General features: G+C 56.4%; 189 protein-coding genes, 5 tRNA genes and 2 other RNA genes (1 of these 196 cut by a window edge). 55 read left to right on the forward strand and 141 right to left on the reverse strand.

The features are described from left to right. Positions 1 to 122: 122 nt before the first annotated feature. Genes hemG through pepQ form a run of 4 tightly spaced genes read right to left on the reverse strand, consistent with a single transcriptional unit; the run spans position 123 to position 4106 of the window. Complete coding sequence (gene hemG, locus FOV68_RS17205; RefSeq protein ID WP_143991262.1) at positions 123 to 656, reverse strand: menaquinone-dependent protoporphyrinogen IX dehydrogenase; 534 nt, start codon at positions 654 to 656, stop codon at positions 123 to 125. 17 nt (positions 657 to 673) lie between these two features. Continuing rightward, positions 674 to 2125, reverse strand: coding sequence for a Trk system potassium transporter TrkH (trkH, locus tag FOV68_RS17210; protein ID WP_010257200.1), 1452 nt, complete (start codon positions 2123 to 2125; stop codon positions 674 to 676). A 32-nt stretch (positions 2126 to 2157) separates the two neighbouring features. Then, on the reverse strand, positions 2158 to 2775 hold the full coding sequence (locus tag FOV68_RS17215; RefSeq protein WP_143991263.1) for an IMPACT family protein: 618 nt from the start codon (positions 2773 to 2775) through the stop codon (positions 2158 to 2160). Beyond that, positions 2775 to 4106: a Xaa-Pro dipeptidase gene (pepQ, locus tag FOV68_RS17220; protein WP_143991264.1), complete on the reverse strand. Its 1332-nt coding sequence runs from the start codon at positions 4104 to 4106 to the stop codon at positions 2775 to 2777. Before pepQ ends, FOV68_RS17215 begins: the two co-directional genes overlap by 1 nt. A 186-nt stretch (positions 4107 to 4292) precedes the next feature. On the opposite strand from pepQ, the gene fadB reads away from it, so the two are divergent. Next, positions 4293 to 6476 carry a fatty acid oxidation complex subunit alpha FadB gene (gene fadB, locus FOV68_RS17225; RefSeq protein ID WP_143991265.1) on the forward strand — a complete coding sequence of 728 codons (2184 nt, stop codon included), beginning with the start codon at positions 4293 to 4295 and terminating at the stop codon, positions 6474 to 6476. 10 nt (positions 6477 to 6486) lie between these two features. Beyond that, a complete protein-coding gene (gene fadA / locus FOV68_RS17230; RefSeq protein ID WP_031590260.1) occupies positions 6487 to 7650 on the forward strand; it encodes an acetyl-CoA C-acyltransferase FadA in 1164 nt (387 codons plus the stop codon). 81 nt (positions 7651 to 7731) lie between these two features. On the opposite strand, the gene fre is transcribed toward fadA, so the two are convergent. From fre to pepE, 3 genes are all read right to left on the reverse strand, one after another. Further along, positions 7732 to 8433 carry an NAD(P)H-flavin reductase gene (fre, locus tag FOV68_RS17235; RefSeq protein WP_010257219.1) on the reverse strand — a complete coding sequence of 234 codons (702 nt, stop codon included), beginning with the start codon at positions 8431 to 8433 and terminating at the stop codon, positions 7732 to 7734. Positions 8434 to 8474: 41 nt separating this feature from the next. After that, positions 8475 to 9959, reverse strand: coding sequence for a 4-hydroxy-3-polyprenylbenzoate decarboxylase (ubiD, locus tag FOV68_RS17240; RefSeq protein WP_010257222.1), 1485 nt, complete (start codon positions 9957 to 9959; stop codon positions 8475 to 8477). An 80-nt stretch (positions 9960 to 10039) separates the two neighbouring features. Further along, positions 10040 to 10765 (reverse strand): dipeptidase PepE, encoded by a 726-nt coding sequence (pepE, locus tag FOV68_RS17245; RefSeq protein WP_109652909.1) that lies wholly within the window; start codon positions 10763 to 10765, stop codon positions 10040 to 10042. Between the two features lie 206 nt (positions 10766 to 10971). Between pepE and rfaH the strand changes: the two genes are divergently transcribed. Continuing rightward, positions 10972 to 11460, forward strand: a complete 489-nt coding sequence (gene rfaH / locus FOV68_RS17250; protein WP_010257230.1) for a transcription/translation regulatory transformer protein RfaH — start codon at positions 10972 to 10974, stop codon at positions 11458 to 11460. Here rfaH and tatD read toward each other — a convergent pair. The 10 genes from tatD to udp form a co-directional block, all read right to left on the reverse strand. Then, a complete protein-coding gene (gene tatD, locus FOV68_RS17255) occupies positions 11457 to 12239 on the reverse strand; it encodes a 3'-5' ssDNA/RNA exonuclease TatD (protein ID WP_039390518.1) in 783 nt (260 codons plus the stop codon). The genes rfaH and tatD overlap by 4 nt on opposite strands. A gap of 88 nt (positions 12240 to 12327) precedes the next feature. Continuing rightward, positions 12328 to 13086 carry a Sec-independent protein translocase subunit TatC gene (gene tatC, locus FOV68_RS17260; RefSeq protein ID WP_031590265.1) on the reverse strand — a complete coding sequence of 253 codons (759 nt, stop codon included), beginning with the start codon at positions 13084 to 13086 and terminating at the stop codon, positions 12328 to 12330. Next, positions 13086 to 13769: a Sec-independent protein translocase protein TatB gene (gene tatB / locus FOV68_RS17265; protein ID WP_143991266.1), complete on the reverse strand. Its 684-nt coding sequence runs from the start codon at positions 13767 to 13769 to the stop codon at positions 13086 to 13088. The genes tatC and tatB overlap by 1 nt, the downstream gene beginning before the upstream one ends. Positions 13770 to 13772: 3 nt before the next feature. Beyond that, positions 13773 to 14027: a Sec-independent protein translocase subunit TatA gene (tatA, locus tag FOV68_RS17270; protein WP_039390514.1), complete on the reverse strand. Its 255-nt coding sequence runs from the start codon at positions 14025 to 14027 to the stop codon at positions 13773 to 13775. 109 nt (positions 14028 to 14136) lie between these two features. Continuing rightward, on the reverse strand, positions 14137 to 15774 hold the full coding sequence (gene ubiB / locus FOV68_RS17275; RefSeq protein ID WP_031590268.1) for a ubiquinone biosynthesis regulatory protein kinase UbiB: 1638 nt from the start codon (positions 15772 to 15774) through the stop codon (positions 14137 to 14139). Beyond that, the gene (locus FOV68_RS17280) at positions 15771 to 16376 is read right to left on the reverse strand and encodes an SCP2 domain-containing protein (RefSeq protein WP_010257253.1); all 606 of its coding nucleotides are present in this window, start codon (positions 16374 to 16376) and stop codon (positions 15771 to 15773) included. Before FOV68_RS17280 ends, ubiB begins: the two co-directional genes overlap by 4 nt. Positions 16377 to 16387: 11 nt before the next feature. Further along, positions 16388 to 17146 (reverse strand): bifunctional demethylmenaquinone methyltransferase/2-methoxy-6-polyprenyl-1,4-benzoquinol methylase UbiE, encoded by a 759-nt coding sequence (ubiE, locus tag FOV68_RS17285; RefSeq protein ID WP_008926452.1) that lies wholly within the window; start codon positions 17144 to 17146, stop codon positions 16388 to 16390. 75 nt (positions 17147 to 17221) lie between these two features. Beyond that, on the reverse strand, positions 17222 to 18721 hold the full coding sequence (gene rmuC / locus FOV68_RS17290) for a DNA recombination protein RmuC (RefSeq protein ID WP_143991267.1): 1500 nt from the start codon (positions 18719 to 18721) through the stop codon (positions 17222 to 17224). A 67-nt stretch (positions 18722 to 18788) separates the two neighbouring features. Next, the gene (locus tag FOV68_RS17295) at positions 18789 to 20075 is read right to left on the reverse strand and encodes a tetratricopeptide repeat protein (protein WP_143991268.1); all 1287 of its coding nucleotides are present in this window, start codon (positions 20073 to 20075) and stop codon (positions 18789 to 18791) included. 92 nt (positions 20076 to 20167) lie between these two features. After that, positions 20168 to 20929 carry a uridine phosphorylase gene (udp, locus tag FOV68_RS17300; protein WP_010257266.1) on the reverse strand — a complete coding sequence of 254 codons (762 nt, stop codon included), beginning with the start codon at positions 20927 to 20929 and terminating at the stop codon, positions 20168 to 20170. Positions 20930 to 21232: 303 nt separating this feature from the next. On the opposite strand from udp, the gene FOV68_RS17305 reads away from it, so the two are divergent. Next, positions 21233 to 22066, forward strand: coding sequence for a dienelactone hydrolase family protein (locus FOV68_RS17305; protein WP_010671680.1), 834 nt, complete (start codon positions 21233 to 21235; stop codon positions 22064 to 22066). Between the two features lie 55 nt (positions 22067 to 22121). Here the strand turns inward: FOV68_RS17305 and metE are convergent, their stop codons facing one another. Further along, on the reverse strand, positions 22122 to 24392 hold the full coding sequence (gene metE / locus FOV68_RS17310) for a 5-methyltetrahydropteroyltriglutamate--homocysteine S-methyltransferase (protein WP_143991269.1): 2271 nt from the start codon (positions 24390 to 24392) through the stop codon (positions 22122 to 22124). Positions 24393 to 24536: 144 nt separating this feature from the next. Here metE and metR point away from each other — a divergent pair, with 144 nt between their 5' ends. Beyond that, positions 24537 to 25463, forward strand: a complete 927-nt coding sequence (gene metR / locus FOV68_RS17315) for an HTH-type transcriptional regulator MetR (protein ID WP_143991270.1) — start codon at positions 24537 to 24539, stop codon at positions 25461 to 25463. Between the two features lie 83 nt (positions 25464 to 25546). After that, positions 25547 to 26026, forward strand: a complete 480-nt coding sequence (locus FOV68_RS17320; protein ID WP_010257278.1) for a DUF1456 family protein — start codon at positions 25547 to 25549, stop codon at positions 26024 to 26026. A 278-nt stretch (positions 26027 to 26304) separates the two neighbouring features. Here FOV68_RS17320 and FOV68_RS17325 read toward each other — a convergent pair whose 3' ends face one another. Further along, complete coding sequence (locus FOV68_RS17325) at positions 26305 to 27168, reverse strand: carboxylate/amino acid/amine transporter (RefSeq protein ID WP_143991271.1); 864 nt, start codon at positions 27166 to 27168, stop codon at positions 26305 to 26307. A gap of 374 nt (positions 27169 to 27542) precedes the next feature. Here FOV68_RS17325 and glpT point away from each other — a divergent pair, with 374 nt between their 5' ends. Further along, on the forward strand, positions 27543 to 28883 hold the full coding sequence (gene glpT / locus FOV68_RS17330; protein WP_010257284.1) for a glycerol-3-phosphate transporter: 1341 nt from the start codon (positions 27543 to 27545) through the stop codon (positions 28881 to 28883). 49 nt (positions 28884 to 28932) lie between these two features. On the opposite strand, the gene yigL is transcribed toward glpT, so the two are convergent. Further along, a complete protein-coding gene (gene yigL, locus FOV68_RS17335; RefSeq protein ID WP_010257286.1) occupies positions 28933 to 29733 on the reverse strand; it encodes a sugar/pyridoxal phosphate phosphatase YigL in 801 nt (266 codons plus the stop codon). Positions 29734 to 29785: 52 nt separating this feature from the next. Next, the gene (gene pldB / locus FOV68_RS17340; RefSeq protein ID WP_039390494.1) at positions 29786 to 30778 is read right to left on the reverse strand and encodes a lysophospholipase L2; all 993 of its coding nucleotides are present in this window, start codon (positions 30776 to 30778) and stop codon (positions 29786 to 29788) included. A gap of 112 nt (positions 30779 to 30890) precedes the next feature. On the opposite strand from pldB, the gene rhtB reads away from it, so the two are divergent. Next, entirely contained in the window at positions 30891 to 31514 is a 624-nt protein-coding gene (rhtB, locus tag FOV68_RS17345; RefSeq protein WP_010257290.1) for a homoserine/homoserine lactone efflux protein, read from the forward strand. Between the two features lie 53 nt (positions 31515 to 31567). Here rhtB and FOV68_RS17350 read toward each other — a convergent pair whose 3' ends face one another. The 4 genes from FOV68_RS17350 to pldA all read right to left on the reverse strand — a co-directional run bounded on the left by FOV68_RS17350 (position 31568) and on the right by pldA (position 35969). After that, complete coding sequence (locus FOV68_RS17350; protein WP_186289762.1) at positions 31568 to 32377, reverse strand: DUF1460 domain-containing protein; 810 nt, start codon at positions 32375 to 32377, stop codon at positions 31568 to 31570. A gap of 223 nt (positions 32378 to 32600) precedes the next feature. Beyond that, a complete protein-coding gene (gene rhtC, locus FOV68_RS17355) occupies positions 32601 to 33224 on the reverse strand; it encodes a threonine export protein RhtC (RefSeq protein ID WP_083070405.1) in 624 nt (207 codons plus the stop codon). Positions 33225 to 33236: 12 nt separating this feature from the next. Beyond that, complete coding sequence (recQ, locus tag FOV68_RS17360; protein WP_010257299.1) at positions 33237 to 35066, reverse strand: ATP-dependent DNA helicase RecQ; 1830 nt, start codon at positions 35064 to 35066, stop codon at positions 33237 to 33239. A gap of 24 nt (positions 35067 to 35090) precedes the next feature. Further along, a complete protein-coding gene (gene pldA / locus FOV68_RS17365) occupies positions 35091 to 35969 on the reverse strand; it encodes a phospholipase A (RefSeq protein ID WP_010257301.1) in 879 nt (292 codons plus the stop codon). 194 nt (positions 35970 to 36163) lie between these two features. Here pldA and FOV68_RS17370 point away from each other — a divergent pair, with 194 nt between their 5' ends. Together FOV68_RS17370 and rarD are read left to right on the forward strand one after the other, a co-directional pair. Further along, the gene (locus FOV68_RS17370; RefSeq protein WP_010257304.1) at positions 36164 to 36634 is read left to right on the forward strand and encodes a thioesterase family protein; all 471 of its coding nucleotides are present in this window, start codon (positions 36164 to 36166) and stop codon (positions 36632 to 36634) included. Positions 36635 to 36657: 23 nt separating this feature from the next. Continuing rightward, the gene (gene rarD / locus FOV68_RS17375) at positions 36658 to 37563 is read left to right on the forward strand and encodes an EamA family transporter RarD (RefSeq protein ID WP_031590287.1); all 906 of its coding nucleotides are present in this window, start codon (positions 36658 to 36660) and stop codon (positions 37561 to 37563) included. Here the strand turns inward: rarD and FOV68_RS17380 are convergent. The 10 genes from FOV68_RS17380 to FOV68_RS17420 form a co-directional block, all read right to left on the reverse strand. Continuing rightward, positions 37528 to 38586 (reverse strand): AbrB family transcriptional regulator, encoded by a 1059-nt coding sequence (locus tag FOV68_RS17380; RefSeq protein WP_143991273.1) that lies wholly within the window; start codon positions 38584 to 38586, stop codon positions 37528 to 37530. The genes rarD and FOV68_RS17380 overlap by 36 nt on opposite strands. Positions 38587 to 38683: 97 nt before the next feature. Further along, the gene (gene corA, locus FOV68_RS17385; RefSeq protein WP_003854370.1) at positions 38684 to 39637 is read right to left on the reverse strand and encodes a magnesium/cobalt transporter CorA; all 954 of its coding nucleotides are present in this window, start codon (positions 39635 to 39637) and stop codon (positions 38684 to 38686) included. Positions 39638 to 39813: 176 nt separating this feature from the next. After that, positions 39814 to 39870 carry a YsgD/CorL family protein gene (gene ysgD / locus FOV68_RS24600; RefSeq protein ID WP_353748370.1) on the reverse strand — a complete coding sequence of 19 codons (57 nt, stop codon included), beginning with the start codon at positions 39868 to 39870 and terminating at the stop codon, positions 39814 to 39816. A 67-nt stretch (positions 39871 to 39937) separates the two neighbouring features. Continuing rightward, positions 39938 to 42100 carry a DNA helicase II gene (uvrD, locus tag FOV68_RS17390; RefSeq protein ID WP_010257313.1) on the reverse strand — a complete coding sequence of 721 codons (2163 nt, stop codon included), beginning with the start codon at positions 42098 to 42100 and terminating at the stop codon, positions 39938 to 39940. A 154-nt stretch (positions 42101 to 42254) separates the two neighbouring features. Further along, positions 42255 to 42971, reverse strand: coding sequence for a 5-amino-6-(5-phospho-D-ribitylamino)uracil phosphatase YigB (yigB, locus tag FOV68_RS17395; protein WP_022624864.1), 717 nt, complete (start codon positions 42969 to 42971; stop codon positions 42255 to 42257). Next, the gene (xerC, locus tag FOV68_RS17400; RefSeq protein ID WP_031590293.1) at positions 42968 to 43873 is read right to left on the reverse strand and encodes a tyrosine recombinase XerC; all 906 of its coding nucleotides are present in this window, start codon (positions 43871 to 43873) and stop codon (positions 42968 to 42970) included. The genes yigB and xerC overlap by 4 nt, the downstream gene beginning before the upstream one ends. After that, the gene (locus FOV68_RS17405; RefSeq protein ID WP_010257324.1) at positions 43870 to 44574 is read right to left on the reverse strand and encodes a DUF484 domain-containing protein; all 705 of its coding nucleotides are present in this window, start codon (positions 44572 to 44574) and stop codon (positions 43870 to 43872) included. The genes xerC and FOV68_RS17405 overlap by 4 nt, the downstream gene beginning before the upstream one ends. Then, positions 44571 to 45395 (reverse strand): diaminopimelate epimerase, encoded by an 825-nt coding sequence (gene dapF / locus FOV68_RS17410; protein WP_010257326.1) that lies wholly within the window; start codon positions 45393 to 45395, stop codon positions 44571 to 44573. Before dapF ends, FOV68_RS17405 begins: the two co-directional genes overlap by 4 nt. A gap of 28 nt (positions 45396 to 45423) precedes the next feature. After that, the gene (locus FOV68_RS17415; protein WP_010257328.1) at positions 45424 to 45624 is read right to left on the reverse strand and encodes a lipoprotein; all 201 of its coding nucleotides are present in this window, start codon (positions 45622 to 45624) and stop codon (positions 45424 to 45426) included. Between the two features lie 147 nt (positions 45625 to 45771). Beyond that, positions 45772 to 48330, reverse strand: coding sequence for a class I adenylate cyclase (locus tag FOV68_RS17420; RefSeq protein ID WP_010257330.1), 2559 nt, complete (start codon positions 48328 to 48330; stop codon positions 45772 to 45774). A gap of 315 nt (positions 48331 to 48645) precedes the next feature. Here FOV68_RS17420 and hemC point away from each other — a divergent pair, with 315 nt between their 5' ends. Genes hemC through hemY form a run of 4 tightly spaced genes read left to right on the forward strand, consistent with a single transcriptional unit; the run spans position 48646 to position 52670 of the window. Beyond that, positions 48646 to 49587, forward strand: coding sequence for a hydroxymethylbilane synthase (gene hemC / locus FOV68_RS17425; RefSeq protein ID WP_031292611.1), 942 nt, complete (start codon positions 48646 to 48648; stop codon positions 49585 to 49587). Then, on the forward strand, positions 49584 to 50312 hold the full coding sequence (hemD, locus tag FOV68_RS17430) for a uroporphyrinogen-III synthase (protein WP_115757964.1): 729 nt from the start codon (positions 49584 to 49586) through the stop codon (positions 50310 to 50312). The genes hemC and hemD overlap by 4 nt, the downstream gene beginning before the upstream one ends. Before the next feature lie 25 nt (positions 50313 to 50337). Then, entirely contained in the window at positions 50338 to 51471 is a 1134-nt protein-coding gene (gene hemX, locus FOV68_RS17435; protein WP_010257336.1) for a uroporphyrinogen-III C-methyltransferase, read from the forward strand. Positions 51472 to 51473: 2 nt separating this feature from the next. After that, complete coding sequence (hemY, locus tag FOV68_RS17440) at positions 51474 to 52670, forward strand: protoheme IX biogenesis protein HemY (RefSeq protein WP_143991274.1); 1197 nt, start codon at positions 51474 to 51476, stop codon at positions 52668 to 52670. Between the two features lie 1117 nt (positions 52671 to 53787). On the opposite strand, the gene FOV68_RS17445 is transcribed toward hemY, so the two are convergent. From FOV68_RS17445 to trxA, 19 genes are all read right to left on the reverse strand, one after another. After that, a non-coding RNA gene (locus tag FOV68_RS17445) (RtT sRNA) lies at positions 53788 to 53917 on the reverse strand. Positions 53918 to 53948: 31 nt separating this feature from the next. Continuing rightward, positions 53949 to 54025: transfer RNA gene (locus FOV68_RS17450), tRNA-Pro, on the reverse strand. Between the two features lie 20 nt (positions 54026 to 54045). Beyond that, positions 54046 to 54132: transfer RNA gene (locus FOV68_RS17455), tRNA-Leu, on the reverse strand. A gap of 16 nt (positions 54133 to 54148) precedes the next feature. Continuing rightward, positions 54149 to 54224, reverse strand: a tRNA-His gene (locus tag FOV68_RS17460). Between the two features lie 98 nt (positions 54225 to 54322). Beyond that, positions 54323 to 54399 (reverse strand) — tRNA-Arg (locus FOV68_RS17465). Positions 54400 to 54557: 158 nt separating this feature from the next. Next, positions 54558 to 55298, reverse strand: coding sequence for a lipopolysaccharide N-acetylmannosaminouronosyltransferase (gene wecG, locus FOV68_RS17470; protein WP_031292610.1), 741 nt, complete (start codon positions 55296 to 55298; stop codon positions 54558 to 54560). A gap of 25 nt (positions 55299 to 55323) precedes the next feature. After that, positions 55324 to 56667 carry an ECA oligosaccharide polymerase gene (gene wzyE / locus FOV68_RS17475; RefSeq protein WP_143991275.1) on the reverse strand — a complete coding sequence of 448 codons (1344 nt, stop codon included), beginning with the start codon at positions 56665 to 56667 and terminating at the stop codon, positions 55324 to 55326. Then, complete coding sequence (locus FOV68_RS17480) at positions 56664 to 57731, reverse strand: TDP-N-acetylfucosamine:lipid II N-acetylfucosaminyltransferase (RefSeq protein WP_083070409.1); 1068 nt, start codon at positions 57729 to 57731, stop codon at positions 56664 to 56666. Before FOV68_RS17480 ends, wzyE begins: the two co-directional genes overlap by 4 nt. Continuing rightward, on the reverse strand, positions 57728 to 58978 hold the full coding sequence (wzxE, locus tag FOV68_RS17485; RefSeq protein ID WP_010257347.1) for a lipid III flippase WzxE: 1251 nt from the start codon (positions 58976 to 58978) through the stop codon (positions 57728 to 57730). The genes FOV68_RS17480 and wzxE overlap by 4 nt, the downstream gene beginning before the upstream one ends. Next, positions 58978 to 60108 (reverse strand): dTDP-4-amino-4,6-dideoxygalactose transaminase, encoded by a 1131-nt coding sequence (gene rffA, locus FOV68_RS17490; RefSeq protein WP_143790260.1) that lies wholly within the window; start codon positions 60106 to 60108, stop codon positions 58978 to 58980. The genes wzxE and rffA overlap by 1 nt, the downstream gene beginning before the upstream one ends. Next, complete coding sequence (gene rffC, locus FOV68_RS17495; protein ID WP_143991276.1) at positions 60095 to 60802, reverse strand: dTDP-4-amino-4,6-dideoxy-D-galactose acyltransferase; 708 nt, start codon at positions 60800 to 60802, stop codon at positions 60095 to 60097. The genes rffA and rffC overlap by 14 nt, the downstream gene beginning before the upstream one ends. Beyond that, positions 60780 to 61661 carry a glucose-1-phosphate thymidylyltransferase RfbA gene (gene rfbA / locus FOV68_RS17500; protein ID WP_010257356.1) on the reverse strand — a complete coding sequence of 294 codons (882 nt, stop codon included), beginning with the start codon at positions 61659 to 61661 and terminating at the stop codon, positions 60780 to 60782. Before rfbA ends, rffC begins: the two co-directional genes overlap by 23 nt. Before the next feature lie 19 nt (positions 61662 to 61680). Continuing rightward, on the reverse strand, positions 61681 to 62751 hold the full coding sequence (rfbB, locus tag FOV68_RS17505) for a dTDP-glucose 4,6-dehydratase (RefSeq protein ID WP_143991277.1): 1071 nt from the start codon (positions 62749 to 62751) through the stop codon (positions 61681 to 61683). Continuing rightward, positions 62748 to 64007 (reverse strand): UDP-N-acetyl-D-mannosamine dehydrogenase, encoded by a 1260-nt coding sequence (wecC, locus tag FOV68_RS17510; RefSeq protein WP_083070412.1) that lies wholly within the window; start codon positions 64005 to 64007, stop codon positions 62748 to 62750. The genes rfbB and wecC overlap by 4 nt, the downstream gene beginning before the upstream one ends. Further along, complete coding sequence (gene wecB, locus FOV68_RS17515) at positions 64004 to 65134, reverse strand: non-hydrolyzing UDP-N-acetylglucosamine 2-epimerase (RefSeq protein ID WP_033759719.1); 1131 nt, start codon at positions 65132 to 65134, stop codon at positions 64004 to 64006. The genes wecC and wecB overlap by 4 nt, the downstream gene beginning before the upstream one ends. Positions 65135 to 65144: 10 nt before the next feature. After that, a complete protein-coding gene (gene wzzE / locus FOV68_RS17520; RefSeq protein WP_031590308.1) occupies positions 65145 to 66194 on the reverse strand; it encodes an ECA polysaccharide chain length modulation protein in 1050 nt (349 codons plus the stop codon). A 27-nt stretch (positions 66195 to 66221) separates the two neighbouring features. Continuing rightward, positions 66222 to 67307, reverse strand: coding sequence for a UDP-N-acetylglucosamine--undecaprenyl-phosphate N-acetylglucosaminephosphotransferase (wecA, locus tag FOV68_RS17525; RefSeq protein WP_022624853.1), 1086 nt, complete (start codon positions 67305 to 67307; stop codon positions 66222 to 66224). Positions 67308 to 67587: 280 nt separating this feature from the next. Beyond that, positions 67588 to 68847: a transcription termination factor Rho gene (gene rho, locus FOV68_RS17530; protein WP_010257369.1), complete on the reverse strand. Its 1260-nt coding sequence runs from the start codon at positions 68845 to 68847 to the stop codon at positions 67588 to 67590. Positions 68848 to 69199: 352 nt separating this feature from the next. Next, positions 69200 to 69532, reverse strand: coding sequence for a thioredoxin TrxA (trxA, locus tag FOV68_RS17535; protein WP_003851963.1), 333 nt, complete (start codon positions 69530 to 69532; stop codon positions 69200 to 69202). 117 nt (positions 69533 to 69649) lie between these two features. Between trxA and rhlB the strand changes: the two genes are divergently transcribed. Beyond that, positions 69650 to 70942 carry an ATP-dependent RNA helicase RhlB gene (gene rhlB, locus FOV68_RS17540; RefSeq protein ID WP_022624852.1) on the forward strand — a complete coding sequence of 431 codons (1293 nt, stop codon included), beginning with the start codon at positions 69650 to 69652 and terminating at the stop codon, positions 70940 to 70942. Positions 70943 to 70949: 7 nt separating this feature from the next. After that, on the forward strand, positions 70950 to 72434 hold the full coding sequence (gene gppA / locus FOV68_RS17545) for a guanosine-5'-triphosphate,3'-diphosphate diphosphatase (RefSeq protein WP_010671664.1): 1485 nt from the start codon (positions 70950 to 70952) through the stop codon (positions 72432 to 72434). 43 nt (positions 72435 to 72477) lie between these two features. Here the strand turns inward: gppA and rep are convergent, their stop codons facing one another. Beyond that, the gene (rep, locus tag FOV68_RS17550; RefSeq protein ID WP_010257384.1) at positions 72478 to 74499 is read right to left on the reverse strand and encodes a DNA helicase Rep; all 2022 of its coding nucleotides are present in this window, start codon (positions 74497 to 74499) and stop codon (positions 72478 to 72480) included. Between the two features lie 75 nt (positions 74500 to 74574). Between rep and ppiC the strand changes: the two genes are divergently transcribed. Beyond that, positions 74575 to 74856, forward strand: a complete 282-nt coding sequence (gene ppiC, locus FOV68_RS17555) for a peptidylprolyl isomerase PpiC (RefSeq protein WP_143991278.1) — start codon at positions 74575 to 74577, stop codon at positions 74854 to 74856. Here ppiC and FOV68_RS17560 read toward each other — a convergent pair whose 3' ends face one another. Continuing rightward, positions 74857 to 76917, reverse strand: a complete 2061-nt coding sequence (locus tag FOV68_RS17560; protein WP_143991279.1) for an AsmA family protein — start codon at positions 76915 to 76917, stop codon at positions 74857 to 74859. It lies immediately after the preceding gene. Positions 76918 to 77201: 284 nt separating this feature from the next. On the opposite strand from FOV68_RS17560, the gene FOV68_RS17565 reads away from it, so the two are divergent. Continuing rightward, positions 77202 to 78134: a sugar kinase gene (locus FOV68_RS17565; protein WP_033767627.1), complete on the forward strand. Its 933-nt coding sequence runs from the start codon at positions 77202 to 77204 to the stop codon at positions 78132 to 78134. 201 nt (positions 78135 to 78335) lie between these two features. Here the strand turns inward: FOV68_RS17565 and msbA are convergent, their stop codons facing one another. Beyond that, positions 78336 to 80093 carry a lipid A ABC transporter ATP-binding protein/permease MsbA gene (gene msbA / locus FOV68_RS17570; protein ID WP_370513291.1) on the reverse strand — a complete coding sequence of 586 codons (1758 nt, stop codon included), beginning with the start codon at positions 80091 to 80093 and terminating at the stop codon, positions 78336 to 78338. Between the two features lie 492 nt (positions 80094 to 80585). On the opposite strand from msbA, the gene FOV68_RS17575 reads away from it, so the two are divergent. Next, positions 80586 to 81458: an alpha/beta hydrolase gene (locus FOV68_RS17575; RefSeq protein WP_010671660.1), complete on the forward strand. Its 873-nt coding sequence runs from the start codon at positions 80586 to 80588 to the stop codon at positions 81456 to 81458. A 2-nt stretch (positions 81459 to 81460) separates the two neighbouring features. Here FOV68_RS17575 and FOV68_RS17580 read toward each other — a convergent pair whose 3' ends face one another. From FOV68_RS17580 to bcsR, 8 genes are all read right to left on the reverse strand, one after another. Continuing rightward, positions 81461 to 82951 (reverse strand): pitrilysin family protein, encoded by a 1491-nt coding sequence (locus FOV68_RS17580; protein WP_031590318.1) that lies wholly within the window; start codon positions 82949 to 82951, stop codon positions 81461 to 81463. 246 nt (positions 82952 to 83197) lie between these two features. Beyond that, positions 83198 to 84487, reverse strand: coding sequence for a dicarboxylate/amino acid:cation symporter (locus FOV68_RS17590; protein WP_031590319.1), 1290 nt, complete (start codon positions 84485 to 84487; stop codon positions 83198 to 83200). 225 nt (positions 84488 to 84712) lie between these two features. Next, a complete protein-coding gene (hmsP, locus tag FOV68_RS17595; protein ID WP_074399951.1) occupies positions 84713 to 86719 on the reverse strand; it encodes a biofilm formation regulator HmsP in 2007 nt (668 codons plus the stop codon). Positions 86720 to 86835: 116 nt separating this feature from the next. Beyond that, entirely contained in the window at positions 86836 to 90303 is a 3468-nt protein-coding gene (gene bcsC, locus FOV68_RS17600; protein ID WP_143991280.1) for a cellulose synthase complex outer membrane protein BcsC, read from the reverse strand. Beyond that, complete coding sequence (bcsB, locus tag FOV68_RS17605; RefSeq protein ID WP_143991281.1) at positions 90296 to 92584, reverse strand: cellulose biosynthesis cyclic di-GMP-binding regulatory protein BcsB; 2289 nt, start codon at positions 92582 to 92584, stop codon at positions 90296 to 90298. The genes bcsC and bcsB (FOV68_RS17605) overlap by 8 nt, the downstream gene beginning before the upstream one ends. Before the next feature lie 4 nt (positions 92585 to 92588). After that, complete coding sequence (bcsA, locus tag FOV68_RS17610) at positions 92589 to 95192, reverse strand: UDP-forming cellulose synthase catalytic subunit (protein WP_134161683.1); 2604 nt, start codon at positions 95190 to 95192, stop codon at positions 92589 to 92591. Then, positions 95189 to 95920 (reverse strand): cellulose biosynthesis protein BcsQ, encoded by a 732-nt coding sequence (gene bcsQ / locus FOV68_RS17615; RefSeq protein ID WP_010257415.1) that lies wholly within the window; start codon positions 95918 to 95920, stop codon positions 95189 to 95191. The genes bcsA (FOV68_RS17610) and bcsQ (FOV68_RS17615) overlap by 4 nt, the downstream gene beginning before the upstream one ends. Beyond that, the gene (bcsR, locus tag FOV68_RS17620) at positions 95920 to 96117 is read right to left on the reverse strand and encodes a cellulose biosynthesis protein BcsR (protein ID WP_010257416.1); all 198 of its coding nucleotides are present in this window, start codon (positions 96115 to 96117) and stop codon (positions 95920 to 95922) included. The genes bcsQ (FOV68_RS17615) and bcsR overlap by 1 nt, the downstream gene beginning before the upstream one ends. 200 nt (positions 96118 to 96317) lie before the next feature. Here bcsR and bcsE point away from each other — a divergent pair, with 200 nt between their 5' ends. Genes bcsE through bcsG form a run of 3 tightly spaced genes read left to right on the forward strand, consistent with a single transcriptional unit; the run spans position 96318 to position 99702 of the window. Further along, positions 96318 to 97853, forward strand: coding sequence for a cellulose biosynthesis protein BcsE (gene bcsE / locus FOV68_RS17625; protein ID WP_143991282.1), 1536 nt, complete (start codon positions 96318 to 96320; stop codon positions 97851 to 97853). Beyond that, positions 97853 to 98041, forward strand: coding sequence for a cellulose biosynthesis protein BcsF (gene bcsF / locus FOV68_RS17630; protein WP_039390442.1), 189 nt, complete (start codon positions 97853 to 97855; stop codon positions 98039 to 98041). The genes bcsE and bcsF overlap by 1 nt, the downstream gene beginning before the upstream one ends. Continuing rightward, complete coding sequence (gene bcsG / locus FOV68_RS17635) at positions 98041 to 99702, forward strand: cellulose biosynthesis protein BcsG (RefSeq protein ID WP_069025584.1); 1662 nt, start codon at positions 98041 to 98043, stop codon at positions 99700 to 99702. The genes bcsF and bcsG overlap by 1 nt, the downstream gene beginning before the upstream one ends. Positions 99703 to 99835: 133 nt before the next feature. Here the strand turns inward: bcsG and FOV68_RS17640 are convergent, their stop codons facing one another. The 17 genes from FOV68_RS17640 to FOV68_RS17725 all read right to left on the reverse strand — a co-directional run bounded on the left by FOV68_RS17640 (position 99836) and on the right by FOV68_RS17725 (position 122665). After that, a complete protein-coding gene (locus FOV68_RS17640) occupies positions 99836 to 100843 on the reverse strand; it encodes a glycosyl hydrolase family 8 (RefSeq protein WP_134161681.1) in 1008 nt (335 codons plus the stop codon). A gap of 8 nt (positions 100844 to 100851) precedes the next feature. Next, positions 100852 to 101295 (reverse strand): cellulose biosynthesis protein BcsD, encoded by a 444-nt coding sequence (gene bcsD, locus FOV68_RS17645; RefSeq protein WP_039390436.1) that lies wholly within the window; start codon positions 101293 to 101295, stop codon positions 100852 to 100854. Then, positions 101295 to 105110: a cellulose biosynthesis protein BcsC gene (locus FOV68_RS17650; protein ID WP_143991283.1), complete on the reverse strand. Its 3816-nt coding sequence runs from the start codon at positions 105108 to 105110 to the stop codon at positions 101295 to 101297. The genes bcsD and FOV68_RS17650 overlap by 1 nt, the downstream gene beginning before the upstream one ends. Before the next feature lie 11 nt (positions 105111 to 105121). Continuing rightward, positions 105122 to 108073, reverse strand: coding sequence for a cellulose biosynthesis cyclic di-GMP-binding regulatory protein BcsB (gene bcsB / locus FOV68_RS17655; protein WP_143991284.1), 2952 nt, complete (start codon positions 108071 to 108073; stop codon positions 105122 to 105124). Continuing rightward, the gene (bcsA, locus tag FOV68_RS17660) at positions 108070 to 110181 is read right to left on the reverse strand and encodes a UDP-forming cellulose synthase catalytic subunit (RefSeq protein WP_010671648.1); all 2112 of its coding nucleotides are present in this window, start codon (positions 110179 to 110181) and stop codon (positions 108070 to 108072) included. The genes bcsB (FOV68_RS17655) and bcsA (FOV68_RS17660) overlap by 4 nt, the downstream gene beginning before the upstream one ends. 49 nt (positions 110182 to 110230) lie before the next feature. After that, positions 110231 to 111034, reverse strand: coding sequence for a cellulose biosynthesis protein BcsQ (gene bcsQ, locus FOV68_RS17665; RefSeq protein WP_010671647.1), 804 nt, complete (start codon positions 111032 to 111034; stop codon positions 110231 to 110233). Then, positions 111025 to 111615: a cellulose biosynthesis protein BcsO gene (gene bcsO, locus FOV68_RS17670; protein ID WP_143790247.1), complete on the reverse strand. Its 591-nt coding sequence runs from the start codon at positions 111613 to 111615 to the stop codon at positions 111025 to 111027. The genes bcsQ (FOV68_RS17665) and bcsO overlap by 10 nt, the downstream gene beginning before the upstream one ends. A 751-nt stretch (positions 111616 to 112366) precedes the next feature. Next, the gene (gene dppF, locus FOV68_RS17680; RefSeq protein ID WP_010671644.1) at positions 112367 to 113389 is read right to left on the reverse strand and encodes a dipeptide ABC transporter ATP-binding subunit DppF; all 1023 of its coding nucleotides are present in this window, start codon (positions 113387 to 113389) and stop codon (positions 112367 to 112369) included. Then, positions 113379 to 114365, reverse strand: coding sequence for a dipeptide ABC transporter ATP-binding protein (dppD, locus tag FOV68_RS17685; RefSeq protein ID WP_010257423.1), 987 nt, complete (start codon positions 114363 to 114365; stop codon positions 113379 to 113381). The genes dppF and dppD overlap by 11 nt, the downstream gene beginning before the upstream one ends. Positions 114366 to 114377: 12 nt before the next feature. Further along, positions 114378 to 115280 carry a dipeptide ABC transporter permease DppC gene (dppC, locus tag FOV68_RS17690; RefSeq protein ID WP_010671643.1) on the reverse strand — a complete coding sequence of 301 codons (903 nt, stop codon included), beginning with the start codon at positions 115278 to 115280 and terminating at the stop codon, positions 114378 to 114380. A gap of 9 nt (positions 115281 to 115289) precedes the next feature. Then, positions 115290 to 116309: a dipeptide ABC transporter permease DppB gene (gene dppB / locus FOV68_RS17695; protein WP_010257427.1), complete on the reverse strand. Its 1020-nt coding sequence runs from the start codon at positions 116307 to 116309 to the stop codon at positions 115290 to 115292. A 171-nt stretch (positions 116310 to 116480) separates the two neighbouring features. After that, the gene (dppA, locus tag FOV68_RS17700; protein ID WP_039390428.1) at positions 116481 to 118091 is read right to left on the reverse strand and encodes a dipeptide ABC transporter periplasmic-binding protein DppA; all 1611 of its coding nucleotides are present in this window, start codon (positions 118089 to 118091) and stop codon (positions 116481 to 116483) included. Positions 118092 to 119298: 1207 nt separating this feature from the next. Next, a non-coding RNA gene (locus FOV68_RS17705) (RtT sRNA) lies at positions 119299 to 119428 on the reverse strand. A gap of 33 nt (positions 119429 to 119461) precedes the next feature. Then, positions 119462 to 119538: transfer RNA gene (locus FOV68_RS17710), tRNA-Pro, on the reverse strand. 125 nt (positions 119539 to 119663) lie between these two features. Continuing rightward, positions 119664 to 121355, reverse strand: a complete 1692-nt coding sequence (gene eptB / locus FOV68_RS17715) for a kdo(2)-lipid A phosphoethanolamine 7''-transferase (protein ID WP_064703249.1) — start codon at positions 121353 to 121355, stop codon at positions 119664 to 119666. Between the two features lie 321 nt (positions 121356 to 121676). Next, positions 121677 to 122105, reverse strand: coding sequence for an organic hydroperoxide resistance protein (locus FOV68_RS17720; RefSeq protein ID WP_010257431.1), 429 nt, complete (start codon positions 122103 to 122105; stop codon positions 121677 to 121679). 95 nt (positions 122106 to 122200) lie between these two features. Further along, positions 122201 to 122665, reverse strand: a complete 465-nt coding sequence (locus tag FOV68_RS17725) for a MarR family winged helix-turn-helix transcriptional regulator (RefSeq protein WP_064703248.1) — start codon at positions 122663 to 122665, stop codon at positions 122201 to 122203. 62 nt (positions 122666 to 122727) lie between these two features. Between FOV68_RS17725 and FOV68_RS17730 the strand changes: the two genes are divergently transcribed. Next, positions 122728 to 123321, forward strand: coding sequence for an HD domain-containing protein (locus FOV68_RS17730; RefSeq protein ID WP_083070426.1), 594 nt, complete (start codon positions 122728 to 122730; stop codon positions 123319 to 123321). Between the two features lie 41 nt (positions 123322 to 123362). Here the strand turns inward: FOV68_RS17730 and FOV68_RS17735 are convergent, their stop codons facing one another. Beyond that, positions 123363 to 123659, reverse strand: coding sequence for an HTH-type transcriptional regulator (locus FOV68_RS17735; protein ID WP_010257438.1), 297 nt, complete (start codon positions 123657 to 123659; stop codon positions 123363 to 123365). Positions 123660 to 124393: 734 nt separating this feature from the next. Here FOV68_RS17735 and FOV68_RS17740 point away from each other — a divergent pair. The 6 genes from FOV68_RS17740 to FOV68_RS17765 all read left to right on the forward strand — a co-directional run bounded on the left by FOV68_RS17740 (position 124394) and on the right by FOV68_RS17765 (position 131634). Then, positions 124394 to 125992, forward strand: coding sequence for a gamma-glutamyltransferase family protein (locus tag FOV68_RS17740; protein WP_143991286.1), 1599 nt, complete (start codon positions 124394 to 124396; stop codon positions 125990 to 125992). Between the two features lie 237 nt (positions 125993 to 126229). Continuing rightward, positions 126230 to 126946, forward strand: a complete 717-nt coding sequence (locus FOV68_RS17745) for a DUF3053 domain-containing protein (RefSeq protein ID WP_010671639.1) — start codon at positions 126230 to 126232, stop codon at positions 126944 to 126946. 432 nt (positions 126947 to 127378) lie between these two features. After that, positions 127379 to 129313, forward strand: coding sequence for a PTS mannitol transporter subunit IICBA (locus FOV68_RS17750; protein WP_143991287.1), 1935 nt, complete (start codon positions 127379 to 127381; stop codon positions 129311 to 129313). Positions 129314 to 129409: 96 nt separating this feature from the next. Continuing rightward, entirely contained in the window at positions 129410 to 130558 is a 1149-nt protein-coding gene (mtlD, locus tag FOV68_RS17755) for a mannitol-1-phosphate 5-dehydrogenase (RefSeq protein ID WP_143991288.1), read from the forward strand. A 64-nt stretch (positions 130559 to 130622) separates the two neighbouring features. Beyond that, positions 130623 to 131168 carry a mannitol operon repressor MtlR gene (mtlR, locus tag FOV68_RS17760; protein ID WP_133248908.1) on the forward strand — a complete coding sequence of 182 codons (546 nt, stop codon included), beginning with the start codon at positions 130623 to 130625 and terminating at the stop codon, positions 131166 to 131168. 103 nt (positions 131169 to 131271) lie between these two features. Beyond that, entirely contained in the window at positions 131272 to 131634 is a 363-nt protein-coding gene (locus tag FOV68_RS17765) for a YibL family ribosome-associated protein (RefSeq protein ID WP_003848030.1), read from the forward strand. Positions 131635 to 131642: 8 nt separating this feature from the next. Here the strand turns inward: FOV68_RS17765 and FOV68_RS17770 are convergent, their stop codons facing one another. From FOV68_RS17770 to FOV68_RS17780, 3 genes are all read right to left on the reverse strand, one after another. Beyond that, positions 131643 to 132611 carry a VirK/YbjX family protein gene (locus FOV68_RS17770; protein WP_031593514.1) on the reverse strand — a complete coding sequence of 323 codons (969 nt, stop codon included), beginning with the start codon at positions 132609 to 132611 and terminating at the stop codon, positions 131643 to 131645. Positions 132612 to 132823: 212 nt separating this feature from the next. After that, positions 132824 to 133441, reverse strand: a complete 618-nt coding sequence (sodA, locus tag FOV68_RS17775) for a superoxide dismutase [Mn] (RefSeq protein WP_008926407.1) — start codon at positions 133439 to 133441, stop codon at positions 132824 to 132826. A gap of 282 nt (positions 133442 to 133723) precedes the next feature. Further along, entirely contained in the window at positions 133724 to 135064 is a 1341-nt protein-coding gene (locus FOV68_RS17780) for an aspartate aminotransferase family protein (protein ID WP_052270948.1), read from the reverse strand. 207 nt (positions 135065 to 135271) lie between these two features. Between FOV68_RS17780 and FOV68_RS17785 the strand changes: the two genes are divergently transcribed. Further along, positions 135272 to 136048 (forward strand): DeoR/GlpR family DNA-binding transcription regulator, encoded by a 777-nt coding sequence (locus FOV68_RS17785; protein ID WP_143991289.1) that lies wholly within the window; start codon positions 135272 to 135274, stop codon positions 136046 to 136048. Here the strand turns inward: FOV68_RS17785 and fdhD are convergent. Continuing rightward, complete coding sequence (gene fdhD, locus FOV68_RS17790) at positions 136045 to 136869, reverse strand: formate dehydrogenase accessory sulfurtransferase FdhD (protein WP_010257467.1); 825 nt, start codon at positions 136867 to 136869, stop codon at positions 136045 to 136047. The two genes, FOV68_RS17785 and fdhD, sit on opposite strands and share 4 nt — an antisense overlap. Positions 136870 to 137273: 404 nt before the next feature. Between fdhD and fdnG the strand changes: the two genes are divergently transcribed. The 5 genes from fdnG to FOV68_RS17820 are packed head-to-tail and all read left to right on the forward strand — an operon-like array spanning position 137274 to position 143433. Further along, positions 137274 to 140324, forward strand: coding sequence for a formate dehydrogenase-N subunit alpha (gene fdnG, locus FOV68_RS17800; RefSeq protein WP_143991290.1), 3051 nt, complete (start codon positions 137274 to 137276; stop codon positions 140322 to 140324). A 12-nt stretch (positions 140325 to 140336) separates the two neighbouring features. Next, on the forward strand, positions 140337 to 141236 hold the full coding sequence (gene fdxH / locus FOV68_RS17805; protein WP_143991291.1) for a formate dehydrogenase subunit beta: 900 nt from the start codon (positions 140337 to 140339) through the stop codon (positions 141234 to 141236). Next, complete coding sequence (gene fdoI / locus FOV68_RS17810) at positions 141236 to 141877, forward strand: formate dehydrogenase cytochrome b556 subunit (protein WP_143991292.1); 642 nt, start codon at positions 141236 to 141238, stop codon at positions 141875 to 141877. Before fdxH ends, fdoI begins: the two co-directional genes overlap by 1 nt. Then, complete coding sequence (fdhE, locus tag FOV68_RS17815; protein WP_010257482.1) at positions 141877 to 142800, forward strand: formate dehydrogenase accessory protein FdhE; 924 nt, start codon at positions 141877 to 141879, stop codon at positions 142798 to 142800. The genes fdoI and fdhE overlap by 1 nt, the downstream gene beginning before the upstream one ends. A 21-nt stretch (positions 142801 to 142821) precedes the next feature. Further along, entirely contained in the window at positions 142822 to 143433 is a 612-nt protein-coding gene (locus tag FOV68_RS17820; protein WP_031593505.1) for a glutathione S-transferase, read from the forward strand. Between the two features lie 421 nt (positions 143434 to 143854). On the opposite strand, the gene FOV68_RS17830 is transcribed toward FOV68_RS17820, so the two are convergent. The 9 genes from FOV68_RS17830 to glyQ all read right to left on the reverse strand — a co-directional run bounded on the left by FOV68_RS17830 (position 143855) and on the right by glyQ (position 163161). Further along, positions 143855 to 144133, reverse strand: coding sequence for a type II toxin-antitoxin system ParD family antitoxin (locus FOV68_RS17830; protein ID WP_109652846.1), 279 nt, complete (start codon positions 144131 to 144133; stop codon positions 143855 to 143857). A gap of 596 nt (positions 144134 to 144729) precedes the next feature. Then, positions 144730 to 145992, reverse strand: coding sequence for a glycosyltransferase family 9 protein (locus FOV68_RS17835; protein ID WP_143991293.1), 1263 nt, complete (start codon positions 145990 to 145992; stop codon positions 144730 to 144732). Positions 145993 to 146770: 778 nt separating this feature from the next. Continuing rightward, a complete protein-coding gene (locus FOV68_RS17845; protein ID WP_033759390.1) occupies positions 146771 to 146968 on the reverse strand; it encodes a hypothetical protein in 198 nt (65 codons plus the stop codon). 9 nt (positions 146969 to 146977) lie between these two features. Next, on the reverse strand, positions 146978 to 147694 hold the full coding sequence (locus tag FOV68_RS17850; RefSeq protein ID WP_255473712.1) for a hypothetical protein: 717 nt from the start codon (positions 147692 to 147694) through the stop codon (positions 146978 to 146980). Between the two features lie 107 nt (positions 147695 to 147801). Further along, entirely contained in the window at positions 147802 to 148059 is a 258-nt protein-coding gene (locus FOV68_RS17855) for a hypothetical protein (RefSeq protein WP_083070437.1), read from the reverse strand. Next, on the reverse strand, positions 148056 to 158006 hold the full coding sequence (locus FOV68_RS17860) for a hemagglutinin repeat-containing protein (RefSeq protein ID WP_143991294.1): 9951 nt from the start codon (positions 158004 to 158006) through the stop codon (positions 148056 to 148058). The genes FOV68_RS17855 and FOV68_RS17860 overlap by 4 nt, the downstream gene beginning before the upstream one ends. Positions 158007 to 158064: 58 nt before the next feature. After that, on the reverse strand, positions 158065 to 159795 hold the full coding sequence (locus FOV68_RS17865; protein ID WP_064703237.1) for a ShlB/FhaC/HecB family hemolysin secretion/activation protein: 1731 nt from the start codon (positions 159793 to 159795) through the stop codon (positions 158065 to 158067). 375 nt (positions 159796 to 160170) lie between these two features. Further along, a complete protein-coding gene (gene glyS / locus FOV68_RS17870) occupies positions 160171 to 162240 on the reverse strand; it encodes a glycine--tRNA ligase subunit beta (protein ID WP_031593495.1) in 2070 nt (689 codons plus the stop codon). 9 nt (positions 162241 to 162249) lie between these two features. After that, the gene (gene glyQ / locus FOV68_RS17875) at positions 162250 to 163161 is read right to left on the reverse strand and encodes a glycine--tRNA ligase subunit alpha (RefSeq protein WP_010258942.1); all 912 of its coding nucleotides are present in this window, start codon (positions 163159 to 163161) and stop codon (positions 162250 to 162252) included. Between the two features lie 221 nt (positions 163162 to 163382). Here glyQ and FOV68_RS17880 point away from each other — a divergent pair, with 221 nt between their 5' ends. Next, complete coding sequence (locus FOV68_RS17880; RefSeq protein ID WP_010671618.1) at positions 163383 to 164378, forward strand: acyltransferase; 996 nt, start codon at positions 163383 to 163385, stop codon at positions 164376 to 164378. On the opposite strand, the gene FOV68_RS17885 is transcribed toward FOV68_RS17880, so the two are convergent. After that, on the reverse strand, positions 164363 to 165295 hold the full coding sequence (locus FOV68_RS17885) for a GlxA family transcriptional regulator (protein WP_143991295.1): 933 nt from the start codon (positions 165293 to 165295) through the stop codon (positions 164363 to 164365). The genes FOV68_RS17880 and FOV68_RS17885 overlap by 16 nt on opposite strands. An 11-nt stretch (positions 165296 to 165306) precedes the next feature. Then, positions 165307 to 165966, reverse strand: coding sequence for a 6-phosphogluconate phosphatase (gene yieH, locus FOV68_RS17890; protein ID WP_010258939.1), 660 nt, complete (start codon positions 165964 to 165966; stop codon positions 165307 to 165309). Between the two features lie 152 nt (positions 165967 to 166118). Between yieH and FOV68_RS17900 the strand changes: the two genes are divergently transcribed. Further along, positions 166119 to 167432, forward strand: a complete 1314-nt coding sequence (locus FOV68_RS17900; RefSeq protein WP_010258938.1) for an NCS2 family permease — start codon at positions 166119 to 166121, stop codon at positions 167430 to 167432. Positions 167433 to 167468: 36 nt separating this feature from the next. Here FOV68_RS17900 and FOV68_RS17905 read toward each other — a convergent pair whose 3' ends face one another. Beyond that, positions 167469 to 168218 carry a 4'-phosphopantetheinyl transferase superfamily protein gene (locus tag FOV68_RS17905; RefSeq protein ID WP_143991296.1) on the reverse strand — a complete coding sequence of 250 codons (750 nt, stop codon included), beginning with the start codon at positions 168216 to 168218 and terminating at the stop codon, positions 167469 to 167471. 220 nt (positions 168219 to 168438) lie between these two features. On the opposite strand from FOV68_RS17905, the gene FOV68_RS17910 reads away from it, so the two are divergent. Next, positions 168439 to 168798: a DUF4440 domain-containing protein gene (locus FOV68_RS17910; RefSeq protein ID WP_033773221.1), complete on the forward strand. Its 360-nt coding sequence runs from the start codon at positions 168439 to 168441 to the stop codon at positions 168796 to 168798. A gap of 54 nt (positions 168799 to 168852) precedes the next feature. Here FOV68_RS17910 and FOV68_RS17915 read toward each other — a convergent pair whose 3' ends face one another. The 6 genes from FOV68_RS17915 to rpmH form a co-directional block, all read right to left on the reverse strand. Next, positions 168853 to 169443 (reverse strand): malonic semialdehyde reductase, encoded by a 591-nt coding sequence (locus FOV68_RS17915; RefSeq protein WP_031591047.1) that lies wholly within the window; start codon positions 169441 to 169443, stop codon positions 168853 to 168855. A 266-nt stretch (positions 169444 to 169709) separates the two neighbouring features. Beyond that, positions 169710 to 171074 carry a tRNA uridine-5-carboxymethylaminomethyl(34) synthesis GTPase MnmE gene (gene mnmE, locus FOV68_RS17920; protein WP_010258935.1) on the reverse strand — a complete coding sequence of 455 codons (1365 nt, stop codon included), beginning with the start codon at positions 171072 to 171074 and terminating at the stop codon, positions 169710 to 169712. A gap of 92 nt (positions 171075 to 171166) precedes the next feature. After that, complete coding sequence (gene yidC, locus FOV68_RS17925) at positions 171167 to 172813, reverse strand: membrane protein insertase YidC (protein ID WP_143991297.1); 1647 nt, start codon at positions 172811 to 172813, stop codon at positions 171167 to 171169. A 2-nt stretch (positions 172814 to 172815) separates the two neighbouring features. Next, positions 172816 to 173073 (reverse strand): membrane protein insertion efficiency factor YidD, encoded by a 258-nt coding sequence (gene yidD / locus FOV68_RS17930; RefSeq protein ID WP_008926397.1) that lies wholly within the window; start codon positions 173071 to 173073, stop codon positions 172816 to 172818. After that, a complete protein-coding gene (gene rnpA / locus FOV68_RS17935; RefSeq protein WP_008926396.1) occupies positions 173037 to 173396 on the reverse strand; it encodes a ribonuclease P protein component in 360 nt (119 codons plus the stop codon). Before rnpA ends, yidD begins: the two co-directional genes overlap by 37 nt. Positions 173397 to 173410: 14 nt before the next feature. Next, a complete protein-coding gene (gene rpmH / locus FOV68_RS17940) occupies positions 173411 to 173551 on the reverse strand; it encodes a 50S ribosomal protein L34 (RefSeq protein WP_003849659.1) in 141 nt (46 codons plus the stop codon). 597 nt (positions 173552 to 174148) lie between these two features. Between rpmH and dnaA the strand changes: the two genes are divergently transcribed. The 7 genes from dnaA (at position 174149) to FOV68_RS17980 (ending at position 183387) form a co-directional block, all read left to right on the forward strand. Continuing rightward, complete coding sequence (dnaA, locus tag FOV68_RS17950) at positions 174149 to 175564, forward strand: chromosomal replication initiator protein DnaA (RefSeq protein ID WP_031591042.1); 1416 nt, start codon at positions 174149 to 174151, stop codon at positions 175562 to 175564. A gap of 4 nt (positions 175565 to 175568) precedes the next feature. After that, positions 175569 to 176669: a DNA polymerase III subunit beta gene (gene dnaN, locus FOV68_RS17955; protein WP_010258930.1), complete on the forward strand. Its 1101-nt coding sequence runs from the start codon at positions 175569 to 175571 to the stop codon at positions 176667 to 176669. Between the two features lie 251 nt (positions 176670 to 176920). Then, a complete protein-coding gene (gene recF, locus FOV68_RS17960) occupies positions 176921 to 178006 on the forward strand; it encodes a DNA replication/repair protein RecF (RefSeq protein WP_010258927.1) in 1086 nt (361 codons plus the stop codon). An 18-nt stretch (positions 178007 to 178024) separates the two neighbouring features. Next, positions 178025 to 180433: a DNA topoisomerase (ATP-hydrolyzing) subunit B gene (gene gyrB, locus FOV68_RS17965; protein ID WP_031591038.1), complete on the forward strand. Its 2409-nt coding sequence runs from the start codon at positions 178025 to 178027 to the stop codon at positions 180431 to 180433. A gap of 190 nt (positions 180434 to 180623) precedes the next feature. Continuing rightward, entirely contained in the window at positions 180624 to 181103 is a 480-nt protein-coding gene (locus tag FOV68_RS17970) for a YhcH/YjgK/YiaL family protein (RefSeq protein ID WP_143991298.1), read from the forward strand. Between the two features lie 99 nt (positions 181104 to 181202). Further along, a complete protein-coding gene (gene yidA / locus FOV68_RS17975) occupies positions 181203 to 182012 on the forward strand; it encodes a sugar-phosphatase (RefSeq protein WP_010258924.1) in 810 nt (269 codons plus the stop codon). Between the two features lie 115 nt (positions 182013 to 182127). After that, positions 182128 to 183387, forward strand: coding sequence for a DUF3748 domain-containing protein (locus FOV68_RS17980; protein WP_143991299.1), 1260 nt, complete (start codon positions 182128 to 182130; stop codon positions 183385 to 183387). Here the strand turns inward: FOV68_RS17980 and FOV68_RS17985 are convergent. Next, complete coding sequence (locus FOV68_RS17985) at positions 183362 to 183730, reverse strand: YceK/YidQ family lipoprotein (protein ID WP_223564587.1); 369 nt, start codon at positions 183728 to 183730, stop codon at positions 183362 to 183364. The genes FOV68_RS17980 and FOV68_RS17985 overlap by 26 nt on opposite strands. Before the next feature lie 290 nt (positions 183731 to 184020). Between FOV68_RS17985 and ibpA the strand changes: the two genes are divergently transcribed. After that, positions 184021 to 184437 carry a small heat shock chaperone IbpA gene (gene ibpA, locus FOV68_RS17990; RefSeq protein WP_010258920.1) on the forward strand — a complete coding sequence of 139 codons (417 nt, stop codon included), beginning with the start codon at positions 184021 to 184023 and terminating at the stop codon, positions 184435 to 184437. Positions 184438 to 184499: 62 nt separating this feature from the next. On the opposite strand, the gene FOV68_RS17995 is transcribed toward ibpA, so the two are convergent. The 6 genes from FOV68_RS17995 to FOV68_RS18020 are packed head-to-tail and all read right to left on the reverse strand — an operon-like array spanning position 184500 to position 190222. Beyond that, positions 184500 to 185411 carry an EamA family transporter gene (locus FOV68_RS17995; RefSeq protein ID WP_031591030.1) on the reverse strand — a complete coding sequence of 304 codons (912 nt, stop codon included), beginning with the start codon at positions 185409 to 185411 and terminating at the stop codon, positions 184500 to 184502. A gap of 21 nt (positions 185412 to 185432) precedes the next feature. Then, positions 185433 to 185933 (reverse strand): YbaK/EbsC family protein, encoded by a 501-nt coding sequence (locus FOV68_RS18000; protein ID WP_143991300.1) that lies wholly within the window; start codon positions 185931 to 185933, stop codon positions 185433 to 185435. 29 nt (positions 185934 to 185962) lie between these two features. Beyond that, a complete protein-coding gene (locus tag FOV68_RS18005; RefSeq protein ID WP_143991301.1) occupies positions 185963 to 186763 on the reverse strand; it encodes a hypothetical protein in 801 nt (266 codons plus the stop codon). A gap of 5 nt (positions 186764 to 186768) precedes the next feature. Next, positions 186769 to 187476 (reverse strand): class II glutamine amidotransferase, encoded by a 708-nt coding sequence (locus FOV68_RS18010; protein ID WP_031591025.1) that lies wholly within the window; start codon positions 187474 to 187476, stop codon positions 186769 to 186771. Then, a complete protein-coding gene (locus FOV68_RS18015) occupies positions 187464 to 188738 on the reverse strand; it encodes an acetyl-CoA carboxylase biotin carboxylase subunit family protein (RefSeq protein WP_031591024.1) in 1275 nt (424 codons plus the stop codon). The genes FOV68_RS18010 and FOV68_RS18015 overlap by 13 nt, the downstream gene beginning before the upstream one ends. A gap of 17 nt (positions 188739 to 188755) precedes the next feature. After that, positions 188756 to 190222, reverse strand: coding sequence for a hypothetical protein (locus FOV68_RS18020; protein WP_134161654.1), 1467 nt, complete (start codon positions 190220 to 190222; stop codon positions 188756 to 188758). 168 nt (positions 190223 to 190390) lie between these two features. On the opposite strand from FOV68_RS18020, the gene FOV68_RS18025 reads away from it, so the two are divergent. After that, on the forward strand, positions 190391 to 191842 hold the full coding sequence (locus tag FOV68_RS18025) for a PLP-dependent aminotransferase family protein (protein ID WP_143991302.1): 1452 nt from the start codon (positions 190391 to 190393) through the stop codon (positions 191840 to 191842). Here FOV68_RS18025 and FOV68_RS18030 read toward each other — a convergent pair. From FOV68_RS18030 to FOV68_RS18070, 9 genes are all read right to left on the reverse strand, one after another. Then, a complete protein-coding gene (locus FOV68_RS18030) occupies positions 191839 to 193089 on the reverse strand; it encodes a valine--pyruvate transaminase (protein ID WP_010258911.1) in 1251 nt (416 codons plus the stop codon). The two genes, FOV68_RS18025 and FOV68_RS18030, sit on opposite strands and share 4 nt — an antisense overlap. Before the next feature lie 81 nt (positions 193090 to 193170). Then, positions 193171 to 194145, reverse strand: a complete 975-nt coding sequence (gene ghrB / locus FOV68_RS18035; RefSeq protein WP_115758635.1) for a glyoxylate/hydroxypyruvate reductase GhrB — start codon at positions 194143 to 194145, stop codon at positions 193171 to 193173. 74 nt (positions 194146 to 194219) lie between these two features. After that, complete coding sequence (locus FOV68_RS18040) at positions 194220 to 195500, reverse strand: MFS transporter (protein WP_010258909.1); 1281 nt, start codon at positions 195498 to 195500, stop codon at positions 194220 to 194222. Positions 195501 to 195532: 32 nt separating this feature from the next. Then, positions 195533 to 196498 (reverse strand): sugar kinase, encoded by a 966-nt coding sequence (locus FOV68_RS18045; RefSeq protein ID WP_143991303.1) that lies wholly within the window; start codon positions 196496 to 196498, stop codon positions 195533 to 195535. A 9-nt stretch (positions 196499 to 196507) separates the two neighbouring features. Next, positions 196508 to 197257, reverse strand: coding sequence for a sugar phosphate isomerase/epimerase (locus tag FOV68_RS18050; protein ID WP_143991304.1), 750 nt, complete (start codon positions 197255 to 197257; stop codon positions 196508 to 196510). Between the two features lie 139 nt (positions 197258 to 197396). After that, on the reverse strand, positions 197397 to 198422 hold the full coding sequence (locus FOV68_RS18055) for a LacI family DNA-binding transcriptional regulator (RefSeq protein ID WP_031591015.1): 1026 nt from the start codon (positions 198420 to 198422) through the stop codon (positions 197397 to 197399). A 65-nt stretch (positions 198423 to 198487) separates the two neighbouring features. Beyond that, positions 198488 to 199468 (reverse strand): LacI family DNA-binding transcriptional regulator, encoded by a 981-nt coding sequence (locus FOV68_RS18060; RefSeq protein ID WP_143991305.1) that lies wholly within the window; start codon positions 199466 to 199468, stop codon positions 198488 to 198490. A 135-nt stretch (positions 199469 to 199603) separates the two neighbouring features. Beyond that, a complete protein-coding gene (locus FOV68_RS18065; protein ID WP_143991306.1) occupies positions 199604 to 200266 on the reverse strand; it encodes an OmpA family lipoprotein in 663 nt (220 codons plus the stop codon). A 110-nt stretch (positions 200267 to 200376) separates the two neighbouring features. Beyond that, a complete protein-coding gene (locus tag FOV68_RS18070; protein ID WP_143991307.1) occupies positions 200377 to 200943 on the reverse strand; it encodes a DNA-3-methyladenine glycosylase I in 567 nt (188 codons plus the stop codon). A gap of 153 nt (positions 200944 to 201096) precedes the next feature. Here FOV68_RS18070 and FOV68_RS18075 point away from each other — a divergent pair, with 153 nt between their 5' ends. From FOV68_RS18075 to FOV68_RS18095, 5 genes are all read left to right on the forward strand, one after another. Further along, the gene (locus FOV68_RS18075; protein WP_039390357.1) at positions 201097 to 201783 is read left to right on the forward strand and encodes an autotransporter; all 687 of its coding nucleotides are present in this window, start codon (positions 201097 to 201099) and stop codon (positions 201781 to 201783) included. 75 nt (positions 201784 to 201858) lie between these two features. Next, a complete protein-coding gene (locus tag FOV68_RS18080; protein ID WP_031591008.1) occupies positions 201859 to 202539 on the forward strand; it encodes a hypothetical protein in 681 nt (226 codons plus the stop codon). A 111-nt stretch (positions 202540 to 202650) separates the two neighbouring features. Further along, complete coding sequence (gene dnaT / locus FOV68_RS18085) at positions 202651 to 203187, forward strand: primosomal protein DnaT (RefSeq protein ID WP_143991308.1); 537 nt, start codon at positions 202651 to 202653, stop codon at positions 203185 to 203187. Continuing rightward, positions 203187 to 203927 carry a DNA replication protein DnaC gene (dnaC, locus tag FOV68_RS18090; RefSeq protein WP_010258898.1) on the forward strand — a complete coding sequence of 247 codons (741 nt, stop codon included), beginning with the start codon at positions 203187 to 203189 and terminating at the stop codon, positions 203925 to 203927. The genes dnaT and dnaC overlap by 1 nt, the downstream gene beginning before the upstream one ends. Positions 203928 to 204231: 304 nt before the next feature. After that, positions 204232 to 205365 (forward strand): ROK family protein, encoded by a 1134-nt coding sequence (locus FOV68_RS18095; RefSeq protein ID WP_069025552.1) that lies wholly within the window; start codon positions 204232 to 204234, stop codon positions 205363 to 205365. A 58-nt stretch (positions 205366 to 205423) separates the two neighbouring features. On the opposite strand, the gene xylR is transcribed toward FOV68_RS18095, so the two are convergent. The 4 genes from xylR to xylF form a co-directional block, all read right to left on the reverse strand. After that, entirely contained in the window at positions 205424 to 206602 is a 1179-nt protein-coding gene (gene xylR, locus FOV68_RS18100; RefSeq protein WP_010258893.1) for a D-xylose utilization transcriptional activator XylR, read from the reverse strand. A gap of 93 nt (positions 206603 to 206695) precedes the next feature. Then, entirely contained in the window at positions 206696 to 207880 is a 1185-nt protein-coding gene (gene xylH, locus FOV68_RS18105) for a xylose ABC transporter permease XylH (protein WP_039390349.1), read from the reverse strand. Beyond that, positions 207873 to 209393, reverse strand: a complete 1521-nt coding sequence (locus FOV68_RS18110; RefSeq protein ID WP_143991309.1) for a xylose ABC transporter ATP-binding protein — start codon at positions 209391 to 209393, stop codon at positions 207873 to 207875. Before FOV68_RS18110 ends, xylH begins: the two co-directional genes overlap by 8 nt. 28 nt (positions 209394 to 209421) lie before the next feature. Further along, positions 209422 to 210414, reverse strand: a complete 993-nt coding sequence (gene xylF / locus FOV68_RS18115; RefSeq protein ID WP_143991310.1) for a D-xylose ABC transporter substrate-binding protein — start codon at positions 210412 to 210414, stop codon at positions 209422 to 209424. 344 nt (positions 210415 to 210758) lie between these two features. Here xylF and xylA point away from each other — a divergent pair, with 344 nt between their 5' ends. The 3 genes from xylA to FOV68_RS18135 all read left to right on the forward strand — a co-directional run bounded on the left by xylA (position 210759) and on the right by FOV68_RS18135 (position 214174). Then, on the forward strand, positions 210759 to 212081 hold the full coding sequence (gene xylA / locus FOV68_RS18125) for a xylose isomerase (RefSeq protein WP_143991311.1): 1323 nt from the start codon (positions 210759 to 210761) through the stop codon (positions 212079 to 212081). Positions 212082 to 212098: 17 nt separating this feature from the next. Then, a complete protein-coding gene (xylB, locus tag FOV68_RS18130) occupies positions 212099 to 213541 on the forward strand; it encodes a xylulokinase (RefSeq protein ID WP_143991312.1) in 1443 nt (480 codons plus the stop codon). A gap of 384 nt (positions 213542 to 213925) precedes the next feature. Continuing rightward, the gene (locus FOV68_RS18135) at positions 213926 to 214174 is read left to right on the forward strand and encodes a hypothetical protein (RefSeq protein ID WP_039390344.1); all 249 of its coding nucleotides are present in this window, start codon (positions 213926 to 213928) and stop codon (positions 214172 to 214174) included. A gap of 358 nt (positions 214175 to 214532) precedes the next feature. Here the strand turns inward: FOV68_RS18135 and FOV68_RS18140 are convergent, their stop codons facing one another. The 16 genes from FOV68_RS18140 to atpB all read right to left on the reverse strand — a co-directional run. After that, positions 214533 to 215771 carry an MFS transporter gene (locus tag FOV68_RS18140; protein ID WP_010258883.1) on the reverse strand — a complete coding sequence of 413 codons (1239 nt, stop codon included), beginning with the start codon at positions 215769 to 215771 and terminating at the stop codon, positions 214533 to 214535. Positions 215772 to 215878: 107 nt separating this feature from the next. Then, entirely contained in the window at positions 215879 to 216613 is a 735-nt protein-coding gene (gene phoU / locus FOV68_RS18145) for a phosphate signaling complex protein PhoU (RefSeq protein ID WP_009088225.1), read from the reverse strand. Positions 216614 to 216630: 17 nt separating this feature from the next. Further along, the gene (gene pstB, locus FOV68_RS18150) at positions 216631 to 217404 is read right to left on the reverse strand and encodes a phosphate ABC transporter ATP-binding protein PstB (RefSeq protein WP_010258879.1); all 774 of its coding nucleotides are present in this window, start codon (positions 217402 to 217404) and stop codon (positions 216631 to 216633) included. A 44-nt stretch (positions 217405 to 217448) separates the two neighbouring features. Next, complete coding sequence (gene pstA, locus FOV68_RS18155; RefSeq protein WP_010258878.1) at positions 217449 to 218339, reverse strand: phosphate ABC transporter permease PstA; 891 nt, start codon at positions 218337 to 218339, stop codon at positions 217449 to 217451. Continuing rightward, positions 218336 to 219298, reverse strand: a complete 963-nt coding sequence (pstC, locus tag FOV68_RS18160) for a phosphate ABC transporter permease PstC (protein ID WP_022624789.1) — start codon at positions 219296 to 219298, stop codon at positions 218336 to 218338. Before pstC ends, pstA begins: the two co-directional genes overlap by 4 nt. Positions 219299 to 219385: 87 nt before the next feature. Beyond that, the gene (gene pstS, locus FOV68_RS18165) at positions 219386 to 220429 is read right to left on the reverse strand and encodes a phosphate ABC transporter substrate-binding protein PstS (protein WP_010258875.1); all 1044 of its coding nucleotides are present in this window, start codon (positions 220427 to 220429) and stop codon (positions 219386 to 219388) included. Positions 220430 to 220594: 165 nt separating this feature from the next. After that, entirely contained in the window at positions 220595 to 222424 is a 1830-nt protein-coding gene (glmS, locus tag FOV68_RS18170; RefSeq protein ID WP_010672188.1) for a glutamine--fructose-6-phosphate transaminase (isomerizing), read from the reverse strand. 154 nt (positions 222425 to 222578) lie between these two features. Next, positions 222579 to 223949, reverse strand: coding sequence for a bifunctional UDP-N-acetylglucosamine diphosphorylase/glucosamine-1-phosphate N-acetyltransferase GlmU (glmU, locus tag FOV68_RS18175; RefSeq protein ID WP_031590995.1), 1371 nt, complete (start codon positions 223947 to 223949; stop codon positions 222579 to 222581). Between the two features lie 160 nt (positions 223950 to 224109). After that, a complete protein-coding gene (locus FOV68_RS18180; protein WP_031590994.1) occupies positions 224110 to 224529 on the reverse strand; it encodes a F0F1 ATP synthase subunit epsilon in 420 nt (139 codons plus the stop codon). Between the two features lie 24 nt (positions 224530 to 224553). Continuing rightward, the gene (gene atpD / locus FOV68_RS18185; protein WP_010258870.1) at positions 224554 to 225951 is read right to left on the reverse strand and encodes a F0F1 ATP synthase subunit beta; all 1398 of its coding nucleotides are present in this window, start codon (positions 225949 to 225951) and stop codon (positions 224554 to 224556) included. Between the two features lie 30 nt (positions 225952 to 225981). Beyond that, positions 225982 to 226848 (reverse strand): F0F1 ATP synthase subunit gamma, encoded by an 867-nt coding sequence (gene atpG / locus FOV68_RS18190; RefSeq protein WP_031590993.1) that lies wholly within the window; start codon positions 226846 to 226848, stop codon positions 225982 to 225984. 52 nt (positions 226849 to 226900) lie between these two features. After that, on the reverse strand, positions 226901 to 228442 hold the full coding sequence (atpA, locus tag FOV68_RS18195) for a F0F1 ATP synthase subunit alpha (RefSeq protein WP_010258868.1): 1542 nt from the start codon (positions 228440 to 228442) through the stop codon (positions 226901 to 226903). A gap of 14 nt (positions 228443 to 228456) precedes the next feature. Beyond that, positions 228457 to 228990 carry a F0F1 ATP synthase subunit delta gene (gene atpH, locus FOV68_RS18200; protein WP_143991313.1) on the reverse strand — a complete coding sequence of 178 codons (534 nt, stop codon included), beginning with the start codon at positions 228988 to 228990 and terminating at the stop codon, positions 228457 to 228459. 14 nt (positions 228991 to 229004) lie between these two features. Next, a complete protein-coding gene (atpF, locus tag FOV68_RS18205; protein ID WP_003849528.1) occupies positions 229005 to 229475 on the reverse strand; it encodes a F0F1 ATP synthase subunit B in 471 nt (156 codons plus the stop codon). Positions 229476 to 229580: 105 nt separating this feature from the next. Next, positions 229581 to 229820, reverse strand: coding sequence for a F0F1 ATP synthase subunit C (atpE, locus tag FOV68_RS18210; protein ID WP_003849523.1), 240 nt, complete (start codon positions 229818 to 229820; stop codon positions 229581 to 229583). A 105-nt stretch (positions 229821 to 229925) separates the two neighbouring features. After that, a protein-coding gene (atpB, locus tag FOV68_RS18215; protein WP_010258863.1) for a F0F1 ATP synthase subunit A crosses the window boundary here: on the reverse strand, positions 229926 to 230686 show its 3' portion. 58 nt of this gene lie beyond the right edge of the window; 761 of the gene's 819 nt are visible here — the last part of the coding sequence; its start codon lies beyond the right edge, outside the window; its stop codon occupies positions 229926 to 229928.

A 230686-nucleotide genomic window follows, 5' to 3' on the forward strand; every position in this document is an offset into this window, starting at 1 on the left:
CTTCCCGTTGCCGGTGTTCCGTGTCGATGGAGGCGCATTATAGGGAGTTTCCGCGGGCTGACAAGCGTTTATTACGAAAAGATTATCGTTCGCAGTAATTTTCATCAAATCGCGCTATTTCGCTACGATTTGCCTGGTAACTGTGCAAAATCATTGGCAAAAGTGCGTACCTGCTGCCAGTCCGTGTACTCCACTTCTTTCGTCGAATCTGTCTCACCACCGGTCATGCGCATAATCAACTGAATCATGACGCGATCGAACCAGCGATAGCGCGGATAATAGAGCGCGCCTGCAAACACGGCACAGCAATCAGGCTGCCACGGCGAGTGTGCCAGGAACTTCTGCGTATAGGCATTGGTTTCAGGAGAACGCTTCTCAGGTTTGCGCGCCGTCAGGTTCACCGAAAAGAAACCGCTGGTACGCTGCTGCAACTCATGAAGGTATTGTTTAACGAACTTATCGACGACCGGCTGAAAATGGCCATAGCGGATAGATGCGCCAATTAACACGCGATCATACTGTGCCCAGTCAGGCAGAGTGGCATCCTGAATGTTCAGCACATCACACTGCTGCTGCTGACGGATCACATCAGCAATAGAAGAGGCAATCTTCTTTGTTTGTCCGTCGCGAGTGGAATAGAGAATCAGCGCTTTCATGTCAGCATCCTTATTAATTATTCACGCCAGAAAGTAGGCGTGAACAGCACCAGCAAGGTGAATACCTCGAGACGCCCAAACAACATGGTGGAAATAAGAATCCATTTCGCCACGTCATTCATTGAAGTGAAGTTATCAGCTACGACTCCTAAGCCAGGGCCGAGGTTATTGAGCGTCGCGGCAACGGCAGCAAAAGCCGAGAAGTCATCAACACCGGTAGCGATGATCGCCAGCATGCTGATCAGGAACACCAGCGCATAAGCCGAGAAGAATCCCCATACGGCTTCAAGGATACGTTCCGGCAGCGCCCGGTTGCCCAGCTTAATGGTGTAGACCGCATTGGGGTGAACCAGACGCTTAAGCTCACGGTTACCCTGCTTGCATAACAGCAGTATGCGAATCACCTTCAGACCACCGCCGGTTGAACCGGCACAACCGCCGATAAAGGCGGAGCACAACAGCAGTACCGGCAGGAACAATGGCCAGCGTGCGATGCTGTCGGTCGTGAATCCCGCCGTCGTCGCCATTGAGACCACCTGGAAAAAGGCCTGGTTCAGCGTCTGCCAGCCACTTTCATAGACATTATGGAACCAGAGCACCAGAGTACAGATCAACACCAGTGTCAGCTGAACGCCAATAAACATGCGGAACTCAGGGTCGCGCCAGTACACGCGCAGATTGCGTCCGCTTAACATGGCAAAGTGCAGGCCGTAGTTACAGCCGGAGATCAGCAGAAACACCGCCACGATGGTATTGATAGTACCACTGTTAAAATAGCCGATACTGGCATCATGGGTTGAGAAGCCGCCAATGGCGATAGTCGAGAAACTGTGGCCAATAGCATCAAACGCTGGCATTCCCGCCAGCCACAATGCCAGCGCACAGGCTATCGTCAGCAGAACGTAGATCAGCCAGAGTGTTTTGGCCGTCTCGGCGATACGTGGTCGCATTTTATTATCTTTCAGCGGCCCCGGCATTTCAGCGCGATAGAGCTGCATGCCCCCGACGCCCAGAATCGGCAGTATCGCCACGGCTAATACGATGATCCCCATACCGCCCAGCCACTGCAGCATCTGCCGATAGAAGAGAATCGCCTTAGGCAACGAGTCCAGCCCCACCAGCGTGGTAGCACCCGTGGTCGTCAGGCCAGAGAAAGATTCAAAGAACGCATCCGTCACCGAAAGATGCGGCTGTTCGGCAAAGATAAAGGGCATCGCCCCTACGCTGCCCAGCACCGTCCAGAACAGGACCACAATCAGAAACCCTTCCCGCGGTTTGAGTTCGGTTTTCTTTTTGCGATTCGGCCACCACAGCAGCGAGCCGATCACCAGCGCCATCATAAAGGTCTGGCTAAACGCCCGCCCTGCGCCATCGCGATAAATTAAGGCGACCAGGCCGGGCAAAATCATCGTCACTGAAAAGAGGATCACCAGCAGACCGACTATGCGGGTAATGGCGCGAAAGTGCATTCAGCCGTTCCTTTAAATAAAAGAGATGAACATCATGGTGTGAGCGGGATCAGCGATAACGCGCCCCGACTAAAGTCTGACAGATTTTTTTTGAACCCGTCGATCTGTCCGTAAGGTACAGCCAGCGTCAACGCAATACGATCCTGAAACTGGCTGTCGGTCACCTTACCTTCAAAACGCTGTACCAGCCGTTCAATATCACTGAGCTGTGCATAGTCACATTGCAAAGTGAACAGCTTCATCGGCACTTTGCGCTGCCGTGGCAATTGCTTAAGCCCCTGCTGGACGCCACCACCATACGCTTTCACTAAGCCGCCGGTTCCCAGCATGATGCCACCGTAATAACGCACCACCACAGCGGTAATCTCGCCAATATCCGCGCCCATCAGTTGCGCCAGCATCGGTTTCCCTGCCGTACCCGAAGGTTCACCATCATCAGAGAAACCGAGTTGCTGAGAATCATTCGGTGCGCCCGCTACCCAGGCCCAGCAGTGATGCCGGGCAGTGGGATGCTCGCTTTTAACCTGCTGGACAAACGCGCGCGCCGCCTCTGTACCCTCGGTGTGCGCCAGTAGCGTAATGAAGCGACTCTTTTTGATTGTCTCCTCACTGCTGCTCACTGGCACAGCGGGAATATCAAAGGCCTCCATCAGGCCAGATGCAGATCGCGGGTCATGTTCTCAACGCGATGCGCATGGATCACCACGTTATCCTCAATACGAATCCCGCCATAAGGCCGAAGCGCATCAATGGCCTGCCAGTTAAAGTGCTGACTGAAACGGCCTTCACGCAGCGGCTTCAGTAACGAGTCAATAATATAGAAGCCCGGCTCAATGGTTAATACCATGCCCGGTTGCAGCACGCGGGTGCAGCGAAGATAAGGATATTGCGCTGGCGCGGCGAGATGGGTGCCCTGCTCATCCTGCATAAAACCGGCAACGTCATGGACCTGCAGACCCAGCGGATGCCCCAGGCCATGTGGCATAAACGGACCGGTCAGATCTTCAGCCACCAGCGCTTCTTCGCTGATTCCCTGAACCAGCTCAAACTTCAGCAACATCTTCGCAATACGCTGATGCATCTGAAGATGGTAATCGGTGTAGCGTACGCCCGGTTTCAGCGTGGCTATCAGAGCCAGCTCTTCAGTGTTCATCGCCTCAACCATTCTGGCATAGAGCGAACTGCTCTGCGCCGCATAGCTGCGGGTCAAATCAGCGGCATAGCCAAGATACTCGGCACCCGCATCAATCAAAAAGCTATGGCGTTTCGCCGGTGGCTGATGATCCAGCCGGGTGTAGTGCAGCACCGCAGCGTGCTCATTCAGCGCAATGATATTGCCGTAAGGTACATCGGTGTCGCGATGACCGGTAGCGGTCAGATACGCCTGATTGATATCGAACTCACTTAAGCCCGCCGAGAACGCCTCTTTCGCCGCGCGATGACCGGCAACCGCCAGCTTCTGCGCCTGGCGCAGACAGGCGAGTTCATAATCAGTTTTGATACTGCGATGGAAGTGCAGGAAGTCGATTACCGCTTTGGGATTAATATTGCCAGAGGCGATGCCGAGCTGAGATGCACGCGCGTTAACCGGGCCGATATAGGCAACGTTATCACGCTGTGCAGGCAGCAACTGCGCAATCTCATCCGCATTTTTCAGGCCGATAACGTCGACATCCCTGGTCCAGAAGCTATCCGGCAACGGTTCAACGTTATGCCAGTAATCCACCGGAGAGTAGAACCACAGTTTCGGTTTGTTTACCCCATCAATCCAGAGCCAGCAGTTGGGCACCTGCGTCACCGGCACCCAGGCCTTGAACTGCGGATTCACCTTAAACGGATAAGTGTGATCATCCAGAAACACCGTCAACAACTCACCGGAATGGATCAACATCGCATCCAGTTTATTGCGTGCCAGCACCTGCTGCGCCCGTTGTTGCAACGTGGCGATGTGCGCGTGATACAAGGTCTTCAGTGAATCCATTGACGTCTCTCCAGTGTCGCGAAATGGCCGCAGTTTAGCATACCCCTTGCGCAGATGCCGAAGTCGGCGCAGCTGTGACCTTGTTAGCAAATAAGCAAAGACCAGTTTGCAAAAAATTAACATCGCTCCCACACTCACGATCATCTGGTATGACCAGATCACCTTTCGCGGTTTCAGGAGACGCACATGCTCTACCAAGGCGCTAACCTTACTCTTCACTGGCTGGACGATGGCATCGCCGAGCTGGTTTTTGACGCTACGGGCTCGGTCAACAAGCTCGATACGCAAACTGTCGCCAGCCTGGGCGAGGCAATAGCTGTGCTGGAGCAGCAGCCAGAACTGCGCGGCCTGCTGCTGAGCTCCGCTAAGCCTGCATTTATTGTAGGGGCAGATATCACCGAGTTCCTTTCACTGTTTGATGCACCCACCGAAAAGCTGAGCCAGTGGCTGAGTTACGCCAACAGCATCTTCAATCGTCTGGAAGATTTGCCGGTACCGACTCTGGCCGCCATTGACGGCTATGCACTGGGCGGCGGATGTGAATGCGTACTGGCAACCGATCTGCGTATCGCTACTGCGGACGCCCGTATTGGCCTGCCGGAAACCAAACTTGGCATCATGCCGGGATTTGGCGGCAGCGTGCGATTGCCGCGCCTGCTGGGCGCCGACAGTGCGCTGGAAATTATTGCGGCGGGAAAAGATATCGATGGCAATGCCGCTCTTAAACTCGGTCTGGTCGATGCGGTGGTGTCTCGCGAGAAACTGCGTGAGGCGGGGATCATCATGCTTAAGGCCGCTGCCACTGATGGCAGCTGGCGCGCCCGCCGGGCCCCTAAGCTGGCTCCGCTAAAACTCAGCCCGATTGAAGCGGCCATGAGCTTCACTATCGCGAAAGCAATGGTGCTGCAAACCGCAGGCAAGCATTATCCCGCTCCGCTGATGGCGGTAAAAACCATTGAAGCTGCAGCCAGCCTTGGCCGCGATGACGCGCTGAAACTTGAAACCGCAGCGTTTGTGCCGCTGGCCCAGTCTGATGAAGCACGCGCGCTGGTCGGCATCTTCCTCAACGACCAGTATGTGAAAGGTCTGGCGAAAAAGCGCGGCAGCGAAAGCGGCGCACCCGCTCAGGCAGCGGTACTGGGCGCAGGCATCATGGGTGGCGGCATCAGCTACCAGTCTGCGTGGAAAGGCGTGCCGGTCAGAATGAAAGATATTAATCCACAGGCGTTAACGCTGGGGATGAACGAAGCCAGCAAGCTGCTCAATAAGCTGCTGGAACGCGGCAAAATCGACGGCAACAAACTCGCCAGTGTAATCGCCACTATCCAGCCCACGCTGGATTACGCCGGTTTTGAACAGGCCGATGTGGTGGTTGAAGCGGTGGTAGAGAATCCGCTGATCAAGGCCAAAGTGCTGGCGGAAACCGAACAGCATCTGCGTGAGGATGCGATTCTGGCCTCCAATACCTCGACCATTCCCATCAGCCAGCTGGCGCAGGCGCTGCAGCGTCCGGAAAACTTCTGCGGCATGCACTTCTTCAATCCGGTACCGCGTATGCCGCTGGTAGAGGTGGTTCGTGGCGAGAAAACCAGTGAAGCGACCCTGAGCAAAGTGGTGGCCTGGGCCAGCAAAATGGGCAAAACCCCGATCGTAGTGAATGACTGTCCGGGCTTCTTTGTTAACCGGGTGCTGTTCCCTTACTTCGCCGCTTTCAGCCTGCTGCTGCGCGACGGCGCCGATTTCCGTCAGATTGATAAAGTGATGGAAAAACAGTTTGGCTGGCCGATGGGCCCCTCATGGCTGCTGGATGTGGTCGGCATCGATACCGCGCACCACGCGCAAAGCGTCATGGCTGACGGTTTCCCGGATCGTATGAAGCATGACTATCGTGATGCGATCGATCTGCTGTTTGATGCCGGTCGTTTTGGCCAGAAAAATGGCAAAGGCTTCTGGCGCTGGGAAGAAGATAAAAAGGGCAAACTGACAAAAGTGGCTGATACCGAAGTGGATACGCTGCTGGAGCAGGTCTGCCAGCCTAAGCGGCTCTTTAGCGACGAAGAGATCCTGAATCGCATGATGCTGCCAATGCTGAATGAAGTAGTGCGCTGCCTGGAAGAGAAGATTATTGCCTCGCCAGCGGAAGCGGATATGGCGCTGGTCTATGGTCTCGGCTTCCCGCCTTTCCGTGGCGGCGCTTTCCGCTATCTCGATACCCTGGGCAACAGCAACGTGGTGGATCAGGCCCGGCGTTATAGCGCACTCGGAGGCTTATATGCCCTGCCTGCGCTGCTGGTGCAGAAAGCCCATCAGCATGAAAGCTGGTATCCCGCCGCCAAACCGATTGATGAAGCCGCGCTGAAAAGCGCCTGAGGGCAAAAAGATGGAAAATGTGGTGATTATTGATGCGGTGCGCACGCCAATGGGACGTTCAAAAGGCGGCGCCTTTCGTCACGTGCGCGCTGAAGATCTCTCTGCGCACCTGATGCGCGAACTCCTGAGCCGCAACCCGGCGGTGAACCCGACATCACTGGATGATATCGTCTGGGGCTGCGTACAGCAGACGCTGGAGCAGGGATTTAATATCGCGCGTAACGCCGCGCTGCTGGCCGAAATCCCGCACTCAGTGCCGGCCACCACCGTCAACCGACTGTGTGGCTCTTCAATGCAGGCGCTGCATGATGCGGCCCGCGCCATTATGGTCGGTGATGCGCAATGTTGTCTGATCGGTGGCGTGGAGCATATGGGGCACGTGCCGATGAATCACGGCGTCGACTTTCATCCCGGTCTGGGCCGTACCGTGGCAAAAGCAGCAGGCATGATGGGCTTAACAGCTGAAATGCTGGCGCGGATGCATCATATCAGCCGTGAGCAGCAGGATGCATTTGCCCTGCGTTCGCACCAGCGGGCCTGGCAGGCCACCCAGCGCGGGGACTTTGCAACAGAGATTGTCGCCACCTATGGTCACGACAGCGATGGCATTCTTAAACGCTATGACTTCGATGAGGTGATTCGCGAGGAGACCAGCGCCGAAGGACTGGCGGCACTCAAACCCGCCTTCGATCCGGTTAACGGCACCGTCACAGCGGGCACATCGTCGGCGTTGTCAGATGGCGCGGCCGCCATGCTGGTCATGAGTGAATCACGCGCCCGTGAACTGGGGCTGACAGCGCGCGCGCGCATCCGCAGCATGGCGGTGGTGGGCTGTGATCCTTCGATCATGGGCTATGGACCGGTACCGGCCAGCAAACTGGCATTAAAACGGGCGGGACTGAGCGTCAGTGATATCGATGTGTTTGAGCTGAACGAAGCCTTTGCCGCGCAGACGCTGCCCTGTATCAAGGACTTAGGTTTGCTGGAACGGATGGATGATAAGGTCAATCTGAATGGCGGCGCGATTGCGTTAGGCCATCCGCTGGGCTGCTCCGGCGCACGCATCAGCACGACGTTGCTGAATATTATGGAACGACGCGATGCCCGTTTTGGCCTCGCCACCATGTGTATCGGACTGGGTCAGGGCATTGCGACCGTATTCGAGCGTCTGTAATACGTTGAGTCTTACTTTGTCAGATTTACCCGCCAGTAAACCGGCGGGTTTTTTCTGTCTGCTACAGGCTGCTACAGGGGATCAGATAAAGGCAAACGCATCGCCGTACATCTGTGACTCCACTGCGCCACGCTCGGCACAGAAACGATCGCGCGCAATCTTCGCCATCTCAAAACGTCCGGCGATGTAGATCTCATGCTCGCTCAGCGTACTGAAGTCCTGCATCACTGCCGTCAGCACCGTGCCTGAGCGGCCCTGCCAGCCCGCTTCAGGTTGCTCGACAACCGGGATCACCTTCAGGTTCGGATGCTTCACCGCCAGCGCATCCAGCTCTTCCAGATCGTACAGATGCTTGAGTTCACGTCCGCCCCAGTAAATGGCGATATCGCGCTCTGGCTGTTCCGCCAGTGCAGTGAGCAGAATCGAACGGGCATAGGAGAAACCGGTGCCGCCTGCAATCAGAATCAGCGGCTTGCTGCTCTCTTCACGCAGCCAGGCATCGCCGTGCGGCATATCAACCGTAATCTGGCGATCGTTACGGATGCGATCCATGACGGCCATGGCATAGAGGTTCAGATCGGACGCGCCGATATGCAGCTCAATGATATCTTTTTCCATCGGCGTTGAGGCCAGTGAGAACGGACGCTTGTCACGCTCGTCCATCACCACCATCAGATACTGTCCCGCGCGAAAACTGAATTCCGCTTCAGGGATCAGGCGAACGCGATAGACCGTGTCGGTAATCGCCTCAACCGAAGTTACTTTACAGCTTAACGTTGTCATGCGTTCCCTCTGTCGGGTCGTCTTTATGGTTGTGCTCGCCATCAACGCTGTGGCGGCTGATCAAAAATACCTAGCTCATCCCAGATAGCATCAATGCGCGCGGTGACCGCAGGATCTTTGACGATAGGTGTACCCCATTCGCGCTGCGTTTCACCTGGCCACTTATTGGTCGCATCCATCCCCATCTTCGATCCCAGCCCGGAAACGGGCGAAGCGAAATCGAGATAATCGATTGGGGTATTTTCCACTAATACCGTATCGCGGGCCGGATCCATACGCGTGGTGATCGCCCAGATCACGTCGTTCCAGTCACGCGCATTAACGTCATCGTCACACACAATAACAAATTTGGTGTACATGAACTGCCGCAGAAACGACCAGACGCCAAACATGACACGTTTGGCATGCCCCGCGTACTGCTTTTTAATCGTCACGACCGCCAGCCGGTATGAACACCCTTCTGGCGGCAGATAGAAGTCCACGATCTCCGGGAACTGCTTCACCAGAATCGGCACCAGTACTTCATTCAGCGCCACGCCCAGCACCGCAGGTTCATCCGGCGGACGGCCGGTGTAGGTGGAGTGATAGATAGGCTTATGGCGCTGCGTAATATGCGTAACGGTAAACACCGGGAAGCTATCTACTTCATTGTAGTAGCCGGTGTGGTCGCCGTAAGGTCCTTCCGGCGCCATATCGCCCGCTTCGATATACCCTTCCAGCACGATTTCCGCGCTGGCGGGAACTTCGAGATCGTTCGAGAGGCATTTCACTACTTCAGTTTTATTGCCGCGCAGCAACCCGGCGAACGCATATTCTGACAGCGTATCAGGCACCGGCGTTACAGCTCCAAGGATAGTGGCGGGATCGGCACCCAGCGCCACCGAGACCGGAAAACGCTCACCCGGATGCGCTTTCGTCCACTCCAGATAGTCGAGCGCGCCGCCACGGTGCGACAGCCAGCGCATAATCAGACGATTTTTGCCGATCACCTGCTGCCGGTAGATCCCGAGATTCTGCCGCTCTTTGTGCGGGCCGCGCGTCACGGTCAGCCCCCAGGTAATCAGCGGTGCCGCATCGCCCGGCCAGCACTTCATCACCGGAATGCGCGTCAGATCGACTTCATCGCCGCTGAACACCTCTTCCTGACAGGGTGCATTGCGCAGGCGTTTGGTCGGCATGTTCAGGACCTGCTTAAACTGCGGCATCTTATCGAACAGATCGCGGAAGCCTTTTGGCGGCTCCGGCTCTTTCAGGAAGGCCAGCAGCTTCCCCACTTCACGTAGTGCGCTGACCTCTTCCTGGCCCATGCCCATTGCCACACGCTTTGGTGTGCCGAACAGATTGCACAGCACCGGCATGTCGTACCCTTTCGGGTTTTCAAACAGCAGAGCCGGGCCACCGGCACGCAGGGTGCGGTCGGCGATTTCGGTCATTTCCAGTTCAGGATCGATCGACTGGGTAATGCGCTTTAGCTCACCGCGCTGTTCGAGCAGCGCGAGAAAGTCTCTTAAATCGTGATATTTCATGCGGCTTTAGCTTTCCGGCCAGAGTGAATCGGCCATTATAGGTCTGATTAAGCGGTTATGCTGAGGTTTATATGGCAGCGTCATACGCACTGAAAGGGAACCAGCGGTTGTAACGCGCGGGCATCGTGATACCCCTGAATCGGCTCGCCGTGGCGAAACAGTTTAAAATCTTCGTTTCGCACGCTGTGATAGCGCAGCTGATTGTCGTGAACGTGCAGAAAACTGCCTTCACGCAGTGCAATCACCGACTCGGTCGGATTAACTGCACAGAACTCTGCCAGCCGTTCGTCACGGGTTTCGCCCATATGACCGCTGACGCTGGCATCCAGATAGTGGGGATTAATCTGCACCGGAAAGAGTCCCAGCGCAGGCAGCACCACGCTGCTGCGCACCGGCATATCATTCGTGGTACGGATTGAGGGCGTCGCCACGTTGCAGCCTGCGCTCCAGCCGACATAAGGTACCTGCCGCTCCCGCACCGCGCGCTGAATCGCCCCGATCAGACCCTGCTCATGCAGCATCTGATTCAGGAACCAGGTGTTACCGCCGCTGACTAAAACCAGCTCTGCCTGCGCAATCGCTTCAGCCGGTGAGGCGAATGCCTGAACCCGCTCAACCTGAATACCCAGAGAGGCACTAAGTTCGGCGGCGCGTTGCTGCTGATCGCCACGAATAATCGCGTAGGGGATTAATACCGCCGAGCGAATAGCGCGTCGGGCGATCATGGCGTGCAGCTGCGGCTGCGCATAGCCCAGCAGCGGCGCATCATCGGCCAGCTTGCCGTTGCTCAACAGAAAGAGTTCCATCAGAGGATCCTTTTGCAGATGTGATGGTCATTGAGTCTGATACAGAGCAATAGCAGACGTCAATTTTCAGTCACCTTTTCTGCTGCCATCGGGCATCTTAAGAAAAGTCTCAGTTTATTTTCTTTGCGGGACGCTTTACCCTGCCCCTGCGCTATAACTCTGGCAGCAGGTTTGCTATTCTTAGCGTCCATTCAATGGGAGCAGTTATGGAATCCTGGTACTTACTCTATTGCAAACGTGGACAGCTACTGCGCGCGAAGGAGCATCTGGAGCGGCAGGAAGTGCATTGCCTCAGCCCGATGATCGCTCTGGAAAAGATCGTGCGCGGTAAACGCACCACCGTGAGTGAGCCACTGTTCCCGAATTATCTGTTTATCGAGTTTGATCCGGAAGCCATTCACACCACGACGATCAGCAGTACCCGTGGTGTCAGTCACTTTGTGCGCTTTGGCACGACGCCCGCGACCGTGCCTTCAGCCGTGATCGAAGCGCTGGAAACGGACGTTCCGCAAATCCTGCTTGACCCTGAAACGCCGCAAAGCGGCGATGAAGTGGTCATCACCGACGGGACGTTTGAAGGGCTGCGCGCCATCTTTGCCGAGCCGGATGGCGAAACACGCTCGATTCTGTTGCTTAATTTGCTGAACAAGCAGGTGATGCGCAGCGTCGACAACAAGCAGTTCCGCAAGATTTAAGCCAGTCTGAATAACGTCCGTGCATTATGGTCGATGCGGGTCGCCAGTTCCTCAGCACTCTCACCACGCCATGTCGCCACCTGATGCACAATATGCGGTAAAAAGCAGGGTTCATTACGGCGCGAAGTCGGGCGCGGACGCATGTCTCGCGGCAGCAGATATGGGGCATCCGTTTCCAGCAGCAGGCGATCGGCCGGAATCAGTGGCAGCAGCTCGCGCAACTCCAGACCACGGCGCTCATCGCATACCCAGCCCGTAATTCCTACCGATAATCCCATGCCCAGACAGGCTTCCAGTTCGTCACGCGTGCCGGTAAAGCAGTGGATCACCGCGCCAGGCAATTTTGGCAGCCAGGGCGCCAGCACTGCGGCGAAACGCGCATGGGCTTCGCGGCAGTGCAGAAAGACCGGCATATTGAGTTCCGCCGCCAGAGCCAGCTGCGCATCAAACGCATACTCCTGCTGCTCATGAGCCGACAGGTTGCGATTGAAATCGAGTCCGCACTCACCGATGGCAACCACTTCCGGTTTTTCAGCCAGGCGACGCAGGGTGCTGGCAATTTCCGTTGACCATTCGCTGGCATGATGAGGATGGACGCCCGCGGTAGACCAACAGAAGCCCGGTTGATCCTCAGCCAGTCGCTGAGCCTGCTGGCTCTCCAGCGCGTTAGTGCCGGTAATAAGCATGCCGGTGACGCCCGCATCACGCGCGCGTTTAACCACCTTTTGCCGATCGGAGGCGAATTGCGTGCTGGTCAGGTTTACACCGATATCAAACATAATTTTTCCCACAGTTTATAAACAAAAACCGCCCATCGGGGCGGTTTGGATTGATCGCTTCCCGCCAGTGCGGGTAAAGCTGTCCGCATCAGGAGTCGGTATTCTCGTCTTCATCCTGTAACCGGCGGCCTTTACCCACATAGTAACGGGAAAAGAATACGCCGACTTCAAACAGGCAGTACATCGGAATAGCGAGCAAAGTTTGGGAAAAAACATCCGGCGGTGTGAGCAACATCCCGACCACGAAGGCGCCCACCAGAATATAGGGACGTTTCTTCTTCAACTCTTCCGGGCTGGTGATCCCGGTCCAGCACAGCAACACAATCGCCACCGGCACTTCAAACGCCACGCCAAATGCCATAAACAGCGTCATGACAAAATCGAGATACTTAGAGATATCCGTTGCTACGGTCACGCCGATCGGCGCTGTCTTGGTGAAAAAACCAAATGCCAGCGGGAAGACCACAAAATAGGCAAAGGCCACGCCAAAGTAGAACAGGAAGGTGCTGGAAAACAGCAGCGGCATAACCAGCCTGCGCTCATGCCGGTAAAGCGCCGGGGCAACAAATGCCCAGACCTGATAGAGGATCACCGGCACCGCAAGAAACACCGACACAATAATGGTCAGCTTAATCGGGGTGAAAAACGGTGAGGCCACATCGGTCGCGATCATGCTGGAGCCCACCGGCATCTGGCTGATTAGCGGTGCCGCGACCAGCTGGTAGATGTCGTTGGCGAAATAAACCAGCACCAGGAAAATCGCTAATACGGCGATGATGCAGTTCAGTAGTCGCTTACGCAGCTCAATCAGATGACTGATGAGCGGTTGGGTATCTTCAACGGCCATTATCGTTCATCACTTGCAGAAGAGGGGGTAGCGGAATGACGCGCAGGATCTGCCGGCCTGGCAACGTCGCCAGCGGGTACCTGTGCCGGTGCGCTGGCCACAGCGGTTGGTGCGGCAGAGGATTGCACCGCCGGACCTGATGAAACCGCTGGAGAAGCCGGTGCCGGAGCAGTGGCGACGGCAGAAGGTGCAGCAGAGGATTGCGCCGCCGGACCTGAGTCTGAAACCGCAGACGGCGTCTGTGCCGGGGCACTGGCCTGGTGTTCTGCAGTAGCCGGTGTCGCCGAAGGCTCAGACGCAGCAGGCTCAGAGACCGGATGAGGCGCGGGCCTGTGCTGAGCCGAATGGATGGTGTTTGCCTCGTCTTCCTCTTTTTCAATGTCGATGCTCTGGCTGACCGAGCGTTTCATTGAATCCGCAGTTTTACGCAGCTCTTCCATTGACTCTTTCAGCTCAGGTGAGAGCGTGCCACGGCCCGCTTCTTCCACCTTTTTCAGGCTATCCTGCAACTCCTGCAGCTTGAGCTCCTGCGCCAGTTCATGTTGTACATTGGCTGCCAGCGAACGAATCGCCCTGATCCAGCCGACCACGGTTTTCACCGCAACCGGTAAACGTTGCGGGCCGAGTACAATCAGCCCGATCACGAACACCAATACCAGTTCACTAAAACCAATATCAAACACGGTTTACACCTGCTTGTCGTTCTTGGCTTCTTCTTTGTTAGCCGAAGTTTGCTGTTTGTCCGCCAGCGTTTTGGCAGCGAAGTCAGCGTCCTGCTCTTTCGGTTGATCCTTTTTGTCGTCCTCGTCACTCATGGCTTTTTTGAAGCCACGAATCGAAGAACCCAAATCTGAACCCAGATTACGTAATTTGTTAGTACCGAACAGAAGTACAACAATCACGGCAATGATTACCAATTGCCAGATACTAATACCGCCCATGAGATAGCCTCTAATATTCTGTGAAAACGATGAGGTAATGCACCACAGAGTGCCCTTTTCAACCGGGCCTGAGCCAGCGACATTACCTTTTTTTAGACGGACGTGACAATCAGTTTGTCTTACGCCAGCCGATTAACCAGGAGACAATTCCTGCTGCCATTAACACCGCCGGGAAAAAGTCCCAATCCGGTCGGGTGAGCAGCACAGCCGTTCCGCTTAACAGCAACGTTGCACCGACGCCGAACAGGTAACGCGCCTGATGGTGCCGGACGCGCTGCGCATTCATATCGCCCACTAATTTATCGACGCTGTGCCGTAAAAGTTTGTGCTGGCGCATGCTGTCGTAAAACAGCTCCGGCAGCTCAGGGAGCTTCTCAGCCCAGAATGGTGCTTTCTCTTTTACCGCACGGATAATAGCCGGTAATCCCACCTGATCTTTAATCCACTCTTCCAGGAAGGGCTTGGCTGTCTTCCACAGGTCGAGCTGCGGATAGAGCTGACGGCCGATGCCTTCAACATAGAGCAGCGTTTTTTGCAGCAGGACCAGCTGCGGTTGCACTTCCATATTAAAGCGGCGTGCAGTGTTGAACAGGTTCAGCAGCACATGCCCGAAGGAGATTTCAGCCAGCGGTTTTTCAAAAATCGGCTCGCAGACTGTGCGAATCGCAAACTCGAAATCTTCTACGTTGGTATCGGGTGGCACCCAGCCTGAGTCAACGTGCAACTCCGCGACCTTACGGTAGTCACGGTTGAAGAAGGCGATAAAGTTTTCAGCCAGATAGCGCTTATCTTCTTTGTTCAGTGAACCCACGATACCGCAGTCGATGCCGATATATTGTGGATCTTCCGGATGTTCATAGCTGACAAAAATATTGCCCGGATGCATATCCGCATGGAAGAAGCTGTCGCGGAAGACCTGGGTGAAGAAGACCTGCACGCCACGTTCTGCCAGCAGCTTCATATTAACGCCATGACGCTCCAGCGTGGCAACGTCTGAAATCGGAATGCCGTAGATGCGCTCCATCACCATCATGGTTTCGCTGCAGTAGTCGGAATAGACTTCCGGCACATAGAGCATGCGGCTATCTTCAAAATTCCGGCGCAGCTGAATGGCGTTAGCCGCTTCACGTAACAGATTCAGCTCATCAAGCAGGGTTTTCTCATAATCACGCACCACCTCGACCGGACGCAGACGACGGCCATCCGGCAACAGGCGCGGGACCCAGCGGGCCAGGCGATAGATCAGCTTCATGTCCGCCCGAATCACCGGCAAAATATCGGGGCGAATCACTTTGATCACCACTTTCTTGCCGTTTGATTTCAGCGTGGCGGTGTGCACCTGCGCAATGGATGCCGAAGCCAGTGGCTTGATATCAAAATCATCAAACCAGGTTTCAATCGGCGCGCCCATTGAAGCTTCAATCTGCGCTTTGGCTTTGACGCCATCGAACGGCGCAACGCGGTCCTGCAGGATCGCCAGTTGATCGGCAATCAGCGGCGGGAAGAGATCACGACGGGTCGACAGCATCTGGCCAAACTTGATCCAGACTGGACCCAGCTGCTCCATCGCCATGCGCATACGTGCGCCGATCGGTTCATGCTGATGCAGATTAGGGATCCAGAAAACAGAGCGACGCCACAGGCGAAACAGGAAAGTGAGGCGTGTCTGAGGAATCAGTTCATCAAGGCCATAGGTCAGAAACACCTTCATGATCAGATATAAGCGGCGGATCTCTCCAAAACTCATTTTGCCTCCAGCTGCGCCAGACGCGCATCAAGCGCCTCAAGCGAACGTTCCATCGCGTCGACCTCCTCAGAAAACCAGGCTAATTCCAGCGAGCCAGGCGCAACACGCCACTCTTCGGTTATGGCCTGTCCGAGATAATCCTGGCGACGCTGCACTTCACCTTTGAAAAAGCGTAATGCCTGTTGTGAGCGCTGGCTGATCCCCTGTGCGGCGATATCGCCGACCCAGGGAGCCAGATATTCTGCCGGATCCAGCTCAGCCAGATCCATCAGCGCAGAGAACTGCTGCACCACCTGCAGGTCACCTTCAACCTGCAGTTCACCGCTACGGATCAGCGGCGTCAGCTGCTGGCGATCGCGCAGCTTCGGCAGGGTTTTCAGCGAGGTGATCACCGTGCAGTCACTGCGATCCTGCCAGTCAGCTAACACATCGACCTGCTGTTCACTGAAGACCAGCACCAGCGGATGAGAGAACTCATTCAGGCGCAGCGTCAGCACTTTGCCATTCAGGCGTTGCCGCGCCGGTTTCAGGCCACGATCGCGATAGAGAATACGGTTCAGCGCCGTTTCCAGGCCCGCGGTAATCAAGGGCGTCAGGTTCATTACCATCTCACTCAGAACTTAAATCCACGATGCAGCGCCACAATGCCGCCGGTCATATTGGAGTAAGTGGTATTTTCAAAACCAACATCGTTCATCATCGCTTTCAGGGTCTCCTGATCGGGATGCATGCGGATCGATTCGGCCAGATAGCGATAGCTCTCTGCATCCTGCGCCACCAGTTGTCCGATGCGCGGCAGAATGTGGAACGAGTAGGCGTCATACGCTTTGCTCAGCGGATCCAGGACGGGTTTAGAGAACTCCAGCACCAGCAGGCGTCCGCCCGGCTTGAGTACCCGGAACATAGAGGCCAGCGCCTTCTCTTTTTCCGTAACGTTACGCAGGCCAAAAGAGATGGTAATGCAGTCGAAATAGTTATCGGGGAAAGGCAGGGCTTCGGCGTTGGCCTGTACGTAACTCACGTTGCCGACCACGCCCTGATTGCGCAGCTTTTCGCGGCCCATCTTCAGCATGGAACTGTTGATATCGGCCAGTACAACCTGACCCGTTTCGCCCACCAGACGAGAAAATTTAGCCGTCAGATCGCCGGTACCACCCGCCAGATCCAACACGCGCTGACCGCGACGTACGCCGCTGCTGTCAATGGTAAAACGCTTCCAGATACGATGGACGCCAAACGACATCAAATCGTTCATCAGGTCATATTTTGCCGCTACGGAGTGAAACACGTCCGCGACTTTGTCAGCTTTTTCGCTTTTGGCGACCGTCTGAAAGCCAAAATGGGTAGTTTCCTGCTGTGATTCATCTGCCATCGGTTTTACCTGCTCCACAAACAATACTTCCCGAAGTGTATCAGAGTCACGGAAGCCAGGCACGCTGCGCCCATACTATTCGTGGAGGCGCCTCACACGCATCGAACTCTCATCCGCATCACTGTCATCATCTGCGTCATCAGCCGCCCGGTTTTCCGGCATGGCTCGTTCGGCCAGTTGAGGATTGATTGGTCGTTTGATCTCCACACCCAGCGCACGAAATCCTTCAGTCTGCGCAATCAGATTGCCGCGCCCTTCTGACAGCTTTTTCATCGCCTCGCGATAGCTGTTCTGTGCTTTATCCAGGCTGTGACCAATGCCGCTCATGTCATCGACAAACAGCCGCATCTTGTCATAGAGCCGCGTTGCCCGATCGGCAATACGCTGTGCATTGCGGCTCTGATGCTCATAGCGCCACAGGTTATTAATGGTACGTAACGCCACCAGCAGCGTGGTGGGGCTGACCAGCATGATGTTCTGCTGCAGCGCCTCGCCAATCAGCTCAGGCTGGCGGTCAATGGCCAGCAAAAAGGCGGGCTCCACCGGGATAAACATCAGCACATAATCCAGCGATCGTAAGCCGGGCAATTGTTGATAATCTTTTCTTCCCAGCAGGCGGATGTGCGCCCGCATAGCAGCGACATGTTCCTGAATAGCCTGCTCTCGTTCGATCTCATCATCCGCATTGAAGTAGCGTTCATAGGCCACCAGCGTCATTTTGGCGTCCACCACCACATCTTTGCCCTGCGGCAGGCGTACAATCACATCCGGCTGCATCCTGCCCTGCTGTTCTGACTGAATGCTAACCTGGGTTTCATATTCGTAGCCTTCACGCAGTCCGGAGGCTTCCAGTACCCGGCTCAGCACCACTTCACCCCAGTTGCCCTGGATTTTATTATCGCCCTTCAGCGCTTTGGTCAGGTTAAGCGCCTCCTGCGCCATCTGCGCATTCAGCTGCTGTAACTGCCGGATTTCATGGGTCAGGGTATGCCGTTCACGCGCCTCTGCGCCAAAGCTTTCATGAACCTGACGACGAAAGCCATCAAGCTGTTCACGCAACGGGCCAATCAGCCCGTCCAGACTTTGCCGGTTCTGCTCATCGACGCGACGGCCGCTGTTTTCGAAAATACGGTTGGCGAGGTTTTCAAACTGGGCGCTGAGGCGTTGTTCGCTATTGGTCAGCAGGCGCTGTTTCTCTTCTGCGGCGAAACGGGTCTCTTCAAGGCGAATGGTCACTTCCCGCAACTCCGCTTCCTGCGCGCTGTTGACCTCCAGCTGATTGCGCAGTTCACGATTAAGCTGCTCACTTTCATTGCGCCAGTAATCGAGCTGTTGCAGCCGCTCATTGGCGCCGCTCAGCGCGCCGTGCAGCTGACGAAGCTCCTGCTCACGCTGCTGCGTCTGCTGCTGAAGCTGTTCGATTTGTTGCTGCTGACGCTGTTGCGCCTCTTCCTGCAGACGGCGCTCGGTCTGGAAACTGGCGACCTGATGGCCGGCACGTAACTGTGCCAGCATCCAGCCAATCCCTAACCCGGCAAGCGCCAGACAGGCGCTGATAATGATGTGCTGATCCATGATTTCCCCCGCGACTCAGGCTGCTGAGGGAAAGGTAGAGTCGCACTGTATGAATGTCCAGATAATTTTAGCAGGATTCAGCGCCTTGCAGTGCCGCCACCGTGAGCTTGCCAGCCTGCCAATCATCAATCAGGAAAAACGGCATGGGCAATAGCCATTCACCCTTTTTAACCTGCGCCAGATAGTGCCAGGTTGTCCCGCCCGAGGTGATCGCGACGCGCTGTCTGCTTCCCTCAGCGGCGCTGGATTTGCCGGTCATACTGGCAAAACCGGCATTGCTGCCCACGTGGAAATGCGGCGTCTGCCAGCGCACGGGCGCATGGTCAGGCCACGGCTGGGCCTGATGAAAATGAAACAGCGCATCGTGGCTCAGGAGGCTTTCGCGCACCGTCGGCCACAACGCCACCTTGAGGAAATATTGATCGGTGAAGCGCTGGCTGCCCTGATACTCCGCAATAAAATCGCGCATCGCCTGTTCCACATCCCGGAAGACGCCGTGACAGCCGCCCCACATCCCTGCCAGCAACAGCTCAGTATGGGAGAAGTAGTCACGCATATGGTGGAACCAGTAAGGTGACGCCAGCCAGGCGTTTACCGCCGCCGCTTCGCGCTCCGAGAGCAACGAGTCGGCATCACGCACGATAAAGCGTTTCACATCAGGATCGTCCATCACCAGGAAACGCCACAGGGTCGGAAACAGGGTTTTCTCGTGGGACATATCAATCAGCTGGACGTGCGGCTGGTCAAGGCGCTGCCAGACATGCTGCGGCACGCTGTCATCCAGGTAGATGCGGCAGACCCAGCCGGGATAGAGCTCAGGCGCCACTTCAACGTTTTTGATTAAGGTTTCACAGTAGCGCGGCTGATCGCCATAGAGGCAGAAAGCGATGACATTCTGGTGCGGATGAGTGAGATCGACAGGCTCCGGTTGCGGAGCGGGAAACGCGGCGCGCTGCCCCTGACTGAAACGTGCATCAGAGCGCATCAGCGAGGCCAGGCCATGACGCGCCACCTCGTCCTTTTTATCCAGCCAGCCACACACTTCGGTCAGGCCATCCAGCCAGGTTTCAGAGGCGGTAGCCTGCACCGCGGGCGGTGACTGATAAATCTTCTGGTAGATTTTGTACGACTTATTGTACTGACCCAGACGCAGCAGGCAGAGCGCGTAGTCGCTCAGCACCTGCATCTGATTTGGCATCGTGCGCAATACCTCTTCACAGCATTGAGCGGCCAGCGCATAGTCGCCCTGTTGCATGGCGGTACGGAAACGTTCGGCACTGCGTTCCAGCATGGCTTTGAGTGCGGCCGGATTAGCACCAGGGGCAGGACGTCGGACGGGAATAGTATTGCGCATAAAAACTCTCAGGTTTCACTGATATTACGCGCCGTTAACTACCGGCAGCAGGTTTTGAGTCTGGACAAAAAACCTGCTGCCAGACGCAATCGTTATAGTAAACGACGCGCCGCTTCGACCACAATCTTCACTGCGTCGCTTTCTGTCTGTTTCATGGTGACCGCATCCGGGATCTCTTTCTGAGTGCGGTTAACAATCACGCCCGCCACCATGCCGGCTCGCAGACCCTGGCTGGCGCACATGGTTAACAGTGTAGCGGATTCCATCTCATAGTTGAGAACGCCCATCTCCTGCCACTCTTTCATCGATCCCCTGAAGCGACTGACTACGCGGCCCGAAACGGTGTCGTAGCGCTCCTGACCCGGATAGAAGGTGTCAGAAGAGGCGGTGATGCCGATATGCGTTTTCGCGCCACAGGCTTCTGCGGCGGCAACCAGCGCGGTGGTGCAGGCGAAATCAGCCACTGCCGGGAACTCCATCGGCGCAAAATGCAGGCTGGCCCCGTCCAGGCGAACAGATGCGGTAGTCACCAGCACATCGCCGACATTGATATGCGGCTGGATAGCGCCCGTAGTACCGACACGCAGGAAGGTGCGCACGCCAAGCTGCGCCAGCTCTTCGACCGCAATCGAGGTAGACGGACCGCCAATGCCGGTTGAGCAGACCACGACCGGCTTACCATCAATTTTTGCCAGCCAGGAGGTAAATTCACGGTGTGAGGCGAGATGCGTGGCATCTTCCATCAGTCCGGCAATTTTCTTCACGCGCTCCGGATCGCCCGGCACAATCGCCAGGGTGGCGCCCTGCAGATCGGCTTTAGTCAGGCCAAGATGGAAAACGTCAGACTGTGTCATTTTCAGACTCCTGTTAAGGGAAGGTAGCGCGCCACTCTACGCCAGCACGCCCGATAAATATGTGACAACATTCACTTAAGAAAATGAAAGTTACATTTTCCGGAAGATAAATTGTGACAACGATCACACAATTGCATCTTCCTGGTGCGGATAGCTCTCGGTGGGGCTGTGTCAGGGTCTGCGCAATGTTAAAGAGAAGGATGATTTTATTCGCTGCTGATTCTGTGACCCGACACCTGGCGCATACGCTTTCCGGCCAGGCTATAGTTACGTGATTGCGCAAATGCTTGCACGGAGAGAATAATGAAACCCAGTGATAATATGGCACAAAAACCGGCGACGGGCGGCTTTGCCCCTGCCGTGCAGCCCACCGCCTCCACCACCATCATTACCGACAGCCCGGCGATTCACGCGGGTGAAACCTCAGTACCCAGCCAGGGCGAAAACATGCCGGCATTCTTTGCAAAACCCCAGTCAGCGGAAGGCCCGTGGCCAGTCGTGCTGGTGGTGCAGGAGATCTTTGGTGTGCATGAACACATCCGGGATATCTGCCGCCGTCTGGCGCTGGAAGGTTATCTGGCTATTGCGCCTGAGCTCTATTTCCGCGAGGGCGATCCCGCTGAGTATAACGATATCCCGACGCTGTTCAGCGAGCTGGTCAGCAAAGTGCCTGACAGCCAGGTGCTGGCCGATCTCGATCATGCCGCCAACTGGGCCGCACGCAACGGCGGCGATATTCGTCGCATGGGCATTACCGGTTTTTGCTGGGGTGGCCGCATCAGCTGGCTCTACGCCGCGCATAACCCGCAACTGCGCGCCGCCGTGGCGTGGTATGGACGACTGACCGGTGAGCGCACACTGAAGCAGCAGAAGCATCCTATTGATATTGCGGTCGATCTGAATGCGCCAGTATTAGGTTTGTATGGTGGCCAGGATGAGGGTATCCCGCTGGAGAGCGTCGAGCAGATGCGTCAGGCACTGCATGCCGCCAATGCGACCGCTGAGATCATCGTCTATCCCGAAGCGGGTCATGCCTTTAATGCTGACTATCGTGCAAGCTATCATGCTGAATCTGCCAATGATGGCTGGCAGCGGATGCTGGCCTGGTTCAGGCAGTATGGTGTTGCATCGCAGTAAATGAAAAAGGGGCGCGTCTGCGCCCCTGATTTTTTCGTCCACCAGACCCGATTCCCTACGCCGTTTCGCCACGCAATTTCTTCGCCGCCGTCACCATGTTCGCCAGCGCCTGACGCGTTTCCGTCCAGCCCCGTGTTTTCAAACCGCAGTCCGGGTTCACCCACAGACGCGCTTCCGGAATACGTTTCGCCGCCTTCAGTAACAGTGCTTCTATCCACTCCACGCTGGGGACGTTAGGCGAATGGATGTCGTAGACGCCGGGGCCGATTTCATTCGGGTAGTCGAAGTTTTCAAACGCCTCCAGCAGATCCATGTCAGATCGCGAGGTTTCGATGGTGATCACATCGGCATCCAGCGCCGCGATAGCGTCCATAATGTCGTTGAACTCGCAGTAACACATATGGGTGTGAATCTGGGTTTCATCCCGCGCCACCGCCGCGTTCAGTCGGAAGGCCTCCACCGCCCAGTTCAGGTAGGCGGCCCACTCTGACTGATGCAGTGGCAGACCTTCACGCAGCGCAGGCTCATCAATCTGGATAATCCCGATGCCCGCATTTTCCAGATCTTCGACTTCATCACGCAGCGCCAGCGCGATCTGTTTCGCGATGGTTTCGCGTGACACATCTTCACGCGGAAATGACCAGCAGAGGATGGTTACCGGGCCGGTCAGCATCCCTTTTACCGGTTTATCGGTCAGCGACTGAGCATATCTGGCCCACTCAACGGTGATCGCCTCCGGGCGACTGACATCGCCGATAATGACAGGCGGTTTCACACAGCGTGAACCGTAGCTCTGAACCCAGCCATTCTGTGTGAAGACAAACCCCTCCAGATGTTCGCCGAAGTACTCAACCATGTCGTTACGTTCCGCTTCACCGTGCACCAGCACATCCAGCCCCAGCCGCTCCTGTTCGAGAATCGCCTGCTTAATGTGCTCCGCGATGCCGGTGCGGTAATGGTTGCTGTCGAGCCGGCCCTGTTTAAAGTCGAGGCGCAGGCCGCGAATTTCAGTGGTCTGCGGAAAAGAGCCGATGGTGGTGGTAGGCCAGGCTGGCAAATTGAAACGCTGACGCTGCAGGACCGCCCGCACCGGATAAGCGCTCTGGCGTTCACTGTGCTGTGAGGTAATGGCCTGCAGACGCTGGCCCACCGCCGCATTATGCACGCGGCGGGAGTGAGCGCGGGCGTGTACCGGTGCGCTCCAGGCTTCCAGCGCCGTCGCATCGTTGTTGTTGAGTGACTGACTCAGCAGCGAGAGCTCGGCACATTTCTGCAGCGCAAAGGCGAACCAGCTTTTGACTTCATCATCCAGACGGGTCTCGACGCTCAGGTCGATAGGGCTGTGCAGCAGCGAGCAGGAGGAGCCAATCCACACCTGTTCACGCGCTCTGGTCAGCGGCTGCAAACGGCTGAACCAGCGGCTCAGATCGGCGCGCCAGACGTTGCGTCCGTTGATCACGCCGAGCGACAGCAGCCAGCTGGCGGGCAGTTGCTGATTCAGTTGCTGAATATCATCACCACCATGGACCAGATCGACATGCAGCCCCTGCACCGGCAGCGCACGAATCACATCAATGTTCTGGCCGATGCTGTCAAAATAGGTGGTCAGCAGCAGTTTACTGTGACCCTGCAGTGCGTCATACGCCGGCTGGAAGGCTTCGCGCCACGTCTGCGGCAGCTCCAGTGCCAGAGCAGGTTCATCAATCTGTACCCATTCGATGCCGCGCTTTGCCAGTTCCGCCAGCACCTGCTGATAGACCGGCAGAATCCCCTCCAGCAGCGACAGACGTTCAAACGGCTCACCCTTCACTTTACCCAGCCACAGATACGTCACCGGCCCCAGTAGCACTGGCTTGATGTTGTGTCCCAGCGCCAGTGCCTCATCCACCTCGTCCAGCAGTTGGGTCCAGGTCAGTTTAAACGTCTGACCCTGGGTAAATTCCGGCACCATGTAGTGATAGTTGGTGTTAAACCATTTGGTCATTTCTGCCGCCGCCGCAGGCTCACCGGTCGGCGCACGACCGCGTCCCAGGCGGAACAGGGTGTCGAGATCCACTGTGCCGGCTTTGTTCTGATGACGCGCAGGCACGTTACCCAGCATCAGGCTGGTGGTCAGCACATGGTCATACCAGGCGAAATCGCCGACCGGCAGCAGATCGACGCCCGCCTCTTTCTGTTGTTGCCAGTGTCGTGCACGCAACTCACGGCCCGTCGCCAGTAATGCCTGCTGCGTGCTGTCGCCAGCCCAGTAGCTCTCCAGCGCTTTTTTCAGTTCACGGCGCAGGCCAATACGGGGAAAGCCGAGGGTATGGTTCAGGATAGTCATGTGCTGTTCTCCAGATAATCTTTCACTTTGGCTTAAATGGGCAGCCAAAGATGTTTAGCCGTCCAGATGTTTACACTGCTATACTCTGCGGGTACTGTATATTGCTCAAGCGCAATATGTTCATTTTCGATGTGAAGGACTCTCATGATCGAACTCAAGCACCTGCGGACGCTTCAGGCTCTGCGCAATACGGGCTCGCTGGCGGCGGCCGCGGCCCAGCTTCATCAGACGCAATCGGCGTTGTCTCATCAGTTCAGCGATCTGGAGCAGCGGCTGGGATTCCGCCTGTTCGTGCGTAAAAGTCAGCCGCTGCGCTTTACGCCGCAGGGCGATATTCTGCTGCAGCTGGCCGAGCAGGTGCTGCCGCAGATTCAGCAGGCATTGCAGGCCTGCCATGAGCCGCATCAGACCACGTTAAGGGTGGCGATAGAGTGCCATAGCTGCATTCAGTGGCTGACCCCCGCGCTGGATAAATTCCGCCAGAGCTGGCCGCAGGTGGTGATGGATTTCAAATCGGGCGTGACCTTTGATCCTCAACCCGCCCTGCAACAGGGTGAGCTGGATGTGGTGCTGACCTCCGATATCCTGGCGCGCTCGGGTCTGTTCTACTCCCCGATGTTTGATTATGAAGTGCGTCTGGTGCTGGCAACGGATCACCCGCTGGCGCAGGTTGAGCAGATTTCGCCGGAAGATCTAGCCGATGAGGTGTTGATGATCTATCCGGTGCAGCGTCAGCGTCTGGATATCTGGCGTCACTTTCTGCAGCCCGCAGGCGTCAGTCCGGCACTGAAAAGTGTGGATAACACCCTGCTGATGATTCAGATGGTCTCGGCGCGTATGGGGATTGCCGCGCTGCCGCATTGGGTGGTGGAGAGTTTTGAGAAGCAGGGTCTGGTGGTCACCCGCACGCTGGGTGATGGCCTGTGGAGCCGTCTTTATGCGGCCGCGCGCGAAGGGGAGCAACGTCAGCCGGTGCTGGAAGCGTTTATCCGCTTTGCCCGTCAGCACGCCTGTGAGCATCTGCCTTTTGTGCGCGACGCCGCGCTGCCCGGTGCGGTGTTGCAGCGCTAATCTGGCGGGCACAAACCTGCGCGAAGGCGGGCAAAATCCCCTATAATGCGCAGCCTGTCGACTGACCACGAGAAGATTTCACCATGACTAACAATGATATTCTGCGCAGCGTGCGCTACATGCTCAACCTGAGCGATGCCAAAATGGTGGAGATTTTTGCGCTGGCGCAATGTGACGTGCCGCTGGCGGATATTCAGGCGTGGCTGAAAAAAGATGACGATGCTGCGTTCCGTCCCTGCCCCGATGTGCTGATGGGTTATTTCCTGAATGGCCTGATCTTCTACCGTCGCGGTAAAAGTGAAGATGCGCCCGCACCGTCGATTGAGCGCAAGATGACCAACAACATCTTCATGAGAAAGCTGCGTATCGCTTTTGATCTGAAAACCACCGATATTCCTGATGTACTGAAGCGCGTGAATTTTACCGTTTCACAGGCTGAGATTGGTGCGATTTTCCGCAAACCTGATCATAAGAACTACCGCGAATGCGGCGATCAGATTCTGCGTAACTTCCTGAAAGGGCTGGCGATGATTCAGCGCCCTAAGAGTGAGAAGCCTGCTTAACGTCTGTGGCTGATCGCTTCGGGTACCTGCGTGGTCAGAAGTGGCACATCTGATCGCAAAGAAAGCCTGCATCCATGCAGCACGGCCTCGCCATCCCCTCCTTCATATTCGCTCTGAACCATTAATAATCGCGATGATGCTGCTAAGTCTCCAGGGCTGGCGCGTCTGAAGAGCGAAGCGTCGGGGCCAGGGATGGCCCGGCCGATCCACAGGGATGTGAGATTCCTTCGCGATCGGACGCGTCAGCCCGGGAGGCCGCACCCATGCAACAGCCCTGTTTATGATCGGTCACCGCGCCCCACCACCCAGCGCTTGTGCACCCACAGCGAGGCGAGGATCACCAGTGCGCCCGCAATAAAGCCTGGCCAGTGCGGTTTCTCCTGCCAGATAGCCAGATTCACCAGCAGCCCGGCAGGAACGTGCATGTTATTCATAATGCCCAGCGTACCGGCATCGACCTGGGTCGCACCATAATTCCACATAAAATAGCCGAGACCAGAAGCCGCAATGCCCAGCCAGACCAGAATGCCCCACTGCAATGAGGTGGTTGGCAACTTCTGCGGATTGCCCCAGGCACACCAGGCGATCACCGCAATCAACACCGCACCCAGATAGAACCAGGAGAAGGCCGCGTGCTGCGGCATCGGGCGGGTCTCCTGCAGACGCTTATAGCCCACCATTCCCGCCGCAAAGCAGATGTTTGCCAGTTGCACTAACAGCAGACCAAACCAGAAATGATCGCTGACTTTGTCATAGCGAATAATCGCCGCACCTGCCACAGCCAGCAGTGCACTGAATATATAGCCGATGCGCAGTGGACGACGGCTGATCAGATCGTAAATCAGCGTCACATAAAGCGGCGTCATCACCGTAAACAGCAGGAATTCCGACACGCTAAGGTAGAGATAGGCTTCAAAACTCAGCAGATACATCACGCCCAGCTGCAGCATCCCGACCAGCATGTAAAGCAACAGCGTTGAAGGGCGATGACCACGCCAGCGCAGGAAAGGTAAAAATACCAGCGCAGCCAGCGCCAGTCGCATCAGTACAGAGAACCAGGTGTCCACCTGCCCGGCAAGATATTCGCCGATCAGACTGAACGAAAAGGCCCACAGAATGGTGGTAATAATCAATAAAAACACGGTGACGACCCCGAAATTAACAGGCCGTCAGTGTAAACAATGTGCTGCCATCAGGCTGTGAAATCTGGTTGACATCTGATTACAAAACAGGCGATCAGAATGCCCATCGGAAAAGGGCTTTCGCCTCCTGACATAACTGTCTGCAGAAAGATCTTTCAGCCAGATAAAATGCGCGAAATGATCCATCACATGATCACTTCCGCTCCAGAATGTAATAAAATTGTAACAAATGTGTCATTCATCACAGTAACGTTGCGCAACTAACACTATTCTTTGCGCGAAATGGAACATTCTGCGTCCATTTTCTTCTGCTCTTTTCCTGCCGCAACCTGCTGGGAATTAAAAACCATAATGTGCCCTGGAGGGCCTCACTGATGCTGAGCATTTTTAAACCTGCACCACGTCAGCCGCAGGTGGCGGAGGATCACGTTGATCCGCTCTACCGTCGTCTGCGCTGGCAAATTTTCATCGGGATCTTCTTTGGTTACGCCGCCTACTATCTGGTCAGAAAAAACTTCGCACTCGCCATGCCCTACCTGGTAGAGCAGGGTTTTTCACGTGGCGATCTCGGTTTTGCCTTATCCGGAATATCCATCGCTTACGGCTTTTCAAAATTCATCATGGGATCGGTCTCTGACCGCTCAAACCCGCGCGTCTTCTTACCGGCAGGCCTGATTCTGGCCGCGACAGTGATGCTGATCATGGGATTCGTTCCCTGGGCCACCTCCAGCATCATGGTGATGTTCGTGCTGCTGTTTATCTGCGGCTGGTTCCAGGGCATGGGCTGGCCACCTTGTGGACGTACCATGGTTCACTGGTGGTCGCAGAAAGAGCGCGGCAGGATCGTTTCGGTCTGGAACTGCGCCCATAATGTCGGCGGCGGTATTCCGCCTCTGCTGTTCCTGCTCGGTATGGCGTGGTTCAACGACTGGAAAGCGGCACTCTATATGCCGGCGTTTGGCGCCATCGCCATTGCGATTCTGGCCTTTGCGCTGATGCGTGATACGCCGCAATCCTGTGGCCTGCCACCGATTGAAGAGTACAAAAACGACTATCCGCCCGACTACGATGCCAGCCACGAAGAGGAGCTGACGGCTAAACAGATCTTCATGAAATATGTACTGCCGAACAAGCTGCTGTGGTACATCGCGCTGGCCAACGTATTTGTTTATCTGCTGCGCTACGGCATTCTCGACTGGTCGCCGACCTATCTCAGAGAAGTAAAACACTTCACGCTGGATAAATCGTCGTGGGCTTACTTCCTGTATGAGTATGCGGGGATCCCCGGGACGCTGCTGTGCGGCTGGATGTCGGACAAAGTGTTCCGCGGTAATCGCGGTGCGACCGGGGTGTTCTTTATGACGCTGGTAACCATCGCGACCGTGATCTACTGGCTCAACCCGGCGGGCAATCCTGGCGTCGATATGGCCTGTATGATTGTGATTGGCTTCCTGATCTACGGTCCGGTGATGCTGATTGGTCTGCACGCGCTGGAGCTGGCGCCGAAAAAAGCGGCGGGGACGGCGGCGGGCTTCACCGGCCTGTTCGGCTATCTGGGTGGATCGGTGGCAGCCAGCGCCATTGTCGGTTACACCGTCGATTACTTCGGCTGGGACGGCGGCTTCATGGTGATGATTGCTGGCTGTGTGCTGGCGGTTATCCTGCTGTTACTGACCATGGTCAGCGAACACAAACACAAAAAGACCCCTGCCTGACGGCAATAAAAAAGGGCCGGATGTGCGGCCCTTTTTTTGCGCTGACGGCTTAAGCAAGATAGAGCGTGCGCAGCGTCTGCGGCACGGCATCATCGGCATTTGAACCGATCACATCCAGCTCCGGCAGCGTATCTTTCAACCGCTGATGGGCGTTCTGCATGATAAAGCCTTTACCCGCCATGCTCAGCATCTCCACATCGTTCATGCCGTCGCCAAAGGCGATACAGCTTTCCAGTGAGTGGCCCAGCGTTTTCGCCACCGCTTCCAGCGCATGCCCTTTCGACACGCCGCCCGCCATCACTTCCAGGCAGGTAGGCAGCGAGAAACTGACGTTAACCCGGTCGCCCCAGCGCGCTTCAATCGCCTGTTCCATCGGGATCAGATGCTCGGGATTTTCGCAGGTGAAAAAGACCTTGCTGATATTATCGGTTGGCAGCAGACCCGGCTCATAGACCTGATAGTTGAACACCGACTCGCGGAAATAGTCCTGCTCAGCCGGACTTGAACGGCTGACAAACCACTCATCGTCGCGGTAAACGTGGGTCAGAATATCGCTGTGATGATATTGCAGGCCAAACAGATCGCTGGCGATATCCTCATCCAGATTATGACTGAACACCAGTTCGCCCTCTGCGTTGTGCACGCGCGCGCCGTTTGAGGTGATCATATAGGCCGGAATCGCCAGGCTGTCACGCATCTGTCCGACATCGATATGATGACGGCCGGTGGCGAATATAAAGTGAATATCTTTTGCAACCAGCTGCTGCAGCGTTTCACGCGCAAAAGGGGTCAGGCGATGTTCGGGAGAAAGCAGCGTGCCATCCAGATCGGATGCAACGATGTGATACATGAATACCTCGGGTATCTGGTTCTGCCGGCCTTAACCGGTCGGATAAATAACGTCAGTGGTGCGAGGAAAAAAAGTCGACCACTGCATTGAGTGCTTCGGCGCGCATCTCATCCTTTTCAAACAGGATCTCATGACGCGCACCGTCGATCACCCGTGGCTTATTGCCCTCACACGGATGACCCGCCGCCGCCATCGCGGCACAAAAAAGGTCCTGCGAACGGTTGTCGACCACCCGATCATCGCTGGCCTGTAACAGCAGCAGTGGCGTAGTGATTTTATCGACCTGACTGATGATGTTGCGACCCGCATGGATGCCTTCACGTACCCAATGGTAGGTTGGCCCGCCAACGCGAATCGCCGGATCGTCCGCATAAAAGCGCAGGTTTCGCCGATAACGCTCGGTGCTGTGCGTCAGCCGGTTAATGCCAAACGGATGCGCACGCCAGCGGCCGGTGCCGAGCGCATAGCCATCGCGCATGGCCGGACGCTTCTCCGCCCAGTCCAGAATCCGATGAGCCAGAAAAGAGGGCAACGGTAAAGCAATGCCAAACATCGGCGCCACCAGCGCGGCCGCATGAAACGCCTGCGGCTGACGCGCCAGAAACAGCGTTAAGATTGCGCCGCCCATGGAGTGAGCCAGAGCATAGCGCTGCTGGTAGTGACCGCTGATAATCTCTTTCAGATAGAGCGTTTCAAGGTCGTCGACATAATGGGTAAATTCCGCCACGTGGCCACGGTGTGAATCTTCCAGCAGGCGATCGGAACGCCCCTGACCGCGATGGTCAAGGATCACCACATCAAATCCGCAGTGAAACAGATCGTACGCCAGCTCAGGATATTTTATGTAACTCTCGATGCGTCCCGGCACAATCAGGATCACACGCTTGTGTTGCGGTGATGTGAAGCGGACGTAGCGCAGCGTCAGATTACCCACGCCGGTAAACTCAAGCTCTTCGCGGCTGTGCCAGAAATCGAGCAGTGGCCCGGTAGCGAAGGCAGCAAAGGCTTTTTCTCGTCGCAGCCAGCTGGCTTTGTGTTGATTCATTCGCCCTCCTGATGACCGGATACAGAGTCCTGAATGCCATGCGCAGGCCGTAGCGCCGCGCTTATTTCTGGCGTATTGTGTCACAATTCCGCTACTAAAGAGAGCCTGACCCATGACCATCGAATGGTGGCTGACCTATCTGCTTACCACTACAATTCTCAGCCTGTCGCCCGGTTCCGGCGCAATCAACACCATGAGTACCGGTATCAGCCACGGCTATCGTGGCACGGTGGCCTCTATCTCCGGTTTGCAGGTCGGCCTGGCGCTGCATATCGTGCTGGTCGGCATCGGTCTGGGCGCGCTGTTTTCTCAGTCGCTGCTGGCGTTTGAGATTCTGAAATGGGCCGGTGCGGCCTATCTGGTCTGGCTGGGTATTCAGCAGTGGCGCTCAGCGGGTGGCATTGATCTGGATGCGGTTGCCAGAGCGATGCCGCGTCGTCGCCTGTTCAAACGCGCCGTGCTGGTTAACCTGACCAACCCAAAAAGTATCGTCTTTCTCGCCGCCCTGTTCCCACAATTTATTCAGCCGCATCAGCCACTATTTATGCAGTATCTGGTGCTCGGCGTCACCACCGTTGTGGTGGATATCATCGTGATGATTGGCTACGCCACGCTGGCAACGCGGATTGCGGGCTGGATTAAGGGACCAAAACAGATGAAGTTAATGAACCGCATTTTTGGCGGGCTGTTTATGGCGGTAGGCGCACTGCTGGCCAGCGCCAGAAAAATCGCTTAACGTCTTTCGCGCCGAATTCGGCGCGAAAGATTATCCCTTCTTCCCTGGCCCCGCTACGGCGCTGACAATGGAACCGCACGCAACACAATGATGCCCGGCTTCGAGCGCATATATTCCCTGAACGGCGCATCGACAACTTTTCGATTAACGGCCAGCGAAGAGGCGTTCCTGAACCATAAGCGGCCATCATGCCGAACAGCAATCCCCACATGCGTAACATCCAGCCCCTGACTGGTGGCGTAAACCCCCACGTAATCGCCGGTCTGGATCTGCTTCAGCACCTGCGGTGTGATCGCCCGGGCCGGAATGTAAGTGACAGGACGTGCAATCACACCCAGACCGGGCACCTGTTCTGCTCCGCTTGCCTGACGATTCAGGTGCTTCACCACCGTCACCGTATCCGGGCTAAGGGTGCGGGTCACGTCATCGGCATTGCGCGGGCTATCGGCGAACCAGTCGGAAAAAAAGTGGCGACGATTCCGGTAGCTGACCTCACCGCCAGCGTAGCGGGTCCGAATCAGGTTAGCCTCAAAGCTGGCGCGATCGTGGCTGCGGCTCAGTGCCTGCACATAATCAAGCAGCGTGTAACAATCCACACTGTTGAAATTGATCACCAGCGCTTCCGGACGCGTGGGAGAACCGATCAGCGTATCCGCTTCATAGGGTGTCCCGAGAAACGTCGCAGAGATCCGGCTAATCCTTTCGCCCTGCGTCTGATCGACATCGGGCAGCGTCTGCATCAGGATCGAGGTGACCTCATCGGTCTGGCCCGGATCTGGCGCAGGGTTACGGGCGGCATCAGGCGAGGCGCAGGCGCTGATACAGGCCGTCATCAACACCAGTAATATGAACTTCACTCTCATCATCCTCTCCATAAACGTTGCGCCTGCTTCCCGACTGTAATGGAGATATGGATATGAATGATTAATAAAGAGTGACGATTTATCTGCGGTTGCAACAGCAAAACTCTCTGAGCCCTGGAATGTGACATCCGTCACACAAGCGAACTCTCTGGAGGAAGCGACAGCGAGGGAGGTTTCTGCCGGAGGCGCAACGCGCACTCCGGCATAAGGGCTGAAACGGAGTTTAACGCGAAAGAATCAGGTGGATACCAAAACCGGCAAACAGTACGCCTGCCATGCCATCGACCCACTTCGCCAGTTGCTGATACTTAGCGCGGATCCACGGCAGCGCGAAAATCGCCGCCACCAGGGTAAACCAGGCAAAGGTTTCACCGACAATCAGCAGGAACAGACCCCAGCGCTCCGCCGAACCGACATCGTCGCCAACAAACAGCGAGAAGACGCTGCCGAAGTAGATAATGGCTTTAGGATTCGACAGGTTCGTCAGCAGGCCTTTGACAAAGCTCATGCCGCGTTTCGGCAATGCAACCACCGGCTCATCCTGCTGCGGCTGTTTATGACGCTGACGTGCCGAGCACATCAGCTGCCAGCCCATCCACAACAGATAAAGTCCACCGCCGACCATGATGATCTGATGCAGCCAGGCCATTTTTTCCAGAATCAGATGCAGCCCCATCAGCGCCACACCCGCCCAGACCACAATGCCCAGCGTAATGCCCAGTACACCCATCATCGCCTCTTTGCGCGAGCGGCTGGCGGCAGTCTGTGACACGAAAAAGAAATCGGGGCCGGGGCTCATCAGTGCCACCAGATGCACCAGCGCCACAGTGGCGAATAACATCAGCATAATCAGTGTCCTTTACTCTTCATCATCAAGATGCTCTTTGATCATCACCAGGAAAGGTTTGCCAAAGCGCTCCAGTTTGCGGTGACCCACGCCGTTGACGCTGAGCATCTCTGACGCGCTGACCGGCATCTGTTCTGCCATCTCTATCAGTGTGGCGTCATTGAACACCACGTAAGGCGGAATATTCTCTTCATCGGCGATCGCTTTTCGCAGCTTACGCAGCTTGGCGAACAGTTTGCGATCGTAGTTGCCACCGTGAAACTTCGCCGGACTGCTGCTTTTTGTTTTTGCGGTGATCAAACGCGGCACCGCCAGCATCAGTGGCACTTCACCGCGCAGCACGGGACGCGCCGCTTCGGTGAGCTGCAGAGCCGAATGCATAGCGATATTCTGCGTCACCAGCCCCAGATGGATTAGCTGACGTAACACGCTCACCCAGTGTTCGTGGCTCTGATCTTTTCCCAGTCCATAGACCGGCAGTTTGTCATGGCCCTGCTCTCGGATACGCTGATTGTTGGACCCGCGCAGCACCTCAACGATATAGCCCATACCAAAACGCTGACCCACGCGGTAGATGCCGGAGAGCGCTTTTTGCGCTTCAACCAGGCCGTCATACCGTTTAGGCGGGTCGAGACAGATATCGCAGTTATCGCACGGCTGCTGGCGGCCCTCGCCAAAATAGTTCAGCAGCACCAGACGGCGGCAGGTCTGCGCTTCAGCAAACGCGCCCATGGCGTTGAGTTTGTGACGCTCAATATCCTGCAGCGGCCCGGGCACTTTCTCTTCCAGACATTTACGCAGCCAGGCCATATCGGCCGGGTCGTAAAGCATCATCGCTTCGGCAGGCAGACCATCACGTCCGGCCCGCCCGGTTTCCTGATAATAGGACTCAATGTTGCGCGGGATATCGAAGTGGACCACAAAACGGACGTTGGGCTTGTTGATGCCCATGCCAAAGGCCACCGTCGCTACCACGATTTGCAGATCGTCACGCTGAAACGCTTCCTGCACCCGGCCACGCTGTTCGCTGTCGATCCCGGCATGGTATGCCCCGACGCTGAACCCTCGGCTTTGCAGCCGCGCGGCGGTGTCTTCCACCTTCGCCCGGCTGTTGCAGTAGATAATGCCGCACTTGCCGCGCTGATCCTGAACGTAACGCAGCAGCTGATCGGTGGGTTTAAATTTCTCCACCAGCGTGTAGCGAATATTGGGGCGGTCAAAACTGCTGATCTGGATCAGCGGATCCTGCATATGCAGCAGGTTAACGATGTCGTTGCGGGTGGTTTCATCCGCGGTAGCGGTCAGCGCCATTACCGGTAATTCCGGGAAGCGCTGACGCATCTTGCCGAGTGCGCCATATTCCGGACGGAAATCGTGGCCCCACTGGGAAATACAGTGCGCTTCATCCACCGCCAGCATCGCCGGTTGCCAGTGCGCCAGACTGTCCAGGAAGTTATCCATCATCAGGCGTTCCGGGGCGATGTAGAGCAGCTTAACCCGACCGGTTCGGCAGTCGGCCATCACCGTCTGCTGCTGATCGCGCGTCATGGTGGAGTTGAGATACGCCGCCGCCACGCCGTTTGCCAGCAGTTGATCGACCTGATCTTTCATCAGCGAGATCAGCGGCGACACCACCAGCGTCAGCCCCTCGCGCACCAGCGCAGGGATCTGATAACAGAGCGATTTACCACCGCCGGTGGGCATCACCACCAGACAATCGCGCCCGCTCAGCGCCTCATTGATGATCGTCTGCTGACCGGGACGAAAATGCTGGTAGCCGAAGGTATCCTGCAATACCTGCTGCGCCAGCGCTTCCTGATTAAGAACTGCCGAGGTTGCCACGCGATTCCTGTCTTTCGTTATGGATTAGAACAAGTCGTTAAGTGTTACACCCACACCCAGACGCGTCTGGCGATGGTTGTAATCGATCAGTGATTCACCGTAACCGCTAAACACCTGAGTATAGAAGCGAACGTGCTCAGTGATAGGGTAGCTCCAGCCCAGGGTAGCGCCGCCATAACCGCTGTTCCAGTTATAGTTGCCCTCTACGCTGAAGATATTGTCGCCGAGCTTATAGCCCAGACGGGTGCGGTAGTAACCCATATATTTGGTGATATCAGGATTATCATCGCTGTTCGCCCCTTCAGGGATACGATACCAGGGTTTGATTTCCGCCAGGAAGTTACCATTCTCTGCCATCAGACGCGCATAGACGCGGTTCCAGCTGCGCGAGGTGGGATCGCTTCGTCCGTTGGATTGGTGATTCAGACCCACTTCGACATCACGCAGTGTCCAGCCCGCCAGCGAATAGTCGGTCGCCCAGCCCAGGAAAATCTGCGGCTCATAGTTGGTCTCACGGAATGGCGATGACTCAGCGCTATTCGACAGCTGCCACCAGGAACGCTGGGTGTAAGAGGCTGCCAGCACCGAGTTGTCGCCCAGAATACCGCGCCACAGCGGAAACGCCAGGCTGAGCTGGAATTTCACTTCATCTTTGCGGGCATTCTCTCCCCAGTTATAGGAGGAGATCGCCTCTTTATTGAGGTCGCTGGTATAGGTATAAAGCAGATAGTTGTTCTCGTAAGGATAGAGAACAAACGGGTTGTCATGCTTCTCCAGCAGGTTAGCGATAATGCTGCCCTGAACCTGTGGCGCGTCATGAACCTCTTTAATATGGGCTTCATCCGCCTGCGCCAGCGCAGGAAATATCAACATTGCCGCCAGCAAGGCGCGATGCTTACGCATAAAATTCTCCGGTGAGCAGCTGCGTATCAAAGTAACTGAAAGGGTGTCGTAAAAAGCAGGCCATTCTACACGCAAATGGCAGTGAGCATGAGTGCTGATTTCTTAAACTGGAAACACCCTCGCAGGCGGCATAGAATACACAACTCATTCATATTCCGCGCCCCTCTGGCCCGATTTTTTCAGGACACATCATCATGTCATCACCCGTGCTGACACAGCAGGACGCTCGCCAGCTGGTCGGCGAAATTTTCGTTTATCACATGCCGTTTAATCAGGCGCTGGGCCTGGAACTGATGCGCCTTGACGCAGACTACGCAGAGATCAGCTTCAATAACAAAACCATGCTGGTGGGCAACCAGGCGCAGCAGATTCTGCACGGCGGCGTTATCGCGTCGGTACTGGATGTGGCGGCGGGCATGGTCTGCGTCAGTAATGCGTTAACCCGTCAGGAAAGCATCAGCGAAGCGGATCTGCGCCAGCGTCTGTCACGCATGGGTACCATTGATATGCGCGTCGACTATCTGCGTCCCGGACGCGGCGAACGCTTCACCGCCACCAGCAGCCTGCTGCGCGCCGGTAACAAAGTCGCCGTGGCGCGTGTGGAACTGCACAATCAACAGGGCGATTATATCGCCACGGCTACCGCCACCTATCTTATCGGCTAACCACGCCATTGAATGGATCGCATATGGATACGCAACAAACCCGCCAGGGCGTTGGCTTTGCACTGGGCGCTTACTTTATCTGGGGCATTGCGCCCGCTTATTTCAAGCTGGTAAAGCAGGTTCCCGCCACGGAAATCATGACGCACCGGGTGATCTGGTCTGCACTGTTTATGCTGTTACTGATTACCCTGAGCCGCAGCTGGCCCGGCGTTCGCAGCGTGTTGCGCCAGCCTAAAAAAGTGCTGCTGCTGGCGCTGACGGCCGTGACTATCGGCGGCAACTGGCTGCTGTTTATCTGGGCAGTCAACAATCAGCATATGCTGGAAGCCAGCCTGGGCTACTTTATTAACCCGCTGATCAACGTGGTGTTCGGCATGCTGTTTTTGCGCGAACGGTTTCGCCGCTTGCAGTGGCTCGCCGTGCTGCTGGCCACCGTCGGCGTACTGGTGCAGCTGTGGCAGTTTGGCTCGTTACCGATCATCGCGCTGGGCCTGGCGCTGAGTTTTGCCCTGTATGGCCTGGTGCGTAAAAAGATTCAGGTCGATGCGCAGAGCGGCATGCTGATTGAAACTCTGTGGCTGTTTCCGCTGGCGGCGATTTACCTGTTTGGCTTTGCCGACAGCGCCACCAGCCACTTATCCGCCAACCCACTGAGTCTCAACCTGAAGCTGATAGCGGCGGGCATTGTGACCACCATTCCGCTGATGCTGTTTGCGGCAGCCTGCAGTCGTCTGCGACTTTCCACCGTAGGCTTCTTTCAGTATCTCGGTCCGACGCTGATGTTTGTGCTGGCGGTCGCGTTTTACGGTGAGACCATCACGCCAGACAAGATGGTGACTTTTGGTTTCATCTGGCTGGCGCTGCTGGTATTTGTCTGCGATGCGGTGGCGTTTTCATTCCGTTCCCGTTCCCGTTCGCGCATAGCGTGAAATAAAGCGCGCTAAAGCCGGGCCGGTCAGCAGGATAGTAAAGAGACGCAACGTCTGCAACGCCATCACAAACGCCATGTTGACCTGGGTTCCCGCCGCAATGATCGCCACCGTGTCCAGCCCGCCTGGACTGGTGGCGAGATAGGCCGTCATCAGATCGATATCCAGCATTCGCGTCAGCATCCACGCCAGCCCGCCACACAACAGCATCAGCCCGAAGATCGAGGCCAGCATCTGCGGCAGCGTGCGCAGTGCCAGCAGAAAAATCGGGCGGGTGAAACGTAATCCCACGCTCCAGCCAATCAGTGCATAGGCCACGGCCAGCAGCCATTCCGGCACCTGTAACACCGCGATGTCGCTACTGTGCAGTGCCGCACCCGCCAGCGCAGGCAGCAGCAGCGCGCCAGAAGGAATGCGCAGTCGTGTGCCCAGCCACGCGCCTGTCAGCATCAACACCAGGGTGACAACAAAGCCATGATTCAGCGGTGGAAACCAGAGCAGCGAGACGCTGTGCGCCTCATCACCCAGCCCGATGCGCGCCACCAGTGCGGCCGCCGAGGCGACAAACAGCACCCGCAGATATTGCATAAATGCGACCAGCCGCACGTCAGCGCCAAAGTCACCCGCCATCGCCACCATGGCCGATGCACCGCCCGGCGACGATCCCCATGCGCCGGTCGGGCCAGGCAGATGACTGAAGCGCACCAGCAGAAAACCTGACAGGCCGCTGGCCGCCAGCGTCAGCAGCAGCACCGTCAGCACGATCGGCCAGTCCTGAATCAGCGGGGCCAGAATCGAAGGCGACAGACTCTGCGCAATCATGCAGCCCAGTACGGCCTGAGCGAGCAGGAACAGCCGTTTATCAATTCGCAGCGTGGCACCCGACAGCCCCATCACTACACCGACAATCATCGGCCCCAGTAACAGCGCAGCGGGCACATGAAAATAATGCAGCACCGCGCCCAGTAATACCGAGATCAGCAGCAGCAGTGTCCACTGCGCGCGCAACGAAAAAGCGTCCATAAGAAGTTAATAATTTGTAAAAACAGGAGGGTAAGATTACGCAGAAATGGGGACAGGAGCCAGCAGAACGGGCCATCTCAGATGGCCCGTTCTTATTTTAAAGCCAGTTTTTACGTTTGAAATAGAGATAGGGCGCCAGTCCGGCCAGAATCATCAGGCCGATCGCCGCCGGATAACCGAAGCTCCACTTCAGTTCCGGCATAAACTCAAAGTTCATCCCGTAACTGGAGGCGACCAGCGTCGGCGGCAGAAACACCACGGAGACCACCGAGAAGATCTTGATAATGCGGTTCTGCTCGATGTTGATGAAACCCATAGCCGCCTGCATCAGGAAGTTGACCTTCTGAAACAGTGATTCGTTATGCGGCAGCAGCGATTCGATATCGCGCAGAATTTCACGCGCCTGCTCCAGCTGATTGCCCGGCAAACGTGCTTTGCGTACCAGGAAGTTCAGGGCGCGCTGGGTATCCATCAGACAGAGGCGCACTTTCCAGCCGATATCTTCCAGTTCCGCTAATCGCGACAGCGCCTGATCGTACTCTTCGCCCTGCTGACCTTCCATGATCACCCGGCTGAGTTTCTCCAGTGCGCTGTAGATGTTCTCGATTTCGTCCGCCAGCTGCTCGATTTTGGTTTCAAACAGGTCAAGCAGCAGCTCAAAGGCATTGCCGTCGATCAGGGTCTGATTACGGGCGCGCATGCGATAGAGACGGAAAGCAGGCAGCTCACGTTCGCGCAGCGTGTAGAGGCGGCCTTCACGGATGGTGAACGCCACGGTGGAGTTACCGGCGTGATCGTCAGCATCTTCATAGAAGAAGAAGGAGTGGATATGCAGGCCATCTTCATCTTCGAAGAAGCGTGCCGAGGCCTCGATATCTTCCAGCTCAGGCCGTGTTGCCAGACTCTGGCCCAGCTCAGATTGCACGCGATCACGTTCGCCCTCTTCCGGCTCGATCAGATCGACCCAGACAGAGGTCGTCAGTTTGTCGTTTTCGTCTTCCAGCTCCAGTCGCGTCAGGCGGCTGTGATCCAGTTTAAATGCGCTCAGCATAGCAATACTCCCCATTGCAGACTAAATGGGACAAGGCAGTCCGCCGTTCCTCAACATGGAACGGGCAGCCTGAACACGGAAACAGAGTTTCAGAGATAAATCAGTGCTGACTCGCGACGGAATCAAAAAGGGAGGTCGCTGATAACCGCTAAGGCTACCCGCGTAAAGAGGTAGCCTTAGATGTTATTCCTGGAATCCAGGTCATTGAGCCAGCATCGACTGGGCGTGTCCAAGGCATTGTCCTCTCATGATAATAGTGGGCGCATGTTACGCTGAGACGAAAAAGCCGTCAACCGCACGCTAAAGCGTTTCCAGCTTCGCGTAAGCCGCCACCAGCCACTTGATTCCCTGCCCCTGAAACGCCACCTGAAGACGGCTATGCTCGCCGCTGCCTTCCAGATTAATGATGGTGCCTTCGCCAAATTTTGCGTGATGAACACGTTGACCCAGCGCGAATCCACTGTCATTTTTGGTCACCGGGGCACCCATACGCTGATGGTTTACCGGACGGCTGACGCTGGCGCGCAGACGCACTTCTTCTATGCACGCTTCGGGCAGTTCGCCGATAAAACGGGACGGCCGGTGATACACTTCCTTACCATAGAGTCGGCGGGTTTCGGCGTAGGTCAGCGTCAGCTTGAGCATCGCACGGGTCACGCCGACATAAGCCAGACGACGCTCCTCCTCCAGCCGGCCACCTTCATCCAGTGACATCTGGCTCGGGAACATGCCCTCTTCCATGCCGACGATAAACACCTGGCTGAACTCCAGCCCTTTTGCCGAGTGCAGCGTCATCAGCTGAACTGCATCCTGCCATTTGTCTGCCTGGCCTTCGCCCGCTTCCAGCGCGGCGTGGGATAAAAAGGCCTGCAACGGCATCAGATCTTCATCTTCATCCTGATAGCTGAACTGCCGCGTAGCGGTCACCAGCTCCTCAAGGTTTTCGATACGCGCCTGACCCTTCTCACCTTTTTCCTGCTCATACATCAGCCACAGGCCAGAGTCTTTGATGACCCGGTCGGTCTGAACATGCAGCGGTAACTCGGCGGTTTCGGTTGCCAGTGAATCAACCAGTTCACAGAAGCGTTGCAGCGCAGACGCGGCCCGGCCGGCCAGCGCACGGCTTTGCAGCAGTTCACGCGTTGCCTGCCACAGCGTCATCTGACGTTCACGGGCCGTCTGACGCACCACGTCGAGCGTGCGATCGCCCACGCCGCGGGTCGGGGTATTTACCACGCGTTCAAATGCCGCGTCGTCATTGCGGTTCGCCATCAGACGCAGATAGGAGAGTGCATCTTTGATCTCCTGACGTTCGAAGAAGCGCATGCCGCCATAAATACGGTACGGCATGCTGCTCTGCAGTAATGCCTCTTCCAGCACACGCGACTGGGCGTTGCTGCGATAGAGAATGGCGCAGTCGTTGAGCGCACCGCCGTTCTCCATCCAGACCTTAATGCGGTTGACCACGAAGCGCGCTTCATCCAGCTCATTAAAGGCGCAGTAAATCGAGATCGGTTCGCCATCGCTGCCTTCGGTCCAGAGCTCTTTCCCCAGACGACCATTGTTGTTAGCGATCAGGGCGTTGGCGGCTTTCAGGATGTTATTGGTTGAGCGGTAGTTCTGCTCCAGACGGATCGTTTCCGCGCCGGGGAAATCCTGCAGAAAGCGCTGAATATTCTCGACCTGCGCGCCGCGCCAGCCGTAGATCGACTGGTCATCATCGCCCACGATGATCACCCGACCACTGTCGCCCGCCAGCATCCGAATCCAGGCATACTGAATGTTGTTGGTATCCTGGAACTCATCCACCAGCACATTGGTAAAGCGTTCGCGGTAGTGATTAAGAATGTGTGGCTTGTTGAGCCATAACTCATGGGCGCGCAGCAACAGCTCGGCAAAGTCGACTAAACCCGCGCGATCACAGGCTTCCTGATAGGCCTGATAGATGCGCAGCCAGGTCTGCTCAATCGGATTGCCGTAGCTTTCGATATGCTTTGGCCGCAGGCCTTCATCTTTTTTGCCATTGATGTACCACATGCCCTGACGCGCAGGCCACTGTTTGTCATCAAGGTTCATTGATTTGATCAGGCGCTTGAGCAGACGTAGCTGATCTTCGCTGTCGAGGATCTGAAAATCCTGTGGCAGACCGGCGTCAAGATGGTGGGCGCGCAGTAAGCGGTGCGCCAGACCGTGGAAGGTTCCGATCCACATCCCGCCCTGACTGGTGCCGATCAGATGCTCGATACGGTGACGCATCTCCGCTGCCGCTTTGTTGGTAAAGGTCACCGCCATAATCGAATAGGGCGAGCAGTTCTCCACCGACATCAGCCAGGCAATGCGATGCACCAGCACCCGCGTTTTACCACTGCCCGCGCCTGCCAGCACCAGCAGGTTACTGCGCGGTGCCGCAACGGCAGCGCGCTGATTGTCATTCAAACCATCGAGCAGTTCAGAAACGTCCATAAGCACCGATTACCAAAGAAAAAAACGCCGTCGTCACACTGATTATTCCGCCTGCCGCAAGGCATTATCGCTGCCAGTCAGGCGGCGACACAGGTGCCGGATAAGGGACGGCGGCAAAACAGAAAGAGGAGACGACTGGATAAATTTACAGCCATTATAGCAGTGAGGTGAGTGATGCCAATCGCGAAATTTCGACATGCGGCAACAGGCGCGCATCCGGGATATGCATCAGGTTGCCCTGCCGCAGGTTAATCCAGCAGGCCTGCAGCCCGCAGCGCAGTGAACCCGCCACGTCGGTGGTCAGGTCATCACCCACATGCAGAATATGGTGTGGCGCGATATCAAGGCGTTGCGCGGCAAGCTGATACATATCCTGCCATGGCTTGGCGCGCCCGTCCGGGCCGGCCCGCAGTGTGAAGCGGAAGTATTCGGCAATGCCCATTTTTTCCGGGCAGGCGTTGCCGTTGGTGACCGCCACCAGCGGGATTTTCTCCGCCAGGGCTTTCAGCGTCTGGTGCGTCTCATCCGGCATCTCGACCTGACTCCGCCACTGATGGAAGACCGCCATCACTTCTGCCGCGCCCGCGGTGGCTTCAGCAGCAGAGAGGCCGATATTCAGCATCGCCAGCTCAACCGAACGGCGTCGCCACTCCGAAACATCATGATAGATATCAGGTTCGCGCTGCAGCAGTTCATCGCGCAACTGCTGATAATCCTGCGGCGTGAAGTCACGCAGCGCCGGATGAAAAGCCTGCAACGCGGCATGGGATTCCAGGGTGGTGCGACGGATGACCGGGTAGTTATCGTAGAGTGTGTCATCAAGGTCGAAGGTCATGGCTTTTATGGCCGACAGCGGACGATAAAACTTCATTCGTTCTTTCCTCGTTTGGCGCGGGGATGCGCAGCGTCATACACCGAAGCCAGATGCTGGAAGTCGAGATGGGTATAGATCTGGGTCGTCGACAGGTTTGCATGGCCCAGCAACTCCTGCACGGCGCGCAGGTCACCACTGGATTCCAGCAGATGCGTGGCAAATGAGTGTCGTAGCTTATGCGGATGGATATGGCTGGCCACGCCCTGTCGGATGCCCCATTCGGCAAAGCGTTTCTGCACGTTACGTGGCGAGATGCGGTTGCCGCGCGTCGAAAGAAACAGCGCATCATCCTGGGCGCCAAAGGTTTCACGCAGCGGCAGCCAGTGCTGGATCCAGGTGACCGCCGTGCGACCAATCGGTATCCGGCGCTCTTTGCTGCCCTTACCGACGACCCACACTTCGCCTGAATCGAGATCAACGTGGCGACAATCCATATTCACCAGTTCAGAGAGACGCAAACCGCCGCCATACATCACTTCCAGCATCGCCCGGTCGCGCACCGCCAGCGGATCGCTAAGGTCGATCTCCAGCAGTTGATTCACTTCATCAACATCAATGTTTTTAGGCAGATGGCGCGCTTTACGCGGCGTCATCACCCCTTTGGCCGGGTTGGCGGAAAGCAAACCCTGGCTCACCTGCCAGTCGAGAAAACTGCGCAGGGCGGAGAGCCGCAGCGCGAGGCTGCTGGCGGCCAGTCCGGCGCGACGGCTGCGCGCCGCCATGCTGCGCACCTGTGCTGGTTCCAGCTGCGCCCAGCTGCTGAGCTTCATCTCATCAGCAATCGCCACCAGCGCGGCAAGCTGGCGCGCATAGCTGCTCTGGGTTAACGGACTGAGCTGGCGCTCCACTTTCAGGTAGCGCAGAAATCCGTCGACGGCCTCCTGCAGCGCGCTGCTCATGCGCGTTCAACCCAGCGGGAGAGCAGATCAGGCATCATCTGCGACAGATGCTGCAACAGCAGTGTCCCCATGCCCGATTGATAATGCTGGCTGTCACGACTGCTGAACACCAGCACGCCGAGATCGCCCTCCTCACCCATTAGCGACATGGCAACCGACCCGATCGCTTTGGCCTGCGGCAACAGCAGCAGCAGTTCCGGCCCGTTAATGTTGCCAAGATAGTGATGCTGGTTACCGAAGCGCTGAATACGCAGCGGTTCAAACGCCTGACGCGAAAGGCTCAGCTGAAAGAAATCGGAGGGCGCGCCCAGCAGCCATTTATCACTGAACAGCCGCACATTGGCACCCGCCAGGCCCAGCTCACGCGCCCAGCGATGCAGACGGTTGAGCATATCCTGCAGCGAGTCAGCCGCGGCCAGATGGCTTTCCAGCGACAGCAGACGGTCAAACAGTTCGTGGTTAGCGCTGGCCTGTTCCATCAGCAGCGTGATCTCTTCTTCCAGCCGCTGAATATGGTTGCGTTGCCGCGCCATATGCCATTCGACCAGCGAGACGCTGCCACGCACCGGATGCGGCACGGCCATCTGTTCAACTGCGCGGGCATTGCGGATAAAGAAATCGGGATTCTGCCGCAGATAATCACTGACGGCCTGATCGTCCAGCAGAACCGAACTGTCAGCCTGCTCTTCGATATTTTTCATAGATGAATAAACCCATCGTAGACGTGTGTCGCAGGCCCGGTCATATAGAGCGGCTGACCGGCGCCTTTCCAGGTGATGTGCAGCGTTCCGCCAGGCAGGTCGACACGCACTTTGGGTGCCAGAATGCCCTGCTGAATGCCACATGCAACGGCAGCACAGGCGCCGCTGCCGCACGCCTGCGTTTCACCCGCTCCGCGTTCGTAAACGCGCAGGCGGATATGTTCGGGATTGATGATCTCCATAAAACCGACATTGACGCGATCCGGGAAGCGTTCATGACTCTCCAGAATCGGGCCAAGCAGTTCAACCTGCGCGGTTTTGACACTTTCAACCTGGATAACGCAGTGCGGGTTGCCCATCGACACCGCACCCAACATCACCGTCTGTTCGGCCACACGTAGCAGATAGAGATTTTCGGCTTTGTTGGCGCGGAACGGCACCTGCTGAGGCTCAAAGTTTGGCTCGCCCATGTTCACGCGCACCTGGTCGTCAGGCGTGACGGTCAACACCATGCGGCCATTCTGCGTACTGACCCGGATGTCACTTTTGTTGGTCAGCCCTTTCAGCTGAACAAAGCGGGCAAAGCAGCGCGCACCGTTGCCGCACTGTGCGACTTCACTGCCGTCGGCGTTGAAAATGCGATAGTGGAAATCGAGATCGGGATCATAAGGCGGTTCAACAATCAGCAGTTGATCAAAACCGATCCCCAGATGACGATCGGCCAGCCGGCGGATCAATTCCGGCGAAAAGAAGACGTTTTGTGTCACCGCATCCACAACCATAAAATCGTTGCCGAGACCGTGCATTTTGGAGAACTGCATTTTTTGCTCCGCCGGATAAGCCATCAGATTAGTTCGCTTTTACGCCTGAATTGCCGGTAACCAGCCCGCCGACATCGGCTTTAGAGGCATCCGCTTTCTGGCGGTCGGTTGGGGCTTGTTGTTTCTTCGGCTGATCCTTCGGCGGGAAGTAGAGCGGTCCTTTCAGACCACAACCTGCAAGGCTGATTACTGCCAGTGTCATGGCCAACAGGCTTATTACTTTCTTCATTCTTTATGCTCTTCATGTCCTTTACCTGGATGCTTATCATCGCAGTTGAAGGTGGAAAAGCAACAGGAAATGCCCGCAAATAGCGTGAAGCGGGTGTCAAGCCGGGAAGATAGCGGCCACCTGCAGAGCGCAGGCAGCCCGTCAGCATCAGTGCACCTGATAGCGTGGCTGATAGTCGCTGTTGTCGTTATCAGGCTGCGAGGTACACAGCTGCGTCAGCGTCTGGCTACGGAACGGAATCACCTGGAATCGCTCACCGGTGTTCACAATCTGGTAGAACTGCGGCAGGTTGAAGTTGATAAAGCTCGAACCATAGGTAAAGCGATCGTGCGATGAGGAGTAGAACCGGCTGACGTCGCGCACCAGCTCCTCTTTGCTGCCTTCACAGTGATGATAGACCTCAACCCGATTAGTCTCATCAAGGATGTAGATATTGAAGCCGCGCTCATCGGTGGTGTTTTCAAAGAAGAACTGAATAATGCCTTCGCTGGCATAACCGTTGACCACGGGTGGCAGCGGCGTCTGATTCGTTTCGACTTTGATCGACAGTCCGTGCAGCTTGTTGTTGGAGATCGCGCCATAAAACTCAACCGCGTTTTCCAGCTTCTGCACCGAAACGCTCATGCGTTCAAAGAACAGGCCCCAGGTCTCACCCGCCATACGCAGCGCTTTAAAGCGACCCGGCTCCTGACGTGTGCTGGAGAGGCGCAGCTCAATGCATTCGGAGACCAGCTGCTGTACCCGCGTCCGAATCAGACCACGCAGATGCTGGCTGTAGCAGAACACCTCCACTGTATCGGGCGGTGCAGCATCCTGATGCATCTTGCCGAGAATGGTTTTCAGCCCTTCGATCATCGCCTGTTCGCCACTGAAGTGCAGCGTACGTACCTCATTCCAGGAGTTGCGATAGAGCAGATCGATGCTGCCAATCAGGCACTGCTGCTGCTGACCAAAACTAAAGACATCCAGCTTACGGAAGTCGAAGTGCACCACCTGATTGCGGAAGGCCGCCGTCGGATCGTGTTCAAGGTTAACAATAATCGCAAGGTGCCGGATTTCGCACGGACTGTAGAGCGCTTTTGGCGTCGGCGAGGGCAGACGCAGCGGGAAATGGCTGGAAACATCGTTAACCAGCTCCTGCAGACGCGCCAGATCGCAAACCTCATTGCCTTTAATATGCAGCCGGGTTTTACGGGTCAGCAGCCCATTGAACCACGCCCACGCCACCAGCTTATTCAGGTAACGGTTATATTCCAGCGGCTGATGGCTGATAATCGAATCCATGTCCGGTGCCTGGTTGTAGAGATACCAGCCGGAACGGTTGGCGCGGCCAGGCGGCACATGAATAAAGGTCAGATTGGGCTCGGAGAGATCGGGCGAAATCTGCGGATTCACCAGCGTCACTTTGCCCGGCAGCGCTTCAAACGCGGCATACAGTTTACGGGTCAACACACCGATATCCTGCGGGCTGGCGCTGACGCTTAAGTTATTGCGGCGGGCAAAACGGATCAGGTTGCGATAACTCTGCATCATCGCATCCAGCAATTCATTATGGGCTTCGCGCACCCGCTCGATTTTCCACTCAGCGCGGTTGTCCAGAATGGCGATCTTCTCTTCGTTCCAGCCCCACTCTTTGACCAGCTGCGATAAAATTTCGCGACGCCAGCCGGTGCGGTGCTGATGATCTTCGGTGCTGAGCTTTTCACACACTTTGAGGTAGAAGCAGCGACGCACCAGGTCAAGACGCGGCTGATCGTCAACGCTGGTCAGATAGTGCGTGACGCGCTCCAGCATCATGCAGTAAGGATCAAGCCCGAAGCAGATAATTTCACCGTCATGCAGGCGCTGTTTGATATCCATCGCCAGCAGTTGCGTATTCGGGTATTCCCAGCTGTACGCTTCCAGCAGCAACGTTTTCAGTACGGCTTTATACGGGGAGTCGATGCTTTTATAGAGCTGCCACAGGCTGGCGCCGAAATACTCTTCCGCCGACAGCGTGCCGAGGCCGCCAAGATCGAGCCACTCATTAGGGGTCAGCACGCCTTTGGCGTAAAGCGACATCACGTAGTCGTCGTAATTGTGCTCTTCTTCGCCCGGCACCATATTCCACAGGATGCGTTTACCCGCCATACGAACCGCGGTACGGTAAAACTCATCCAGCAGTAAAATGTGTTGTGTTGAACCGCAATCTTCACCGCCCAGACTGCCGCTTTCGTTGTGGCGGAAGCGGTTCTCATCAATCAGAAAGAAACTCACCTCCACGCCCATCGAAACGCACCACTTCTGCAGCAGCGTACATTTGCGCTGCAGATTCAGACGCTCTTCATTATCGAGCCAGGATTGATGGCAGACCCAGATATCGAGATCCGAGACGCTGTTCTGGCCGACAGATGAGGTGCTGCCCATAGAATAGATAGCCGTGATCGGCATTTCGCCTTTTGGCGCATCGGCATGACGCAGATCGCTGTCGCCGGTGAGATCGGCCAGCAGCTGACGCTGATTTTCATCAGGCGTGAAGAAGCTGATGCCATGTGGAACGCTACCTTCAAGGTAACCCGGCATCTGCGGATGTTGATAATGTAATAAGGTTGGCAGCAGACTGTAGACGCGCTGAAAAGCGGGTCCCATAGCAGCCAGCGCACGATCAACGCGCAGCTGGTTGATTGCATCCAGTCTCTGTTTCAGTGTCTCAATGTAGAGGTACAAGACGTTTCGCCTGATTGTCCCAGTGTTTAAGCACCCTGTTTCCACACTCTGCCGCTTATAAAGTAAAAAAGTGGGCAGATAATTGCTGGAAACGTGATCAATCTAACACCCTGCAGATTGACCGTAAAGAAAGTTGCGCTACCTGACAGTTTAGCACGTTCTTACCAGCTTCCCGCCTTTTCAGCTCTGGTTCCCACGTTATGGCTTAATAAACCGGCCTGAAACCGCACGCAGGCCGTTTTCAATCCGTTGAAACTGACAGTCTTCACCCAGAGATGATAGGATATTCAGTGAACGATAAAAATGGTTAACAGCATGTTAGACAAAATTTTCAGAATTGCTACAAGACAAAGCCCGCTCGCATTATGGCAGGCACATTATGTACAGCAACGACTCATGAGTGCCCATCCGGGACTGCGCGTTGAGCTGGTGCCTATGGTCACGAAAGGTGACATTATCCTTGATACGCCGCTGGCAAAAGTGGGTGGCAAAGGGCTGTTTGTCAAAGAGCTCGAGCTGGCGATGCAGGATGGCCGTGCCGATATGGCGGTGCACTCGATGAAGGATGTGCCGGTCAATTTCCCGGAAGGTCTGGGCCTGGTAACCATCTGCGAGCGCGACGATCCGCGCGATGCGTTCGTTTCTCATCATTATGACTCTATCGACGCGCTGCCACAGGGTGCCATTGTCGGCACGTCCAGCCTGCGCCGTCAGTGCCAGATTAGTGCGCGCCGTCCGGACCTGGTTATCCGCTCGCTGCGTGGCAATGTCGGCACCCGCCTCGGCAAGCTCGATGCCGGAGAGTATGACGCGATTATTCTTGCTGTCGCCGGGCTGAAACGCCTGGGACTGGAAGATCGCATTCGTCAGGCGATGCCTGCCGAAGTTTCCCTGCCCGCCGTGGGTCAGGGTGCGGTCGGCATTGAATGCCGTCTGGACGACACCACCTTAATTGGCCTGTTGCAGGCGCTGAATCACGATGACACCGAAGTCTGTGTCAGAGCGGAGCGCGCCATGAATACCCGTTTAGAGGGTGGCTGCCAGGTGCCAATCGGCAGTTTCGCGGTGCTGGAAGGCGATGACCTCTGGCTGCGCGGCATGGTCGGCGCACCGGATGGCCGGGTCATGGTCAGCGGCGAACGCCGTGGTCCCCGCGCTCAGGCTGAACAGATGGGCATTTCACTGGCCGATGAACTGCTCAATGGCGGCGCGCGTGAAATCCTGCAGGAAGTTTATCAGGGGCAGCCGCCGGCATGACCATTCTGGTGACGCGACCGGAACCCGCAGCGGCAGAGCTGGTGTCACGCCTGCATGCCCTTGGCAAACAGGCGTGGAGCCTGCCGCTGATCGAATTTGCGCCGGGCGCTGATCTCACCTCTCTGCCACAAAAGCTCGCCGCACTTCGCCCTGGCGACCTGGTTTTTATCCTTTCTCAGCAGGTTATACATTACGCACAACACACCGTCACAGCATGGCCCGCTGAGCTGGACTATTATGCAATTGGTCGCAGCACCGCACTGGCGTTTCATACCGCCAGCGGACAGCAGGTGACCTGGCCTCATGCACATGAAACCAGTGAAGAACTGATCCAGCTGAATACCCTTCAGCAGGTTGCCGGTAAACGTGCACTGATCCTGCGTGGCGATCCCGGACGCGAGTTGCTGGCACAGACGTTAACCCGGCGAGGGGCTGAGGTGTCGTTTGCAGCCTGTTATCAGCGCTGCCAGAAGTATTATGATGGACCCGTTGAAGGACGCCGCTGGCGCGATCGCGGTGTCTCCGTGCTGGTGGTGACCAGCGGTGAAATGTTACAACAGCTTTTTTCGCTGTTCCCCGCAATTGATCGCGAGGAATGGCTGCTCAACTGCCGACTGGTTGTCGTCAGTGAACGTTTGGCTACCCTGGCCGCAGGATTGGGTTGGCAGGATATTCAGGTAGCCGATGGTGCCGATAACGATGCGCTGCTGCGCGCGTTACGCTGAACTTTAACAATGGGATGTGCCACATATGACGGAACAAAAAGACTCCTCCGCCATGGTTGAAGAAACCACCCCAGCGGTCGACCGCTCTCCTTCCAGCAACAGCACACCACCGCGTAATGCGAAAAATGGTGGCATGGTGCTGGGTGCAGTTGCGATTGTCATTGCGCTGGCGATTGGTGCGGGTTTATACCTTAACGGGAAACATCAGGCTGATTTACAGGCACAAACCAATCAGAAGCTGAGCGAACAATTAAGCGCGTTGCAACAGCAGGCCAGCAGCGACAAACAGCAGCTGACTCAGCAACTGAGCGGCGCTGAAACCGCGTTGCAGACAGCCCAGACACAGCAGAACGCGTCAGCAAAAGAGCTGGAAACCCTGCGTGAAAAAGTGGCCGTGATTTCTGGTAACGACGTGCGCAGCTGGTTGCTGGCACAGGCGGACTATCTGGTGAAACTGGCTGGTCGCAAACTCTGGAGCGACCAGGATGTCACCACCGCCGCTGCACTGCTGAAAAGCGCCGATGCCAGCCTGGCAGACATGAACGATCCCAGCGTCATGAATGTGCGTCGTGCGCTGACCCAGGATATCAGTAACCTCTCTTCTGTTACGCAGGTCGATTATGACGGCGTGATCCTCAAACTGAACCAGCTGTCGAACAACGTTGATAATCTGCGTCTGGCCGATAACGACAGCGATGATGCGCCGATGGACAGCGATGGCGGTGAACTGTCAGGTTCCGTGCGCGAATGGCGTCAGAATCTGGTGAAAAGCTGGCATAACTTTATGGATGATTTTATTACCATCCGCCGCCGCGATAACACCGCCCAGCCGCTGCTGGCCCCTAATCAGGATGTTTATCTGCGTGAGAATATCCGCTCGCGTTTGCTGATTGCTGCTCAGGCGGTACCGCGTCATCAGGATGAGATTTATAAACAATCTATCGACACCGTGTCCGCATGGGTTCGCGCCTGGTACGACACCAATGATGCCGCTACCAAAGCCTTCCTTGCCCAGCTGGATGAGCTGAGCCAGCAGAACATCAATATGGATCTGCCGGATAACCTGGAAAGTCAGCCGTTGCTGGAACAGCTGATGCAGACCCGCGTTCGGAACCTGTTAGCGCAACCGTCTGCCGCTGCTAATCAGCAGGGAGGCTAAGCATGCTTAAGGTATTTATCCTCTTTATCCTGCTGATTGCTGGCGTAGTGCTGGGACCGATGATTGCCGGTCATCAGGGCTACGTGCTGATTCAGACCGATAACTGGAATATCGAAACCAGCGTCACCGGCCTGGTCATTATCCTCATCCTCAGCCTGCTGGTGATTCTGGCCGTGGAATGGCTGCTGCGCCGCGTGCTGCACACCGGCGCGCGTACCCGTGGCTGGTTTACCGGACGTAAACGCCGTCGCGCCCAGCGTCATACTCAGTCGGCGCTGATGAAGCTGGCAGAAGGCGATCACCGTCAGGTGGAAAAACTGCTTTCTAAAGATGCCGATCACGCTGATGTGCCGGTGGCGAACTACCTGCTGGCAGCAGAAGCTGCGCAACAGCGTGGTGATGAAATCCGTGCTAATCAGCATCTTGAACGTGCTGCAGACCTGTCGGAGAGCAACACTATTCCGGTAGAAATTGCCCGCGCACGTATTCAGCTGGCACGTAACGAAGATCATGCTGCGCGTCATAGCATTGACCGTCTGCTGGAAGTGGCACCGCGTCATCCTGAAGTGCTGCGCCTCGCCGAACAGGCGTATGTCCGTACTGGTGCCTGGAGTGCATTGCTGGATATTCTGCCCGCCATGCAGAAGGCGCAGGTCGGCGATGAACTGCATCGTGATGCGTTACAGCAGCAGGCCTGGCTGGGTCTGATGAATCAGGCGATGGCCGACCAGGGCAGCGATGGGCTGAAGCGCTGGTGGAACGATCTGAGCCGCAAAACCCGTCAGGAAACGACGCTGCAGGTGGCCATGGCGGATCATCTGATTGAATGCAACGATCACGACACCGCGCAATCGATCGTGCTGGAGGGCCTCAAGCGTCATTATGACGATCGTCTGGTACTGCTGATGCCTCGCATCAAAAGCGGTAATCCGGAAGCGCTGGAGAAAGTTCTACGCCAGCAAATCAAACAACACGGCGCAACACCGCTGCTGCACAGTACGCTGGGGCAGTTGCTGATGCGGCATGGTGAATGGCAGCAGGCTGCTGAGGCACTGCAGCAGGCGCTGGCACAGCGTCCTGACGCGTTTGATTATGCATGGCTGGCGGATGTTTACGATCGTCTGCGTCGCCCGGAAGAAGCGGCGAAGATGCGTCGTGAAGGGTTGTTACTCACACTGAAGAACAATCCCAACGCCTGATCCTCTTTTCATACCTGAGAAAGCCGGGCTTGCCCGGCTTTTTTGTGCCCGCAATCTGCCAGCACGCTTTCGCAGGCAAAAAAAACACCTGCCACTGGCAGGTGTAAGATCAGGTCGGTAAGACAACCGGGAGGTACCTGACTCAACGTAGTGTCTGTTAACCCTGTAAGGCTTTCGCGATACAGGCAGGCAGACAACAGGTACCTAAAATTGGCTCTGCGTCATTCCCAGGTTTATGTAGCATCAGCAGACATAAGAGGTGGAATGAGCATCTACAGCAGAAGTATTGCACAAGCCATGCCAGGTTTATGATTATTTTTAAAATCACGATAAATCAGCAGGTTAAAAAATTAGCTCAAAGCTTCATTCAACAGGCCTGTCGGGAAATGTCGGTATCCAGCGACAGCTGGCATTTTCTCTGTCTCTGAATGGAGACAGCAAGGTCAATCTCTCTGTGAACTCAACAATAACAATGACTTATTTGTCGGCAATTCACGACGCTGTTGCTACTGTTTAAGCAACTTTATCTGACAACTGGCGAAATCGAGGGTGAGCTGGCATCAAAGGATTAGCTAACAAGCAGCCCGCTCTCACTGCTGTGCGGGCTTCAGGGAGCATACGCCTTTCGCAAAGACGCAAAAGACGCCATCCATGGCAGGCTCAGCGCGGGCCGTCCCTGGCCCGCGATGCTTTGCTACAGGCGTATGCTCCCTTCGCTTCACGTATGGCAGACGCATCTGATACTTACAAGGACGCTTCAGACAAATGACAGATCTAAACCCGGATGCATCTGACGACAGCGCATAAGCTCAACGCGCAGGGAGCATGGTCAGAAGAGGAAAGCGTCCCACGCCAGGGACAAAAACGCCGGGAGCGTTTTTGAACAACGCAAAGCGTTGGCCCGTTTACGGGCGCACCTCAGGGATGAGGTGCGTAATCGTGTGGGCCGAGCGGCCATGGATGGCTAAAGCGACTTTCCGATCTGACCATGTTCCCTTGGCAGGCTCGGATTTACAGCAAACTTATTTAGCTGTACTCACCTAAACCTCTTTCGGAGGTCCTCATCCTCTTATCTGCAGACGAAAAAAAACCTGTCTTTTCAGACAGGTTTCTAAAATGGTCGGCGAGAGAGGATTACACTGCTCTGCGAGCCGCGCCCTGCGGGCCGTTGCTGAAGCAACGTTGTCTCGCTACGCTCGGCTCAAACCTCCTTCGGAGGTTCTCATCCTCTTTTCTGCAGACGAAAAAAAACCTGTCTTTTCAGACAGGTTTCTAAAATGGTCGGCGAGAGAGGATTCGAACCTCCGACCCACTGGTCCCAAACCAGTTGCGCTACCAAGCTGCGCTACTCGCCGATTTTTTTAACTGTTTTGCCTGGTGCGAAGAGAGGGACTTGAACCCTCACGTCCGTTAAGACACTAACACCTGAAGCTAGCGCGTCTACCAATTCCGCCACCTTCGCGTTTCCCAGCAAAATCTGGGGTGGCTAATGGGACTCGAACCCACGACAACTGGAATCACAATCCAGGGCTCTACCAACTGAGCTATAGCCACCACAATACTTAATGTCACAAGTTAAAAACCTGCAGCATTTAAATCTCTACTGCCAACCGCGGTAAATCAACCACCGAAGCTCATGCGCACAAACGATATGGCGCGCCCGACAGGATTCGAACCTGAGACCTCTGCCTCCGGAGGGCAGCGCTCTATCCAGCTGAGCTACGGGCGCGTAGCGCCGTTGCGGATGTGCATACTAGAGATAAGCGCCCATCGTGTCTAGTGCTTTTTAAATAAAAAGACGCGTTTGATTACGCTTTGTGCATTTTGTCGACAAATAGTGCATTTCCTCTCTCACAACGCGTAAAAATGCGGCATTTATCAGCAATATCAGAGATCGCCACGCCAGTGATAGCGCAAATATTTAAGCAGTTTTAATTGCCGGCGCAGGCGGCCAGGCTGCCGAATCAGACGATAGAGCCACTCCAGCCCCAACCGCTGCCAGATCTCCGGCGCTCGCTTCACATGGCCGGTGAAAACATCGTACGTTCCACCCACGCCCATATAGAGCGCATCAGGCCAGTGCGCACGGCACGCCAGCATCAATAGCTCCTGACGTGGCGACCCCAGCGCTACAGTCACCAGCTTCGCGCCACTGGCTGCAATCCGGGCAAACAGCGCATCCTGATCGGCTGGCGCAAAATAGCCATCCTGCGCCCCGACAATATTCACATTCCACTGACGACGTAGCTTATCGCAGGTTTCATCCAGCACCTGCTGACGACCGCCGATAAGAAACACAGGCGTTCCTTCCCGCCCGGCGCGTTCCATCAGCGCTTCCCATAAATCTGCACCCGCAATGCGCTGCACCGACGCGTGTGGATACTTTTTACGAATCGAGCGCACAATGCTGATGCCATCGGCGTACGCATATTCCGCCTGCGCTAACAGCGTGCGTAATCCCTCATCCCGCTCAGCGGTCAGGATCTTCTCCGCATTAATCGCCACTAAAATACCGCTGCGTACGCTCTGCGGGGGCATCAAAAAATTCACCGCCGACGGCATGTTTTCGAAGCCATACAACTCAACGCCGCGAATCCGGTACTGCGGCGTCTCAGTTAACTTTGTCATATCTTCCGTCAATCCCAGAGGTTACTCAGAGCGGGCTGTGCAACACCCGCCCGCTGCGGTCGCGAATCAAACCTGCGCGATCCAGTAACCAGAAAAGTAATTTAGCCATGCCCAGACAGGCAGCAAAAATGATGCAGAAAAACACCACGCGTGAACCGAACGCATCAAGGCCTTCGCGTGCCAGCACGATCATGTTTAAGACCGCACCAAAACAGAAGCTTTGCAGGATAGCGCCGGTGTAACGGTTGGTCTCAAGGCAGCCACGCTGATAGATCGCATCAAAGGCTTTTATAATCATCCCTACCGCGACCGCACCGATCGGAATCGCCCAGACGCCGCCCATCACCACCAGCGACCCTATCAGCGTGGGTGAGATCGCCAGGCCAGAATGGTTGTTCAGCACTTCCCAGGTGAAGTAGTTAGCACTGTTTAACACTGCCAGCGGCCGATCCGGCCAGAGCCAGGTCGGAATGAAAACGTAGAAATCACGCCACAGCGGTGCCAGCCCCTGAAACTCAATTCTGGCGTAGTTATCCAGCAGCAAGGCGAGATTCTCCCACGGCGAGAAGGTATCACGCGTCAGATACAGAAAGGTATAGAACGCTTCATCGCCCATAACGTCGAGGTTATAGCGGCGCAGTGCCAGCCAGAACATTCCTGCAATCGCCAGCACGCCCGCCGTTGCCAGCATCCACAAAGTGATCCAGCCACGGGTAATCCCGATAAACAGGAACAGGGCAAACGCTATAATAATATTGGCTCGGGTACCGCCCACCAGCGCGTAGGTCAGTAAACCAAAGGCAACGGTCACCACCAGGAACAGCAGCCAGTTGCGGCGCGTCGGGCTCAAAAAGTAGGGGATCAGCATCGCCGGAATAAAGAAATAGAAGAAGCGCTTAAGCGCTACACCCGACACTTCACTGGAGAAAATCTGGTTATAGGCGGTCAGGCGGAACAGCAGAAAACCGTTATGAATGAAGAACACCGTCACCGTACCCAGCGCCACCAGCGCCAGGATCACGCAGGTCAGATGGGTTTCGACGCGATTCATCTGCAGCCAGGGCTTCGCCGGAGACGCGCTGGCGGGTTTCAGTCGCACTTTATAGCTGACGTAATAAATGGCGTAAAACGCCGTGGCCGACAGCAGCGCCTCCAGCAGGTTCTCAACCGGCACCACTTCGACATTAAAGCGAAACACCAGCACGGAGGTCAGCGGGAAGCCGAAGTAAAAGGTCAGTAAGAACAGCAATGTGAAGAACAGATGAAAGTTAAAACGGACGCGCTTAAACTCCCGCCAGGTCAGGGTCAGAATAAAAACCAGCGACAGCAGATAGACCACCAGCAGGCCGCCAAACTGCATAAGACTCATGACAACTCCCCTTCGCTAAGCTGTAACGCGGCTCGCCAGCCCGCCAGATAACCCGGCGCAAAAAAGGCGATAGCCTGTTTATCACAGCTCATCAGCTGACGACGTGCCTCGGCGATCACCGCAGGCGACAGCGTATCTTCACTGAACAATACCGGAAGCTGCTGCTCTGCCACATCACGCCAGAATGGATTTTTGCGGGTCAGGACAAACGGCACGTTGGCCTGGATCAGCAGGCAGAGTGTTCCCACCCCTTGCTGACGTTCAAACATAAAATAGCCGACATGGCAGCGCGCCAGCAGGGCTAAGTAATCATCGAAGGCCAGGTTTTCACGCATCAGATTCACCTGCCCGTTCGGGAACAGCGCATCGGCAGCGGCCTGAATCTGGCTGATATAAGCCTCATTACCTGGCGGATAGCCCAAAGGGACCTCGATACGCACCTGCTCGCCAAACTGCGCGTGAATCGCTTTTAAGCCTTCGATATGTCGGTTACTCGGATCGCCCGAGTTACCCAGCAACAGCGTAAAAGGTTGCGACGGGACAGATTCAACGGCTGCGGCGGGCATTCTGGTGGGAAAATAGAGCAGTGAACCGGGTACGCGCCGATGGCGCTGCTGGTAGTGATGCAGGTCGCCCCGGGTCGCAAAAATCTGTGCAACCCGCCCCTGCGCTATCCGGCGAACCAGATAGAACAGGCGGAACTTCAGGCTGCGCGAATCTTCATAAAGATCGGCGCCCCAGACGTGCCAGAACAGCTGTGAACGACGCAGCTTACCGCTGAGTAACGCCAGCCAGATCCACGGGTTAAATTGTCCGTGGCAGAAAAAACGCTGCTGACGATTTCTGGCCCGCTGCACTACCGCCTGCGCCAGCGCTTTCTTACTGGTAAAGCACTCGATCTGCAACGCACTGAACGGCGCCAGGCTCTCAGGCTGCTGCGTCACCACCATAAAATGGCGTGGCGCAGCCGCTGGCTGCTCAACGCTGAGTACGTCGTTGAAAAAGCGCAGCACCGTAAGATTGTGGTGGGGAATGTCCGATCCCAAAACGTGAATTAAAGTCATTTTTTCCGGCAGTAAACAATAAAAGCGCCACAACAGAGGGCAAAGTAAGCCATATAGGTAAACATATAGGCCTGCGCCGCCCCCGTCGCGCCATGTAACGGGATCAACCAGCGTGAGAACAGCGTCAGCAACAGGAACTGGCTGATCTCAGTCAGAACATAAAAGCGCAGCGAGGCTTTGGCGATAACCAGATATCCGAAAACATAGGCGCCGACCTTAAAAACATCACCGCACAGCTGCCAGACAAAGAGATCGCGCATCCCGCGAAAAGCTTCAGAGAACAGCAGGCTGATGGCGAAATCGCGCAGTACCCAGACACCCAGGCTGGCAACCGCCACGGCGGGCAGGACAAAGCGCAGTGCACGGCCAATCTCGCGCGCGATGTCGCGTTTGTTATCCAGCCGCGCCAGCGTCGGCAGCAGCCAGACGCTAAACGTCGCGGTAATAAACTGCAGATAGGCATCGGAAATGCTGGTAACGCCCTGCCACAATCCGACCTGTGCCCAGCCCTGCTGCTCCGCCAGCAGATTACGCATCAACACCCAGGCGACCGGCAGGGTCACGGCAGTGATCAGCGCCATCAGGGTATATTTTGCCAGATTACGGGCCAGCTCAGGATGCCATTGCGGTCGCAGCCAGCTAAGCGGCAGCGGCGCACGGCGTTTCAGCATCAGGAGTGCAGGCAGCAGCAGCAAAGCCGGCACCAGCGCCAGCCCGGTCAGCGCGCCCTGATAGCCGCCCAGCCACCAGCAGAGCAGATAGCCCGCCACGCCAATCAGGCTGCCGAGAATCAGCGCCAGCGCATTACCGCGCGCATCGCGATAGCCCTTCAGCAGCGCCAGGGTAAAGTTGGCCCAGGCGATGCCGAGCTGAAGAAACGCCACCACGCGGATAACGCCCTGATAGCGGTCGTGACCAAACAGCGCGATGCTGATGGGTGCCGCCGCCAGCAGAAACAGCAGCGCCAGCACACCGGAAAAGCCCAGCACCATGGTTGATGCCGTGCCCACCATCGCCCGCAACTGTTCGGGCTGCTGCTGATACTGCGCCACATAGGTGGTAACGCCATTAAAGATGCCTGCGCCCGCCAGCACGCCCAGCACGGTGATCAACTGACGGAAGTTCCCCGCCTGGCCGACACCCTCGGGTCCGAAGCTGACCGCCAGCAGTTTGACGACCAGCAGGCCGGCCACAATTTTTACCAGCGTGGACGATGCGGTCCACACTGAGGCTCTGGCTAATGACATCAGGAAAAGAAGCTCAGCAGTGAGCTGATAACCGTGCTCTGATTATTATCCGACAGGTTATAAAACAGCGGCAGGCGCAGCAGGCGTTCACTTTCCCGCGTGGTAAAGCGATCGTCGCCGACAAACTGCGAGAACCGCTCACCGGCGGGCGAACTGTGCAGCGGAATATAGTGAAACACCGTGAGTATCTCGGCTTCTTTCATCCAGTTTATCAGCGCCTGACGATCGTCCTGATCGCGCAGTTTGATGTAGAACATGTGCGCATTGTGTTCACAGCTGGCGGGGATCACCGGCAGACTGATGCGTCCCTGAGCCGCCAGCGGCTGCAGCGCATCGTAATAACGCTGCCAGATGCGTAACCGCTGCTGGTTGATACCTTCAGCGGCTTCCAGCTGCGCCCAGAGATAGGCTGCCTGCAGATCGGCCATCAGATAGCTCGATCCCATATCGCGCCAGGTGTATTTATCGACCTGACCCCGGAAGAACTGGCTGCGATTGGTTCCTTTTTCCCGCACGATCTCGGCGCGCTCGACCAGGCTGGTGTCGTTAATGAGCGTCGCGCCACCTTCGCCGCCGGCGGTGTAGTTCTTGGTTTCGTGGAAACTGAAACAGCCAATATGACCGATGGTGCCGAGCGCACGACCTTTGTAGCGTGACATCACGCCCTGCGCCGCATCTTCAATCACAAACAGCTTATGCTTTGCCGCCAGCGCCATAATGGTGTCCATTTCACAGGCCACGCCTGCGTAATGCACCGGCACAATGGCGCGGGTTTTTTCAGTGATGGCCGCTTCGATCAGCGTTTCATCAATGTTCATGGTGTCCGGGCGCACATCGACAAACACAATGCGGGCGCCGCGCAGCACAAAGGCGTTGGCGGTAGAGACAAAGGTGTAGCTCGGCATAATCACTTCATCGCCGGGCTGCAGATCGATTAACAGCGCCGCCATCTCCAGCGAAGCGGTACAGGAGGGGGTCAGCAGTACTTTTTTGCTGCCAAACCGCTGCTCCATCCACTGCTGACAGCGACGGGTAAATCCACCGTCGCCGCACAGCTTGCCGCTGTTCATCGCCGACTGCATATACTCAATTTCTGTGCCCACAATAGGGGGCGCATTAAATGGAATCATGACCTTTCCTGTAAAACCAGTACGCGGTGCTGTCGAGCCGGGCACCGCTGCGTAAATAGAGGCGCATCGCCGTGAGATTGCTGAGCTGGGTAGCAACCCGAAGCTGAGCCAGCTGTCGTACCCGCGCCCAGTCTGCCGCCACCAGCATCAGTCGCTGACCCAGCCCCTGGCCCTGCGCGTCGGGCAGTACGCCCAGCAGGCCAATGCGGGCATCGCCATCCACCGCGCGCAGCGAAACAAATCCCTGCAGCTGACCCGCGGTATCGCTTGCCACCAGACACTGATCGTCAAACGCCCCGCGCACCGCATTTTCAATCCACTGCGCATAGAAGCGTCCACTGGCGTCCGGTGCATACCAGGGCGTGCGAAAACGACTCTGGCTGAAGAGCTGTGAGGCCGCATCGCGCAGTAGCGGGATCTGGGCTTCACGCGCGATGCGAATTCCCGTCTGCCGTTCAGTCTGTTTCACCGCCAGCGTCAGATCTGCTTCGCCTTCTGCCAGCCGGAACTGATGCTGCTGCAGCGTATCAATCAGTGCCGTCTCGCTGGCAGCGACTTTTATCTGCATCAGCGCACAGGGATGAAGCAGCGCCTGTTCCAGCGGAATGTCACCTTGCGGCTCCAGCCGCACAGTATTAACACCGAAGAATGCGCTCTCCCAGCTAAGGGGATTAATATTGACGTGGACGGGCATGTAATAAATCCAGCAGGTATTGGCCGTAGCCGGTTTTTGTCAGCGCTTCACCCGCGGCCCGCAGCTGGTCATCACTCAGCCAGCTGTTACGCCAGGCAATCTCTTCCAGGCAGGCAATTTTGAAGCCCTGACGTTTTTCCACCGTCTGCACAAACATGCTGGCTTCCACCAGGCTGTCGTGTGTGCCGGTATCCAGCCAGGCAAAACCTCGTCCCAGGAGTTCGACCGTCAGCTCACCACGCTCCAGATACATCTGGTTAATGGCCGTGATTTCCAGCTCGCCCCGCGCTGAGGGCTTCACCTGTTTCGCGAATTCAATAACCTGATTGTCATAAAAATAGAGCCCGGTTACTGCCCAGCGCGATTTCGGCTGCTGTGGCTTCTCTTCAATCGAGATCGCCTTGAAGTTATCGTCAAACTCCACCACGCCGAAACGTTCCGGGTCCATGACCTGATAGCCGAACACCGTTGCGCCACGATTCTGTTCGACGACTTTCCGGAGCTTGGGGCTGAAGCCCTGGCCAAAATAGAGGTTATCACCCAGAACCAGGCAGCAATTATCCTCCCCGATAAAGGATTCGCCGATGATAAAGGCCTGCGCCAGCCCATCGGGACTTGGCTGCACCGCATAGCTAAGGCGTATCCCAAATTCACTGCCATCGCCCAGCAGACGTTCAAACTGCGCCCGGTCTTCCGGCGTGGTAATTAACAGGATGTCGCGAATACCCGCCAGCATCAGCACGGAGAGCGGATAGTAGATCATCGGTTTGTCGTAAACCGGCAGAAGTTGCTTTGATACTGCACGGGTTATCGGGTGTAGCCGCGTGCCCGACCCTCCCGCTAAAATGATGCCTTTCATCGCTGCTCCTTACACGGGTTTATTGCGATAAGCCAAGGCGTTCGCCCTGATAGCGGCCATCCAGAATAGCCTGCCACCAGGTGGGATTGGTCAGATACCATGCCACGGTTTTACGCATGCCGCTTTCAAAGGTTTCCTGCGGCACCCAGCCAAGTTCATGCGCGATTTTACTGGCATCAATGGCATAGCGCTGATCGTGACCGGGGCGGTCAGTGACATAGGTAATGAGGTCGCGGTAATGCGCCAGCCCGGCAGGTTTCTGCTCTGCGGCCAGCTCTTCAAGCAGGCTGCAGATAGTTTCGACCACCTCAATATTGCGTCGCTCGTTATGGCCGCCAATATTATAAGTTTCGCCTGGCTTGCCATGGCTGACCACCTGATAGAGTGCGCGGGCGTGATCTTCGACGTAGAGCCAGTCACGAATCTGCTGTCCGTTGCCGTAAACCGGCAAGGCTTTCCCGGCCAGCGCATTGATGATGGTCAGCGGGATCAGCTTCTCCGGGAAATGGCAGGGGCCGTAGTTATTTGAACAGTTGGTGACCAGCGTGGGCAGACCGTAAGTTCGCAGCCAGGCCCGCACTAAATGGTCGCTGCTGGCCTTGCTGGCGGCGTAAGGACTGCTTGGCGCATAAGGTGTGGTTTCGGTGAAGTAAGCCTGGCTGTCATGCAGATCGCCAAAGACTTCATCGGTCGAGATATGGTGGAACAGAAAGGCGGTTTTGCGCGCGTCATCCAGGTTTTGCCAGTAAAAACGCGCGGCTTCCAGCAACTGATAAGTCCCGACAATATTGGTCTCGATAAAGGCCAACGGCCCGTCAATTGAACGATCCACATGGCTTTCAGCCGCAAGATGCATCACACAGTCTGGCTGATGACGGGCAAACACCTGATCAAGTACCGGGCGATCGCAGATATCGACCTGCTCAAAATGAAAGCGAGACGAGTCGGCAACGCTGGCGAGTGACGCCAGATTTCCGGCGTAGCTGAGTTTATCGACCACCACCACCTGATGTTCGGTTTCTGCGATCAGAAAGCGCACCAGTGCGGAACCGATAAAACCGGCACCGCCCGTGATCATAAAACGCCTCATCGCCACACACCTTTGGTGTCGACAATCCAGTTCTGCTGAACGCTGGCACCATCAATGCCGCGGAAGGCGCGGTGATCGACCAGCATCACCAGAATATCGGCCTGTTCCAGCGCCTGCCCGGCAGAGACCAGCACGGCTTTGTCGGCCAGTGCGTCAGCAAGCTGCTCAATATGGGGTTCAACCACCCAGGTGGTGCCGCTGTGCCACTCTGCAATTTTCTGTGCCACACCCACCGCCGGACTTTCGCGCAGGTCGTCGATATTGGGTTTAAAGGCCAGGCCAAAGCAGGCGATGGTGATATCGCTGGCGCGCTTGCCGGTCTGCGTCAGGCAGTCCGCCAGCGCGGTTTTCACCTGGTCCAGCACCCACTGCGGCTTGGCGTCATTGACCTCGCGCGCGGTGCGGATCAGGCGGGCTAATTCAGGATTCTGCGCCACGATGAACCAGGGATCGACGGCGATACAGTGACCGCCGACGCCTGGACCTGGCTGCAGAATGTTGACACGCGGATGGCGATTCGCCAGCGCAATCAGCTCCCAGACGTTAATCCCCTGATCGGCACAAATCAGCGACAGCTCATTGGCAAAGGCGATATTCACGTCACGGAAGCTGTTTTCTGTCAGCTTACACATCTCGGCGGTTCGGGCGTTGGTTTCAACGCATTCGCCTTTTAAAAACAGCCGATAAAGCTCGCTGGCGCGGGCGGAACAGGCTGGCGTCATGCCGCCAATCACCCGGTCGTTGTTAATCAGCTCAACCATCACCTGACCAGGCAGCACGCGCTCCGGGCAGTAGGCGACAAAAATATCGGGCGTATCACCGTGCTGAGGAAAGCGCAGGTCGGGACGCGCCGCCGCCAGCCAGTCGGCCATCTGTTCGGTGCTGCCCACAGGTGAGGTCGACTCCAGAATCACCAGGTCGCCCTTTTTCAGTACCGGCGCAATCGACTCCGCCGCGGCTTTCACAAAGCGCAGATCGGGCTGATGCTCATCTTTAAAAGGGGTCGGTACGGCGATAAGAAAAGCGTCGGCGGCTTCCGGCTGCGTGGTGGCGCGCAGATCGCCACGCGTAACGGCCGCATGCACCACCTGATCTAAATCGGGTTCCACGATATGGATCGCGCCACGATTGATGGTTTCAACGGCGCGCGCGTTGATATCCACGCCGACCACTTTTTTTCCCTTTGAGGCAAAAACGGCTGCCGTCGGCAGCCCAATGTATCCCAGTCCAATCACGGAGATGGTTTCAAAACTCATAATTCGGCTCGGTTATCTTTTAAGGCTTGTAAAATACGACCACAGGCTTTGCCATCGCCATACGGATTATGGGCGTGGCTCATCGCCTGCCAGGCAGCGTCGTCAGTCAGCAAGGTGCTGACCTCCGCCACGATTCGGGCGATATCGGTCCCCACCAGTTTGACGGTGCCGGCGTCGACCGCTTCAGGCCGCTCGGTGGTATCACGCATCACCAGCACCGGTTTACCCAGCGAAGGCGCTTCCTCCTGAATGCCACCGGAGTCAGTGAGGATGAGCCAGGCGCGGTTCATCAGCCAGACAAAAGGCAGATACTCCTGCGGTTCAATCAGAATGATATTCTCAATGCCGCTGAGAATCCGGTTTACCGGCTCGCTGACATTGGGGTTAAGGTGCACCGGATAGACAATCTGCGCCTCGGGATGCTGGCGGGCAATCTGCGCCAGCGCGCTGCAGATACGTTCAAAGCCGCCACCAAAGCTTTCGCGACGATGTCCGGTGACCAGCACCAGTTTCTTATCCGGGTCGAGAAACGGATAGCGCGCCGCCAGTTGTGCATTCAGATTGCTGTCATCCAGCACCCTGTCGCGAACCCACAGTAGCGCATCAATGACCGTATTGCCGGTCACGATAATGCGCGCATCGGGCAGATTTTCCTGCAACAGATTCTGACGCGATCGAGAGGTGGGGGTGAAATGCAGATGGGCAAGATGACCGGTAAGTTTACGGTTACCCTCTTCCGGCCATGGCGAGGCGAGATCGCCGGTACGCAGACCGGCCTCCACATGCCCGACCGGAATCTGATGATAAAATGCCGCCAGGCTCGCCGCTAGTGTGGTGGTGGTGTCACCATGCACCAGCACGATGTCCGGTTTGAAGTCGAGCAGGACGGTTTTCATGCCCTCTAAAATGCGGCAGGTGATCTCGGTCAGCCCCTGCTCGGGACGCATAATATTGAGATCATAGTCCGGCTGCAGCTTGAACAGGCGCAGCACCTGATCGAGCATTTCGCGATGCTGTGCGGTGACGCACAGTCGCGATTCGAAAGCGGGATCCTGCGCCAGCGCCTGAACCAGCGGTGCCATTTTGATCGCTTCGGGGCGAGTACCAAATACCGTCAGAACTTTCACACTGTTTCTCTCACTCATGCGTGTCTGACATCAGACGCGGACGACGTGCCAGCGCCACTCCCGCGCCTGTTAATGCCCCAATGGCACCCCACATAATCATCATGAACAGACGTCGCGGACTGTCACGTGATACCGGCTCTTCCGGCGTACGCAGATAACGGTAGGTCTGGAACTGGCTGTTCAGTTTTGGCCCGGTCTGCAGCGTGGTCAGCATAGCTCTGTTCTGATCATAGCTGATATCAAACTCCGGACCGGTAGCGCGCAGCGTATCCAGCTGTCCCTGTAAAACGGGCTGGCCCAGCAGGAACAGGTCGCTGTCTGCCAGATTTTCACCCGCTTCACGCGTCTGTTTCTCATTGATGCCCTGCTGGCTGGCGATCTTCAGCGCCTGCTCCAGCCGATGCTGCTGGCGCTGAAATACCGCGTTAGCCACATCTTCCTGACGTTTCACCTGCGCCTGCAACTGGTCGGTACGCGCCCGCCAGGCACCTTTTAGCTCATCATTCAGATGACGTGCGGCGCGCTCACTGGCATAGGCGATGTACTGACGCAGCAGATTGTTGGCGTCGCCAGCGGTTTCCGCTTTGAGTTTCACGTTATCGGGCAGGTTATGTGCCGCGTCAGCGGGCGTAAACAGGATATTGCCGATCATATCGTCGAGCAGCGCGGCGTCATTATGTGCATTGCCGGTTTTACGACTCTTGTAATAATCCGTTTGCTGCCAGAACTCACGACGCGTATCCCAGGAGGCGAGTTGCATGGTGAACTCCTGATAAACCTGATCCATCACCGTGGGTGAAGGTGCGGCCAGGGTTAAGGCGTTGTTGCGCACATCCAGATTGGTCAGGAATTGCTGCTGCGCATAGTAAGAACCCAGCATGTTTACCGTCGGACGATCGGTGATCGCCGTGGTGCTCCAGACCTGTTTCAGCAGCAGCGTGGCCAGCCAGGCGATCAGAGCAAACAGCAGCGCCAGCCCGATAATCCAGCGCTTGCCACGCCATAAACGGCAGCAAAAGCTGCGAATATCCAGTTCGTTGTCCACAACGTCAGAAGGCATGGCAGAGGTATCCTTTATCAGCTCTTTTCAGGGTAATTTGTTTTTTGCTTCGCGATGATGGCTCAGACGGCGCTTAATGCGGCGGACACGTCGCGCCACGCGCCACGCATGTTTGAGGCAGTAGCCGTAAACCATAAACGCGCCCAGGAACAGCAGCAGCATCACCCACTCCGGGATAAATGCCAGATATTCACCCAGCACACCGATACCGGCGAGAATGGCCGCCGCAACGGTAATCAGCACAAAGGCCTGACGGGAGGTAAAACCGGCACGCATAATCAGATGGTGGATGTGCTGACGATCAGCCGAGAACGGACTCATGCCTTTACGCAGGCGACGATACATAATCGCCACCATATCCATCAGGGGAATGGCGATAAGCCACAGTGCGGTAACGGGCGTAATGGGATGGCTCAGACCCTGCGTCGTTTCCAGCAGAATCCAGATAATGGTGAACCCGATCATGGTGCTGCCGGCATCGCCCATAAAAACTTTGAAGCGACGGCCAAGGAAGCCGAGGTTAAGCAGGATATAGGGCAGCGTGGCGGCAATCATCGCAAAACACCACATCGCGAGGCTGGTCTGGCCGTCGAAGTAGAGGATGATCCCCATGGCGGCAAAAGTGACCGAGGAGAGTCCGCCCAGCAGACCGTCGATCCCATCCACCATATTAAAGGCGTTGATCGCGGCCCAGACGGCAAACAGCGTCAGCACATAACCGAAGGGCCCCACGATAAGCTCGAACGGGCCGACGATAAAGCCCAGGCTAAGCAGATAGAGTTTTGCGCCAAACATCATCACCAGCGCGACAATGGCCTGCACCACCGCACGAATTTTGACGCTGATATCGAAACGGTCATCCAGTGCGCCAACCAGCACCAGAACACCGGCGCAGCCCAGATAGAGCAGCGCGTGGGGCAGATAGTAGTTGGTAATGGCAAACGTAAAGCAGATACCTGCGAACACAGAAATGCCGCCCACCAACGGAATCGCGCCATGATGGCGTTTACGTGAGTTAGGCTTATCAACTAAACCAATTTTTTTAGCCGCTTTTCGAGCAAAAAAGAGGAAAGCCAGGGAAAAGAGAAAAATTAAACCAAGCTCAGTACTCATAGTGAGTAAATTCACGTTAAACGCTCTCAGCTAACATCCCGCACAACAATACGCGAAAAAACGCGCCTATCGCTGTGTCGGATTCCGAATTCTGCATAAAGAGACAGACGAACGGTCAAAAGTTCGCCATCGCTACCACAGTCATTATAAATGCTCCTGCCAGTGTTCAATCCTATAGCTCACAAATGAAAAACGCCACGTTGAGACGTGGCGTGAGGTCGATTTTCTGCGCATCTGGACTAAAAAAGCCGAATCTGAGGTTCGGCCAGGCAGTATCGGATTAAGAACGCTTCATCATATCGAAGAATTCATCATTAGTTTTGGTCATCGCCAGCTTGTTGATGAGGAATTCCATTGCGTCGATTTCGCCCATCGGGTGAATAATCTTACGCAGGATCCACATCTTCTGCAGCTCTTCCTGAGAGGTGAGCAGCTCTTCTTTACGCGTACCAGAGCGATTGTAATCAATAGCAGGGAAGACGCGTTTTTCAGCGATTTTACGGGCGAGATGCAGTTCCATGTTACCGGTACCTTTAAACTCTTCGTAAATCACTTCATCCATCTTCGAACCGGTATCAACCAGCGCAGTCGCGATGATGGTCAGGCTGCCGCCCTCTTCCACGTTACGTGCAGCACCAAAGAAACGCTTTGGACGATGCAGGGCGTTGGCATCCACACCACCGGTCAGGACTTTACCTGAAGCCGGAACCACGGTGTTGTAGGCACGCGCCAGACGTGTAATGGAGTCGAGCAGGATGATGACATCTTTCTTGTGTTCAACCAGACGCTTGGCCTTCTCGATCACCATTTCAGCAACCTGAACGTGGCGTGAAGCTGGCTCATCGAAGGTTGAGGCGATAACTTCGCCTTTCACCAGACGCTGCATCTCGGTTACTTCTTCCGGGCGCTCATCGATCAGCAGTACCATCAGGGTACAGTCCGGATAGTTGTGCGCCAGGCTCTGCGCGATGTTCTGCAGCAGCATGGTTTTACCGGCTTTCGGTGGTGCAACAATCAGACCACGCTGGCCACGACCAATTGGCGATGCCAGATCCAGTACGCGAGCGGTTAAATCTTCCGTTGAGCCATTACCCCGCTCCATACGCAGACGTTTATTTGCGTGCAGCGGCGTGAGGTTTTCGAACAGAATCTTATTACGCGCATTTTCCGGCTTGTCGTAGTTAACTTCGTTAACTTTCAGCAGCGCAAAATAACGTTCACCCTCTTTCGGTGGACGGATTTTGCCAGAGATGGTGTCACCAGTGCGGAGGTTGAAGCGGCGGATTTGACTAGGGGAAACGTAGATATCATCAGGGCCGGCGAGGTAGGAGCTGTCTCCGGAACGGAGGAATCCAAATCCATCCTGAAGGATCTCCAGCACGCCATCACCGAAGATGTCTTCGCCGCTTTTCGCGTGCTGCTTCAGGATTGAAAAGATAATGTCCTGCTTGCGCATACGAGCCTGGTTTTCCAGTCCCATATTTTCGCCGAGAGTAACCAGCTCAGCAACCGGCGTATTCTTTAATTCGGTAAGATTCATAGTGATGGGTTCTTAAACTCGGGGTAATACTCGGAATGTTTGTCGTGAATGGTATGGCAACTAATCCATGCCGTTAATGGCTCTTTTCGGCTCTTCCTGACGATCATCGTATGGAATGGCGATCGGTATGCAGGGAGATGTCCGAATGTGATGCCAGAGTTGGAGCTAACCGTAAGATTGCTGAACCGTTCTATCTTTATAAGGTACAGGGCGACAGGGTTCAACAAGGGAAAACTTTTAGATGCTAACTACAAGGTAAGTTCGTAATGCAGTTTTGGTAAATTAGCACGCCTGAAAGCGAACGTCCAGCAGCAGGAGATAAATTCACCACTGCCGGACATTCAGCCCTGAATTACGCCAGATTGGCGTTCAGGAACTCTTTCAGCTGGCCTTTAGACAGCGCGCCCACTTTGGTCGCGGCGACTTCGCCATTTTTAAACAGCAGCAGCGTCGGGATACCACGAATGCCATACTTCGGTGCCGTGCCTGGGTTATCATCAATATTCAGCTTAGCGATGGTCAGCTTGCCATCATACTCTTCTGCAACTTCATCAAGGATTGGCGCGATCATTTTGCAAGGACCGCACCATTCAGCCCAGAAATCTACCAGTGTAACGCCGTCGGCTTTCAGCACGTCGGTGTCGAAACTGTCATCAGTCAGATGAACGATTTTATCGCTGCTCATGTTTTACTCCACAAGATTATGCCTGGCGAATTGGCGTAAAATATACCAATGTTGGTTGACTTTATTTCATCGGATACGCTTTCGTAAAGCGATAGTAAGCTGATATTCTACCACACTATGAGCAAAACACACTTAACTGAACAGAAGTTTTCCGACTTCGCCCTGCACCCAAAAGTGGTGGAAGCCCTTGATACTAAAGGCTTTCAATACTGCACGCCGATTCAGGCGTTAGCTCTGCCTTTTACGCTTTCAGGGCGTGATGTTGCAGGCCAGGCGCAAACCGGTACCGGCAAAACGATGGCGTTTCTGACGTCAACGTTTCATCATCTTCTCTCTCATCCTGCGGCGGAAGGTCGTCAGGTTAACCAGCCACGGGCATTAATTCTTGCGCCGACGCGTGAACTTGCTGTGCAGATTCATGCAGATGCAGAACCCCTTACCGCCTCAACCGGCCTGAAACTGGGTCTCGCCTATGGCGGAGACGGTTATGACAAACAGCTTAAAGTGCTGGAGCAGGGCGTTGATATTCTGGTGGCTACCACCGGTCGCCTGATCGACTACGCGAAACAGAATCACGTCAACCTCGGTGCTATTCAGGTCATGGTGCTGGACGAAGCCGATCGCATGTTCGATCTCGGCTTTATTAAAGATATTCGCTGGCTGTTCCGTCGCATGCCGCCGGCGACTCAGCGTCTGAGCATGCTGTTCTCGGCGACCCTCTCCTACCGCGTTCGTGAACTGGCGTTTGAGCACATGAACAGTGCTGAATATGTGGAAGTGGAACCAGAACAGAAAACCGGCCATCGCATTCAGGAAGAGCTTTTCTATCCGTCTAACGAAGAGAAAATGCGCCTGTTGCAGACCCTGCTGGAAGAAGAGTGGCCCGATCGCGCCATTATTTTCGCCAACACCAAGCACCGCTGTGAAGATATCTGGGGCCACCTGGCTGCCGATGGACATCGTGTCGGCCTGCTGACCGGCGACGTTGCTCAGAAGAAGCGCCTGCGCATTCTGGATGACTTCACCAAAGGTGATGTGGATATTCTGGTCGCCACTGACGTGGCTGCTCGCGGTCTGCATATCCCGGCTGTTACCCACGTCTTTAACTACGATCTGCCAGACGACTGTGAAGATTACGTTCACCGCATTGGCCGTACCGGTCGCGCGGGCGCCAGCGGTCATTCAATCAGCCTGGCCTGTGAAGAGTACGCGCTGAACCTGCCTTCCATTGAAGAGTACATCGGCCACAGCATCCCGGTCAGCAAGTACAGCAGCGAAGCGTTGTTAACGGATTTACCGCCGCCTAAGCGTCTGCAACGTAGCCGTTCCGGCAATGGCCCGCGTCGCGGAGGGAATAACGCCAATCGTCGCGGTGCTCCACGCAACAACAACCGTAAACGTTCAGGTTAAGGCCACCATGCTAAGCGCATCGTCACTTTATGCAGCGATTGATTTAGGGTCTAACAGCTTTCATATGTTGGTGGTGCGTGAGGTCTCTGGCAGTATCCAGACCGTTGCAAAAATTAAGCGCAAGGTTCGCCTTGCTGCCGGTCTGGATAAAAATAACCTGTTGTCAGCCGACGCGATGTCGCGGGGCTGGCAATGCCTCAGACTGTTCTCTGAACAACTGCAGGATATTCCCCCCGATCAGATTCGCGTGGTGGCGACCGCCACGCTGCGTCTGGCTGCCAATGCGCAGACCTTCCTCGACACCGCCCAACAGATCCTTGGCTGTACCATCAACGTCATCAGCGGTGAAGAAGAGGCGCGCCTGATTTATCAGGGCGTGGCCCACACCACCGGCGGTTCCGACCAGCGTTTAGTGGTCGATATCGGCGGCGGCAGCACCGAGCTGGCTACCGGCGATGGTTCGCACGCGTCGGTGTTGTTCAGTCTGTCGATGGGCTGTGTGACGTGGCTGGAGCGCTTCTTCAGCGATCGTCATCTGGCAAAAGAGAACTTTGACCAGGCCGAGCTGGCGGCACGTGAGATGATCCAGCCCATTGCAGCGCAGCTGCGTGAGCAGGGCTGGCAGGCCTGTGTTGGTGCTTCAGGCACGGTTCAGGCACTGCAGGAGATCATGGTGGCGCAGGGCATGGATGAGCGCATCACGCTGAATAAGCTGCAGCAGCTGAAGCAGCGCGCCATTCAGTGCGGCAAACTGGAAGAGCTGGAAATCGAAGGATTGACGCTGGAGCGGGCGCTGGTGTTCCCCAGCGGCCTGTCGATTCTGATCGCCATCTTCCAGGAGCTCAGTATCGATAGCATGACGCTGGCGGGCGGCGCACTGCGTGAAGGACTGGTCTACGGCATGCTGCATCTGCCCATCGACCGGGATATCCGTACCCGTACGCTACACAACGTCCAGCGCCGTTTCAGCATTGATGTTGAGCAGGCGGATCGCGTGCGTCAGCTGGCGGAGAGCTTTTTCCGTCAGGTTTCCACGTTGTGGAAGCTGGATCAGCGCTGTCGTGAGTTGCTGCTCAGCGCCTGCGCGATTCACGAAATCGGCCTGAGCGTTGACTTCCGTCATGCGCCGCAGCATGCGGCGTATCTGGTACGTCACCTCGATCTTCCTGGTTTCACACCGGCGCAGAAGAAGCTGCTGGCCTGTTTACTGCAAAACCAGAGCGGCAGCATCGATCTGGCTTTGCTGACTCAGCAGAATGCCCTGCCGCCGCGGCTGGCGGAACGGATGTGCCGTCTGCTCCGGCTGGCGATTATTTTCTCCACCCGTCGTCGCGATGACACCCTGCCTGCGGTGCGGCTACAGGCAGACGATGATGCCCTGCATCTGACCCTGCCCGCGGGCTGGCTGGAGGCGCATCCGTTGCGCAGTGAGCTGCTGGAGCAGGAAAGCCATTATCAGTCTTACGTCCACTGGTTATTAACCCTGTCGTAATTGCCGTCGCGTGAGGCGAATCTCTTTCGCCTCCTGCACCGGTTTAACTCTTTTTCGCCTTATCCAGCATCGCTCTCAGACCGGCCACCCGGCTCTGACCGGTTTTCATCCGCTCCTCCGCACTGACCACTTTGCGCTCAGTTTCCCATTGCAGATCGTCCTGCGGCAGTTCCAGCAGAAAACGGCTCGGCTCCGGCCGGATCAATTCGCCATATTGCCGGCGTTCGCGACACAGGGTAAAGGTCAGCTCTTTCTGCGCCCGTGTGATCCCCACGTAGGCCAGGCGACGCTCCTCTTCGATATTATTTTCATCGATACTGCTCTGATGCGGTAACAGCCCCTCCTCCATGCCCACCAGGAACACATAGGGGAACTCCAGCCCTTTGGAGGCGTGCAGCGTCATCAGCTGCACCTGATCCAGCTCTTCATCGCTTTCACCGCGCTCCATCATGTCGCGCAGGGTAAAGCGCGTCACCACCTGCGCCAGCGTCATCGGCTCATCGATATCGCTGCCCTCCAGCATCTCGGTCATCCACTGAAACAGCGTGTTGACGTTCTTCATCCGCATCTCTGCGGCTTTCGGGCTGCCGGAGGTTTCGAACAGCCAGCTTTCGTAGTCGATGCCGCGAATCAAATCACGCACTGCGTTTACCGGCTCACGTTCGGTCAGCTGGATAATCTCATTCAGCCAGTGGGTAAACCGCTGCAGATGCTCCAGACCGCGGCCACTCAGCGTCTGCCCCAGACCGACATCAAAACTGGCGTTAAACAGGCTCTTGCTGCGCAGGTTGGCCCACTCACCGAGCTTCTGCAGCGTGGCCGGGCCAATCTCACGGCGCGGCGTATTGACGATGCGCAGAAACGCGCTGTCATCCTCAGGATTGGTCAGCACGCGCAGATAGGCGAGCAGATCTTTGATCTCGGGCCGTGAGAAGAACGAGGTACCGCCAGAGATGCGATAAGGGATGCGGTTCTGCATCAGAAACTTTTCAAAGGTCCGGGACTGATGGTTGCCACGATAAAGAATGGCGTAATCTTTGTACTGCGTCCGGTTGATAAAGTGATGCGCGATGAGCTCGCCGGTGACCCGCTCCGCTTCATGCTCTTCACTGTTGGCAGTAAGCACCTTCAGCTCGCTGCCCTGCCCCAGCTCCGAAAAGAGCCGCTTCTCAAAGACGTGCGGGTTATTGGCAATCAGGATATTTGCCGCTTTCAGTATACGCTGCGAAGAGCGGTAGTTCTGCTCCAGCTTCACCACCTCCAGCGCCGGGAAATCCTGATTCAGCAGCACCAGATTCTGCGGGCGTGCGCCGCGCCAGGAGTAGATAGACTGATCATCATCGCCCACCACCGTGAAGCGCGCCCGCGCGCCCACCAGCAGCTTAACCAGTTCATACTGGCTGGTGTTGGTATCCTGATACTCATCCACCAGCAGATAGCGGATACGCTGCTGCCAGCGTTCACGCACCTCCTGATTACGCTGCAGCAGCAGCGTCGGCAGCAGAATCAAATCGTCGAAATCGAGCACGTTGCACGACTTAAGATGCTGGCTGTAGAGGGCGTAGCAGTGAGCAAAAATATTATCCTGCTGCGATCGTGCCAGCGCGGCGGCGCCCTGCGGATCGATCAGATCATTTTTCCAGTTCGAGATGGTGGAGATGAGCTGCTGTAGCAGCGTCTTATCCTCTTCCAGCCACTCTTTTGTCAGCTCTTTCAGCAGGGCGAGCTGATCCTGATCGTCGAACAGCGAGAAGTTTGACTTCATGCCCAGCGCCGCCGTTTCGCGTTTGATGATCTCCAGCCCCAGCGTATGGAAGGTGGAGATCAGCAGGCCGCGCGCCTCTTTGCGGCCCAGCGTCTGCGCCACACGCTCTTTCATTTCGCGCGAGGCTTTATTGGTAAAGGTCACTGCAGCGATGTGGCGCGCCTGATAGCCGCATTCACGGATCAGATGGGCGATTTTATTGGTAATCACGCGGGTTTTGCCCGATCCCGCGCCCGCCAGCACCAGACAGGGACCGGTAACAAATTCGACGGCACGTTGTTGGCTGGGGTTTAAACGCATAGGAGAAATCGCCTGATTGAATCAAAAGAAAGGGGTTTATACTGGGCGGCAATTATACACAACCGAGATACCAACATGGCGAAAACCGCGGCGGCTTTACACATCCTGGTCAAAGAGGAAGCGCTGGCAAAAGAGATTCTGGCGAAACTGGCGAAGGGTGGCAATTTCCAGCAGCTGGCAAAGAAGCACTCAACCTGTCCTTCTGGCCGGAATGGCGGCGATCTGAGTGAGTTCCGGCAGGGACAGATGGTGCCAGCCTTTGATAAAGCGGTCTTTACCTGCCCGCTGCTGACGCCTTACGGGCCGGTAAAGACCGGCTTTGGTTATCACATTATCAAAGTGCTCTATCGCAACTAGTTACTTCTTCTGCTTCATCTGCTGCAGGACGGTGCTGCACTGGTTGTCTTCGTTATCACTAGGAGAGATCAGTGCCAGCAGCGCCGCCGCCGGGCCGACTACTGCGCCCAGTGCCACTGCAGCGGCACCACGTGCCAGCAGTGGCCCCGTTTTCACGCCCGCATCAGGATTTTTAAAGGTGCCGCGCACGTAGAGCGGGGAGCGCAGCGTTACGATGCGGACACCCTTACTCTCCGGATTCACCGACAGATCCAGCCGCTCACTGGCGAAGTTCGCGTTGCCTGACACATTGATAATCGCGTTCTCGGTATCAAACACAAACAGGTTAGGCGTCGCCACACCGTTCTGCAGTTTGAGATCGGTGGCGGCGCAGTTGATGCGCACCTGGTCATCGCCAAACAGTTTGCCCACCACGTAGTTACCGACGTTGAGTCCGGCAATTTCCATCAGGCTGCGGCTAATCAGGCCATCATTCATCAGCAGCTTAAGTTGCCCGTTGCTGGTCGCCAGCAGATCGGCTACGGAGTTACCGGTGCCGGTAAAGCTGGCATCGCCATTGAGCTGGCCACGGCTGTTCTTCATCGCCTCCACATTCGGGAAGAGCTGACGCAGCTGCAGCTTACGGACATGAAGATCAACCCGACCACGCATCGGCGAGTGATCGCCCTCCAGCCGGATGGTGCTGTTGAGATTGCCGCCCGCCACACCAAAGCGCAGCGGGTCCAGCAGCAGATCACCGTTTTTCAGCTGCAAATGGGTATAGAGATCGCTTAACGGCAGTGAATTGCTGTGTTCGATCCGTTTGCCGCTGAACTTCACGTCGGCATCCATTACGTCCCAGTTTTTGGTGTCGAATTTATCATGTGGCAGCACGCGGTCTGCGGGCTGATTCGATTTCTCACCGCGCCGGGCTTTGGCCTGCGCCGTTTTTTCACTGCCTTTGCCAGAGTCGACGCCAATCAGCGGCCCCAGATCGGCCATGCGCAGTTGCTCAGAGGTCAGTTCGCCGCTGAGTGTCGGGCGAGGTTTGACCTGACTGTAGATCAGCGAACCATGAATATCGCTGTCGCCAATATGTCCGTTGAATTTCTCATAGCGGTAGACCGCGCCCTTTTCGCCGCTGAATTTAGCAATCAGATGGCCGTCGGTTTCATAAGGTGGCGTGTCAGGCAGCAGGACGCCGGTCAGGCCATAGAGATTCGCCAGCGTATCGCCCGAGAAGCGCAGTCGCACGTTAAGCCCGCCGAGGTTCATCGGATCCTGCAGACCGCCGGTCACCTGAACCCGCGTGCTGCCGTTGCGCAGATCGGCCTCAATCGGGAACGGGGTGTTCTGACTGCGCAGTGACAGCATGCCGCCAATCTTACCGTCGCCGCTGAGTGACTCATTGTTATAAGTGCCCTTCGCCTGCCAGCCAAAGACGAAGTCGCCTGCGCCCTTCTGCTGATCATTGCCTCCGGCAATCTGCGTATACGGCACCGGTTTACCCAGCGGATTAACCTGCACCGTGACATCTGCGCGGTTAATGGCGTCGCGATAACGAATCTGGCCCTGATCGAACAGAATATTATCCAGACGGAATGACCAGGCCGATGGCGCAGCACTCTTCTCATCCTTGCCGCTATCGGCAAGAGTAAAGGTCCAGTTGTTCTTTTTATCCGCGGTCTGGATCAGACGCGCATCCGGCCGCTGCAATTTAATCCATGGGATGAACAGTTCTTTGTGCAGCAGCGACAGCGGTGACAATGTGGCATCGACCCGCTGCAGATGTACCATGGTGACGTCAGCAATATCAGGCGGATTCCCCAGCATGATATCTTCCGCATGGATCTGCGGCCACGGCATCCAGCGCCGCCAGCCTGCCTCGTCGCGATTTCGTGCCCAGTCGATACCCAGATCCCCGCGTATCGCAAAGGGACGGTTTAACTCGGTTGAAACTTTTTGATTAATGGTGGGCTTCAGGCGATTCCAGTCAAAGGTCGCGATGACGACGATAATCACCACGATCAACAACACCAGAATTCCTGCTACCCAGCTGACTATTTTCCCGGTACGCGACATTACGCTTTCTCCTTGCACATTCACGGTCTGCGTTAAAGATAGTCGAGACCACGGGCAACGGCATCAGGGAAGCGGGATAGTAAGATGATTCAATTCAGAAAAGGGGGTTTATCAGCCATTTCGTTAGCATAAGCGGTAAAAAAAGCCGACATTCCCGGCGTTTATCCCCGAGACCGGGGCTAATGGTCACCTTTAAAGGTAAATTAAAACACCGTTTTAAAACCATTGACGTCTGCCATACCAGACGCGAGACTAAGGCGATATTTCACTACAGGTCTGAAACCATGACGCAGAAAAAAATCGCCATCATCGGCGAATGCATGATTGAGCTGTCCGAAAAGGGTGAGAACATTAAACGTGGCTTTGGCGGCGATACGCTCAATACGGCCGTTTATCTCGCCCGCCAGGTTGATGAGCAGCAGTTACGGGTCGATTATGTCACTGCGCTGGGTACGGATTCGTTCAGCGATCAAATGATCGCAGCCTGGCAGCAGGAGAAGGTCAATACCGACCTGATTCAGCGGCTCGATAATAAAATGCCGGGCCTGTATTTCATTGAAACCGATGCCGACGGTGAGCGTACCTTCTGGTACTGGCGCAGTGATGCCGCCGCGCGTTACTGGCTCGACAGTCCGCAATCCGCAGAGATAGCTGAACAGCTGTCGCAATACGATTATCTCTACCTCAGCGGCATCAGCCTGGCGATTCTGTCGCCTGCCAGTCGTGAAAAGCTGATGCTGCTGCTGGCTCGCTGCCGGGCTAATGGCGGCAAAGTAATTTTCGATAACAACTACCGCCCACGTTTATGGGCCGATCGGGCCAGCACACAGGCCGCTTATCGCGCCATGCTCAACTGTACCGATATCGCCTTCCTGACACTGGATGATGAACATCTGCTCTGGGGCGAAGAGCCGCTGGATGACGTTATCGCGCGTACCCGTCAGGCGGGTGCCAGCGAAATCGTGATTAAGCGCGGTGCAGACTCCTGCCTGGTGGTCACCGGCGATGCGCCGCTGATTGATGTGCCTGCGGTTCGTCTGGCGAAAGAGAAAGTGATCGATACCACCGCAGCCGGTGATTCGTTCAGTGCCGGTTATCTGGCTCGCCGTCTGACCGGCGCTTCTGCAGAGGTCGCCGCGCAGCGCGGACATCTGACTGCCAGCACCGTGATTCAGCATCGTGGCGCGATTATTCCGGCAGAGGCGATGCCTGACTGACAGAGCGGCAGCCAGCGTCGTTGATACAGGCACTGAACGTGCCGATGCCAGAAAATGCGCCTGAGGGCGCATTTTTTAGGCTGTTGGTAACGTCTGGTTGGGTGGCTGTAACACTTTTCTCCTCTGACCCGGCTTTCTGTGAGTTGAGCATATTAATTGTTGTTGGGTTCACTCTGCTTTGGCATTCGGCACAAACATCTCTTACGCACAAAGTGGCTGACTGAACTGCATCTGATAAAGCCGGGCATAAGCGCCGTTCTTTTGCAGCAGCTGCTGATGCGAGCCGCGCTCAACAATCCTGCCCTCTTCCACCAGCAGAATTTCATCTGCCTTTTCAATGGTCGAGAGCCGGTGAGCGATAATCAGCGTGGTCCGGTTTTGCTGTAGCGTCTCCAGTGCAGACTGAATCGCGCGTTCAGACTCGCTGTCCAGAGCCGAGGTCGCTTCGTCGAGGATCAGAATCGGACTGTCGCGCAGCAGGGCACGGGCAATTGCGATGCGCTGACGCTGTCCACCCGACAGCAGCACCCCATTCTCTCCAATCACCGTATCCAGCCCGTTATCCATTTTATTAATAAACTCCATGGCATGGGCCATCTGCGCCGCCTTTTCGATCGCCTCCCGACTGAAGACGTCGGTACGGGCATAGGCAATGTTATTGGCGACCGTGTCATTGAACAGGTGAACATGCTGAGAGACCAGCGCCACCTGCTCGCGCAGTGAGGCCAGGGTGTAATCGCGCAGGTCATGACCATCCAGCAAAATTTCGCCGCTGTCGATATCGTAAAAACGCGTTAACAGGCTGGCGAGAGTCGATTTACCCGAACCGGAACGGCCCACCAGGGCCACGGTTTTACCGGCGGGAAGGGTCAGATTGATATGCTGCAACGCAGGCGTTTCCGATCCCGGATAAGTAAAGGTGACATCGCGAAATTCAATATTCCCGGTGGCGCGATCAGCCACCCGGGTACCTTCATCCTTTTCCTGTTCAGTATCCAGGATCGCGAACAGCGTCTGACAGGCTGCCATTCCGCGCTGGAACTGGGCATTGACGTTGGTCAGGGACTTTAACGGACGCATCAGCATCAGCATGGCGGAAAACACCGCGCTGATGGATCCCGCCGTCAGCGTTGCCATGACCGACGGAAAACTGGCTGCATAGAGCACAAAGGCGAGCGCAGAGGAGGCGAGCAACTGAATAATCGGATCGGATAGCGAGGTCGCCGAGACCATTTTCATTCCCTGGCGACGCATTTTGTTGCTGACCTGTTCAAAGCGGGAGGTCTCGACCTGCTGACCGCCGAACATCAGTACCTCTTTATGCCCTTTCAGCATCTGCTCTGCATGAGACGTCACCTGCCCCATGGTGTTCTGCATATTCTTGCTGATTGTGCGGAAGCGTCTGGAGACGATGCGGATCGCCAGTGACACAATGGGTGCCAGCACCAGCAGGATCAGTGAAAGCTGCCAGCTGTAGTAGAACATCATCACAAACAGGCCAACAATGGAGGCCCCTTCGCGCACCACCGTCACCAGCGAGCCGGAAGAGGAGGAGGCGACCTGCTCGCAGTCGTAGCTGATACGGGAGAGCAGCGTGCCGGTTGACTGCTGATCAAAAAATGCCACCGGCATGCCCATCATATGACTGAACAGGCGACGACGCAGGGTCATCACCACTTTGCCTGACACCCAGGAGATGCAGTAACTGGAGATGTAGCCGCTGACACCGCGGATCAGAATCAGCCCGATAATCACCAGCGGCATCCAGCGCAGAATGCCGTGATTGTTTTTGCCAATGACATCGTCCAGCAGCGTCTTCAGTAACGTCAGCATAAATGGATCTATTGCGGCGTTGACGATCAGGGCAACACCCGCAACCAGCAGTCCCAGCCTGAAGGGAGAAATCGTCGGCCACAGGCGACCAAAGGTTTGTCGGGTGGAGAGATCGGTATCAAACATGGGATGCATCTTACCGTTGTGAATGAACGACTGATATTATGTTAAACCCCATCAACCAACAGGAAACTGCCTGTTTCTATCCGACGCTGATCATTCCCAAATGAGACTGGCACTTAAGCCTCTGCAGCGTGGCGGGAGTGACTCTGGCGCTAAAATCATTATGTCGCCTTAACAGCAGACAGCGTGATATCCGGTAAATTGCGGCTATCGAAGCGGGCCGTGCCAGCCATTTACCTTAAGCTGCAAATTAGTGGTTAATAACGGACTTCCTGCGGCAATCCCCTTCAACCATCCTTATAATTTATTGATTAAAATTAATCAGTTATATAAACAGATCCACCACCAGGCATAGTCCGAATCTGGTCAGATCCCCCCTTTTCGGATGGACGACCGCCTGAAAAAAGACCATCTTTTAATCAAAAGACAGCAGGACGCTGTTCTCTCCGGCCGCGAACAAAACAATTAAAATATTCCCCGCATCAGGATCTATTTATGCACACAGAAATTATTAATATCTGGCCACACGGTGATGCGCCAGGCGCCAGCGATTCGCGCGCCCAGCCGCAGATTGTCGACATGGCAAAAGAGTATGAGCCTTACGATCGGGCAGCTACCGGCGTGCGTTGCCCGGAGATGGCGATCTGGCATCCGGTCGAATCAAACGGGATTACCCTGCTGGTCGCACCGGGCGGTGGCTATCAGCGCGTGATGATCGATCGTGAAGGCAGCGCCCTGGCGACATTCTTTACCTCAATGGGTTACACCCTGGCGGTGATGACTTATCGCCTGCCCTATGATGGACATCACGAAGGCCCCGACGCGCCGCTGGCCGATGCTCAGCGCGCGGTACGCGTCCTGCGTGAACGGGCGCAGCGCGGCCTGAATGGTAAATATATCGTCATGATGGGCTTTTCGGCGGGTGGCCACGTGGCTGCCAGTCTGGGTACGCGTTTCGCAGAGAAACTCTATCCGGTGCAGGATGGCGCAGAAAACTTCTCGCCGCGTCCGGATGCGATGGTCCTGGTCTATCCGGTAATCAGCATGCGGGACGGCATCGCCCATGAAGGAGCCAGAACCCGCCTGCTGGGTGCCTGGCCCGATCAGAAAACCATTGACGCTTATTCAATGGAAACCCGGGTTCATCCGCTGGTGCCGCCGACGCTGTTGATCCACGCAGCCGACGATGATGATGTATCCGTGAATCACAGCATGGCGTTTTTTGGCGCGCTGCGTGAGCATAAGGTCCCGGCAGAGGTGCATTTCTATCAGAAAGGCGGGCACGGATTTGGTATCCGCGGCGTGGCAGATTTGCCCCTCGCCAGCTGGCCGATGTTAGTGACCGAGTGGCTCAGGGCAAAGACCTGATTTTATGCGGCTGGCGGAACGTCTTTGACGTTACTATCCGGCGGACTGGCTTCATTGCTGGTCGCCGGTGCCGCTGGCGGTGCCATCACTTTGTCCCAGTTGTTTTGCAGGCTCTTCACGTTGGTTTCCGCTTCGCCTTCCGGCTGAATCAGTACCATCATCAGCTCCTGCGTCAGCTGCTGACGCAGCTCCTGGTTTAACTGTTCGCGGGTCAGGCCGGCCAGGAAAGTCTGACGCAGCTTCTGATACTGCTCAGGTGCGATATCGACTACGGCGTTCTGCTGGGAGCGCAGGCGCTGGCTCATCAGCACATCCGTATCGGTGCGGGCATAGGTGGTAAACAGCTTGTTCAGCTCCAGCAGCTTCTGCGCCATCAGCGCATCGAACTCCTCCTGCGGCAAGCCTTTGTCACGCACGTTTGCCAGCTCACGCGCCACCAGGTTCATATTCTGCGCCAGATTTTCGTTGCGTCCATCCAGGTTGATGGAGCACTGCGCACGCTGATAGAGCACACGGCAATCAAATCCCACCTGTATGCCCTGAGCCTTGCTGTCACTGAGCGCACGCTGGACATGCCAGAACAGCGCTTCACGCGCCAGATCGCCCTGCCAGTAACGCTGCAGATTCTGGGAGTCACGAATCGGTTGCCACGGCGTATCCCACACCAGCGAAAGGCGATCCTGCGTCATGTTGCTGCTGACCAGATTTACCGGCTCGTGCGGCAGCGGCGACAGGGTGGGCAGTGGCGCAGGCGTTTCTCGTTTACCGGTTAACGCCGAGAAGGTTTTATTGATCTGCTCAGAGAGGTTGCGGCTGTCGACATTCCCTACCACGTAGAGCGTCATCGCATCCGGGGTATACCACTGATGATAAAAATCATTGAGCTGGGTTAAATCAACCGGCACGCGTGGTTGCGCTGCGGGATCATGCGCCAGCAGCGCGGAGCCTTTCAGGCGGTAGCGCCACCAGACATCCTGGGTATCTTTCGGCCAGGTCGCCACCGGATCCGATGCCGCCAGCGCGGTGTTGACCACCTGTTCGGTGATGGCCATATTGCCCGCCGTGGCCGCCAGCCAGTTCAGCGCTTCTTTCAGCAACTCGGGGCGGTTATTCGGCAGACTCAGATTATATTGGGTGGAATCATAGGAGGTGATCACAGGTGGCAGCGGATGCTGTGGATCCATCGCCTGTTGCCATAGCGCGCGCTGCTGATTGTTATCAAGCGCGGTGTTGTGCACCATCGCCAGACGCGGCAGCAGATGGCTGAAGCCGGCCTGTTGCGCACTCTCCACCAGCGAGCCGGTATTCACCACCAGCCGCAGTTCAATACGGTCACTGGGGCGTTGCGGTGTGGCCAGTAACTGCCAGTTAAATCCATTATCCAGCTTGCCTTCCTGCCAGGCCGGATCCGGTTGCAGCGTTTCTGCCTGGAGACCAAAGCTGCTTGCCAGCACTAATCCACCAACCAAAAGCCGAATTCTGGTGCCCTGCATGTGAACCCCTACTCAAATAATTCAAATATCGTTATCACTGGCGCATATTGCCGCTGTTATTAACGAATCGGCTGGCGCCGAATCGCGCTGTTATCCAACAACAAAGTGTTTGACCACAGGAAGCTCAGGATGTCGCGTAACGAAGTGAAAAACGTCAAAAAAAACAAGTGGGGTTTATTATGCAAATGCCCGCTGTCAGGGCAAGCGACAGCGGGCATTTGTGGGGATTTAAGTGAAATTCAATGATTAAATTGAAGATTCAGACGCTTTATTCTCCTTATTCCGGCCTGCCAGCGTGTCGGTCAGCTGTTTATGATCCAGCTGATCGACCCACTTCGCCACCACCACGGTCGCCACACCGTTACCGATCAGGTTGGTCAGCGCACGGGCTTCGGACATAAAGCGGTCGATACCAAGAATCAGCGCCAGACCCGCCACCGGCAAATGTCCCACCGCAGAGAGCGTCGCGGCCAGCACAATAAATCCGCTCCCGGTTACCCCCGCCGCGCCTTTGGAGGAGAGCAGCAGCACCACCAGCAGCGTAATCTGATGGAAAATGTCCATGTGCGCATTGGTCGCCTGAGCGATAAATACTGCCGCCATGGTCAGATAAATCGAGGTGCCGTCCAGGTTAAAGGAGTAACCGGTGGGGATCACCAGCCCTACTACCGATTTCTTGCAGCCCAGCTTCTCCATCTTATCCAGCATGCGCGGCAGCGCAGACTCGGAAGAGGAAGTGCCCAGCACAATCAGCAGCTCTTCTTTGATATAGGCGATGAACTTAAAGATGCTGAATCCGGCGAACAGTCGTGCAATCAGTCCCAGCACGATCACCACAAACAGAATACAGGTGATATAGAAGCAGATAATCAGCTGGCCGAGCTGCACCAGTGAGCCCACGCCATACTTGCCGATAGTGAACGCCATCGCGCCAAATGCCCCTATCGGTGCCAGACGCATGATCATGTTAATGATGCCGAAAATCACTTTTGAGAAGCTTTCAATCACGTTGAAAATCAGCGTGCCGGTATTACCCAGACGATGCAGGGCAAAACCAAACAGAATGGCAAACAGCAGCACCTGCAGAATGTTGCCACTGGCAAAGGCGCCAATTACGCTGTTGGGGATAATATCCAGCAGGAAAGCGACCACACCCTGCTGTTCTGCCTGCTGGGCGTACATCGCCACGGCTTTGGCATCCAGCGTGGCAGGATCAACGTTCATCCCGGCACCCGGCTGCACTACGTTCACCACGATCAGGCCGATAATCAGCGCGATGGTGCTGACAATTTCAAAATAGAGCAGCGCAACCGCGCCGGTCCGTCCTACCGCTTTCATGCTTTCCATGCCAGCGATGCCGGTCACCACGGTACAGAAAATCACCGGGGCGATAATCATCTTGATTAACTTAACAAAGGCATCTCCCAGCGGCTTCATCTGGGTCCCTAACTCCGGGTAAAAATGGCCTAACAAAACGCCGATGCCAATCGCCATCAGCACCTGGAAATAAAGGCTTTTAAAAAGTGAGGTTTTCATAAACAGGTGTCCACTAACGCCGTGAGGTGATGTTGTCGGATTCGTTATTGTGACTGGCGGGCAACAGAGGTGGCGCCTGACAGTAACCCGAAAATAACACTCTGTTTACGTGATTAATACAGGGTGACAAACGCCCAGGAAACCCGGGGATCGTAATTCTGAACTGAAACGCTTCAGCAGGGGGTTTTGTAACTAAAATTCTCGCAAAATCAATGAATCAGGCAATTATTGCGGTAGTGAGGAGTTTTCAATCCATGCCTGATTGAATCGGGTCAGAGGCAGCGCTTCAGCATAAAGATAGCCCTGTCCGATATGGATACCGCGCGCCAGCAGCCAGTCACGTTGTTCCGCTGTCTCCACACCTTCGGCAATCACCTCCAGATGGATAATCTCGGCGATGGCCGCCACGATGCAGACCATGGTGTCGTCATGCGGCAGCGCCGCCACGAAGCTGCGATCCATTTTCAGCTTGTTAACCGGCAGCGCTTTCAGCTGATGGAGATAGTTAAGGTTGGAGTAGCCCATACCGAAATCGTCCAGAGCCACGGCCACGCCGGTCTGCTGCAACATCCGCAGCATCGATATCGCCTGTTCAGCATCATCAAGCTGAGCCGTTTCTGTCACTTCCAGCACGAAGGTGCCAGGTGCGATGCGATGGCGCGTCAGCAGGGATTGCAGATGCGAGACCACGCCCGTGTCACGCAGTTGCACAGCGGAAATATTCACACTCAGCGGCAGCATAATGCCCTGTCGCTGCCAGCCTGCCAGAATGCGGCACGCCTCTTCAAACACCCAGCGGCCAATCGCGCTAATCACGCCAATCTCTTCGGCACTGGCAATAAACTCTTCGGTCAGACCGTAGCTGCCGTCGGGCTGGCGCATACGCAGCAGCGCTTCCGCGCCGACTAACGTGCCGGTGCGCATATCGACCTGCGGTTGCAGATAGAGGGCGAACTGCTCATTGTGCAGGCCCTGCAGAATGTCATGCTCCTGGGTCAGACGTTTTTGCGCGCGCTCGGTTAACGCGGCGTCAAAGAACAGGATCTGATTTTTGCCCTGATGGCGGGCCGACATCATCGCTGAGGTCGCGCGGCCAAGCAGATCACTGGCGCTCAGCGGCTGATCGTCGCGCAGCGCCAGACCAATGCTGACGTTAGGACGCAGCTGCAGCTGATACAGGTTGACCGGCTGATTAAGGCGAATCATCAGGTTACGGGCCAGACGCAGGGCGCGGAACGGATTACTGGCGCGCTTCATTAACAGGACAAAGTCGCTGGTCCCGGTCTGCGCCAGCAGAGTATGGTCATCCAGTGTATTACGGATCTTCTCCACCAGCGTCAGCATCAGCGTATCGCGCTGCTCATCGCTCAATACGCCATTGGCTTCCTGCAGGGTTTCAATGCGGATCACCATCAGCCCCAGCGGCTGTTCCGGGCTGCTCATGAACTGCTCGACCAGCGCCAGAAACAGGGTACGGTTGGGCAGATCGGTCACGGGAAAATGGGTGGTCAGCCGGCTCATCTCATCATGTATCGACTCCAGCACCTGCTGATTGCGGTTGTAGCTGCGGATGAGCATGCCGATTTCATCATCGCGGTGGCTCTGCGGCAGTGACAGCTTATGCGTCAGAATAGACTGCGGCGGCAGCTCCTGCAGCTCCCGAGAGAGATTACGCAGCGGATGCACCACCAGCCGGTTGATACACCAGCTGATCGCCACTGACAGGATCAGTGCCAGCAGCAGATAGGTGATAATCATGGTCGAGAGCGTGCTGAGAATAAACTGGTAGACGCGCGTCGAGTTAGCCTGCAGCACCAGATAGGCCAGCGGTTTCGGCATCCCGGTATTTTCCACTGAATAGAGCGGCAGGGTAATCTGCACCGGCAGCTCAAACAGTCGCGCCACCAGACGCGGCACCGGTTTCTCCGTTTCGAAGTCGGCATGCAGAGCCTGAAACGCATTCGGCAGCACCACATCGGCGCGCGATAAAATACCGGCAGGTTTCAGTGAATGGAGAATGCGTTCGGCCTGAGAAATATCGGCGCGTAGCACCGCTTCCGACAGCGGCTGGCGGACGGTGTGTGCAATATTCTCCATCTGCTGGGCGTAGTCAATCCTGCGCTGCTGCACAAAATGAAACAGTTGGATGACGATAAAGATGCTGATGGTGATAACCGCAACCAGCGAAACCGTCGCCATCTGCTTTATCGTAAGTGACCGGCTTACGCGCAAAAATATTCTCCTGACGATGAAAAAAGCCCAGATAGCAGACAGTACAATGCCCGCCAGTATATCCCATAAACTGACTTTTTTACCGTCTGAAAAGTCCGGCTTTTTCCCGGTCGGGATTATTTAAAATCCGCGTAAGGGGTCAGCGGCTGTGGCGGCATATCCAGATCCCCTTCCCAGCCAGCGGCAGAGTAACGCACGTAGATAAGCCCGTGACTTGGGGTATAGTCTTTCGCCTGTTGAATATCGACGCCCACCCCGATAAACCAGTCGGGCGTGATACGACGTTCAACTACGCCCTGCAGCGTATACCCGGTGCCGCTGCCGGTGCTGCTGGCGGAAACGGGATTGCTGGCAAGGGTAAAACCGGGATTGACCGGATAGCGCTGCTGCGCATCGGTTTTCGAATGTGACCAGGAAACCGAGCCGCCCAGGTCGAACGACCAGTTTTCCGTACGCTGTCGCCAGGTGACCGGCACGGAAAAGGAGAGATACTGCTGCGGACTGTAGTAGCCGCCCTGACCGAAGGTGTAATCGCTGAGATCCTTCTGATAGTGCCAGAGCATGCTGTTCAGCCCGACGGTGGCACGGCGATTATCGCTATTAATGAGCTTATAGTAGTAGCCGGCCATTAAGCGCTCGCGACTGTTATCCGCAACGTTTTTACCGGTGATCTGATGTGCACTGATGTCGCCCCAGACACCGTGTGCGCCGCCCTGATCGTAACTCAGTCCGATGCTGCCACCCGTTGCCACTACGCCGCCCCAGCTTTTTCCACCGTTGGCCGATGGATCGCGCGCGCCCGCGTAGGAAAGCAGCGAACTGGCGATCGGCCGTCGCGAGGCGGTCAGCGTCACGCCAAGATCCCTGACGTCAGTTTTCCAGCTCAGTCCACCGGTCCAGTTGGTCACCTCAAAGCCCAGCGGCGTGGTACCCAGATCCGCTGACCAGCGGTCATTATGCCAGCCGACGCCCAGCGCAGTGCCCTCGGCGCGCTGACTGGCATCGCGGCTGCATCCGCCGGAACTGGCGTCGTCGCAGCTACCAAACTGCTCGTCGAAGCTGCCGTTGCGGGTGGTAAAACTCCCTGCCGAGACGTCCACCCGGTCGAGACGGAAAAAGCCACGTCCGTCGGCAAACGGACTTTCCGCCTGCAGCATGGTGGTATGGGCAGTAAAGTCGGAGACCCCAGCCGTACCCTTATTGCGCGAATAATCCTGCTGCACCGTCAGCGTGGTCTCACGCTGACGATAGAGATCTGCGGTGTCGCTGCGAATACTGCGCTTCAGCCAGTCATCCTGTTCCTGAGAACGTGTCGCGCGGCTGATACTTTCGCCGCTGCCGATACCGCTGGCCGTCATCGCCTGACGATAATCCGCCAGCGCGATCTCTGGCTGCTGCTGTGTGCGCTCCAGCCGTGCCGCATCACGAAACACCAGTGCCTTATCCTGGGATGGCGGCAGTGACGCAGCGCGCTGCTTCAGGCTGGCAAAGCGCACGGCAGCCTGCGTGGTTTCGCCCACCGCCTGCCATGCCAGCGCGGCGCGGCGATCGGCATTAAGACTATTGGGCTGGGCTGGCTGCTGCTCAAGTGCCTGCCGTGCTTCACCGGTGCGCTGGAGCGCGACCAGCGCTTCGATTCGTCCCAGCGCCGCGTCGCCGCTATCCGGCTCGCGCGACAGCACCTGCTGATAGGTCTCCAGTGCCTGCTGCGCATCCCCGCGAGCCAGCGCCCAGTCGGCCAGCGTCAGGTCACGTCGGCTGGAAACCGGCTGCTGGTAAAGCAGCGTCACCGCTGCTCGCTCCTGCCCTGCCGCACGAAGCGCTTCAGCGCTGGCAAAAATTTTATCCTGCCCGAGCCGGTCAGCCAGCTCATGCATATTGCTGTTCCACTGCGTTTCAGGCAGACGATGCAGCGTTGCCAGTGCGGCGTCATCATTATCCCGGCTGGAAAGGAAAAGTGCGGCAGCGTAGATCGCGGTCGCATCGCCGGGATGCTGCTGTTGCAGCGTCGCGATCTGCGCATCCGCCTGTTGGGTGGCCCCACCGTCGCGTAGCGCGCTCGCCAGCCGATAACTGAGCCAGACGTCATCCGGCTGCAGCGCCAGCGCCGCCCGATACTTCTCTGCCGCCTGCGGCCATTTATTCTGCCGGGCGAGCGCATCGGCCTCGGCGCGCAGACTGTCACTGCGCAGCGCGCGCAACGTTCCCGCCATCTCGCGCTGCTGCCCGGCGGGTAGCGTACTGATAAACTGCATTACGCGGGCAGGCGACTCAGCCTGATAAAGCCCGGCCAGGCGACGCACGGTGGTGGTGTTGGTCGCGTCAAGCCGCAGCGCATGCTGCCAGAACAGTTCGGCACCTGCCGCATCTTTGCGCGCCATCGCTACATCGCCCAGGCCAATCAGGGCATAGCTGTCGGTGCTATCAATTTTCTGTGCGGCGCGGTAAGCGCGTTCGGCCCCCTCAACGTCATGCTGCGCCAGCGCCTTGTCGCCCTGTTCGACCGCCAGCCAGTAACGGTTAGTCTGCAGCAGCGACTGCCATTTGCCGATCAACGTGCTCTGCTTGCCCGCTTCAACGGCGCGTTCCAGCCAGAGCACCGCCACGTCACGATGGCCGGCGCGTGCCTGAGTCTGCCCCATTGCACCCATCAATTCGGCGTCGTTGGGGTTATCCTTCAGTGCCCGGCTAAGCGCTGCCATCGCATTATTCACATCGCCCGCCTCGACCAGCGCCAGGCCACGCATCCGTTCGCGATAGGCGGGATCGGCGAGCTGCGCCTGCTGCTTCGCCAGCACATCCGCGCCCTGCTGGTGCGCGTCGCCGTCGGTAAAAACAGCCAGATAAGCCTTCAACTGCGCCACGCTGCTGTCGCTGACCGGCTGATCGTTGATTTGCTGCAGCCAGAGATCGGCGGCGGCGGCGCGTCCGCCGTTGCTGTTTGCCAGCTTTTTCAACTGCGCTATCGCCTGCGCCGGCTGCTGTTGATCAAATGCCATGCGTGCAATTTGCAGCTCAACCCCGATATTGCCCGGGTAGCGCTGCTCCAGCGCCTGCAGCTGCTGATAAGCGACGCTCTCCTGACCGGGAATGCGTGCCAGCAGCCGCCAGTATTCCAGCGCCGTGTTCGCATCCGGAAAAACCCCTCCGAACAACGCATCGTAAGCTCTTTTCGCCTCCGCCAGGCGCCCCGAAGTGGCGAGCAGGCGCGCCTGCTGCAGCTGCTGACGCCCATCCGACGACATCAGCTTCAGGCCGACGGCTGATTCACGCGTCGCGGCGGAGTCGGGCGCAACCTTTTTCAGCTGCTCCAGCAGCATCTGCGCTTTAGGGATATCGCCCTGACGCAGCGCCAGCCGCAGGCGAGCCGCCAGCACCTGCGGATTATCAGGATCGATCTTCTCAAGCCGGTAGAGCGATTGCTGCACCAGATCGTATTTGTTGGTCGACTCGCCGGTGCGTACCTGTGACAGCAACCATTCGACCGGCGACACCTCCGGTCCGTCGACCGGTGCAGCCAGCCCCGGCAGCGCACTCAGTGCGCCGAGCAGCATGCCTGCCCGCAGCACCCGGGCGTTATTCATCTTCATCCAGTAAACGACGACGGGTAATAATTCGCATCAGACGCCAGGTCATCAGCGCGAACAGTACCACCACAAAGAGTGCGCAGAGTGCCAGCCAGAAGGGATGGACGGAGAGTAGCGACCAGAGACGCTCCCACCACGGCAGATGACCAACGTAGTAGCTCTCTCCCACGCGCAGGCTGTTAACCCCTGACTCACGGATCACCACGGTGGAGCCAGACATCGTGCCACGCTTGCCGCTGTCACCCATCGCCTCGTTGAGCAACTGCCAGCTGCGCGGCGTGCCATCGGCGAGCAACGCGACAACGCTGCGCTGATCGTAAAAAGGTGACTGGAAGCCAATCACCGTTGCCAGCGGGCCGCGGGAGCTGATAGTCGTCGTGCTTTCTGCCGCCTGCTCGCGCTGACTTTGCGGGTTCACCTCCGGAGTGATCCGTCGCACAGGCTCTTTCAGCCAGCTGGCGGTGGCGTCGACCAGCGCCGGGATCCGCTGGTCATCCTGAAGATCTTTGGGGATGACGCCGATCATCAGCAGATCCACATCCTGCTTCTTCGCCGTGGCCCAGTCATCGGTCAACTGAACGCGCAGCGCCGGATAGCCGGTTTGCGCACCCATATTGCCCAACGTATTCAGCAGCGTGCTGACCTGCTCTGCATCGGGTTTTGGCGGCATCAGTACCAGGGTTTGCGCCAGATCGGCGTAGCGGCTGAACGGAAAGCCCGCATTCGCCCACGCGCGCAGCGACGGCATTTCGATGTAGTGCCGATAGCCGGAAAAATCGATGCTGGAATTGTCGTCCACCACCACATGATGCGTAATCGGCGTTGCGGTTTCGCAGCGCCCATCCGCGTTGCCGCTGATGGTGATGTTGGCGTAATCAAAATCGAAGCGCAGCTGATTCACCACCCCGAGGCGCAGCGCCGGAATCAGCAGCTCATGACTCTTGTCCAGCATTCCCTGTATCAGCGGAATATGCAGCAGCTGTTGACCCGTCGTATTTTTCGGCGGCAGCGGATAATCCTGAATGAACTGATTATTCAGGTTGACCGCCAGCCGTGAGCCATCCGACTGGAAAGGCGCGGTGTAGCGATAGCTCAGATCCATATCGATACCGCGCGCGCGAACCAGGAAGAGATCGGGCGGCAGATTGAGGGTCAGGCTGACGGGATTAGGCTGCACCCCATCAGACTGCAACTGATTCTCATATTGCGTCAGTTCGGCGAAAGTGGTGCGGCGATCGGTCCGCACCCAGTTAGGGGCGTCATAGGCCTGGCGCGGGGAGAGCAGCTTAACGCTGTCGATGGTTGAGATATCGCCGCGCAGCAGCAGTTCCCCCTGGGCGATACCCTGAACCGCCGTCAGCAGGTCCTCATCGTTGCGTCCCAGAATCAGCAGCATTTTTTCATACGGATTATCGGGCTGGCTGACAATCTCTACTGTGGGTTTCGCCACCGGCGGCAGATCTTTCAGGAAATCCGGGCGCGCATCGTTGGTGGCGAACACCACCGCATGATGCTGTTGCGGTAGCTGGTTATACAGCACCGGAAAGCGCTGTCCGCGCCAGCCCGTTTTGCTGCCAAACCAGGAAGCAAGAATGGCGGCAGCCCGCTGCTGCGTCACATCCGGCTGGGCGCTGAACACCATCGGCAGGGTCAGCGGCCGCGTATCCCGCGAATCAAAAAAGGGTTCCGGGAAGTGAGAGAGGTCATTTTTCAGCGGCAGTTTTTGCAGCGTCAGATCGATGCCGCTCTGTTTGCCGATATCGAGCCAGATTGCGCTATTGGCAGGATTTTCACAGACGTTGGCGTAGTGGCCCACCAGCTCGAAACGCACGCGGTTGAAGTCGGCAATGTAACGCGGATCGATCGACAGCTGCGTCTGGGTCTCTTTACCCAGCTGTTCCGGCGTCAGGGTGATCAGACCGACCAGCTCATCATTGAGATACACCTTCAGCTGCGACAGCGTCGGCAGCAGTGCGGGCGAAGGCCGAAAGCTGAGGTTCAGTAACGCGCGCGTCACCACCTCATCGCTGCGCACACCGAACTCAATCTGTCCGGTAGTGCGGGTGCCACGCAGCGTCATGCTGCCAGGCGGCGGTGCCAGCTGGGCAAAGCTCAGCTGGCTGTTCCGCAGCGGTGCGCCGTTATCCTGCGGTAAAGATTGCACAGGCGTTACACCAGCGATGTTTGCGGGCGCGTCCTCCTGCGCGGCGGCACAGCTTAACGTTGCACTGCCCAGCAGCAGAGCGGCAAACCACCTGTTTACTCTCGGTATCGTCATATCATCAACTCAATGCGTTTTTTGAAGCCGGCACACGTCCGATGCCTTGCGGCAACAGCGAAGCCAGCCAGCTCACCCCAACGGTAAGCAGGTTAAACAGCCGACGTAACTGCGGTGGGCCATATTCCGCCAGGCGCAGGTAACCTTTGAAACCGAGGATCATGATATCGGCGAGGCTTTGCACCGGTTTATCTTCCGGAAAACCGTCCTGCCACAGCGCCCAGGTATCGGCGCGGGCGAAGGTACACTGGATAAATTCAATATGCTGCTGGGTGGTCAGCTGATGGAGACGCACGCCAGCACGGTGGCCAAAGACACGCTGCACCTGGCACGGGAAGCTGAACTCCTGCTGTCCACGACGCAGCAGCAGCCACACTTTTTCATTCTCCCGCAGCGCATCCGGCTCGCGCATCTCCAGCCCGACGCCGCCGTCAGAGTAATCACGCAGCGTACAGGGCAGCATATGACCATCTTCGCGTGCAATGGCGGCCGGCATGGCGATCTCCACCCGGTGCGCCTCACGGATCTGCCGTGCTTCAACCGAAACCGCTACCGCACCGCCAAGAATAATCATGTTATAGAGCACCCAAATCAGGCTCACCCATACCGTCAGTACCTCATTGGCCGGACCGTGCTGCATGCGCCAGAACGCCATCAATACCCCTGCGAGGTTGAGCAGCACCAGCAGCATATAGGGCTTGGTTATCACCCAGTCCAGATGCTGCTCCTCCACCAGCCCGCCTTTTGCGGTGACGTTAAACTTCCCTTTATGAGGATTGAACAGCGCCACGGTGGTAGGCCGGGCGATATACCAGGCCAGCACCGTCTCGTAGACCTCGCTCCAGAAAGAGTGTCGCCAGCGTCCCTGAATACGCGAGTTGGTCAGGCTGGTATGCAGCATATGGGGCAAAACATAAATGGCGATCGCCAGCGCAGGCGCGTAGATGATGTAGGCATGACAGAGCAGAAAGGCCAGCGGCGCCAGCAGGAAGACCAGCCGCGGAATGCCAGAGAGAAAGTGCAGCATGGCGTTGGCATAACAGAGCCGCTGTACCCACTTCAGCCCCTTACCAAACAGCGGGTTATCAAGGCGGAAAATCTGCACCATACCGCGTGCCCAGCGGATACGTTGTCCGATATGCGCTGACAGACTTTCGGTCGCCAGTCCGGCCGCCTGAGGAATGCGGATGTAGGCCGAAGTGTAGCCGCGCCGGTGCAGACGCAGCGAGGTATGGGCATCTTCGGTAACGGTTTCCACCGCAATACCGCCAATTTCATCCAGTGCGCTGCGGCGCAGCACGGCGCAGGAGCCGCAGAAAAAGGTGGCATCCCAGGTATCATTACCGTCCTGCACCAGCCCATAAAAGAGCGAACCCTCATTGGGCGTACGACGAAACCGCCCGAGATTGCGCTCAAACGGATCAGGCGAGAAGAAGTGATGCGGCGTCTGCATCATCGCCAGCCGGGGATCTTTAATAAACCAGCCCATGGTCATCTGCAAAAAGGCGCGCGTCGGCACATGGTCACAGTCGAAAATCACCACAAATTCGCTGCGGCAGTACTTTTTCAGCGCGTGATTGATGTTGCCGGCCTTGGCGTGCTCATGGGTGGGACGGACGACATAGTTAATACCCACGCTGGCGGCAAAGTCGCGGAATTCCGGGCGGTCACCGTCGTCGAGCAGATAGATATTCAGGCGATCTTTCGGCCAGTCGATGCCCATGGCAGCGTAGATGGTGGGTCTGACCACGCTGAGCGGTTCGTTGTAGGTTGGCACCAGCAGATCGATGCCTGGCCACTGATCCCGATCGACAGGCATCGACACCGGCTGACGGTTAAGTGGCCAGAGCGTCTGAAAATAGCCCAGCACCAGCACCACCCAGGCGTAGGTCTCTGCCGCAATAAGCAGCAGACCAAACACCAGACTCAGCGGATCGTCCCAGTTCAGCGTCGAGGTATAGCGCCACCAGAGGTAGCGGCACGATACGGTCAGCGACAGCACAATCAGCATCATGGTCGGGAAACGCCCCGGGACGCGTCGTACCAGCATCGCCAGACTCCAGAGCAGTATCACAAAGATAAACTGCGTCATCAGGCCAAACGGCTGGCTGATACAGAGCAGCGCCAGCAACGTCGCAAACAGGGCGGTGACGGCGAAGAGGCTGCGTCGCACCAGCGGCGACAGCCGCTTCAGCCACTGTTCGATGCGCACATCGATTCCCTGGGTCTGTGAGTGGGCAACGGCCCTGTCCAGCCAGCGGTAGCCATGGTGGCGCCACCCAGACAGCGCACCGAGGCCACGGAAACCGCCACGAGCGCCATCGCTCTGCGGCAGGATCACCAAAAGCCACAGCGTCTGGATCAGATAACGCAGGATATCCAGCGGTCGCGGCCGCTCCGGCGAAATGTGCGGATAGAGCCGGCGGCGCTGCTGAATAATCCGCTGCCAGCCCGGCGTTTCGAAGCGAAGCAGCATCAGACCCAGCACCGACCAGAACAGATGGAGCGCACTGGCGAAGCGGGACGCGCCATTGCCTCGTGCGGTGGTGTAGCCCCTGTGCAGCGATTGCCAGGCGGGCGCTGTTAACAGCCAGCACAACGGATTCAAGAGCTCACTCCATTCAGATTGAGCAGCAGCCAGCTTGCCAGCGTGATGATCTCTTCACTGACCAACGCATGTGGCCGGTATTCACCGACCGGCTGCTTCATCATCAGCGCTTCTGCCAGCGCCTCATCCCGGTGGATCAGCAGCGGGATCAGCGGATTCAGCGAGGCCATCCAGAGCTGATGCAGATCCTGCTGCAGACGGCTGTTGGCATTAAACTGATTGATAATAAAACGGGTGCGCGCCGGAAACTGGCGCTGGCTAAGCCGCAAATGGCAATTCGCGTCTGGCTGAGTGACGCACAACAGGCTGTCCAGCGTCGGATAGAGCGTTTCATGCCAGGGCAGGGTATCGGCAGGCAGATCGAAAATAATCCACTGATAGCGCGCCCGCAGGTCCGGCAATGCCTGGAGCAGCGGCGCGGCGATCGCCTCATTCTGTCTGGCAATAGTCAAAGCATGCTGATGGGAAAGCACCCCGTGAGGCAGCAAATCAGGACCATCGGGATAGCGAAGCCCGCTGTGCTGCCAGTCACCGCCCTCACACAGTGCTTTCATCCAGCCATTATCCTGCTGAGCGGGCAGATTAAAATGCACGCCGAGCTGGCTGACCGGAGAGCCATCGATCAACAATACTCGCTCGCCGAGTGCCGCCAGCGCCCAGCCTAATCCGGCACAAAGAGAAGTCGTGCCGACGCCGCCCCGTACGCCCTGAAGCGCGATCTGCGGCATCAGCGATCGGTCTCAGACTGGCTGGCAAGGGTTTCCGCTAACAGCGGCCAGCGCGACACAATCGCTTTCAGGCGCTCTTCCCGCGCAATGTCGACATAGCGGAAAGAGTGCAAAGAAAACGCATCACGCAACGCACTAATATCATCCTGACGATCGCCATCAGCGGCAACAGGGTTATAGAGATTGTGGTTTTTCATTACTGTTCGCCAAAAATAAAACAACGTCACACTCAGGATGACGGACTGCGCGTAAAGGAAAGTTGAAAAACATTTCCAGAAACGCGGCAATTGCAGAACAATGTGAGCCGGCCTGTGATTAGCAATGTTTAAATTTCTCAGGTTACATCCCGGCCTGTCTATAATAAGCTAGCCTGGACTGGAAAAATAACGAATTCAATATGAAAAATTCTTTTTCGCTGGGGCTGTTGCATGTTCAGCCTGAATTAACGGCATTGCAAACGCCTGGCTGTTATTGGGTGACCTGTGCGCGGCAGGATGACGCCCGCACTTTTATTCGACAGGTAATTTCACATCAGCAGGCCGTAACGCTGATCAGCGCTGACCAGCCGCCGCGTGATTTGCTGACGCCCGACCCCATTGGCGGACCCGATCGTATTCCGCTGTTTTCTCTTTCTAAAAGCAAAGGCAGTTTGTTGCAGATGGAAAGTGATTTTCTGCGCACGCTCGGCAGTAAAAATGGGTTAGTGATATTTAATAGCAACGCAGCGCAATGGGATAAGCTTGATGACGCAGAATTATCCCGCTGGATAAAGGGCATGCGTCAGACGCTGCATAAAAGAAAGCTCACCCTTTTAATCGTGACCTCGGGCACCACAATAATAAATCTGAGTAATCATCTTCAGCGTTATTTTCGTCAGCTGGATGGCGTTGCGCATTTGAGCTTTCAGCAGGATAGCTGGCAGTATCGAATTAACTGGTGGTATGCCGCGGAACGCCTGCTTGCCGATCGGGCAATACGTCTGGGCTGTGAAAATGAACGCTTTTTTACCTTAAATGAAAAGCAGGAACCGCTGAGCCTCAACGATGAGCAGCATTATCTTGCGGACAAAATCGTGCTCGAGGGCGCGCCGCCGCTTTCACGCCAGTGGCAACTGTTCGAGGATAATGAACAGGTCTGGTTGCGGGCGCAGCAGGCCAATGCCGCAACGGTGATTTTCAGCCTGACCCGCAGCGAATATATCAACGAACTGGCGAAGATGGTGCACAGCCTGCGGCGTACACGCGGCAACGGCCTGAAAATTGTGGTGCGCGAGATGGGGGCCAGCCTGCGTTATAGCGACGAACGTCTGCTGCTGGCCTGCGGTGTGAACGCAATCGTCCCGACTAACGCCACACTGTCGCGCTTTCTGACCACGCTGGAGGGCCTTCAGGGACAGGTGTTTAACCGTCGCGTTCCCGCCAGTCTTGAGGCGTTAACCGCTTCGTTGCAGCCTCTGCATGAGAAAGGCTACCTGCGTCTCGACGCCTTCTGTCAGTCAGTCGGCCAGTTGATCAGCAATACCCTGCTGCCAGAAAATGATAAGGGCCTGCTGGTCGCGTTGCGGCCGGTGCCACAGCTTAAGCCTCAGCAAATCCTGACGCTCTGTAAACCGCGCCGCTTTGGCGACCTGGTCACGGTGCTGGAAGATCGTGTCATCCTTTTCCTCTCTTCCTGCCGCTATAACGACCTTGATAAAGCATTGAAATATATCTTTTCTCTGCCTCACGACGAGCTGTTTGCTAACCGGATGGTCTGGTTTGAGGATAATCAGATCCTCGCGGAAGTCAGCAATATCAAGAAACTGACGCCGATGGCAATTCAGGATCTGACTCCGGTATCAGAGACGGCCCGCGCCGCCGTTGAGAGCCGGCCTGAAACACATGAACGCGCTGCACCGCAGCCCATCACTTTATTGCCGGAGAACAAAGCCTGATGAATCTGATGGACTGGGTACAAATCGCGCTACTTACTCTGGTTATCCTGCTGTTTTTAAAGCCGTTATATCAAAAATGGCTACCCCGTCGCTGGAACGGCATCATGAATCGCCTGTTGCCGGCTCGCGCGCTTAAATCGGAAGGTCACTGGCAGCGTCAATCCTCTGAAACGGATAGAAAAAATTAATGAATACTGATCAACCTGCGGCGGCCTCCTCTTCCCGCTTCTGGTCCTCCTGGCGCGGACTGGGCGGCTGGAATTTCTACTTTTTACTGAAGTTCGGCCTGCTGTGGTATGGCTATCTCAATTTTCACGCCCTGAGCAATCTGGTGTTTCTCGCCTGGCTGCTTTTTCCGTTACCCTCGGCGCGCCTGCATCGCATCCGCCAGTTGATCTCGATTCCGGTTGGCATCGCGCTGTTCTGGCACGACACCTGGCTGCCAGGACTCAGCAGCATACTCAGCCAGGGCGATCAGCTGGCGGGCTTCTCTGCGGCCTATCTGCTCGACCTGGCCGATCGCTTTATTAACTGGCAAATGGTGGGGGCCGCCTTTGTGCTGCTGGTTCTCTATCTGTTTGTTTCACAATGGATCCGCATCACGGTGCTGGTTTCGCTGATGCTGATCTGGCTTAACGTGCTGACGATTGCTGGCCCGGCGATGTCGCTGCTGCCGACCCGGACGGCCACGCCACAGGTCGTATTGAATCAGACGCCCAGCGGCGGCCAGCCAGCCGCCACGCCAGACGGACTGGAGCAGTCTGCGCCGCCGACCAGCGCGAATCTCACCGCCTGGCTGAATCGCTTTCATGAAAGTGAACGCCAGCGCGTGACGCATTTTCCCGACAATCTGCCCGCCGATTCGCAGCCTTTCGACATCCTGGTGATCAATATCTGTTCGCTCGCCTGGTCTGATATGGATGCTTCCCAGCTGCGTAACCATCCGCTGTGGCAGCATTTCGACATCATGCTGAGCAATTACAACGCCGCAACCAGCTACAGCGGACCGGCGGGTATCCGACTGCTGCGTGCCAGTTGTGGCCAGACCTCGCATAGCGATCTCTATAAACCTGCCGATCCGCGTTGCTATCTGTTCGACAATCTGGCGAAGCTGGGCTTTAAAGAGCAGTTGATGATGGATCACACCGGCGTATTCGGTAACTATCTGAAGGAGGTACGCGAAGGGGGCGATATTCAGGCACCGCTGATGTCACAGGCGGGTATCGCACCAGAACTGACATCATTCGACGGCTCGCCGGTATTCAACGATGCGCAACTGATGCAGCGCTGGCTGGACGACCGCAGCAAAAGCAGCGATGCGCGCAGCGCCACTTTCTACAATCTGATCCCGCTGCACGACGGCACCCGCGAACTCGGCAGCACCAAAACCGCGCCGTGGAAGCCGCGCGCGCAACTACTATTCGATCAGCTTGATACCTTTATGACGCAACTGGAAAAGTCGGGCCGCCGCGTCATGGTAATGGTAGTGCCCGAGCACGGTGCCGCGCTAGAGGGAGACAAAATGCAGATGTCCGGCCTGCGCGATATTCCCAGCCCGGATATTACTCACGTACCGGTAGGCATTAAATTCGTCGGAATGAAGGCGCCGCATCAGGCTCAGCCATTGAACATTGATGCGCCGACCAGCCTGCTGGCCTTGTCAGAGATTGTGTCGCGCGTCGTAGATGGGCAGGTTTTTAATGCCCCGAATGTGAATATGTCGGTGCTGACTGACAAGCTGCCACAGACGCCGGTGGTGTCGGAAAATGACGGTGCAGTGGTGATGATGTATCAGGGCAAACCCTGGATCAGGCTGAACGGCGGCGACTGGGTCGCCTATCCGCAGTAACGCGTAACCGACGGGCTGCAGAGCCGTGACCCGGCAGTTAAAGGCGGAGCAGGCGCGGCTGAGCGCCTGCTCCCTGTTGAGCGCGTGGCTGTCGGTGGCAGAACAGCGGCCAGTGCCGCCATTCTGCTGGTTATCAGCGCTTCTCCTGAAACGCCTGCCAGGTCAGCAACTGCAGACTGGCAGAAAAGTAGTTCTGATCCGCAGCCAGCTTATCGCTCAGATAGCCGGTTTCATTCAGCGTCAGGTCACGTACCGCCAGCAGTCCGCCCTCAAGATGGTAAGGTGCAGGGGCATTTGCCAGCACGTCGAACCAGGCGGGTGTCAGCATGCGGCTGTAACCCTGCCAGACGCGCTGAAACGGCACCAGCGCCAGACTGTGCGGGTCATACCACCAGATGTTCAGCGGCACGCGAATCGCATCGTAACTGAAGCGGTTCGAGTAGCCGACGGCCGGGGCAACCGAACCGTCGGCATTCAGTGCGACCCAGTCCATTGGCAGTCCGGTTTTACCAAAGCTCAGCTTACCCAGCAGATCAAAGCCATCGTTAATCAGCTTATCCCAGACCTGAAGATGGCTGTGTTCACCAAACTCGCGCCACGCCTGAAACAGAAAGTAAGAGGGATTGAGCACCACATAACTGACTTTGTTAAAGCCCTGCGCACCCGGCAGCATCACGGTGTGGCCGCCAAAACTCGTGACATCCAGCCTGATGATGGCGCGCTGAATACGGTCAGATTCCTGCTGGTAGCTTTCCACCTGCCATTTCTGTGCAGCACGCTGAAGTGCCCAGGCCAGCAACACATCGCCATCCGAGGCGTTATTCTTGTCGGCGACCGGGTTGTCACTGCCCGGCACGTAGCGCCAGTAGAAGAGCCCGGTCTGCGGATTACGCAGCTGGCTGCGCGTCCACTGCCACAACCGATCGAAGGTGGCGCGATCGTCGTTGGCCACCGCCAGCAACATGCCATAACCCTGGCCTTCGGTGTGACTGACGTTGTTATTGGCGGTGTCAGTGATCCGCCCTTCTGAGGTCACAAAGCGACTTTTAAAAGTCTCCCAGCCGCTGGCACTCGCCTGCGCGCTGCAGGCCAGCAGTAAAACAGAGCAGAGCCAGACCCGCCAGAGTGGATTACGTTTCATTTCCGATCCTATTGATATCGATAGTGCAGCGTGCTGCCATCGTTGAGTTCAAGCGTAACCGGCACAATGCTGCTGCCGCCCTGGCCCTGCAACCAGCCCGAAAAAAGCCCGGCCATCACCGCACCAAACGCCGCCTGCCAGTCAGCCGGAGAGTGGGTGTTGTCGCCTGCCGGTAAGGCGTGACAGGCAATCAGCAGCGCCTTCTCTTCCGGCTGAAGCTGCACAAAGCCCCAGTTAAACCGCGCCAGTTGCAGATTGCACTCGCGCTCCAGATCCTGCACGGTACGCGACTCTGGCAAAGGATAGCGGGTCGCCAGCGATTCCCCCATCTTATAGAGAAAGGCTTCCGCCTCCTGCTGACCGGCGTTGGCGATCATCCCGTCAATCAGCACGCTGACCAGGTCAAACCAGCCCGGCTGATAAGGATGCGATACCCCCGAATGTTCACTCATTACTTCTCTCCGAACAGGTAACGGACATAGAGCTGTGCGCTGCTTTCGTTGTAGTCACCAAAGGTGTCATAACCCAGCTGGCCGCCAATCGTCACATCTTTATTGAGTTTGTAGTCCGCCCCGGCGTGCAGGTTGTAGCCGATGCCGTTTTTACTGCCGCCGGAGTAGTAAGCGTCTTTCACACTGCCGCTGGCGGCAAGGGATTCCAGCTCTGACTGCAGGCTGGCATCCGACGGGAAGTACGCGCTCTTATCCTGACTGTAGGTCTGATAACCGGCTGCCCCGCCAATATTGACCTTCAGATCGTCAAATTTGCGGGAGAACTCAATCGGGAAGGAGACCGACGCATAGTTCTGCGGGCTGAAGTAACCGCCCTGACCGTAGCTGAAATAGCTGAGGTTTTTCGAGAAGTCCATCCACGACAGGCTCATGCCCACTTTCAGCTCGCGATCGTCAGTGTGGAACGGACGAACGTAGGCGCCGGCCGTCGCCTGCAGGTTATTGTTGCTGGCGACATTCTCGCCGAGATAGCTGTACGCGCCCGCACCGGCGTAGAAGCCCGCATCGCCATTGTCGTAGCTTAACAGGGCGTTAGCGCCGTTTTTGGTGACGCGTCCCCAGCGTTTGCCACTGGTTTTATCTTCTGCGCCGACGTAAGAGAGCAGGCTGTCGGTAATCGCGCGACGCTCACCGGTCAGGATCAGCGTCAGGAAGTCGGTGAGTTTGGGTGACCACTGCACGCCACCGACCAGAGTACTGAGATCCTGGCCCAGCGGCGTACTGCCGATATCCACCTTATAGCTGTCGCCCTTCAGCGCCAGATTCAGCTCCACGCCCGAGGCAGTTTGCGAATCGGTGGTGGCGTTCGGCAGGTCATTCACCGTTGCACCGCCTGCAGCCACTACCCTGCCCTGACTCAGCGCATTGGTGCCGAAACGGCGCCAGGCATCGGCTGCGCCACTGCCCGCCGTAAGTGAGACCGGCGTTGCGGTAAAGTCGAGGCGCGCCGTTTCAAACGGCACGGTAGAGAAGGTCAGCGGCGCTTTGGCTTCCGTCAGCTTGCTCAGGCCCGACTCGCCGTCACGCCCGCGCACCTGCACCATGCCCTGACTCCAGCTGCCGGTTTTCTCCTGCAGCGAATCCATCATGGTGTCGACGTCGTGCAGAATCTGTGACTGCCGGGAAACAGTTTCGCTGCCCGCGGCCGGTTCACCCTGCGTTGTCACGCCAGCGGCAACGCTCGCAGGTGCCGCCTGCCACGGCAGCACGGTGCCGTAGCTGGATGGTGAACGTCCCACCGGCGAAGTATCACGGTTGATAAACGGATTATCCGCCAGCGCCAGTCCGCCCACGGTCGGCACGCTGCCAGGCTGCGCGCCCTGCAGGCCAATCAGCTGACCGCGCGCTGAACGCAGATAAGCCATCGCCTGAGAATGCTCGCCATTGGCTTCCGCCACCCGCGCCAGCAGCAGCAGACGATCCGGTGTCTGAGTCGTACTGTTAAGGCCGCGACTCAGCTCATTAGCGCGCTGCACATTGTTCTGCGCCAGCGCGACGTTGATGGCCCCGACGCGCGCATCCTGCGTCGGCGTATCCTGGGTCATCAGGTAGTCATAGACCACGCCCGCATCCCGGTTCATCTTGCCGTCCTGGTAGAGACGGGCCATCGCGAACATCAGATCGCGGTTCTGCGGATCCTGCTGCAGTGCACCAATCAGCTTGTCATACGCCACCGCGTACTGACGCTGCTGCCGCAGACGATCCACTTCGTTAATCAGATAGCCATTGCGAATACCGGCCAGCTGCGTCGGCGTACTGCGCGCCTGCAGTTCCGGGTTGCTGAGGAAGCGCTGCGCCTCACTGCCGAGGCCCGCCTGATTCAGCACCGTCATCTGCGCGGCATAATCGCCCGCATTGCCCTGCACGCCACGCTGCAGGTTAGTCCGCACCACCGAAACGGCGCTGGTGAGATCGCCCGCCTGCGCCAGCTTCTGCGCCAGGTTTCCGGCATCAACCGGGTTGGTGGGTGGATTAACCGTGAGCGCCTTCAGGGTATTGGCGGCGGCAGCCGTCGCGCCCTGCGCCAGATACTGGTCGGCCGTGCTCATCTGCAGATTGAAATTAACCCGCTGCGCCAGTTCACGCATCGCCGCCGTCTTCGCGTTAGCGGGAATGCGCGACAGCAACGTGCTGGCCTGCTGCCAGCCGCCGCTTTCGCTGGCGTTAAGCGCACCGGCATACAGTTCGCTGGTGCTGGCCCCGTTGCGCATCACCGGCTGCATCACGTTGGCCGCCAGCAGCGTATCGCCCTGCTGACGGTAGAGCCGGGCTAAATCAAGCCGCAGCCAGCCATCCGTGGGATAGCGCTGAATACCCTGCTGCAGCGTCGCGATGGCAGCGGCATTGTTACCAGCCGCCAGTTGACGCTTCGCCTGCTGACGCAGCGCATCGGCTTCATTGGCCCGTGGCGTGACGCTCTGGCGAACGCTGTCCGGCAGTGCACCCAGCAGCGTACTGGCTTCGGCACCCCGATTCTGCTGACGCAGAACATAGAACAGCCCCTCTTTGGCGCTGCGGTTATCCGCATCGCTTTGCAGAATAGTGCGATAGAGTTGCTCCGCCTGCTGTGGCTGATTGGTGCGGCGCAGCACGTCGGCGCGGAACAGTCTGGCGGCCAGCCCTTTTTCCCCGTCAGCCTGCACCAGCGGTTCGCTTAATGTCAGCGCCTGCGCCGTGTCTCCGCTTTTCAGTGCCTGCTGGGCGCTGGCCAGCTGTGCATAAAAACGCGCATCGTCAGCCTGCTGCTGACGCGATGAACCCTGATCGCCGCCGAGCTGAGCAGACCGCTGCAGATAATCCGCCGCTTCCTGATAACGTCCGGCTCGCTGGGCCACATAGCCCATGCCCGCTAACGCGTCGGCATCCTGCGGATTGGCGCCCAGTACTTTTTCAAAGCTGGACTGCGCACCGCCGACGTCACCGCTGTTGAGCGCACTGAATCCGGCCCCTTTTTCTGCGCCGCCGACGTTTTTACGGTAGTAGTCGATGACGGCGGAGTCCTGCGGATGACGTTGCTGCCAGGTCTGATAGAGCGCCGCATCTGACGGCTGCGGACCGAGCCACAGCAGCGCCTGACGCAGTGAGCGGTCGGCATCCTGATTACCGCTCGCCAGCGAACTCAGCACCTCAATGCCTTCGCGACGGGTCGGTTCCTGATAGGTCAGCGCTTTACCCAGCGCCAGCCGTGCGCCGGTGTCCTGCGGATGCTGAGCCGCAAACTGACGCAGTGCCTCAACTGCCTGCGGCAGCAGCGTACGGTCGCCCGCCATAGTGAGATAATATTCTGCCGCGACACTGGGTGGTGGCGCATTGCCGCTGAAGGTGTTGCGCCAGGTCTGTAACGCCGCCGGAATATTGCCGCTGCGCGCCTGCTGACGCGCCAGCGCAAGCTGCGCCTGCGGAATGGTCTGCATCTGGCGCGCGTTATCCAGCTCGCCAAGATGCGGATCGTTGGGGGAGACCTGGCTCAGCAGGGCGCGATACTGCGCCGCCGCCGCAGTGTCGCCGCCCTGCTGTGAATAGAGCGCCAGCAGGTAGAGCGCCTGAGTGTTGTTGGGTTCAACCATCAGCACCTTTTGCAGTGAGGCTGTCGCCAGGTCGTCATGCGCTTTCTGATGCCAGTAAGAGGCCTGATCGAACAGCGCCTGCAGCGCCGGGTTGGCGCTTTCTGCCGCCAGCAGCGGCTGTGACAGGGCCAGCGCACTGCCCAGCAGCAACGCCTTACGAATACCGGCACTTAACAGATTTTTTTTCATTATTATTATCCTTACTTCCTGCCGGAATCACGGCCCTGCTTTGGATTCAGACGCCGCCATGCATGACGCTTCAGCATCACCCAGGCCGCACTGCCCACCAGCGCGGAGAGCAGCATCGCCGCCACCGCCAGCAGCACCGAGTGCTGGTTGGCATACCACACCACCATCATGTACCAGGGCAACTCACCGCTGGGGAACTGCGCACCGACGCGGAAACTGCGGATACCGTTTTCATCGGTAATAATCGCCGTATCGCCACGAATGCCGGCGTTAATCTGCGCTGAACTCAAATCGTTATGCAGTCGCAACAGCTGATCGTCGCTGGTTGCCACCGTCATCACCACCAGCCGATCGCGGTTCCATGGCGATCGATAGCTGAGGAAGCCTCGCCACGCTTCGTTAGAGGAGAAGTAACGATCGGCATCCAGCTGCTGACGACTCCAGTCACCGGTCAGCCAGCCGCGTAATTTTTCCAGCGTGTCGGGCTCTTTCACCCCAAAGGTGCTGCTGGTGGCGTCATAAGGGGAAGCCGCCAGCATCGCCTGATTAAAGGCACTGTTGCCGGTGGTGCTCACCGCCAGCAGATCGCTCTGCTGTATGCGCGCCAGATGGGTGCCGCCGCTGGGCAGGCCAAACAGTACCTGATTCTGTGTCAGCGCCAGACCGGTGGCTTTACCAGCCCGCGCCGCCAGATCCAGCAGCGTTGACAGTTCAGCATCGCTGGGCGTTTCCGGCAGCAGCAGCGTGGTCTGGCTGAAATCGGCCAGACGTGAGAACGGAAAAGAGGCACCCACAAAGTAAGAGAGGTTCGGCAGCATGCTGAAGTGACGGGTATGGCTCAGATCGATCCATGAATCCTCTTCAATCCGGCTTTTGATGTTGTTGTTGAGTAACACACCGCAGGGCGCATCAGCCCGTGGTTTGATATTGAAGTAGAGCGCCAGCTGATTATCGCCATAGATCAGGTAGGGTTCGAGATTAAGCTGATACTGCTCCTGACGCGCATCACCGCCCAGACGGTGCCAGGCGTTCTCCAGCAGGCCGACTTTGTTCACCGTCAGATTGCGCAGAAAAGTGCCGTTGAGCATGACGTTAAGGAAGGAATTATCCTCATCGATCCAGCTTTCAGACGGGAAGCGATAGTGCAGATTGACCGGCACTGTGTCGCCATCCCACAGGAACAAATCAGGCGCGGCGCGGAAGTTAACACGCAGCGCATCATGCCAGATGCCGCTGCTGGTCAGACTCTGATCTTTACGCAGCAGTTCGCTCAGCCGTACCGGGCGGTCAGTGTTAATCCAGCGTGGTGCATCGTAAGGTTTGCGGTTTGCAATAGTCTGCTCAGGGACCTGCAGTTGACTCTCGTCTATCGTCAGTGGCTGCGTCGTCAGACGGTTCGCCGCCTGACGCAACTGCTCCTCATTGTTGCCACTGACCAGCAGCAATTTGTAAACCGGATTATTGGGATTATCCACCACCTGCAACATCGGACCGTTACTGGCCGGGAAAGTCAGGGTGCCGATCCGATCACCAGGATGACCAAACAGGATGCCGTTGTGTTCCGGCAGTTCGCCGCGCACCACCGGGAAACGGATGCCGCGATAATCACTCTGAATGCCGAGCCAGGATGCCACCAGTGCCGCCGCGCTGACGGCATCGGCTGAAACATGACTGGCAAAGCCCACCGTAACGGTGGACGCCGTCATCCGCTGAGGATCCAGGAAGGGGCGCGGGAAATTACGCAGGCTGGTGCCGATATTGAGCTTCTGACCCTCAAGGTGCAGCGACGTGTTCGGCAGAATGGTGACCTGATACTGCTGTGCGCTCTCTCTTTCACACAGCAACTTGTCCGCATCGTTGATTTTAAAACTCAGATTGTTCGCCGACACCACCATCGCCGCCGGAATATCCAGCTCATAGTCACTGACATCGCTGTCCGTCGCACCCAGCGGCAGCGTGCCGAGCGGCTGACCATTCAGCATCAGCTGCAGCGACGTATTGCGTGCCGCCAGCGCAGCTGAGACGCGCAGCGTCAGATTAAGTCGCGCATTGGTAATGACTTCATCGCCGGGCAGGGTAAAGGTGATGCCCGACTGAAGCTGGCCGCCGGTCAGCGTGATGCCGCGCGACTGGCCCATCTGGGCCACTGAAATAACACTACTGATCGGCTGATTGATGGCAGCCGCGATCGGCGGCTGCGCTTCTGCAACCGGCGCAGCTACCTGGCCTGGCGCGTAGGGCAGCGCACTGGCGGCTGCTTCCAGCGCGGGATCGGCACTGCTCAGGCCCTGCGGCAGGGGTACTGCTGACAGCGCGCTGCTGTCCTGGGTCACCGCGCCGGTGGCGGCCATCGGCGCGGTGGTCTGGGCAGAAGCCGCCGCCTCGCCGGTCGATGACGCTGTCTGAGGCGTTGAAGTCGCATCACCGGTCACTGAAGATGGCTGAGTTTGTGATGTCGCCTCGCTACCTGGGGCGTAAGAAGCGTTCACCGGGGGTGCCATGGCATTGGGTGATGCACTCTGTGGCGCCGATGCCGGTGCAGATTCTGCGGACGGTGTCGCAGATGGCGCATTTGCCGCTGGTGACACTGACGGCATTGCAGACTCTCCACCGCTGACCGGGACCGGGACCTGGTCTGAACCTGCCGTCTGGGTGGAACCATTATTCATGGGCGCCACAGATGCCGCATCGCTGGCCGGAGCCTGATTTGTCGCGGGTGCAATGACGGTGGCATCGGCAGGCTGCGTGCTGGAAGCAGCATCAGACGGCATCGGAGCCGGACTGTTTACCGGCGCACTGGCAGGCTGCGTGCTGGAAGCAGCATCAGGCAGCGTCGGAGCTGAACTGTTTACCGACGCAGCACTGCTGTTATCAGTAGCAACCGGCGCTTCCGCGCCAGCGGGCGTCAGCCATAACGCTGCGGTCAGTGAACTGACCAGCAAAGTTTGCGTCAGGATCTTCATGCCGCCCCATCCTCTTTCGCCGCCGCGGCAACCGGGTCGACATTTTTACGTTTATCGTGGCGGCCTTTCCAGGTCAGCCAGAACAGCTCAAAGACGGTACGGATAATAGTGCCCAGCGAAATCAACGGGTTGTCCTGCTTATACTCCGGCTGAATCCAGGCATCAGCACGAGCCAGCACCACACGGACCAGTTCGCGACGACGCGCCAGCGGCATCGCCTCAAAGCGCAGACGGATGCTCTCATCATCGCCGGAAATCTGACTGACCGGGATAGTGATCGCGCCGGATTTCAGCAGCAGATCAATCTCTTCAATCTCATCAGTTTCATGACGTCCATCGGGTGCATCAAGCTGCGCGCCGCCCATCGAAAGGTTGCTGGTCTGGGTGCGCGATGAAATGCCGCTGGCGTAATGAATAATCGCCGGGATTTGCACTTCAACACGGATGGTTTTACGCACCTGCTTGGTTTCGCGCGCCACGGCAATCGCCGCCATCAGAATGATCAGGCTGAAGATCGCCCAGCCGACGTTGAGCGCGATAACGTAAGGGTCGACGCCAAAATAGTCATGCATCACGGCACGCACCACGCCGGCTACAATGCCAATGCCCAGCAGCAGCGCCACAATCACATGCGGACGCACGATGTGGAAATCGAAGAAGCCCTGATCCAGCACGCCGCCTTTATCGGTCACGTTAAACTTGCCATGTTTTGGCGACAACAGGGTCAGAATGGTCGGGATCACCAGATGGAAGCACATCACCGTCTCATAAATCTCACCCCAGAAGGTGTAACGGAAACGGCCATTCATCCGTGAGTTAACGTAGAGGGACATCACCAGATGGGGCAGCACATAGGCAAAGATCAGCGACGCCGATGAGTGAATAATATTCAGGTTAAACAGCAGGTAAGCCAGCGGCGCGGTCAGGAAGGCAACGCGTGGCAGGCCAAACTGGAAATGCAGCATGGCGTTGAGATAGCAAAGACGCTGCTGCCACTTCAGGCCACGGCCAAACAGCGGATTATCGACGCGGAAAATCTGCGTCATGCCACGCGCCCAGCGGGTACGCTGAATGATATGCAGGCCCAGACGTTCTGTTGCCAGACCGGCAGCCAGCGGGATCGACAAAAAGGCTGAGCCCCAGCCCAGTCGCTGCATTTTCAGGGCAGTGTGTGCATCTTCGGTCACGGTTTCAACGGCAAAACCGCCAATCTCTTCCAGCGCTGAACGACGGATCACCGCACAGGAGCCACAGAAGAAAGTGGCATTCCAGTTATCGTTACCCTGCTGCACCGGGCCATAAAACAGCGAGCCTTCGTTTGGAATGCTGCGTGCGGCGCGCAGGTTACGCTCAAAGGGATCGGGAGAATAGAAGTAGTGCGGCGTCTGTAGCAGCGCCAGCTTTGGATCTTTCAGGAACGGTCCGACCGTCGCCTGCAGGAAGGTGCGCGTCGCCACGTGGTCGCAGTCGAAGATGCAAATCAGCTCACCTTTAGTGATTTTCATCGCATGGTTGAGGTTCCCGGCTTTGGCATGTTTGTTGTCGTCACGGGTGATATAACCCACGCCGACATCCGCCGCAAAGCGGGCAAACTCGCTGCGCTTGCCATCATCCAGCAGATAGACCCTGATTTTGTCACGCGGGTAGTCGATACACTGCGCCGCGAGTACGGTGTCGCGCACCACATCAAGACTTTCATTGTAGGAAGGCACATAAATATCGACCGTCGGCCACAGGCTGGTGTCGTCCGGTAAGGGTTCAATCGTGCGTTTTAATGGCCAGGTGGTTTGCAGGAAGCCAAGAATTAAGATCAGCCAGACGTACAGCTCCGCCAGATATAAGCCAATGCCTAAGATAGCTTCAACTTCGGAATTAAAGTGCAGCGTCTCGGTGGTCCGCCACCAGATATAGCGGCTGGACATCAGCGCAGAGAGAACCACCATCACCACCGTTATTTTGCGGCTCTTGCTGAAACCCAATAAAAACATCATGCCGATGCTGATCAGACCAAAAATATACTGTTTCTGGCTGTCCATTGGCGTAATGATGATCACCGCGGCAACGGGTGCAAGCACCAGCAGCAGCAGGTAAAACCCGATTTTACTCATGATTCACCCTGAGAAGAGCTGTGTAAGTCAGTCGCCTGGCGGAAGCCGACTAAAAGTGGTTTGTGCGGATGGGAGCCTGAACTTCGCCATTACCCACGGTGATATTCAGAATGCTGCTGACCCTTTTCGCGATCAGTTCAATATCAAATGCCGCTGCGGAGGCGGGACTGAAATCGTAAACAGACTGCTGCGAAGCATTGGCTTCACCCACACTTTCATCACGGTGAACCACGCCCAGTAAATTATCGCCCAGGCGCTGCTGCATAAACGCGGTGACATCGCGATTGATATTCCGGCGGTTGTCACACTGGTTAAGGATAAAATAGTGACCCTGCTTATTATTGAGAGGCTTACCGATCATCCGGTTCTCTTCAATCTGCGGTAATAACGATACTGATGCGGTATCGGCTAACATCACCACTAAATGCATATCGGCCAGCGCCGTCATTGCTTTAAGGGCGGGGCCTGGGCCTGGCGGGAAATCAGCCACGATCACCAGACCAGGATAATTGAGCACCGTATCCAGACCGCGCTTAATAAAGTGGGGATCTTTCATCAGGTTCTCTTCGAACCGTTCGCGCTGCGGCTCCGTGACGTCGCCATAGGGCAGCACAAAGATATTGCCGCCAGTGGTAAGAATCGACTGGCTCCAGTCCGCCTGCTCTTCAGAGCGCGCCACAAATCCGCGGCCATCATGAAGCGGCACGCCAAAGTGAAGACGCAGTGCATTCTGCACATCAAAATCAATCGCCAGAACTTTGCTACCGGAACGCGCCAGACTCCAGGCCAGATTCGCCGCCAGCGTGGTTTTCCCCACGCCCCCCTTTGGCGAGCACACACAAACTAATGGCATAGAGCAATCTTCTCCAGTAACGGTTTGAGTAAGGTTTCTTTCGGCAGATTAATCTCGCGCGAGCGGAACAGCGCACCAAATCGTCCTGGCTCAGAATGGGTGGCGGTGGGTGCGACGACGGGCTGAAGTTCCGCCACGGTGGCAGGCCGGACCGGCTCAGCACGCAGCGGGGTCGCAGGCTCAGCCACGGCCGCTTTTTGCAGTGGTGGCGGTGGCGGAAAGAGTGATGAAGGACCGCGTGCAGTCGTGCTGGTTGCTGGCAGGTTACTGCCTGACAGGCTATCAAGAATCGAGGTGCGGGCTGCCATTGCCGGTTGCGCAGTGAGTGCGGCATGTCGTGCCGGTGCCCCAGGCGGTGGAGCCGTGAACTCATCACCACGCAGCGGCTGAGGTTGCGGCAGGTCAATACGCTCGCCGCCGCCAAACGGGGTCTGATGTTCTTCTTTCGCCAGCTGGCGAATCAATGCCCATTTACTGTGTTCCGCCGCTTCCTGTGTCTGGCCAGACATATCTTTAAAGTCGATGTCGAGCGTTTGCGTTTTCTCTTTAAAACGCTGCAAATCATCGTAATTATTCTTCATTGGCCGTGGCCTGCAACAAGGTGGGAATTTTCCTGGAATATAACACATCCCTTTAATATCAGTCAGAAAAACCTGATTACAAAAAAAGCAATTTCAATCAAATTGTTTAATCATAAAGATTCAATAGTGGCGGAAGAAAGCCTTTGCTGAGTCATTACCGCTGATAATTAATAAGTAATACTTAAGTTAAATTCATTAGCACTGTTTTAATAATTTTTCAGAAAATACCGCTCTTACAACCTCTGGCACTGCCAGGCTGACTCCTGTAAACAGCGTTTCAAAGAGCGTTCAGGCTGCCGCAGGCGCAAAAAAAACGTATTTCTGCCATAAGTGATTGAGGATATTTATCTTTTTTCACTGCAAATATCGCCAGAAGAAAAACAGGTTAAGACTGATAACGGAAAAAGAGGAGGAATAACCAGGAAGTGCTCGCTGACCTGCCAGCAATGCGGCTTGCAGCTGAGTTGAGATAAAAAAAGGCTCCAGAAAGGAGCCTTCGGCTGGGGAGTTAAGATCGCGAACAGGCTCAGGGGGCATACGCCTTACGCAAAGACGCCATCCCTGGCTGGCTCAGCGCGGGCGATTACGCACCTCATCCCTGAGGTGCGCCCGTAGCGGGGCCAACGCGTTGCGTTGTTCAAAAACGCTCCCGGCGTTTTTATCCGGGCGGCGCGATACTTTGCTACAGGCGTATGCTCCCATCGCCTTCAATCTTGTGCGGTCTGTAAACACCAGAATGCGCTGCCAATCCTCAGCTGACCTTTTCTGCCACGCCGACTGGCTGATTTTCATCCTGATCAACTGCGAAGCAGGCAATCTCCTGTCCGCCGTAGTTTTTCAGCTTCGGCTGCAACTGCACGCAGGTGCCAAAACGTCGGTGGCAGCGCGCATTAAAGGCGCAGCCTGGCGGCGGATTGAGCGGGCTGGGCAGTTCGCCGGTCAGCTTAATGCGCTCACGACGGTCGTCAGGATTCAGCCGCGGCGTCGCTGACAGCAAAGCCTGAGTATAAGGATGGCGCGGGTTGGCAAAAATTGCCTCTTTGCTGCCCTTCTCAACGCACCGGCCGAGATACATCACCATCACCTCATCGGCAATGTGTTCCACCACCGACAAATCGTGCGAGATAAAGACATAAGAGAGCCCCATATCCTGCTGCAGATCCATCATCAGGTTAAGCACCTGGGCACGCACCGACACGTCGAGCGCCGAAACCGGCTCATCGGCAATCAGGACGTCCGGATCGAGCATCAGCCCACGCGCGATGGCGATACGCTGACGCTGCCCGCCTGAGAACATGTGCGGGTAGCGGTCGTAGTGCTCGGTTTTCAGACCGACTTTTGCCATCATCTCCAGCGTCTTCTCGCGGCGTTCCGCTCTGGTCAGTTGGGTATTAATCACCAGCGGCTCTTCCAGAATCTGGCTTACTTTTTTGCGCGGATTGAGTGAGCCGTACGGGTTCTGGAACACGATCTGGATTTTCTGGCGACGCAACTTCTGCGCCTGGGGATCGTGTTTCAGCAGATCCTGACCGTGCCAGTAAAGCTGCCCTTCGGTCGGGGTTTCAATCATCGTCAGCAGGCGGCCCAGCGTGGATTTACCACAGCCTGACTCGCCCACCACCGCCAGCGTTTTACCGCGTTCCAGATTAAAAGAGACGCCATCCAGCGCTTTGACCAGACGTTCCTGACCAAACAGCCCCTTCTTCACCGGGTAGTGCTTCTTCAGATCAATCGCCTGCAGCAGGAACTGATCTTTAGTGGTTTCATGACTCATAAGTTGGTCTCCCGGCATCGTCCAGCGGATAGTGACACTTGGACTGGCGTCCTGGAATGGTGCGCAGTTCAGGTTCTTCCTGACGACAAAGGTCAGTCGCATAGGGACAGCGTGGATTAAGCAGACAGCCAATCGGGCGGTCATACTTGCCCGGTACCACGCCAGGCAGCGAGGCCAGGCGTGCTTTATCGGCCGCGAACTCCGGCAGCGCACGCAGCAGCGCCTGCGTATAAGGATGGCGCGGCGCCTTAAAGATATCGGTCGCTTTACCGCTTTCCACCACCTGACCGGCATACATCACGATAATGTGGTGCGCCGCTTCTGCCACTAACGCCAGATCGTGAGTAATCAGGATCAGCGCCATGTTCTCCTGCCGCTGCAACTCCAGCAGCAGTTCGATGATCTGCGCCTGAATGGTCACATCGAGCGCCGTGGTCGGCTCATCGGCGATTAACAGCTTAGGCCGACAGGCGATCGCCATGGCAATCATCACACGCTGGCTCATGCCGCCCGACAGCTGGTGCGGATAGACATCGAGCCGTGACGCGGGATCGGGAATACCGACCTGATTCAGCAGGTCGATCGCCCGCTGACGCCGTGTACGCTTATTACCGCCCTGATGCACCTTGATCGCTTCCATGATCTGGAAACCTACGGTGTAGCAGGGATTGAGGCTGGTCATCGGGTCCTGAAAAATCATCGCCACTTCGGCACCCACCAGCTGGCGGCGCTCACGTTCGGAGATGTTCTGCAGGTCGCGCTGGTTAAACTCCAGCTTCTCAGCCATCACTTTGCCGGGGAAATCGATCAGCCCCATGATCGCCAGTGAACTCACCGATTTACCAGAGCCGGACTCGCCCACGATACCCACGACCTGGCCCTGCTCAACCTGATAACTGATGCGGTCAACCGCGCGGAACGGTGCTTTATCGTCGCCGAAATGCACCGATAGTTTGTCTACATTTAATAACGCCATCTCGGTGCCTCTTTACTGCTTGAGTTTCGGGTCGAGTGCATCACGCAAACCATCGCCCATCAGGTTAAATGCCAGCACGGTAAGCAGAATGACCAATCCAGGGAAGGTCACTACCCACCAGGCACTTTGCGCATACTGCAGGACGTCGGAGAGCATCGTGCCCCACTCCGGCGTTGGCGGTTGCGCACCCATACCGAGAAAGCCCAACGCCGCCATATCGAGAATGGCGTTGGAGAAACCTAATGAAGCCTGCACGATCAATGGTGCAAGGCAGTTAGGCAGAATATTCACAAACATCTGGCGCAGCATACCGGCACCGGCCACGCCGGAGGCGGTCACATAGTCGCGGTTCACTTCCACCAGCACCGCCGCGCGGGTCAGACGGATATAGTGCGGCAGCGCCACAAAGGTCAGTGCGATGGAGGCGTTAACGATTGAGGGGCCAAAGATGGCGACCAGCACCAGCGCCAGCAGCAGGCTGGGCAGCGCCAGCATGATATCGACCACACGCATGATGATGGCATCAACCACACCGCCGAGATAACCGGCCAGCAGGCCAAATATCACGCCAAAAATCAGTGACAGCACCACCACCAGGCAGCCAACCAGCAGCGACAGGCGCGCACCGTACATCAGACGCGACAGCACATCGCGGCCTACATCGTCGGTGCCCAGAATGTAGCTCCAGCTGCCGCCTTCCTGCCAGACCGGCGGATGCAGCAGCGCATCGCGGAACTGCTCAGCAGGCGCATGCGGGGCCAGCACATCGGCAAAAATGGCGCACAGCAACACAATGATGATGTAAACCAGGCCCACGACGGCGCCCTTGTTACGTTTAAAGTAGTGCCAGAATTCCTGAAACGGGGTCATCGGCTTGGGTGCAACGGTAACGCTGCCGGGATCAACAACAGACATGATGCCCCCTTATTTCTTATGACGTATGCGCGGGTTAACCACGCCATACAGCAGATCAACCAGCAGGTTGACCACAATAATCAGTACTGCTGTGAGCAGCACCCCGCCCTGCACTACCGGATAGTCACGGCGCTGCAACGCTTCAATCAGCCAGCGACCCAGGCCCGGCCACGAGAAGATGGTTTCGGTCAGAATCGCCCCGGCCAGCAAAGTGCCGACCTGCAGGCCGATCACCGTGACCACCGGCAGCATGGCGTTTCGCAGCGCATGCACCACGATCACGCGCATCCGCGTCAGGCCTTTGGCACGCGCAGTACGGATGTAATCTTCACCCAGCACTTCGAGCATCGCCGATCGCGTCATTCGCACAATCACCGCCAGCGGAATGGTGCCGAGCACGATGGCAGGCAGGATCATGTGCATCACCGCATCGTGGAAGTCGCCCGGCTCCCCCCAGAAGAAGGTATCGATCAGCATAAAGCCGGTCAGCGGCATGGTGTCATCCAGGAAGACGGTGTCGCCGACCCGCCCGGAAACCGGCGTCAGGTTGAGCTGTACCGAGACCAGCATGATCAGCATGATGCCCCACCAGAAGATCGGCATCGAGTAGCCGGTCAGTGAGATTCCCACGGCGGTGTGATCGAAAATCGACCCCCGCTTCACGGCAGCCATGACCCCAACCGGGATACCAATGGCCACGGCAAATATCATGGCGCAGATGCCGAGTTCCAGCGTCGCTTTGAAGCGCGGAACAAACTCATCCCAGACCGGGATGCGGCTCTTAAGTGAAATGCCCAGGTCACCATGTAATACGCCGTTAATGTAGTTCAGGTACTGTTTCCACAGCGGCTGATCCAGACCTAACAGCGCCATTAACTGTGCATGGCGTTCAGGAGAAATACCGCGTTCGCCCGCCATGATCAGTACCGGATCGCCGGGGATCATGTGAACAAATGCGAAGGTGAGTAATGTAATACCGATAAACGTTGGGATGACAAGGCCCAGACGTCGGAGTATGAACTGCAGCATAATCCGGGTTCTCTCTTGTCCGCGCGACCGTCGCCGCGAGGGTAGTTATTGCTTACATCTGACGATCGGGTAGGCCCGACCGCGACGCAGACAGGCTGCGCCTCTACCGTTTCCAGTAAAACAGGGAGATAAAGCCGGGGCGACGCGCAGCCGCCCCGGAAAAGGCGACAATTATTCTTTAATGTCTACCTGAGCAAAGTAGTGTCCGCCCAGCGGATCGACTTTGTACCCGGAGACTTTCTTGCTGACCGGTTCGTATACCGTTGAGTGCGCGATCATCAGCGCCGGTACCTGGTCATGCATCACAACCTGTGCCTGCTTGTAGTACTCGATGCGCTTCGCCTGATCGGCGGTGGCGCGAGCTGGCTGAATCTGATCCTCAAAGGATTTATCACACCAGCGCGAGTAGTTAGAGCCATCTTTTGCCGCTGAACAGCTGAACAGGGTGGCCAGGAAGTTATCCGGATCCCCATTGTCACCGGTCCAGCCCATCATGACGGTCTGGTGCTCACCTGCTTTGGCGCGCTTCAGATATTCGCCCCACTCGTAGGTGACGATTTTGGCTTTGACGCCAATCTTCGCCCAGTCGCTCTGGATCATCTCAGCCATGCGGCGTGCATTCGGATTGTACGGACGCTGAACCGGCATTGCCCACAGGTCGATTGAGAAGCCGTCTGCCATGCCCGCTTCTTTCAGCAGCGCTTTGGCTTTCTCAGGATCGTAGGCGTAATCTTTCACGTCGTCGTTATAGCCCCACATCGTTGGTGGGATCAGGTTTTTAGCAGGCTGACCTGCACCCTGATAAACGGCTTCGATAATCGCCTTTTTGTTGACCGCCATGGTCAGTGCCTGACGCACTTTCAGGTTATCCAGCGGTTTTTTCTCAACGTTGTACGACAGATAGCCGACGTTCAGACCAGCCTGCTCATACAGGTTGATGTTTTTGTCCTGCTTCATACGCGCGATGTCAGCCGGGTTTGGATAGGGCATGACCTGACATTCGCCCTTCTGCAGCTTGGCGTAACGCACTGAAGCATCCGGGGTAATAGAGAAGACTAAGCGATCGATTTTCGGCTTGGTGCCCCAGTAATCCGGGTTAGCTTTGTAAAGGATGCGCGAATCTTTCTGGTACTGCAGCAGCTGGAACGGACCGGTACCGACCGGGTTCAGGTCGACGTTTTGCGGGGTGCCCGCTTTCAGCATGTTGTCAGCGTACTCTTTCGACAGAATCGAGGCGAAGTCCATGCCGAGGTCTGCAAGGAACGGCGATTCAGGACGCGTCAGCACAAAGCGCACGGTGTTCTCGTCCACTTTTTCAATTTTGCTGATCAGCTTCGGCATGTCCATGCCTTCGAAATATTCGTAGCTGCCGCCGGAGACGCCGTGATAGGCGTTGTTTTTATCGAGCTGGCGCTCAAATGTGAACACCACATCATCCGCATTGAAGTCGCGCGTCGGTTTGAAATCTTTGGTGGTCTGCCACTTCACGCCTTTGCGCAGGTGGAAGGTGTAAGTTTTACCGTCTTCACTGACATCCCACTTCTCTGCCAGCGCAGCGTGCAGTTCGGTGGTGCCGATAGTGAACTCAACCAGTCGGTTGTAGATCTGACGTGAGCTGGCATCGTAGGTGGTGCCCGAGGTGAACAACTGCGGGTTAAAGCCTTCCGGAGAACCTTCAGAACAGTAAACCAGGGTTTTTGCCTGAACACTGGCGGCGACAGTCATAGCAATCAGGCTCAGACCGACCTTCAGCATCCCGGATTTAGCCAGGGAGTTGATCATGCTTTTGCTCCATTGTGATGTGATGTTGTGTGTATTGCCCGACCTCTGATTTTTTTATGCGGTTCAGGCGTACCACCGAACAGGTGGTTAAAGCACGCTACGTTTTTTTTGTTTTTTCTTATGCAGATGGTGCATTCAGAAAATTCCGTAACTGCGCGTTTATTGACGCATCAATTTGTCAACAGTTGCAAAGAACGTCAATACAACGGTTACTTATTTACACAGAGTGTGAGGGATAGCATGCAACGGTAATAAAAACTCTTTCGGCCTAAAAGCCATACAATGCACAGCGCAGCTGGCCTGATTTCCGTGCATTGTGCTGGATGGTTGTTCTATCGCTAGTGATTCTCACCGCTAAAAAACTTAAAACTTTTACCGGCAAATGTTGAATAACTGAACGATTCACCGTGCGTTATGACGTTCATCCAGCGGAATATGCTGGTTAAGAAGCATAAGAAATCAGCATGTTGCCGCTTTCGGTCATAAGAAGAATGTGTCGCGAATTATGATCGCATCTCTTATATGGCAAGGCCTGCCAGCGGGTAAGTGATGATAACAACGGCTGGTAAACAGAATGCGCGGTGGATGGGGTTTACTGGAACTTTCTGGAAAATGATAGCCAGAGGCTGAAAGCGGGAGAATGTTCAGGGAAGAGGATGTGGCATGAATGGCTGTCAGATCGAGACTGCTTCGGAAACACGGCCAGATCGGAAAGGCGCTTAAACCATCCATGGACGCTCGGCCCACGCGATTACGCACCTCATCCCTGAGGGTGCGCCCGTAGCCGGGCCAACGCTTTGCGTTGTTCAAAAACGCTCCCGGCGTTTTTGTCCATGGCGTGGGACGCTTTCCTCCTCTGCCCGTGTTCCCTGCGCCTTAAGATTGTTGATTGCTGTCAGCATCACTCTGGTTGGATCTGTAAGCTGCCTGAGATGCTTCTGTAAGTACCTGATGCATCTGCCATACGTGAAGCGAAGGGAGCATACGCCTGTAGCAAAGCATCGCGGGCCAGGGATGGCCTGCGTTGAGCCTGCCATGGATGGCGTTTTTGCGTCTTTGCGGAAGGCGTATGCTCCCTGAAGCCCACTCAGCGGTAAGAATGTGAATGCTTAGCGGTCAGATCGAGACTGCTCAGGAAAAACCGCCCCTGCCGTTGGTTTTCTAAAGACGAAAAAAAACCTGTCTTTTCAGACAGGTTTCTTAAATATGGTCGGCGAGAGAGGATGACTCTGCTCTGCGAGCAGCGCCCTTCGGGCCGTTGCTGAAGCAACGTTGTCTCGCTACGCTCGGCTCAAACCTCCTTCGGAGGTTCTCATCCTCTTTTCTAAAGACGAAAAAAAACCTGTCTTTTCAGACAGGTTTCTTAAATATGGTCGGCGAGAGAGGATTCGAACCTCCGACCCACTGGTCCCAAACCAGTTGCGCTACCAAGCTGCGCTACTCGCCGATGGGGGCGCATGTTACTGCTACCCCCGATCAGCGTCAACCGCTTTTTATGCTTTTGCCGCCAATCGCCTGGAAAGCATGCGGTTACCGGGAATCAGCCGCCTGCTTTACCCTTTTCGACCACTATTACAGCGGTTTAGCCTGACCATTACCCGGTGCCTGACACCAGTTGTTGGCCGGGTTAATACCGCCATCTGGCGAGGTGTAACCCAGACAGCCCAGGATGGTATCGAACAGCTCAACGTGGCGATGGGTCCGGCCCACACGCTGCTGCGCCTGCAGACGCTCAAAGTTGCTGCGGTTCTGACTGTCTTCCAGATACTTATCTGACGCCCAGACTATCATCGGCACCCGGAACTGCTCAGGCGGAGCCATCTCACGCGGCGTGCCGTGCAGGTGCATATTCTCGCTAATCGACTCACCATGGTCGGCGGCATAGAAGACGATCGCCTTCTTATCTCGCAGCTGATCCAGCACGCTATCCAGCATGCTATCGACATACAGCACCGAGTTGTCATAAGCGTTGATCAACTGCGCTTTGCTGCAGGTCTCATCTACACCCATACACTCCGGCTGATATTTCGCGAAGCTGCGCGGATAACGCTGTGAATAGAGATAGTGCGAACCTTTCGTGTGCAACACAATCAGATGTTTACCTTTCGGGAAACGATCCAGTGACGCTTTCATCTCCGGTACCAGCAGCATGTCATCCACCGCTTTGCCCTGATTACGCTTCTCTGAACCAATCTGCTCACGGAAGGCAAAATTGTTGGCGTTGATGTTATCGTAGAACCAGACTTCGCTCTGCATCGCAAACAGCTCAGAGGTGAAGCCCAGCTCTTTCATCACCGCAAACACATTCTGCTCTTTCAGCGTGCGGCCCGGATTATCCATAGTGCCGCCTTCGCGCACGAACATGCAGCGCAGTGAAAGCTTAGTCGCGGTATCACAGGACTCGCCCCGGAACGCCACCAGGTTCTTCTCTTTCGACAGCTTTGGCGTAGTGTCACGCTCATAGCCCAGCATCCCCATGTGATCCCAGCGCGTGGTTTCGCCAATCACAAATACCACATAGGTGTCGTCCAGCCCGGCAGGCGCGACGTAGGTAAACTTCTTCGCGGGATCCAGCAGTTCCTGGCTGTTCAGCGACTCATCCACGCGGGTCCAGGCAAACAGGCCCACAGCCGCCAGCCAGTTCGAAGGAAGATAAGAGTGCGCCACCACACCGCCGTAACTCGGCAGATCGATGTTGGTGATCTCTTCGTTATGCTTCTGCAGCTTGTCGAAAAAACGAATCGGCAGCCAGACCAGCGCCACGCAGAGCAGCATGATCAGGGTGGGCTTGAGTCGCTGTCCCGGCGTACGCAGCTGTTCATTCAGTGTCATGCTCAGCTTATTGCGCCAGATCATCAGCAGTGGCAGCGCGCTGACCAGCACCATCCACAGGATGAAATGGTAACCAATCACCTCTTTAGAGAGATCGGTATCGGTCGTCATCACCGAAGCCACAATGCCGTAGCCAATCACCACGTTAAAAAACGCCATGTAATAGGCGGCGGCAACAGAAATCAGCACAATCAGCGTGGCCAGCACGCGATAAAACCACTTTCCTCCCAGCGACAGCAGACGCATCAGGAAGAAAGTCAGCACCACAATAGCCATCACCTCGGTGACGGCAGTCAGCCAGTTCGTTACCGTAGAGTGCCTGAGAAAACCGTCAAAACGACGATAGAAAATCGGTAAATTCAATAAGATACCGAGATAGAGCGCCAGCAAGAGCGATAACTTCTGCTGAGTCAGGGTTTTAATGTAATTCATGAAAAAAGGTGTTTCTCCGGTGTGAAGCGCTTGACCAAATCTTTTATGTGACTGCCGAAACGCGGCAGAGTTCGCTGAATAAGCGGACCGGACAAGATGAAGGAAAATTCTGAACGGATTTATAGGCTATAACGCGAGGTGGCTCAGTAAAACATGGTCGCGTTTGATAGACCAGAAAATAATCGTTGTCGACCTGATTAGCACATTTTTTGTACACAGCGAACAGGAACGGCCGGGTAGGCTGTTGCAGACAGCAGCAGGAGAGAGGAAGTGACAGAGGAAGAAAAGTGCGGGCCTGATAGTTTCAGGCCCGCAGCACGCTTAGCGAATAATGTTCAGCGTGACATCGATGTTGTTGCGGGTGGCGTTTGAGTAAGGACAAACAATGTGTGCCGCATCAACCAGCTTCTGCGCTTCTGCTTCATCCATCTCTGGCAGATGAATGTTCAGGGTCGCTTCAATACCAAAACCATCAGGGATAGGGCCGATACCCACTTCACCTTCGATCCAGGCGTCTTTTGGCATGGTGATTTTGTCACGGCCCGCCACAAACTTCATTGCGCCCAGGAAGCAGGCAGAATAGCCCGCAGCAAACAGCTGCTCAGGGTTAGTCACTTCGCCGCCTGCACCGCCCATCTCTTTTGGCACGCCCAGTTTCACGTCCAGTACACCGTCAGAAGAGGTTGCACGACCATCACGACCACCGGTTGCTTTGGCTTTGGCGCGGTAAACCACTTGTTCTAAAGACATGACATTTCTCCGTTACGCTATTTAATCGCCCACTACTTATAAAGCTGTAATCAGGCGGTGAGGTTTAACGGGTGCCGCGCACCCGTCAGCAATATTTATCTTGACTGATTCAGGTTATCGCGCAACCCATCCAGCTGTAATTTCAGCGCCAGCAGGGCGTCATCATCACAGGCCGTGGCACACTTAACCGCTTCAGGAATGGCTTCAGCCCTGGTCCGTAACGCCTGGCCAGCTTCGGTCAGCGTCACTGCAACCTGTCGTTCATCCTGACGGGTTCGCTGCCGGTTAATCAGGCCTGCGCTTTCCAGCCGCTTCAATAGAGGTGTTAATGTTGCCGAGTCTAAAAAAAGCTGCTCGCCAATCTCTGACACCGTGACATCATCTTTCTGCCACAACACCAGCATGACCAGATATTGAGGATAGGTGATATCGAGCTGGCTCAGCAACTGACGATAGACTTTATTCATCGCCAGGTTGGCAGAATAAAGCGCAAAGCAGAGTTGCTGATCGACCAACAGTGGCATCGTTTTCACTTTTTTGTCATCTTGATCACAGTTCATGGTTAATAATATAGGTAGCGCGCTAGATAATTGCAAGCAAACTTTTTGTCAGGGGGATAGGCATGCAGGATTCACTGGAAGAACAGGCGCGTCGCTTCGCCACCGAGGCACATGCCAGTGCCGGTCAGCGCCGCAAATATACCGATGAGCCTTATATTGTTCATCCGGCAGCGGTGGTGGAACTGGTGCGCAGCGTCAGCCATGACGACGCGTTGTTAGCGGCGGCCTGGCTGCACGATACCGTGGAAGATACCGCAACCACACAGAGCGATATCGAAGCCCACTTTGGTACGCGCGTGGCAGGCCTGGTAGAGATGCTGACCAACAGCGCGCCCGCTGCGGCAAAAAACCGGACGGCCCGTAAACTGGCGCACTTCCGCCATACAGCCAGCGCCAGTCCGGAGGCACAAACCATCAAACTGGCTGACATCATTGATAACACCCGCGCGATTGTGCGTTTTGATCCCGACTTTGCGCGGGTCTACCTGGTTGAAAAGCAGATACAGATTGAGTTGCTGAAGCAGGGAGATGCGCAGTTATGGCAGCAGGCTTCAACGATTATTGAAAGCGGACTCGCACAGTTGCGGGAGCCGCCCTATAGCGTGCCAGAGAGCTGGTTTGCCAGGCAGGCGGCAAAATACAGTGAATTGCGCTAATAAAAAACCCGCCAGCGGCGGGTTCTTTTCGTGATATCAGTTTATTCAAGCAATTGCCGTCCCAGATAGGGATTGGCATGTAATAACTTCATCAATTTCTGCGCTGTCGCGGAAGGACGGGTCCGCCGGGCTTCCCAGCTTTTCACGGAAGAAACGCTCACGCCCATTACTTTTGCAAACTCATCAACCTGCATGCCGGTCATTTCACGCAGACGCTGCGGCTCTGGCTGGGCGGGTTGCTGACGCTGAATAAGTAACTCGGCGGCGCGATCATCACGTGTCAAAACAATCTGCTCAAGGCTGCTGAGCAATTCAAACATCGGGTCTTTTAATTCCATAGAGAACTCCTTAAAAACTCGCTATGAAGCACGTGAAAGTAGAGAGGTACGAGCCTGAAGTCAGGACTCTGAAACCGGGCCTGTTTCAGGCTGGATCCCGCAAGGGTTTATTTTTGTTATGAGAGAAACCATTACGGGACACAGCCTGCGGTGCACTGCTTTAAAGATGTCAGGTCAATGCAACAAATGCCGGGAGACTAAGTATGGATAGAGACCTGACTATTTGCCGCGCAATTTATAATTATTTTTTTAACTATGGTTTGCCGGAAAAGTTCCAGCGCCTCTAACCCGCTGAGGCAGTTGAGTTTTTGGCCCTCAGTGTGGGCAAAAAAATCAAATGGTGTTTGCTATTTATGTGGATGCCATCAAGCTTTTTGCTGGCATATTCTCATTTCTGTGAGGCGATACACCTCTTCAGGTAGTGATTGCAAAATATACGCCAATGGTTTACTTCCTGAACACATATATTCACTGTTCTTATTAAATTAAGAATAGTCCTGGTTGGGGCCTGAGGCCTGGCGCGCGGCGGCTCACAGTGCAGAGCGGGTAAATCTTTTATTCTTAACGGCGCTCTGTCGCCAGATTAATCAACAGTCATCTTAACGAAACGGCTGACGCCTCATGCCGGTGCAGTTACCCGGCAACTATCGACCTGATGCGCGGTAAAAGTGCAGCCCCGTAATAACGTACTGACGACGGGCAAAACCTATACCTGACCTCTGTAAGGAAAAGCGATGCGTGAAACAGATTTTAACGTCGGATACCCTTCTCATCGTGTACCGATGATGGGTCGTAATGCCGTCGCAACCTCTCAACCGCTGGCGGCGCAGGCGGGTTTACGGATGCTGCAACAGGGTGGTAACGCCGTGGATGCGGCTATCGCTACCGCCATCGCCTTAACCGTGCTGGAGCCAACCGGAAACGGCATCGGCAGCGATGCGTTTGCCATTGTCTGGGATGGCAGCGAGTTGCATGGGTTAAACGCCTCAGGCCGATCGCCAGCCGCCTGGCATCCCGAACGCTTTGCCGATTTTAGTGCAATGCCTGAAACCGGCTGGGAATCCGTCACTGTGCCGGGGGCCGTCTCGGCATGGGTCACACTGGCACAGCGCTTTGGCACCTTACCGCTGACCACCCTGGCACAACCGGCCATTGACTATGCGCGCGACGGCTTTCCGGTATCTCCGCTGATTGGTCAGCTGTGGCAGCGCGGCTATGACAAGCTGCGGGATCAACCTGGCTTTAGCGACTGCTTTGCGCCACAGGATCGTCCGCCGCGTGCTGGCGAGCTGTTCCGCAACCCGGCTCAGGCCCGTACCTTGCAGGAAATCGCTGAGACTCAGGGCGAAAGCTTTTACCGCGGCGCCCTGGCGCAGAAGATGGCAGCCTTCGCCCGTGAGCATGGCGCGGCCCTGACGCTGGAGGATTTGAAAAACCATCGTGCCGACTGGGTTACCCTGCTGTCGCGTCCGTTTGCCGGAGGATCGGTGCAGGAGCTGCCGCCGAATGGTCAGGGCATTGCGACCTTAATTGCACTTGGCATTCTGGAAGAGTGGGAAATCAACCGCTATGCACCGGATTCGCCGCAGTGGCTGCATCTCTCCATCGAGGCGATGAAACTGGCGCTGGTTGATCTGGACCGTTATGTCACCGATGAAGATCACCTCGAATTTCCGGCGGAACACCTGCTCAGCAATGACTATATCCGCCAGCGGGCAGCGTTAATTGATCCTGACAAGGCGGGAGACTTCCGCTTTGGATCACCGCAGCAGAGCGGCACAGTGTATGTCGCCGCCGGTGATGCCAGCGGCATGATGGTCTCATTCATTCAGTCTAACTACATGGGATTTGGCTCCGGCGTGGTGGTACCCGATACCGGCATCAGCCTGCAGAACCGGGGCGCGGGCTTTTCACTCGATCCAGACCATCCCAACGTCGTGGCGGGCGGTAAGCGGCCGTTTCATACCATTATCCCGGCCTTTGCGCGGGATCAGCAGGGCCAGCCGCTGATGGCATTTGGCGTGATGGGCGGCCCGATGCAGGCGCAGGGACACCTCCAGCTGGCGCTGCGCATTATGCTGCACCGCCAGAATCCGCAGGCCGCGATTGATGCGCCGCGCTGGCGGGTGGTGCAGGGACGCGAAGTCGTGTTTGAATCAACCCTCGATCGCAATATCCTGAGCACACTGCGCCGTATGGGTCACAACGTGGTACTGGAAGATCCCCTGAGTAATTACAATTTTGGTGGCGCGCAGGCGATAGTGCGCGATCCGCAGGGCTTCTACATTGCGGCCAGTGAGAGTCGCAAAGATGGTCAGGCGGTGGTGTTTTAAGGTCGCGGCAGAGAGCGTCAGGCTGCTCAGCCCCTTCTTCATCTCTGCGCGCTGAAGCCTGCGATGGCAGGGAATGCAGCACGCCGTGAGGCGCAGGCGGTCCCATTCTGTAACCGGCGTTTCAGAAAGCATCTGTTTCACAGGTGGTTTCACGTTGTGCCGTGGCTCGGGTTTGTTCTATTCTTTAGGCCATTCCTACCTGGACATCTGACAGTATCACCGACAGGAGTTGACCCTATGGCTTCAGGACTTACACGCCTTATGGCACGCGGCGGCATTATGCTCGCTGGCGCGCTGATCGTGCTGCAACTCACCGCATGCGGTGATAAAGAAGGCGAGCAGCGCAAAGCATTTATCGATTTTCTCCAGAACACTGTGATGCGCAGCGGCGAGCATCTGCCCAGCCTCAGCGAAAACCAGAAGCAGAGCTTTGGCAACTTCGCCAGCGATTATGCCATTATGTATGGCTTCTCGCAGCAGGCGAACAAAGCGGTTGAACAGGGTATGCGTCCGGTGGTGGATGAGCTTTCTGCTATTCGCGTTCCGCAGGATTATCTCAGCCGTCGTGATTCCCTGCGTCAGGCGACCAGCGCACTGGTGATCGTCACCCAGCAGATTGAAAGCGCCAAAATGCAGGCGGATAGCAGCAAGGCGACCCTGAAGCAGCCGGATGACCTGAAAAAAGTCTACGACACCGCCTATAACAAAGTGGTTACGGTGCCCGCTAATCAGCTGATTCCTCTGCTGCCAAAACTCCAGGCGCTGAGCCAGGGTGCAGTGCAGACCGGCGATTTCCTGCAAACGCAGGGAACCCGTGTCAGCTTCAATGATGGCGGCGTGCAGTTCCCGACTCAGGATCAGGCTTCGCAATATAACGCGCTGATGAGCACCTTATCCGCCAACTCGCAGGCGCTTCCTCAGGCACAGGCTGCCGTCCAGGGTGGTCTGCAGTAAACCCGCCTTACGGGCAGACGTTAATCGTCTGCCCGTTACACTCCCTTTTCTGCTCCCACCCGATCACCCGCAGAATGAAGTGTGATCTGGCGCATTTTCGACCAAAAATAGTTTGTGATCTAAGTCACAGATATATAACAAATCAACGTCAGGCAAGTGTGATTCACCTCACAGATAACCGGCCACTCCGTCTAAAAATCAGCCAAAAGAGCCTGAACTGCGCTTTAAAGTGTGATCAAAATCACGCTAATCCCCCCTGCCACCACCCTTAATTAGTGATGTAGATCACACTTACCCCGCACGCTACGCAGCGTCAAATTCGCGTGATAGAGTCCGCGTGCATACAGTAAGACCACCGGCTTTGAGTCGGGGTGGCTAAACAAAAACAAGCGCGCTCTCCTATTGCAGCGCGTCTCAATAAGGGGTGGGTTTATGTCCTCATCAGTGAAGGTCAAAGTACAAAGCTTTGGTCGCTTTCTGAGTAATATGGTGATGCCAAACATCGGGGCGTTTATCGCCTGGGGTATCATCACCGCACTGTTTATTCCAACTGGCTGGATCCCTAACGAAACGCTGGCCAAACTGGTTGGCCCGATGATCACCTACCTGCTGCCACTGCTGATCGGTTTCACCGGTGGGCGTCTGGTCGGCGGCGATCGCGGCGGCGTGGTCGGTGCCATTACCACCATGGGTGTGATTGTCGGTGCTGATATGCCGATGTTCCTCGGCGCGATGATTGCCGGTCCGCTGGGCGGCTGGGCAATCAAGTCGTTTGACCGGGCGATTGACGGCAAAATCAAAAGCGGCTTCGAGATGCTGGTCAACAACTTCTCGGCCGGTATTATCGGGATGATACTGGCACTGCTGGCGTTCCTGGCGATCGGTCCGCTGGTAGAAGGTCTGTCACACATTCTCGCCGCGGGCGTGAATCTGATGGTGCAGAACAACCTGCTGCCACTGACCTCGATCTTCGTCGAACCCGCGAAAATCCTGTTCCTGAACAACGCCATTAACCACGGTATCTTCTCGCCGCTTGGTATCCAGCAGGCTAGTGAAGCCGGCAAATCCATTTTCTTCCTGATCGAAGCCAACCCGGGTCCGGGTATGGGCGTGCTGATGGCCTATATGTTCTTTGGTCGTGGCAGTGCTAAACAGTCTGCGGGCGGTGCGGCAATCATCCACTTCCTTGGCGGCATCCATGAGATCTACTTCCCGTATGTGCTGATGGCTCCTCGCCTGCTGCTGGCGGTTATCCTTGGCGGTATGACCGGCGTCTTCACGCTGACTGTGCTGAACGGTGGCCTGGTCTCTCCTGCCTCACCGGGTTCAATCCTGGCGGTGCTGGCAATGACGCCAAAAGGTGCCTACTTCGCGAACATCGCCGCTATCGCTGCGGCCTTCGCCGTCTCCTTCGTGGTGTCCGCTATCCTGCTGAAAACCAGCAAAGTCAAAGAAGATGACGATATCGAAGCCGCGACCCAGCGCATGCATGAGATGAAAGCGCAGTCTAAAGGCCAGAGCGGCGCGGGTGCCCCAGTCGCCAGCGATGCCATGAGCGTTGAACTGCATCACGTGCGTAAAATCATCGTCGCCTGTGATGCCGGTATGGGTTCCAGCGCGATGGGTGCAGGCGTACTGCGTAAGAAAGTGCAGGACGCCGGGCTGAGCAATGTGTCGGTGACCAATACCGCGATCAACGCCCTGCCGGGTGATGTCGATCTGGTGATTACCCACCGTGACCTGACTGAGCGCGCCATTCGTCAGGCTCCGCATGCGCAGCATATCTCGCTGAACAACTTCCTCGACAGCGCGCTCTACAGCACCCTGACCGAGCGTCTGGTGGCGGCTAACCGCAGCGACGTGCATCGTCAAACGGTGAATACCGCACTCTCTGACAGCTACGATGAAGGTAACGCACACCTGTTTAAACTGGGTGCGGATAACGTCTTCCTCGGCCTGACCGCCAGTAACAAAGAGCAGGCGATTCGCTTTGCGGGCGAACAGCTGGTGAAAGGCGGTTACGTTGAGCCTGAATACGTTGAGGCGATGCTGGCGCGCGAAAAACTGACGCCGACCTATCTCGGTGAGTCGATTGCCGTGCCGCACGGTACGGTCGAAGCGAAAGATCGCGTGCTGAAAACCGGCGTGGTGTTCTGTCAGTACCCGGCAGGCGTCCTGTTCGGTGAAGAGCCGGAGGATGTGGCGCGCCTGGTGATTGGTATTGCTGCCCGTAACAACGAGCACATCCAGGTGATCACCAGCCTGACCAATGCGCTGGATGATGACAGCGTGATTGAGAAGCTGGCGAACACCAGCAGCGTGCAGGAAGTGCTGGATCTGCTGTCAGGTAAGCCTGCAATCGCGTAATTTATAGCAATTATTTTCCCTGGGGCGGTCATGCCCGTCCCGATTTCCTGGGGCGGGTTTGCCCGCCCCATCGTCATTTGATATGGGTCAAAAATTATGAAAGCGTTACATTTCGGAGCAGGAAACATTGGTCGCGGCTTTATCGGCAAGTTACTGGCTGATGCAGGTATCGAACTGGTTTTTGCAGATGTAAATCAGACGGTGCTGGATGCACTGAACGCGCGTCATGAGTATCCCGTTCATGTAGTTGGCGAGCAGGCCAGAACAGAAACCGTTAAAGGCGTCAGCGCGGTAAACAGCACCAGCGATGAGATCATCACCCTGGTTTCTGAAGTCGATCTCGTTACCACCGCCGTGGGCCCGCAGATTCTGGAGCGTATTGCCGGCAGTGTGGCTAAAGGGCTGGCAAAACGCAGTGACAACGGCAATACCCGCCCGCTAAATATTATCGCCTGTGAGAATATGGTGCGCGGCACCAGCCAGCTGAAACAACATGTGCTGAAGGCGCTGCCGGAGCAGTATCACACCTGGCTGGAGCAGCATGTCGGCTTTGTGGATTCCGCTGTCGATCGCATCGTGCCACCATCTGAAGCGGGCAGCACCGATCCGCTGGAAGTGACCGTGGAAACCTTCAGCGAATGGATCGTCGATAAAACTCAGTTTAAAGGCGACCTGCCTGCGATTCCGGGTATGGAACTGACCGATAACCTGATGGCATTTGTTGAGCGTAAACTCTTCACACTGAACACCGGTCACGCGATTACCGCCTATCTTGGCCAGCTGGCCGGTCACCAGACCATTCGTGACGCCATCCTCGATGAAAAAATCCGGGCAGTGGTGAAAGGGGCGATGGAAGAGAGCGGCGCGGTGCTGATTAAGCGCTACGGTTTTGAGGCGGATAAACATGCGGCCTACATCCAGAAAATTCTTGGCCGTTTTGAAAACCCCTATCTGAAAGATGATGTTGAGCGTGTGGGTCGTCAGCCGCTGCGTAAACTCAGCGCGGGCGATCGCCTGATCAAGCCGACGCTGGGCACGCTGGAGTATGGTTTACCGCACGCCAGCCTGGTGCAGGGCATTGCCGCCGCGATGCACTATCGCAGCGACCAGGACCCACAGGCGCAGGAGCTGGCCACGCTGCTGGCAGAAAAAGGCCCACAGGCGACGCTGGCTGAGGTTTCAGGTCTGGATGCTGACAGCGAAGTGGTAGCTTCTGTGGTGAGCGCCTGGCACGCTATGGCATAATGCGCGCGTGTTAGTGACGCAAGCCGGGCGCAGTTCGCCTGCGCCCAACGGCGGTATTGAACCCATGCAGGCAATAATGGAAGAGAAGCAGGCTTTTGAAAACCGGGTGCTTGAGCGCCTGAACGCCGGTCGTTCGGTGAGAAGCTTTCTGATCGCCGCCGTTGAGCTATTGGCTGAAGCCGTCAATCTGCTGGTGCTGCAGGTCTTCCGCAAAGATGACTACGCGGTGAAATATGCCGTAGAACCACTGCTGCTGGGGAACGGTCCTTTAGGCGAACTCTCGGTTCGTCTGAAGCTGATTTACGGTCTTGGCGTTATCAGCCGGCACGAATATGAAGATGGTGAACTGCTGCTGGCGCTGCGCGAAGAGCTGAATCACGACAGCGGTGATTATCGTTTTACCGACGATGAGATCCTTGGCCCGTTTGGTGAACTGCACTGCGTCACCGCCTGGCCGCCCGCGCCGGTGTTTCACACCGAAGATGCAGAGCTGCGCAGCATGCAGCAGCAGCGCTATCTGCAGATGGTGCGATCCACCATGGTCCTGTCGCTAACCGAGCTGATCGCCCGCATCAGTATGAAGCAGGCGTTTAAAAAGTCCGGCAGCTAATTCTGTCAGGCGCCATCACGGCGCCTTTTTCGTCTTAACCTGAGCGGGAATATGCGCCAGATTTGGTGTATCCTTTGCCTGTTTTCCTCAACGAGTTGTTGTCATGAAAGAGCAAGAAAAGAACGAAATCAAACTTCTCAGCGATAAGCTGGACGCATTGAACCGCAAAGAGCCGCAGTTACTGGAGTCGGGTGATGTCGAGAAACTGGGCGCGTTGCTGAAAGAGAAAGAAGCGCTGGTCATTGAGATTGAGCGTCTGCGCGGTCAGCGGGTTGAAAAACTCAGTGCCGAGGCGCAGAAGCTGCAAAAAATGGGCTTCAGCCGCGAAATTACCAAGAAAGAGCAGGCAAATCTGGGCGCGCTGAAGAAAAGCGTGCGCGGCCTGGTCGTGGTGCATCCAATGACCGCGCTGGGACGTGAGATGGGGCTGACAGCAATGACCGGCTTCGCCAAAACCGCATTCTGACGGGTCGATCAGGCAGCAGCCTGATCGACATCGGCTTTGCGTTCGCCGGCGGCGGCATAGACCTGCTCCGCCAGCGCATCCAGCAATTCATAGCGGCGACGATACTCAGCCCGCTTCTTACTGGCAATCTCCTCCAGCGTTTTGCGCGGCAGGCTCAGTGGCAGAATAAACATCCCATCCCTGCGCGCCTCACCACTCAGCGATAGCCAGAACTCACTGTAGCTGGCAAAGAACTTATCTCCTTTGCTGTGACGGTAACGCAGGCTGCGGAAGACATGAGTCTCATCGCCTACCGCCAGAATATTTTCCACACCGCACTGCTTCGCCACAATAAATACCGCTTCCATTAACAGGCGTTTCGGAAAGAGACCCTGCGCCGCCTTGGTCGCCTCGCGGATAACCTCATTATTGATATGTTTCCGCGGACCCTGTAATCCGCCAATTAATAATGTGCGCTGGTTATTTTCATTGAGAATTGAAAATGAAAGTGAAGCAATAATTTCGTCGTTATAACGTAATACCAGCGTCACTTCCCCTTCCCGATCGAAATAACCGGAACTGCAGGAAAGTAAAAAGGTTTCGCCATTTTTACCGGTCAGCGTAGCCAGCGGATTATCCGTGGCGCTTTGCAGCAGCTGACGCAGCGCAGGGTTTTCAAGATTATTCATCAGGCTGTAATGATCAAGTATCGCCTGCGCGCGCGCAGCAATGCTCAACCCTGAGCGCAGATAGGGCCGGTGCAGCTTGGCTGGCAGCAATCCCTGAGTACTCATCAACAGAGGGAGTTGCGGTAAATGCGACAGCTCATCCAGATAACGCAGCGTAGTCAGCGGCGATATTAAGGTTCTTAACACAAATTTCAGCCGGAAACGTTTACTTATCCAGAGTTTATTCGGAACGTATTTTCCGCTAATTAACTGAAAAAAAAGCGATGCAGAAGAATCGGTCGTGGTTTCGTGAGTAGTTATAATTGACATAATCATCGACACACAGTGAGCAGGAATGTCACTGAGCATAAGACAACGAGTATCAACGGCGTGTTAATGTGGCAGAAGGTTAAAAGCGCGGCGGTTAAAAAGCGAGATCCGTTTATTTTTGGTTTAATCTGGGACAACAGAAGTTAAAGATAAAAAAAACCGGCGAAATAAATTCCACCGGTTTATCGTCATCACGTTAACACTGGGTTAACTTACTGGGCAGCTGCGAAGCGGGCTGCTGCTTCGTCCCAGTTGACCACGTTCCAGAATGCTTTGATGTAATCAGGGCGTTTGTTCTGATACTTCAGGTAGTAGGCGTGTTCCCACACGTCCAGACCGATGATTGGGAAGCCAGAAACGCCAGCAACCGCTTCACCCATCAGCGGGTTGTCCTGGTTTGCGGTAGATACCACAGCCAGTTTGTCGCCTTTTTTAACCAGCCACGCCCAGCCTGAGCCGAAACGGGTCGCAGCCGCTTTCTCGAACTCTTCCTGGAATTTTTCCACGCTACCGAAATCTTTCTCGATAGCCGCTTTCAGGTCGCCCTGCAGCGTGGTGCCGGTTTTCAGGCCTTTCCAGAACAGGCTGTGGTTAGCATGGCCGCCTGCGTTGTTACGCAGTGGGCCTTTTTTGTCGGCTGGCAGCTGATCCAGTTTGGTAATCAGCTCTTCTACCGGCAGATTGGCAAATTCAGTGCCTTCCAGCGCCGCGTTAGCGTTGTTCACGTAGGTCTGGTGATGTTTGGTATGATGGATTTCCATCGTCTGCTTGTCGAAATGCGGTTCCAGTGCGTCGTATGCGTAAGGCAGGGATGGCAGTGAATAACTCATGTTCTTCCTCTCCATTTAGTTTGAGCAGCACGACGAATTCGGGACGTGCCGCGTAAGCAGTCGAATCATTATAGTTAAATTCATGTAGCGTAAAAGGGTAATCAATGCCCTATTAACCATAAGGATTTGAGAAATATGGCAAAAGCAACCTGTTGTTTTTACAGCATGCTGCTGCTGACTCCACCTTTTCAGCTTTATCAGACAGGGAGAGCGAAGCACTCTGCCAGCACCACCAGCAGGCACTCATCTCGCCCGAACGCCGCATCTGCCCTGCCCTGCGCGTTACCTGCCGAGTTCGCGCAGCCCACTGTCGAGCGCGCCGACCAGCCAGTCGATATCACCTTCCTGGAACGCCAGTGGCGGACGCAGTTTCAGCACATTCCCATACGGGCCGGCGACCGAGGTCAGCACGCGATGTTCACGCAGCTTCTCGATTAAATCCAGCGCCAGCGTTTTGTCTGGCGTTTTGCTGTGACGATCGGTGACCAGCTCAAAACCGATAAACAGTCCGGCACCGCGCACATCCCCCACGCACTCATAGCGATCCATCAGGGTTCGCAGCTCCGCCAGCAGCTTCGCGCCGACCACGCGGCTGTGTTCCTGTAACCCCTCTTCGGTGATCACTTTCAGTACCGCCTGCGCCGCCGCCATCGCGACCGGATTACCACCAAAGGTATTGAAGTAAGGAATTGAGTCGCTGAAGGCGGCCAGCACTTCACTTTTTGCCAGCAGGCCGGAAACCGGAATGCCGTTGCCCATTGGCTTGCCGGTGGTAATGATGTCAGGCACCACATCGTGGCGGCCAAAGCCCCAGAACGCGTCGCCGGTACGGCCAAAACCAGGCTGCACTTCATCGGCAATAAAGATGCCGCCGTTGGCATGCACCACCTCGACCGCTTTTTTCAGGAAGCCGCGCGGATCGGGCAACACGCCGTCCGAGGAGAAGATTGAGTCCGCCAGGAAACCGGCAAATTTAATGCCGTGCGCCGCCATATCATCAATCTGCTGCTGAATCTGGTCAGCGAACCAGTCGCCCAGGTCAGGCGCATCCACACGATACGCATCCGGTGGCATCACCAGCCGCGTGGTGGGCGCAAGCGGCTGGCCACTGCCCAGCGCCGGAGAAGCGCCGGATGTCAGCTCACTGGTGCCGTGATAGGCCTCTTTACTGACAATAATCCCGCTGCCGCCGCTAAAGGCGCGCGCCACGCGAATCGCCAGGTCGTTAGCTTCCGATCCGGTGCACATATACATCGCGCGATCGATCGCCGTGGGCGTAGTCGCCAGCAGCGCTTCACTGTAGTCCAGAATATTTTCATGCAGATAACGGGTGTGGGTGTTCAGCATTTTCATCTGCTGCGTCACCGCCTCAGTCACGGCCGGATGGCAATGACCGATGCTCGCCACGTTATTGTAGACGTCGAGATATTTATCGCCCGCCGCATCCCACAGATATTGCCCCTCACCCCGCACCAGATGCACCGGTTTGCGATAGAACAGGCGATAAGATTCGCCAAGCACTTTGCTGCGTTTATCGGTCAGTTTGCGCGTCTCGCTGTCGAGTGCATCGGCATGTTCGGCGCGGAAACTGTTGGTATCCATAATAGTGGAACGCGTGGCCATAATGACTCCCGTTACAAGGATGAAGGGGGAAGAGCTGACGCCTTTATCATGCCTGCCTGAATCTAAAATGCAACCAAATACACAAATACAATAAAATACACATGACGCAGGCAGATCGCCGCGCTAAGCTTGCTCACTGATTCAGACGGAATTTTTCGCTTCACAGGCGTATCATCCGTGCTCTTCGCGCTTTATAAGGAAACCTTTATGCTGCAGGAAACGCGCCTTCATCGCATCCGTGCCTTACTGACCCGGCTTAACCAGGTGAGTACCGAGCGCATTATCAGGGAGCTGGGGGTCTCACGCGAAACCGCGCGCCGCGATATCATTGAGCTGGAAGCCCTGGGTCTGGCACGCCGCGTTCACGGCGGGCTGGTGGCGATTGAAACGCGGGCTGAACCGCCGCTGACGGAACGCCGCAGTAATCAGGCCCGGGAGAAGCGCACCATCGCCCGCGCCGCTGCGCAGTTGCTGCAGCCCGGACAGACGCTGTTTCTGGATGCGGGCAGCACCACCACGCTGCTGGCAGAGGAGTTGCACGCCCTTTCCGGCCTGACGATTGTGACCAACAGCCTGCAGGCCGCGCTGGCGCTGAGCGCCGGAGAAGAAGATCAGCCGCTGAATAATCAGATTATTTTGCTGGGCGGGACGATGTCGGCGGGCGCACAACAGACGCGCGGCGAAATTACCGTGGGTGAGCTTATCCGCTACCGCGCCGATGTGGCGCTGCTGTCGCCGGTCGGCATTGAGGCGGGTTGTGGTGCCAGCAGTTTTCATCCGCACGAAGCGGCCATCGCCAGGGCGATGGTGCAGCAATCCACTTCCTGCTATCTGCTGGCCGATCACACTAAACTGGGCGTAGTCAGCCGCACGGTTTACGCGCCGTCACCGGCGATCAACCTGCTGATTACGGATAGTGGCGGCGACAACAGTTCCGCCCTTGAGGCGTTGCAGCAGACGCTGCCAGAGGTGATGGTGGTTTAACGCAGTCGCTGAGGATGGCTGTAAACCGTGGCGCGTCCAGGTTTACTGAACCCGACCAGCGTCAGATTGCAGCGCTCAGCCACCTCAACCGCCAGGCGGGTTGCTGCCGAGACTGCGAACAGGATCTCAACCCCACACATGGCGGACTTCTGCACCATCTCATAGCTGGCACGGCTGGAGACCAGCACCGCGCCAGGCCCCCACTCAGCCTGGCTGCGATAGCCCAGCAGCTTATCCAGTGCCACATGGCGACCCACATCTTCGCAGCCACCGGCCAGCTGACCATCGGGCTGGATCCACGCGGCAGCATGGGTGCAGCCGGTTTTCTGTCCGACCGGCTGATACGCTTTCAGCTGGCCCAGCGCCCGATCCAGCTGATCCAGCGCAAAGGTCTGGGTAAACGGCAGCGGAGAGAGCGGCTTGCCAATCTGGTCCAGCTGTTCAACGCCACACACGCCGCAGCCGGTACGGCCTGCCAGCGCACGACGCTGCTCTTTCAGCGCCATAAAACGGCGGCTGGAAAGCTCAATCTGAACCTCAATGCCGTGACAGCCCGGCACGATGTCCATGCCGAAAATGTCACCTGGCGCGTCGATAATGCCCTCTGACAGCGAAAAACCCAGCGCAAACGCCTCCAGATCTTTAGGCGTGGTCATCATCACCACGTGAGAGATGCCGTTGTAAACCAGTGCCACCGGCACCTCGTCCGCCAGCCAGTCAGATTCTGCTGCGGTCAAATCGGCACGCTGCCATACCTGCGTTCTGCTGACGCCGGCCTGAATTGTTAAATCTTCGCCTGAGTCAGGCTGAATAGCTTTCAAAAATTACGACCTGTTGTTAATAAATAATGAAATGCGACAGTCAGTACGGCTGCACAGCGGCGATCAGACGCAGACTAATTTTGCCTTCTGGCCCGGTGCGGCGCAAATAAACAGCGGGGCAATTCATGCGGTTTTCTCATCGGAAAAGGCGCAGCCACGCCTGCTGGCGGGACGCATGCGAATAGGTATCTTTCAGGCTTTAACATCGGTAAGCATAAAACAACAGTAATTATCTGCCGCTACGGGAAATCTGCTTGCGCCGGGGATCCGTTGCCGAGGATTTTTAACAAAATTTAGAAAAAGAATTACTAATGACTAACCTGTTGACCCTGGTCAACTTACAGGCAGATAGGGCTGCTATTTTGCAAGGCTTCGCAATGGAGCCAATAAAGAAGAACGATAAAATGCAAATTAACAGACGGAGTTTTTTCAAAATCTGTGCTGGCGGGTTGGCGGGCACCAGCGCGGCGTTACTCGGTTTTGCCCCCACCACAGCCTTAGCCAGCGTCAGAGAGTTCAAACTCATACGCGCCAGAGAAACCCGTAATAACTGCACCTACTGCTCAGTCGGCTGCGGCATGCTGATTTACAGCCTGGGTGATGGCGCTAAAAATGCCCGCGCCTCGATTTACCATATTGAAGGCGACCCTGACCATCCGGTCAGTCGCGGATCGCTCTGCCCCAAAGGCGCGGGCGTGCTCGACTTTATTCACAGTGAACAGCGACTGAAATACCCGGAATACCGCGCGCCAGGCTCGGATAAATGGCAGCGCATCAGCTGGGATGAGGCATTTGACCGTATTGCCCGTCTGATGAAGCAGGATCGCGATGCCAATTTCCAGGCCACCAACGCCGCTGGCGTCACGGTAAACCGCTGGCCGACTACCGCCATGCTCTGCTCTTCCGCCGCCAGTAATGAAACCGGCCTGCTCGATCAGAAATTTGCCCGCTCGCTGGGTATACTGGCGCTGGAAAACCAGGCGCGCCTGTGTCACGGCCCGACCGTGGCCGCGCTGGCTCCCAGCTTTGGTCGCGGTGCGATGACCAATAACTGGAACGACATCAAAAACGCCAATGTGGTGATGATCATGGGCGGCAACCCCGCCGAGGCGCATCCGGTTGGCTTTAAATGGGTGATTGAAGCCAAAACCCATAACAATGCGCAGGTCATCGTGGTCGATCCACGCTTTAACCGCTCTGCGGCGGTCGCCGATCTCTACGCGCCACTGCGTGCGGGCAGCGACGTGGTTTTCCTGATGGGGGTGATCAACTATCTGCTGCAACACAATCAGATTCAGCAGGAGTATGTTCGCGCCTTCACCAATGCCGCCCTGATTGTCAGCGAAGGCTTCAGCTTCAGCGACGGTTTGTTCAGCGGTTACGATGCTGAAACCCGTCAGTACGATCGTCAGAGCTGGCACTATGAGCTGGATGAAAACGGCCATGCGAAACGCGATGAGAGCTTCACTCACCCGCGTTGCGTGCTGAACCTGCTGAAAACCCATGCCAGCCGTTACACTCCGGAAATGGTGACGCGCTTGTGCGGCACTTCGCAGGACGCCTTTATTACGGTGTGCGAGCAGCTCGCTTCCACCTCTGTGCCGAATCGCACCGCGACTATTCTTTATGCGCTGGGCTGGACTCACCACACCAACGGTTCGCAGATTATCCGCACGGCGGCAATGATTCAGCTGCTGCTGGGTAATATCGGGATGCCAGGCGGCGGTATTAACGCGCTGCGCGGCCACTCCAATGTGCAGGGCTATACCGATCTCGGCCTGCTGGCGCAGAGTCTGCCGGGCTATCTGCCACTGCCCTCAGAGAAGATGACCACCCTGGCAACCTACCTGCAGCAGGCCACGCCGGTTGCGACACTGCCGGATCAGGTCAACTACTGGCAGAACACCGACAAATTTTTCGTCAGCCTGATGAAGAGTTTCTACGGTGATAAAGCCACAGCGGAAAACCAGTGGGGCTACGACTGGCTGCCGAAGTGGGATAAGAGCTACGACTGCATGGCGCAGGCGGAGATGATGGAACAGGGCGCGCTCAATGGTTGCCTGATTCAGGGCTTCAACCTGCTGGCCGCCTTCCCGGACAAAAATAAAGCGGTCCGGGCACTGTCCCGCCTCAAATATATGGTGGTGATCGATCCGCTGCGCACTGAAACCGCCAGCTTCTGGCAGCATCACGACGAGTTTAATGACGTCGATCCGTCGACAATCCAGACCGAAGTGTTCCGTCTGCCCTCTTCCTGCTTCGCTGAAGAGTCGGGATCGGTGGCTAACTCGTCACGCTGGCTGCAGTGGCACTGGGCGGCCGCGGAGCCGCCCGCTGAAGCGCTGCACGACGGTAAAATTCTCGGCAATCTGTTCATGCGTCTGCGCGCGCTCTATCGCCTGGAAGGCGGTGCAGCCCCAGAGCCGCTGATGGCAATGCGCTGGGACTACCGCGATCCGTCTAATCCTGAGCCGGAAGAGGTGGCGCAGGAGAACAACGGTCAGGCGCTGGCCGACATTTACGATGCCAGCGGCAAGCTGTTGCTGAAAAAAGGCCAGCAGCTCAACGGCTTCTCAGAGCTGCGTAACGACGGCACCACCGCCAGCGCCTGCTGGATCTACAGCGGCAGCTGGACGCCGGAAGGCAACCAGATGGCACGACGCGACAACGCCGATCCATCGGGGCTGGGCGCGGTCTCCGGCTGGGCCTGGGCGTGGCCGGCTAACCGCCGCATTCTCTATAACCGCGCCTCCGCCGATGCGCAGGGTAAAGCCTGGGATCCGCAGCGCCGCCTGATTGAGTGGGATGGCACTCGCTGGCACGGCATCGACGTGCCGGATTATCCGGTAACGCTGTCGCCACAGCAGCAGGCCGGTCCGTTTATCATGCAGCCCGATGGTCTTGGCCACCTGTTTGCGCTCGATAAGATGGCCGACGGCCCCTTCCCGGAACATTACGAACCGATGGAAAGCCCGCTCGCCGACAATCCTATGAATCCTCAGCAGCGTCATAGTCCGGTCGTTCGACTGTTCAGCAGCGACGCCGCGCAACTGGGCGAGGCCGCTGACTATCCCTGCGTCGCCACCACCTATTCCATCACCGAACTGTTTCGCCACTGGACCAAACATGCCCTGCTGAACGCGATTGCGCAGCCGGAGCAGTTTGTTGAAATCGGCACCGAACTGGCAGAGGAGAAAGGCATCAAGGCCGGCGACAGCGTCAAAGTCTCGTCGCGCCGTGGCTATATCAAAGCCAAAGCGGTGGTAACACGTCGTCTGCAGCGTCTGATGATTGACGGCAAGCCGGTTGATACCGTGGGTATTCCCTGTCACTGGGGCTTTGAAGGCACCACGCGTAAAGGCTTCCTCGCCAATACGCTGACGCCGTCGGTTGGCGATGCCAACTCGCAGACCCCGGAGTACAAGGGATTTTTAGTGAAAGTGGAAAAAGCGTAACGGTAGATGACAATGGCTTATCAATCACAAGATATTATCCGTCGCTCAGCGACCAACGACTTTACCCCACCGCCACAGGCGCGCGATCACCAGCGTGAAGTCGCGAAGCTGATCGACGTCACCACCTGTATTGGCTGCAAAGGCTGTCAGGTCGCCTGCTCCGAATGGAACGACATCCGCGATGAAGTCGGTCATAACATCGGGATCTATGACAACCCTACCGATTTGACCGCCAAATCATGGACGGTGATGCGTTTCTCGGAAGTTGAAGAGAATGGCAAGCTGGCCTGGCTGATTCGCAAAGATGGCTGCATGCACTGCGCCGATCCCGGCTGCCTGAAAGCCTGTCCGTCGGCAGGTGCCATTATTCAGTACGCCAACGGCATCGTCGATTTCCAGTCTGAGCAGTGTATCGGCTGCGGCTACTGCATTGCGGGTTGCCCGTTCAACGTGCCCCGGCTCAATAAAGAGGATAACCGCGCCTACAAATGCACCCTGTGCGTGGATCGCGTCAGCGTCGGCCAGGAGCCTGCCTGTGTGAAGACCTGTCCGACCGGTGCCATTCATTTCGGCAGCAAAAGCGACATGCTCACGCTGGCGGAGGAACGCGTAGCGGAGCTGAAGTCGCGCGGGTTTGCGCAGGCTGGCCTCTACAACCCGGAAGGCGTGGGTGGCACCCACGTGATGTATGTGCTGCATCATGCCGACAAGCCTCAGCTCTATCACGGGCTGCCTGCTAACCCAGGCATCAGCCCGACGGTGACCTTCTGGAAGGGGATCTGGAAACCGCTGGCGGCGGTGGGTTTTGCCGCTACGTTCGCCGCCTCTATTTTTCACTATGTTGGCGTTGGCCCGAATCGCGTCATTGAAGAGCACGACGACAACGACGATCACCCTGAGGAGCGCAAATAATGAAAAAGCCCGATCATCTGGTGCGTTACCGCGCACCCGAACGCATCAATCACTGGATTGTCGCGATTTGCTTTGTCATGGCCGCCTTAAGCGGATTAGGGTTTTTCTTTCCGTCGTTCAACTGGCTGATGCAGATATTTGGCACACCACAGCTGGCGCGTATTCTGCATCCTTTTGTCGGCGTGGTGATGTTCGTTGCTTTTATACTGATGTTTTTGCGTTACTGGAAACACAACCTGATTAATCGCGATGACCTTTACTGGGCCAGAAACATTCACCGGATTGCGCTGAATGAAGAAGTAGGTGATACCGGTAAATATAACTTTGGTCAGAAGTGTGTGTTCTGGGCTGCTATTATCAGCTTAGTGTTGCTGCTTGCCAGTGGCATCGTGATCTGGCGACCTTACTTTGCCGATGCCTTCGCCATTCCGCTGATTCGTCTGGCGTTGGTGGTACATTCGGTGTCAGCGGTGGCGCTGATCATCGTCATTATGGTGCACATTTATGCTGCGCTGTGGGTCAAAGGCACACTGACCGCGATGGTGGAAGGCTGGGTCAGCGCCGAATGGGCCAGGCAGCACCATCCTCGCTGGTATCGTGAGCAGCGTAATCCGCCAATAAAACAGGAAAAACGCCCCTGATGAGTATTCGCATAATCCCGCAAGATCAGCTGGAGAAAGGCGAAAAGACAACGGCGGAGATGATTCCGCCGTTACTTTTTCCACGGCTGAAAAATTTATACAGCCGTCGTGCTGCGCGACTGCGTGACCTGGCGGCGAAAAACCCACTCGGCGACTACCTGCGCTTTGCGGCGGTGATTGCTGAAGCGCAGGAGATTGTGCTGTATGACCATCCGCTGCACATCGACCTGCATGCCCGCCTGACGCAGAGCGCCAGCGAGGGCAAGCCGCCGCTGAATATTCATACCCTGCCGCGCGATCCCCACTGGCAACGACTGCTGCATTCATTGATTGCCGAGCTGAAGCCGGAGATGAGCGGTCAGGCACTGGCGGTGCTGGAGAATCTGGAGAAGGCGTCCGCCACCGAGCTGGAGACGCTGGCCAGTGCGCTGTTTACCGGCGAGTATGCGCTGGTCAGCAGCGACAAAGCGCCCTTTATCTGGGCAGCACTCTCGCTCTACTGGGCGCAGATGGCGGCCCTGATCCCAGGCAAAGCCCGCGCTGAGATGGGCGATCAGCGCCAGTTCTGTCCGGTCTGCGCCAGTATGCCGGTCGCCAGCGTGGTGCATATGGGCAGTCATGAAGGTGCGCGCTATCTGCACTGTAATCTGTGCGAAAGTGAATGGCATGTGGTGCGCAGCAAATGTACCCAGTGCGAACAGTCCCGTGATCTGCACTACTGGTCAATCGACAGCGAACGGGCGGCGGTGAAAGCAGAGAGCTGTGGCGACTGCGGCACTTACCTGAAGATGCTCTATCAGGAGAAAGATCCGGCCATTGAACCGGTGGCAGATGACCTGGCATCGCTGATACTGGATGCCAGAATGGAGCAGGAAGGCTTCGCACGCAGCAGTCTCAATCCCTTTATGTTTCCTGGCGAATAGTCACTGACTCTGGAGAACCCGATGAAACTGATTGGCAGCTATACCAGCCCGTTTGTGCGTAAGATTTCGATTATCATGCTGGAAAAAGGCATTATTTTTGAATTCGTTAACGCATCGCCTTACAGCGATGACAGCCATGTGCCGCACTACAATCCGCTGGGCAAAGTTCCGGCGCTGGTCGCTGACGATAAGCAAATCTGGTTCGATTCCAGCATTATTGCGGAGTTTCTGGAACTGCGTGGCGTGGAGCCTGCTCTGCTGCCTGCCGATCCGCTTGAATCGCTTAACATCCGTCAGCTGGAGAAGCTGGCGGATGGCGTCAGCGATGCCGCGCTGGTGATCGTGCGCGAGCAGATGCGTCCGGGGGATTTGCAGTCAGAAGAGGTGCTGCTGCGCAATCGTGAAAAGATTCAGCGCAGCCTCGACATGCTGGAAGCGAAGGCGGCAGAGGGGAAATGGCTAAACAACGGCCAGCTCAATCTGGCGGATATCGCCACCGGTTGCATGATCGGCTACCTCAATTTCCGCCGCGTAGTGCCGAACTGGTGTGTTGAACGACCGGCGCTGGTGAAGCTGGCGGAAACGCTGTTTCAGCGTGAGAGCTTTGCGCGGACAACGCCGCCTGCGGCGTGATGGGTCAGGCGAAATAACTATCAAAGCGCCCCGGGCAGGCATGGAAGCGACATTTTGTTACGCTGTACAGGAAAAATATAATCGGCCTGGCTGGTCTGACAGCTCAGTCAATTTCGTCTCCAGACAGGTCATTTTCATAATCCTGCCCGCCATGCCATATGCCTAAAACACTCACTGTTTTCTCAGATAGCATGAAAGCAATTATTGTCCGTCTGCGGTAATTGGTGATTCTCAGTCCTGGCAGAAGATCATCACGACAGTTCCCTCTGTGGAAGAACTATGCAAGCGACTCACAATAATCGATGACGTTTTCCGTAAAGTTCAAAGCGGTATAGGGTGTCGCTGCTTGCGCGATATATATAACGGTAAAGTTCTGCCAGTTGTTCCTGCGCCTCTGGTGCGAACACCACCCTGTAAACCATTACTCCTCCCCGGTCGCCTTCCTGTGTTCCGCTTTCAGTCTGTTCCTGAGGTCGTTAGCGCTCAGGCTTTGTGTTTCGCCACTTTGAAGTGCTTCCCAGGCGGGCACTACCTTTTCATGCAGCCATTGCTCCACGGCATAATCCCGTGCCATCAGCGCACGCAATCCTTCACGGATCACTTCGCTTTCCGATGCATATTCGCCGCTGGCAACACGTGCCTTAACCTGTGCTGCCATTTCATTGGGCAGCGTGATACTCATCTGCTGTGTTGTTCTCATGGGTAACCTCTTTCTTCTGCCTGATAGGATTTAATCATACTCACCTTTCTGGCAGCTGTCAGTTTCGCACTCTGTTGAGTCGCTCTCTCCTGAGAATAGGGAACTTACAGATGTCGTCGAGGGTATCCGGTTTTCAACAGCGCGATAGCACATCTTATCAGCGGTTCAGGCACTGTCATTATCGGACAGGGTAAAAACCATACAGATTATAATGTGCATAACCTGGACTTAAAGATTGAATAGCTGGCTGTTTAAAGGAGCTGAAGAGGGATTCAGGGAGAGAAAACCACACCACAAAATATGCCGGAAAAACAATCCGTTTTTCAGAGGCGCCTCTCAGTCTATTACCTGGTTTTTTGGGGATTAAAGGTTATTGTTTTCAGGCAAATTTTTACCTACGAGCATACCCACCACCGCATGCACAATCAGGTTTGCTTCAGTATTTCACCACATCTTTTCTGTCAGCCCCTTTCGTGATAGTCAGCGTATGTATCTGCTCTGCAGGATAGGGTGCCGCTGCGGCGTGAGAGCTTTCTAAGCCAGCCCACTTAAGAAGTACAATGGTGTCTGGCACGGCAGGACGCTTTATCTGCTGGTCAGCAGCAGAGCTGATCAGAGGAGGCGATACAGCAGTCGGGAGCATGATAACCGTGCGTACGAACAGGTTCTTTCAACTCGTTCACCGATACGGATTCCTGAAATTTCATCTCACGCTTGCCCAATAAATTCCTTCGGATTATCTCATTAAAAATACGCTCAGGGATATTCTCAGCATCGGATGTTTTATGATCATGAACAATGATGTGGCTTGCGTTTTCATAGCCTGGCGCCCACATATTATTATTAGGCGCATTTTTGTAAACGGCGATAAGAGGTTTTTTCCACGCAGCAGAGATGTGTACAATTGATGTATCTGGCGTTATCACCATATCCGATTCTTTAATTAATGCCATCACATGATGCAAAGTATAAAAGGGATTTTTCACAACATTTCCAGGAAGCGGCACCGCTATTTCATTACGATGATCCAGAATGATGACTTTCACCTCTCTGCTGTTATTATTAATCATATTAATAATTTTCAGCAATTGCTGTTGTGAGAAGTTCCTTTCCGGCGTGCCAGCAAAAGCATTAATAATAATTTTTTTCTTATTTTCCCACGAACTAAGAAAGTGCCTCACCTCATCAAGCACAACATCAGGAAAATGAAGACTGTAAGTGAAATTGCCTGTCGCTTTAACGCCAATGCTTTTACTTATCAAAGAAAGTAACTCTGTAACATGCTGCTTTTCATTTTTATAGGGAACCGAAACTGTGTAATGGCTGATGTCAGATTTCTTATTTAGGCCAATAACGAATCTGGCATTGATATCCCGAAATAACTTCATCCGATGCACCGGCGTTTCGGATAAGCAAGGATCGATAATCAGATCATACTTATTTCTATTTAGCTTCTTCATCGTTGCTTTTGAAACGGTATGATAAAAAGACTTCAGGTAATGGTTATAACTGCAATCTGCTGCCTTATAGATATGTCTGATAAAAGGGCTGTATTTTATTACGTCGTAACAGGCTTCAGTTACCAGTAAATCTACTGCATAGCCATCCTGATGCAGCGACCTGATGAGTGGCATCGAAACGATGATATCACCCAGCTTACCTTCATTGCGAACAAGCAGTATAGTTTTCACGGAGTCAGGTTCAAAGGAGACTTTTTTCCGTTTATCCCACAGAAGCTTTGCAATAGACTTTCTTGCCTCGAGTTTCACCTCTTTGAGATAGTAGTTTTTTCTTCGATTCCATTCGCGTATTTTTTTGAATGGTCCCTTTGATACGGTGATCCTCACATCCTTATTCATTTCACCCTTCCTGCTTCCTGAGCAGATCATTCATTTGATACAAAAAAAATCACTTGAACCAATCGTCTTTTATTTATATTAACCTTTTAATAATCGTGTGATTCTACAACATCCTGAAACGCTTACGCTATACAATAATATTTAATCGTTCTGCAGGATCATCATTCAATTAACATCACTGATTGGATTTTTGCTAAAAATACCCAGCCATTATCGTTCCCATTAACCTTACTGCATCATACGCCGCGATATGACAACTCATGTTGCTAAATATAAGTTATTCACTGAAATTTCACTAATGGTAAGCTCTGATAAATAACCCACTCAAAGGTAATCATTGAATAGAATCAGCTATTTTTAACATTACTTCCCGAATACTTATTACGGACATATCGCCAGGGTAAACGCTTTCAGGGATAATGGCGAGTTGATTATTGACGGGAAAGCCTGTTTTTTATGTGGGCCGTTCAACCTGATCCACTTTGGGGTCCCGGGGCGAAGCCCAGACCAGGTTATTTTGTCATTACCGCCACGGCATGGCGGTAATGACAAAACATTTCCTGTCCCTCACTTTACCTACGATTGAAGATACCAGTTGGTCGATATCGGTATGGTGAATAGATGATGGATGGCGACTGGATCATCGAGTCCGATATTACCGACGCTGAACAACAGGAGGTCACCGCTGCACCCGGCGCACGTCGGTCATGGCGGCGGGAGGATGGGGTTTTTAGGGCGTAAAAGCACAAATCCCGGCCAACTGGCCGGGATTTTTGTACTAATTCCATTCCACATTAAAATCAGCTAACTGATTATCTAGGAACTGTCTTTTCTCAAACCAATAATCAAAAACCTCAGCCTCTCCGCTACTTAAAATTAGGTAGAACCCTCCTGTTTCACCCTCTGTATCATCGACAATTTGGATTTCCCATCCAGCATATTCGCCATCATTAACGATGCCTTTCTTTAAGAGCATTTTGCTTCCTTAGTCTTTATAAGGAACATGGTTGTTCGAAATATACTTGCCTGTTGTAGGATTTTTTACACCAAAATGTACGTGTGGAACTCCCGGCGCATGGGCACCACCAATTGAACCTGAGTCAATCCTAAATTCTTTTGTCCCATCAGCACTATGGTAAACACCAGATCCTGGTTTTCCAATCTCTTTATATCCCGTTCCTAAGAATTTTAAACCAGCAGCTAACGCTTCATCTGAACTCAAAGTTGTTGAACTGGTGAAGTTTTTCTTACCAGATAAGGTCTCATTAATGACAGTATCTATCTTGCTGTTTGAATTCTCTGAAAGATAAACTATGTCTTTCTTCGTGAGAGGATCGGCTCCCGGATTGACTAAGATATTCCCAACAGTATCAGGTTTTCCTTCCGTATTACCGGTATTAGTAGTTCCCTGTCCTGAAGCCTGATTATTACCAGTGTTGGTCGGCGTATCATTTGGATCTAACTGCTGATTTCCACCTGTGTTGGCTGGACCTGACCCAGCTATCTGGTCACCACCGGTATGAACAGGCGCGTATTTATCATGAAGCGAACTGAGATACTTTCTTGTGATCTCGTCGTTACCCATCATTTGCAGGGTAACAAGATGCTCCAGTTCGTCGGAGGTCATTTTATCAGCTACATCTTTAATGGCCAGTCCGGCAAGCCCTGTGATTCCGGCTTTCGCCCCGATTTCCAGAAACATCTCTGCGACCTTATTCCGGCACGTTGATGGGGAAGAGTCACAATGCACCACCAACGCCAGAGAGTTATTCTTAACAACAACTCCTGCCGCAGCTCAGGCTTAAAGTGCTACCTGAATCTGCTTTTTCTATAGTGCTGATAATATATCCACCAACAACCTATTGCTCCGATCATCCCGCCAGCAATACTTCCTTTCAAAATTTTTATATAATTAATAGTTGACAAATCTAAAGATAACCCATGAAAAAAAACATAGAATAATTTTATCAAAACCTGCGTAGCTATAGCTGCAATAAATATTCCAACCGGGAGAGTAATGACCAAGTAAATAAATATTAAAAACCACTTTAAGGTTGTAATTTTCATTCCTCACCTCCTATAGCCTTACCTGCCTGATCATTTCCATATTCGGTACCTATTGAGCTAGTTATATTTCCAGCGATGCCTGGCACTGGATTAACTGGCAGAGGCTTGGATATACCCATTCCGACATCAGTCCAGACCCAGTCTTTCCACGGTTTCATCGGGTTGAATACTTTATCAAGCGGCAACTCAACTAATTTACCAGCCCCATAACCTAGCCCCGATGCTGCACCACTCATCGCGCCACCTTTCAATGGGTCATCCCCTTTAAGATAGCTGGACGTGGCACCGCTCACAGCATTCACCCCAATGGTGCCCCACAGCCCGGTGCCTGCCGTTAGTGCTCCTGTCCAGTAACCCAAAATGACATCATTCAGATTTACGTCCCCATTGATCAGGTAACCTACTCCTGCATTAGCTCCGGCACCTATCAGGCTGGTAGTTGCGGCCATACCTGGTAAAAGTGGCCATGTTAGCGCACTACCAACCGCTGCCAATGCTGTTTCACAGGATACAGGCGTTCCGCCACTACAGGCTTCTTTTATTGTGTCCTGCATGCCTGCTTCGTACTTTTCTATCGTCCCTTTTTTGTGGGCTTCTGCCGCTGCAAGTACATTCGCCAGCGCATTATTTTCAACCGCGTTCTTACCCGCCTGCGCCCCCGCCACAACATCCGCCGTGCTGTCACCAACCACGCCGCCCGCCAGACCCGCCGCCAGCGTCCCCAGCGCACTTATCGTCTGCCGCTGCTCCTCAGACAGGTCACTGCGCTTAACCCCCGGATACAGCTGCTGCGCGATGTACTCGCCCATCACCGCGCCCGAGGCGCCGGCCAGCGCAGCATTGCCCGCCGCGTACGAGGTTACCGCACCCAGCACCGCGTGCGCCATCAGGTTCGCTTCGGTATTCACCTTACCGTTCGCATCCGTGGTCAGCTCGTGTATCTTTTCCGCCAGGTACGGTGCTGCCGCGCCGCTTATCGCCTGCGCCACGTTCCCGTCCGACAGGCCCTGCACCGCCGCCGTCACCGCGCTGATGGCACGCTGCACCTTACCGCCCGTCCCGAACGGTTTCTGCGCCGTGTCGTAAGCCTGCTTCGCTATCTCATCTGCCGTCGGGTTCAGCTTCCCTTTTTTGGACAGCTCTTCCCTCGCCGCCGCCAGCGCCGCCGGATCGGCCTTCGCCTTCATGCCCGCTATCTGGCCCTGCGTCCGTGCAATATCTCCCGCCTGAGCCCCGATTTCGCCTATCAGCTGCGCCGCCTTCAGCCGGTTCTGCTCCTTCTCCTTATCAAAGATGACGTCCAGCCCCGGATTGGCGTTCGCCACGTCGCGGCTTAAACCGGCAACGTCCTGCTTCTGCTTTTCCTTATCGCGGATAACTATCGTGCCTTCACTCACAGCGGATTTCGTGGTGCTGTCCGCGCTGCCGCTGTCGTTCAGACCCGCCAGCATGCCGTTCGCCATGTTCCCGGCGAACTGACCGCCGATGCTGCCGCCGGTGCTCATGCCCGCACTCTGATGCTCCACCTCATATTCCGCGTGGTTCTCTATGTCGCCGAAGCCCAGCGTGCCGGTGTCGAGCCGGTTCTTATCGGCGGAGGCCGTTGAGCTGATGACCGCACCGTTCAGCTGCGTGTGCTCACCCACCGTGACGTCAAAGCCGCCCTTCCCGGCAAAGATACCGGTCTGCTCCGCCACGCTCTGCCAGGTGCTGTGCAGCTTATCCCGGCTCACGTTCACGTTAGCCGACCCGGTCATTGAGCCGAAGGTAAAGCTGCCGCCCGCGCTGGCGCTCTGCTGTTTGCTGTCGTAGCGGTCGCTGTCCTGCTCTGAGGTCAGCTTCAGGTTGCGGCCCGCGTCCACCTTCACGCTCTCACCGTTTGCCTGCGCGCCCGTGAGCGTGATGTCGCGCCCGCTGGTCAGGCTGAGCCGGTTGCCCGCGTCCAGCGTGGTCTCGCTGTGCGTCAGCCCGTTGCCTTTTTCGCTGCCCTTCGCCGCGTTGACGCTCGCCGACACGCTGATGCCGTAGCCGCCCGACCCCACGCCGATACCGATACCGACGCTGCCGCCCTTGCTGCTGTTCTTACTGTCGGTGCTCTGCGTGTTCTGCGCCGACTGCAGGTTAATGTCCCGCGACGCATCCAGGCTCAGGTCGCCGCCCGCCTTCAGCTGGCTGCCGGCGATGCTGATGTTGCCGCTCTGCGCCGTACCGTTTTTGCCGGTTGCCGTGACGGTCAGATTCCGGCCCGCCGTCAGCGTACTGCCCTGCGACTGACTGCTCTCAGTACGCGCTTCGCTTTTCGACGACTGGCTGCCGTACGAGGCGCTGACGCCGATGGTGTTGGTCGATCCCGCCTGATAGCCGTCCTGCCCGGGCCTCAGGTCGCCGGCTGCATTGTGCGCGTCCGCGGCGGCAGTGTTCAGCCCGTCCATCTGAGCCGCCTGCGCCGCCTGCACCCCGTTCAGCGCCGCCTGGGTGTTCTGCAGCGCGCTGACCCGCCCGTCACCCGACTTCCTGGCCTGCTGCGCGCTGCTCACCGCCGTGTTGAGCGCGCTGCCCGCCGTGCCTGACAGGGCGATGCTCAGACCGCTCTGTTTCTGCTCGAAGGTTTCCTTACGGCTGCGTGAATCAAAGCCCGGGTCGATAGTTACGCTGTCGCCCGTCAGCTTCATGTCTTTACCCGCCACCAGGTCTGCGCCGCCGACGTGCAGCCGGTTGCCCGCCGTGACGTTCACGCTGCCCTGGCTGCTGCCAACGGTGCTGACGCTCTGACTCTGGGTGGTACCCTTCTCATCGATTTCATGGCGGGTCGACTGCTTGCCGACCGTGAAGCCGATGCCGCCGCTGCCCAGCAGGCCGCTCTTTTTGTTCTCCTGCAGCTGGTAGTGACTGTCGGTCTCGGTCGCCGCGCCGATCTCCACGTCGCGCCCGGCCCGCAGATTGACGTCCTGGTCGGCAGCCACCGCCGATCCGGTCACCGTCAGGTCGCGTCCGGCGATGACCGTGACGCTTTCGCCGCTCAGCAGGCTACCGTTCTCACGCGTGGTGACGTCCCGCGTCACGCTGTGACCGCTGCTTTTGTTCAGCAGACCTTTATTCTCTGAGCGTTCTTCACTGTAGAGCGACTCACGTTCGGTGGCGGTGTTCAGTACCACGTCCTGTTTTGCCTGCAACCCGACCGCGCCCTGTTCGCTGTGCAGCGTACTGCCGGTAACGGTGACGTCGCCCTCGCGCCCGATCACCGTCACGCCCAGCTGCCCGCTGAAGGTGCTGCCGGTGCTGCTCTCACGTGCAGTTTCCTCTTCACGGTGGGTGCGGGTATTACCCTCGCGCTTGTTTTCGCTGTCCTGAGCTACCAGGCTGGCGCGTGCGTCTTTAATGGTAACGTTCTGCGCGCTGATGCCAATGCGGCCCTCTGTACTGTCAACCTGCGCGCCTTCGGCCAGCAGGTTATTACCCGCCACCAGCGTCACACCCTGAGCGCCGCTCAGGGTGCTGAGCAACAGACGATCTTCCTGGCGACTATTGCTGACCGACGAGGTCCGGCTGTCGGCCTCAAGATGGGTGGTATTGGTGGTGGTTTCAGCACCGATGCGAATGTCTCCGCCAGCCTGAACCCGGGCGGAGCCGGAGGCGCTGGCCTGGCTACCGGTCAGCGTCAGGTCACGCCCGGCCAAGAGCAGAAGGTTGCCACCGGCGTTAAGCTCGCTGCCTTTTGCCTGCTGCCACTCGCCGCTGACCTGGGCCATGCGCCTGCCCGCTTCTTCTATGCTGCTGCTGGTGCGGTTACCCATCGCCCCGGAGATAACGCTCAGACTGCCGCTGTGGCTGCTTTTTGCCGCGCTAATCGACAGGTCGTTGCGCGCACTCAGGCTAAGGTTACTGGTGGCATTGAGCTTCGCGCCCTGTAGCCGGATATCAGTGCCGCTGAGGCTGATATCCTCAGCGCTCATCGTCGCCTGACGCAGGGCATTCTGAAGATCGGTACTGATCGTCAGCGTCTCCGTCTTCACATCAATGCTGCCCGCCGTGATGTCGCCGCCCAGGTGCTGAAACTGCCCGCTGTCGATGGAGAGCGCCTGGTCCGCAAAGAGGTTACCGGCATTGGTCACGCTGTCTGCCGAGAGCTGCAAAGTACCGCCGCCAATCACCGCGCCCGCGCCAGTCAGGCGCAGCGTGGTCTGAGCCAGATAAACCTTCGGCACCCACACCGTCTGAGGGCCGTCTGCCGTATCAACCGTTTCGCTGACCAGCCAGACGATATCCTGTTGCAGCGCCGCAATCTGTTGTGGCGTCAACGCCACGCCCGGCACCAGATGGAAATCCTGCGCCACTTTAGAGCCGTTGTTCATCAGCTCCTGATACTGCGCCATCGCATCCCAGCCGTTAACGGAAGGCCTGCCGGTCAGTTTCAGGACCTGCTCGCGAACCAGACGCTGCTCATAAAAACCGTCGCCCAGGCGTTTATGCACCTGTGACGGGTCGTAACCCACCCGTTCAAGCAGATAGTCGCTGCTGATAAATTTGCTCTGACTGGTAAAGCGCTCGTCAGTCACAATCAGGAACGGACTGCCGGCAGCAGTGTGCTGGCTGAACAGACCATTATTGGGGATGGTTGTGGCGACTTTCTCCAGCTGTTGTAGCGCCGTCAGAGCCAGTTCAGCCGGTAACAGTGGGCGACCCGATGTGTTATCACCCGTCGTAAGTTCTGTGTCGCCGTCATGGCGGGCGACCCCGTCCACGGCAAAGGCCAGTGGGTTACGTTCATACTCAGCGCGCTCAGCGTCCACTGCCTGCAGCGCCGCTTCAAGCTGGCTTATCTGCGCCTGATTAACGGTGGTATTGCTGATGCTGGTCCCGTTAATGCTGACGTTGCCGTTGCCGGTAATGATGCCGTCAACGGTGGCCAGGGCGGTGGTCTCATCGGAATTGAAGGTCGGATACCAGTGGCGCGTGCTTCTGTCGTAATGATCGACAATAACTTCCTGCCGCCGCTCATTGATCGAATAGCCCCGGTTGTCGATGCTCCCGCCGCCATCCAGTGTCAGATTGCCGTTAGCCGTAATCACGCTGGCATCATTAAGTAACGCTCCGGTGATGCGCAGGAGCATGTCGCCACCCGCCAGAATACGTGCACCAATACCTTCACTGACCAGTCTGTCACGCGTCAGGGTGCCGGTTACGCTACGCTCACGCAAAGCGCTGTAGTCGCTGATAAAGAGGGCGCTATCGATATCGATATGTTGTTCAGGGTCCCATTGTTCGATACGACCACGGTCATGTTCACGCCATACGGTGTTCTGGTAAGGAGTCGGCACATTTTTCTGCTTAAATCCTCGCGTTTCATAGAACGTCATGGCATACGTGCCATCGGCGCTGGGGTTCAGTGCCAGATAGTTAACCCACAGATCGGTCAGCACGCCCTGATTATTCATGACCCGTACCTGAGCGCGTTTGCCCGCCGCGTCAATCGCCAGCAGGGTGCCGTAAAGATTGCTCTGCGCCGCGGCCTCATCCTGGAAAGTCAGTTGCTGAGTGGTCGGTGCCATACTGCTTTTATCGGGCATTATCGTCGTACCAAACGAGCGCCAGTAGTAGTTATAGCGATGCCACTTGTAGTCGCTGGTCTCAGCCTCACGCTCTATCACCAGCCCTTCGCGCAGGTTGTCTAGCCGCCGCGCTTCCAGCGTCATATCACCGTCCGCTTCAATAAAGCTCGCCCGGTTCTCGATCAGGTCATCGCTCTGCAATGACAGGCGATTGCCGCTATAGAGCAGCGCGCCATCTGTGTTGCTCAGCCGCTCACGGGCCTGCAGGGTCAGGTTTTGAGTTGCCGCGATGACCGCAGGCTGTCCATGGTTGTCGATCACCCGGGAACGCACGGTGACTTCATCACCCATCAACGCGGCACGGTTATCCAGCGAGTCGACATTCAGCGTCAGGTCGTCGGCTTCAAGACGCCCGCTGTTCAGCAGCGCACCGGTCGTGAGCTGAACGGTTTTGCCCACCAGCATCGCCGGGTTGGTTATGCCTGCCGCATTCAGCACCAGATTACCCGGCAGCAGCCAGTCCACCAGGTTAGTAAACGCCCCGCTCAGAGAGACAGTCACCGTGCCGTTACTGCTGATGGTTTCGTCCGCCTGGCGGGTGTAGTCCTGTTGCGCGCTCAGCGTCAGAGCTTGCAGGCCCAGCAGCGTGCCGCCCTGATTATCGAAAGAGTGTGAATGGATGCTCAATGCACCAGCACTCTCCAGCCGTCCGCTCTGATTGAGCAGCACCAGCGGTGAATCAGTCGGTGAGAGATCACCGTTGATGTTGAGATCGCCATTCGCCAGCACCCGTCCCTGCCGGTTGTCCAGTTGTGCAACACCGCGCAGCATGAGCGTTCCGGCGCTCTGCAGCCGCCCGGCGCTATTATCGATATCACGTGCAGTAATGTCGCTGTAGGTGGTGCCGAGTAACAGGCCGCCGTCGCGGTTGATAAGGCGATCGGCCTGCAGTGAGAGCCCCGCCTGACTGCTGATCACACCCTGGGTACTGTTATCGATCGCCGTGGCGTTCAGCACTAAATCCTGCGTGGCGACAAGCTGGCCGCCCTGATTGTTCAGTTGTGCGGCTTCAAGGGTTAGCGCCGCGCCGCTGTGGACTTTGCCCTGCTGATTATTGAGCGTGCCGACGTGATAACTTCCCGCGCCCTGGCTGATTAGTGTGCCACTGGCATTCTCCAGCTGCCCGGTGGTCAGATTAATCGCTTCACGGCTGCTGAACACGCCCTGATGGTTGTTGATCGCTGCGGCATTGATCTGCTGTCCGCCATTGCTGCGTACCGCGCCGCCATTGTTATCAAACTGCCCTGACAGCTGAAGGGTCAGCTGTTGCTGGCTGTCGATGTTGCCGCCTGCGTTGTTCAGCGTCTGCGCATCCAGCTGGAACGCTTCGCCGCTCTGTATCTTACCGGCCTGGTTATCCAGATCCCCGGCCAGATTCAGCTTCAACTGCCGCTGACTGTAGAGCAGACCGCCCTGGGTGTTATCGATACGCGCAGCGGTAATAGTCAGCCCCTCACCAGCCAGCCACTGGCCATCCGCATTGTTAATGTTACCGGTGCGGCTGCCTTCGGTCTGACCCTGAACGGTAAGCTGCTGCTGAGCAGAGACTTTACCGGCCAGGTTGTTGATATCCTGCTCAATGCGTAACGCCATGCCAGCAGCCGATTGCAACACGCCGCTGGCGTTACTAAGCCAGTTCGCCGAGAGTTCAGCCTGCTGCTGACTTTGTACGCTGCCCGCCGTGTTATCGAAACCGGCAGTCGTGGCAGTCCAGCTTTCCTGGCTGCCCATCCAGCCCTGCGCATTGCCCATCTCCTGCGCCTGAAGCGTCTGGCTTAACCGACTGAAGATGCGGCCATTGCTGTTATCCAGACGACCAGCAACCTGCATATCCAGCGTATCCAGCGCATTGATCGCGCCCTGAGCATTGAACAGATTTGCTGCGCTGGCCTGCGTGCGGCCATTACCGGTCAGTGTGCCACCCTGATTGTCCCAGTCGCCCGCCAGGTTCAGCGTCAGCGCCTGCTGGCTGAGAATCTGCCCTGACTGGCGATTGTTCAGTGCGCCGCCCTGCAGCAGCAGATCGCCGCCGCTTTGCAGCGATCCGCCACCGTTATCAAATAGCGTCGCTGCGGTGCCATGGACCGCGAGGGCATTTTTCGCCGTGAGTTTGCCGCTCTGGTTGAGGATATCGCCACGGCTGGTCAGGTCCAGATCACCGCCAGACTGCAACCGGCCGCTGGCGTTATTGAGCTGATCTGCCGCCGCCGTGACCCGCTCACCGCCCTGTGCCGTTCCGTCGCGGTTCTGCCAGAGTCCGCCGCTGTTGAGTGAGAGATGATGACCCGCTTCGATCCAGCCACCGCTGTTGTCCAGGCCCTGTAGTGCCGTCAGATCGAGATCGCGCTGGCTGACGATCTCGCCCTGCACATTATTCAGATGCTGCGCGGTCAGCGACAGCTGACCGCCGTTCAGGGTGCCAGCGTGATTATCGAGATCACCGCCCGCGCTGAGCGTCAGCGCATCACCGGCCAGCAGCTTACCCTGACTGTTGTTAACTGCGTCGCGGGCATTAATAGCCAGCGCGGCCTGGGTTTTAACGGTGCCACCCTGGTTAGTCAGGCTGCCTGTCTCAAGCGTCAGATCGCCGTTGTTACCCAGCTCACCCGCGGTATTGTCGAGCAGACCGTCAATCCGCCATTTTTGGGCGGCGTTGTCGAGTGCGACCATGCGTCCACGCTGGTTATTCAGCGAGGCGGCCCGGAAGCTGAGTTGCCGGCTCTCAATCGCTCCGTCGCTGTTATCCAGCCCACCACTCAGGGTGAAGCGGCTTTCGCCACTTCCGGTCTGCGACCATCCGGCCTGCTGGCTGAACAGGCTGCGTCCATCGACCTGCCAGCGCCCGGCGCTAATCTGCGCCTGCTGCGCCTCGATATCACCTGCCGTGTTAATCACCAGCTCATCACCGTTGATCACCGCCTGCCGCACGGCAACACCACCCTCCTGAGCCGTCAGTGTTGCGCGGCTGGCCGCGATCTGAGCGCCACTGAGATCGACCCGGCGTCCGCGAGCGCTGACCTCTTTTTTGCTCAGCAGGCTGCCGCTGGCGCGAATGATATCCTGGCTCTCCAGCTGCAGATTAGCTTCCTGCACAACCTGGCTACTGGCATCGCTGCCTGCCAGCAGGTGTCCGCTGCTCTGGATGCTGCGGGCCGCCGTCAGCCGCACATCACCTGCCGCCGCCAGGGTGCCGGACTGAGTGATTCCGCCTTCGCGGCTCCGCACTGTCAGCTGACCACCACTGTGGAGCTTGCCCTGATAGTCGATATCCTCTCTGGCCGCAAGACTGATGTCGCCTCCGGCCTGCGTCACGCCATCCTGCGCCGCCGACTGCCAGACAAGCTTACCTTCGCTACTCACCACCAGCGTTTTGCCCGCCTGCACCTGAGCGTTCTGATTTCGCATGCCGACGCCCGCTTCAGTGCCTATCATGCGGATCTGGCCGCTGTACATGCCGCCCATCTGCCCCATGTCGATCGCCAGTTCAGGTCTGGCGCTGCCGTCATCAGCCAGCGGTGTGACCGTCTGTGCGTCTGCGCTTACGCGATTGCGACCGGCCACCACCGCCAGCTCTTTTTTGGCCCAGACGCCCGCATTGATCTCCACCGCGCGGGCCAGTACGTCAACATACTCAGTATCATGACGGGGATCGCCGTTGAGTCCGCCGCCTTCAATGCGCACCACGCCGCGTTCGACCTGATAACCCGCCAGACTGCCGTCAGCGTTGAGCTGTGGTTTGCCGGTGGTCAGCGTCATCCGTCCGGCGTTGATGGTGCCGCATCCGTTACAGACAATCCCGGCCGGGTTGGCAACGATCACCTGCGCCCGTCCGCCCGCCACTTCCATATAACCGCGCAGCTGGCTGGGATTATTGCTGTTTACTTCGTTGATGATCACCCGCGCCGCTGGGGTCTTTGGGTTGAGATTCGGGTTGCCCTGAATCATTCCGGCCAGTTGTGTTGAGGTCATCACTGCGGAGTTATTCAGGATGGCGCCGTTCTGCGCGACGTCGAATTGCTGATACTGGTTATGCGAGATACCCGCCTGATTGGGGGCGGTGATATTAACCTGCGGCAGCCCGTTCTGGGTGGCGATGACGTCGGGCCGCTGTCCTGGCGTAGCATTGCTATCCGCCACAATGCCGTTCGCCATTGCAGGCCCGGCAAACAGGGCCATTCCCAGCAGCCACGCCGCGCGGCGTAAAGTGACCCAGAGACGCGGCGCGCCGTTACCACGGCTCTGACCGGGCTCCGTGCTGCAACTGCGGGCAAGTTCTGACACCACCCGGAGTTCCCCATGGGTGCGGCTGAAGATAATGCGATAGCAATGTTTATTCATGGGTCACATCCATGTGAAAGTCACTCAGTTCAGATAGCGGGATCGCCCGCTTTGGTGGTCAGATTTCCAGGTTAACGCTGAAACCCGCCGTCGCGCCTGAGGTATGAAAACCCGCAGGTTTATAGAGCGGAATGCCCGCAAACAGGTCGTAGCTGAAGCGGCCCCAGAGCGCGCCGCGTACCCCTATTGCACTGCCTGCCAGCTGATGCCCGACAAGATCGCGAGTCGAAGGCCCGCTTACCCGGCCATAATCGGCAGCCAGATAGAGCTCATGCCCGCGCGAGAAAAGATTCCAGCCGATTTCATTACGCCATAGCAGTCCTTTTTCCCCCGACAGCATCTGCTCACCGTCGAAGCCGCGTACCGTATAGCGGCCGGCAATTGCCATTCGCTCCTGTGGCGTCAGGGCATTCGGACTCCATTGTCCCCGCACACTGCTGTAGACCCGCCAGGGCTGCTCGCCCACGGCGAAAGGATGGTTGATGCCGAGGTCGCCCAGCAATATGCCGGTACGCGCGCTGCCCTGATGACGCGACTCTTCTGGTGCAGGAAGCGCATTAAACGCCCCGGTACCGCGCCGCCAGGCGATACTGGCGTCCAGCGTGCTACTGCCCAGATAGCTATGCTGATTCAGGCCCAGTTCCCAGCCTGCGGTGCGCCGCTTTTGCTGCTCAATGTCGATATCGTTGACGGCGTTGGTGGAGTGTTTGCGGTAGCCACGCAGATTAAGCGTGGTTTTGTTCGACTGATCGCGGTAGAGCAACCGGGAGACCGTGAGCTGGAAATTATCGCTCTTGCCGCTGTAGCGCAGTACCTCATTGGCATTGGGGATGTTCTGGTGATAGGTGTAGTCGTTGTAGTTGGCGGAAACGGCCCAGTAGCCTATCGGGAAAAAGTAATTCAGGGTGTGCGAGCGGTTACCGAACGGCCCATGCTCAAACAGGTTTTTGCCAATATTGGCGTAAAACAGATCGTTCTGCGCAAAGGGCGCATCCACTGCGAGGGTGGCGGAACCGAGATAGCGCCCGGTACTTCTGGAGCCGCTGTCATCCAGTCCCAGACTGAGCCGCACCGGTCTGCCTTCGCGCCAGTTGACCTGCAGATCGCTGGTGGCTTCCTGCTCGCCCGGCACGATTTTAATATCGGCACTGGCGCTGGGCACCCGCTTGAAGTTCTCCAGCCCCTGCTCAATATCCCGCAGATTTAATATCTCGCCCGATGACGCCGGAATCGCATTCCACAGCCGTCCACGCCAGGAAACCGGTTCATCAAAACGGATCCTGCTGATACGGCCCGGCTGTAACGTCAGCGTTAATACGCCTTTGGTCAGATCCTGCTCCTGTGCCATGACGCGGGTGGTGACATAGCCTTTGGCGAGAATTGCATTCTGCACTTTATTAATGACCAGCACGATGCCCTGTCCGCCCAGGCAGCGGCCGGTGGCATCCGCAGCGGCGTCGAGCGCCCACTGGAAACGGCTGGCTTTATCGCCAGTCAGGACGATCTGATTGATGGTAAAGCAGGGCTGCTCACTGGCAGGATAACCGGGCAGACGACTATCAGGACGGGGAAGATGTTCATTCGCCTGCGGCGCATTCTGCTGTTGCAGCACGCGCTCGCGCGTCTGCTGACGCAGTTGCTCGCGGGCATCAATCGCCTGGCCTTCTTCACGGGGATTATCGGCTGGCGGGGCTGCCATCACCGGGAAAGCAGAGCAGAGCAACGCGCCTGCCACCATGGCGAGCAGACGCACTGGCGGATGCCAGAGCAATAAACAAATCCTTTTCATGAAAATTCCATTTCACTAACTGTAACCGGGTGTAAATTCTGGCGAATTATCCATCAGGAAAGGGGAAAAACAAGAGGGTTGGCTATTTTTCGGGCGGTTTCTTAACCTCCGGATTTTGAAAAAATCTTAGGGTATTCCAGGAAAAAATCAGAAAGTAACCATTTGATATATATTCAATATTTATCAAGTAGCGCATCAACACAGCCGATTCCTGATGACCGGCAGTGGCTGTTTGAGCACTTTAGCGTATTCATTTGCACCCTAAAAAATGGCCGCTATAGCGGTCACACTCAGGTATGAGTTGAAGACATCAGGCCAAAAAATCCCATAAAAAAAGGGACGATTGCTCGTCCCTTTTCCGCACAACAAATAGCATTACTGCAGCAGCGAGATATCCGCGACCTGCAGGAACAGCTCACGCAGTTTTGACAGCAGCGTCAGGCGATTAACCCGCACCGCCTGATCGTCGGCGTTAACCATCACTTTATCGAAGAAGTTGTCTACCGCAGTACGCAGCTGTGCCAGTTCGACCAGCGCATCCTGATAGCGGCCTTCAGCAAAGTAAGGCTGCAGCTTGCTGCTCAGCGCAGTGACAAAAGTCGCCAGCTGGATCTCTTCGTTCTCTTTCAGCAGCGACGCCTGCACGCTTTCATTCAGCGTTTCGGTCGATTTCGCCAGAATGTTAGAGACGCGCTTGTTCGCCGCCGCCAGTGCTGCGGCTGCTTCCAGCGTACGGAAGTGCGACACCGCTTTCATGCGTGCATCAAAGTCAGCCGGACGGGTCGGACGACGCGCCAGAACCGCCTGCAGCGTGTCGATGCTGTGACCCTCTTCCTGATACCAGGCGCGGAAGCGACCCAGCATAAAGTCGATCACATCATCCACCACGCGGGCGTTGCTCAGCTTGCTGCCATACAGGCGCACCGCTTCTTCGGTCAGAGTCTGCAGATCGAGCGGCAGGTTCTTCTCAACGATGATACGCAGCACGCCCAGCGCCGCACGACGCAGTGCGAACGGATCTTTGTCGCCTTTTGGATGCTGACCAATGCCGAAAATACCGGCCAGCGTATCCATTTTATCGGCAATGGCCAGTGCACAGGCGACCGGGCTGGACGGCAGATCGTCACCGGCAAAGCGCGGCTGATACTGCTCATTCAGCGCCACCGCCACATCTTCGGCTTCGCCGTCGTGACGCGCGTAGTGCATGCCCATCACGCCCTGGGTGTCGGTGAACTCGAAGACCATGTTGGTCATCAGGTCACACTTCGACAGCAGGCCCGCGCGGGTGGCGTGATTCACATCTGCGCCAATTTCACCGGCAATCCAGCCCGCCAGGGCCTGAATGCGATCAGTTTTATCACGCAGCGTGCCCAGCTCTTTCTGGAACAGCACCGTCTCCAGACGCGGCAGGTGATCTTCCAGACGCTTTTTGCGGTCGGTATTAAAGAAGAACTCCGCATCGGCCAGGCGTGGACGTACCACTTTTTCGTTGCCGGAGATAATCTGGCGCGGATCGCTGGATTCGATGTTGGTGACGAAAATGAAGTTCGGCATCAGGTTGCCGTCATTGTCATACACCGGGAAATACTTCTGATCGCCTTTCATGGTGTAGACCAGCGCTTCCGCAGGCACCTTGAGGAATTTCTCTTCAAAGGTCGCGGTCAGGACCACCGGCCACTCCACAAGCGATGTCACCTCTTCCAGCAGGCTGTCGCTGATATCAGCGTTGCCGCCTAAACGGCGTGCTGCCGCTTCAGCATCGGCTTTGATCATCGCTTTGCGGACCTGATAGTCGGCAATGACCTGGCCGCGTTTTTCCAGCACATCGGGGTATTGATCGGCGCTTTCGAGCGTGATTTCGCTTTCACCCATAAAGCGGTGACCACGAATAATCCGGTCTGACGCGATGCCCAGAATGGTGCCAGGGATCAGCTCATCGCCCAGCAGCATCGTCACGGTGTGAACCGGACGGACGAACTGCACATCGCTGTCGCCCCAGCGCATCAGTTTTGGCACCGGCAGCTTGCTGAGCGCGGTAGCGATCATTGCGGGCAGCAGCGCCTGGGCCGCTTCGCCTTTAACCTGGGCGCGATAAACCAGCCATTCGCCTTTATCGGTGGCGAGGCGTTCAGCCTGATCGACGGTAATGCCGTTGCCACGCGCCCAGCCTTCAGCGGCTTTGGTCGCGTTGCCGTCAGCGTCAAACGCCGCAGCGACCGCCGGTCCGCGCTTTTCCACTTCCCGATCGGGTTGTGAGGCGCTCAGGTTGGCGACTTTCAGCGCCAGACGACGCGGCGCAGCAAACCAGCTGACCTCGCCGTGGCTCAGGTTAGCGGCATCCAGTTCAGCAGTGACCTGCGCGGCAAAGGCTTCTGCCAGGCTGCGCAGGGCTTTTGGTGGAAGCTCTTCGGTGCCGATCTCCACCAGGAAAGTTTGTTCAGTCATGGCTGCCTCTTACTTTTTGTTATTGCACATCGGGAAGCCCATTGCCTCGCGAGAGGCGTAGTAAGCTTCAGCCACGGCTTTGGTCAGGGTACGAATGCGCAGAATATAGCGCTGACGCTCTGTTACCGAGATCGCTTTGCGGGCATCAAGCAGGTTGAAGCTGTGTGCCGCTTTCAGAATGCGTTCGTAGGCGGGCAGTGGCAGCGGTTTTTCCAGCGCCAGCAGATGCTGCGCCTCTTTCTCATACTGCTCGAAGCAGGTAAAGAGGAAATCAACGTCGGCGTATTCGAAGTTATAGGTGGATTGCTCCACTTCGTTCTGATGGAACACGTCGCCGTAGGTGGTTTTACCCAGCGGACCGTCGCTCCACACCAGATCGTAAACGCTGTCGACGCCCTGGATGTACATCGCCAGACGCTCCAGACCGTAGGTGATCTCGCCGGTCACCGGCTTGCACTCCATGCCGCCAACCTGCTGGAAGTAGGTGAACTGCGTCACTTCCATGCCGTTGAGCCACACTTCCCAGCCGAGTCCCCAGGCACCCAGCGTCGGGTTTTCCCAGTTATCTTCCACGAAGCGAATGTCATGCACCGTCGGGTCCATACCCAGCTCTTTCAGCGAGCCAAGATAGAGCTCCTGAATGTTGTCCGGTGAGGGTTTGATGATCACCTGGAACTGGTAATAGTGTTGCAGACGGTTCGGGTTTTCACCGTAGCGGCCATCGGTGGGACGGCGTGATGGCTGCACGTAAGCGGCGGCGATCGGCTCCGGGCCGAGTGCGCGCAGGCAGGTCATCGGGTGTGAAGTGCCAGCGCCCACTTCCATGTCCAGCGGTTGGACAATGGTGCAGCCCTGACGCGCCCAGTAATCCTGCAAGGTCAGGATCAGCCCCTGAAAGGTTTTGGTATCAAACTTTTGCATGTTGAGTGTGCACGCGCTTCGGTTAGATTAAAAAAAGAGGCCGACAGTATACCCTTTGACCGCGCGATGTGCAGCCGTAAATCCCAGGCGCTACCGGCGCGTTTTCGCAGTGATTCAGTGCGCTGGCATACAGATGGCTCCGAATCCTGCTGGCAGCAGTTGTTGCTCTGGTCGCATTTGGCTACCCTTTTGCGCACGGACGCGATGCGCAAGAGGATGCCATGCCGCAGAAGATTTACTGGATCGATAATTTACGCGCGGTTGCCTGTCTGATGGTGATCGTGATTCATACCACCACCTGGTATATCACCGGGCCGATGGCGGTGACTGGCATCACCTGGGATGCGGCTAATCTGCTGAACTCAGCATCACGCGTCTGTGTTCCGCTGTTCTTTATGATCTCCGGCTATCTGTTTTTCGGCGAACGCAGCGCCCAGCCGCGCCATATGCTCCGGCTGGTGCTCTGTCTGCTGTTCTACAGCGCGGTATCGCTGGCCTATATCACCTGGCTGACCCCCATCAGCGAAGGGCGATCAATCCTGAAGATGCTGCAGAAGCCGGTGTTTTATCACCTTTGGTTCTTCTTTGCGCTGATCGGCATCTATCTGCTGTCGCCCCTGATCCAGGTAAAAACCGTGCAGGCGCGCTACGTGGCGCTGCTGGTGCTGGTGCTGGCGGTGCTCGCCAATCCCAATACGGTCAGCCAGTCGCTGGGGCCATTTCACTTTCTGCCGGTTAATCTCTATGTCAGCGGTGACAGTATCTACTACCTGCTCTATGCGCTGCTGGGACGGGCTATCGGCACGATGGAGACGACCCGGCGCGGCCTGACGCCGCTGGCTGCCGGACTGTTTATCGCCTGTGTGATTGGCATTACATTGGGGACGAAACAGGCGTTGATCGTCAATGGGGCGTTTAATGACACCTGGTATCTCTACTGCGGACCGCTGGTGTTTATCGCCGCGATCAGCCTGCTGATCGTGTTTAAAAACAGCCTGAACCAGCGCACGCTGCCGGGTTTAACGGTGATTGCACGCTATTCACTGCCGATCTACGGCTTTCATGCGCTGTTCATTCACTACCTGCGAACGCATCATTACGATGATATGTCACGCCCGTGGCTCGACCTGCCCTGGGTGTTCGGGCTGACGCTGGGCGGCAGCCTGCTGCTGGGTATGGCACTGAAACGCGTCGATACCCGTCACTTTGTCAGCTGATCGGCTTCACGCTGGCGGGCGCGCCGTAGCTGGCGCGCCGATGAAAACCCCGCCGCCAGCGCCGCTTTTTCGGCAGATTCACCCTGCTGCTGACGCTGGCGTGCCACGCCAACCCGCAGCTGCTCATGGTATTCACGCACGCTAATCCCCAGATGCTGGCGAAACAGCCGCGCCAGATGGCGGCTACTGACATGCGTGCGTCCAGCCAGCTCGGTTAGCGTCCAGCCGTGCTCAGGATGGGCAATCATCAGATCCTGCGCCCGATGAATGGCCGGATGCATGTGGTTGCGGTAACGCAGCCACGGCGAAAGTTGCGGATCGTCACCGGCACGGCGAAACCAGACCACCATCTCCCGTGCTACCGCCAGCGCGGTTTGCGTATCACAGAGCTGATTAATCAGATGCAGCGCCAGATCGATTCCCGCCGTGATGCCTGCGCTGGTCCAGATATTCTCATGCCCGACAAACACCCGGTTCTCCTGCACCCGTGCGCGCGGGGCCGCGGCTTTCAGGCGGGCAATCACATCATGATGGGTGGTGCAGAGCACGTCATCCAGCATGCCTGCCTGCGCCGCCAGCAGCGCTCCCGAGCAGACGCAGACCAGCATAAAGGTCTGCGCGCGCAGCGCGGCGTGCTGGCGCATCAGCCAGTCGCGAGCCTCTCCGGCCTGCGGCGTGGCGTAACAGACCTGCGAGTCATAGACGCCTGGCACCACTAGCAGACTCCCGGCGGGCAACTTTTCAGGTAACGGTTCGATGCCGCCAATGGTCATGCCGGTGGAGCAGACCACCTCCGGCTGCGGGCCGATGTAGCGCAGCGTAAAGTGTTCGCCCGCCAGCTTCAGCGTCTCGGCCGGGCCGGTGAGATCCAGCGCCATCACGCCGGGCAGGGTTAAAAACCAGACGGTATGTGTCATGCTGGCCCGGGCTACACCAGATCCCAGCCACGGGCGCGCCACAGCGCAGGCAGTTGCGCCATATCATCGAAGCGCGTCACCAGCGGGTGATCCAGTTCAGGGTTGTGCGGGTCGGCGCAGTAGTAATAGACCGGAATGCCGGCGGCGATACCGGCGCGAGCGCCCGCTTCGGAGTCATCCACCAGAATGCAGCGCTCAATCGGCACCTGCATCTGTTCCGCCGCGTGGTACATCAGTTCCGGATCGGGCTTCCAGTGCAGAATGTCATAGCCGCTGTAGAGGTGCTCCGCAAACAGCGGCAGCATGCCGGTTAAGCCCAGCGAGTGCTGCATCTTTTTTACCGTCCCGTTTGAAACCACGCACATCGGCACCTTTATCTGCTCAACCAGCGCTTTCGCGCCCGGGATGGGCTGCAGTTGCTGATCAAACAGCCGCGCGACCTCTGCGCGATAGGCGGTCTCCACCTCTTCCATCGGCAGCGTCACCTGATGCGCGTCGCCGACGTCACGAATAATGTCGTAGAGTTTGACGCCCTTATACTTCTCAAACATCTGCTGCAGCGACAGTTCCAGGCCGTAACGGGCAAAGGTATTGACGTAGGCCTGGGTACAGAGCAACTCACTGTCCACCAGCGTGCCATCGCAATCAAAAAAGACGCATTCTACTGACATCAGACTCTATCCTTCGATTCAGGGGTATGCTCCACACTCTACCGCACTCAGCGCAGATTGCGAGACTGGCAATCGGTTGCGAAAAATCATTGTATTGCCCCGGTAAAATCGCCAGGATACGCGCCGATGATTTTTTCTTCTGGATGGATGGCATGAGCAAGCAAGGCGTTTTGCAGCGCATCTTCAGGCTGCAGGAACATGGCACCACGGTGCGCACCGAAGTGATCGCGGGTATCACCACCTTTCTGACGATGGTCTACATCGTCTTCGTCAATCCGCAGATCCTCGGCGTCGCCGGCATGGATACCCAGGCGGTGTTTGTGACCACCTGTCTGATTGCCGCCTTTGGCAGCATTCTGATGGGACTGTTTGCCAATCTGCCGGTGGCGCTGGCGCCCGCAATGGGGCTGAACGCCTTTTTTGCCTTTGTGGTGGTTGGCGCGATGGGCTATTCGTGGCAGGTGGGTATGGGCGCGATCTTCTGGGGTGCGGTCGGCCTGCTGATCCTGACGCTGCTGCGGGTTCGCTACTGGATGATTGCGAATATCCCGCTGAGCCTGCGCGTCGGCATTACCGCCGGTATCGGCCTGTTTATCGCCATGATGGGGCTGAAGAATGCCGGTATTATCGTGCCGAATCCCGATACCCTGGTGGCCGTGGGGAACCTGACCTCGCACAGCGTACTGCTGGGCGCGCTGGGCTTCTTTATCATCGCTATTCTGGCATCACGCAATATCCACGCGGCAGTGCTGATCTCGATGGTGGTTACCACTGCTATCGGCTGGATGCTGGGTGACGTGAAGTTTGTCGGCCTGTTTTCTGCGCCGCCTTCCATTACTTCTGTGGTTGGCCAGGTGGATATCAAAGGCGCGTTCAACATCGGCATGGCGGGCGTGATCTTCTCCTTTATGCTGGTCAATCTGTTCGACTCCTCCGGCACGCTGATCGGCGTCACCGATAAAGCGGGACTGACTGATGAAACCGGCACTTTCCCGCGCATGCAGCAGGCACTCTATGTCGACAGCATCAGTTCAGTGAGTGGCGCGCTGGCGGGCACCTCATCCGTGACCGCATATATCGAAAGCACCTCGGGCGTGGCGATTGGTGGTCGTACCGGCCTGATGGCAGTGGTCACCGGCCTGCTGTTCCTGCTGGTGACCTTCCTGTCACCGCTGGCCGCGATGGTGCCATCCTACGCCGCTGCGGGCGCGCTGATTTACGTTGGGGTGTTAATGACCGCCAGCCTGTCGCGCGTACGCTGGGATGATTTGACCGAAGCCGTTCCGGCGTTTGTGACCGCCGCCATGATGCCCTTCAGCTTTTCCATCACCGAAGGCATTGCGCTGGGATTCATCGCTTACTGCGTCATGAAGCTGGGTACTGGCCGCTGGCGTGAAATCAGCCCCTGCGTAGTGATTGTTGCTCTGCTGTTTGTGCTGAAGATTGTTTTTGTAGACGCGCACTAAGCGCATTCAGGGCCGCAACCGCCGGGTTGCGGCTTTTTACATTTCAGGATGCAGGCTGCGCTCGCTGGGCAGGCTGGTCAGCCGCAAAGCATGAGGCCCGATGTTGGGCTTACCCATCTCTATTTCGCGTAATGCATGCCACTGAAAGGCGTTATCCATCTCCCACAGATGCAGACGCTGAGTCGCAGACGACAGCGCACACGACCAGACCAGCATGGGCTCCGCGTCGCACACCACCTGAATATCGGGATAGAGTGAAGATCGCAGCCGACCCGCACCGGGCAACAGGCGCAGCGAATCCAGTCCCCGATCGCCCTCTCCCGTCAGCTTGAGAATGCTCTGGCGTAATGTCCAGATCTGCGTCACCGCCTCCATGGCATCCTGCTGGGCATTGATCCAGGCGATCTCGCCCGAGGTTAATCCCTGCATCAGCTGCTCCTGAGTCTGACGGCTTCTGGCATGCACAATCTCCATATCCAGACCGGCACGTCCACCCTCTTCGGCCAGCAGCACACCCACCGTATTACCCGCATAGGCGATGCTGAAATCAGGCAGATCGCTGTCAGCAAAAACGGGGCGTCCGTTGCCCTGAATAAGCAGGCGCGGCAGTTCACCAATGCCATAAACCCGTAGCATCAGTTGTGCCAGCAGGGTACGCGCGGCCAGAAATCGCCCACGGCGTTTGTCAGCAAACTGCTGTGCCGTGTCGGTGATAGCCTGGGGAATGCGTAAATCATTAGCCGGGAAGCCGGGATCGCCCGTCCAGCGTACAAAATGACCAGCCATCTGTCGCTCCGTGAAAATGGTCAGATAATCATCAGAAGCATTGTAGGAATTTTCTTACCTGAATGCACCTGGCAACGCACGGATTGGGGTAAATTCGGAATAGGATGAGCAGAATCGCGAGGGAGAGCTGACCGGCCAGGAACATCACAATGCCCACCTTCAACAGCTTAAAAGAATTATTGCCGCTGCCTGTCAGCACAGAATAACAGGAGGGTCAGCCATGTTGCTGGACGAAATGGTGAAACGAGAGCGCAGCCTGCACAGTGCCAGGCGACGGGAACTGGCGTGGCTGGAGCAGATACTCCATCCCGACTTTTGTGAGATAACCCGTTCAGGACGCTTTGTGACTCGCGCGCAGACCATCGCGGCGCTGATAAAAGAAGATGCGATGCCCGATATGCTTAGTAGTAACTTTCAGCTGGTGAGCACGGGCGAGAGGAGTCTGATACTGCACTACCAGAGCTGTGATGCCGATGGCAGTCGGGCCGCACTGCGCGCCTCACACTGGCTGTGCGAAGGTCAGAACTGGCGAATGGTGTTTCATCAGGGGACGCCTGCAGAAAATGCTGCGCCGCTGTGACACGCTGTTTATAAGGTCATCCGCGTCGCGATTCGACTCGCGACGCGGGCAGCATCAGGCGAAACGGCTCGCCTGCTCAAAGCTCAGTCGCGGCAGGCGCGGATGCAGTTTTGATGCATCACCGTAGCCGAGGTTAATCAGCAGGTTAACCTGATACTGACCGTCGGGGAAAAAGGCGTCATTGATTTTGGCCGGATCAAACCCGGACATCGGACCGGCATCCAGACCCAGCGAACGCGCCGCCAGAATCAGGTAGCCCGCCTGCAGGCTGCTGTTACGGAAAGCGGTCTCTTTTGCCGCTTCCGGGCTGCCGGTAAACCAGCTGCGCGCATCAGCATGCGGGAACAGGGCGGGCAGCTGCTCATAGAACTCGCGGTCCCAGGCCACAATCACCGTGACCGGCGCGCTCATGGTTTTTTCCAGATTGCCGGAAGAGAGTGCCGGTTTCAGCTTCTCTTTGCCTTCCGCCGAGGTCACGAAAACAAATCGCGCAGGCGAGCAGTTTGCCGAGGTCGGGCCCAGTGCCGTCAGGGCATAGAGCTGCTCCAGCAGGGCGTTATCGACGGGCTTAGCCTGCCAGTAACTGTGGGTGCGGGCATCATTAAACAGCGTGTCCAGTGCGGCAGTGTCGAGCGGTGTACTCATGCAACTCTCCTGTTTCAGGCGAAAAAGTTCGCCCAACGGTGTTCACGTAGTGGGTTTGCATCCGGACCGGCGCGGCGGGATGAGGCGGGGATTATTCACCGCAATCCGTCGCCGCACGTCGTATCGGCGCTTCAACCGTTATACGGCAATGCCGTGCCGCCGCAAAATAACATATCAGCAAGAATCAACGCAGAGGCGGGAATAACAGGGGGAGCAGCGTGGCAGGAAATCTGGCCTGACAGCAGGACGCCATCAGGCCAGCAAGGTTATTTACCGATACAGAAGCTGGAGAAGATGCGACCCAGCAGATCGTCAGAAGTGAACTCGCCGGTGATCTCGCTTAACGCCTGCTGGGCAAGACGCAACTCTTCCGCCAGTAACTCACCGGCCCAGGCACCGAGCAACTGCGCTTTACCCTGCTGTAAGTGCGTTGCCGCCAGCTCCAGCGCCTGCAGATGACGGCGACGCGCCAGGAAGCCACCTTCCATATTGCCGGCGAAGCCCATGCTCTGCTTCAGGTGATCGCGCAGCTCATCCACGCCCGCGCTGGTGCGTGCCGACAGGCGAATCAGTGAGTGACCATTTACTTCTGTAAGACCGAGAGACTCCCCGGTGACATCCGCCTTGTTGCGGACCACGGTAATCGGCAGTTCGGGCGGCAGACGGGAGACGAAATCGGGCCAGATAGCCGCCGCTTCGGTGGCATCGGTCGTCGTGCCGTCCACCATAAACAGCACGCGGTCAGCCTGTTCGATCTCCTGCCAGGCGCGCTCAATCCCGATGCGCTCCACTTCGTCGCTGGCCTCACGCAGACCGGCGGTGTCGATGATATGCAGCGGCATGCCATCAATATGAATATGCTCACGCAGCACGTCACGGGTGGTGCCTGCGATATCCGTGACGATAGCGGCGTCACGGCCTGCCAGCGCATTCAGCAGGCTCGATTTGCCCGCATTAGGCCGGCCCGCAATCACCACTTTCATCCCTTCACGCAGCAGGCTGCCCTGACGCGCTTCGGCACGAACGGCATCCAGATCGCCGATCACCGTATTCAGCTGCGCTTCGATTCTGCCGTCAGAGAGGAAATCGATCTCCTCATCCGGGAAGTCGATAGCGGCTTCGACATAGATCCGCAGGTGAGTGAGTGCTTCCACAAGATGATTGATACGGGTAGAGAAGACGCCCTGCAGGGAGTTCACGGCCGAACGCGCCGCCTGCTCAGAGCTGGCATCAATCAGGTCAGCAATCGCTTCGGCCTGCGCCAGATCGAGCTTGTCATTCAGAAACGCACGCTCTGAAAACTCACCCGGCTGGGCGATACGCACACCCGGCAGCGCCACGATGCGCTTCAGCAGCAGATCGAGGATCACCGGGCCGCCGTGGCCCTGCAGCTCCAGCACATCTTCACCGGTAAAGGAGTTAGGACCAGGAAACCACAGCGCAATGCCCTGATCCAGCACGCGGCCATCGCTATCGGTGAACGGCAGATAATCGGCGTAACGCGGCTTAGGCAGTTTGCCCAGCAGCTGGCGGGCGACCTCTGCCGCCTGGGCGCCAGAGACGCGCAGAATGCCTACGCCGCCGCGTCCGGGTGGCGTCGCCTGGGCAACAATGGTATCGCTGTGGCTCATAAATTTTCTCTCGCTACAAAAAACACAGGCGGTCGCTTTGACCGCCTGAGAATAGACTATTTTAGGGCGGGATTGCTCCCGCTCTGGATCGCTTACGCTTTCTTCTTGTCGCGGCTATGCAGACCACGTTTTTCCAGGCCGCGATAAATCAGCTGCTGCTGGAGAATGGTGACCAGGTTGCTGACGATGTAGTACAGCACCAGACCTGACGGGAACCACAGGAAGAACACGGTGAAAATCACCGGCATATACGTCATGATCTTCTGCTGCATCGGATCGGTCACGGTGGTCGGTGACATCTTCTGAATGAAGAACATGGTGATGCCCATCAGAATCGGCAGGATGTAGTACGGGTCCTGCGCTGACAGGTCATGGATCCACAGAATAAATGGCGCATGACGCAGTTCAACCGAGCCTGACAGCATGTAGTAGAGCGCCAGGAAGATTGGCATCTGAATCACCAGCGGCAGACAGCCACCCAGCGGATTCACTTTCTCTGCTTTATACAGCGCCATCATTTCCTGGCTCTGCTTCTGCTTGTCATCACCCAGACGCTCACGCATCGCCTGAATTTTCGGCTGTAGCATGCGCATCTTCGCCATCGAGGTGTACTGCGCTTTGGTCAGCGGGTACATGATGCCGCGCACGATGAAGGTGATCACGATAATGGAGAAGCCCCAGTTACCGATGAAGCTGTGAATAAATTTCAGCAGTTTGAACAGCGGCTGAGAGATAAACCACAACCAGCCGTAATCCACGGTCAGATCAAGGTGCGGCGCAATCGCTGCCATCTTATCCTGAATTTCCGGGCCGACCCACAGCGTTGCGCCCAGATTCTGCTGTGCGCCCGCGGCAATGGTGACCGGTGCAGATTTATAGCCAATCGCCGCCACGCCATTACCCAGGTTGCTGGTGTAAAGGGTGTTGGTGCCTTCGGTACGCGGAACCCATGCCGTTGCAAAGTACTGCTGCAGCATCGCAACCCAGCCATTGCTGGTGGTGGCGTTCAGGTTCTCGTTATCCGCGATGGTGTCGAATTTATACTTCTCATATTTCGACTCGCTGGTGGAGTAGGCCGCGCCACGGAAGGTGTGCAGAGCAAAGTTGTTGCTGCCGGTATCACGATGCTTAGGCAGATCGATGGTCTGCTTCAACTGGCCAAACAGCGACACTTCCAGCGGCTGCTGGGTGGTGTTGTTGACATGATAATCGACATTAACGGCATATTCGCCACGCTTGAAGATGAAGGTTTTGCTGTAAACCACGCCATTTTCAGCGGTGTAGGTCATCGGCACACGCAGTTCGGACTGGCCATCAGCCATCTCGAAGTGATCCTGCGCAGCGTTGAACAGCGGACGCGCGCCGTTGTTCGGATTATCCGGGCCATTACGACCGGTCAAACCACTCTGTGCCTGATAAAGGAACGCTGGCGTTGTTTCAAGCAGCTGGAACGGCTGGTTAGAACCCAGTTTGTCCGGGAAAGTCAGCAGCTGTGCTTGTTCAACATCACCGCCTCGGGTGTTGATATTCAATGACAGGACATCAGTCTTAACGGTGATCGTCTGGCCCTGACCGCTGGCCGGTACACCCTGACTGGCGGTATCACCCGCTACGCTGTTTGTGCCTTGTGTGGTCTGCGTCTGCTGTGGCTGCGGAGCGTGGTCCGTCTGCCAGGCTTGCCAGATCATAAAGGTCACGAACAGAAAAGCGATGAGAAAGAGATTGCGTTGCGAATCCATCGTTAATGTTCTCTGGTATCAAAGGTTTTTGGCGGCACAGGATCGTCACCACCCGGGTTCAAGGGGTGGCATTTTAATACGCGTTTTAATGTCAACCAACTGCCTTTTATCAGGCCGAACCTGCGTAATGCCTCAATTCCGTAATGAGAGCAGGTCGGGTGAAACCGACAGTGTGGTCCCAGTAATGGACTGATGCCGCGTTGATAGACGCGTATCAGGACGATCAGGAGCCGCGCGCCAGGCGACAGTGACGACGCCATAATTTCTCCAACGCTTCCGCCAGCATACGGTTATCCAGATCGGCAACCCCCTTCTTCGCGACCACCACGAAGTCCATCGACGGCAGTTCATGTTGACGCAGACGAAAGCTTTCGCGGGTCAATCGCTTGATCCGGTTGCGTTCATGAGCGCGTTTCACATGTTTTTTAGCGACGGTGAGACCGATGCGGGGATGCCCCAGCGCGTTAAGGCGGCCGAGAATAGTAATTTGCGGCGTGCCAGCCCGTTGTGGCTGCTGGAAGACGAAAGTGAAATGAGTGGGAGTTAACAAACGTAACTCCCTGGGAAATGCGAGCTTACCCATCAGGGCTTGCTTTATTACTTAGAAACGGTCAGACGAGAACGGCCTTTAGCACGACGACGTGCCAGAACCTGACGACCATTTTTTGTTGCCATACGAGCACGGAAACCGTGTGAACGGTTGCGCTTCAGTACGGACGGTTGAAAAGTGCGTTTCATGGCGGTTTCTACCTAAACTTGAAAATTTTCACTGGGTGACGCGTTTCGGGCCAGAAAATCGACCTACGCCTCAATGTGTCTTTAATAAAGAGGCGGGATTGTAATAATTGTACAGTCCCGAGTCAATTTACTTCGCGTGTCATAGTGCCTGAAAACCCGCATACAGCCCGCAGAGTCCCGACTTTGCGCCTGATGGCTCAATGTCGGGTGGAGAATTATACGGGCTCCGCACTAAAGCGCAAGGATCGCACGGGATCTTATTGCGATCGGCTTGCCGGATCCTGGGGATAAAATGAGATGTCGCCCGAAATTTTAATGGATTGCGCCAGATCCCTGCTGGTTTTTCCCGCAACTGGCGTAAACTTCTTTGCGCGCCTCTGGCCTGTGGATAAAAAGGATCAAAACTGTGTAGAAAGGGAAGATCTCTGCCTCGCTTTGCGCTATGATCCGCCCTTCCGCTGACGATCCTCCGGTGATTGCAGGACGGAAAACCGCTGATAGCGGTCGCAGGCGCTTTCTTAGCGTCTGTGTCAAAAATGAACGTTTCTTAGAGTAACGCCTACTATTCTTTTCGAATTTGTACGAGTGGAGTCCGCCGTGTCACTTACGCTTTGGCAACAGTGTCTTGCCCGTTTGCAGGATGAGCTTCCTGCCACCGAATTCAGCATGTGGATCCGTCCACTACAGGCTGAGTTAAACGACAATACGCTTGCCTTGTATGCTCCAAATCGCTTCGTACTCGACTGGGTTCGGGACAAATACCTTAATAGTATCAATGCACTGCTGAATGAATTCTGCGGTCCAAACGTGCCCGCCCTGCGTTTTGAAGTGGGAACGCGCCCGGTTCAGCAGCAGGCGGCAGCGGTCAGCCAGCCCGTAATGGCCAGCGTGAGCGCGCCCGTGATGCCCGTACAGAGCCATATTCGTCCGGCCCCGACGCAGATCATGCGTCCCAGCTGGGATAATGTCCCGGCTCCGGCCGATGTCACCTATCGCTCAAATGTGAACAACCGTCATAACTTCGATAACTTCGTCGAGGGTAAATCTAACCAGCTGGCGCGCGCGGCGGCACGTCAGGTGGCGGATAATCCAGGCGGCGCTTACAACCCGCTGTTTCTGTATGGCGGCACCGGTCTCGGTAAAACGCACCTGTTGCATGCGGTGGGCAACGGCATCATTGCCCGAAAACCCAATGCAAAAGTGGTTTATATGCACTCCGAGCGCTTCGTGCAGGACATGGTTAAAGCACTGCAGAACAATGCGATTGAAGAGTTCAAACGCTACTACCGTTCGGTAGATGCGCTGCTGATCGATGACATTCAGTTCTTTGCTAATAAAGAGCGATCGCAGGAAGAGTTCTTCCACACCTTTAATGCCTTATTAGAGGGCAACCAGCAGATCATCCTCACCTCAGATCGCTATCCAAAAGAGATCAACGGGGTGGAAGATCGTCTTAAATCACGTTTCGGCTGGGGTTTAACGGTGGCGATCGAGCCGCCTGAGCTGGAAACGCGTGTGGCGATCCTGATGAAAAAAGCGGATGAGAACGACATCCGTCTGCCGGGTGAAGTCGCCTTCTTTATTGCCAAGCGGTTACGCTCTAACGTGCGTGAGCTGGAAGGCGCGCTGAATCGCGTGATCGCCAATGCCAACTTTACTGGCCGGGCGATTACCATCGACTTCGTGCGCGAAGCGCTGCGCGATCTGCTGGCGCTGCAGGAAAAGCTGGTCACCATCGATAATATTCAGAAGACCGTGGCTGAGTACTACAAAATTAAGGTGGCGGATCTGCTTTCCAAGCGCCGTTCGCGCTCGGTGGCACGTCCGCGCCAGATGGCGATGGCGATGGCGAAAGAGTTAACCAACCATAGCTTGCCAGAAATTGGCGATGCTTTTGGGGGTCGCGACCATACGACGGTGCTTCATGCCTGCCGCAAGATTGAGCAGCTGCGTGAAGAGAGCCACGATATCAAAGAAGATTTCTCTAATCTCATCAGAACATTATCTTCCTGACGCTATGAAATTTATTGTTGAACGTGAGCAGCTGCTGAAGCCGCTGCAACAAGTAAGTGGCCCCCTGGGTGGTCGTCCGACGCTGCCGATCCTCGGAAACCTGCTGCTGCAGGTAACTGAAGGTTCGCTGTTGCTGACCGGTACCGATCTGGAAATGGAGATGGTCGCACGCGTGGCGCTGACTCAGGCACATGAGCCTGGATCCACCACCGTTCCGGCGCGTAAATTCCTCGATATCTGTCGCGGATTGCCGGATGGCGCAGAAATTACTCTGGCACTGGAAGGCGATCGCATGCTGGTGCGCTCTGGCCGCAGCCGTTTTTCGCTGTCGACCCTGCCCGCCAGTGACTTCCCGAATCTTGACGACTGGCAGAGTGAAGTTGAATTTACCCTGCCGCAGGCAACGCTGAAACGGCTGATTGAAGCGACCCAGTTTTCGATGGCGCATCAGGATGTGCGTTACTACCTCAACGGCATGATGTTCGAAACCGAAGGGGAAGAGCTGCGCACCGTGGCCACTGACGGTCACCGTCTGGCTGTCTGCTCCATGCCGATTGGTCAGGCGCTGCCGAGTCATTCGGTGATTGTGCCGCGTAAAGGCGTGATTGAACTGCTGCGTCTGCTGGATGGCGGCGATACCCCGCTGCAGGTTCAGATTGGCGGCAGCAATATCCGTGCGCATGTCGGCGACTACATCTTTACCTCTAAGCTGGTTGATGGCCGTTTCCCCGATTATCGTCGCGTATTGCCGAAGAATCCGGACAAAGCACTGGAAGCGGGCTGCGATCTGCTCAAACAGGCCTTTGCCCGCGCCGCTATCCTCTCTAACGAGAAGTTCCGCGGTGTTCGCCTCTATATCACCGAAAATCAGTTGAAGATCACCGCCAATAACCCTGAACAGGAAGAAGCGGAAGAGATGCTGGATGTCAGCTACAACGGCACGGAACTGGAGATTGGCTTCAACGTCAGTTACGTGCTGGATGTGCTGAACGCGCTGAAGTGCGAAAACGTCCGTCTGCTGCTGACCGATTCGGTGTCGAGCGTGCAGATTGAGGATGTGGCGAGCCCGGCAGCGGCCTATGTCGTCATGCCCATGCGCTTGTAGAATATATCGGCCTGGCTTACTTGCCATTCTGATTCCGGGCAGTGCTCGCCCCTGGTCACATACTTCAGTATGCTCCCAGGGCCTGCGCGCTGGCCGGAACCAGACTGGCGGCGACGCCGACGGCCTGGTGACTGAGGTATCGGGCAAACCTGCTTCGCCGTCGACGCCCTGGATTGTTAAAGGTAAGACCTGAATTTTTATAAGGCAAAACCATTTCATCCCGATCATTGCCCTTCACGCTGGATTGATTCATGGCTTTAACCCGCCTTCTTATCAAAGATTTTCGTAATATTGAGCAGGCTGACCTGCAGCTGGCACCCGGCTTTAATTTCCTGGTCGGCGCCAACGGCAGTGGTAAAACCAGCGTTTTAGAGGCGATTCATACTCTGGGGCATGGCCGTTCGTTTCGCAGCCTGCAGGCGGGGCGCGTGATTCGTCACGATGAGGCGGCGTTTGTGCTGCATGGACGTCTGGAAAACAAAGAGCGGGAAATTTCAGTCGGGCTGACAAAAAACCGGGCCGGTGACAGCAAAGTGCGCATTGATGGCAGCGATGGTCACAAGGTCGCAGAGCTGGCGCAGCTGTTGCCGATGCAGTTAATCACCCCTGAAGGCTTTAGTTTGCTGAATGGCGGCCCCAAATATCGCAGAGCCTATGTCGACTGGGGCTGCTTTCATAACACCCCCGGCTTTTTTAACGCCTGGAACAACATGCGCCGCCTGCTTAAACAGCGGAACGCGGCGCTGCGCCAGGTCTCACGATACAGCCAGATTCGTCCCTGGGATCAGGAGCTGGTCCCGCTGGCTGAACAGATCAGCCAGTGGCGGGCGGAATACAGTGCGGCGATTTCCGCGGAAATCACCGCCACCTGTGGCCAGTTTCTGCCGGAATTTGAGCTGCGCTTCTCATTCCAGCGTGGCTGGGACAAAGAGAGCGACTACGCCGAACTGCTGGAACGTAACTTCGAGCGCGATCGCGCGCTGACCTATACCGCCAGCGGCCCCCATAAAGCGGATTTTCGTATTCGGGCTGAAGGGACGCCGGTAGAAGATTTACTCTCACGCGGGCAGTTAAAACTGCTGATGTGTGCATTGCGTCTGGCACAGGGCGAGTTCCTGACAAGCCAGAGCGGACGCCGCTGTATTTACCTCATTGATGACTTTGCTTCTGAGCTGGATGAGAGCCGCCGACGCCTGTTGGCGGAACGGTTAAAAGCCACTCAGGCTCAGGTGTTTGTCAGCGCAATTTCTGCCGGACATGTAATCGACATGACCGACGAAAAGGGCAAGATGTTCCGCGTGGAACAGGGTAAAATAGCGGTTCAACCTGAAGATTAAAATGAGCGAGAAACGTTGATGTCGAATTCTTATGACTCCTCAAGTATTAAAGTCCTGAAAGGACTTGATGCGGTACGCAAACGCCCGGGCATGTATATCGGCGATACCGATGACGGTACCGGTCTGCATCACATGGTATTCGAGGTCGTGGATAACGCAATCGACGAAGCGCTCGCTGGTCACTGTAGTGACATTGTGGTCACCATCCATGCCGATAACTCCGTATCGGTGCAGGATGATGGACGCGGCATTCCTACCGGTATTCACGAAGAAGAGGGCATCTCTGCCGCTGAAGTGATCATGACCGTGCTGCATGCTGGCGGTAAGTTCGATGATAACTCCTATAAAGTCTCCGGCGGCCTGCACGGCGTGGGCGTCTCCGTGGTTAACGCCCTGTCGCAGAAGCTGGAGCTGACCATTCGTCGCGAAGGCAAAGTGCATCAGCAGATTTACGTCCATGGCGTACCGCAGGCACCGCTGGCGGTGACGGGTGAGACCGACATTACCGGGACCCGTGTGCGTTTCTGGCCGAGCCACGAAACCTTTACCAACGTGCGCGATTTTGAGTATGACATCCTGGCGAAACGCCTGCGTGAACTCTCATTCCTGAACTCCGGCGTGTCGATTCGTCTGGATGATAAGCGTGATGGTAAAAGCGATCACTTCCACTATGAAGGCGGTATCCGGGCGTTTGTTGAGTACCTCAACAAAAACAAAACCCCGATTCACCCTACCGTGTTCTATTTCTCTACCGAGAAAGATGGCATTGGTGTGGAAGTGGCGTTGCAGTGGAACGACGGCTTCCAGGAAAATATCTACTGCTTTACCAACAACATCCCACAGCGCGACGGCGGTACACACCTCGCCGGTTTCCGTTCAGCGATGACCCGTACCCTGAATGCCTATATGGAAAAAGAGGGTTACAGCAAGAAGGCTAAAGTCAGCGCCACCGGTGATGATGCCCGTGAAGGTCTGATCGCTGTGGTTTCGGTGAAAGTGCCGGATCCTAAATTCTCCTCGCAGACCAAAGATAAACTGGTCTCCTCCGAGGTGAAAACAGCGGTTGAGCAGCAGATGAATGAACTGCTGGCTGAATACCTGCTGGAAAACCCTTCAGACGCCAAAATTGTAGTCGGCAAAATCATCGACGCCGCCCGTGCCCGTGAAGCGGCACGCCGCGCCCGTGAAATGACCCGTCGTAAAGGCGCGCTGGACCTGGCAGGTCTGCCAGGCAAACTGGCGGATTGCCAGGAGCGCGACCCGGCGCTGTCTGAAATCTACCTGGTGGAGGGTGACTCCGCAGGCGGCTCGGCCAAACAGGGCCGTAACCGTAAAAACCAGGCGATTCTGCCGCTGAAAGGTAAGATTCTTAACGTTGAAAAAGCGCGTTTCGACAAGATGCTCGCCTCCCAGGAAGTAGCTACGCTGATCACCGCGCTGGGCTGCGGTATTGGTCGCGACGAGTACAACCCGGACAAGCTGCGCTATCACAGCATCATCATCATGACCGATGCCGACGTCGATGGTTCGCACATCCGTACCCTGCTGCTGACCTTCTTCTATCGTCAGATGCCTGAAATCATTGAGCGCGGCCATGTTTATATCGCCCAGCCGCCACTCTACAAAGTGAAGAAAGGCAAGCAGGAGCAGTACATCAAAGATGACGAGGCGATGGATCAATACCAGATCGCTATCGCCCTTGATGGTGCGACGCTGCACACCAATGCCAGCGCGCCGGCGCTGGGCGGTGAGCCGCTGGAGACGCTGGTCACTGACTTCAACAGCACCCAGAAGATGATCAAGCGTATGGAGCGCCGTTATCCGATGGCCATGCTGCGTGCGATGATTTATCACGACACGCTGAGCGACCTGAGCAATGAAGCGGAGGTTACAACCTGGCTGAATGGTCTGGTGAGCTATCTGACTGAACGCGAAGCGCATGGCAGCACCTATCTGGCACAGGTGCGTGAAAACCGCGAATCAAATCTGTTCGAGCCGGTACTGCGCGTCCGTACCCACGGTGTAGATACTGACTATCCGCTGGATGCTGATTTCATTCAGGGTCCTGAGTACCGCAAAATCTGCGCCCTGGGCGGCAAACTGCGTGGTCTGCTGGAAGAAGATGCTTACATCGAGCGTGGCGAGCGTCGTCAGCCAGTGGCAAGCTTCGAACAGGCGATTGAGTGGCTGATTAAAGAGTCGCGTCGCGGCCTCTCGGTCCAGCGTTACAAAGGTCTGGGCGAGATGAACCCGGAGCAGCTGTGGGAAACCACCATGGATCCAGACAGCCGTCGCATGCTGCGCGTCACCATTAAAGATGCGATTGGCGCTGATCAGCTGTTCACTACCCTGATGGGCGATGCGGTCGAACCGCGCCGCGCCTTCATCGAAGAAAATGCGCTGAAAGCCGCCAATATCGATATTTAACCGGCATCAGAGATGAAAGGCCATCACCCAGGTGATGGCCTTTTTTTGTGCCGTACGAGCGGAAACCCGCCAGGCCGCGTCCTGCTGCCCACAGGCTGCGATCCCGATCACGTTTTAACCCGGTCAGCTCCCTTACTCTTGCCCCTCTTTGCGCATTTACCGCGCACCATTCAACACAGGGAGTTACACCATGATTGTTTGCGATCGTCACGACTGGGACAGAGAACGTCACGCCTTTCATCCGGTGGTCGATCAGGCGATAAGCTGGATTGCCAGCACAGATTTCAGCCAGCTGGAAACCGGCAAATATGAGATCCTGCCCGACAACAAAATGTTCTGTCTGGTGCAGGAGATGATGACCGAACCGGCCAGCGCACGCAAAGCGGAGTCCCACTTCAACTACATCGATATTCAGTATCTGCTGGCAGGCACCGAAAATATTGGCGTGGCCCGCGCCCATCCCGACCAGCAAATCACCGAAGATTTTGCCCAGCAGCGAGACGTCGTTTTTTATCAGAAGATATTGAATGAGTCAGTGATTACGCTGATGCCCGGCATGTTCGCGCTCTTTTTCCCGCACGATATTCATCGTCCCTGCTGCGCCCCTAGCGAACCCGCAACAATCCGAAAAGCCGTGATTAAAATCCACCGCGATCTCTTTACCGCCTGAAGCTGGCTATCAGCTGGCCGTTCTCGCCTGCCATGAAACTGGTCAATGTGCGCTGAATCGCGCTAGCATTGAATAAAACCCAGACGCTACGAGGACTCTATGGCTATTAAATTGATCGCTATCGACATGGATGGCACCCTGCTCAACCCGCAACATGAGATCACACCGGCGGTGAAATCCGCCCTGGATCGCGCCCGTCAGCAAGGGGTGTCGATTGTTCTGACCACCGGCCGGCCGTTTGTGGGTATCCAGCGCTATCTCATGGAACTGGATATGCAGACGCCCGGCCAGTACGCGATCAGCAACAACGGTGCGCTGGTTCATCAGGCCGAAGATGGTGAGTGCGTGGCGGAAGTGACGCTGACCTTTGACGACTACCTCTACATTGAGAACCTGGCGCGTGAGCTTGGCGTACATTTCCAGGCATTCGACAAAACCCATCTCTATACCCCTAACAAAGACATCAGCGAATACACCATCCATGAAGCGAGCCTGACCGGCATTCCGGTGCGCTACCGCGCGGTGGAGGAGATGGATCGTGCCATGCGCTTCCCGAAACTGATGATGATCGACCGGCCCGCTCTGCTCGACGCGGCGATTGCCCGCCTGCCCGGGCATGCTCAGCAGACCTACACCATCCTGAAGAGCGCGCCTTATTACCTCGAAATCCTCGATCGTCGGGTGAATAAAGGCCAGGGCGTTAAAATGCTGGCTGAGAAGCTCGGCCTGAAGCAGGAAGAAGTGATGGCGATTGGCGATCAGGAGAATGACCTGGCGATGATTGAATACGCAGGAACGGGTGTCGCAATGGGGAATGCCATTGACTCTGTTAAGAAAATTGCTCAGTTCATCACCAAAACCAATATGGAAGATGGCGTCGCGCATGCCATCGAAGAGTTAGTGCTGTAACGGCCTGTTCTCTGCCGGGCCGCTTCGGCCCGGCTCCCTTAACCCGGCAAAAAAGCTGCACCGCAAAACAGAATCGCGTAATTTGTCGGGCAACTCTTTCTCCACGGGTTTCATCATGTCAGAAAAACAGATCACCTTTGCTGCCCGTCAGCATCAGCTCACCAATATTAATGTCTGGACTGCCGACGGTCAGTGGCTGGCGTTTGACGTTCGCCCATCGGGCGCGTCGTTTACCAGCCAGACCATTGAGCGGGTCAATGTGATGACCGGTGAGGTGGAGGTGCTCTATCAGGCCCGGCATGGTGCCCATGTCGGCGTCGTCACGGTCAGTCCCGATCTGCCACCGCGCTACGTCTGCATTCATGGCCCGGAACATCCCGATGCCAGCTGGCGGTATGATTTTCACCACCGGCGCGGGGTGATCGTTCAGAACGGTGCGGCGGTGAATCTGGATGCCTGCGATATCACGCCACCGTTTACTCCTGGCGCGCTGCGTGGCGGCTCGCATGTACATGTCTTCAGTCCCGACGGTTCTCGCCTGAGCTTTACCTACAATGACCACGTGATGCACGAACTGGATAGCCGGCTCGATCTGCGCAACGTCGGCATCGCGGTGCCCCTTTGCGCTGTAACGCCTGAAAAGCAGCATCCGCGCGAATATGACGGCACCTTTTTTTGCCTGCTGGTGAGCCAGACGCATGCGGAACCGCTGCCAGGCAGTGACCAGATTAATCGTGCCTGTGAGGAGTGCTGGGTCGGTGAACGTGGCTACCAGAAACCGGACGGCAGCTGGCAGCGCTGGGCGATCGCCTTTATTGGCGACACGCTAACGGCGCAGGGTGAAAAACGGCCTGAAGTTTTTATTGTTGATCTGCCTGATGCGCTGGAGGATTACGCCCGCGCCGGAGAGATGCCGCTGGAGGGCAGCAGCCAGCAGCTACCTGCGCCACCGGCTGGCGTGCAGCAGCGTCGCCTGACGCACAGCCGTGGTGTGGCTCTGCAACCTCGCCACTGGCTGCGCACCGCACCGGATGGCAGCCAGATAGCATTTCTGATGGCGGATGCCGCAGAGGTGATCCAGCTCTGGACGGTCTCCCCCAACGGCGGCGAACCGCGTCAGATCACCCGACTCAGCCACAGCATTCAGTCCGCCTTTAGCTGGCATCCTGACGGCCAGGCGATCGCTTTTATCTGCGATAACAGCGTGATGCGATGTGACGTTGAGAGCGGCGCGTGTCAGCGTCTGACCCGCAGAACGGAAGAGGCGCCATCAGGTGACGCGGTGGTCTGGTCACCTGATGGTACACAGATTGCTTATATGCGTGAGGTGAATGGCTGGCGGCAACTCTTTACGGTTGCGGCAGTGACCGCATAGGAGGCATAGGCTGCGCCTGCGCCAGGCTTTCCTGCGTATGCGCCAGCCTTTCGCTCTGCAGGATGCGTTCACGTGGAGAGTCGAGAGATTTATCTTTGTCGCTGCGGTAGTAGTCCCACGGCAGCAGCAGCGTATCCAGCACGGCAGAGAAAGGAAGATCGATTAACGCCAGCGGCTTCAGCGCCCAGCTGGTATCACCATCGGACAGCATATCAGCACTGGCACGGGTGCCTGGATAGTAGCCCTGACTCGCACCTGTGTGAGACATCACGCTGGAACAGCCGGTTGTTGCCATTGCGCAGCACACCACTCCAGCCAGAGGTAAGGTCTTCATCAATTTCATCATCATCATCCCTTCAGTCATGGCATAAGCCTGGCTGAGTTTGCTTGCCAGACAACGTCAACACTCTGGGGCGAAGTCCGTCTGGGTCTGGCAAAAGTAGTCCTGAGTGTATGCCATTTCCACAATTTGGCGAAAAAAATTGCATTTCGCCCTCTTGAAAATGGTCTTGTGGCACCCATTTTTAGTTTACGGACGCACTCACCGTTGCCGCAAGGGACAGTGGGGTGCCGTATCCAGCCTGTCCAGTAGTGGAAGGTTGCCAAAACTTGCTGAAATTCAGGAGTCTTAATATGCGTAATTTTGATCTCACCCCACTTTATCGCTCTGCTATCGGTTTTGATCGCCTGTTTAACCTGCTCGAATCTAATCAGAATCAGAGCAATGGCGGCTATCCTCCCTATAACGTTGAACTGGTCGATGAAAATCACTATCGCATTACTATTGCGGTGGCTGGTTTTGCTCAGAGCGAACTGGATATCACGGCGCACGATAACGTGCTGATCGTGCGGGGTGCCCATCCTGAAGAGCAGACCGAGCGTAAATACCTGTATCAGGGTATCGCCGAGCGTAACTTCGAGCGTAAATTCCAGCTCGCCGACCACATTGTGGTGCGCGATGCCCGTCTCGAGAATGGTCTGCTGAGCATCGATCTTGAACGACTGGTGCCGGAAGAGGCGAAACCACGCCGTATTGAGATTCTGAAGTAACCATGACAAACGCCGCGTTAGCGGCGTTTTTTTTGCCCTTATATCTGAAGGCGGACTTGTCCTTACGACTGCGTTCGCATCGCTAAGCGCTGACCCAGCACGCCACCAAACACATTGACCAGCAGCCCCAGTATAATCACCACCGCACCCAGCATCTGCTGCCCGGAGAGATGCTCATCCAGCACCAGCGCGGCGGTAATAATCCCCACCACCGGCACCAGCAGCGACAGCGGCGCGACGCGCCAGGTTTCGTAGCGACTCAGCAGGTTCCCCCAGATAGCGTAACCCACAATAGTGGCGACAAATGCCAGATAGAACAGCGCCAGCACGGTCTGCAGGCCGATATGCAGCAGGCTGTTAACGATGGCGGCCTGACCATCAAACAGCAGCGAACAGGCAAAGAAAGGAACGATCGGCACCAGCGCACTCCAGACCACCAGTGACATGATCGGTACGCTACGGTTTCGCATAATAATCTTATTGGTGATATTACCCAGCCCCCATGAGAGCGCCGCCGACAGCGTCAGCATCATGGTGGTCAGCGTAATACCGGCGCTGGTCTGCCCTTCCATGCCTGCCGTCGCCAGCAAAAACATCCCCAGCGTAGCGATGATAATCCCGACGATATGATTCCAGCGCAGCTTCTCCGCCAGCAACAGCGCGCCCAGCAACAGGGTAAAGAATGCCTGCGCCTGCAGCACCAGTGAGGCCAGACCGGCAGGCATGCCGAGCTTGATCGCCAGGAACAGAAAGGCGAACTGACCAAAACTGATGGTCATGCCATAAACCACCAGCCAGCGCAGCGGAATCGGCGGGCGACGCACAAAGAAAATGGCGGGAAAGGCGACCAGGGTAAAACGCAGCCCGGCGAGCAAAAAAGGCGGCATACCCTGAAGCCCCAGCTTGATCACCACAAAATTGACGCCCCACGCCACCACCACGCACAGCGCTAACAGCATATCTTTTACCGACATCAGAAACTCCTTGTCCTGCCGTCAGGCGGTGACCGCAATCGGGGTCGCGATATCGGCACAGCAGCCTTCACCCACGATGCGAAAATAATCATCTACAGCCAGCGCGATCGACTTCTCCAGCTCGCCCGCGTTAAACCATAACGTTCCGACCTGTTGCAGCCGGGTATCCACCCGCAGCGCCAGCCGGTCATCAAAACTAAACGGCGGCACCGCGCCCATCACACAGCCCGTCAGCGCCTGCGCCAGCTCCGGAGCGGCGAAAGAGGATTTTTTGCCGCCGATGGCGCGCGCCGCACTTTTGAAATTGATCCGGCAGTCGCCCGGCACTATCGCCAGCAGCTGACGCGACGGCGCACCATCCGGCATGCTGACTTCCAGCACCATCGCTTTGGCCGCCTGGCCCAGCAGGTTACCGCGTATCTGGCTGATCTGTTCGGTCTGCCCTATCGCTTCATGTTCCACCACGTGGTAGCTGGCCTGCTGCTGATCCAGCAGCGCAGTGATTTTTTCAAACGTCGTCATTCCCTTCTCCTGTTCTGACACGGCCCGGCTTAGCTCCAGGCGATAGCGTGTTTCATTTTTTTATCGGTCAGCCCGAAAAAGAAACCCATGGTGATACGGGTATCGCCTTCGACCCGATCGATCTCATGATAAAACGCAGGATTAAACAGATAGATATCGCCACTGCGTGGTGAAAATTCGCAGATCTCGCTGTTTTCGATCACCCCACTGCGATAACCCAGCTCCCCGGCAGTTTTGAACTGCTCATCCTCCGGCGACCACTTTTTGTTGTAGATACGCAGTGCCCCACCCGCGTTGCACTCCTGCAGGCAGACCACGCAGCTGAGCTGATGCAGGATTTGCATCACCACCAGCGAAGTCTCTGCGGCGTCGCGCACGATATTGTCGTTATGCAGCGGGTTCGCGACGCCATTGGCATGAAAGCGCACGATAGAACCGGCGTAGTCTCCACAACCCGGCTCGTGGGCGATGCGTAAGCTTTCCAGCCGCAGCGCATGCTGAACCCAGCGGTAAATCTGTTCGCGCAGCGTATTCAGCGATGGCGGCAACGCCGGCTGGATATCGCGCAGCTCAGTAAAGTAGTTATCGGGAGCCGCAGTATGACGCGCCAGATAGGGGCCTAGCGTGGTCAGCGCGCCATTGGGATAGTGGGAGACACGGATCTTTTCCCGGCAGCTCTGCAGGTCAGTCACCACCGCTTCCCGCACCTCTGGCGTCAGGAAATTACGCAGCACCAGCAGCGGCACCCGTGCGGTGACGATGTCATCCAGCCAGGTCGATTCCACAAACATGTTGGGATTAATCACGCGGAACTGATTGAAAATTGCCATGTTTATCACTCCCTAAACGGTATTTCATAGAGTTCATGATTGTTCATTCGCCGCCAGTTGCCAGCGCTGCCTGGTATTGCCACGGGTTCAGAGGCGATCAGCGTGCAACCATCCTGTTGCTGAAAATGCATCGTAAAATAGTCGGGCCAGGGCGTATCGTGCGGATACCACTGCCACGCCCAGGCTTTGTCACGGGTGACGAAAATGGCATTGCCTGCGCTACCGCCCGGCTCTACCTGCGCCATCTTTGCGCGCAGATAGTCGCGGGTGAAATCGGCGGGTGTGGTCTGATCCACCAGATAATGCAGATACTCTTCTGAATCGAAGCGCGATTCCGCCAGACCGAGCTGGCGGTAAATCGTCGGCAGAAAGCCGTTATGCATCATGTACCACTGATGTCCGGCGCTGTTGCGCCACAGCGGATGAGAAAACGCCAGTCCCTGATTTTTACTCAGCGTGGCGTGCCGCACATGCACCGCCAGAAACCGGCTGCGCAGCCGATCCACATCGATACCCGGCAGCGCTTCTGCGAACGCGCCGGTGCCGTGCAGGGTACGAATCTCGCCCTCTTCGAGCCACAGACAGCCCCAGCCGTTAGGGTGTGATTTGATCGGGCCATCGTGTTCGGCGCTTTCACCGCAGCTCATGGCGCGCGCCGCCTCCAGAATCTCTGCGCTGTCGAACCGGCCATGCGCCAGAATCATCCTGCACATACTTTATCTCTCCCGGCCGCCACCGGCTGCGCGGCAATCACCTGCTGAAAAGTGGTCATAATCGGCTCACGCGCTGTGGCCGTCAGGCTGAACGTGGCCAGAATGCCCGCGTGACGCGTCAGGTCGGCATAGAGCGAGGAGCGTGACGAAACCTGTAACGCAGGCAATCTGAGTGGCGGTAACAGCGCGCCCTGCTGATGCTGATCGATCCAGCGTTCGGCAGCCTGCAGCTGCGCTGGTTGCCGCAACCGCAGCTGGCCGACCGCACCGGGTGTGGTGAAGGCAAAGACGGGTAACGCGCCGCCCGCTTCTAACCGGAAGGTGACTTCCGCCCAGTTGATGCCCGTCGCCTCCTGCACCAGCGTCGCCACGCCCATGCCGGAGAGCCGGAACCCCATCTCCAGGAAATGCGGCACGCCGTTGACCACAATAAAATCGATATGAAATGCACCCTGACGGTAGCCAAAGGTTTCGCAACAGAATGTCATCAGGCTGCTGAACGAGGCCGGCAGGGCCGCTGCCGCCATCGCCACATGCCCCGACTCATAAAAGCTGACGCAGCCCTCAGCATCCCGGTGCTGCTCAATCACCTTCTGGCAGCAGGTCAGTGCCTGGGGGTGTCCCTGATGCACCACGCCCTGCAACGAAAACTCATCGCCGATCAGGGCGCTTTCCACAATAAAGCCGCTGAAGCCGCGGCCGCCGTAGTTCATGGTCTGTACCAGCTGTTTCACCACGCTATGCAGCTGATCGGCATGCTCAATCAGCCAGATGCCCAGGCCGCCGCCGCCATCCACCGGCTTCACAACGCAGGGATAGATCAGCGCCTCTCCGGCATCCAGAATGCTGAGCGGCGAGGCGAAAAAGCGGAACTCCGGCTGCGGGAAGCGCGGCCAGGCTTTCTTCAGCGCCATGCGCTGCGCATATTTATCCAGCGGAATAAAGGCAGCGGGCGCATCCGGCCCGGCCAGCATCTCGCGCAGTCGTCCGGCGCTGGCGTTGTAGGCTTCAAAGCCCGCCAGCACCACCAGCGGATGCGCCAGTAAACCGGCGTGCAGATAGGCCTGCATCACCTCCCACGGATTCTCGGGGCGGTCGAGGCGAATGATCAGATCAAACGGCAGGGCCAGGCTTAACGACTGGTAATCGACGAAATCACCCATTTCAGCCAGCACGGTAAAATAGCCGTCGCGCTTCGCCACCGCGCAGTAAGGATTTTGCCCGTCGCGGGTGGCGCCAATTTGCAGAAAAATCTTTTTCATCGCCTCGCCTTACCGGGTTAACGCCCGGAAATGATTTCTGTCACGATGTCATTGAGCACACCATTATTGACCTGAATCACCGCTTTGTGGGGATCAAAACGCAGCACGCGCGACAGCGGATCGGCGCTTTTGCCCTCCAGCAGCGAACTGACCGGCTTGCTCTGCCAGCAGTGCCGCATCTGCGTCAGCGTCATGCCGGAGAGCCGGGTTAACTGCTGTGCCAGCGCGCTATCCTCGCTGCGTTGCTCAAGCAGGTCGCGGATGGCCGCCTCATCCAGCGTAATCTGCTGCTGCATCAGCCAGTGTCCGAGCTGCTCTCCCTGCGCCAGGAACGGGGAGTAGATCATGCAGATCAGCTGATCTTCGCTGAGGTCAAACGCCTGTATGGCAAAGTCCGCCGCGCGCTGCCGCTGCTGCTGGATCGCGGCGTCATCCTGATAGCGCGCCGCCATCTCATCGATTAGCGCGGGTGGAAAATCTTTCTTCACCATCAGTCCCAGCGCAAAGCGCACATATTCGCGGATCCCTTCGGCATAGTGGCGCTGCAGCAGCGTTTCTGCCCGCAATCCGCGCAGGTGCGCCATCAGCGTCGGATTACCGCAGTCGGACTCGGAGAAGCTGAACATCAGCGCATCAAAACGGAAGCGCATAAATTCGCTGAGCAGTGCCCAGTGCGCGCCCGCTTCATAGGCGGTGTCCTGATAGATGTTGAAGAACAGTGGATTGCGTGCCAGCTGGTGGGTGATGCGGTGCGCAGGCGTCAGCTGATCGGCACCATAAACATCGCTGAAGTAGCGCTCTGCCACGCCATCCAGCGTCTGCAGAAACCCGCTGAAGCCCCGGTTTTTATCCGCCACCGGCGCATCAAACAGCCGTGAGAGGTGCCGCGCCCAGGCGACATAGGCGGCCTGCTCCTGTGGCGAGTCGCCGGTGATAATCAGATCCACGCCACCGTTGTAGTCTGCCGCCAGGCCAAAGGAGTTCACCATGCTGAGATTACAGGCGTTGCAGAAGGTCGAGCGCGCGTCGGCGCGAAACCGGTGGCCATTCATCAGCACGTCATTACGGTTCTGCTGCCGCACGCTCTCCGGCATCGGCAGGTCGCGGTCAAACGGTCGGATAAGCAGGCCATCCACTACCAGACACTCCACCCGTTCATCGTCATGCATCGCCAGCGACTGATAAACGCGGTGAATATTCTCCATCACGCTCTGATTCATCGCCGTATGACGGTTGGTGCTGATCCGCAGATGAAAGGTGCTGCCCTGCTGCTGCCAGATCAGCCCCTGAATGTAACGCACGTAAGCCACCATGTAGCTGCTGTCTTTTCCCCCGCCATAGGCGAGCAGCACACGATTATTCTCCAGCTGCTGCTGATCCGGCAACGCTGCCAGCAGGCGAAGAGAGCAGCGCTGAGCGGACTCAATGATGGCGGGTGACAGATACGCTTCCATCTCCTTCATCATGGCGGGCAGATTATTCATTTCTCACGTTTTCCTCAGGTGAACAGAATCACTTTATGGTCTGAAGCCCGGCGGCTGACGGGGTCTGCGGGCCGTTTAGCGTTATGAATAATTAAGAGATGCAGCCTAAAGTACTTTGAATGTACTCTGTTGAATATGCACAGATCAGCGCGATATGGGGTGGAACAGATGGCCGATATTATCGGGGAACAGGAGAGTCAGAGCAGTCGTTACCGCCAGATCGCAGAACAGATCAAGCAGGCCATTCATGCCGGTTCACTGGCACCTGACAGCCGTCTGCCGTCGGTGCGCACGCTGGCGACGCAGTACAATGTCAGCCTTACCACCGCCCTGAAGACACTGCGCACGCTGGAAGATGAGCGCTACGCCGTTGCCCGCCCCAAATCGGGCTTTTTTGTTGCGCCGCAGCGGCCCTCTTCCCGTCAACTGCCCGCCGTCAGCGAACAGCCGCGCGCCATCGCGCCGCTTGATGAGCAGACAGAACTCCATCTGGCGATGCTCGGCTCAGACTGCCGGGTGCGTCTCGATCTGGCCAACGGCGACAGCGCACTCTATCCGGTCAAGCGCATCGGCCTGCTGATGCGTCAGATGGGCTACAGCAAACCGGCCCTGCTCGGGAATACGGTGAAGGGCACCGGCTATGCGCCGCTGAAAACAGAGATTGCCCGTCGGGCAGTGGGTTACGGCTGCAATATCAGCGCTGACGATATTCTGATCACCAACGGCTGCATTGAGGCGATCTCGCTGTCGCTGCGCGCCACGACCCAGCCGGGCGATGTGGTCGCCGTGGAATCACCCTGCTATTTCGTGCTGCTGCAGATGCTGCATAACCTCAATTTACGGGTGATTGAAGTGGAAGCCGGGCCGGAAGGGTATGTCGATGTCGCGAAGCTCACCGGGCTGTTTCAGCGCAAGGCGGTGCGGGTCTTTCTCACCCTGTGCAACGTCAACAATCCGCTGGGCAAGAGCATTCCCAACGAGCATAAGGCCTATATTGCGCGGCAGGCGGATGAAAACGATGTGGTGATCATCGAGGATGATATTTTTGGCGATACCGCTTTTGGTGAACGCCGCCCTTTCCCGATGCGCGCCTTCAGCCCCAACGCCATTCTCTGCAGCGGCTTCTCTAAAACCGTGGCGCCAGGCATTCGTATCGGCTGGGTTCACAGCGTCAACTACATGCGCAAAATCGCCTCACTGAAATATACCTCAACCATGGGCACCTCGGTGTTGTCGCAGGCGGCGGTGGCGGAACTGCTGCGCAGCGGCGGCTATGATGCTCATCTGCGTAAGCTGCGGCGTGAGCTGGCGCGACAAATCCGTGAAATGCGTCAGTCGGTGTTACGAGAATTTCCGGCGGGAACCCGGGTGTCCGATCCGGAAGGAGGCTATGTGCTGTGGGTTGAGATGTCCCGACAGGCGCTGAACGTGCGCGAGCTGTTTCTGAAAGCGCGTAATGCGGGCATCGGCATCGCGCCGGGCCATATTTTTGCCACCGATCAGCGCTACGATCACTGCTTCCGGCTGAATGCCGGTTTTGGCTGGAATGCGGAAGTGGAACAGGCGATTCAGCAGCTGGCACAGTGGTGCCAGCTGTCGTTAACCGATTCGCAGGATTAGCTGTCGCGCCAGGCGTTCTCAACCTCTTCCGCCAGAATCTGCACCGCCCGCTCGATGTTCTCTGCGTCCGGCACGTAATTCATCCGCATACATTGATGGGTGTGCGGCCACGCCTGTTCCAGTCCCGGGAAGAAGAAGTGTCCCGGCACCATCAGCACGCCGCGCGCTTTCAGCCGCTGATAAAGCAATTCGGTGGTGATCGGCAGATCGCGGAACCAGAGCCAGAGGAAAATCGCCCCTTCCGGCTTGTGGATCAGGCAACGGTCTTCCGGCAGATAGCGCCGCAGTATCGCAATGGTCTGCTGCACCTTCTGCTGATAGAACGGCTTAATCACCTCTTCGGAGAGCCGCAACAGATCGCCGCGACGGATCATCTCATTGGCAATGGCCGGACCGATACTGCCGGGCGCCAGACTGATGATGCCGTTCATATTGCTCAGCGCGGTGATGGTCTTCTCGTCAGCGATAATGATGCCGCAACGCGCACCCGGCAGGCCGAGCTTCGACAGACTCATGCAGAGAATGATGTTGGGATTCCACAGCGGGCGCACCTCGCTGAAGATGATACCGGGGAACGGCACGCCATAGGCATTGTCGATCAGCAGCGGCACATCATGCTGCTGTGCCAGCGCATCGAGCTGCATCAGCTCATCATCGGTGATCACGTTGCCGGTGGGGTTGGTCGGACGCGATACGCAGATCAGCCCGACCTCCTCGTTCATCGGCAGATGCTCGAAATCGACATGATATTTAAACTGACCTTCCGGCAGCAGCTCAATGTTCGGCTTCGCCGATACAAACAGCCCCTCTTCCAGGCCGGCATCCGCATAGCCAAGATACTCAGGCGCCAGCGGGAACAGCACCCGCTTTTTGCTGCCATCGGCCCGGCGACCCGCATACAGGTTAAACAGATAGAAGAAGGCACTCTGGCTGCCGTTAGTCAGCGCAATGTTCTGTGCGGTGATGGGCCAGCCAAGCTGATCGCTCAGCAGCCCGGCCAGCGACGCCAGCAGCGTCGCTTTACCGCGCGGGCCATCGTAATTGCACAGCGCCTCGCTGAGTTTGCCTTCCTCATGCATCTGCTGCAGCAGTTGCTGAAAGTAGTCGTTCATGGCCGGGATTTGCGCCGGATTACCGCCGCCCAGCATGATGGTGCCGGGCGTTCGCAGGCCCGCGCCCATATCTTCCATCAGACGTGAGATGCCGGAATGTTGGGTAAATTTGTCGCCGAACTGAGAAAAAGACATAGCGGTTAAATATTTGTGATAGCGAATCGGGGGTCCACCATAACGCCCGCCATGGGCGGGCGCAATGGAAAGGCGAGGGGATTACTTCAGCGCCTGCGGGTTAACGCAGTTTTTCTCGACGCTCCCGCCGAGTGCAGCGAGGAGATTTTCTACCGCATCCTGCATCATGCCGTAGCGGGTTTCATGGGTGGCAGAACCGATATGCGGCAGCGTCACCACATTGGGTAGCGACAGCAGCGGAGAGTCGGCAGAGACCGGCTCCTGCTCAAACACATCCAGCCCGGCGGCATGCAGTTTGCCCGCCTGCAACGCGGCGATCAGCGCATTCTCATCCACCACCGGCCCGCGACCGGCGTTGATCAGCACCGCATCCGGCTTCATCAGTTCAAGCTCGGCGGCACCGATCAGATGGTGCGTCTCTTCAGTCAGCGGCAAACTGATGCAGACGAAATCACTCTGCTTCAGCAGCGCCTCCAGCTCACAGCGCTGTGCGCCAAAGCGCGACTGTGCCTCTTCATGCTCGCGGCGGGCGTTGTAGAGGATTTTCATGCCGAAGCCAAAGTGGGCGCGCTGCGCCAGTGCCATCCCGATACGTCCCATGCCGAGAATACCCAGCGTTTTATGGTGCACGTCGATGCCGAACTGCGCCGGACCGATGCTCTTCTGCCAGTTGCCCGCTTTGACCCAGGCATCCAGTTCCGGCACCCGACGGGCGGTGCTCAGTACCAGCGCCATCATGGTGTCCGCCACGGTTTCGGTCAGCACGGTCGGCGTGTGCATCAGCACCACGTGACGCTGATTCAGCGCATCCACATCAAAATTGTCATAACCTACAGAGACGCTGGAGCAGACGCGCAGATTGGGCATCTTCGCCAGCAGCTCGCCATTAACTTTACCGCCCGATCCCAGCAGACCTTCTGCCTGCCGGAACGCCGCAGCATGTTCCTGCTGGCTTTCCTGCGAGAGATCGCTGATTTCCGTCACGTCACACTGTTCAGCCAGGCGAGCATAAAGATCGTCGGGTAGTTTTTTATAGAGAATTACAGCGGGTTTCATTCGGTGGCTCCCGGTCAATAAGTAGCGGGCGGCTTGCAGGCCGCCCGAAGAAATAGAGGCTAACGTTTACGCTTTCAGGCGGGTTTTGCACCCTGCAGCGGCGGCGCTTTGTTCTGCGCCGGTTTCACAATCAGCGTCAGCCACACCGAAACCAGCAGGGCCGATCCCATAAAGATGTAGGACGCGGACGGGCTGCCGGTGGCTCCATTAAGATAGCCGACAATCCATGAACCGATAAACGACCCCAGCGCACCCATACTGTTGATCAGCGCCATTGCGCCACCGGCGACATTGCGTGGCAGCATCTCAGGAATAATAGCGAAGAACGGTCCGTAAGGCGCATACATCGCGGCTCCGGCAATCACTAACAGGGTATAGGACATCCAGAAATTGTTCGATCCCACCAGATAAGAGCCGAGGAACGCCAGCGCGCCCACCAGCAGCAGGGGCCAGACGAACAGCTTACGGTTCTGGGTTTTATCCGACGCCCACGAGACCACCACCATCGCAATGGTCGCTGCCAGATAAGGCACCGCAGAGAGCCAGCCCGCCTCTACCATGCCCATCTGCGTGCCGTTACGCAGAATCGACGGCAGCCACAGCACAAAGCCATAGACGCCGATGCTCCAGGCAAAATATTGCAGGCAGAGAATGATCACGTTGCGGTTGCGGAACGCTTCGCTGTAGTTGCGCACCGCTTTAATATTTTCCTGCTCTTTCTGCAGTTCAGCCTGCAATGCCGCTTTCTCGGCATCGCTCATCCAGCGCGCCTGCGCCGGCTTATCCTGCACCAGGAACCACCAGGCGATAGCCCAGACCACCGCCGGAATCCCTTCGAAGATAAACATCTCACGCCAGCCAAACGATTCGATCAGATAGCCTGACACGACCGACATCCACAACACCGTGACCGGATTGCCCAGAATCAGAAAGGTGTTGGCGCGTGAACGTTCCGATTTGGTAAACCAGTTGCTGATGTAGATCAGCATCGCGGGCATCACCGCGGCTTCCACCACGCCCAGAATAAAGCGAATGGCCGCCAGCATCGGAATGTTGCTGACCACGCCGGTCAGTGAGGCACAGCCGCCCCACAGGATCAGGCACCAGAAGATCAGTTTCTTGACGCTGCGCCGTTCGGCGTAAATTGCACCCGGGATCTGGAAAAAGAAGTAACCCAGGAAGAACAGCGCACCCAGCAGCGAGGACATGCCTTTGGTGATGCCGAGATCGTCATTAATCCCGGCAGCAGAAGCGAAGCTAAAATTTGCACGATCGAGATACGCCAGGCTGTAGGTGATAAACACGATGGGCATGATGAACCACCAGCGTTTTGGCGCGATTGTCTGCTTTTTCATCGGGAACTCCTGTGACTGTAGAGGGGCGCGAACTACACGTCGCCCAGTTGCTGACGCGTCGGCAGACCTTCGCTGTCACCAATGACCTGAATCGCCATCGAACCAATTTTGTTGCCGCGACGAATCGCCTGCGGCAGCGACTGACTTTCCAGCAGGGCGCTGATGACGCCAACGGCAAAGCCGTCTCCGGCGCCCACGGTATCCACCACGTTGTCGACTTTGATCGCCTCAACCTGGCCCTGCTCGCCCTGCGCCGTTTTATACCAGGCACCGTCACAACCGGTTTTAATCACGACCGCTTTCACGCCCTTATCGAGATAGAAATCCGCGATCGCTTCTGGCTGACGATAGCCGGTCAGAATCAGCCCCTCTTTTTCGCCCGGCAGTACCCAGTCGGCATACTCCGCCAGTAGATTGAGCTGCTTACGCATCTCCTCTTCGCTGCGCCACAGTACCGGCCGCAGGTTAGGGTCAAACGAGATAGTTTTACCGCGCGCGCGCATCTCTTTGGCCGTGTGCTTCAGCAGCTCCAGCGAACTCTCTGACAGCGCCGCCGCCACACCGCTCAGGTGCAGATGACGCGCCGAACCAAAATAGTCCGCATCAAAATCGTCGACCGACAGATGGCTGGCCGCCGAGCCTTTACGAAAATATTCCACCAGCGGATCAGAGCCGTCATCGACTTTGGACTTGAGCTGAAAACCGGTGGGATAGCGCTTATCGACCGTCACCCGGGCGTGGTCGATACCCTCTTTTTCCAGCTGCTGGCAGATAAACCGGCCAAACGCGTCATCGCCAATACGACTGACCCAGCCCACTTTCAGGCCAAGACGAGCCAGGCCGGTCGCCACATTGAGTTCAGCACCCGCCGCGCGTTTAACAAAGGTCTCTGCTGCGGCCAGGTCGCCGGTTTCACGGGCGATGAACATCGCCATCGCTTCACCGATAGTGACAACATCAAGCGGACCGTTGTGATGCATAGTGTGATGCGTGGTCATCTTTACTCCTTACACGTTACGCAGCAGCGACACGTAGTGGCGTGTCACCGCAGTCAGATCGTCGCCTTCCAGCGGAAATTCAATACCGCGCGGTGCCTGTGCGGGCAACTGTTGCAGCAGTGTGCGCCAGTGGTCATCAGCCTCATCCAGCGCAATCGCGCGGTAGCTATCCTGGTGCGCCACGGCAGCTTTGACATGCACATAGCCCACCTGCGCAGCCAGCTGCTGCGCCGCCTGATCGGCATCCTCACCGGTCCAGCACCAGTTACCCATATCAAAGGTCATGCTGATCGACAGATCCGCTTCCCTGACCGCCGTGAAAAACGCAACTGACGGACCCAGTCGGCCATGTTCAGTCTGGTCGTTTTCCACCGTCAGTTGAAACGGCAGATCCGCCAGCAGCGCCTGCAACGCTTCGCGAGGCAGCGCACCGGTGAACGCTCCCAGCGCCACTTTCAGCCGCTGAGCGTTTAACTGGCGTGCTTCTTCAACGTAGTGGGTTATACGAGGATTGATTTCGCCGCCGTCACAAAACAGCGTATCGGGCACCGAATAGCTGCTGTGCAGCTGATGCTGCGCCACCGCCCGGGCCAGCGCCGGCAGATCGGCCAGCGCCGCGTCATCAAGCAGTTCGCGGCGGATTTCGACCCCGTCAGCGCCCGCCTGCTGGATAATCGGCAGCAGCGCACGCTGACCGCCGAGAGCGGCGATCTGTGCGTGGCCATATGCTGCGGTCACCACGATGATGTCAGGTTTCATGTTCTGCTCCATGGCAGGATTCTGCCCATAACGAATACAAAAACCCTAAATGGAACCGGTTCCAAAGCAAAGCAGCAAACTGTGAAATTATGATCGTGCTCACGAAGTGAGCACGTAAACGGAAGGTTAAATCTGAAATTCAGTTAAGAGGCTGGCTGGAGCCGCGAACGATAAGTTCGCCAGAGAAGACCTGCTCGGCAACCGGTAATCCGCTGCCCTCGATGCGCGCAATCAGCCGTTCCAGCGCACTGAAGCCAATCTGCCAGGTGGGTTGTTTAAGCGTGGTGATACCCACACCGGCCAGCGCCGCCCACTCCAGTTCGTCAAAACCGAGCAGGCCGATATCGCGGCCCCAGTGCAGATTGAGTCGCTGTAGCGATCGCGCTACCTGCAACGTCAGCGCCCCGTTGGCGACCATCACTGCGCAACGTTTTCCGGTGTGACGCTGATGAAAGGCCAGCAGCGCCTGATCCAGCGCAGCGGGCTGATGCAGCGCCACTTCCGTATTCTCATGCTCAACCTGCGGATGCTCCGCCAGTAGCTGGCGGAAGGCCTGCAGGCGCTCACGGCGCGTGTTGACGCTGCCCAGCGGCTCGCTAAGAAACAGCAGCGCATCGTAGCCATTGTCGACCAGATGCCGCGTTGCCGTTTCGGCTGCCTCGGCATTGTTCAGGCCCACCACATCGCAGGGAAAATCGGGGATTTTACGGTCAATCAGCACCATCGGCAGCAGGGATTGTTGCAGATGGTTCAGCACCTCTTCACGCATCCCGACGGCGTTAACCACAATGCCCTCAACCTGATAGCTGCTCAGCAATTGCAGATAGTGCTGCTCCAGATCCACTTCGTTATTGGTGTTACACATCAGCAGCGTGAAACCCTGCTCGCGGCAGGCGGCTTCAATACCGCTCATGACATCAACAGAATAGGGATTGGTGATATCGGCGATAATCAGCCCGATCAGGCGAGTACGTCCGCGCTTCAGGCCGCGCGCCATCTGACTCGGGCGATAGCTGAGATCAGCAATAGCCTGTTCGATCCGCGCTTTCAGACCGGCAGAGAGCAGATGCAGTTCACCATTGAGATAGCGTGAAACGCTGGTTTTACCGGTTCGTGCCGCGTGAGCAACATCGCTGATGGTGGCGCGAGGCGGCCTGATTTTCATGAGATATCCTGCGTAATAAGAAACCAGGCAGAGACTAGCACAAGCAAAGCCCGGCGCAAAAAGCGCTACGCCGGTAATTGCAGCCAGGGTTGCCACAGAGTCTGTAACGTCTCCGGCGGTGCGCCATCAATCAGCTGGATGACCATTTCAGCCACCTGTTCACCGGCCTGATGCGGCGTCGCCTGACGAATGGCGACAATGGGATGATCGAGAATCGCATCTCGCGGCAATCCTTCCCAGCCCGCCAGCAGAATGGCACCCTCGCCCGCTGCACGCCCGGCCAGTTGCAGCGCCAGAGCCGCGCCTTCAGCCAGCGCAGCGCAGTCGGTGATGATCACTTCCGGTGCTGGCCCCTCTGCCAGCCACTCCCGGGTTTGCTGATAGCCGGCGCGACGCGACGGCGCCACCGCCGCCATTGCATAAGGCGTAACCTCCCCCAGCGCCGTCAGATAACCCTGACGCCGGTCACGCACCCGTGTACTGTTTTCATTGCTGCCAAGCCAGGCTATCCGCTGCCGTCCCTGCGCCAGCGACCAGCCCACCGCCAGCTGTGAACCGGCAAGGTGATCAACATCAAACCACGCATAGGTCGATGGCAGATCGCTGCGGCCCAGCGCCAGAAAACGAAAATTGGTCTGGAGCAAAGCATGAAGCCGACTGTCTTCTGGCGTGGTGTGGCCGACGATCAGGGCATCAACTACGCCACTGCGCAGCAGGCGTGTCAGAGTCGACTGACTCTGCTGCTTATCCGCCAGCAACAGCAGGTTAATGTCATAACGGGCAAGGTGATGCTCCAGCGCCAGCAGCATGTCGCTGAAGTCGCTGCCATTCAGGGGAGAGGCACCGATCGGGTAGACGAACCCCACCGCGTTAGCACGGCCGGTTTTCAGACGCCGGGCCGCCGCATTAGGCCGGTAGCCACGCCGCTGCGCTTCTTCTTCGATGCGTTTACGCGTCTCCTGAGCGACATCCTGATAACCGTTGAGGGCGCGACTGACGGTCGTTACGGAAAGACCTAAAACCGCAGCGATGGCTTTAAGAGACATGGGAATGCATCCATTGATCAATTTTTGATCAGACTATCATAAAGCCTCTGCTGGCTCTATTCGCAGAAACATTACTCATACTTTTAACGCGTTGCTTTACAGAAAAAATGTGCCCCCGGGCGGGGGCGACCGCGTTTATCCCAGCGGGCTGAGCGTAATCTCAACACGACGGTTTTGTGCTTTGCCTGCTTCGGTGCTGTTGCTGGCAACCGGGTTATCCGGGCCTGCGCCCTGCGTGCGCAGGCGATCGCTGGCGACACCCTGCACGATCAACGCGCTGACGACGCTTTCAGCACGCTGCTGTGACAGACGCATGTTCAGTGCGCGGGTGCCGGTGCTGTCGGTATAACCCACTACGTTTACCGCGGTTTTTGGATACTCTTTCAGCACCATTGAAACACCCGTCAGGGTGTTCGCGCCGGCAGGTTTCAGATTGCTGCTGCTGGAGTCGAAGGTGACATTGTTTGGCATATTCAGGACGATGTTATCGCCATTACGGGTCACGCTGACGCCCGTACCGCGCATCTTGTCGCGCAGTTTCGCTTCCTGCACATCCATGTAGTAGCCCACGCCACCGCCCAGTGCGGCTCCGCCTGCAGCACCAATCAGCGCACCTTTACGGCGATCTTTCTTCGACGAGGAGAGTACGCCGACACCGGCACCCACTAACGCACCCAGGCCTGCGCCCACACCTGACTTACCCGCCTGAGATTCGCCGGTGTAAGGATTGGTGGTACAACCTGGCAGGGCCAGACTGCCGCTTAGTAACAAGGTGATGGCGATTAATTTCTTCTGCATTTTTGTTCCCTTACATTCGACACACAGGGGAAAACCTTTCCCATAAGTGGCACGATTATGCCGCCTGGTGGCCGGGAATGTAGTGAGGAAAAATCCTGATTTAGCGGGAATTACGCCTTTTGATTGTCAGGATGGCAAAAACAGTTGCTCTGATGGTCGTTTATCAGCCCGCAGGCCTGCATAAAGGAGTAGCAGATTGTGGGGCCGATGAATTTGAAACCACGCTGCTTTAGCGCCTTCGAGAGCGCAATGGCCTGCTCTGAGGTGGTGGGAGCCTGGCTATAGTCGGGATAATGGTGAACGATTTGTACGTTATCGACAAATTGCCAGACGAAGTGGCTGAAATCCTCTCCTTGCGCTTCCATCTGGAGATAAGCACGGGCGTTGGCGATAATTGCCGCGATTTTACCGGCGTGGCGGATAATGCCGCTGTTGAGCATCAGCATGTCGATCTCTGCCGCATCCATCTGTGCAATCGCCTGCGGATCAAACTGGTGAAACGCCGCCCGATAGTTTTCGCGCTTTTTCAGCACGGTTATCCAGGATAACCCCGCCTGCTGTCCTTCCAGACAGAGCATCTCAAACAGCGAACGCTTGTCTCTCTGCGCCACACCCCATTCCCTGTCGTGATAAGCCAGATAGAGGGGATCCTGCGTTACCCAACCACATCGTTGCATCGCTTTGTTCCTTTATAACGAGAATATTTTAGCGGTCCGCTTGATCTTAGAATTAATCGGTTGATAGTTAAACGATCACCGGTTAAATAACAGAGACGGGCCGAAATTTAATTTAAACGCCGGATAATAACTTCAGCCTTGCCTGGAGAAGCGATGTTGCCGAAAAGCGGTTGGAAAGGTCTGCGGATCTGCTGTGCTGTATGGCTGTTAATCTTAACGCAACCGACTTTTGCGCGCGGCGGCATCTCTGCGCCTCAGCATCCCGACTTTCTGCCCGACTACGATACGATTCTGGCGGAGAAGATCGCCCTGACGCCACTCGCCTTCAGCGATGAGAGCCGCGCCCTGTTTGAAGCCGCCATCAACTCTCCCACCGCGTCCCCCATCGCACTCCACAGTGAAACCGGCAGCGTAGGCACTACCCCGCTGGGAAAACGCTATCGGGCTGGGGTTGACCTGCCCATTGCCCCGTCATTTACCACCGGGCCGGTGGCGCAGTATGCCGTTGATCCGCAGCAGATGAACTGTCTGCAATGTGACTACAGCGATCAACAGAGTCGTGAGCAGAGCGCCAGCGTCGGCTGGCGCATCGATTCGCAGCAGGGATGGATATCGCCCTGGGCGCAGCTGAGTTATCACTATCTGCTGGCAGACACGCCGCAGAATCCCCGGCGTGAGGCGACGAACGGCACCGATCAGTCCGAAGGCATCGATCTGAGCATCGGTGCACAAATGCCTCTGAACGATAATCTGGCGGCTTTCGCCGCGTTTTCACAAAGCGAAGCGCTGAATAACCAGGAGCAGCAACTTTACACCTTTGGCTTCAGCGCCAGCTTCTGACCGGGGCATGAAAAGAGAAAGGGAATCGGGCGTTTAAAATATAATGAGTCCGCTAATCATTATACTGGTAACACTATGCGCAACGATTTGACAATTATTGGCCGCGAAATGACGGTCTTCATACTGGCAGCACTCTTTCTCGCTCTGATGATATTGCCCATCTATATTGATGTGGCCTGGATGAATGATGCGCTGCACGAAACCTCTTTTACTGAAACTACCCAGGAAATCATGCTGGCGGTGATTGCCGCCCTGTTCTTTATTGCTGCTCAGCGCCGTCCGGCTCAGCGCGGCGCGCTGACCTTAGTGGCGGGCTTCTATAGCTGTATGCTAATCCGTGAGCTCGACTTTGTGTTTGATGCCATCCAGCATGGCAGCTGGATCTGGTTCGCCCTGGCGGTGACGGCCGGTTGCCTGGCCGTCGCGCTGCGGACGCCGAAAAAAACGCTGCACGCGCTGGCCAGGCTGCTGCAACACCGCAGCTGGCCGGTGATGGCCTCCGGCTTTTTAGTGGTGCTGGTCTTCTCACGACTGTTTGGTATTCATGCGTTGTGGCAGCACCTGATGCTGGGGGATTACAACCGCGTGGTGAAAAACATGGCCGAAGAGGGTACCGAACTGCTGGGTTACGGCCTCTGCTGGCTGGCCTCGGTTCGCTATCTATGGCAGACCCGTCCGGCCGCCGCGGCTGTCAGCGTGCGGGCCACCGAATCTGCACCGGCCCGTCACGCCACTTCTCCGGTCACCTCGCACTGATCCGCACTCTTGCTTTTTAAGCGATCCGCATCATTAAAAAAGGTACAATAAACACTTCTGCGTCGGCGACGGGTTCCCGGCGCAAGGTGTTCGTTAACCTCAGGTCTTTTCATGTCAGCTAAAATCTTAACTTCAACGCTCATTGGCCTGGATGCCTTCCGACAGGATCCGCTGACTGCCCTGCAGCAGGCGGAAAAGGGCACGCTGGCGGTGTTAGATAATTATGCGCCGGTGATGTACGCCATCACACCTAAGCGTCTGGCTGAGCTGCTGGCGCTGGAAACCGCCGCCCGACAGCCGAATGATGTGGCGCTGGATGACAGCCTGTATGACGATTCCCCCGCCGCGATCCATACGCCGGCAGGTAAGTTCGCCATGTATCAGGGCTGGCAGCCGGATGCCGACTTTACGCGCCAGGCCGCGATCTGGGGTATGTCGCTGGGTGAACCGGTGACCCCCAGCGAGCTGGCGGCCTTTGTGGCCTACTGGCAGGCGGAAGGCCGGATGTTCCATCATGTGCAGTGGCAACAGAAACTGGCACGCAGCATTCAGATGAACCGTGCCGCAAACGGCGGGCAACCGAAGCGTGATATCACGCAGTTGCCCGATCCTGACCGTACCATTCCCGATGGTTTCCGAGGTGAATGATGAAAACGCCAAACGATCTCTTTAACCGTCTGAAAAAAATGATGCCCGCAGGCACCCGTCCTAAATTTGCCAATGGCGAAGAGCTGCTGGCGTGGAATCAGGAGCAGGGCCGCCTGCGATCAGAGGCGATTGTGCGTGAGAACCGCGCAATGAAAATGCAGCGCGTAATGGGCCGTTCCGGCATTCGCGAGCTGCATATGAACTGCTCATTTGATAATTACCGGGTGGAGAACGAGGGGCAGCGCAAGGCGCTGGAACTGGCGCGTCAGTATGCCGCTGAATTTGATGGCAGCATCGCCAGTTTTGTCTTTTCAGGCCGTCCCGGCACCGGTAAAAACCATCTGGCCGCCGCGATTGGTAATGACCTTATCCTGCGCGGTAAAAGCGTGCTGATCGTGACGGTTGCCGATCTGATGTCGAGCATGAAGGGCACCTTCAGCGGCAGCAGTGGCATTACCGAAGAGCGGCTGATTCAGGATCTCAGCAGTGTTGATCTGCTGGTGATTGATGAGATCGGTATGCAGAGCGAATCGCGCTACGAAAAAGTGATTATTAACCAGATTGTCGATCGCCGATCCTCCTCGAAACGACCGACCGGCATGTTATCCAACCTCGACCATGCGGGCATGAATACGCTGCTGGGCGAGCGTGTCATGGACCGTATGCGCCTCGGTAACAGCCTGTGGGTGCGCTTCGACTGGGAAAGCTATCGTAGTCGGGTACGCGGCGACGAATATTAAACAGTAACCCGGCAGCGCCGGGTCACTGCGCTCATCGGGCCTGAAGCCCCTCGTCACAACGACGAGCAACACCGCTTTTGTCCTTCCGCCCATGCCGGCGCAGCCGGACACGCTGAGTCAGGATCATCCCGACGCCCGGCCACTGGTGCAGCAGAAAACCCGGTATTAATCCCACGATCTGATCGCGGTCACGATCTTAGCCACAGGCGATCGGGTTGTGTGAAACCGCCCGCAAAAGTGTGGGATGTGGAATACGTATGGGCTGATACACTCAATTCTTACTCCTCTGTTGAGTGAACCCGTAATGAAAACGAACGGCAAAGGCCCTGCACTACTGCGACTGAATAACCAGAAACGGGTGATGACTCAGCTGCGTAAGCTGCGCGTGACGTCGCGTCAGGATCTGGCGGAGACGCTGACACTCAGCAAAAACACCGTATCCTTAATCATTGATGACCTGCTGGAGCAGGGCCTGATAGAGGAGCTGGGGCCGGTCAGCGTGGCGGCGGCCGGACGGCCTAAAATCGGGATTACCCTGCGGCCGGAAAAGCTCAAGAGCGCAGGCATCATGGTGGAACGCAACGTCATCCACTGGCGGGTCTGCGACTATTTTTCACAGGTGCTGGCTGAAAAGACGCTGCGCACCGATACCAGTAACCCGACCCGACTGCTGGCTGAGCTGGCGATGCTGTGCCGGGAACTGGTGAAAAGCTATCCTGATTTGCTCGGCATTGGCCTGGGTTTTCCCGGGATCGTCGATCCCCGGCGCGGCTGGATGCATATTTCATTGCCCCTCGAATGGCAGGATGTTGACCTGCTGGGCGCGCTGAGTAAGCACGTCAGTCTCCCCATCCGCATTATGAATAATGTCAAAGCCGCTGCGCTGCTGGCGGTACAGCAGCGTGGATTATCTGTGGAGAGCGGTCACTTTTATCTGCGTATTTCCGAGGGAATTGGCGGCGCACTGGTACAGCATGGCGAAGTATTTACCGGGCACAGCTGGACGGCGGGCGAGGCTGGACATCTGGTTGTCCAGCCCGACGGCCCGCGTTGCAGCTGTGGCCGCCGCGGTTGCCTGGAAGCGCTGGTCAGCCAGCCTGCGGTTAAACAGCAGCTGGCGCAGCGTCAGCCTGGCCTGAGCTGGCAGAACCGCGACAGCGCGCCGCGCGTGGTGGATGAGGTGATGGCGCAGGCGGGTGGCTATCTGGGTGCGGCGCTGAGTCAGATTATGCTGCTGCTCAATCCCGCCACCATCATCATTGATTGTCCGTGGAACGCCAGTGAAGTCTTCTGCAAGGCGGTGCGCACTACCGCACACGGCAACGCGCTGGCCTTTACCGCCGCACATACCCTGCTGCACTTTCCTGAGCAGCGGATCGATCCGGCCAACGGGCTGGCGCTGGCGGTGCTGGAGCAGAGGGAACAGCGGATGATCTAGTGGCTCAAGCCGCCCCGATTCATCCGGTATCCATCCACCTCAGACTGAACGCTTCCTGCTACAACACATTCTCCCCAAAATGCTGGCGATACTCTTTTGGCGTGGTGTCATAGCTTTTGCGGAAGACCGAATAGAAGTATTGCAGCGAAGGATAGCCGCACATCTGCGAGATCTCATTGATGTTGAGTGATGAAGAGGCCAGCAGCTCGCGCGCTTTTTCCAGTTTTTCACGGTGGATCATCGCATGGAGGGTGTCGCCGGTCTCATCCCGAAAGCGTTTTTCCAGATTAGAGCGCGACAGCCCGACGGCATCCAGCACCTGCTCCACTTTAATCCCCTTACAGGCGTTGAAGCGGATGTAGTGCATCGCCTGAATCACCGCCGGATCGCGCAGCGAGCGGAAGTCGGTAGAGCGCCGGGCGATGACTTTCACCGGCGGCACCAGGATGCGCTGAAGCGGTAAGGGTTGCTTATCCAGCAGCCGATGCAGCAGTTTGGCCGCCTGATAGCCCATCTGCCGTGAGCCCTGCGCCACGGACGAGAGCGCCACGCGTGACAGATAGCGGGTCAGCTCCTCATTATCAATCCCGATCACCGTAAGCTTCTCCGGCACCGGTATTTTCAGATGCTCGCACGCCTGCAGCAGGTGTCGCGCCCGTGAATCCGTGACGGCGATAATGCCGGTTTGCGGCGGCAGCGTCTGCAGCCAGTCGGCGAGACGGTTCTGGGCGTGCTGCCAGTTTTCCGGCGCGGTTTCCATGCCCTGATAGACCACGCCCTGATAGCGCTCACGTCCCACCAGCTGGCGAAACGCCTGTTCACGTTCCTGTGCCCAGCGCTTGCCGCTGGAGGCCGGTAAACCATAGAAGGCAAAGCGGTTGATGCCCTTCTCTTTCAGATGCAGAAAGGCTTTTTCCACCAGCGCGGCGTTGTCAGTCGCGATATAGTGCACCGGCGGATAATCCTCCTGCCGGTGATAAGAGCCGCCAACGCCGACAATCGGCACGGAGACATTGGACAGCAGGGTTTCGATGGAGCGATCGTCGTAATCGGCGATCACCCCATCGCCCAGCCACTCCCGGATGTTGTCGATGCGGCAGCGAAAATCTTCTTCGATGAAGATATCCCAGTCAGTCTGCGACGCCTGCAGATACTCACCGACGCCCTCCACAACCTGACGGTCATACACTTTGTTGGCGTTAAACAGCAGGGTAATGCGATAGCGTTTCTCATGCATGATGGCGCGTTCCCTTAAATCCTCAGCGCATTGCATAACACGGCTGAAAGGGGCAAAAAAATTGTTTGCGCCACAATGTGATCGCCCGCGCGATTACACCCGACGCCGCGTTGCCGTATCCATCCACACCGCCAGCAGCAGAATCGCGCCTTTAACGATGTACTGCCAGAAAGTCGGCACATCCATCATGCTCATGCCGTTATCCAGCGAGGCCATAATAAACGCCCCCATGACTGCACCCGCCACCGAACCCACGCCGCCCGCCAGGCTGGTGCCGCCGATGACACAGGCGGCGATAGCGTCGAGTTCCGCAATGTTACCCGCCGACGGCGAGCCTGCGCCCAGTCGTGAACTGAGGATCAGCCCGGCAATCGCCACCATCACACCGTTGATGGCAAACACCGCCAGCTTGGTACGTGCCACGTTAATGCCAGACAGGCGCGCAGCATCAATGTTGCCGCCGATGGCGTAGATACGACGGCCAAACGCGGTGCGGGTTGCCATAAACATGCCCGCCAGCAACAGCACGGCCAGCAGTAACACTGGCGTCGGCACGCCGCGATAGTCGTTGAGCAACCAGATGGCACCCAGCACTAAGATGGCGGTGATCGCCTGACGCCCGACAGTGCCGCTGGCTGCGCCCTGCGCCAGTCCGAGCTGCTGACGACGCAGCCGCAGCCGCCACTGCCACAACGTAAACAGCGCCAGACCAGCAACGCCAAAGCCGAAACCGACGCCGCCCGGCAGATAACTCTGACCAATCTGCGACATGCCCGGCGTGATCGGCGCAACCGTAGTGCCATCAGTAATCCCGACCAGAATACCGCGGAAAGCCAGCATCCCCGCCAGCGTCACGATAAACGAAGGCACTTTACGGTAGGCCACCCACCAGCCATTCCACGTGCCAAGCAGTAATCCCATCACCAGCGTTACCACGATGGTCAGCGGCAGAGGCCAGCCGAGCCAGACGTCGAATATCGCCGCCGCGCCACCCAGCAACCCCATCATGGAGCCCACTGACAGGTCGATCTCCGCCGAGATAATCACAAACACCATACCCACGGCCAGAATGCCGGTGATGGCGGTCTGGCGCAGCAGGTTGGAGACGTTACGCGCGCTGAGCCACGAGCCGTCTGTGGTCCAGGTAAAGAACAATGCAATCAGCACAATTGCGCCCAGCATCACCAGAACCTGCAGATTGGGCAGTGTGAACCTGCCCGGTGACGGTTTGCCCGGCGTGCCGGCGAGGCGGCTTTGGGTACTTTCACTTTTAAGCATAATGTTCACTCCGCAGGGCAGCTTCCATCACCTGCTCCTGAGTCAGGTTATCGTTAATCAAATCGGCTTTGATCTGCCCTTCATGCATCACCAGCACCCGATCGCTCAGGCCCAGCACTTCCGGCAGCTCAGAGGAAATCACAATCACCGCGATACCCTGCTGAACCAGCGCATTGATCAGCAGGTAGATCTCCTGACGTGCGCCCACATCAATGCCGCGCGTCGGTTCATCGAGGATCAGGATTTTTGGATTGAGCAGCAGACATTTCGCCAGAATCGCTTTCTGCTGGTTGCCGCCGCTCAAACGACCAATCGGCAGTTCTGAGGAGGAGGTTTTCACCCGCAGGCGGGTGATCGCGTCGTTGATCGCCTGCTGCTCCTGCGCTTCATCCAGCGTTGAGAGTCGGTGGCTGAACTGGTCCAGCGCCGCCAGGGTAATATTTTTGCCCACCGCCATCAGCGGCACGATGCCATCTTTTTTACGATCTTCCGGCACCATAGCGATGCCGTGCGCAATGGCGACGCGGCAATCGGTGATGTTGACCGGTTTGCCATTGATCCAGATATCGCCCTGCCAGCGCCCCGGCCAGACGCCAAACAGACACTGCACCGTTTCAGTCCTGCCCGCGCCCACCAGCCCGGCGATGCCGAGGATTTCACCGCGTCTGAGCGTGAATGAGACATTGTTAACGCGGCGAATGTGGCGGTTGATCGGATGCCAGGCGGTGAGGTTTTCAACTTTCAGTATCACGTCGCCAATCTGATGCGGCGCGTGGGGATAGAGCGCGGTCAGCTCACGCCCCACCATCATGGTGATGATGTCATCTTCGCTCAGGCCCGCTGCCGGACGGGTAGCAATATGCTGACCGTCACGAATCACGCAGATGGTGTCGGAGATCGCCTTAACCTCATTCAGCTTGTGCGAGATGTAGATGCAGGCGATGCCGTGTTCACGCAGATTACGGATGATGCCGAGCAGCACGTCCGTTTCCTGCTCCGTCAGGGAAGAGGTCGGCTCATCCAGAATCAGCAGCCGGACCTGTTTGTTAAGGGCGCGGGCAATCTCCACCAGTTGCTGCTGCCCAAGGCCTAACTCACCGACCCGGGTGGCGGGAGAGACGTTCAGCCCGACCCGCGCCAGCAGTTGCTGGCAGCGCAGGGTCATGGTTTCATCATCCACCATGCCGAAACGGCTCAGTTCGGCACCGAGAAAGATGTTCTCCATCACCGTCAGTTGCCGCACCAGCGCCAGCTCCTGATGAATAATCACAATGCCTTTACGCTCGGTATCGCGAATGGTCTGCGCCTGAATGTCGTCGCCAGAGAAGTGAATCTGCCCTTCAAAATCACCGTGCGGATAGAGTCCGCACAGGATTTTCATCAGCGTCGATTTGCCCGATCCATTCTCACCACACAGCGACATCACTTCGCCCGCCTCAAGTTGCAGGCTGACATCATTCAGCGCCTTCACGGCACCGAAACGTTTGGTGATATTTTTCATTTCCAGCAGCATCGACTGTTCTCCCTCACGCTATGCGCAGTCAGAGTTCGCTCTGTTTGTGGAAACCGTCTTTCACCACGGTGCTTTCAATATTGTCTTTGTTGACCGGAATCGGCTTCAGCAGCCGTGACGGAACCTCTTTCAGACTATTGTTCAGCGTGCTGTTGCTGGCAGGTGTTTTGCCCTCGCCCAGCTCGACGGCAATTTTCGCCGCTTCGGTGGCGAGCTCAGTGATCGGTTTGTAAACCGTCATGGTCTGGGTGCCCGCTTTGATACGCTTAATGGCTGCCAGATCGGCATCCTGACCGGAGATCGCCACTTTTCCTGCCAGCCCCTGCGCGCTCAGAGCCTGAATCGCGCCGCCTGCGGTGGCATCGTTAGAGGCCACCACCGCATCAATATGATTGCCGTTGGCGGTCAGGGCATTTTCCATAATTTTCAGGGCATTTTCCGGCAGCCAGGCATCGACCCACTGGTCGCCAACAATTTTAATGCTGCCGTTATCAATATAGGGTTTTAACACCTTCATCTGTCCGGCACGGAACAGGCGTGCGTTATTATCCACAGGCGATCCGCCCATTAAAAAATAGTTACCCTTAGGCACCTGTTTCACAATGCTTTCGGCCTGCAACTCGCCCACTTTTTCATTATCGAAAGAGATATAAAAGTCGATATCGGCGTTATTTATCATTCGGTCATAGGCCAGCACTTTAATGCCTTCCCGTTTCGCTTCAGCGACAACGTTACTCAATACCTGACCGTTGTAGGGAATAATCACCAGCACATCGACACCGCGATTAATCATATTTTCAATCTGCGACATCTGTGTCTCTTCGTTGCCGTTGGCTGACTGAACAAACACCTTAGCGCCCAGCGTCTCAGCCTGTTTTACGAAAATATCGCGGTCTTTCTGCCAGCGCTCGAGTCGCAAATCGTCAATCGCCATGCCGATCTTCACTTCTTTTGCCACGCTGGTCTGGCTGAACAGCGCCAGCGCCGCACAGGCGGCGAGCAGTGCATGTTTCATCTTCATTGTGATCATCCTGTAGGTTGAGGCTATTGTCGTTTCAGGCCTATAAACCAGGCGGATGAATTGTTGCCCTTATTTTCCTGTTACAGCAATTACTGATTTTTATCCGGCTATTACGTTTTTTGGTTTATTTCATTTTTTATGAGCGCGATCGAGGTTTCATCTTTTTCGGACAAGAGAGCGATAATGATAAACCACCCCGTAAATAACATTATTTTGCGAGCCAGCGCACAAATAATAATTATCTGACACCCGTAGTGAAATATCGTAATTGAGATGAGACAGCAGCCAATATCAAATATTGCTTCAACGCAGGCCATCCGGGTACTGATGCTAAGGAGCAAACCATGCACGCTTATTTCGATCAGATCGATCGGGTTCGTTATGAAGGCACCCAGTCGACTCATCCTCTCGCTTTCCGCCACTACAATCCCGATGAGGTGATCGTCGGCAAGACCATGGCGGAGCATCTGCGCTTTGCCGCCTGTTACTGGCACACCTTCTGCTGGAATGGCGCGGATATGTTTGGTGTCGGCGCTTTTGATCGTCCGTGGCAGAAAAGCGGAGATGCACTGCAGCAGGCAAAACTGAAAGCGGATGTGGCCTTTGAATTTTTCCACAAGCTGAATGTGCCGTGGTACTGCTTCCATGATGTTGATGTCTCTCCAGAAGGCGATTCGCTACACAGCTACAAAGAGAATTTTGCCGTCATGACCGATAAACTGCTGGAGAAACAGCAGGAGACCGGCGTGAAACTGCTGTGGGGCACGGCCAACTGCTTTACCCATCCGCGCTACGGAGCCGGGGCTGCCACCAATCCCGATCCTGAAGTCTTTGCCTGGGCAGCGACGCAGGTCTGCAGCGCCATGCAGGCGACCAAAACCCTGGGCGGCGAAAACTATGTGCTGTGGGGCGGACGCGAAGGGTACGAAACTCTGCTGAATACCGATCTGCGCCAGGAGCGCGAGCAGATTGGCCGCTTTATGCAGATGGTGGTCGAGCATAAACACAAAATTGGCTTCCAGGGAACGCTGCTGATCGAACCGAAACCGCAGGAGCCGACCAAACATCAGTATGACTATGATGTCGCGACGGTTTATGGCTTCCTGAAACAGTTCGGACTGGAGAAAGAGATCAAGGTTAACGTTGAGGCGAACCACGCCACGCTGGCGGGTCACTCTTTCCATCATGAAATTGCGACGGCCATTGCGCTGGGCATTTTTGGTTCAGTGGATGCCAACCGCGGCGATCCGCAGTGCGGCTGGGATACCGATCAGTTCCCGGTCAGCGTGGAAGAGAATGCGCTGGTGATGTACGAAATTCTCAAGGCGGGCGGCTTTACCACTGGCGGCTTAAACTTTGATGCCAAAGTGCGTCGTCAGAGCACTGATAAATACGATCTCTTCTACGGTCATATTGGCGCGATGGATACCATGGCGCTGGCGCTGAAAGTCGCCGCTCGCATGATCAGCGATGGTGAACTCGATAAGCGTGTGGCACAGCGCTACAGCGGCTGGAATGGTGAGTTCGGCCAGCAAATTTTGAAAGGTGAGTTTTCACTGGAGGCGCTGGCGGCGCATGCTCAGCAGCAGCAGCTCAATCCGCAGCATCAGAGCGGACGTCAGGAGCAGCTGGAAAATCTGGTGAATCACTACCTGTTTGATTTCTAACCCTTCAGGAGCAGAGCATGTTTATCGGGATCGATTTAGGCACCTCTGGCGTCAAAGTGGTGCTGATGGATGCACAAGGCAACGTGGTGGCGACGGAAACAGCGCCGCTGCAGGTTTCGCGTCCGCAGCCATTGTGGAGCGAGCAGGATCCCGAAAGCTGGTGGCAGGCGCTGGATTTGGCCATGCAGGCGCTGAGCGCGCAGCAGGATCTGCGCGCGGTGCAGGCCATCGGGCTGAGCGGACAGATGCATGGTGCAACGCTGCTCGGCAGTGCAAACCAGGTATTACGACCGGCCATGCTCTGGAATGATGGGCGCAGCGAGGCGCAGTGCCGGGAGCTGGAACAGAAAGTGCCGGATTCGCGGGCGATCACCGGCAACCTGATGATGCCCGGCTTCACGGCTCCCAAGCTGTTGTGGGTTCAGCAACATGAACCGGCAATATTCAGTCAGATTGCTCACGTGCTGTTGCCCAAAGATTACCTGCGCTGGCGATTAAGTGGCGACTTCGCCACTGATATGTCAGATGCCGCAGGCACAATGTGGCTGGATGTGGCGCGGCGTGACTGGAGCGATGCGATGCTGCGCGCCTGCGACCTCAGCCGCGATCAGATGCCACAACTCTATGAGGGCAATGCCCTGACCGGCACCCTACATGCTGAACTTGCCGCGCGCTGGAAGATGAACGCTGTACCGCTGGCGGCGGGTGGTGGCGACAATGCTGCGGGTGCGGTTGGTGTCGGCATGACTGAACCGGGCCAGGGCATGCTGTCGCTGGGTACGTCGGGCGTCTATTTCGTGGTGAGCGACGGCTATCTCAGCAATCCGCAGCGCGCTGTGCATAGCTTCTGTCATGCGTTACCCCAGCGCTGGCATCTGATGTCGGTGATGCTCAGCGCAGCTTCCTGTCTGGACTGGGCAGAGACGCTGACCGGTTGCAGAGATGTTCCTGAGCTGCTGGCTGAAGCTGAACGTGCGCGCGCTGACGTGCCCGGGCTGTGGTTTCTGCCCTATCTTTCCGGTGAGCGCACACCGCACAATAACCCGAATGCCCGGGGTGCTTTCTTTGGTTTTACCCACCAGCATGGCCGTCCCGAGCTGGCCAGAGCGGTGCTGGAAGGCGTAGGGTTTGCGCTGGCGGAGGGCATGGACGCGCTGCACGACTGTGGCGTTCAGCCAAAGAGCATTATGTTGATCGGCGGCGGCGCACGCAGTGCACTGTGGCGTCAGATACTGGCGGACATCAGTGGCCAGACGCTGGATTACTGCCATGGCGGGGAGGTTGGCCCGGCGCTGGGAGCCGCCAGGCTGGCACAGCAGGCGCTGGATGCAGAGGTCACCGTGCCGACACCGGTTCTGGTGCAGCGACACCAGCCGGATCCAGCCCGGGTAGCGCACTACCAGCCGCGTCGGGAGACCTTTGCAACGCTGTATCAACAGCTCCTGCCGCTGATGAAGTAAACAAGTCCGGACGCTCTGCCTGATAACAGGCTTCGCGTCCGGTTCTCCCTACTTAACCTGGTGGGGCAGACTTTCAGAGACAGGCATATTCTTTATTTCACCTGCAGGCAGAATAATAAAAAAGTTCCTTTTTCTCTAAGATATCTTTAATATTTTAAGATTATTCATGCAGGACAAAATGCGTCAGGCAACAAACATTGACTTACTTTAAAATATCTGTGCAGCCTGAATTTAAAAATGGATTTTTTACTATCTCACAAGCCCGTTAATTAGCAATTAATGCTGGCACACTTACGCTTTATTTATTTAATGTTTACTTATTTTTTGATTGCGCTATAAATAAGCCACTCCACTTCAGGAGATAACGTAAATAAGGATATAACAATGAAAGAATTAAATAACAGCGAAATCGAAATGGTGAGCGGCGCGGGTCTGACCGAGTTTCTGGCTGGCCTGAATAAGGCGATTGGTCATGTTAACACTGCACTGACAGACACCACTACAGCGCTTGAGGCTTCCACCAGCACCGGTCAGACCATCGGACTGAGCCATAAGCAATTTGGCCTGAGCATCGCCTCTGGTCATATGACAGGTCTGTATAACTTTCTGTCTTCATTTAACACAGCAGCATAATAGATAAATTATCACCATTATCTGATTGGTAACACTGATAATTAAGGTTGTTATAAGCTAACTATAACAACCTGATTTATTATTTAACACTATTCCATCCCTGGTCGATTTTTCCCGGTTTAAATACCCTTAAAACGCAAAACACGCCTCTCCTGTATCACTTAACAGTAGCGTTCAGCAAAACTACTCGTCTACTTTTATCGCGTTAAAGCATAACGCTTTCAGGTTAAATTTATGCCAGGATTTTATCTGTCACATAAAGTCAGGCGTTCAGGTGATGAAAACGCTAATAGCAGAAGTGTCACTGATCCATAATTGCTGGGATCACGAGTATCCCAGCATCACTCTCACGGCAGCATCAGCCAATCGCGCCCAGCGTATCTTCCTGACCCTGTTTCTTCGGCAGCAGGAACAGCGTCGCCGCAATATCCAGCAGATAAATCAGCGCCAGCAGGGTAATTGCCGCCGTAAACGAGAACTGGCTCGCCAGCAGACCAATCACCACCGGGCCGAAGCCGCCCACACCGCGGCCAAGGTTGAACAGGACGTTTTGCGCGGTGGCACGCACCTGCGGCGGGAAGGTATCGGAAATCAGCGCACCATAGCCGCCAATCATGCCGTTAACAAACATCCCCATGATCGCGCCGGTAAATAACATGATGTTCGGGTCGCGCAGCTGAGCATAAACCACCACCATCACTACTGCGCCAAACTGATAGAGCAGGAAGATTTTCCAGCGTGCGAAGCGGTCGGCCAGTACGCCAAACAGCCAGATGCCAAAGGTCATCCCGACCACGGTCACCGCGGTCCAGAGGCCCGACTTCGTCAGGCTGAAGCCAAAGCTGGAGGAGAGGTAACTCGGCATCCAGATCATCAGCCCGTAGTAACCAAAGTTCTGTACTGAACAGAGGATAAAAATGCCCAGGCTGGCTTTGGCGGTGGCGCGATCGCGCACCAGCAGTTTCAGGCGCGCCGGAAAAGAGAGTGACGGCACATGTTTAACCTGCCGTTGATACGCCTCCGGTTCACCCATGCCGCGACGAATGGCAAACGAGACCAGCGCAGGCAACAAGCCGACCAGAAACATGCCGCGCCAGCCGATGATAGTCAGCAGCGGCGGTGTGATAAAGGCCGCCATCAGCACCCCGAGTTGCCAGCCGATGCCGACCCACGCTGATGCGCGGTTGCGCTTCTCAGCAGGCCAGGCTTCGGCAATCAGCGCCATACCGATACCAAATTCGCCACCCAGACCGACACCCGCCAGCGTTCGCCAGGCGAGCAGATCCCAGTAGCCCTGCGCCACCGCGCACAGCCCGGTAAAGACCGAGAAGACCAGAATCGTGACGGTGAGCATGCGGATGCGGCCATAGCGATCGCTGAGATGACCAAACACAATGCCACCGATAACCGCGCCAATCAGCGTCCAGGTCACCAGCGATCCCGCCTGCGATGGATTGAGCGCCAGCGAAACACTGATAGCCGGCAGCATAAAGCCGAGTATCAGCAGGTCAAATCCATCCATGGCATAACCGCTGACCGCAGCCAGCATCGCTTTGCCTGGCGTTACGCCGGGCTTAGATTGGGGAGAAGGGGACATTGTTGCGCACCTCATAATGAAAAGTGCCGCAATTATAGAGAGAGTTCAGGATGTGACCAATTGAAAAGGCTTATCCCTGCGCCGATCAGGCGCAGGAAGAAGATTTATCAGGAAGGTCTGTTGCTGCCGTCATCGCCCGACAGTAATTCATCGAGCCGGTCACCGCCAACGTGACGGAAATCCTGACCTTTGACGAAATAGAAGATGATTTCGCAGATGTTCTGGCAACGATCGCCGATACGCTCAATGGCGCGGGCACAGAACAGCGCCGTCAGCACGCTGGGAATGGTGCGCGGATCTTCCATCATGTAGGTCATCAGCTGACGCACAATGCCTTCGTACTCTTTATCCACCTTTTTATCTTCACGGTAGATAGTGATCGCTTCATTGAGATCCATGCGTGCAAAAGCGTCCAGCACATCATGCAGCATCTGCACGGTGTGACGACCCAGTGACTCAAGGCTGACCAGCAGCGGCAAATGCTGCTGACCAAACTTCTCCAGCGCCGTGCGGCTGATCTTCTCCGCCACGTCGCCAATGCGCTCCAGCTCAGAAATGGTTTTGATAATCGCCATCACCAGTCGCAAATCGATCGCGGTTGGCTGACGTTTGGCGATGATGCGCACGCAGGCTTCATCAATCTCCACTTCCATCATATTGACCTTCTGGTCGCCGTCGATCACCCGCTGCGCCAGTTCGCCATCCAGATTATGCATGGCGGTAATCGCATCGGTCAGCTGCTGCTCGACCATACCGCCCATAATCATCACCTGGGTACGGATATGCTCCAACTCGGCATTGAACTGACCGGAGATGTGCTTATTCAGATTAAGATTATCCATGTCGATCTCCTGTCAGATCAGCCGTAGCGGCCAGTTATATAATCTTCGGTTTGCTTCTGGGCGGGTTTAGTGAACAGCGTGTCGGTATCGCTGAACTCAATCAGTTCGCCCAGATACATGAAAGCCGTATGGTCAGAGCAGCGTGCAGCCTGTTGCATGTTGTGCGTCACGATCACCACGGTGTAATCCTGTTTCAGCTCGGTGATCAGCTCCTCAATACGGCCGGTGGAGATAGGATCAAGCGCAGAGCAGGGCTCATCCAGCAATAAGACTTCCGGGCGAATCGCGATACCGCGGGCAATGCACAGACGCTGCTGCTGGCCGCCGGAGAGACTGTAACCGCTCTGATGCAGCTTGTCTTTGGTTTCATTCCACAGCGCCGCCTTGGTCAGTGCCCACTGTACGCGCGCATCCATATCGGCACGCGACAGCTTTTCAAACAGGCGAACGCCGAAGGCGATGTTGTCATAGATCGACATCGGGAACGGCGTAGGCTTCTGAAACACCATGCCGACCCGGGCGCGCAGCAGCGCGATATCCTGCTGAGTCGCCAGAATATTTTCGCCATCCAGCAGAATGTCCCCTTCAGCCCGCTGGTCAGGATAGAGCGAGTACATTTTGTTGAAGGTCCGCAGCAGGGTCGACTTACCACAGCCCGATGGCCCGATAAACGCGGTCACCTGATTCTTAGCGATATCCAGATTGATGTTCTTCAGCGCATGATATTTGCCGTAATAGAAGTTCAGATTACGGACCTGAATTTTATCGGCTGATGCTGTCGCGATACTCATAATTCATCTCTCTTATACGGCGCCGCACAGGGCCGCGCCGGAAATTAACCGTGTTTACCTTTGGCGAAAATCACCCGCGCCACGATGTTCAGCACCAGCACGCACAGGGTAATAATCAGCACGCCCGCCCAGGCCAGGCTCTGCCATTCTGCGAACGGGCTCATGGCGAACTTAAAGATGGTGACCGGCAGGTTCGCCAGCGGCTGCATCATGTCGGTGCTCCAGAACTGGTTCGACAGCGCCGTGAACAGCAGCGGTGCCGTTTCACCTGCAATGCGGGCAATCGCCAGCAGCACACCCGTGATGATGCCGGAGACCGACGCTTTCAGGGTGATAGACGCGATCATCTTCCACTTGGGCGTACCCAGCGCGTAAGCCGCTTCACGCATGCTGTCTGGCACCAGTCGCATCATATTTTCGGTGGTACGAATCACAATCGGCACCTGCAGCAGCGCCAGCGCAATCACCCCGGCCCAGCCGGAGAAGTGCTGCATCTGCGACACCACAAGGGTGTAGACGAACAGGCCGACCACAATCGAGGGTGCCGAAAGCAGAATGTCGTTAATAAAGCGGATCACTTCTGCCAGTGGCGACTTTCGCCCATATTCCGCCAGATAGATACCCGCCATGATGCCCAGCGGTGTGCCGAAGAAGGTAGACCAGAAAATCAGTAATCCGCTGCCCGCCAGGGCGTTAGCCAGCCCGCCGCCCGCAGTATTGGGTGGCGGCGTTGATTCGGTGAACAGTGACCAGGAGAGCCCATCCACGCCGCGCGATACGGTGGTGAACAGGATCCACACCAGCCAGAACAGGCCAAAAGCCATGGTCAGCAGCGACAGCGTCAGCGCAATTTTATTTTTAGTGCTGCGCCAGGACTGCATTTTGCGGCGTGATGCGTCCAGTTCGGCGCGCGCCTGAATTTCAATTGTGGTCATGAGCGCGCTCCTTCACTTTTCGCCAGCCGCATAATCATCAGCTTTGAAATCGCCAGCACGATAAAGGTAATCACAAACAGGATCAGTCCCAGCTCCATCAGCGCGGCGACGTGCACGCCCGATTCGGCTTCAGCGAACTCGTTGGCCAGCGCCGAGGTGATGCTGTTACCCGGCATAAACAGCGACGGGCTGTCGAGCTGGTAGGTGTTGCCGATAATAAAAGTCACCGCCATGGTTTCACCCAGCGCACGACCCAGTCCGAGCATCACACCGCCAATCACGCCATTTTTGGTAAAGGGCAGTACGATGCGCCAGATCACTTCCCAGGTGGTGCAGCCGATGCCGTAGGCTGACTCTTTCATCATCACCGGGGTCTGCTCAAAGACGTCGCGCATGACCGAGGCGATATAAGGGATGATCATGATCGCCAGAATCACACCCGCCGCGAGGATGCCGATACCGAAAGCGGGGCCGGAGAAAAGCTCGCCGACAATCGGAATGCCCGATAGCACGTCATTGACCGGTGTCTGGAAGTATTCGGCAAACAGCGGCGCGAAAACAAACAGGCCCCACATGCCATAAACAATACTGGGAATGGCCGCCAGCAGCTCAATGGCGGTGCCCAGCGGGCGACGCAGCCAGCCTGGCGCGAGTTCGGTCAGGAACAGCGCAATACCAAAACTCACCGGTACTGCGATAATCAGGGCAATAATGGAGGTCACAAGGGTGCCGTAGATCGGTACCAGTGCACCAAATTGTTCGTTGGGCGCATCCCAGGTTTTGGTCCACAAAAAGGCGAAACCAAACTTCTGGATGCTGGGCCACGAGGAGATGATCAGGGAGACAATAATGCCGCCCATCAGTAACAGGACAATCAGCGCAGCCAGCCTGACCAGCGCGCCAAAAATTCTGTCACCTTGTTTGCCTGGGGCTTTGAATGCCGGCTTCGTTGCAGCCATAGAAGTCTCAGTCTTCAGAAGTTATCAGGACGGCATGACGCCGCCCGTTGAGTCTGACCGGACTGCTGTCCGGTCAGGGTCGGTCAATTACTGATAAAGCGCTTTACCAGAACTGTCTTTGATGTTGGCTTTCCAGGCGGCGCGAATCTGTTCAGTCACGCTCTCTGGCAGCGCAGCATAATCCAGCGCTGTGGCGGTTTTGCTGCCGCTTTTGTAAGCCCAGTCGAAGAATTTCAGTACTTCAGCGCCTTTGGCCGCATTAGCCTGATCTTTGTAGATCAGAATAAAGGTGGTTGACGAGATTGGCCAGGCATCAGCGCCCTTCTGGAAGGTCAGATCCTGCGCGAACGATTTACTCCAGTCAGCGCCTTTCGCGGCATTACTGAAGCTGGTTTCGCTTGGGGCGACCGCTTTGCCATCGGCATCGATCAGTTTGGTGTAGGTCAGGTTGTTCTGTTTAGCGTAGGCGTACTCCACGTAGCCGATTGAACCCGGCAGACGCTGAACAAACGCGGCGACGCCGTCGTTGCCTTTACCGCCCAGACCGACCGGCCAGTTAACGGTGTTACCTTTACCAATTTTGCTGTTCCAGTCCGGATTCACTTTCGCCAGATAGCTGGTGAAGACGAACGAGGTGCCTGAACCATCAGCACGACGTACCACGTTGATGTTGGTCTCTGGCAGTTTCACGCCTGGGTTAAGTTTGGCAATCGCCGGGTCGTTCCACTTTTTGATGGTGCCAAGGTAGATATCACCGACGGTTTTGCCATCCAGCGTCAGCTGACCTGACTTGATACCCGGCAGGTTAACCGCCAGTACCACGCCACCGATCACGGTCGGGAACTGGAACAGGCCATTTTTCTGCAGATCTTCATCTTTCATTGGCGCATCGGATGCACCGAAATCGACGGTTTTGGCGATGATCTGTTTCACGCCGCCAGATGAACCGATACCCTGGTAGTTAACTTTGCTACCGGTGGCTTTTTGATATTCTGCTGCCCACTTGGCATAAACCGGCGCCGGGAACGTCCCGCCTGCGCCAGTGAGATCGGTTGCCGCAAAAGCAGATACCGCGCTTACGGCGAAGGTGGTGGCGAGGATTCGGGCTACGGTGCTACGCATCAGTGTCATATTCCCTCCAGGGGAGAAAAGTCAGGCTTGGGGCCGTTTTAGTAAGAATCTGTGATTGCTGCAGGAGGGAAAATAGGACAGTTTGATGACAGTGAAATGTACGAAATATGACAGTTATATGACAAAGGGCCGGAGCAAAGTGGGCCCGCGACGGGGCCCACCCGGTTATTCTACAGTAACCGATTTTGCCAGGTTACGTGGCTGATCGACGTCGGTCCCTTTGATCAGGGCGACGTGATAGGAGAGTAACTGTAGCGGCACCGTGTAGAAGATGGGCGCAATGACCTCTTCGACATGCGGCAACGGGATGATCTTCATGCCGTCACTGTCGCTGAAGCCCGCATCCTGATCGGCAAAGACATAGAGCAGGCCGCCGCGTGCGCGTACCTCTTCGATGTTGGATTTGAGCTTCTCCAGCAGTTCGTTGTTAGGTGCCACCACGATCACCGGCATGTCCGCATCAATCAGCGCCAGCGGGCCATGTTTCAGCTCGCCTGCGGCGTAGGCTTCCGCATGAATGTAGGAGATCTCCTTGAGCTTCAGCGCCCCTTCCATGGCAATCGGATATTGATCGCCACGGCCCAGGAATAGCGCGTGATGCTTGTCAGAGAAGCCTTCCGCCAGATTCTCAATCAGCTTATCCTGCGCCAGCATCTGCTCAATCCGGTTCGGCAACGCCTGCAGTGCATGAACGATCTCATGTTCAGTCTCGGCAGACATCCCTTTCAGACGGCCCAGTTTCGCCACCAGCATCAGCAGCACCGCTAACTGGGTGGTGAACGCTTTGGTAGAGGCGACGCCAATTTCGGTGCCCGCTTTGGTCATCAGTGCCAGGTCAGATTCCCGCACCAGTGACGAACCGGCCACGTTGCAGACCGCCAGCGAGCCCAGGTAGCCCAGCTCTTTAGAGAGACGCAGCGCCGCCAGGGTATCTGCCGTTTCACCCGACTGCGACAGGGTGATCAGCAGGCTGTTTTTGCGAACGGCTGATTTGCGATAGCGGAACTCCGAGGCAATCTCGACATCACAGGGCAGGTTTGCCAGCGACTCAAACCAGTAGCGTGACACCATGCCGGAGTTATAGGAGGTGCCGCAGGCGATAATCTGGATATGCTCAACCTGGCTCAGCAGCGCTTCTGCGCCCGCGCCCAGTTCGCTGAGATCAACCTGACCCTGGCTGAACCGACCGCTCAGGGTACTTTTCAGCGCCATGGGCTGTTCGTAGATCTCTTTCTGCATGTAGTGACGGTAAATGCCTTTGTCACCGGCGTCATATTGCAGGTTCGATTCGATCTCGGCACGGGTCACGGTGTTGCCTTCACGGTCGATCACCGTGACATCGCGACGGCTGATCTCGGCGATATCACCCTCTTCCAGATAGATGAACCGACGGGTCACCGGCAGCAGAGCCAGCTGATCCGAGGCGATAAAGTTTTCGCCCATGCCACGACCAATCACCAGTGGGCTGCCGGAACGGGCCGCCACCAGCAGTGACGGATCGCGGCTGTCCATAATCACCATGCCATAGGCACCGCGCAGCTGCGGAATCACACGCAGCACCACTTCACGCAGCGAACCGCCCTGCTTCTGCTCCCAGTGAACCAGATGCGCCACCACTTCGGTGTCCGTTTCAGAGGCAAAGACGTAACCGCGCGCGATCAGTTCAGCACGCAATGGCTCATGGTTTTCAATGATGCCGTTGTGCACGATGATGATGTGCTCTGAGACGTGCGGATGCGCGTTCGCTTCCGACGGCTCGCCATGGGTTGCCCAGCGCGTGTGCGCGATGCCGGTGCCACCAATCAGCGGTTGCTGCTCAGCGGCTTCCGCCAGTTTCTGCACTTTCCCTAAACGCCGCAGGCGCGTGACGTGCCCCTGACGATCGACCACGGCCAGACCGGCCGAATCATATCCGCGATATTCAAGACGACGCAGACCTTCCAGCAGAATCTCTGCGATATCACGTTGCGCTACTGCACCAACAATTCCACACATAATGATGTTTTCCTGACTACATGGCTTTACGCCACTTCTGTTGTCATGCGACCTGATATCCGGCTTTGCCGGTTCCCCGAGCCTTGTAGAGAGTGGGGATTATAGTTTTGGCACTGCACTGCATCGGCCCGCATTAAAGCGGGCCGTTAAAAATTTATTTTTTCTTCACCGGACGCTGCCAGTCCGCTTTGTGATTCTGCTCTTTACGGTTATAGACCAGACCGGCCTGGGTCACATCTTTCATGATGGTCGTGCCCGCCGCAATGGTGGTCCCTGCCGCGATGCTGACCGGCGCCACCAGCTGAGTATCCGAGCCCACAAACACATCATCGCCAATCACGGTTTTAAATTTGTTCGCACCGTCGTAGTTGCAGGTAATGGTGCCTGCACCGATATTTACGTTGTCGCCAATCTCCGCATCACCGAGATAGGAGAGGTGCCCCGCTTTCGATCCTCTGCCCAGACGCGCTTTCTTCATTTCGACGAAGTTGCCCACGTGGGCGGCATCGGCCAGTTCGCTGCCAGGACGCAGACGGGCAAAAGGTCCGACGGTGCAGGCAGTGGCGAGATTCGCATCCTCGATCACCGAATAGGGACTGATTTCACAGTCATCTCCAATCACGCTGTTTTTGATAATGCAGCCTGCGCCGATTCTGACGCGTGCACCCAGCGTGACCTGGCCTTCAATAATGACGTTGGTGTCAATTTCAACATCCCGCCCGTGCGTCAGCGTCCCGCGCAGGTCAAAACGGGCCGGATCGCGCAGCATCACGCCAGCCAGCAGCAGTTTTTCCGCCTGTTCAGCCTGGTAAGTGCGCTCTAATGTCGCCAGCTGCAGCCGGTTATTGACGCCATCAGTTTCACTGATGCGTGCAGGATGAACCGCGTTGATCACCCGACCTTCCTGATGCGCCAGCGCGATAATATCGGTGATGTAATACTCACCCTGCGCATTATTGTTGGTGAGCTGCGCCAGCCAGCGTTTTAAATCGCCGCCGTTGGCTATCAGAATGCCGGTGTTGATCTCTTTAATGGTGAGCTGCGCCGGACTGGCATCTTTCTGTTCGATAATGCCGGTGATGGTGTCGTTCTCACGCACAATGCGGCCATAGCCGGTTGGGTCGTCCAGTACCACGGTAAGTAAGCCAATGCCGCCCTGCGGTTTGGCTTCGCGCAGTCTCTGTAGTGTCGCCTGAGAGATGAGCGGCACGTCGCCGTAAAGCATCATGATATCTTCATCATCAGCGAATGCGGGCGCTGCCTGCTGCATCGCATGGCCAGTGCCGAGCTGCTCGGCCTGCAGCACCCAGTTGAGCGTGCTGTCAGTGAGGGTCGCCTTCAGGCGATCGCCGCCGTGACCATAAACCAGATGAACCTGCTGTGCACCCAGCCCCTTAGCCGCGTCAATCACATGCTGAACCATGGGTTTGCCTGCCAGCGTATGCAGAACTTTAGGCAGATCGGAATACATACGGGTGCCCTTGCCAGCAGCAAGGATCACCACACTCATCGCACTGTTAGACATAACTATCCTGAGTGAATTTTTACGGGTGAAAGTAAAACGGTTTGGGATTGAGATTACTACATTTTTCTCAGGCCGAAATTAGGCGGACAGGCAGATCAGGCGCAGCAGACAAAAAAAATGCCAGCCCGAGGGCTGGCATTTCATGACGCATAAAGCTGGATTACATCGCTTTTTTGGTCAGTTCGATCACGCGCAGTTTAGCAATGGCTTTCGCCAGCTCGGCAGAGGCCTGAGCATAGTCCACGTCGCCGTGGCTGCTGTTCATATGGTCTTCTGCTTTGCGTTTTGCTTCCAGAGCGCGCGCTTCATCCAGATCGGTACCGCGGATAGCGGTATCGGCCAGAACGGTGCTGCTGCCCGGTTGCACTTCCAGCACGCCGCCAGAGAGGTAGATATACTCCTCTTCGCCATGCTGTTTCACGATACGGATCATTCCAGGCTTAATGGCAGTCAGCAGCGGCGCATGGCCAGGGAAAATCCCCAGTTCACCTTCGCTACCTGACACCTGAATTTTCTGTACCAGACCAGAGAACAACTGCTCCTCTGCGCTGACCACATCCAGGTGATAAGTCATAGCCATAATCTTCCTCCCGGGAAACCGTTATTACAGTTTCTTCGCTTTTTCCACGGCTTCTTCGATGGCGCCAACCATGTAGAAGGCCTGCTCTGGCAGGTGGTCAAACTCACCTTCCATGATGCCTTTAAAGCCACGGATAGTGTCTTTCAGCGTCACGTATTTGCCCGGTGAACCGGTGAATACTTCTGCAACGAAGAACGGCTGAGACAGGAAGCGCTGAATCTTACGCGCACGTGCCACCAGCAGTTTGTCTTCTTCAGACAGCTCATCCATACCGAGGATGGCGATGATGTCTTTCAGTTCCTGATAACGCTGCAGCAGTGACTGAACGCCACGTGCAACATCATAGTGCTCCTGACCGACAACCAGCGGATCCAGCTGACGGCTGGTAGAGTCCAGCGGGTCAACGGCCGGGTAGATACCCAGAGAGGCGATCTGACGGCTCAGCGTTACCGTTGAGTCTAAGTGCGCAAAGGTGGTTGCTGGTGATGGGTCAGTCAGGTCATCCGCAGGGACGTAAACGGCCTGTACGGAGGTGATTGAACCGGTCTTGGTGGAGGTAATACGCTCCTGCAACACACCCATCTCTTCTGCCAGCGTTGGCTGGTAACCTACCGCAGATGGCATACGACCCAGCAGTGCAGAAACTTCTGTACCGGCCAGGGTATAACGGTAGATGTTATCGATGAACAGCAGAACGTCGCGGCCTTCATCACGGAATTTTTCCGCCATGGTCAGACCGGTCAGTGCTACGCGCAGACGGTTACCCGGCGGCTCGTTCATCTGGCCATAGACCAGCGCAACTTTATCGATAACGTTAGAGTCAGTCATTTCGTGGTAGAAGTCGTTACCCTCACGAGTACGCTCACCCACACCGGCAAACACTGAGTAACCTGAGTGTTCAGCCGCGATGTTACGGATCAGTTCCATCATGTTGACGGTTTTACCTACACCCGCACCACCGAACAGACCGACTTTACCGCCTTTGGCAAACGGACACATCAGGTCGATAACCTTGATGCCGGTTTCCAGCAGTTCCTGCGAGTTAGACTGATCTTCATAAGAAGGGGCGGCGCGGTGAATAGAGGCGATCTCTACTGCGCTGCCATCTTCTTCTTTCAGCTCGCCTTTCATATCGATTGGCTCGCCGAGAACGTTCATGATACGGCCCAGGGTCGCTTTACCGACGGGTACCTGAATCGGTTTCTGCAGGTCGTTGACGCTCAGACCACGCTTCAGGCCGTCAGACGTACCCATTGCGATGGTACGTACTACGCCGCCGCCGAGCTGCTGCTGAACTTCCAGCACCAGACGCGCATCACCATTCATAACCTCGAGGGCGCTGTACACTTGCGGTACCGCGTCCTGAGGGAATTCGACGTCAACAACGGCGCCGATAATCTGGACAATCTTTCCAGTTGCCATCTTGAATCCTCTACCTAATTCCAAACCTGGTTAAACCGCGGAGGCTCCACCGACAATCTCGGTAAGTTCCTGGGTGATGCTGGCCTGACGAGCTTTGTTGTACACCAACTGCAGCTCTTTGATCAGATTTCCGCCGTTATCGGTTGCGGCTTTCATCGCCACCATACGTGCGGCCTGCTCACTGGCCAGATTTTCCACCACACCCTGATAAACCTGCGATTCGACATAACGACGCAGCAGGGTATCCAGCAGCGCTTTCGGATCGGGTTCATACAGGTAATCCCAGGTCTTCGCCTTCATCTCTTCTTCACCTTCCGCTGGCGGTAACGGCAGCAGTTGGGTGATGGTCGGAGTCTGAGACATGGTGTTATTGAATTTGTTATTGACGATCATCAGCTTGTCGATGCGGCCTTCATCATAAGCCTGCAACATCACTTTTACCGGGCCAATCAGATCAGACAGAGCAGGTTTATCGCCCATGCCGCTGACTTGCGCCACAATGTTGCCACCCACAGCATTAAAGAATGATGCCCCTTTCGAACCGATAATCGACAGATCGCTCTGCACGCCTTTATCGGACCAGGACTTCATATCCGCCAGTAACTTTTTGAACAGGTTAATGTTCAAACCACCACAAAGCCCGCGGTCAGTTGAAACGACCAGGTAGCCGACGCGCTTCACGTCGCGCTCTTCCAGGTAAGGGTGCTTGTATTCCAGATTACCCAACGCAAGGTGACCAATCACTTTGCGCATGGTTTCTGCATACGGACGGCTGGCCGCCATGCGTTCCTGCGTTTTACGCATCTTGGAGGCGGCGACCATTTCCATCGCTTTGGTGATCTTCTGCGTGTTTTTCACGCTTCCAATCTTGCTTCGTATCTCTTTTGCGCCGGCCATTAGCTTCTCCTCAAAGCCTTGCGGCCTGCCTTTTCAGACAAGCCGCCAGACATTACCAGGACTGGGTTGCTTTAAACGTCTCGACCAGGCCTTTCAGCTTGGCTTCGATATCGTTATTAAAGTTACCCGACTGGTTGATTTCAGCCATCAGCTCAGCGTGGTCGCGATCGGCGAAGGCCAGCAGTGCAGCTTCGAAGCTGCCAATTTTTGCCAGTTCAACGTCGTTCAGATAGCCACGCTCTGCAGCGAACAGAACCAGACCCTGCTGCGCAACAGACATCGGCGCATACTGTTTCTGCTTCAGCAGCTCGGTCACTTTCTGACCGTGGCTCAGCTGTTTGCGGGTTGCATCATCCAGATCAGAGGCGAACTGCGAGAATGCCGCCAGTTCACGATACTGTGCCAGCGCGGTACGAATACCACCGGACAGTTTCTTGATGATCTTGGTCTGTGCAGCACCACCTACGCGGGATACCGAAATACCTGGGTTAACGGCCGGACGAATACCGGAGTTGAACAGGTTCGATTCCAGGAAGATCTGACCATCAGTAATCGAGATTACGTTGGTCGGAACGAACGCAGAAACGTCGCCCGCCTGGGTTTCGATGATCGGCAGCGCGGTCAGTGAACCGGTTTTACCTGTCACTGCGCCATTGGTGAAACGCTCTACATAATCAGCGCTTACGCGTGATGCACGTTCCAGCAGACGGGAGTGGAGATAGAACACGTCGCCAGGGAATGCTTCGCGACCTGGTGGACGGCGCAGCAGCAGAGAAATCTGACGGTACGCGACAGCCTGCTTAGAAAGGTCATCGTAAACGATCAGCGCATCTTCACCACGGTCACGGAAGTATTCGCCCATCGCACAGCCTGCGTACGGAGAGAGATACTGCAGTGCAGCAGATTCAGAAGCAGACGCCACAACAACGATGGTGTTCTGCAGTGCGCCATGCTCTTCCAGCTTACGAACCACGTTAGAAATGGTTGAGGCTTTCTGACCAATCGCAACGTAGACACACTTGATGCCTGAGTCGCGCTGGTTGATGATCGCATCGATCGCCATCGCGGTTTTACCGGTCTGACGGTCACCGATGATCAGCTCACGCTGGCCACGGCCGATTGGAATCATCGCATCGACCGACTTATAACCGGTCTGAACCGGCTGGTCGACTGACTGACGGTCGATAACGCCAGGTGCAATGACTTCAACCGGTGAGAAACCGTCGTTGTCGATTGCGCCTTTACCGTCGATAGGAGCACCCAGGGTGTTCACTACGCGGCCCAGCAGGCCACGGCCTACCGGTACTTCAAGAATACGGCCAGTACACTTAACCTTCATGCCTTCGGCGAGGTCAGCGTAAGGGCCCATCACCACTGCACCAACCGAGTCACGCTCGAGGTTCAGGGCGATAGCGTAACGGTTGCCCGGCAGGGCAATCATCTCACCCTGCATGACATCGGCCAGGCCGTGTACGCGGATGATACCGTCACTTACAGAAACAATCGTACCTTCGTTGTGAGCTTCACTCACGACATTGAACTGAGCAATGCGCTGCTTGATCAGTTCGCTGATTTCGGTGGAATTCAGTTGCATATGCTCCAGTCCCCTTAAGACTGCAAGACGTCAGCCAGACGGTCAAGACGGCCGCGTACGCTGCCATCAATAACCAGATCACCCGAACGGATGATCACGCCTGCCATCACAGACTTATCAATTTTGCAATTCAGCTTAACTTTGCGTGACAGACGTTTTTCCATCGCGGCGCTGATTTTATTCAGCTGGTCGTCACTCAGCGTACTGGCGGAGATAACATCAACTTCAGCGGTGGCTTCATGAGCGTCACGCAGTTCGATGTATTGAGCCAGTACAGCCGGAAGCGCTGTCAAACGTCCGTTTTCCGCCATCACCTTAATCAGGTTCTGCGCGGATTCATCCAGTTGATCACCACAGACTGCGTTAAACGACGCTGCCAGCGCTTCGGGTGCTAATGCACCTGAGAGAAGATCAGCCATCTGTTCATTGCGAGCCACTTCTGCGGCAAACGCCAGCATCTGTTGCCAGCGTTCAATACTTTGATGCTCAACAGCAAAGTCAAAAGCTGCTTTGGCGTAGGGGCGAGCTACAGTAATCAGATCAGACATCAGCCCCTCCCTCCTTACAGTTCAGCGACCAGTTTATCAACGATGTCGCTGTTAGCAGCTTCATCCACGGAGCGTTCGATGATCTTCTCGGCGCCAGCCATAGCCAGCAACGCGACCTGCTTACGCAGTTCTTCACGCGCACGTTTGCGTTCAGCGTCAATTTCAGCCTGCGCTTGTGTCACGATGCGATTACGTTCGTTTTCAGCTTCGGTTTTGGCTTCGTCCAGAATCTGCGCGCGACGCTTGTTCGCTTGCTCGATAATGACCTGAGCGTCTTCTTTGGCTTTTTTCAGCTGGTCGGTCGCATTAGCCTGCGCGAGATCCAAATCTTTCTTTGCACGTTCAGCAGAAGCAAGGCCTTCAGCAATTTCTTTCTGGCGCTTTTCGATAGCAGCCATGAGCGGCGGCCATACGTACTTCATGCAGAACGCGACAAACAGGATGAACGCGATAGCCTGGCCGAGGATTGTTGCATTAATGTTCACAGCACAATGCCTCTAGATTGAGTATTTAACTTTTCTGCCGTTATCAACGATAAGCGGCAGAATCCGTTCACCCTTGCACATTGTGCGCTGAGTGAACACAGGGCTTTAGGCGACAGCAAACATCACGTACAGACCCAGACCAACAGCGATCATCGGGATTGCATCCACCAGACCCATTACAACAAAGAACTGCGTACGCAGCAGAGGAATCAGGTCAGGCTGACGAGCAGCGCCTTCCAGGAATTTTCCTCCGAGGATGCCGATACCGATCGCAGCACCGATTGCCGCCAGGCCCATCATCACAGCGGCAGCCATGTACAGCAGATCCATATTCAGGTTTTCCATGACAGTCTCCAGTTTGTTTCAGTTAAATGCTCCCTTCATCTTCCGGGCTTCAGCGGTGTGCGCTGCAACCCGAAATCAAGAGGGAAAGTAGTGTTGAGAAAAAAATCAATGTTCTTCAGATGCCATCGACAGATAGACAATCGTGAGGACCATGAAAATGAAAGCCTGTAGCGAAATGATCAGGATGTGGAAAATGGCCCACGGCACATTCAGCACCCACTGCGACCACCACGGCAACAGACCGGCAATAAGGATAAAGATCAGTTCACCCGCATACATGTTACCGAACAGTCGTAAACCCAGTGATACAGGCTTAGACAGCAGGCTCACACCTTCCAGAATCAGGTTGATCGGGATGAAGATCGGGTGGTTAAAAGGCTGCAGCGTCAGCTCTTTAGTGAAGCCGCCAATGCCTTTCATTTTGATGCTGTAGAACAGAATCAAAATAAATACGCCCAACGCCATAGATAGCGTGATGTTCACGTCTGCAGATGGTACGACGCGCAGCGCCGGTAACCCCAATACGTGCTCGCCAATATATGGCAGCAAGTCGATTGGCAGCAGATCCATGAAGTTCATCAGGAAGACCCAGACAAAGATTGTCAGAGCCAGCGGGGCGATAAGTTTGCTCTTACCGTGATACATGTCGCGCACGTTACTATCGACGAAACCGACAACAAGTTCGATAGCCGCCTGCATTTTCCCTGGCACACCGCTGGTAGCAGATTTCGCCACGCTACGGAACAACACCAGGAAGATGATTCCCAGCACCATAGAGAAAAACATGGAATCGATATTTAATACCCAGAACGTCGCGGGAGCGTCGTGCGGATTCACTATCTCGAAGGTACGCAGGTCCAACTGAA

Origin of the sequence: Pantoea sp. paga (genome assembly GCF_007558755.1) — a bacterium.
Classification (GTDB): Bacteria; Pseudomonadota; Gammaproteobacteria; order Enterobacterales; family Enterobacteriaceae; genus Pantoea; species Pantoea agglomerans.

Coding starts and splice junctions, on each gene's coding strand:
- pstC (WP_022624789.1), bottom strand. CDS start 219,298: ATGGCTGCAACGAAGCCGGCATTCAAAGCCCCAGGCAAACAAGGTGAC.
- rffA (WP_143790260.1), bottom strand. CDS start 60,108: ATGATTCCATTTAATGCGCCCCCTATTGTGGGCACAGAAATTGAGTAT.
- bcsR (WP_010257416.1), bottom strand. CDS start 96,117: ATGAAAAACCACAATCTCTATAACCCTGTTGCCGCTGATGGCGATCGT.
- FOV68_RS18055 (WP_031591015.1), bottom strand. CDS start 198,422: ATGAAAATCAGGCCGCCTCGCGCCACCATCAGCGATGTTGCTCACGCG.
- FOV68_RS18060 (WP_143991305.1), bottom strand. CDS start 199,468: ATGTCTCTTAAAGCCATCGCTGCGGTTTTAGGTCTTTCCGTAACGACC.
- FOV68_RS17830 (WP_109652846.1), bottom strand. CDS start 144,133: ATGAGAACAACACAGCAGATGAGTATCACGCTGCCCAATGAAATGGCA.
- xylB (WP_143991312.1), top strand. CDS start 212,099: ATGTTTATCGGGATCGATTTAGGCACCTCTGGCGTCAAAGTGGTGCTG.
- fdxH (WP_143991291.1), top strand. CDS start 140,337: ATGGCTTATCAATCACAAGATATTATCCGTCGCTCAGCGACCAACGAC.
- bcsB (WP_143991284.1), bottom strand. CDS start 108,073: ATGAAGATCCTGACGCAAACTTTGCTGGTCAGTTCACTGACCGCAGCG.
- pstB (WP_010258879.1), bottom strand. CDS start 217,404: ATGAGTATCGCGACAGCATCAGCCGATAAAATTCAGGTCCGTAATCTG.
- ubiE (WP_008926452.1), bottom strand. CDS start 17,146: ATGGCAGATGAATCACAGCAGGAAACTACCCATTTTGGCTTTCAGACG.
- pepQ (WP_143991264.1), bottom strand. CDS start 4,106: ATGGATTCACTGAAGACCTTGTATCACGCGCACATCGCCACGTTGCAA.
- FOV68_RS17910 (WP_033773221.1), top strand. CDS start 168,439: ATGTTGCTGGACGAAATGGTGAAACGAGAGCGCAGCCTGCACAGTGCC.
- FOV68_RS17350 (WP_186289762.1), bottom strand. CDS start 32,377: ATGAGAGTGAAGTTCATATTACTGGTGTTGATGACGGCCTGTATCAGC.
- bcsE (WP_143991282.1), top strand. CDS start 96,318: ATGAAAAATTCTTTTTCGCTGGGGCTGTTGCATGTTCAGCCTGAATTA.
- wzzE (WP_031590308.1), bottom strand. CDS start 66,194: ATGCCTTCTGACGTTGTGGACAACGAACTGGATATTCGCAGCTTTTGC.
- metR (WP_143991270.1), top strand. CDS start 24,537: ATGATCGAACTCAAGCACCTGCGGACGCTTCAGGCTCTGCGCAATACG.
- rhtB (WP_010257290.1), top strand. CDS start 30,891: ATGACCATCGAATGGTGGCTGACCTATCTGCTTACCACTACAATTCTC.
- FOV68_RS18045 (WP_143991303.1), bottom strand. CDS start 196,498: ATGACCACGCATCACACTATGCATCACAACGGTCCGCTTGATGTTGTC.
- wzxE (WP_010257347.1), bottom strand. CDS start 58,978: ATGTCATTAGCCAGAGCCTCAGTGTGGACCGCATCGTCCACGCTGGTA.
- fre (WP_010257219.1), bottom strand. CDS start 8,433: ATGACAACGTTAAGCTGTAAAGTAACTTCGGTTGAGGCGATTACCGAC.
- bcsA (WP_010671648.1), bottom strand. CDS start 110,181: ATGAGTAAAATCGGGTTTTACCTGCTGCTGCTGGTGCTTGCACCCGTT.
- FOV68_RS17785 (WP_143991289.1), top strand. CDS start 135,272: ATGCTGCAGGAAACGCGCCTTCATCGCATCCGTGCCTTACTGACCCGG.
- rmuC (WP_143991267.1), bottom strand. CDS start 18,721: ATGGATCAGCACATCATTATCAGCGCCTGTCTGGCGCTTGCCGGGTTA.
- xerC (WP_031590293.1), bottom strand. CDS start 43,873: ATGAGCAGCGCGCTGCAGGAGGCCGTCGACGGATTTCTGCGCTACCTG.
- FOV68_RS18025 (WP_143991302.1), top strand. CDS start 190,391: ATGGCCGATATTATCGGGGAACAGGAGAGTCAGAGCAGTCGTTACCGC.
- ubiD (WP_010257222.1), bottom strand. CDS start 9,959: ATGAAATATCACGATTTAAGAGACTTTCTCGCGCTGCTCGAACAGCGC.
- trxA (WP_003851963.1), bottom strand. CDS start 69,532: ATGAGCAGCGATAAAATCGTTCATCTGACTGATGACAGTTTCGACACC.
- FOV68_RS17640 (WP_134161681.1), bottom strand. CDS start 100,843: ATGAAACGTAATCCACTCTGGCGGGTCTGGCTCTGCTCTGTTTTACTG.
- fdoI (WP_143991292.1), top strand. CDS start 141,236: ATGAAAAAGCCCGATCATCTGGTGCGTTACCGCGCACCCGAACGCATC.
- FOV68_RS17735 (WP_010257438.1), bottom strand. CDS start 123,659: ATGGAATTAAAAGACCCGATGTTTGAATTGCTCAGCAGCCTTGAGCAG.
- hemX (WP_010257336.1), top strand. CDS start 50,338: ATGACGGAACAAAAAGACTCCTCCGCCATGGTTGAAGAAACCACCCCA.
- FOV68_RS17905 (WP_143991296.1), bottom strand. CDS start 168,218: ATGGCTGGTCATTTTGTACGCTGGACGGGCGATCCCGGCTTCCCGGCT.
- xylF (WP_143991310.1), bottom strand. CDS start 210,414: ATGAAGATGAAACATGCACTGCTCGCCGCCTGTGCGGCGCTGGCGCTG.
- FOV68_RS17820 (WP_031593505.1), top strand. CDS start 142,822: ATGAAACTGATTGGCAGCTATACCAGCCCGTTTGTGCGTAAGATTTCG.
- rffC (WP_143991276.1), bottom strand. CDS start 60,802: ATGCCCGTCCACGTCAATATTAATCCCCTTAGCTGGGAGAGCGCATTC.
- eptB (WP_064703249.1), bottom strand. CDS start 121,355: ATGAATTACATTAAAACCCTGACTCAGCAGAAGTTATCGCTCTTGCTG.
- FOV68_RS17730 (WP_083070426.1), top strand. CDS start 122,728: ATGCAGGATTCACTGGAAGAACAGGCGCGTCGCTTCGCCACCGAGGCA.
- uvrD (WP_010257313.1), bottom strand. CDS start 42,100: ATGGACGTTTCTGAACTGCTCGATGGTTTGAATGACAATCAGCGCGCT.
- pldB (WP_039390494.1), bottom strand. CDS start 30,778: ATGAATCAACACAAAGCCAGCTGGCTGCGACGAGAAAAAGCCTTTGCT.
- FOV68_RS17580 (WP_031590318.1), bottom strand. CDS start 82,951: ATGCAGGGCACCAGAATTCGGCTTTTGGTTGGTGGATTAGTGCTGGCA.
- FOV68_RS17405 (WP_010257324.1), bottom strand. CDS start 44,574: ATGAAAAATATCGAAGAGCAGGCTGACAGTTCGGTTCTGCTGGACGAT.
- wzyE (WP_143991275.1), bottom strand. CDS start 56,667: ATGAGTCTTATGCAGTTTGGCGGCCTGCTGGTGGTCTATCTGCTGTCG.
- rfbB (WP_143991277.1), bottom strand. CDS start 62,751: ATGAGGCGTTTTATGATCACGGGCGGTGCCGGTTTTATCGGTTCCGCA.
- FOV68_RS17765 (WP_003848030.1), top strand. CDS start 131,272: ATGAAAGAGCAAGAAAAGAACGAAATCAAACTTCTCAGCGATAAGCTG.
- FOV68_RS18080 (WP_031591008.1), top strand. CDS start 201,859: ATGCGCAACGATTTGACAATTATTGGCCGCGAAATGACGGTCTTCATA.
- FOV68_RS18110 (WP_143991309.1), bottom strand. CDS start 209,393: ATGCTGCTGGAAATGAAAAATATCACCAAACGTTTCGGTGCCGTGAAG.
- FOV68_RS17995 (WP_031591030.1), bottom strand. CDS start 185,411: ATGTCGGTAAAAGATATGCTGTTAGCGCTGTGCGTGGTGGTGGCGTGG.
- dppB (WP_010257427.1), bottom strand. CDS start 116,309: ATGCTGCAGTTCATACTCCGACGTCTGGGCCTTGTCATCCCAACGTTT.
- dnaC (WP_010258898.1), top strand. CDS start 203,187: ATGAAAACGCCAAACGATCTCTTTAACCGTCTGAAAAAAATGATGCCC.
- FOV68_RS17770 (WP_031593514.1), bottom strand. CDS start 132,611: ATGTCAATTATAACTACTCACGAAACCACGACCGATTCTTCTGCATCG.
- fdhE (WP_010257482.1), top strand. CDS start 141,877: ATGAGTATTCGCATAATCCCGCAAGATCAGCTGGAGAAAGGCGAAAAG.
- FOV68_RS18030 (WP_010258911.1), bottom strand. CDS start 193,089: ATGTCTTTTTCTCAGTTCGGCGACAAATTTACCCAACATTCCGGCATC.
- bcsB (WP_143991281.1), bottom strand. CDS start 92,584: ATGACGATACCGAGAGTAAACAGGTGGTTTGCCGCTCTGCTGCTGGGC.
- pstA (WP_010258878.1), bottom strand. CDS start 218,339: ATGACCACAATTGAAATTCAGGCGCGCGCCGAACTGGACGCATCACGC.
- ubiB (WP_031590268.1), bottom strand. CDS start 15,774: ATGAGTTTTGGAGAGATCCGCCGCTTATATCTGATCATGAAGGTGTTT.
- yigB (WP_022624864.1), bottom strand. CDS start 42,971: ATGAAGTTTTATCGTCCGCTGTCGGCCATAAAAGCCATGACCTTCGAC.
- rpmH (WP_003849659.1), bottom strand. CDS start 173,551: ATGAAACGCACTTTTCAACCGTCCGTACTGAAGCGCAACCGTTCACAC.
- metE (WP_143991269.1), bottom strand. CDS start 24,392: ATGACTATCCTGAACCATACCCTCGGCTTTCCCCGTATTGGCCTGCGC.
- FOV68_RS17915 (WP_031591047.1), bottom strand. CDS start 169,443: ATGAGTACACCGCTCGACACTGCCGCACTGGACACGCTGTTTAATGAT.
- FOV68_RS17370 (WP_010257304.1), top strand. CDS start 36,164: ATGTCATCACCCGTGCTGACACAGCAGGACGCTCGCCAGCTGGTCGGC.
- FOV68_RS17295 (WP_143991268.1), bottom strand. CDS start 20,075: ATGCGCAATACTATTCCCGTCCGACGTCCTGCCCCTGGTGCTAATCCG.
- wecG (WP_031292610.1), bottom strand. CDS start 55,298: ATGACAAAGTTAACTGAGACGCCGCAGTACCGGATTCGCGGCGTTGAG.
- fdnG (WP_143991290.1), top strand. CDS start 137,274: ATGCAAATTAACAGACGGAGTTTTTTCAAAATCTGTGCTGGCGGGTTG.
- FOV68_RS17880 (WP_010671618.1), top strand. CDS start 163,383: ATGCCGCAGAAGATTTACTGGATCGATAATTTACGCGCGGTTGCCTGT.
- FOV68_RS17745 (WP_010671639.1), top strand. CDS start 126,230: ATGGCTTCAGGACTTACACGCCTTATGGCACGCGGCGGCATTATGCTC.
- yieH (WP_010258939.1), bottom strand. CDS start 165,966: ATGTCAGTAGAATGCGTCTTTTTTGATTGCGATGGCACGCTGGTGGAC.
- rhlB (WP_022624852.1), top strand. CDS start 69,650: ATGAGCAAAACACACTTAACTGAACAGAAGTTTTCCGACTTCGCCCTG.
- yidC (WP_143991297.1), bottom strand. CDS start 172,813: ATGGATTCGCAACGCAATCTCTTTCTCATCGCTTTTCTGTTCGTGACC.
- FOV68_RS18075 (WP_039390357.1), top strand. CDS start 201,097: ATGTTGCCGAAAAGCGGTTGGAAAGGTCTGCGGATCTGCTGTGCTGTA.
- sodA (WP_008926407.1), bottom strand. CDS start 133,441: ATGAGTTATTCACTGCCATCCCTGCCTTACGCATACGACGCACTGGAA.
- FOV68_RS17560 (WP_143991279.1), bottom strand. CDS start 76,917: ATGTCGCGTACCGGGAAAATAGTCAGCTGGGTAGCAGGAATTCTGGTG.
- FOV68_RS18095 (WP_069025552.1), top strand. CDS start 204,232: ATGAAAACGAACGGCAAAGGCCCTGCACTACTGCGACTGAATAACCAG.
- FOV68_RS18005 (WP_143991301.1), bottom strand. CDS start 186,763: ATGGCAATTTTCAATCAGTTCCGCGTGATTAATCCCAACATGTTTGTG.
- FOV68_RS17575 (WP_010671660.1), top strand. CDS start 80,586: ATGCACACAGAAATTATTAATATCTGGCCACACGGTGATGCGCCAGGC.
- wecA (WP_022624853.1), bottom strand. CDS start 67,307: ATGAGTACTGAGCTTGGTTTAATTTTTCTCTTTTCCCTGGCTTTCCTC.
- FOV68_RS18180 (WP_031590994.1), bottom strand. CDS start 224,529: ATGGCTATGACTTATCACCTGGATGTGGTCAGCGCAGAGGAGCAGTTG.
- atpE (WP_003849523.1), bottom strand. CDS start 229,820: ATGGAAAACCTGAATATGGATCTGCTGTACATGGCTGCCGCTGTGATG.
- hemG (WP_143991262.1), bottom strand. CDS start 656: ATGAAAGCGCTGATTCTCTATTCCACTCGCGACGGACAAACAAAGAAG.
- FOV68_RS18040 (WP_010258909.1), bottom strand. CDS start 195,500: ATGAAAAAGCAGACAATCGCGCCAAAACGCTGGTGGTTCATCATGCCC.
- yidA (WP_010258924.1), top strand. CDS start 181,203: ATGGCTATTAAATTGATCGCTATCGACATGGATGGCACCCTGCTCAAC.
- FOV68_RS18000 (WP_143991300.1), bottom strand. CDS start 185,933: ATGACGACGTTTGAAAAAATCACTGCGCTGCTGGATCAGCAGCAGGCC.
- dnaN (WP_010258930.1), top strand. CDS start 175,569: ATGAAATTTATTGTTGAACGTGAGCAGCTGCTGAAGCCGCTGCAACAA.
- gppA (WP_010671664.1), top strand. CDS start 70,950: ATGCTAAGCGCATCGTCACTTTATGCAGCGATTGATTTAGGGTCTAAC.
- FOV68_RS17725 (WP_064703248.1), bottom strand. CDS start 122,665: ATGAACTGTGATCAAGATGACAAAAAAGTGAAAACGATGCCACTGTTG.
- FOV68_RS17280 (WP_010257253.1), bottom strand. CDS start 16,376: ATGAACCTGACGCCCTTGATTACCGCGGGCCTGGAAACGGCGCTGAAC.
- mtlR (WP_133248908.1), top strand. CDS start 130,623: ATGCAGGCAATAATGGAAGAGAAGCAGGCTTTTGAAAACCGGGTGCTT.
- FOV68_RS17835 (WP_143991293.1), bottom strand. CDS start 145,992: ATGAATAAGGATGTGAGGATCACCGTATCAAAGGGACCATTCAAAAAA.
- hemC (WP_031292611.1), top strand. CDS start 48,646: ATGTTAGACAAAATTTTCAGAATTGCTACAAGACAAAGCCCGCTCGCA.
- FOV68_RS17320 (WP_010257278.1), top strand. CDS start 25,547: ATGACTAACAATGATATTCTGCGCAGCGTGCGCTACATGCTCAACCTG.
- hemD (WP_115757964.1), top strand. CDS start 49,584: ATGACCATTCTGGTGACGCGACCGGAACCCGCAGCGGCAGAGCTGGTG.
- dppA (WP_039390428.1), bottom strand. CDS start 118,091: ATGATCAACTCCCTGGCTAAATCCGGGATGCTGAAGGTCGGTCTGAGC.
- rep (WP_010257384.1), bottom strand. CDS start 74,499: ATGCGTTTAAACCCCAGCCAACAACGTGCCGTCGAATTTGTTACCGGT.
- FOV68_RS17305 (WP_010671680.1), top strand. CDS start 21,233: ATGAAACCCAGTGATAATATGGCACAAAAACCGGCGACGGGCGGCTTT.
- dppC (WP_010671643.1), bottom strand. CDS start 115,280: ATGTCTGTTGTTGATCCCGGCAGCGTTACCGTTGCACCCAAGCCGATG.
- mnmE (WP_010258935.1), bottom strand. CDS start 171,074: ATGAGCCACAGCGATACCATTGTTGCCCAGGCGACGCCACCCGGACGC.
- tatA (WP_039390514.1), bottom strand. CDS start 14,027: ATGGGCGGTATTAGTATCTGGCAATTGGTAATCATTGCCGTGATTGTT.
- FOV68_RS17565 (WP_033767627.1), top strand. CDS start 77,202: ATGACGCAGAAAAAAATCGCCATCATCGGCGAATGCATGATTGAGCTG.
- FOV68_RS17215 (WP_143991263.1), bottom strand. CDS start 2,775: ATGGAGGCCTTTGATATTCCCGCTGTGCCAGTGAGCAGCAGTGAGGAG.
- yidD (WP_008926397.1), bottom strand. CDS start 173,073: ATGGCGTCGTCACTGTCGCCTGGCGCGCGGCTCCTGATCGTCCTGATA.
- FOV68_RS18140 (WP_010258883.1), bottom strand. CDS start 215,771: ATGTCCCCTTCTCCCCAATCTAAGCCCGGCGTAACGCCAGGCAAAGCG.
- rarD (WP_031590287.1), top strand. CDS start 36,658: ATGGATACGCAACAAACCCGCCAGGGCGTTGGCTTTGCACTGGGCGCT.
- yigL (WP_010257286.1), bottom strand. CDS start 29,733: ATGTATCACATCGTTGCATCCGATCTGGATGGCACGCTGCTTTCTCCC.
- xylR (WP_010258893.1), bottom strand. CDS start 206,602: ATGCATGAGAAACGCTATCGCATTACCCTGCTGTTTAACGCCAACAAA.
- fadA (WP_031590260.1), top strand. CDS start 6,487: ATGGAAAATGTGGTGATTATTGATGCGGTGCGCACGCCAATGGGACGT.
- FOV68_RS17985 (WP_223564587.1), bottom strand. CDS start 183,730: ATGAAATTGATGAAGACCTTACCTCTGGCTGGAGTGGTGTGCTGCGCA.
- rfbA (WP_010257356.1), bottom strand. CDS start 61,661: ATGAAAGGCATCATTTTAGCGGGAGGGTCGGGCACGCGGCTACACCCG.
- FOV68_RS18015 (WP_031591024.1), bottom strand. CDS start 188,738: ATGAAAAAGATTTTTCTGCAAATTGGCGCCACCCGCGACGGGCAAAAT.
- FOV68_RS17980 (WP_143991299.1), top strand. CDS start 182,128: ATGTCAGAAAAACAGATCACCTTTGCTGCCCGTCAGCATCAGCTCACC.
- FOV68_RS17900 (WP_010258938.1), top strand. CDS start 166,119: ATGAGCAAGCAAGGCGTTTTGCAGCGCATCTTCAGGCTGCAGGAACAT.
- rnpA (WP_008926396.1), bottom strand. CDS start 173,396: ATGGGTAAGCTCGCATTTCCCAGGGAGTTACGTTTGTTAACTCCCACT.
- FOV68_RS17780 (WP_052270948.1), bottom strand. CDS start 135,064: ATGGCCACGCGTTCCACTATTATGGATACCAACAGTTTCCGCGCCGAA.
- msbA (WP_370513291.1), bottom strand. CDS start 80,093: ATGTTTGATACCGATCTCTCCACCCGACAAACCTTTGGTCGCCTGTGG.
- FOV68_RS18020 (WP_134161654.1), bottom strand. CDS start 190,222: ATGAATAATCTGCCCGCCATGATGAAGGAGATGGAAGCGTATCTGTCA.
- bcsQ (WP_010257415.1), bottom strand. CDS start 95,920: ATGCCGCAGATCGCGCTTCAGGGCGTACGGGGCGGCGTCGGCACGACT.
- FOV68_RS17855 (WP_083070437.1), bottom strand. CDS start 148,059: ATGAAAATTACAACCTTAAAGTGGTTTTTAATATTTATTTACTTGGTC.
- atpG (WP_031590993.1), bottom strand. CDS start 226,848: ATGGCCGGCGCAAAAGAGATACGAAGCAAGATTGGAAGCGTGAAAAAC.
- rhtC (WP_083070405.1), bottom strand. CDS start 33,224: ATGCTGATGTTATTCGCCACTGTGGCGCTGGTGCATCTGGTGGCACTG.
- FOV68_RS17740 (WP_143991286.1), top strand. CDS start 124,394: ATGCGTGAAACAGATTTTAACGTCGGATACCCTTCTCATCGTGTACCG.
- bcsC (WP_143991280.1), bottom strand. CDS start 90,303: ATGAATAACGCCCGGGTGCTGCGGGCAGGCATGCTGCTCGGCGCACTG.
- dapF (WP_010257326.1), bottom strand. CDS start 45,395: ATGCAGTTCTCCAAAATGCACGGTCTCGGCAACGATTTTATGGTTGTG.
- FOV68_RS17850 (WP_255473712.1), bottom strand. CDS start 147,694: ATGTTTCTGGAAATCGGGGCGAAAGCCGGAATCACAGGGCTTGCCGGA.
- pepE (WP_109652909.1), bottom strand. CDS start 10,765: ATGGAACTCTTTCTGTTGAGCAACGGCAAGCTGGCCGATGATGCGCCG.
- ghrB (WP_115758635.1), bottom strand. CDS start 194,145: ATGAAACCCGCTGTAATTCTCTATAAAAAACTACCCGACGATCTTTAT.
- mtlD (WP_143991288.1), top strand. CDS start 129,410: ATGAAAGCGTTACATTTCGGAGCAGGAAACATTGGTCGCGGCTTTATC.
- rfaH (WP_010257230.1), top strand. CDS start 10,972: ATGGAATCCTGGTACTTACTCTATTGCAAACGTGGACAGCTACTGCGC.
- bcsF (WP_039390442.1), top strand. CDS start 97,853: ATGAATCTGATGGACTGGGTACAAATCGCGCTACTTACTCTGGTTATC.
- fadB (WP_143991265.1), top strand. CDS start 4,293: ATGCTCTACCAAGGCGCTAACCTTACTCTTCACTGGCTGGACGATGGC.
- rho (WP_010257369.1), bottom strand. CDS start 68,847: ATGAATCTTACCGAATTAAAGAATACGCCGGTTGCTGAGCTGGTTACT.
- FOV68_RS17885 (WP_143991295.1), bottom strand. CDS start 165,295: ATGACACATACCGTCTGGTTTTTAACCCTGCCCGGCGTGATGGCGCTG.
- phoU (WP_009088225.1), bottom strand. CDS start 216,613: ATGGATAATCTTAATCTGAATAAGCACATCTCCGGTCAGTTCAATGCC.
- dnaT (WP_143991308.1), top strand. CDS start 202,651: ATGTCAGCTAAAATCTTAACTTCAACGCTCATTGGCCTGGATGCCTTC.
- wecC (WP_083070412.1), bottom strand. CDS start 64,007: ATGAGTTTTGAAACCATCTCCGTGATTGGACTGGGATACATTGGGCTG.
- FOV68_RS17865 (WP_064703237.1), bottom strand. CDS start 159,795: ATGAAAAGGATTTGTTTATTGCTCTGGCATCCGCCAGTGCGTCTGCTC.
- glmS (WP_010672188.1), bottom strand. CDS start 222,424: ATGTGTGGAATTGTTGGTGCAGTAGCGCAACGTGATATCGCAGAGATT.
- FOV68_RS17750 (WP_143991287.1), top strand. CDS start 127,379: ATGTCCTCATCAGTGAAGGTCAAAGTACAAAGCTTTGGTCGCTTTCTG.
- bcsG (WP_069025584.1), top strand. CDS start 98,041: ATGAATACTGATCAACCTGCGGCGGCCTCCTCTTCCCGCTTCTGGTCC.
- FOV68_RS17720 (WP_010257431.1), bottom strand. CDS start 122,105: ATGTCTTTAGAACAAGTGGTTTACCGCGCCAAAGCCAAAGCAACCGGT.
- FOV68_RS17415 (WP_010257328.1), bottom strand. CDS start 45,624: ATGAAGAAAGTAATAAGCCTGTTGGCCATGACACTGGCAGTAATCAGC.
- atpD (WP_010258870.1), bottom strand. CDS start 225,951: ATGGCAACTGGAAAGATTGTCCAGATTATCGGCGCCGTTGTTGACGTC.
- bcsQ (WP_010671647.1), bottom strand. CDS start 111,034: ATGCCATTAGTTTGTGTGTGCTCGCCAAAGGGGGGCGTGGGGAAAACC.
- glyQ (WP_010258942.1), bottom strand. CDS start 163,161: ATGCAAAAGTTTGATACCAAAACCTTTCAGGGGCTGATCCTGACCTTG.
- ppiC (WP_143991278.1), top strand. CDS start 74,575: ATGGCGAAAACCGCGGCGGCTTTACACATCCTGGTCAAAGAGGAAGCG.
- FOV68_RS17380 (WP_143991273.1), bottom strand. CDS start 38,586: ATGGACGCTTTTTCGTTGCGCGCGCAGTGGACACTGCTGCTGCTGATC.
- dppD (WP_010257423.1), bottom strand. CDS start 114,365: ATGGCGTTATTAAATGTAGACAAACTATCGGTGCATTTCGGCGACGAT.
- FOV68_RS17860 (WP_143991294.1), bottom strand. CDS start 158,006: ATGAATAAACATTGCTATCGCATTATCTTCAGCCGCACCCATGGGGAA.
- FOV68_RS17650 (WP_143991283.1), bottom strand. CDS start 105,110: ATGAAAAAAAATCTGTTAAGTGCCGGTATTCGTAAGGCGTTGCTGCTG.
- FOV68_RS17970 (WP_143991298.1), top strand. CDS start 180,624: ATGATTGTTTGCGATCGTCACGACTGGGACAGAGAACGTCACGCCTTT.
- FOV68_RS18065 (WP_143991306.1), bottom strand. CDS start 200,266: ATGCAGAAGAAATTAATCGCCATCACCTTGTTACTAAGCGGCAGTCTG.
- corA (WP_003854370.1), bottom strand. CDS start 39,637: ATGCTGAGCGCATTTAAACTGGATCACAGCCGCCTGACGCGACTGGAG.
- tatD (WP_039390518.1), bottom strand. CDS start 12,239: ATGTTTGATATCGGTGTAAACCTGACCAGCACGCAATTCGCCTCCGAT.
- udp (WP_010257266.1), bottom strand. CDS start 20,929: ATGACACAGTCTGACGTTTTCCATCTTGGCCTGACTAAAGCCGATCTG.
- xylH (WP_039390349.1), bottom strand. CDS start 207,880: ATGCTTAAAAGTGAAAGTACCCAAAGCCGCCTCGCCGGCACGCCGGGC.
- atpA (WP_010258868.1), bottom strand. CDS start 228,442: ATGCAACTGAATTCCACCGAAATCAGCGAACTGATCAAGCAGCGCATT.
- tatC (WP_031590265.1), bottom strand. CDS start 13,086: ATGGCCGTTGAAGATACCCAACCGCTCATCAGTCATCTGATTGAGCTG.
- bcsD (WP_039390436.1), bottom strand. CDS start 101,295: ATGAGTGAACATTCGGGGGTATCGCATCCTTATCAGCCGGGCTGGTTT.
- bcsO (WP_143790247.1), bottom strand. CDS start 111,615: ATGAAGAATAATTACGATGATTTGCAGCGTTTTAAAGAGAAAACGCAA.
- FOV68_RS18135 (WP_039390344.1), top strand. CDS start 213,926: ATGAAAGAATTAAATAACAGCGAAATCGAAATGGTGAGCGGCGCGGGT.
- glmU (WP_031590995.1), bottom strand. CDS start 223,949: ATGTCTAACAGTGCGATGAGTGTGGTGATCCTTGCTGCTGGCAAGGGC.
- FOV68_RS17590 (WP_031590319.1), bottom strand. CDS start 84,487: ATGAAAACCTCACTTTTTAAAAGCCTTTATTTCCAGGTGCTGATGGCG.
- atpH (WP_143991313.1), bottom strand. CDS start 228,990: ATGTCTGATCTGATTACTGTAGCTCGCCCCTACGCCAAAGCAGCTTTT.
- recF (WP_010258927.1), top strand. CDS start 176,921: ATGGCTTTAACCCGCCTTCTTATCAAAGATTTTCGTAATATTGAGCAG.
- glyS (WP_031593495.1), bottom strand. CDS start 162,240: ATGACTGAACAAACTTTCCTGGTGGAGATCGGCACCGAAGAGCTTCCA.
- dppF (WP_010671644.1), bottom strand. CDS start 113,389: ATGAGTCATGAAACCACTAAAGATCAGTTCCTGCTGCAGGCGATTGAT.
- FOV68_RS18070 (WP_143991307.1), bottom strand. CDS start 200,943: ATGCAACGATGTGGTTGGGTAACGCAGGATCCCCTCTATCTGGCTTAT.
- FOV68_RS17845 (WP_033759390.1), bottom strand. CDS start 146,968: ATGCTCTTAAAGAAAGGCATCGTTAATGATGGCGAATATGCTGGATGG.
- trkH (WP_010257200.1), bottom strand. CDS start 2,125: ATGCACTTTCGCGCCATTACCCGCATAGTCGGTCTGCTGGTGATCCTC.
- FOV68_RS18010 (WP_031591025.1), bottom strand. CDS start 187,476: ATGTGCAGGATGATTCTGGCGCATGGCCGGTTCGACAGCGCAGAGATT.
- FOV68_RS17480 (WP_083070409.1), bottom strand. CDS start 57,731: ATGACTTTAATTCACGTTTTGGGATCGGACATTCCCCACCACAATCTT.
- xylA (WP_143991311.1), top strand. CDS start 210,759: ATGCACGCTTATTTCGATCAGATCGATCGGGTTCGTTATGAAGGCACC.
- gyrB (WP_031591038.1), top strand. CDS start 178,025: ATGTCGAATTCTTATGACTCCTCAAGTATTAAAGTCCTGAAAGGACTT.
- pldA (WP_010257301.1), bottom strand. CDS start 35,969: ATGCGTAAGCATCGCGCCTTGCTGGCGGCAATGTTGATATTTCCTGCG.
- FOV68_RS18050 (WP_143991304.1), bottom strand. CDS start 197,257: ATGAAACCTGACATCATCGTGGTGACCGCAGCATATGGCCACGCACAG.
- ibpA (WP_010258920.1), top strand. CDS start 184,021: ATGCGTAATTTTGATCTCACCCCACTTTATCGCTCTGCTATCGGTTTT.
- hemY (WP_143991274.1), top strand. CDS start 51,474: ATGCTTAAGGTATTTATCCTCTTTATCCTGCTGATTGCTGGCGTAGTG.
- glpT (WP_010257284.1), top strand. CDS start 27,543: ATGCTGAGCATTTTTAAACCTGCACCACGTCAGCCGCAGGTGGCGGAG.
- pstS (WP_010258875.1), bottom strand. CDS start 220,429: ATGACACTGATGCGTAGCACCGTAGCCCGAATCCTCGCCACCACCTTC.